Genomic DNA, 230,686 nt, shown 5'->3' with positions numbered 1-230,686 from the left:
CTGTTAAGCTATCTACACACCACAAATTAGTTAAGGTTAAATGAAAGCAAAACTGTCAAATTATTGGATCATCACTATCACTTTGTTCGCACTTGTCGGACAGGGGTTATTGACTAATGACAGTTTAATGGTACCGATGGCCAATGCCCAAATGACCCAACTAACAATGTCTACTCAAACAGATGACGCAACTGACACCACGGTATCAATGTCACACAAGGCGATGATAAATTGCCACGATAATGTCTCGAATATTGTTAATAATATTGATGAATCAGTGACCTCATCACTTCCCAAAGCCAGTTGTTGTAATGGTTCAGGCTTTTGCAGTATTGATTGTAATCACTGTTTGACCATTTCTCTGGTAGCTAACCTTATCGATATTCAATTGCCGATAACCAACATCCCGCTTTTTTCGGCCCCCATTACTATGGTTGTTAATCGAGTATCAATCGCCTTCCCACCAGCTTTTCGCCCTCCTATCGCTTAATTCAATTGATCATCCTTGTGCCTTGAGCACATTCAACATTATTGTTTTTAGCGTTTATCATCATGATTGTCATGATGAATATCGAGGTTATTATGAAAAAAATTACATTCTCTAGTGTAATCTTAGGCGCGTTTGTCGGCGTTTTTCTCCCATTGGTTCTATCATCACCAATCGCTTATGCCGTCGAGCACGACCATGCCCAACATCAGTCACAAGCCAGTAAAACCTACACTTGTCCAATGCATCCTGAAGTGATTAGTGATAAAGAGGGCCGTTGCCCCATCTGTAATATGTTTTTGGTTGTCAAAGATGAGCAACAAGAGTCCGCCACTAAAGACACTATGCATCCAATGGTTAACATGCAAAGTTATATTCCAGTAGAAAAAAACCTAGCAGATTAAGTTCAATTGATCGCTATTGCGTGTTGAACATATCCAATATTATTATTTTTTAGCGTTTATTCATCATGACGATCGTCAGTATTGTCATGATGAATATCGAGGGTTTTATGAAAAAATTTCCACTCTCTAGCATGCTACTGGGCGCATTTGTTGGGATAACCATCCCAGTTGCTCTGACATCACCTGCCGTTTATGCTGCTGAACACGACCATGCCCAGCATCTGTCACAAGCCAGTAAAACCTATACTTGCCCAATGCACCCTGAAGTTATCAGTGATAAAGAGGGAACCTGTCCCATCTGTAATATGTTTCTCGTCGTCAAAGAGGAGGAAGAAGAGTCCACCGTTGACGACACTCAACATCAAATGCCAAACATGCAAAATACGACCCCTGTAGAAAAAAGCCAAGCCGATAAGGTATTTAGTCAATCTAAACCGGCATTGCTGCCTACGGCAAATCAGGACGATAGCACCAATGTAAAATATGTCTGTCCAATGCATCCTCATGTGGTGTCCGATGTCCCTGGCACATGCCCAATCTGTGGCATGAACCTTGAGAAAGTCACCGTTGTTGATGCAAGCCAAGAAATTGTTGTTGGCGTTTCTGGCGGTATGCAACAAGCATTAGGCATGCGCAGTCATATTGTTGAAAAATCAAACTTATCCCGCCAAGTGAACACCATAGGCACAGTGCAATATAACGAAGATACTATTGGCCATGTGCATACCCGTGCAACCGGATGGATAGAAACGCTCATGGTGCATAATGTTGGTCAAAAGATAAAAAAGGGCCAATTGTTATATGAGCTTTACTCGCCTGAATTGGTCAATGCCCAAGACGATTACTCTCAAGCACAAGACTACCTTAAACAAGATAAAAAACGAGGCAGTAGTTTATTACTTAAAGCACGCAAGCGCTTAGCATTACTGGGTGTTGATAGTAAGGTGATTAACCGTTTAGAAAAAACCGGTGAAACCATTTTTAAAGTGCCTTTTTATGCTCCGCAAGATGGTTTTATCAGTAAGCTTACAATTCGTCCTGGTATGTATATTCAGCCAGGGGATACCCTATTTGAAATCGTTAATTTAGACAGCATTTGGGTTATTGCTGATGTATTTGAAAACGAGCAAAGTTGGCTGCAACAAGGTCGTAAAGTCACTGTGAGTGCGGCGGCTCAAGGGCTGTTTGATATTGATTCAACGATTGACTATATCTACCCCGAATTAGACCCCGTTACCCGAGCAATGCGAGTACGGATTAAGCTTAATAATCTTAATGACAAACTCAAACCGGGTAGCTTGGTTGATGTAACCTTATTTGGACTGCCTAAGAATAACGTGCTTACGGTACCGACCGAAGCGCTTATTCTCACCGGTCGCGAGAATCGTGTTGTAGTACAGCGTAGTGATACTAGCTTTGCTTCCGTACCAGTAAAAATTGGTATCATGTCGGGCGGTAAGGCTGAGATTTTAGAGGGGCTCAATGAACATGACAAAGTCGTCATATCTGGGCAGTTTTTACTGGACTCTGAAGCCAGCATTCAAGGTAGTTTACAAAGGTTAAGCAATAACACTTCGACCAGTGAAAATGCCACAACCGATGCTCACCAGCACTAAGGAGCACTGTCATGTTAGCAAAAATAATTAGTGCCTCGATAAAACAACGCGTGATGGTGTTAATATTCACCGTCGTTATAGCGTTAGTGGGTTATCAAGCCATGCGCACGACACCGCTCGATGCGCTGCCTGACTTATCAGATGTGCAAGTCATTGTTAAAACGTCATATCCAGGTCAAGCACCACAATTGGTTGAAGATCAAATTACCTATCCTTTGTCCTCTGCCATGCTTGCCGTGCCAGGTGCTAAAACGGTGCGTGGCTTTTCGATGTTTGGTGATTCGTTTGTGTACGTCATTTTTGAAGATGGCACCGATATTTATTGGGCTCGCTCACGGGTTTTAGAATATTTATCGCAAACCCAAGATCAACTACCAGCAGGTGTCACACCAAGCATTGGCCCTGATGCATCTGGTGTGGGTTGGATTTTTCAATACGCCTTAGTCGATCGCAATGGTCAATATGATTTAGCCCAATTACGTTCGTTACAAGATTGGTTTTTAAAGCTCGAATTACAAAGTGTTGCTGGTGTATCAGAAGTTGCCACTGTTGGCGGTATGGAACAAACATATCAAGTGGTTGTCGACCCGCATAAGTTGGCTCTGTACCAAATAGATTTAATGACCATTAAAAATGCTTTAGATAATTCCAATAGCTCGACTGGTGGTTCAGTCATTGAAATGGCCGAAGCTGAATATATGATCACCTCAAGTGGTTATCGTCAAACCATTGCCGATTTTGCTGAAATTCCATTGGGTATTTTATCTGAAACTGGCACCCCAGTATTAATGAAAGATGTAGCCCAACTAAGAACCGGACCAGCGGCCCGTCGTGGTATTGCCGAACTGAATGGTGAAGGTGAAGTCGTCGGCGGCATTGTAGTGATGCGTTATGGCGAGAATGCACTTGAAACCATTAATAATGTTAAGCAAAAACTCAAGCAAATTAGTAATGGACTGCCTGATGGAGTTGAATTAGTCACCACTTATGACCGTTCAGACTTAATCTTACGCTCAGTCGATAATCTTACCCATAAAGTGCTAGAGGAAATGCTGGTTGTCGGGCTCATTTGCTTATTATTTTTACTGCATGCTCGCTCAACATTAGTTGCTATTATCACTTTACCTATTTCGATTTTGATCAGTTTTATCGCCATGAATCTCATTGGTGTCAATGCCAATATTATGAGCCTAGGGGGCATTGCCATTGCCATTGGTGCAGTGGTTGATGCGTCGATTGTGATGGTTGAAAATACCCATAAGCATTTAGAACATTATCGCCACAAGCACGGTAAGGCTCCCGAGGGGGAAGACCATTGGCAACTTGTAAAAGAAGCCTCTATTGAAGTCGGCCCAGCATTATTCTTCAGTTTATTGATCATTACCTTGAGCTTTACGCCGGTATTTGCCCTTGAAGCACAAGAAGGGCGTTTGTTCCACCCGCTAGCCTTTACCAAAACCTTCACCATGGCGGCATCGGCAATCTTAGCGATTACCTTGATCCCGGTATTAATGGGTTATTTTGTCCGCGGGAAAATCCCTGATGAACGTAAAAACCCCATCAGCCGAGTACTAATAGCAATGTATCAGCCATCACTAAAGTGGGTACTTAATTTTCCTAAAATCACCATTGGATTAGCCATCATTGTGTTGTTCAGTGCTTACTATCCATTAAGCCAAATGGGATCGGAATTTATGCCCACCTTAGAAGAAGGTGATCTGCTTTATATGCCGACAACGTTACCTAGCGTCAGTGCTGGCAAAGCAGCGGAGATATTGCAACAAACAGACCGTTTGATAAAAACCGTTCCAGAAGTTAAGCGGGTATTTGGTAAGGTCGGTCGCGCAATTACCGCTACAGACCCTGCACCGCTAACGATGCTCGAAACTACCATTATGCTCAAACCGAATACTGAATGGCGTGAAGGCGTAACCTTAGAAAGCATTATTGCAGAACTGCAAAAAACCGTGCGTATTCCAGGAATGACCAATGCCTGGGTGCAACCGATTAAAACCCGCATCGATATGCTATCCACAGGTGTTAGAACGCCTGTTGGCATAAAGATATCGGGTTCAAATGTTGAGGAACTACAACGCATCGGTGCTGAAATAGAAGCGGTTGTGAGCCAATTACCCGGCACGGCCTCAGCGTTTTCACAGCGCAGTAGCGGCGGACGGTATATTGATATAACACCCGATCTTAAAAATGCCGCACGTTATGGCATGACCTTAAAAGACATCCAAGATGTAGTCAAAATGGCGATTGGCGGCATGACTATTGGTGAGTCGATTCAAGGTCAAGAACGCTATCCAATCAATATACGTTACCCGCGAGAGCTACGTGACAACATTGAGAAACTCAGAAATTTACCTGTGATGACCAAAACGGGCAAGTACTTACCCTTAAGTTATTTAGCAGACTTAAACATTAGTGATGGCGCCCCTATGCTGGCCAGTGAAAATGGTCGCCTTATCTCGTGGGTGTTTGTCGATCTGAAAGATATTTCAATTGGTGAATACATCGTCACAGCAGAAAAGGCTCTCAAGCAACAGATTTCCCTTCCGCCACGCTATAGCTATAGTTTTGCTGGACAGTATGAGTACATGCAACGAGTTGATGCAAAAATGGAAATGGTGATCCCATTAATGCTTGCAGTAATTTTTATGCTGCTGATGATGACATTTAGCTCAGTAACCCAAGCATCTGTGATCATGTTAAGTTTGCCCTTTTCATTGGTTGGTAGTGCGTGGTTGCTTTACGGGCTGGACTTTAATTTTTCAGTTGCGGTATCGGTCGGCATGATTGCATTAGCAGGGGTCGCGGCTGAGTTTGGCGTGGTGATGCAAGTGTACCTTAATAATAGTATTAAGGCCTATAAACAAGCCGATAACTACCACAGTAAAGCGGATTTAACAGCAGCATTAATTGAAGGAGCTGTAATGCGAATTCGCCCTAAAGCCATGACAGTCGCGACCATATTTTTTGGTTTACTGCCTATCATGTGGGGCAGTGGTACGGGTAATGAGGTGATGCAAAAAATTGCTGCACCTATGGTGGGCGGTATGGTGACTGCGCCACTATTATCGCTATTTGTAATTCCAGCGATATATTTACTGATATATGGTCGTAAACTGCCTAAAAATTAAGACATTACGAATGACAACATCCCTAAGCTATTTAATAGGTTAGGGATGTTTGTTGTCGGGGTGGACAGGATTACTTAATCTGAACTCGGGACAGGAAATTAATTATATTTAGTCTTGTTGCTAATTGACTCATTAAGTCGATCCACTTCATCTTGTTTCTTTTCACGACACGCCACAATATCGTCAGGATGCCCATATTTGCATGGATCGCTGGTTAAAATTGCTCGAGAGACATTATTACCCGTGATTATGTTGTCGGATCCAATAACGTAATAATTGAGAAAAAACCGCCTTGTGGATCATTAAGAACAGAGAAACGACCTACATCAGGAATATCGGTCGCAGGCACACAGACAGTAGCCCCTAGACTTTGGGCTTTTGCAACTGAAGCATCGCAATCGTCGACAGCAAAATAATTCATCCAATGCGCAGGAGCATCGCCCCATTCGTCGGTCATCTCTAACATGCCACCAATAGCTTGCTCGCCGACATACCATTGTGTGTATTCAAACTCAGCCATGTCAGCTAGCTTGGTTTGGTAGCCTAATACATGGCTATAAAACTGTTTCGCTGCAGCGGTATTTCGACATGCTAACTCAACCCAACATAATGTATTGGCCTCTTGTGCCCGCTTGATACCAATGTGATCTTGTCCTTGCCACAATGCAAAACGGCAGCCTTCTGGATCGCTGCACAATGCCATAAGACCCGCATCACCAACAGAATGAGGGCCAGCTAATACTTCACCGCCACCTTGCTTAACTAACTCAGCTGACACATTGACATCGTCGACAGCAAAATAGATTGTCCAGTGGGTCGGTAAATCCTGCATATTCTCTGGCATGGGGTACATTGCACCAATATCATCACCGTTAATTTGCAACATGGTGTAATGCCCTTCTGGCATAGGCGTATCATCGGCCCCCCAGCCAAATAATCCTTGGTAAAATGCTTTACCCGCTGCCCAATCGTGGGTTGCTAGTTCAAGCCAACATGGTTGTCCTTGTTGATATTGTTGTACTTTCATTGTGTTAATCCTTATAAAAATGACAACCTAAAATGCAGGCCAAAATAAAATGGAAAGTGAATAATGATTTGCGCTAAGTTAAGTCGATATTCACTAAAAAGCAAAAAGCCTTCATACGAAGGCTTTTTAATCATCTGTTAGTTTATTATCGTAATTAGCGACTACTTAAATACCGGTAAAATATCCGCCATAGCCAATAAGTGACAAGTTGCTGTAATAACACCAAATAATATCACAACAACAATAAGAGGTGTTCCACCTGGTACTTTAAAGCCTTTTGAATTTGGGTGTTGCTGCCGAATTTTGTAAGCTAATAATGCAGGCACAATCACCGCCCACACGGTTGCAGCTAATGCAGCAAAACCAATAGCAATAATAAAACCATTAGGAAATAATAATCCCAAAATAGTCGGTGGTATAAAAGTAACCGCTGCAGTTTTAAAACGCCCCTTACGTGAGTCATCAAAACCAAATAAATCAGCAAGGTAATCGAATAAACCCAATGTCACACCTAAAAATGATGATGCCACAGCAAGATTGGCAAATAGGGATAACATGTTATCAAGCCAGTGACTGGTAATCACTCCCGACAACGCAGCGACTAACACACCAATATTACCGCCTTGTTCAATGATATTAGTAAACTGGCTCCGAGGAATATTCCCCATTGTAGCCACTAACCAACACACATAAATAACCAATGCGATACTGGTGCCAACAATAATAGCCTTCACGATAGTTCGGGCATCTTTACCGTAATACTTTACTAGGCTAGGTACGTTACCGTGATAACCAAAACTCGCTAAGCCAAACGGAATTGCGGCAAGTAAATAAGGTAAATACCGCGACTCGCCATCGGGAGATGTTAGCTTTATCGGATCGATGTCGATTAATAAATTACCGATAGCCAAAAAGAAAGTAATGACCATACCACCGAGCATAATCGTGGTGATCCGATCGACCGCTTTGGTGCTGATAAACACCACAAGAGCCAAGACGACTGCAAATACCAAACCAGCCACACTCTGGGGTAAACTTACGCCAAGAGCAGATAAACTGTGATTAACAATCGACCCACCACCACTAATATATGCATAAGTTAAAATATACAACACAAAGGCAATTGATAAGCCGTTAACCACTCGCCAAAACTGCCCTAGAGTCACTCTAGTTAAGGTGTCAAAACTGTCGCCCGGTTCAAAATGCAGATTGGCTTCTAGTAACAGCAATCCCGACATCAACATGCAAAACCATACGCCTAGTAACATCGCTATTGAATAACCAAACCACATCCCGGCTCCAACTACGGGTAACGAAAACATTCCCGCACCAACCGTTGTTCCGGCAATAATCATCGCCCCGCCCAGTACAGATTTACCGCCGACACGATGCTTAGCTCCATTCATATGGTTAGCCATTATTATCCGTGCTCCGTTTGCACACTATCAACAATGGTTTGCCTTACTGAAGATCCTAGTAATTTATTAACATTATCTCTTATTCTGATTACTTCAGAACGATGTTCGTCACTGCTTAAATAACCCAATTCCTTCAGTTTCACACTCAAGGTGTTATACAGCTTTTTATCATAAAACTCTGGAGCAGTAATGCCATGTAATGCGCCTAATCTCTTGGCTAATAAATGACTATCGGTTTCAAGTTCTGAACGTTCCAGATCAGGCTTGATCGCCAGTAAATTGAAGATAATGGCATATCGCTGCAAGGTTTCATTTATGGTTTCAGCAAGAAGCAACACTTGCGTGATATGACGAGGTGTGATGACAAAATCATCTTCACCACTCAATAAACCTTGTTCAACCATAAATTCTAAAATGCTATCTATATGCGCAGGTACATCATCAATGCCCATAAAAAGCTCGGCTTTAAGTAACGGATATAAATCCATAACAACCGCATGGATGCGTTTACGATCGCATACATCATAGTGAGCCAAACAGCTGGCAATTAATGAAGGAAGCGCCATAAGGTGAATAATGTTATTACGGTAGTAACTCATAGTAATAGCAATTTTCTCATCGACCGAAATAATTTCGCCAATAGGATCTTTGCTACTAACAAACTTATCTAACGACAAGCAATGATCAACAATCGATTTACCATTACCTTCTGCTACAGATGTGAAATCGGTATATGGCACGGTGTTAAGTAAGGCTAAATACAAATCAAGCTGACGTTCTAACTGGCCTCTTTCCAACGCATTTTGCTCTGATGCCAATAACACCAAACTGGTCAATGCCACCGAACTGGCGGCGGCTGCACCATTAATATTAGTCATCACGCGGTTAGCTAATGAATTAACCGATGGCGTAAACCACGACGGTTTTTGATCGGGATCTTTTGCAAGCTCAGCACGCCATTCCGGTGCCTGCTGATTTAAGAAGTGCTGTAGATTAATGGGTTCACCAAAATTGACATAACCTCGGCCAAAATTACCTAATCGACTAATTGCCCCAAATACCTGCCACACAGATTCTTTTTTCTTTTTCTTACCACTTAATTCTTTATGATAAGTAGCCACTTCCATAACATGGTCATACCCTAAATACACAGGTACTAAAGTCACTGGACGCTCTATCCCACGTAACACACTGTTAATAGTCATGGCCAACATACCCGTTTTAGGCGCCAGCAAGCGTCCGGTACGCGAACGACCACCTTCAGTGAAATATTCGACGGAATAACCCTTAGCAAACAACTGATCTAAATATTCACGAAAGACTGCTGTATACAGTTTATTGCCATTAAAACTACGGCGGATAAAGAATGCCCCACCACGACGGAACATCGGTCCTGCAGGCCAGAAATTAAGGTTAATACCCGCGGCAATATGTGGAGGAACCATGCCCTGGTAATACAAAATATACGACAGTAATAAGTAATCCATATGACTGCGATGACAAGGCACATAAACAATCTCATGGCCATCATGATGTAACTGTCTTACCTGTTCGGCACCTTTAATATTAATGCCACTGTATAATTTATTCCATAACCAAGTCAGAAAGCGTTCAGCTATGCGCACTAAGCTATCGGAATAATGAGCAGCAATTTCGTCAAGATATTCAATAGCAGTTTCGCGAGCTTTCTCCACCGAGACTTTTTTGCTTGTCGATTCTTCTTCTATCGCCTTCTTGATAGACTCAGATTTTAGTAAAGAAGCAAACAATACGTTTCGATTAGGTAACTGTGGTCCTGTCATTACCTTGCGTTGACGGCGAAAATGCACTCGTGCAACACGGGTTAACTTGTGAGCAATTCTTTTATCTGTACCGTGTTCATCGGCCATATAACGAAGCGATAATGCATTAGAGAACTGGACAAAATTATGTCGTCCTAAAAATAAAATCATTAACCATTTACGTAGCCATGTTGGATTTTCTCTTTCAAATACAGCCGCTTTCATGCTGTCATCTTCTTTCCCTGGGGTACGTCCCCAATAAAGACAAACAGGAACCAACTGAATATCTAATTCAGAGTTCTCACGATGAAGAGATAATAGACTGGTAAAATAATTAATGAATTTTTCACCACTTTCGCGTTTACCAAATAATGGTTTGCGCCCCTCTAAACAAACAACACGAGGCACTTGCAAGCCATCAAGCTTTAATGGTTCATAAGGACTAGGCATACCAAAGCCCTCTGTGATTTCGCTCAAGGCGGCAATATCACTAATAGATTCCGTTTTCATCAAATAAACTAAAGGTTTAGTCGGATCTATATTGAGGTCATCAAAAGGATCATGTGGTACAACAATCGTTTGCACCATCCATTTTTGAATCCACTTTAATGTTCGTAAAAATATTGAATCAGGTTTTGACATGGTTATTTTCGCAACATAAGCCACTATAATATTGTTGCATAGGATACCAGAAACAACCCCGCTTACACTATCTGGCTTATTTATCTTTACATTTTGGATTTCTTTAGAAGTCACACCCCAAAGTTAAAATATAAAATAATGCTTTATAACAGTAAATTAAATCAATTTGTACAAACAAATAACAAAAAACAGTTGGTTAATACTTGCGCGAACAGAATCACTGTATATAATGACAGTCACTGTATAAAAAGACAGGAATTGTCATGAGACCGTTAACGCCGCGCCAAGCTGAAATATTAGACTTAATTAAAAACAATATCGCCGAAACAGGTATGCCACCCACTCGAGCTGAAATTGCGAATCGTCTTGGCTTTAAAAGTGCTAATGCCGCCGAAGAGCATTTAAAAGCATTAGCCAAAAAAGGCTTTATCGAGATCATTCCTGGTACCTCTAGAGGTATACGATTACCTCATGAAGAACAGATTGAAACCGGTCTACCACTCATTGGGCAAGTTGCTGCTGGAGAGCCTATCTTGGCCCAAGAACATGTGGAAAACTATTATCAAGTTGACCCCAATATGTTTAAACCTGCCGCGGATTTTTTATTGCGGGTTCGTGGTGACAGCATGAAAAATATCGGCATTTTAGAAGGCGACCTCCTCGCGGTACATAAAATGCAGCAAGCACGTAATGGCCAAGTTGTGGTGGCACGAATAGACGATGACGTCACCGTAAAACGATTTGAACAAAAAGGTAACGTCATTTATCTGCATGCAGAAAATGAAGATTACAACCCGATAAAAGTAGATTTAAGTTGCCAAAGCCTAACTATCGAAGGGCTTGCCGTTGGTGTTATCCGTAATGGAGATTGGTTATGAACAAACTAATGGGCATCGCCCCACGCCACCCTGGCTTATGGGTAGATTTATCAGACACAGAACTTCAGGGCAACCAAACCATTCAAACATTGCAAACGGTTACCCAAGGTGAAGCAGAGCTGAGTCAATTGTGTAGTCAATTAGCAACGTTAAGCCAACAAGGCCGCTGGATTGTACTCATTAGCCCACCTCACATTGGTTATAAACATATGCTGGCAAGTGCCGGAGTGAGAATGGATCGCATTTTACTAGTTCACACCAAAGATGAAGTCGAGACATTATGGGCCATGGAAAAAGCACTCACTAGTGGTACATCTAGTGCAGTAGTAACTTGGACAAGCTCACTTGATGCTCGCGATAGTCGCCGTTTGGAAATAGTAGCCAAAAGCGCACGTGCATTAGGGATCATAATTGAAGATGTGAATACTCACTTACCTCACAAACATCAACTTGTTAGCCCTACCTTAGCAAATGGAACAAGTAATTTTTGCTCGTTTCACTAAGCACAAACCCTTAATTACCAAGCCCTGTATTGAATTCAGGGCTTTTTTTTCACCTTTTTCAGGCGATTAAGAAAAAAAGTGATCTTGATCAATCCTTAATCTACAAGTAATGTAATTAACAAGGATGAAACAATTTTTTATCTTTAATTTGACGTAAATGGCAGATTTAATAGTCATCGATGGGAAAACGTCAACACAAATTGATAAGTTCAGTCGTAGGTACAAGCGTGGTGCACAGCTAACAATAAAACCGTAGACCGTCTGTTTACAACCACCAAGGTACTTTGAGGTCATCAAACTTTTTTCGGGAACCGAAGAGTTTGCATAGAGCAGAGAATTACTGTGTGACTTTTCTTTGTAATTGCAATTTGCAATTAACAGAGGAGCAGTCTTGTGAAGCAATGGTTGTATTGTTTACTGGTTGTGTGTGTAGCACTTCCGCTTGGGGCAACAGCAATGCCCCTCAACATGACTCAAGGCGTGACAGATATCAGTGGTCAGGTTTATCACCTCCACATGACGATTCTTTATATCTGTTGTGCCATTGGGTTAGTGGTGTTTGGGATCATGATCTATTCAATGATTTACCACCGCAAATCAAAAGGCGCAGTCGCGGCCAATTTTCATGAAAGTACCAAAGTGGAAATTGCTTGGACCGTCATTCCTTTTATCATCTTAATCGCCATGGCTATTCCAGCCACCAAAACCTTAATTGCTATGGAAGATCCCAGCGATGCTGATCTCACCATTAAAATTACCGGGTCGCAGTGGAAATGGCATTACAGCTATTTTGATAAAGACATCGAATTTTACAGCTCATTATCTACCCCCAGAGAACAAATTGACGGTAGTGAGGCTAAAGGAGAACATTACCTCCTTGAAGTTGATAAACCACTAGTACTCCCCATTAACCAAAAAGTACGTTTTTTGATGACTTCTGATGATGTTATCCACTCATGGTGGGTGCCCGCTTTTGCCGTTAAAAAAGATGCTAATCCAGGCTTTATTAATGAAACTTGGACTCGTATTGATAAGCCCGGTATTTATCGCGGCCAATGTGCCGAATTATGCGGTAAAGACCATGGCTTTATGCCGATTGTAGTGCAAGCATTGTCGGAGGACGATTTTGATAATTGGTTAGTTGAACAAAAACAACTAGCAAGCAATGCCGCTGCTGCGGCGGCGGCATCAATGACCCAAACCCTGTCACTCGGAGATCTAACCTCACAAGGTGAACAAATCTATATTGCTAGGTGTGCTGCTTGTCACCAACCTAATGGTGCGGGTCTTCCTGGTGTATTCCCATCATTAATTGGCAGCCCTATCATAAAAGGCCCTGTTGAAGGCCATCTAAATATCGTCATAAACGGTAAACCAGGTACCGCAATGCAGGCCTTTGCAAAACAACTTAGCGCCCAAGAAATTGCAGCAGTGATTACCTTTGAACGTAATGCTTGGGGCAATAATAGCGGAGATCTTGTACAAGCTGCTGATATAGGGAAATTTTTAGGCAGTAACGAGGCAAAAACAGAAGCAAACAAAGCAGTTGCTGATGTCACAAGCACTATTGCAGCCACGACAACTGACATTACCGATGCGGTTACCGAGAAAGCCACTCAAGCTGTCGAAACCGTAGCAAAAGTTGCTCCAGCAGAAGATCTGCCCACGTTAACCATGGAGCAATTAATGACCGAAGGTGAGCAGGTTTATGCCACGACTTGTGCTGCATGTCACCAAGCCACTGGCGCAGGTTTACCTGGCGCTTTCCCTTCACTTATTGGTAGCCCTGTTGTTAGCGGACCGGTTAGCGGACATATCGATATCGTTATGCACGGAAAACCAGGTACTGCAATGCAGGCATTTAGTAGTCAATTAAGCCCTCGAAAGATGGCGGCAGTGATTACATATGAGCGCAATGCGTGGGGCAATAATTCTGGCGAGGCGGTGCAACCTGCCGATGTCGCTAGCCATGGACAGTAAGGGAAAACAATGAGCACAACAACGCACGATACAATTGCAACCGCCCATGATGATCATCACGGCGCTCCAAAGGGGCTAATGCGCTGGCTACTCACCACTAACCATAAAGATATCGGATCTCTGTATTTATGGTTTAGTTTCATTATGTTTCTCACTGGCGGCGCAATGGCAATGGTCATTCGAGCTGAGTTATTTCAGCCTGGATTACAGCTAGTAGAACCTAACTTTTTTAATCAAATGACCACTGTTCATGGTCTCATTATGGTATTTGGTGCAGTAATGCCCGCTTTTACGGGCTTAGCTAACTGGCTAATACCTATGATGATTGGGGCACCAGACATGGCATTACCACGAATGAACAACTGGAGTTTTTGGATTTTACCTTTTGCCTTTGCCATGTTACTGGGTTCGTTATTTATGGAAGGCGGTGGACCTAACTTTGGTTGGACATTCTATGCCCCGCTCTCAACCACTTACAGCCCTGACAGTACCGCATTATTTGTATTTTCCATTCATATCATGGGCATAAGTTCAATAATGGGTGCAATTAATGTCATTGTCACCATTGTAAACTTACGTGCTCCAGGCATGACGTGGATGAAGTTACCCTTGTTTGTGTGGACTTGGTTAATTACCGCTTTCTTACTGATAGCAGTGATGCCGGTACTCGCGGGTGCGGTCACCATGGTATTAACCGATAAGTTTTTTGGTACCAGCTTTTTTGATGCTGCTGGAGGCGGTGATCCGGTAATGTTCCAGCATATCTTCTGGTTCTTCGGTCATCCTGAAGTTTACATTATGATTTTACCGTCATTTGGTATTATCTCCGCAATAGTGCCAACCTTTAGCCGTAAAAAGCTGTTTGGTTACTCTTCAATGGTTTACGCCACTGCCAGTATTGCCGTGTTGTCATTCTTAGTGTGGGCGCATCACATGTTCACGACTGGGATGCCGGTGTTCGCCGAACTATTCTTCATGTATTGCACCATGTTAATTGCCGTACCCACGGGGGTAAAAGTATTTAATTGGGTGGCAACCATGTGGCGCGGTTCAATGACATTTGAAACACCAATGCTGTTTGCTGTAGCGTTTATTATTCTGTTTACCATAGGTGGTTTTTCTGGCCTGATGCTGGCAATTACGCCTGCTGATTTCCAATACCACGACACCTATTTTGTAGTGGCTCATTTCCATTATGTGCTCGTCACTGGGGCAATATTTTCCATTATGGCAGCCGCTTATTATTGGTTGCCTAAATGGACTGGCCATATGTATGACGAAACGTTGGGGAAATGGCACTTTTGGTGCTCGGTAATATCCGTCAATGTATTGTTTTTCCCCATGCACTTTTTAGGTTTAGCGGGTATGCCACGTAGGATCCCTGACTACGCGGTACAGTTTGCCGATGTGAACCAAATAGTGTCTATTGGAGGTTTTGCATTTGGTTTGTCTCAGCTGATATTCCTCGCCGTTGTGCTCAAATGCATTAAAGGTGGAAAACCTGCTGGAGATAACCCCTGGGGAGCAGCCGAAGGCTTGGAATGGTCGATTGCCAGCCCTGCACCATATCACTCGTTTACCACTCCACCGGAGATTAAATGAGATGACACAGCCAACAAAATCAAATCGTAAGCTATTAATCATCCTGATTGCTGGGTCAATAGGTATGTTTGGATTTGGTTTTGCGCTTGTACCACTTTATGACGTGCTTTGCGATACATTGGGAATTAATGGCAAAACCCAAAATAGCGCCAGTAGTTATGAAGCGGTGGTGGTTGATAAAAACCGAACCGTAACCATTGAATTTGTCACTCAAGTTCAGTCTGGTATGCCATGGGAATTTAGCCCTAAAGTGAACAAAATAAGTGTGCATCCTGGTGAGCTAACTCATGCACAATTTTTGGTTAAAAATCTGTCGACACGTGACACCGTAGGCCAAGCAATCCCTTCGGTATCGCCAGGGCAAGGGGCGGCATACTTCAATAAAACGGAATGTTTTTGCTTTAATCAACAACCTTTGGCTGCAGCAGCAACAGCAGAACTACCATTGATTTTTTACGTGGATCCTGACTTACCAGCGTCCATTAACACATTGACTCTCTCTTATACCCTTTATGACATCACCGACAGACAGGCGACCGCCATAGAGCAAGGAGCAGCAAAATGACGACAAAGTATCAAACTTATTATGTGCCAGCCCAAAGTGCCTGGCCGATAATCGGTGCTATAGGTTTATTTTTAATTGCGTTCGGAGCAGGCAACTACGTACAACAATTAGCCACTGAAAAAACCTCTGGCGGCTATATTTTAATAACCGGCTTGGCCGTGATTATCTTTATGATTTTCGGCTGGTTTAAGACCGTTATTGATGAATCCATGTCTGGACTGTATTCACCGCAAATGGATCGTTCATTTAGACAGGGAATGAGCTGGTTTATTTTTTCAGAGATTATGTTTTTTGGAGCATTTTTCGGCGCTTTATTTTATGCCAGAATGATTTCAGTACCTTGGCTTGGTGGCGCATCTAACAATGCCATGACCCATGAAGTCTTGTGGCCTGCATTTGAGGCCATGTGGCCATTGGTGAAAACACCCGATGGTACCGCAACCGAAGCCATGCCATGGACGGGTTTGCCGTTAATTAACACTATTATCCTGCTAACCTCGTCGGTTACCTTGCACTTTGCTCATACCAACCTTGAAAAAGCCAATCGTAAACCTTTGATAATCTGGTTAGCGTTGACGGTCATCCTGGGTATTGCGTTTCTCAGTTTACAAGTTGAAGAATATAGCCATGCCTACCAAGAAATGGGGCTTACGCTCTCTTCTGGTGTCTACGGCAACACCTTCTTTTTGTTAACTGGTTTTCACGGCATGCACGTAACAATTGGTACCCTGTTCTTGATTATTTTATGGCTCAGAATTGTGAAGGGTCACTTTACGCCCGATAAGCATTTCGCTTTTCAGGCAGGGAGTTGGTATTGGCACTTCGTTGATGTGGTGTGGTTATGCTTATTCATCTTTGTGTATGTGTTGTAAATCAACACTAATAAGGTCTGGGATTTGGCTGAATGTAGCCAAGCCCCAAGGCCACCAGTAATACCATTATTACGACAACAGAAAACAACACGCGCCGGCCAAGAAAACGACTCATTGATTGTTGATGCTCGCCCTTAACCATAATAAATAAGGCCCTACCTAAGTTAAATAATATGAATACAAGCAACGAGACTAAAACTAACTTAACGATGAAAGGTGTTGTCACAGGCAATCCTTTTAAAAGTGTGGGTGTGTCTCGGGTGTTATTCGTAATCATTACTTTGGTCGTGTTTAGCTTGTTGGTCAAGTTAGGATTATGGCAGTTATCACGAGCGACCTTTAAACAAGAGTGGCAAAGCTCACTACTTCAGCGCCAACAGCAACAAGCGCTCACTTATGAAGAAATGTTGGCAAAAGTTGAATTGTCAGAAGCATCAGCAAGCTCTCAACCGGAGACGAAATTACTCACGGGTTACCGTCTATCTATTTCAGCCAAACCGGCAAATAACATGATGTTGTTATTAGACAATCAAGTGTATCAAGGTCAGGTGGGATATTTAGCGTATCAAATTTTTGAGATAACCCCTGAACAGCCTTGGATACTGGTTGAGCTAGGATTTGTGCCTGCAAACAAGGATCGCCGAATTTTACCTGAACTAACCCCTTTAAAAACAAATTACTACACAATGGTTGGCCGAGTTTATCAAAAACAACCTAACCCATTAAGTGACAGGCTAGATGCAGAGCAATTAGCCAATACTCATGCTCCAGTACGTTTTCAAAATATCAATATACCCGCACTCACTGACATGCTTGGCCATACACTGACGCCTGTGGTGCTGCAACCCGACAATGTTCCAAATTATCATCTGCCTCAACCTTGGATACCCATTCCATTGTCGGCACAAAAACATCAAGGGTATGCCTTGCAATGGTTCACCATGGCAACAGTATTTTTAGGACTAATGAGTTGGATAGCATTTCGACAATTTCGACGCTAAGCACCGTCGTTCATAATTAACTTAACAATAATATCAAAATGTTAAAGAGGAGATAGAATGAACTCCCTACCGAAAAAAAGTAATAAAGCACTAATGGTCTTACTGCTGGTATTTATTTTACCGGTTGCCTTAGCCAAATTAGTGTTAAGCCTAGAGCTGTATAACGGAGCGGCAACCAACAAAGGAGCGTTAATAGCTCCCGACATAAACTACGCAAACTTAGCCATGGAAAATCCAAAACCTCATGCATGGCAAGTACTGTTTTTTTTACCCGAAACCTGCAATGAGCAGTGCCAAGAAAGGCTGTATATTTTACACCAGAGCTATATTGCCCTCGGCAAAGATAGGGATCGTGTTACCCCAATCATTGTAGTAAATAGCCACAGTGACACCCAAATACTCAAGCAATTAAATATCTCCTTTGACCAAGCAAACGCCAATGACGCACTTGCTGCACTATTAACCAATCAACAACTTATCATTGTCGACCCTCTCGGAAGCTTAGTGATGCAATATGACAACGTGATAGGCCACGACGCTAATATTGCTCAGGGCAAAGCCATGATTGCTGACTTACGTAAAATGCTTAAGTTGTCAAGGGTGGGCTAATGGCAATACAGCGATTAATCAAATTCACCTTAGTGTTTACCTTGGCAGTTATTCTAATGGGTGCCTATACACGCCTGTCTGATGCTGGGTTAGGTTGTCCTGACTGGCCGGGCTGTTATGGCCATTTAGCGGTGCCGAGTGCAAGCCATGATTTAGCCAACATTGAAACTCGTTTCCCTGATGCTCAAATTGAGCCAGAAAAAGCGTGGCTGGAAATGATCCATCGTTATATCGCTGGTACTTTGGGTCTAATGGTTTTAGCGATTTTAATTTTATGCCTAAAACAGCCTCAAGCACCCAAAAAGCTGCCCGTATTTATTGCGGCACTGATTTTGTTTCAAGCTGCACTGGGTATGTGGACTGTTACCATGAAATTAATGCCTATAGTGGTGATGGCGCATCTTATTGGCGGTTTTAGTTTATTTGCCTTGTTACTGCTGTTATATCTACGACTTAAACCTTTAAGGATCCCCGGAGGGGATACCTATGCGCGTAAGCTCATTCCATTAGCATTAGCCAGTTTTGGCGTATTAGTCATTCAAATCATACTGGGTGGCTGGACATCATCTAATTACGCAGCATTGGCCTGTACCACCTTGCCAATTTGTGAAGGTAATTGGGTCGATAACTTACGCTTTGCCGATGCTTTTTCACCATTTCAAGGCGATCACCCCAGTTTTGAATTTGGTGTTTTGGACTATGCCACACGAATGACCATTCATGTCAGCCACCGAATTTGGGCGGTTGTAACAGCCATAACCTTAATTCTACTTGCACTAAAATTACGCTTCGCACAATCACATATTATGCGCAACAGTGGTTATTTATTACTGTTTCTCGTCATCGCTCAAGTCGGATTGGGGATTAGCAATGTAGTGATGAATTTACCTTTAGGCATAGCAGTATCACACAATGGAGGCGCAGCCTTGTTGCTGCTTACCTTAGTCTTTATTAATTACGCCCTATGGCGTAAAGCATGAGTGAGGATCGACCATGACAAAACCTCTAACAATGAGTCAGGTTCAACCTAAAATAACCCTGCAATGGCGTGCTTATTTTGAAATGACCAAACCTAAAGTTGTAGCACTTATGCTACTGACAGTATTGGTCGGTATGTGTTTAGCCGTCCCAGGTATAGTGCCACTCAAACCTCTAGTTGCAGGGATGGCAGGCATTGCAATGATGGCAGGCGCCGCGGCAGCGTTTAATCACTTAATTGATCGTAAAATCGATGGATTGATGGCTCGAACGTATAATCGTCCACTACCTAAAGGCAAAATATCAACCACCAAAGCGGCCACATTTGCGGTGTCACTCGGAACGCTCGGCTTTGTGGTGTTATATACCTTAGTTAATCCCCTTACGGCTTGGCTGACCTTTGCCAGTTTAATTGGTTATGCCTTGGTGTATACCGCCTACCTTAAACGAGCGACCTCACAAAACATTGTCATTGGTGGATTAGCCGGCGCTATGCCGCCATTATTAGGCTGGACAGCAATAACCAATGAACTGCATGGTTACGCCTTGTTACTGGTTATTATTATCTTCACTTGGACCCCACCACATTTTTGGGCATTAGCCATTCATCGCCGTAAAGAGTATGCCAAGGTCGATATTCCAATGTTACCGGTTACTCATGGAGTCGAGTTTACCAAAACCTGTATTTTGCTTTACACCATTTTATTAGCTATTGCCTGCCTGCTACCCGTTTTGGTCGGTATGTGTGGTCCAATATATTTGGTGGGTTCAACGTTACTGAGTTGTGGTTTTATCTATAAGGCGTGGCAGTTAAAGTTTCATGACTATCCAGAACTGTCCATGCAAGTTTTTAAATTCTCCATTTATCATTTAATGGTGTTGTTTATTGTCTTATTAGTAGATCATTACTTTTGGGTAAATGCTTAAATTAGAAAGGAAAAGATATTGAAAATAATAATAGCGGTGGGGCTAATATTATTAGCCTTGGCGGGGGGCGTTGTTTATCAACAGACGCAAACAGAACCTATGCCACTGGCAACCAGTTATGTATTTGAACAACAGCGCGCTTTAGCACCGTTTACATTAGCAGACCAATACGGCAATGCGTTTACTAACCAAACGTTGCAAGACAAATGGAGCTTATTTTTTATTGGTTATACTGCTTGCCCTGATGTATGCCCTACCACGTTGAATAAACTCGCAGCGGCTTATCCACAACTGCAAAAAATAGCCAGCAATGTACAAGTGGTGTTTGTGTCAGCTGACCCCAAACGTGACACTCAAGCTAAACGATTAGATTACATAAACTTTTTTAATAAAGACTTTAAAGCCGTCAGTGCAGAACACACCGACTTATTTCCGTTTAGTCGTGACTTAGGCTTTGTGTATGCCATGGTTGGAGACAACAACGATTACCAAGTAGACCATAGTGCATCGTATGTGTTGGTTTCACCTCGAGGAGAAAAAATAGCAGTATTTAAACCCAAACCACAGCCTGGTCAACTAGCACAAATTCTTAATGCTGAGCTGATCGCTGACTTTGGCCAAATCGTTCAATCTTGGCACTAGCCATCCATATTATGCCGTTACTCTTCAAGCCACTGACCATTATCTTGCGGGCGGATCCACGCTTGCGAGAACCAATAATAGCCTGATTTGGTTTTACTCGGTGCGGTGCAATTATAACGTGACCGTCCGGGAGCTAAGTCTGATGATGCCTGAATAGATAAGCGATTCTCACTCAACCAAGTAGGCTTTTTAGAACCTTGCCCTTGAATAAAGCACATTACTTGATGGGGATAAATATCCTGAATATCGAGGGTTAATATCAACTTAGGCCGCCATTTACCTGATACCAATAATGGATCGCTTATATTTTGCTTAATAACCGGCATCGGTAAGCTGGAAAACTTTACCATTAAACTCGCTAAATCAGCATAAGCATTAGCTACTGGGAAACGTGGCAACGCCGTTAATGATGAATATTCTCCCGCCGCACCAGATTGTTGACCAAAACCAACAAAACCATGTTTAGCCAAAATAGCTTCCAACTTATTAGTGTATTCACCATAAGGGTAGGCAAACATTTTTACGCTTTGGCCAGTATGCTTTAAGATCTCTGCCTCAGTCGATAGAATATTATCTTCAACTCGCGCCTGCCATTGGTCTTGGGATTCTTTGCCTTGACGACGAATTAAGTGTTCATGTCCCCAGCTATGGTTTGCAATCGTCACACCTTGCTCCGACAGAGTATTAATATCTTGCCAACTCATCATGCCTTTGTAACCCGCCTCAATGGGCGCTACAGAAATAAACACCGTATATGGAAATTGATGCGAAGCCAAAATAGGCGCTGCATTGTTAATAATGCTGTCATATCCGTCATCGAAGGTAATCACGATACGTTTATCTGCAATAGGCGTGTTATGCTTTATTGAATTAACAGCTTCAGTTAATGACATCACGGTAAAATCATTATCGGCCAAGTACTGCATCTGTTCGGTGAACTGACTAGGCGTGACACTAGTACTTTTAGGCGTGTTCTCAGATACGTGATGATATTGTAAAATAACCACCGCATTTGCATCATAATGCAATAGACTCAAACTGAACACTGCCAACAATAACGCTATTTTCTTAACCATGAATATTCATACCTATGTCTGTTAGCTCACTACTGTTAAACCGCCAAAAAAATCGTCAATTATTGGCATTAGCAACACCAATGATACTGTCTAATATCACCATCCCACTTTTAGGATTAGTTGATACAGCTGTAATTGGACATCTAGGGCAAGCTTACTACTTGGGTGGCGTGGCCTTAGGAAGTACCATCATTACATTGATAGTATGGCTACTCGGTTTCTTACGAATGTCTACTACAGGGTTAGTTGCTCAAGCCTATGGTGCTAATGATACCTCAACTCAACATCAATTACTGATACAAGGCTGTAGCCTAGCATTAATCTTAGGCTTAGCTTGCGTGATCCTACAATCTCCACTACTTAATTTTGCGCTCAGCTTGAGCGATGCCAGCGAACAAGTGATGTTCTATTGCCGCCAATATGTCAATATTCGAATTTGGTCACTACCGTTTGCTCTTGTCAATTTAGTATTGCTAGGTTGGCTGCTCGGACGCCAAGCACCAAAAGCAGCCATGTGGCAGCTGATTATCGCTAATAGCGCTAATATTATTCTCGATATTGTGTTTGTCATGGTATTTAAATGGAATGTGCAAGGGGCGGCATTAGCATCAGTTATTGCTGATATCAGTGCATTTTCAGTTGGATTAGTCATGGTAAAGCGCCAACTGAAACTCACAGGCGAGCTGAATCTAAGCCACATGATTTCTCAATTAACATGGCGTGGATATGCTCGTTTACTCACCTTAAACCGCGACATTTTTATCCGTAGTCTGTGTTTGCAAGCTGCCTTTAGCTTTATGACTTTTTATGGTGCAGGCTTAGGCGACAACATTATTGCCGCCAACGCGGTACTGCTTAATTTATTGATGTTGATATCGTATGCGCTCGATGGCATAGCCTATTATGCCGAAGCTGAAGTGGGACGGGCATTTGGTAAAAAAGACCCCAAATTGCTTCATGAAAGCGTAGTGTTAGCTTTTTGCTGGTCTGCAATGGTAGCTGTTTTATTTAGCCTGCTATTTTGGCTAACAGGGCCGTGGATTATTCAGTTATTAACCAATATAGAGGCGGTACAAGATGCCGCAAACAATGATTTAATATGGCTGATTTTTATGCCTATCTTGGCATTTGGTTGCTACTTGTTTGATGGCGTATATATTGGCGCTGCTCGCGGAAATATTATGCGTAATAGTATGATAATAGCTACATTTGGAATTTACTTTCCATGCTGGTACTTATTGCAAGGATGGGGTAACGATAGTCTTTGGGCGGCAATGTCGGTATTTATGTTATGCCGCAGCCTTACCCTTGGCTGGCATTATTACTATAGGCTCAGGTTTCAACTGTTGACCACGTAATAGTATTTGTGGATCACAATTGCTTCACTAAATGATCGCCCTTTTCGCTTTAAGGCTGATGAGAATTTCAATTATGTTTCATTGAAATTCAACCTTATAAGCAAACATACGTAGTTTCGAAAGACTCGGCACACCAGTAAACTGTAAAAAATTAAAATGGTAATATTGCATAACCCAACTAGTCCATATTATTACAAACGAGAGTACCATGACCCAAGAATTGATTATCACAGATATTGAAGTTGGCAGCGGGAAAGCGGCCGTTAAAGGCGCATTAATTACTACTCGTTATAGCGGCCGATTAGCCGACGGAAGCCAGTTTGATGCTTCAGATGCATTTCAGTGTGTCATCGGTACTGGCAGAGTCATTAAAGGCTGGGATCAAGGTATTATCGGTATGAATGTAGGTGGTAAGCGAAAGCTATCTGTTCCAGCTCATCTAGCCTATGGAGAGCGCCAGATTGGCGATCGTATCCCGGCAAACTCAGATTTGTTTTTTGATATTGAATTACTTGAAGTTCTGACACGGGACGACTAAATAACCTCAACTCGGTATAACAAACGCCGCTCAAACAGCACTCTACCTTGCTAGCGGTGTAAAATGAACTTGCAATAAGTTAGTCGGTTAATATCTAATCGATACCAACAAAAAAACGCGACCCCATAATAAGGTCGCGTTTTCGTTTATTAGCAGTAATTCATCACGCGATTAAGCGTAAGAATGTTCGCCATGCTGATGTTCTGTTACATCACGAACGCCAGTTAATTCCGTAGGGAACATATCTAATAGTTGTTTTTCGATACCATCTTTTAAGGTGATATCAACTTGAGAGCAACCGTTACAACCACCACCAAACTGCAATACCGCAACACCATCTTCGGTAATTTCTACCAACATAATATTACCGCCATGGCTGGCAAGTTGTGGATTAATTTCAGACTGAATAACATACTCAATGCGTTCAACTAATGGAGCATCAGCACCAACTTTACGCATTTTTGCATTTGGTGCTTTTAAGGTTAACTGCGAACCAAGCTGATCGGTAACAAAATCAATGCTGGCGTCATCTAAAAAAGGTGCGCTTTTTTCATCAACCATGGCACTGAAACCATTAAAAGGTAATTCAGTATCATCAGCTTCAACCGCATCAGGTGGACAATAAGACACACCGCATTCTGCTTGCGCTGTACCAGGGCTGATAACAAAAACACGAATGTGAGTGCCTTCAGGTTGGTCGGCCAATAATTTGACGAAATGGGCCTGAGCTGTATCGGTAATGGTGATCATAAAAACCTGCTCCGTCAGGGTATACCTGAGTAATTTAGTAAGAATTAGGCCTATGATACTCTGTGTTGCATTTGCTTTGTAGTCTAGGGAAGCCTAGATTTCGAAAAAATGATCTAGTTCAACTTTTTTTAACCATAAAGAAACCGCAATACGCCATATACCAAGAGTTACAAGACATATTAATTAATTGTTTTTATTTATAAAAAAACTTGTTATTACTCAAATTAAATTAATCTAACCGCAACCTAGGTCAATCTATACTCAAATTGCTTTAATCTAACAATCCCGGCGCCTCTGCACGAGCTAAGCACCAAGTTTGCACATGGACAAATTGTGGCTTAAATAATTGAGCAATTTCATTTACAGTCGTCCCAGTAGTAACGACATCATCAATCAGAGCAATACGCTGATATGCCGTTTTTTGTTGTAATTTGAATGCATCATGACAGTTTTTGCGTCTCCGTTTACCCGCTAATCCTGTTTGTGGTGCTGTATCAATCACTCGGATTAAACAAGTGTCGTCTACAGGAATATCCATTAATAAACTGAGTTCCTTTGCAATTAACCAAGCTTGGTTAAAACCTCGTTGCCGTAAACGGTTTGGATGCAAAGGTACTGGAATTAACACTTGTGGCCGTTTAATAATGCCATGTTTAACTAATAATGCTATTCGGCAAGCTAATTGTTGAGCTATTGCTTTGAGCGGTGCGCATTGTTGCTGGTATTTAATCGCGGCAATAAGAGGCCCTAATCCTTGGTGATAGCTACAAGGTGCAACCACCCAATTGGGCTCTTGTTTCAAACACTTTCCACAATAAGCCTGCAGCAGAGCTATTTCGCGACCACAACCTAAGCACACTTCGTGCTGATACAAACTCGTCGCTAAACACACTTGGCAAACACCTGTGAGCACTTGATTAGGAAACAATTGTTGATAACCCGTTTGATCTATCCTTTGCTGGCACAGCAGGCAACGGTTGGGTAAACTGCCTAGTAAAATTACCCTGACACGCTGAACGCGTTTAACGCATAACGCTAATATATGGGTAATGTCGATTGAAATATTGATTAACGGCATTGGCTATTCATTCCATTAAATAGACTCAAAAGAGGTGTTAACTGTGAGTTTTCCTGCATTGCATATTGATACCGTAGGCTCACAAGGCCAAGATATAGTGTTATTACACGGTTGGGGGGTGAATAACCAAGTATTCAGTCCATTACAAAACGCATTGCACCAGTATAGAGTGCATTATGTTGATTTGCCGGGTTTTGGTTTAAGTCCCAATATCGATGGTGATATTAAACAGTGGACACAGGCACTTGCTACACAACTTCCACAGCAGGCTATTTGGGTTGGTTGGTCGTTGGGAGGATTAATAGCGAGCCAAGTGGCCATCGATTACCCTGAGTCTGTGGCTGCATTAGTCACTATTGCCTCATCACCTTGTTTTATGGCCCGCGAAAGTGTTATGACTCACGAAAAAGACTACTCAACACCATCTTGGCCAGGTATCCAGCCTGAGGTGCTAGCACAATTTTCCAGCCAATTAAGTCGTGATTTATCTCGAACTGTTGAACGTTTTTTAGCCATTCAAGCTATGGGCAGTGATAATGCCAAATCTGATATTCAACACATAAAAAGCTTAGTGTTAAGCAAACCATTACCGACACAACAAGGGCTAGCCCAAGGGTTAGACATGTTAGCGCAGGTTGATTTACGCGCCTCGGTCACTCAAATACAGCAGCCATGGTTACGAATTTGGGGGAAATTAGATGGATTGGTTCCAAGAAAAATTATCACGTCATTACCTAGCCGCGACAACATTGAAGATATGGTGATAAATAAAGCATCACATGCACCGTTTATTTCGCATCCAGAGGAGTTTTTAGATCGTTTGTTACCTTGGATCATAAAATACTGCTAAAAATAACTGAATAAGACTTTAGACTTGGATAGATATTGACTATAATTTAGCCAAGGCTTGGAATTGGCAGAGTCCACATGATAATTACCACTCATTATCCGCAAATACCGCTAGCAACTTCAAATGTTGCGACGGATCTTGCTCGAGTGGACAACCAACAAAAACCACCGATTATTCCGCCACAAGAACCCGCAAAAGGTCATCAAGAACGTTCATTAAATCCACAAAATGAACGCGCTTCGACTTATATCGTTGCAGAAAAAAAGCAGCAGCAAGAACAAGCTAAACGACAACAGCAAAGTACCACTCAACAATCGTTAGAATCTAAAGTCATTGCCTCGCCTGCAATTCGGCCTCAAGTGATAAAAATCTTGGCCAGCCAGACACCCGCACTGCAACGTAAAGATATTCAACTAAAAACCCAAGTAGCCACCGCTAAAACGACACCAGAGCCTCGTCAACGCCAATCATTAGACGCAAGCGAACCAATTGCTATTTATCAACAATTTGGCCAACGAATTGGTCAATTTTATCAACAACAATCCGTTCCCGACAATCAATCGCAACTAAAAATACTAGCGTGATGTTTCGATTGCAGTAATATCAGCAATGGTCGGTTTAACCACTGTATTAGCCGAGCGATACAACATTTTATTGTAAGCTAAGCTACCCCACAACGCCCAACCTAAGGCCGTTTCCGCTTGTGTTTCATCCAATGTCGTCGGTGTTAATTTCTCGGTAGCAAAGTCATAATTGCAACTTTCGGCAGGTAATTCAGGCTGCAAAATAGTCATCTTATTTCCTTCTAGCAAACCAAAGTTTTTATCGTATTGCATCATCGCTCTACCAGGCCAAGAATCTGGCATTTTGGTTAAATCACGACCTAACATTGGATAGCTATCCGAAATACCCAATAACGAAATTAACGTCGGGGACATATCAATTTGGCTGACAACACGTGGGTCACGCTTCGCATCAATCCCATCACCTAAAATAAGCCCAGGGATACGGAAACGAGATACAGGAACTAGCGCAGCACCACCAACACGGCTGTCATGATCGGCAACAATCAAAAATAGAGTATCTTTCCAATAGTCTGATTTTTTGGCTTTCTTGAAAAACTCACCAACGGCATAGTCGGCATATTTTACTGCATTATGCATGGTATATTGTGGCTGCTCATACAGCTCAATACGGTCATCAGGAAACTCATATGGATCATGGTTACTTGAGCTAAACACTAAACTAAAGAATGGTTTACCTTCTTTGTGCATCCGCGAAAATTCTTCATCTGCTCTAAACAATAAATCCTCATCAGACACACCCCAAGACGCCACAAACGCGGGGTCTTTGTAGTCGCCTTGATCAACAATATCGGTAAATCCATTGCCTAAAAAGAAGCTGCGCATATTATCAAAATGACTTTCACCACCATAAATAAACTGCGTGGTATAACCATGTTGTTTTAATAAATCAGCAATGGTAAAGAAACCTGTTTGGCTCTTACCTAGTTTCACTACGGCACGTGCTGGCGTAGGCGTAAAACCCGTTGTCACCGCCTCAATACCTCTTACAGAACGCGTACCAGTAGCGTATAAATTTTCAAAAAACCATCCTTGTTTAGATAACTCATCAATATTGGGTGTTAATGGTAAACCACCTAAACTCCCGACAAAACGCGCACCTAAGCTTTCTTGTAAAATAATGACAAGGTTCTTTGGTTTACCAGTATAACTGGCTTGATTAAATGACAGTGTCGGTATGGTCGATGAGGTAAATGCACTCAGTGGCCGACCGCTTTCACGGCGAACAATATCAATAACATTATCATCGGCAAGCTTGCCATACACTTTCGATGCATCTTCTTCATTTCCCATCTGTTTAATCGCAAAAATCAATGAAAATGAGGAGTTAAGCACTAAAGAATTAATTAAAGGATCATCAGAAAATGCCACCAGTGAAGGGTTCAGTGGTCTATGTCCTAACGATGAACGTGCACCCAAAATGGTAATAGCAATGACGATAACACCCAGTACAGGACGCCAATACCATTTTGGATAACGAATATTCTGAGTAAGCTTACCGCTAAGCCACCAGCCACCCCATAAACTACCAATAGTGATAAACGCAGAAAGGATAAGCTCGGCTTTGCGCCCAGCCCATAGCATCGACAGTACTTCTTTGGGATAAACTAAATATTCAACATATAAACGGTTAGGCCTAAAACCATATTCGGCTATAAATGAGGGAGATGATGCCTCAAGGAAAATAATCACCCACAACCCCAGAGTTAACCATACTCGCAATATTATTAGCCAAGCACGGCCCACTAAATGCTCGCCCGAAAATACTACAGTACCTAACGCTGCAATGCCCCATAACCAACATACTGAAGCAAAATCAACGCGTAATCCTTGCAGGAATATATAACCCCAACCTTGAGCATCACTAACACGATCTGCCTGCCATAAGGACAAACCTAAACGGCTCACAGTCAATATAATCAATGATATAACACTGAATATAATGATGACTTGGAGTAAACTTCGTGAAGGGTGTGCTCTTGATGGCAACGAAGAACCTACGTTATGCCTAAAGGAATTTACAGCCATTTACTGCTCCAATATTATTATTATTTTTACTATGAACTAACATATATTCAACAAGTTATGCCAAACGTAATATTTTTATTATTTACAACAGATTAATGCTCATATCTTAAGGTCCAGTTACGTTAATAAATATTGTCTTTACTATTTGATCAAGCCAATCAAACTAAAATGTATATTCATATATTTATCAACAAATTAGATAGCACTCATAATAAGTAAGACCTTGTACACTAAATACTATCCGAGCATAAGACCCTGATTAATGATCAAAGTTCAGCAACAACAGACTTATATTAACGTTTTACTAACAATTTACGTCAATGGTTTATGACTCCTATGTGATCGGCATTCAAATAATTAAATCTAACTGTCTGCTACTGCAGGAATATGCAGACTAAACATTATTTTATCTGTAGGTACCAACTCAAAGCCAAATTCAAAACCATTTACTTTGGCAATATTTTCAACAATGGCTAATCCCAATCCATGGCGATCACTATTTGAGCGCGACTGTTCAGCTTGAAATAACGGTAACGTGAGTTTTTCTAGATCATTAACGTTTATGCTGGTCACTAATTGGTTTTCAACACTGATCTTTAACCCTTGATAATCTGTGGCTAATCGTATTTGAATCACAGATTGTGGTGGACTGTAATACAGTGCATTGTCGAATAAATTGCTTAAAATAAGGTGCAAAGAAAACTCATCAGCAATACAACTAAGATCCGATGCTTGGTTATTGATATTCAAACGAGAATGAATAGTCGAATACTTAAATGCTAACTCTTCAATAACTTGATTCACTAAGGTATTAATATTGATATGTTGACGATGCAGGCTAATATTTTCAGACGAGGCTTGCTGCAATAATAATAGATTATTGACAATGGTCTTCATCCGTAAACTAATACTCAATACATCTTGTTTATAACTTGCACCAATACGCTGATCATCCGGATATCGAATATAAATTTCACTCAAACTAATCAACTCACTGATAGGTGTTTTCAGCTCATGAGCAATATCGGCAGTAATACGTTTTTCTGTTTGTAAGTATTGCTGGCTAATTTTGACAAACTTATTGAGCTCATTACGAATAGGTTCTATTTCAAGGTAACGTTCTGAATCGGTAGACAAAGGGATGTGTTTTTGGGTGACATCGACATTTTTTAGCGACATATTAAGGTCGTTTAATGGCGTCAAACCACGATGAATAACCTTCACTACAGCCCAACGGATCAACACAATCACCAGCAGTAAACCAATGGCTAGACTAGAATCAATGATCACTAATATTTGCGACAAATCTTCAGTAGTAATGGCTATTGTTAACCACATGGGTTCAACTTTACCCATTATTGAACGATTAACTTTCGGTACTTGCGGCTCAAAATACGACACCATCGCCCGACCATCTCGCCCATCGGGTAACACCACATCGGCAAAAAAGGTACTATTAACTGGTATGTCTTTTTTAAGTAAATCTACCCCCGCAAAAGCACGTAACGATTCGGAGCGTTCAAACACGTTCGAGCCTTGCCATAACTGGAAAAAACTCGCTTTGGTTGAAATACCAAATTCAGGCATAAATTCGCCAGAAAAATCAAACTCGGTGCCTTGCGGTGTTACTTTAACCAATGTTTTAAGATAGTTAGACTTATCAGTTAATGCGCTATCAAATTCAGCATCAACCCAGTTATCAATGCTGATATCAATAGCAAGAAAAACTATAATTAAAATAGCTGATACCACATAGGTCATAGTATTGACTAAATTAGTTGTTAACGACCTCATTAATGTTCACCCACAAAATAGCCAAAACCACGTTTATTTTTAATCGGTAACGTCGCGCCAACCGCTTTGGCTTTTTTACGTACTGACGATAAATGAGCCTCGATGGTATTTTTCGATAAATGGTTAAATGACCCCACTACCGCTTCACTAATTTGCTCAGGGTTGAGTATTTGCTTAGGATTATTAAATAAATATTCGACGATTTTAAATTCGTTTTTAGTCAAATCGATATTATGGCCATTAGCATGAAGTGACTTATTACTGGTATCGAGGACAAAGTCAGCAATACAAATCGATTTAACGTGTTGATTCAAGCCGCCACGACGGCCAAGGGTAATTAACCTTGCTTGTAACTCATCAAATGAAAATGGTTTGCACAAATAATCATCAGCACCCGATAACAAGCCATTAACCCGATCTTCTGCTTGAGATTTAGCGGACAAAATAATGACTTTAGCTTGATTGCCTAGCTTACGAATACTCTTAAGCAAACTGATCCCATCAACATTAGGCAGCATTAAATCTAAAATAATAAAGTCATACTGATTAGTTAGCGCCATGCTTAACCCTTCAGAACCATCGCCAGTTTCATCAACGGTATAACCTAAATGATCTAACCCCACTCTAATGCCGCGACGCAGTGCTTCAGAGTCTTCAATTAACAACACTTTCATTGAGTGTCCTTTATCATAATGATGCCTATATCCATATCACAATTGCCGCCTAAATGGAGAGAACTTAATGTTATTCCCTATGATGTGAGCACATAGATTATGCCCACAAAATAACCCACCAAACAATCGCTGCCATCAACATACTGACAAACACAAACGCCGAAGCTATATCTTTGGCTAAACCAGACATGGTATGAAACTCAAGACCAATACGGTCAACTACCACCTCAATTGCAGTGTTAACCAGTTCGGCAAACAATACAAATAGTAATGCCAGTACTAACAGAGCCGATTGCGGCGCGCTAATATTTGCCATACAGGCAAATACCGTTAACGGTATAAACAACAATAACTCTTGTTGAAACGCTGCTTCATTACTGCACATCCACTTTAGCCCATTAAAGGAATGTTTACAGGTATACAATAACCGCATAACTCCATGGCGTTTAACCACAATCTTAGGCTGCTTTGTAGTGGCATTATGTGTTGCACTATTATCAGATGTTGATGATGATGAAAAAGATGGTGTCATGTGAATGTCCCTAGCTAATTTTACAATCGGTGGTGATATCTAACTTAGGGTCGCGCACCGAAGTGCTCACACCGTAAAGCCCTAGCAATGTATGGAACAAGTTGTCATGGGAATATTCACCATTCATTGCATGATCCACAATACATTTACGATCAACCGCTTTTGCTTCTGTAAAATCTTGCGGTAACCACATCAACCATGGCACATGAGTTTGTTGGCTCGGCGCAATGCTATAAGGGGTGCCGTGTAAATACATTCCACTTTCACCCAACGATTCACCATGGTCAGATAAATACACCAGCGCGACGTTATACTTGTCTTGATACTCCTTAAGCACATTGATGGTTTTGGCTAATACAAAGTCGGTATAGGCAATAGTATTGTCGTATACATTGACAATTTCTTGGTCGCTACAATTTTCAATGTCACTGCGACGACAAGCTGGGCCAAACAGCGCTTTATCTGCGGGATAACGTTGCCAATAAGTCGGTCCGTGGCTACCAATAGTATGTAAAGCGATAAATTCATTTTCTAAACTTTTTCCCGACAGTGCACTTGCTTCACTTACTTGTTGTAATTTTTGGCTGAGCTTTTCGACTAAAATCTCGTCGTAACAACTTAAGCCATCACACAATGGATTTGGCTCACTCGGCGAAATATCAATCTTATTAATGCGGGATCCAACGTCTTTATCACCACCATCATTTTCAAACCATGTCACATCTACACCAGCTGCTTTAATCACATCAAGTACGTTATTTTGTGCATCGGCAGCTTCACGATTGTAATTATCATGAGTTAAACTTGAGAACATACACGGTAACGAATGTGCTGTAGCGGTGCCACAAGACGACACATTTTGTAAGGCAATCATGCCTAGGTTTTCTGTATAGGGGTTGGTATTACGTTGATAACCGTTATAAGCCATATCTTGTGCTCGAGCCGTTTCGCCTACAACAACTACCATTAATGTTGGCTTGTCATTCATATTTACGGTCAACTGTGCATCTTGACCAATAGGATTAAAGGTTAATTTTTCAGTAAAGTAACGTCGATTTAAGTATTTAACCGTATTGTAAATGTGTGCAGGAATAATCATCTTATTTAGGTACTTATTGTTGCGACCCACTGATGCATAGTCCTTGTAAAAAAACAGCACCATTGCACCCACAATCGCTAAACCAACAAGCACAAAGCCAACACGACGAAACAGCGCTTTAGTGAACGAAGGAGAACTCGTTAATTTGGTGCGATACAACCATACAGAAGGCAATACGCCAAAAATGAAAATATAACCAATTGAAGACAAGCTTATGTATGAAATAGCTTCTCCAGAATTTGTCTCAAATATATTCTCAATCATGCCGTAATCGAACATGACATTATATTTCAACATGGCATACATTGCCGCTGACGATGTCAGTAGCAATAGAATCATCAATGGCTTAAATACGAAACGAAAAGCAAATAAACTGAATATCACCATAAAGCAACCACTCAGCAATAGGGCTGGTGACAAAGAAAATAACACATGACCGTCTGCTGATAATTGATAGATTTTACGGATTAACGGAAAATTTAATACCAAGCCAAAATAGACAGCGATAATGCAGGTCATTGCCTCGTAACTGATGCTTTTGGGGGTGAAACTGGATAATGTTTTCGGTAGTAATTTCAATTTTGCCACTCGCAATAAACTCGACTGGCGCTGATATTCAACCAAAACACTGAAGATTTACTGAATAAAAACTGAATTATTACTGTGAGGCTTTATTAAGTTTCAAAATATAAAAGTTAACTACAAAAAAGGCCCTCACATATTAGTGTAAGGGCCTTTTAATCAACAAATTAGAACATGTGTTTTACCACACTCTAATTTTTATTATTTTTTGAACTTAGCAAAAGCATCAGCAAACGCATTACCCATTGCGGCATTTTGTGGTGCTTTAACAGGCTTATTGGCTGGTTTATTATGAGCCACACTTTTGGTATTGGCTGAAGATTTACCTGCAGTAGGCTTTTTCTGGTAACTATTTTGTGGTTTACCTTGTGACTGTCTGGTCGCTTTTTCAGTATCTATTTTTTCATCAAGACGCATGCTTAATGCAATACGACGACGCTCAATATCCACTTCCATCACTTTCACTTTAACCACATCGCCCGCTTTTACCACTGTATGAGGGTCGCTGACAAATTTGTCGGTTAACGATGAAATATGCACTAAACCATCTTGATGCACACCCACATCAACAAAGGCTCCAAAATTAGTCACGTTGGTTACCACACCTTCCAAAATCATCTCGACTTTAAGGTGCTTCAACTCTTCTATACCGTCTTTAAAACTCGCCGTTTTAAACTCACCACGCGGATCGCGCCCAGGCTTATCTAACTCGGCCAAAATATCATTAATAGTCGGTACACCAAATGAGTCGGTAACAAAATCGGCAGCATTTATCTGTTTTAACAAATCACTATTACCAATCAGTTCAGTTAATGCTAATTGCTTAGCGCCAGCAATCGACTCAACTAAACTATATGCTTCAGGATGAACAGATGACGAATCTAAAGGATTATCACCATTGCGAATACGTAAGAAACCCGCCGCTTGTTCATAAGCTTTAGGCCCTAAACGTGCCACATTTAATAGTTGTTTGCGGTTAGTAAATTGACCATTGGTATCACGGAAATCAACTACATTTTTAGCTAAGGTTTTGGTTAACCCTGCCACTTGCGTTAATAACGGTGCCGATGCCATGTTTAAATCAACACCGACAGCATTAACACAATCTTCAACGACGGCATCGAGCGACTGTGATAACTGGCTTTGGCTTACATCATGCTGATATTGGCCTACGCCAATCGCTTTGGGTTCAATTTTTACCAGCTCTGCCAGCGGGTCTTGTAAACGACGCGCTATCGATACCGCACCACGAATTGACACATCAAGGTTAGGAAATTCATTAGCAGCAAACTCAGAGGCAGAATACACAGATGCACCCGCTTCACTCACAATCACTTTAGTCAATGTCGGGTTGGTTTCTTTTACTGCTGCAATTAATTCGCCAGTCAGTTTGTCGGTTTCACGAGAGCCTGTACCATTACCTATCGCAATAATTTCAACCTTGTGCATCGTCACTAAGTTACTCAAGGTGCGGATTGATTTATCCCACAAGTTTTGCGGTGCATGGGGGAAAATAGTGGTGTGTGCGACAAGTTTGCCAGTGTTATCTACAATCGCTACTTTCACACCAGTACGAATACCAGGATCAAGCCCCATAGTCGCTTTAGCACCAGCAGGAGCCGCCATTAATAAATCACCCAGATTACGGGCAAACACTCTAATGGCTTCTTCTTCCGCTCGTTCACGCATCTTAGCAATAAACTCGGTTTCCATTTGCAAAGCGACTTTAATCCGCCAAGTCGAGGTCACTACGGTTTTCAACCATTCATCAACGCTACTATTCGTTAATGCTAACGCAAAGTGATCGCTAATAATCACTTCACAATAACTGCCTTCTGTTGCTTGAGTATCGGGATCAGCGTTCATTGACAGGCTTAATACGCCTTCGTTACGACCGCGCAGCATGGCTAAAGCACGATGTGATGGGATTTTGCTCATCAGCTCATTGTGTTCAAAATAGTCGCGGAATTTAGCGCCTTCTTTCTCTTTACCTTTCACCATGCGGCTTTCAAGCACCGCTTGCTGTAATAAATGCTGGCGTACTTTACGTAGCAACTCTGCATCTTCGGCAAAGCGTTCCATTAAGATATAACGAGCTCCATCAAGTACCGCTTTAGCATCAGCAAATCCTGCTTGTGGATTAAGAAACTCAGCAGCCTTAGCATCTATATCGACTTGGCGATCGGCTAACACAGCATCGACTAGCGGCTCAATACCGGCTTCGATAGCTATTTGGCCTTTAGTACGACGCTTTGGTTTGTATGGCAGGTATAAATCTTCAAGGCGGGTCTTGCTGTCGGCATCATTAATCGCTTGGGATAACACAGGCGTTAACTTACCTTGCGCCTCAATACTCGACAAAATCACTTGGCGACGATCATGTAACTCTCGTAAATAGCCTAAGCGAGAAAACAAGTTACGTAATTGAGTATCATCTAAGCCACCAGTGGCTTCTTTACGGTAGCGCGCCACAAACGGTACTGTTGCACCATCATCTAAAAGCGCGATGGTCGCAGTGACCTGTTGTTCACGAACATTCAGTTCTTGAGCGATAATCTGGGCAATATTATGCATAATCAATCGAATTCGACATGGTTTAAAATAAAATTATGCCAAAGATACCATAAAGACCACCAGTTCGCTGCTAGTACGAAAGGCTTTATGATGTCTTTATAGATAATCGATAAAAAGAATGCATCATCGGGCATGAAGTGCTAAAACACAGATGTTAATATTACAGCTTAATATAAAACCTCACTGTTCTTTGACCACATTAAGAGTAAACCGCGTGAAAACTAAGTTAATCACTTTAGAAGGCTACAATAAGCTCAGAATTGAGCACGACTACTTGTGGAAAGAACAGCGTCCTGAAGTGACTAAAATTGTCACTTGGGCGGCAGGTTTAGGTGATCGTTCTGAAAATGCCGATTATCAGTTCAACAAGCGTTTATTAAGGCAAATTGATCGCCGTGTACGCTATCTACGCAAGCTGTTGCCCGAACTCAAGATAGTCTATTACGCTCCAGAACAAGAAGGCAAAGTGTTTTTTGGTGCCACGGTTGAAATCGAAAACGACGCCGGTGACATAAAAACCTTTAAAATTGTCGGCCCTGAAGAAATTTACGACGAACGTAAAGATTACATCTCAATTGACTCACCCATGGCTCGCGCTTTACTCAAAAAACAAGTCGATGACGAAGCCGTGGTCAGTACTCCACAAGGCGACAAAACTTGGTATATCAATAAAATTACTTATATAAAAAAATAGAAGTAATCAGATGGTTGAACGATAAAATCAGGTCTAAAATTCGTTTTATGCACTTTGTCGATTCAAGCATCACAACCGTTATATACAAGCCTTATCGGCCAAAAACAATCCATCCTATTATTGGAGTTATTTTGACAAATACCAAAGGAAGTCTTTATATGGTTGCTGCAATGGCAGCCTTTGCCATTGAAGATATGCTCATTAAATCAGCGGCAGAAACGACATCTTTGGGTCAAATTCTCGCGCTATTTGGCCTAGGTGGAATGCTTATTTTTATGCTCCTCACTTGGCGTAAAGGCGAAAAGATTTTCCATCCGGCAATTTTATCTACTCCTATATTAATTCGTGCAACTTGCGAAGTGGTGGGTCGATTTACCTTTGCGTTGGCGATTACTTTAACCCCATTATCAAGTGCATCAGCTATTTTGCAGGCAACACCATTAATTGCCATGATAGGCGCAGCATTATTGTTCGGTGAACAAGTAGGGGTGAAAAGATGGCTTGCTGTATTGGTTGGCTTTATCGGCGTACTGATGATCATTCGTCCCGGACTTGAAGGCTTTGAAGCCACTTCTTTATTAGCGGTTATCGCAACCCTAGGTTTTGCGGGTCGCGATTTAGCCACCCGAGCGGCACCACCTGTATTGTCTAACATGCAGCTTGGTGTGTATGGTTTTTTTGTCCTCATCCCTGCGGGTGTAGCAATACAAATCTATCAAAATGAACCAGCCCAACTTAATACAACCGCGTCAATACAAATCATCGGCGCTATCATTTTTGGCGTTGCAGCTTATAACGCACTCACTATTGCTATGCGCGCGGGCGATGTATCGGTAATCGCACCGTTTCGTTATACCCGCTTACTGTTTGCGTTAGCCTTGGGAATATTTATATTTGGAGAGTCGCCCGATTTAATGACCTTACTTGGTAGCCTACTAGTGGTATTAAGTGGTGGCTACACCCTCACCCAAACGCGTAAAATGTTAACGGTAACTACCATCAAAGATGGAACATAGTTTGGCTTGAGCTTGAGGTGAATCGCTTTCTGATTTGGACATCCCTTAACTAACTTGCTACTAGGATTATATTGATGCGTAAATATTGCGAGATTATCGCCTCAAATATGCAATAAGCCTCTGAATATTACTCCAATTATTTACCGTTAACATACAGCCGTTTGTGTAAGCATTTCACAATACACGATTAATTTCCTTAAAAATAATACCTTGTAAAAAGCTAGATTTTTTCAGCGATCCGGTTATATCTCTGCAAAAGTTATTAATGCTAAATCATGTTATTGAAATCAACATTTTAATACTCAGCGTAATGAGTAGAACAGCAAATATTTTCTTTAATATTGATACGGGTAATTTATGTGCCAACTGTGCGCCGTAAGGGGCGGTGATAAAACTGGTAATAGAAATTAATAATACTGCGGGTAAATACACATAACCAAAAATGTAATCATTAGGTGAAGAATAGTGCCAACCATTAATTAAATAACCAACCGTTCCAGCAACAGAGATAGGCAGCCCAATAGCGGCAGAAGTACCGATTGCTTTCTTAATTTCAATATTCTGCCATGTTAGGTAAGGAACCGTTAAAGAGCCACCGCCAATTGACACCAACGCAGATATTGATCCAATGCCAAAACCCGCTGCAAACAAGCCTGGGGTTCCTGATAGTTCTCTTGATGGCTTTGGTTTTTTATTTAAAAACATTTGGCTCGATACAAATGCCATAAACAGCGCAAAAAAGATCCCCAGAAATAATGAGCTTAAATATGAGGCTAAAAACGTTGCTGAAAATGTCCCTAAAATAATACCTAAAACCATCCCTTTAACAGCCAACCATACCACTGCACCTTTTGCATTGTGAGAACGGAAACTTGAAAAAGTAGTGATTACCATACAAGCCATTGATGTGCCTAAAGCTAAATGCACAACATGATCAATAGCAATGCCATTTAATAGAAATATCGATGTTAATATCGGCACCAAAATGCCACCACCACCGATACCCAATAGCCCCGCCATGAAACCGACAAAAGAGCCTAATAATAAAAACAGTACTATCCATTCCGGTTGTAACATTATTACCTCATTCTCATCATTTAGTTATGTCTAACGTTTTCGTTTTTGCACTTTGCACTTTGCACTTTGCACTGTTTGAAAGCTCACTTTACTGGGTGAACAGTCACAAGGTAAAAATATTATTCGTTTGATGTTAGCTTGTAAGCAGATAAATACATTAAGCTCGCCAATTGACTGGCAGGAGCTCATCAATACTAAGTTAATATTAAACCTTAACGAGACCGCCTTTTAAACGATAATAATGAGAGATATTCAGCATTAACCCTAATGATCCAAAGAATAGGCAGAAATACAAAGCCAGTAACGAACTTTTTCCCTGCCTAAATGTATGCGATTGTTAGGTAATGTTGTCAGTTATAGCCGGCGTGTTTATGCGGAATGTACCTCTAAGTCATGACCAATATTCTTTAGAATACTTTTTGCATTTGTTATTTCATCCATAGAACCATGAACGACAAGAAGAAATTTATCACTCTTTATCGCGGTTTCATATTTGATGATACTGTCCTTTGGTATGCCGATGCTATAAAGGGCTGCGCCCAATGCATCTAGCCCACCCACTATAACAGCACCTTCGAGACCGCCAATGATCGTTGAAACAAACGGACCAGCAATCATAATGGGACCAAGTCCGGGAATAAAGAAAAAGGCTGAACCAAAAAGCAAACCGAATAACCCTCCCCAAAAAGCCCCGAATTTACCCCATTTCATCACACGGTCACCAGTGTTGTAATAACCAACGACATCTTCTTCTGTGTGATAATCTTTACCAATAATAGATAGTTTTTTCATATCGAAACCTGATTTTTGCAACTCTTTTACTGCTTCTTCAGCTTCAGTATGTGTGTCAAAAGTGATGATTCCTGCATTTTTCATTTTAAATCTCCTGGTTTGATGATTCCAGTCAATGTGCTAATGAACTTGATGATATTGTTGGCAGCGGTAAAGCATTAAAATCGATAGTAATTAACACGCCATCCACTTGTCTAACCAATAACATAGCCTTTTCAGCATTCATTGCGATAACCTTTTATGGTTATTCAAGAACGGGGTTTATTTATAGATTGAGACCTATAATAAACATGCTACCCATCCCTCTATTTAATAACATAATCCTATTCAGTATTGAATGCGATAGCCTTGTGAGCGTTAACAAATTCAACCTAGATGGGGTTTATCAATAGATTGATTCTTATTAGCAATATGATAATTAATTCTTTTCAAATTCGGCAATAACCTGCTGATATAAAAATAAAAATCAACATAACACCTAAATACTCACCACTAATGTTGAAAGGTTATTCTTAGAGATTAAACATGTTTAATTTTTAATCATTATGCTGGTTAAAATTGATCTATATCTAATTTTATTGCTCTACGCCCTTGTAGACTGATCATTCAATCGTTATCTGGAAGGCTATGTAAAGGTCTTCCTTATCTCATTATCAAAAAGGAGTCAGATATGTCATTACAAGGAAAAGTCGCGCTCGTCACAGGCGCAGGTCAGGGTATTGGACGTGCCATTGCACTTCGTTTAGCAAAAGATGGAGCAGATATTGCCATCGTTGATTTAAACGTAGACAAAATGCTCGCAGTCTCTCTTGAAGTAGAAGCCTTGGGTCGAAAATCAACTACTTTCAAAGCAGATGTTAGCGACCGAAAACAGGTATATGCCGCTATAGACCATGCAGAAAAAACCTTAGGTGGATTTGATATTATGGTGAATAACGCAGGTATTGCGCAAGTTCAAGCCATAGCAGATATTACTCAAGAAGAAATGGATAAAATCCAAAAGATCAACGTAGACGGAACCCTTTGGGGCATTCAAGCCGCGGCAAAGAAATTTATCGAACGTAAACAAAAAGGCAAAATTATCAGTGCCTCTTCCATTGCCGGCCATAATGGATTTGCTTTGCTGGGCGCATATTCGGCAACTAAATTTGCCGTGCGCGCGTTAACCCAGGCAGCTGCACAGGAATATGCTAGCGCAGGTATTACTGTCAATGCTTATTGCCCTGGAGTGGTCGGAACCGATATGTGGGTCGAGATTGATAAACGTTTTTCTGAAATTACTGGCGCACCAATAGGTGAAACCTATAAGAAATACGTCAAAGGCATTGCACTTGGTCGTGCGCAAACACCTGTGGATGTCGCCAACTTTGTTTCATATTTAGCAGGTCCAGATTCTGATTACATGACGGGTCAAGCACCGCTGATTGATGGTGGTATGGTTTACTGTTAACAATAACCAAATGCCCTCGAAATGCAGGATTGTGTATTTTGCTGTGTATTGGGTATATATGAGCTAAAAATTGTGGGCTAACATTGCGAGTAACAACATAGCCTGCAGTTTTTAGCACAACGATTAAAGTAATGTGAAAAATAGGCCGGATGCTAATCAGCACTCATCTTTGCTGGTCATGTCTATTGTTAATCAAGTTCCAAACGAAGGCTTTCTCCCGCTTAATCCCTGTTATGTTTTACTGTTAAACTTAATCGCCATTGTTCTCGAAAGTCTTTTTGAATTCGAGAATGAATAACAAGTGTAATCACCATTGCTATAAAACCGCCAAGACTTGCCATTGCCATATCTTTATGTGCATCCCAAATATCTCCCTGTGTGCCTAAATATGCCATTCCTAACTCGCCACCAAATACCTCTGCAGCACCCCACTCAACCAGTTCATATAGCATGGATGTTGCCATAATAAGATTTAAAGGCGTTAAATAGCTCCAAAACCCTTTCACACCTGCAATCCGGCAATACAAATCTCTCACTGGGTATGCCAACAAAAAACCGTATGCAAAATGAATCAATCGATCAAAATTATTCCGGGTCCATCCCATATATTCATTAAGGCTAAAATTAAAATATGATGTTAAAAATGCATCATAGGGAACATTGGAGTAAGTATAATATGAACCAATTTCATGTAAGCTCATAAATACAAATATCAAACTATAAGAGAGTCGCGATAATGGACATTTCTTATACGTAAAAAAAATGAAGATGGCAGATAAGACAACTAATACATTCTCAAGCGCCCAATCGGCTCGATCATAAGGCGATATAGAAATGACTAAGCATTCAATACCAAAAATGATTGAAAGGATTAGAAAGTATCGTTTATGTACCATAGTATTTTTGGCCATTCTGAATTAACGCTATTTTTATAGGGACCCAAAAGTCAGCTGTAAATTTATTCTCATCCATAACATGTAGGGTTCAATCACGTCTAATCACACCACAAACGGGAGGACAACAGACGCCTACAACGACTTACAAATTCATTATTTTAGTCCGACTAAAATGCATTTATAGATTAATAATGAAGATAATACGCTTTATTTTTCTCCCATAACCCCATAAACAACATTCTCCCTATTTACTTCACAATCACGAAGTGAACTTACTTGCGCCCAAGTATTCTTAAAATACGAAGAAATAAGTTGATGATGTCCATGTACAACGCTGCCGCGCTATCAATAGCATTATCTATTGTTTTAGGTATTTGATTAGCCCGGCCCCAGTCATAGCCAATATATCCGCAGAAAATAAGCACCACTATCCAATCAATTATTCCATGGTGGATACCAAATACGTATATTTCAATAAGCTCCACCACAATGACAAGCAACAGAGCAATGGTGAGTGCACCAGCTATTTTTTTGAAAAAAGCGGGAAATAGAGACCCTAAGCACATCATACCAATAGTCACTAAACCTGTGATGCGTATAGCCTCAGATACAATGGAAGCATCGTAGCGACTTACTACCAAATTGATAATAAGACCAAACGGGATGACAACAAAGTTGTAACCTATAAAACTAACCAGTGGATTATTGGACTTATTAAAAAGATAAATACCAAAAAAGCATGAAGCGAAGTACCCAATAAAGAAAATCCACGGATTGATATCTGCAATTGATTGAGGATCAATGTTGGTCACCATTAACCAGTTTATTGCAAAGCCCCAGCAGAGGGTTAAACCGATAGCAAAATTATAGGCGGTAGCACTAATGATAGGGTCAGTGGTACTGCTTCGTTCAAATACACCTAATTCCATTTTTCTTCCTCGTTATTGTAGGTAAAGCACTTAATTTAAATAACCTCAAAGCATTACACTTTCCAACTAATTTACTTGTTTGGAACAATGCTCCACAAGGTTTCAAGCTCAACTATGCTGCTGGATATTGTTTCTACGTAATCAGACGGGCATGCTTGTGGTCTCAATGTTAAAGACATATCCCTCAAGTATTGCTCATGGGCATTCTTCGACTCCCAATGGGATACGACCATGTAGTTATCCTCAAGAGTAATATGACGCCAAATATGAGCGCTTAACATTCCAGATTGCTGTAACCGTGGGGAATTCCAAATAGCCTCTTGATCTCGAGTAAACTTATCAAGGTTGGTAACACCAGAGCAGTAGATAATGCTAAATAATCCACCATGAGAAAAGTTTACATTTGAGCCAGAAATGATTGAAATTAATTCGAAGTAATCAACAGAACAACTGTTGTAGGTACTTTCCTGGTTATTACGTTTAAAGATCTCATCATGGATGCTTTTCATGAATTCACCCACATGACGTTGAGACTCCCAGAATCCTAGAATCGTCGCAGTGCTTGATGAATCATCCCATCCGCCAGCTTGCCCACCAAATCCATCACAATTAGATAGTTGAGCCCACGAACATTGGCTTGTAGAGAAATCGCCTCTCTTGTCGCTATTTACATCACAAATAATCAATTTAGCAATAGTCAAATGTAACCCTTAATGTCTAATAACCATGCGAGCAACTCAATCAATAATTTAAGGCACGGTTGTTTTAGCAAAAAACAGACTAATACATTGTTAACTCAAATTGTATCGTTATAGGTTATATGTTCCCAAGGCATAGCACTATGCCACCACCCCAAATATACTTCCCACGCCAGCCGTTAAGGCCATTGCTAGCGCGCCCCAAAAAGTCACCCTGATAGCACCTACAGAAATGGGGGCACCACCTACCCATGCAGCTATGCCACCAAGGAAAGCGAGAAAAACCAACGAAGAAAATGCAACAGCAGGAATAAGTTGATCTCCCGGAATGACCCAAGCAAGTAATAATGGCAATGCGGCTCCTACGGTAAAAGTACTTGCAGACGAAAATGCCGCTTGAACGGGTTTAGCATTGCCAATAACGGTAATCCCTATTTCATCTCTAGCGTGTGCACCAAGCGCATCATGTGCCATTAATTGCACTGCAACTTGTTGGGCTAAAATAGGATCAACACCTCTAGTTTCGTATATTTTTGCAAGCTCATTTTTTTCAAATTCATAATTCTGCTCTAATGAATTTTTCTCAAGTACAAGATCTGCTTTCTCCGAGTCTGATTGCGAACTAACGGAAACATACTCACCAGCAGCCATCGACATAGCCCCAGCAACCAATCCGGCAATACCTGCGAGGATGACACCTTGGTGTGTTGTGCTAGCGGCTGCCACCCCAATAATAAGACTTGCGGTTGAAACAATACCATCGTTTGCGCCAAGCACTGCTGCGCGTAACCAACCTGCACGATGTGATTTATGTGGTTCATGATAAACCATAATATTCCTCGATAATTGATAGTTATTTTACAACTAACATTTTAGTCTTTATGCGTTGCGCTCTTTTCAAACTACAAATCACTTATTGAACTGGGTCGATGTCTTGTTCAGATTAATGGCTTTAACTTACGGATTATGCTTTTACTTTGGCGATTTTGTTGATGCTAGTTAAGAGTTTCAGAGCAAATGTCGATCAATTGATGATGGGGTATTGGTAAGTTTCTCATCGAAATCCCTTTGTCATCCAAGTGTTATATCATCCATTTTCGAGTCTAGCCCATTTAATAATTACACTCAATGAATGCCTAATTTAGCCCATCACAATGGCAAGAAAAAATTAAACTACATTCAAACTCATCGTTTATTAATACTTTTTAGAAACGAGCTAATTAAGGTTTCTCATATATAATGATTATCATAAACACATTCGAAATATTGTAATTGTGATTGGTTCGGTTATTTTCGACTTGGTTATTCACATCCAACCGAGATGACGATTAAGGCATTTTTAATGATGTAATTGCGAAAAGACCAGCCTATCCAGATTTAGGTAGAATGAAATCTCTGATTGTATAGTATTCTAGAGCAAACAGGTTGACGGGGTTCTCAAGCAAAAAAGCTTTTTGTTTGAGAACCCCGTCAACCTGATTAAACATAATTATTCAATTTACTGCGAGAGCGTTATGATCAATCAGCTACAGGAAAAATATCAACTGTCGTTATTGTTGCTACTCAGCGCTGTCGCTGTGCTAGGCATTTTTCCGTTTGTAGTTATACGTTATCTAGCGGGCAACATCGTCGCAGCCATCATTGATATGATGCTGATACTGGGCATCATATCGCTAGTTGCTTATGCGTATTACTCCAAAAAAATCCGAATTTTAAGCGCTGTAATAGCAGTATTTATTAATACCGGTGTAGTCATCATTGTTATTGCTAATGGAATAGATAGTTTTTTGTGGATTTATCCCGTCTTCGCAAGCACTTTTATTTTGGTAAAACCAGTTGAAGCCTTTTGCATTAATGTCGTTGCTGGCATTTCTATCGTAGAATTATCTGACGTTTTTAACACCATTTCAGAAGAATCTTTCATTGTAACAACCTCGATGTTGTCATTAAGTGCCTTCGTTTATGCCAGCCATGGTTTGAAGCAGTTTCACTTACTGGAAACACTCAATACTGTGGACGCATTAACCGGTGCATTTAATCGCCGAGCCATGAGATCAGATATGACAGCGGCAATATCCAACGCCGAGCGTAACGGTATTAAGCATTTGTTAGCCATTCTCGATTTAGATTACTTTAAGATGGTCAACGATAAATACGGTCATGCTGTTGGTGACAAAGTACTACAAGATTTTGTTACGATTGCCACTTCGCACATTCGTAAATACGATCGGCTTTATCGATTCGGTGGCGAAGAGTTTGTGCTATTAATCCCTGAGGTCAGTGATCAACCTGATGTGTTTATTAATAACCTTAGAACGACAATAAAAAAAGAGTTAACAACACCGGATGGCAAAGAAATAACGGTGTCATTTGGTGTTGCTTCCTGGGTTCCAGGTACAACAGCAGATACTTGGCTACAACGTGCAGATGAAGCGCTCTATCTCGCTAAGGCTAAAGGTCGTGACTGCGCTGTCTTTAGCAACTGATAGTAGTATTTATTTATCAAAATATGTAACACCTATAAAAGATACAATTAATTATATCGTCATGTATTAGACACATTTAATCCTGTCTGTAGTAAGCGTAAAGAACTTGTTCATAGGTAACGTTGACTAGTTTAAATATTCAGTCGAGGCACATGATTCTCACCTAGACTTTAATAATTTTTCAAATTCTATCGCTGGTAATGGTTTAGAAAATAGGTAGCCCTGCGCATAGTCACAGCCAGCAGCTATTAACAAGTCTCTTTGTTCTTCGTTCTCGACACCCTCAGCAACGACTTTCAAATCAAGTTTGTGTGCCATTACAATGATTGCTTCGCACAAAGCCAGATCATTAGAATGGGGCGCCAAATTATCCACAAAAGATTTATCAATTTTCAGATAATCAATATCGAGTTTTTTTAGTGAAGAAAGTGATGAATACCCAGTACCAAAATCATCTAGTGATACCTGAATATTTGCATCTCTGAAGTCAAATAATTTCTGGTCGATACTGCTTCCATATTCCATCAATGCTCCCTCAGTAATTTCAACCATAATGGCATCACCGGGTAATTTAAGAGCGTCTAAATAGTCAAGCCAATCTTTAGCGCTAAAAGCATCGTTCTTATATTGTACTGGCGAAGTATTGATACTAATTTGGAAACTTGGCTCGATGGCGGTGCGCCAGCGAGCCGACTGCTGAGCGGCCTCACGAAATACCCAATCACCGATATCAACGATTAATTGGGTCTCTTCTGCAATAGGAATAAATTCGATTGGTCCAACTAAACCCCTTACTGGATGTTGCCAACGAATGAGAGCTTCAGCTTTATAAATATCACCAGTGATTAAGTTTACGATTGGTTGGTAATGTAATTGGAATTGATTGGCTGCTATAGCTATACGTAAATCACTAATCAAAGACATGCGAGATACTGCGTTCTGCTGCATCGACGGGGTAAAATATTGGAAACTATTCCCCCCATTACTTTTGGCGGCATACATTGCCTGATCAGCATTTTTTAGCATTTCAACAGGATCAGAAGCATCTTGTGGATAAAATGTGATCCCAATACTAGTAGAAATATAAGCTTTATTTTGACCTAACGTAAAAGGCTCAGACATTTTTTTAAGTAAGTTACTCGCAATTCGATCTACACAACTTGGGCTATCAAGTCCGCCTATTATCAGAACGAATTCATCGCCTCCAAGTCGGGCAATGGTATCGACATCTCGAGTAAGATTGAGTAAACGTTTTGCCACTTCAACCAGAAGAATGTCACCAATATCGTGACCCATAGTGTCATTAATATCTTTAAAACCATCTAGATCAAAGAATAATAATGCGATACTTTTATTCGACCGTTTAGCTATTTTAATTTCTTTCTCGAGATCTAAACTCGCCATTTGGCGATTAGCTAATCCAGTAAGTGAATCGTAATGTGCCTGCTCCCAAATCAACTGCTCAGATTGTTTTCTGACAGTAATATCCTCACACAAAGAGGCTGCCCCAATCGCCTTGCCTGCGGTATCCAAGATTGGCGTATTATACCATTCACAAGCAATTTTTTTGCCGTCTTTAGTAATATTGTAATTACTTCTTCGCGTCCCTTCTTTATGTTCCAATAAGTCCTTATAAACCTGATCAATCTGTATTTTAGATGTATCGATTAGGATCAAATCTATGGGATGACGTCCCATCGCTTCATCGGCAGAGTATCCAAAAATCTTTTCGGCTGTTTTATTCCATTGGGTGACATTGAAGTTGATGTCCCATGCTATAGCCGCTAAAGGCGTATTCTGCAGATGATGTGATAGTCTTGATTCACTTTCTCTTAACGCAATTTCTGTGTTCTGGCGGTCATCCATATTTTTCAACAGTAAGCCTAGGAATGCCGTAGCCAGTGTAAAGATAACCAGTCGTGGGATGGCTATAGTTGATAGTATTTTCTCAAACGCGGTGGCAGGTAACTGGGTTGATATTATTAATACAATAACTTGTATTAATAAGCCAAAGAGTAAGAGTTGCACTAAGTTAATTTTTACCCAGTCTTTTTTAACACAATATCGATAAATTAATCCTAAGCTAGTTGATACTATGACAATACCTATGCCTACGTATAAACCGCCTCCACCTAGAAGTAATCGATAACCTGCTGTAATGGTGGCGGCAATAATTGCGACAACTGGACCACCGAAGAGACCTGCTATACCCAGAACCACGGACCGAGGATCGACAATAACCCCAGAGTCCATATAGATAGGATAAATCATACCAAAAATACAAATACCAGCAAATAATGCACCAGACAATATTTGCTTAGTCATTTTGTTCGCGTAAAAATAATTAACAATAAACCCATATAACAAACTCAGCGATAAGATAAGTGTTATGGAATAAATGAGGTTAACCGTCATTAAAGTCCCTCATTGTTATTGTTTAATCGCATTATTGAGTCGGGGTTTGGATTGTATGACCATCGATATTCTTCAAATAAGGATTCAATTGAAAACTGGATAGAAAAAACACTAACTAAAGAAGGGCAAATGAAGCTCAAGCCATAAAAGAATAAGAGCATAAAAAAGAATGAGTAAAAAATCACCAAAAAATAATACTCCCAACTCGGTTAGTTCAGCACCAACGTATACCGTGTCTGATACGATGAAAACGGCTGTACTTACTTTCTATATATGTCGTCCATGATGTAGCCTCATTTGCTATTTAAGATTTTCTCTGAGTATTTACAAGCATAAAAATCAGTCAATTCTTTTAAATATAAGGGCATTACTTTTCTCAGAATAAAACTAGTTCATGCTCTTTGATTAGCATTTCCAATTACCTAGCTTGCCTCTATCTGAATACACGCTTTAGGAATGCCACTACAAACCGTTTGATTTAAAATTCATAAATCCATATAGCGTTATTTAACCTAATCCATTTAATCCAAAAAAACTAGATTTAATAACAAGTGTGATATCAATATACTACGATTTAATCAGAAAAACCCCCTGGATAATCTAAAAAAATCTCCAAAACGCTATAGTTCTCTGATGGTTACCTCGGGTTCACAACTCGAACTGATCTACTATCACTAACTTAACTTAGTCGAAATATCACAAAAAGCGTAACCCCAAAACTAACCTCAAACACATTAACTACCCATTGGTTCACCTACATATCACATCAGACAAAATGGCAATATATTAATGGTTCATTCGCAATTTTAATGGTAAAAATCTATTCCCGTCGATTGAGCTAATGCGCGTGAGCCGCTTCGAATAATAACCCTCGTACATCTGGTTAGTATATAAAGTCACTATGTGACCTTATATACCGCTATACCGCACATATTGCTTTCATAGCATAAAAAAGGTCCAAATCGTTAAATTTGAACCTATTTACATGCTATCTAAAGTAGATAATAACCTTAGCGAGAACCCAAATGACTTAGCTAGACGACTTAGCTAGATTGCGCAATACATAATGCAAAATGCCACCATTTTGGTAGTAACTGAACTCATTAGGAGTATCAATGCGGATTTTAGCTTCAAACGAATGATGCTTACCCGCTTTGTTGGTCACGGTCACTTTAACGGTTTTCTGGCCGGCACTCACTGCAGGAATACTGAATTGCTCTTCACCAGTAAGCTTTAGTGACTCAGCACTGTCATCTGGCATGAACTGCAGAGGTAAAATCCCCATTCCAACAAGGTTCGAGCGATGAATACGTTCATAGCTTTGCGCTATAACCGCTTTAACACCCAACAGTGCAGGTCCTTTGGCGGCCCAATCTCGCGAGCTACCCGTGCCGTATTCTTTACCCGCTAATACAATACAAGGCGTACCTTGCTGTTGATATTGCATGGCGGCATCAAATACGGTCATAGACTCACCGTTAGGCATTAAGCGAGTCCAACAACCTTCAGTTCCAGGAGCCAGCAGATTTTTTAGCCTTACATTGGCAAAAGTGCCACGCATCATCACTTCATGGTTTCCACGGCGTGAACCGTAAGAGTTAAAGTCCTTAATGGCGACTCCAGCTTGCTGTAAATAGTCTCCAGCAGGGCTGTCTGGTGCAATAGATCCCGCTGGTGAAATATGGTCGGTAGTGACCGAATCACCTAACTTAAGTAAACAACGGGCATTGTCGATAGCTTTTATTGTTGGAACCTCGGCACTGATCCCATTAAAGAATGGTGGTTGTTTGACATAGGTAGAATCTGGCCAGTTATATTTCTGGCTCTGGACCACTTCTAATCCTTGCCAGTCAGCATCGCCACTGTAAACATCGGCATAACGCGACACAAACATTTCGCTTTGCACGGCGCTGGCCATAACCTGTTGGATTTCCTGATTGTCTGGCCAGATATCTTTTAAATGGACAGCTTTGCCATTGGCATCTTCACCCAGAGGCTCGGTGACCATATCGGCTTTCATATTACCGGCCAATGCATATGCCACCACCAGCGGCGGCGATGCTAAATAATTGGCTTGAACTTCTGGATGGATGCGGCCATCAAAGTTACGGTTGCCTGATAACACCGAACACACCTTCAACCTGCCCTGTTGTATCGCAGCGCTAACGGGTTGAGGTAAAGGGCCTGAATTACCAATACAGGTGGTACAACCGTAGCCAACCAACTGAAAACCTAAGGCATCTAAATCGACATTAAGACCCGATTTTATTAAATAATCTGTCACCACCTGTGAGCCCGGTGCAAAGCTGGTTTTTACCCAGGGTTTAACCTGCAAGCCTTTTTGGCGAGCATTTCTGGCTAATAGTCCGGCGGCGATTAACACTGATGGATTGGAGGTATTAGTACAACTGGTAATCGCGGCTATCACCACCGCGCCAGCTTCGAGGATAAAGTCTTTATCTCGATAACGACAAGCGACACCAGTGCTACCATCGGCAACTGGCACTTGTACAGAGGGACCACCCTCGCTTGCCAGCTCGTCTTTACCTTCGGCGTCGATTTGGCTAACAGGGATCTGACTATCCAACCAATGACGAAAACTGATTCCGGCTTGATCAAGTGCAATTCTGTCCTGCGGTCTTTTAGGGCCAGCGATAGAAGGCACAACACTACTCAAATCTAATTGCAAACGGGCGTGATAACAAGCTTTGTTATCCGATGCGCTAGCCCACATGCCCATCTCGTTAAGATAAGCTTTTATTAGCTCGATACGATCAGGATCACGACCCGTAAGTGCTAAATAATCCAAGCTTTGTTGATCAATCGGGAAAATGCCGCAAGTAGCACCGTATTCTGGCGCCATATTGGCTATGGTCGCCCTATCGGCTAGGGTCAATTGATCGACACCAGTACCAAAAAACTCAACAAACTTACCTACCACGCCAAATGCTCGTAATTGTTCGGTGACCGTCAAAACCAGATCGGTGGCGGTAACCCCAGCAGGTAATTTACCTATAAACTCAAATCCGACAATCTCGGGTAACAGCATGGTAACAGGTTGGCCTAACATTGCGGCCTCTGCTTCTATGCCGCCCACACCCCAGCCCAATACACCCAAACCATTGATCATAGTAGTATGAGAATCGGTCCCAACTAACGTATCGGGGTACAATAGATTATCTTCATCCTCTTTGACAAAAACCACTCTCGCCAGATATTCCAGATTGATTTGATGTACGATACCGCGCCCTGGCGGCACCACTTTAAAGTTATCAAAGGCTTGCTGACCCCAACGCAAAAACTGATATCGCTCGCGGTTTCGTTGGATTTCAATGGCGGTATTTTTTTGTAGTGCATCGGATTCAGCAAACACATCAACCATCACTGAATGGTCAATGACTAGCTCCACAGGATTGAGTGGGTTAATAGCGTCTGCATTACCACCTAATGTCTCAATCGCGTCACGCATTGCGGCCAGATCGACCACCGAAGGTACACCGGTAAAATCCTGTAAAATAACCCTAGAGGGCACAAAAGCAATTTCAGTTTCAGACCAGTTATCTAGATCCCAGCGGGCCAAGATATCAATATCCTCAGGCTGAACAAATTCAGAGTTCTCATAACGCAGTAGGTTTTCTAATAAGATTTTAGCGGCAAAAGGTAAGCGAGATAAATCGTAGTGTTCGGCTAGTCGATCAAAGCTGTAATACTTGAAAGTTTTTCCGTGACTCTCAAGTTGTTTCAATAATTGCATAGAATTTTTCATTACTGATCTCCCTATAAACGTTTATTGGCACTTCATGCTAAGGTTACCCTAACATATTCGAATCTAAAATCGACCCGGAAAAAAACTATGAGCAAAATGCGTATAGAACATGACAGTATGGGGAAAATTGAGGTACCAAATGATGTTTATTACCAAGCGCAAACCCAACGAGCACTGAATAACTTTCAGTTTTCAGATCGGCGCTTTCCGACGCCAGCTTTACTCGCCCTACTCGACATAAAATCAGCGGCAGCACAGGCTAATAGCCAGCTAGATTTGCTAGATAACGCCATGGCCACCGCGATTCAACAAGCAATTGTCGCCAGTAAGAAGCTTGATTTTTCAAAACACTTTCCGCTAGATTTGTTCCAAACAGGTTCTGGCACCAGTTCTAATATGAATATTAATGAAGTGATTGCCAGCCTTGCCAGCGTCATTTTGCAGGTAAAAGTTCACCCTAATGATCATGTCAATATGGGCCAAAGCAGTAACGATGTGGTGCCCGCCTGTATTCACATCAGCACAGTGCGGCATTTAAAGGCTCAACTGTACCCAGCCATTACAGATCTAAGCGACAGATTGGCGGATTTGGCTATACAACATTCAAATCTGGTCAAAACCGGACGTACTCATTTAATGGACGCAATGCCAATTACCTTGGGGCAAGAGTTGTTATGTTGGCAACAGCAACTCAATGCTGCTCAGGCTAAGATCCAACAGGCGGAACTCAGCTTACATAACCTACCTTTGGGCGGCACAGCGGTTGGCACTGGCGTTAATTGTGACCCGCGTTTTGCCAAGCTGGCTTGTGATGACTTACAACAGCAAGATCAGATCCCATGGCAAGCGGCGGTTATGCCTGCGTTATATATGAGTAGCCAAGATCACACCTTAGCGATGGCTTCAGCGCTCAAAGGAGTAGCTGTCACGTTATTGAAAATTGCCAATGATTTGCGCTGGATGAACTCAGGCCCGGTTGCAGGATTACAAGAAATTAGCTTAACGGCACTGCAACCCGGCTCATCGATAATGCCCGGCAAGGTTAATCCCGTGATCCCAGAAGCTGTAGCCATGATTGCCGCTGAAGTGATAGGTAATGAAGCCACCATAACTATCGCGGCTCAATCGGGTAATTTTCAATTAAATGTCATGTTGCCACTGATTGCCGACAAGCTACTGTCCAGCATTGATTTATTGACCCATGCTTGCCAAGCCATGACCGACAAAGTGTTTGCCGAGTTTACGCTCAATGCCGAGCATTTAACCCAAGCATTGGAGAAAAACCCCATTCTGGCTACCGCACTTAATTCAGTGGTGGGTTACGATATGGCCGCTAAAATAGCCAAACGAGCAGATAAAGAACATAAATCAGTATTAGCTATTGCACTTGAAGAAACTAAGCTTGGCGAAGATGAACTAAAAGCAATACTCGATCCATTACATCTTGCAAAGCCCCATAAGTAACAGGCCACAAACTAGAAAATAATGTGCAGTCTCTTATGACTAACAAGCATTAATAACGGGTTTATTGCACGTTAATGAAACACGGTTAGCAGGGCACAGAACGGTTTGATTACCATTTTATATTCCGAACTGAGGTTATTTAACCCCGTAAATCGACATATCACACTAACAAGACTCGTCGAGAGTATAAAAAAACGCTATGCAGAGTAATCACTGCATAGCGTTTATTTATGAATCTAACTAACAATTCGCAATTAACGATTAACGATTAACGATTAACGATTAACGCAACAATAGCAGTGGGATGCGGCTTTTGCTGATCATTTTGGTGGTATTGCTACCCACAAAAAACTCACGAATACGTGAGTGACCATAAGCGCCCATCACCATCAAATCTATTTGGTTAGCGACTTGATACGCTTCTAAAGCCGCTTGCACCTCGCCCTTACATACGGCGGTGATCACGCTAAAGTCTACGTTACTCAAAGAGTCTGCCGCTGCTGCCAGTTCAGTTGTCGCTTGGGATTCATTGTCAGACACCATCACCAAGTGGCATTCCAAGCCTTTTAGCATCGGACTCGTAGCCACTTGATTAAGGGCTTTTTTAGCTGTTGCACTGCCATCGTAAGCAAAAATAAATCGCTTTGGCGCGGTAAATTCAGCCATGACCACTAAAATAGGTTGCTTAAGAGTGCGAATAACACTTTCTAAATGGCTGCCAATAGCATGTTCTTGATGTTGTTCGCCTTGGCGGCCCAACACGACCAACCTTGCTTTAGGTTCTTGCTCTAACAAGGTTTCAACTAAGTCACCATGTCGCTGTAGCGTTTCTACCAATGCTGTAGGTTGTTGCCCAACGACACGCTTTTTAGCATCTTCGAGCATAAACTTACCTTGCTCAAGTGCCAGTTTACTTCGGCGGCCTTCAAGGATAACCATCTCATCAAGTAGATGCTCACGCGTACCTAAACCGATGTTTCCCGATAAATCCAACTGTGTTGGGTAAAGCGATTTATCTAATACATGTAGTAGGGTCACAGGGGCATTTAATTGCATCGCCGCCCATCCACTGGCATCACATACCGCTAAGGTTGCTTTTGAACCGTCGATACAGGCAATCACATATTTCATCATTATTTTCCTTATATTGTGTTGCTCAGGGCTTAGTGACCAGACATCATTTTTTCAACTTCTTCAGGCTTATCGTGCACCCCGAATTTATCGACAATAGTTGAACTGGCTTCGTTAAGGCCGATTAACTCAACCTCGGTTCCATCACGACGGAATTTAAGTACCACTTTATCGAGTGCCGATACTGCGGTAATATCCCAAAAATGTGCCAGTGATAAATCAATAGTCACCTTCTCAACCACTTCTTTAAAATCAAATGAGTTACTGAACTTATCGGCAGAAGCAAAAAAGACTTGGCCAATAATTTGATAATGACGGCCCGTTTCAGCTGTGGTTTCTGCACTTTTAACCACCATAAATCGACCGACTTTATTAGCAAAGAATAACGATGCCAGTAATACCCCTACAAATACCCCAATCGCGAGGTTATGGGTAGCAACAACCACCACAACCGTGGCCACCATCACAAGGTTAGTCGACATTGGGTGATGTTTAAGATTACGAATCGAATCCCAAGAGAAAGTACCTATAGATACCATGATCATTACCGCAACCAATGCCGCCATAGGAATAAGCTTTAACCAATCACCGAGAAATACGATCAAGATAAGCAAAAAGACACCCGCCGAGAATGTTGATAAACGTCCGCGACCGCCAGATTTAACATTGATAATAGATTGACCAATCATGGCACAACCAGCCATACCACCCATTAAACCTGCACCAATATTGGCAATACCTTGGCCTTTACACTCACGGTTCTTATCACTTGGAGTATCGGTTAAGTCATCAACAATTGTGGCTGTCATCATCGATTCCAACAAACCCACTACGGCAAGACCCGCTGAATAAGGAAAGATGATCATTAAGGTTTCAAGGGTTAATGGCACTTCAGGCCAAAGGAAAATAGGTAAGGTGTCAGGCAGCTGGCCCATATCACCTACGGTGCGGATATCGATACCCATAAACACCGCAACAATGGTCAGTCCGACAATACACACTAAAGGCGAAGGTAAGGATTTACCAATGACAGGAATTAACGGGAATAAGTAGATGATACCAAGCCCTGCTGCGGTCATGGCGTACACATGCCAAGTCACGTCAATTAACTCTGGCACTTGAGCCATAAAGATTAAAATAGCCCAGCGCATTGACAAAGCCTGTGACCACAGAGCGCGAAACAAAACGCATCAAATTACCTAGCTTTAAGTAACCAGCAACTATTTGCAGCACACCTGTTAATAGGGTTGCCGCGAGTAAGTATTCAAGCCCGTGCTCCCTAACCAAGGTCACCATTAATAGTGCCATAGCACCTGTTGCAGCAGAGATCATTCCAGGACGACCACCAGTAAAGGCAATCACAACCGCAATACAAAACGAAGCATATAGGCCGACTTTAGGGTCTACCCCTGCAATAATAGAAAAGGCTATTGCCTCTGGGATTAGCGCCAGTGCAACCACAATACCGGCTAACAGATCTCCGCGTATGTTGGAGAACCACTCTTTCTTCATGGTTTGTATCATGTTATTCACTCTGTTTAAAATTAGTCATTTACTCCAACAACACCCGTCAACGCTAGACATATACATCTGCGCACACCAACTAAGGTTTTAATTCGTCAAACGACGAGATGTTATTGGGATTATGGGGGTAAAGCAAAACAACCACCAAGCAGGTAGCCACTACAGATGGATCGTAGTGATCCAAGAAGGAAGGATTAACTAATGCGGCTTAATGTTCATTATAAAAAATAACCTCGTTAAACGCTATATGCGTAAGGTTTGATTTTAAATTATACAAGTACAACCTAAAACAGCGCAGAAGAATAGCGCTGAACGGGTTAAAAGTCAAAATGCATAAATAAATAACCACTACGCTGGCTATGGTCAGATTAGTCTTATTTATGACATAAAAGTCATTATATCCCTTGATTAATTGAGTTTTTTTTACGATAAACTGAGAGAAAACTTTATTTCGACTAAATAGGTAAAGGCAACGACTTTTTGGCAACCATAAATTTAACAACATGATTATTGGTAGTTTGTTATTTAATTTATCGTAAACACGCCAAATTATTATTTTTCGACCGCAATAGTATAAAAATGAAGAGTAACACTTTAATCAGATTAACTCAGCCTAACGTTGCTAACCTAGGGTACTGTTTAACTACATGGCTTACTAAGGCTATTACTCGTTAATATAAAGATCACTTTGCTTCAGCACATTCCGAATAAACTCTGGATCGGCTAAAACGGTTCGATAAATCCATTTATAGAAATACTTGGAGTTAGTCGATATCACCTCATTAGCTTTTTGTTTGCCTAGCAACTCTGTAAGTGCATCGTACTCCAGTAGACAAACCGCAAGATGTAAATAGGTTGAAAACACACCATCAGCACCTTCTGGTCCAGTAATTGGTGCATTGGGGTACTTTTGCTTCAATGTAGCAACCACCTTATTGACCTCTATTTGGCGAGAGTCTTCAAACTAATGAATTTGTTCATGCAAATATTGCGATAAAAATGAACCATCATCGCTTGGGCGGCTTACAGTGATCGTTAGTGTTGGGTGACTATATGGTCTTGTTGCCGACTCATCTATCAGTACCTTGTCTGTAAATGTCCATTTGGCTAAATCATATTGTTGAGTCACTCGTTCTAATTGTAACTGTTTCAATTTTTCTTTGTCTGTATGGCTAGTTAACTCAACATCTAATTGAGCGTTCGCCCCAAATGTCAGTAAAGATAAAAATAACAACAAATGATATTTCATGGGTTCTCCTTGATACCAAAATTTACCGCCCAAATTTAAAGACCATAAAGTGACTCTACATTAATCAATAAGCGCTGCGATAAATGCATAAGCTATGCAAGCTAAAATACATTATCACTAAAAAGCCCACATTAGCCGACAGAATTAAGTGCCACACATCACATTATTGTCGTTATTGGGATCTTTAATCGTAATAATGTGGTTAAACATGTAATATTTTAGTTAAAATACTGTTTCAATTAAGATTTATTTAATAATTTCATGGTTCCCCTAGCGTGATTCACTTCCAATTACTAGCCCCTTATTGTTATTCTCCTGCCAATGATAATTACTAGCTGGATCTGTTGATTCAACTGCCCACTCCTTTAAGCTCAGCCGGAAACGTTTGTTGAAATTAACCTGCTACCAATACCTTGCTAAGCCGCTTAATCGTGTCGCAAGGCTTTCCAAATTGAGTAAAGCACATTTAACCTTGTGTTTCGGGTTACTGTTGCTGCAGCCTTTAGCTGATTCATTATCTATGTCGATGGGACATGTTGTCGATATCAGTGAATTTATTGCCGTTATTGACACCTTATTAGCTGAAATTATGGGCGCTAGCTTACTGGGTCTGCTGATATTAAATCCGTTGGTTATCGACCAATTTTGGCGTTTATTCAACCTCAATTCTACATTTTGTAATCTCCTTGCACTTAGTTACGCGTTAAGTGCCTTATCTGTTGTTGTCCCTAAATCTCTTGAATACACGGCACACGGTTGCCGCGCCCCACCTCTACAAGCTTAAATTTTTTAATTTAACTACATCATTCTCAAAATCGATATTGCCTTAAGAGCTACGCCAAAATCACTGATAGTTGATTTGGGTTAGTCCTTGGGTGCGGTTATTTGCGTTCGATGATTATTCTGCAACTGCCGATTACCCCTATTGGCAGGGTAGTAAGCTTTTAAGGTGAGAGGAATCTTCCTTTGTTAATTCGAAATTTAAGTAAACTAGCGCTGGCTGCATTAGCATTTATGCTCGCGGGTTGTGAAGGCGGCGTGCTGGATCCCAAAGGCCAGATCGGCATAGATGAGAAGCATCTCATTATTGTGGCGACATTGCTGATGCTGATTGTGGTCATTCCAGTCATTTTCATGACTTTGTATTTTGCATGGAAATATCGTGATGGCCGCGATGAAGAAATTTATGCGCCTAAATGGGCACACTCAACCGCGATTGAAGTTGTCGTGTGGGTCATCCCGATTGTTATTGTGATCATTTTGGGTGTTATCACTTGGAATTCGACTCACGATTTAGATCCCTATAAACCGCTAGTGCATGACGCTAAACCCGTTACCGTAGAAGTGGTGTCACTGGATTGGAAGTGGTTATTTATCTATCCAGAATATGGCATTGCGTCGGTTAACGAATTGGCCTTCCCTGCCAATGTTCCAGTTAACTTCAAAATCACTTCAGACACGGCGATGAATTCATTTTTCATTCCGCAGTTAGGCAGCCAAATTTACTCAATGGCAGGCATGGCAACCAAGCTACACCTTATTGCTAATGAGCCTGGCACTTTTGAAGGTATTTCAGCTAACTACAGTGGTGCTGGTTTTACCGGAATGAAGTTTAATGCCATTGCAACTGCAACAGCAGGAGATTTTGATGCCTGGGTTGCTAAGGTAAAACAACAAGGTAACACCTTGGATGTTGAGCAATATAAGCAACTAGCCCAAAAAAGCGAAAACAACCCTGTTCAATATTATGGGTCAGTGCAACACGGCATGTTTAATTACATTGTTATGCAGTACATGCATCCAGACTCGAACATGAAATCAATGGGCAGTATGGAAGGCATGCACGACATGGGCAATATGGAATCAATGTCTGGTATGGATCATACCCAGCATATGCAAAACATGAAGCACATGACTGACACAGACGCTGAACCACATTCTGGACAATCCCCTACACACTCAACCACAGAGCATTCTTCGATTGCTTCTGGGGAGGCGGAGTAATCATGTCATTTCTTGGAAAATTAACACTCGAGTCTATTCCGTATCATGAACCGATTATCATGGTGACCCTCGCGGCTGTCGCTATTATTGGTGTCATTATTGCGGCCTTAATCACTAAACATCAAAAATGGGGTGTGCTTTGGCACGACTGGCTAACCTCAGTTGACCACAAAAAACTCGGTATTATGTATATCGTGCTAGCGATGGTAATGCTGGTTCGTGGGTTTTCTGACGCGATTATGATGCGAACCCAGCAAGCTCTTGCCACTAATGGCGCAGCGGGTTATTTACCACCAGAACATTACGACCAAATCTTCACCGCCCATGGTGTGATTATGATTATCTTTATGGCGATGCCATTTATGATTGGTTTAATGAACTTGGTCGTACCGCTGCAGATTGGTGCCCGCGATGTGGCATTCCCATTCTTAAACAACTTAAGTTTTTGGCTCACTACATCTGGGGCTGTGTTAATTAACATATCGCTTGGATTAGGTGAATTTGCCAAGACTGGTTGGGTCGCTTACCCGCCCTTGTCAGAGTTGGCGTACAGTCCGGGGGTGGGGGTTGATTATTATATCTGGGCCTTACAGATATCCGGTATCGGGACAACCTTAACCGGGGTGAATTTTATCGCCACTGTGTTAAAAATGCGTGCTCCGGGCATGAAGCTGATGCAAATGCCCATTTTCACCTGGGCTTGTACTTGGGCTAACGTGCTAATCGTTGCGTCATTCCCAATTTTAACCGCTGTTTTAGGTATGTTGACCTTAGACCGTTATTTAGATTTCCACTTCTTTACCAATGATGGTGGCGGTAACGCCATGATGTACATCAACCTATTTTGGGCTTGGGGTCATCCTGAAGTATACATTTTGGTATTACCGGCTTTCGGTATTTTCTCTGAAGTGTTTTCAACCTTTACTTCGAAGCGCTTATTTGGTTACACCTCTATGGTGTGGGCAACGGGTGCCATTTCAGTACTTGGCTTTATTGTGTGGTTACACCATTTCTTTACCATGGGGTCGAGCGCTAACGTTAACGCCTTCTTCGGGGTGATGACCATGGTGATTGCGGTGCCGACTGGGGTAAAACTGTTTAACTGGTTATTTACCATTTATCGCGGTCGTTTACGCTTTACCGTGCCAGTATTGTGGTCCTTAGGCTTTATGGTGACCTTCACCATCGGCGGCATGACCGGAGTATTGTTAGCATTACCGGGCGCTGATTATGTACTGCATAACAGCTTGTTTTTAATCGCCCATTTCCATAACACCATTATTGGCGGTGCGGTATTTGGCTACATGGCAGGGTTTGCCTACTGGTTCCCTAAAGCAATGGGCTTCAAACTCAATGAACGTTTAGGAAAAGCATCTTTTTGGTGCTGGCAAATTGGCTTCTATTTGGCCTTTATGCCGCTGTACGTGCTTGGCTTTATGGGTATGACACGTCGTCTTAATCATACCGATAACCCAGCGTGGAACTTCTGGATTTATTTTGCGGTTGTGGGTGCCTTTGTCATTCTAGTCGGTATCATTTTACAGTTTGTGCAACTGTATGTGAGCTTCCGAGACCGTGAACAAAACCTTGATACAACAGGCGACCCATGGAATGGCCATACGCTTGAGTGGTCAACCTCTTCACCACCACAGTTCTATAACTATGCCCAGTTAGATCCCGTAACAGACATTGATGCGTTCACCGACATGAAAGAAAAAGGCACAGCCTATCAACGTCGTGAAACATACCAGCCTATTCATATGCCTAAAAACACTGCTAGCGGAATATTAATGGCAGCGGCTATTACCGCGATGGGCTTTGCTGCTATTTGGCATATTTGGTGGTTAGCCATTGTCGGATTTGCGGGTGCGTTTGTGTTGTTCTTACTGCGTGCTTACGACAATGATGTTGACTACTACGTGCAGCCAGATGAAGTCGCGCGTATTGAAAATGCATACATAGATAACGTAGCAAGGGGTCGATAATGAGTATTGCTATTAAAGCAGATTTACACGTGGCTCACGCTGCAGATCACCATGATGAACATGACACTAGTGGTAGCACTTTATTCGGTTTTTGGATTTATCTAATGACCGACTGTATTTTATTCGCTTCTGTTTTTGCGACTTATGCAGTCCTGTATATGAACACCGATGGTGGTGTGTCGGGTAAAGATATTTTCGAATTAGATTTCGTGCTTATCGAAACCGCCGCCTTGTTGGTCAGTAGTATTACATATGGCTTTGCCATGATTTGCGCTAAACACCAAAAGAAGGCCGCCACATTAATGTGGTTGCTGGTCACCTTCGCATTAGGTTGTGCGTTTATTTCGATGGAAGTGTACGAGTTTAGTCACCTGATTGAACACGGCAATGGTCCAGATCGCAGTGCCTTTTTATCAGCATTTTTTGCCTTAGTCGGCATGCATGGTTTGCATGTTACCGCGGGCTTAATTTGGATGCTGGTTATGATGGTTGAAGTCATCAAGTGCGGTTTAAATAATCGCAGCATCACTCGCCTAAGTTGCTTAAGTTTGTTTTGGCATTTCTTAGACATCGTGTGGGTGTGTGTGTTTACTGTTGTTTATTTGTTAGGAGTCTTGTGATGAGCAATGCACATTCAAGTCACGGCGAAGGCGATTTTGCCGCTAGCGTTAAATCTTATTTCGTCGGCTTTGTATTATCGGTGGTCTTAACCGGTATTCCATTTTGGTCGGTAATGACTCACAGCTTTACTCATGACACCACCTTATGGATTGTAGTCGTAGCGGCAATAGTACAAATCGTGGTGCATTTAAAATACTTCCTTCATTTAGATTTTTCTAAAGAAGGCAGAATCAATACATTCTCGTTCTTATTCACGGCCTTGATTATTGTCATGGTTGTGGGTTTGTCTGTGTGGATTATCTACGCAGCCAATGAATTGATGATGTAACCGACAGCTATCATGAATAATCAAGGTCAATCTATGTCAGCACAATTAACCTCACGCTTACGAGGATATGTTCAGGTAACCAAACCAGGCATCATCATGGGCAATTTAATTTCTGTCGCGGGCGGCTTTTTACTCGCGGCTCAAGGCAATGTTGATATGACCTTGATGTTTGCCACCATGATAGGTCTGTCTTTGGTGGTAGCGTCGGGTTGCGCAATCAATAACTGCATTGATCGCGACATCGACGCCAAGATGAAGCGTACTCGAAACCGAGTTACCGTTACCGGTGAAATATCAGTACAAGCGGTATTGAGCTTTGGTATTGGGCTAGGGATTATTGGCTTTGCCATGCTGGCGATATTCACTAATAGCCTAGCGGTGTTATTTGCCGCCATTGGCTATGTAGTTTATGTCGGAGTATACAGCCTGTATATGAAACGCAACTCGGTTTACGGCACTTTAGTAGGCAGTTTTTCGGGTGCGGTTCCACCCGTTGTGGGTTATTGCGCTGTCACAGGGAAAATGGACATGGGCGCGGTTATTTTACTGTTGATGTTTAGTCTATGGCAAATGCCCCACTCTTATGCGATTGCGATTTTTCGCTTTGACGACTACGCCGCAGCCAACATTCCAGTATTACCTGTGGCTGAGGGCATGGCTAAAGCAAAATTGCATATAGTGCTCTATATTGCGGTGTTTGCATTAGTGAGTGCGCTATTACCGTTAGCGGGTTACACAGGTGTCGCCTTTATGGCCGTTACCTGTGCCACCAGCTTGTGGTGGTTAACCATGGCGTTAAAAGGTTATCGTCACGGCATAAACCTGCAGTCTTGGGCTAGGCAAGTGTTTGGATTTTCCATTATTACCATTACTGCATTAAGCGTGACCATGGCATTGGACTTTCAAGTCATTGCACAAACGCCGTTACTGACATGGGTGCAATAAATTAATACTAAAAAATTAAGCCCGCCACATTATGTTGCGGGCTTTTTTATTTGATTAATTGGCGATTTTGACTAGGATTAGCTCTTATTAGATTTAGTACTCACTTAATTTAGTACCTACCTAATACTGCCGCTCACGGTGATAAAAATCGGAATTTCTGCAGCAAACATAAAAGGATCTTATGTTTATGGTGCCACATAGCAATCAACTCACATCGCCTTTGCTTACCACCTTTAAAAGCATCACTCTACTGTTAGCGCTGGCTTCTGGTTTATTCACGATCAACCCACTGCATGCGAACCACGAATTACAGGTAACTGAATCTACCCAAGCTATCTTTGGCAATTGGATAATAGACACGTCAGAGAAAATAACACTGTTGCAGTTAAATCCTGACCACAGTTACTTACACATCGAATTTAACTTGCTTGAACCACAAAATAGCGTCGCCGAATGGGGCCGAATAGACATACACCCCTCAGGCGTACGCTTTATCCCAAGCTATAGTAATAATTCGCGACAAGGCCTTGTTGCATATCAAATGAACCGTCCAAAACTACAAATGGCACTAACCCTAGAATCCGCAAAGTTAGTATTTACTATCGACACTAATGCTGACAGCGTGATGGATGAACAACACGATTATCAAGCCTACCCCATTCAATCAATCTACGGTGTATGGCACCAACAAATGACCTCAGCATTAAGCAGCTTGTTGTTACTCGACAATGGTTATTACGCCGTAGTGAATATTAACGTACACCAAGACCCGCAAGCGCATCCACATTACACTCACTTACAATGGGGACACTTCGATATCCAACAACACCAACTTTTCATCAGTCCTATTTTTGATAACCATCCACAGCAAAGTGTTAGTCAACTCGGCATACTGCAAAGCATTTTTTATCATCAACGCAGCCAACAATTAGCACTATCCTTTGACAGCGATAAAGACAACTTAAGTGACCGTTTCCAGCTATTTACGCGATAAACTTTCATTTACAGCTATTTAGTTACAATTTCTGCCACAATCAGCTATTCAAATTCAAGCGATTACACTTCATACTGAGTCATTACTTGTATCAATTTAGTGTTAAAAGGATATTTCATGGGCCAAGAAACCTCTAAGATTCTCGTTGTCGATGACGACATGAGATTGCGTTCATTATTAGAACGTTACTTGATTGAGCAAGGCTTCCAAGTTCGTAGCGCAGCCAATGCAGAACAAATGGATAGATTACTTGAACGTGAAAACTTCCATTTATTAGTACTCGATCTGATGCTGCCTGGCGAAGATGGCTTATCCATTTGCCGCCGTTTACGCCAGCAAGAGAACCCAATCCCGATCGTGATGCTCACAGCTAAAGGCGATGAAGTAGATCGTATTATCGGTCTAGAGCTTGGTGCAGATGATTATTTACCTAAACCATTTAATCCTCGCGAATTACTAGCACGTATTAATGCGGTCATGCGTCGCCAAATTGCCGAAGTGCCTGGCGCACCAGCGCAGCAAGAAGAAATGATTGAGTTTGGTGAGTTTTCACTAAACTTAGCCACCCGAGAAATGTTTCATGGTGACGAAAGTATTGCACTTACCAGCGGTGAGTTTGCTGTACTTAAAGTATTGGTAAACCACCCTCGCGAACCTTTGTCGCGTGATAAATTAATGAACCTTGCTCGTGGTCGTGATTATTCAGCTCTTGAGCGTTCAATTGATGTCCAAGTTTCACGCTTACGTCGTTTAATTGAAAAAGATGCTACTAACCCGCGATATATCCAAACGGTTTGGGGCTTAGGTTATGTATTTGTCCCCGACGGCACCACACGAAAATAATCAATGAAACTTAAGTTAAAATGGTGGCAACGCTTCTTACCCAGAAGCGCCTTTAGCCAAACAGTATTACTTATTGGCAGCTTATTGCTGATTAACCAATTAGTATCATATTGGTCGGTCGCCGTTTACTTTATAAAACCCAGTTACGAACAGATAAACCAACTTATCGCTCGTCAGATTAATATTTTATTTGTTGATGGAGTTGATGTTGGCCGTGAACACCTCACCATGGTTGACGCCTTAAATGCCAAAGTTCGCGACGATGGCATGACAGTTTACAACTTAAAACAAGCTCAAGAAGCTGGGCTGAGTCGAGCCACTTATTACAGTTTTTTGTCTGAGCAAATGTCGGTATACCTCGGCGGAGAGGCCGAAGTACGTTTTTCACAGGGCGAAAATCTTGATGTATGGATTAAGCCACCGCAAGCACCATCGTTATGGATTAAAGTACCACTGACCGGCATTAATGAATCAGACCTGTCTCCGCTAACATTATATTTATTAGTCATTGGCGCGCTCAGTGTCGCTGGCGGTTGGTTATTTGCCCGTAGGCAAAACCGCCCGTTAAAAAGATTACAGAAAGCCGCGGTCGCGGTATCAAAAGGTGATTTCCCTCCACCGCTACCATTAAGCGGTTCTACCGAAATAGTTGAAGTAACTCATGCCTTTAACCAAATGGCCAATAGCATGAAACAACTAGAGCAAGACCGCGCTTTACTGATGGCGGGTATATCACATGACTTACGCACACCATTGACCCGCATTAGATTAGCATCTGAAATGATGGTGGAAGACGATCAATATTTAAAAGATGGTATCGTCACCGACATTGAAGATATGGATTCGATTATTAACCAATTTATTGCTTATATTCGTAACGACCAAGAAGGCATTCGCGAGCCGGATCAAATTAATCGCCTAATACAAGAAATCAGCCAACAAGAATCGCACCGCGAAGGCACTATAGAATTATCTCTAGCTGACTGTCCCGACATTGCCATTAATAGTGTGGCAATCAAACGGGTATTAAGTAACTTGGTCGAAAATGCCTTTCGCTATGGTAATGGTTGGGTAAAAATCAGCTCATATAACCAAGGTAATTACCTATGCTTTAGCGTAGAAGACAATGGTCCAGGCATTGATGAAGCCGAAGTTGAGCATCTATTCCATCCTTTTACTCAAGGAGATGCAGCTCGCGGTAGTGTTGGGTCCGGATTAGGGCTGGCGATTATTAAACGCATTGTCGACCGTCATCATGGCAAAGTTATGTTGTCTAACCGCCCTCAAGGTGGCTTAAAAGCACAAGTATGGTTGCCGTTAATCGATAAAGAACAATATAGCTAAGCTAGCTTAAAGAATACTTATAAAAATGGGCACCTAATTAGATGCCCATTTTTTACATTCGCAATCGATTACTCACCGGTTACTTACCGACGGATAACATAGATTACAGTGCAGCCATTACTACTTCCGCGGTACTCACGCCAAATGACTTACCTTGTTCAACATTCAATAATGTCACTACGCCATTGTCGATGACCATGGCATAACGTTGTGAACGAATGCCACCAAAACCGGCTGTGTCCATGTCTAAACCTAATGCTTTAGTAAAGCTAGCATCACCGTCGGCTAGCATCATTAATTCAGAAGCATTTTGTGCTTCGCCCCATGCCTTCATGACAAATGCATCGTTAACGGCAACACAAGCAATAAGATCAACACCTTTGGCTTTAAACTCGTCTGCAAGTACAACATAACCTGGTAAATGTGCTTCAGAGCACGTTGGCGTAAATGCACCTGGCACAGCAAATAACACTACTTTTTTACCCGCAAATAATTCAGTCACATCGTGGTTAACCATGCCGTCTTTTGTCAGTTGGCTTAAGGTAGCTTTTGGTAAAGATTGTCCTGTAGCGATCATAATATTTCCTTGATTAATAATAAAAAAATAGCTTATCGTGGAGTTAAAACTCTACGACAGCCCATATATAAAATAGACAGTATTAATTCACACAACATCGACACTATTAGCCCAAACAGTAACCCTATGGCAATGGCATGTGGTTTCAATAAAATGACATAACTGTATGCCTGCCAAGTCTCTAATTGAATGTCTTTTTGTGGAGCCAATATTATTTGTTGATAAGGACTATAGCTATGTTGATTAAAACGGCTCAACGCTTGGGTCAATGATGTATAGCGTTGATAGAGTGATTCAATGCTTTCACCACCAGCACTGAATACTGGGTCGTTATTTTGTTGGTAATGGCGGATGAGTTTACTTATATCACCGGCAAAAAATCGGTCGGCATCACGCTGAAACTCGGCCAAACTTAGCTTAGCTTCAAGCTGGTGTGCTTCGAGTCGTTGACCGTATTGATCGACAAAGCCGGGAACTTGAATACCAATTAATACGCCACTCACAAATAGTACCAAACGAATGTAGTCCATTAAACGTCGTATCATGATGTCATCGAAAAATCAGTTGTAAACGAATCGCCACAATATCACCAATTACGCAAGTAAGCATCTTGAATAAACAGATGTTAACTTGCGTAACGGGTATGCCTTTTTCAAAGCTTATGTGGCCCAGTAGTAAGCATCAAGATTTTATTGATGCCGACTTAGCTCAACCATTATCTAGGTTTACTCAACCAGTAATACTCCTTTATACATCTGCATTTGGCAATGAAACGGATATTCACCTTTGGCTAACGCTGGCAGCGAAATTACCACAGGTTTATCAAGTGGTAACTCTTCGCTAATGTCCAAGTCTGGAAATAACAAACTTGCAGAGCACCCTGCTTTGTCTTGGCGTAAAAAAGTTAATTGCGTTGCAGTATTAGCCGGCACGGTTATTCTTGCCGGAGAGTAAACGCCGTCTTTAACCACAATAGCGTTATTTGCTTGATGAGTAGCGGCTTTGGGTTTATACAACCAAAACCACCAAACGATAAGGGCAATCAATGCCACACAAAATAAGTTAATTAATAGCATCATTCACTCCTAGTGTTGTTGGGGGGTAAAAAAGCGTAAACGATTGGCGTTGCTCACCACAGTTAATGATGAAAATGCCATTGCAGCACCAGCCACCACAGGATTAAGTAATACGCCAAACACTGGAAATAACACCCCAGCAGCGAGCGGAATACCCGCCGCATTGTAAATAAACGCACCCACTAGATTTTGTCTAATGTTGCCTAAAGTCGCTTTACTCACTGCTATGGCATCTGCTAAACCGTGTAGCGATCCCCGCATTAGCGTTATGTCGGCACTTTCAATCGCCACGTCCGTTCCGGTCCCAATAGCAAAGCCGACATTGGCTAAAGCCAGCGCTGGGGCATCATTAATACCATCGCCAGTCATGCCAACCACTTCACCTAAAGCTTGTAATTCGGCCACTTTTTTGGCTTTATCTTGTGGTAATACGTCGGCAAAAAAGTCATCTACACCCACTTTGGCAGCCACTGCAGTAGCTGTCGCGTGGTTATCCCCGGTAAGCATAATCACCTTAATACCACTGCTTTTAAGCCTTGCTATGGCGGCAACAGAATCAGCTTTAATCGGGTCAGCCACAGCAATCACTGCCGCTAGTTCACCATCGATAGCAAAATACATTGGCGTTTTGGCGTCTGCCGCTAACGCCTGTGCTTGTTGCTGATAATCGCTTAAGGCAATACCTTTCTCACGCATTAATTTCTCATTACCAAATAATAACTGAGCCGATTGATACTGAGCTTGGACACCAAATCCTGCAATAGCAGTAAAATTTTCAACATTGAATAAGGTTAATCCCTTATCCGTTGCTGCTTGGACAACAGCTTGCGCAAGCGGATGTTCGGAATGTTGCTCAATACTCGCGGCCAATTGCAATACCTGTTGTTCTTCGCGTCCATTCACCACTAAGATATCGGTGATTTTTGGTGCGCCTTCGGTAATCGTGCCGGTTTTATCTAAAATCATGGTGGTAATAGTCGATGCCGTTTGCAGAGCTTCACCATTACGAATAAGCACGCCAGATTCAGCGGCTTTACCTACACCTACCATCACCGACATGGGTGTTGCTAACCCTAACGCACACGGACAAGCGATGATTAAAATTGTCATCGCCGACACTATGGCGTATCCCACTGAGGGTTCAGGCCCAAAATTAAGCCATACCATGGCGCTGATAATGGCAATAATCATCATTGCAGGAACAAAATAGCTCGAAATAACATCTGCCATTCGACCAATTGGCGGTTTGGAGTTCTGCGCCCGTTTAACCATAGTAATAATGTGCGCCAAAGCGGTATCTTTACCGACACGTGTGGCGGTAAAAGTAAGTGATCCCAGTTTGTTTAATGTACCTGCGACCACATCATCATTAACGCTTTTTTCAACCGGAATAGGTTCACCCGTCAACATTGATTCATCAATAAAACTACTCCCCTCAACGACCACACCATCTACGGGAATTTTTTCACCTGGTCGAACACTGACTTTATCGTTTAATTGCACCAAGGCAATATCGATATCGACCGCTTTACCATTGCGGATCACTCTAGCCGTTTTAGCTTGTAAACCAATTAAGCGCTTAATCGCTGCCGAGGTTTTACCGCGCGCCTTGACCTCTAACGCGAGTCCAAGATTGATTAAACCAATGATCATCGCGGTTGCTTCAAAATAGACATGGCGCGCCATTTCTGGCAATAAATCTGGTGCAAATACCACCACCATAGAGTAAACCCACGCAGTGCCTGTTCCGAGCGCAATTAAGGTGTCCATATTGGCACTATGATGAGTAAATGATTTCCATGCGCCAGTATAAAAATGCTTGCCGGAGAAGAACATTATCCCTAAGGTCAGTACACCAATTGCTCCCCAAACCAGCTGTTGTATTGGGTTAGTAACGGTCATGTCACCAATAAACAAACCATAAATCATCAGTGGGATACCCACTGCCAATGCGACAATAGTGTGTTTTATTAGGCTTTTATAATATATTGCATCTGCCTGTTCTTTCTCATCAATAGCATCTGCACCACCTTGATCGTTAATCAAAATAGCGTGATAACCGGCTTTTTCAACGGCCTCAAGCAAACTAGCGACTTCAACCTCTCCGGTGACCATCACACTGCGATCGGCAAAGTTCATTTCAGCCTGCTCTACTTGCGCGACTGTTTTAAGTGCTTTCTCAATTTTGCCAACACAGCTGGCACAACCTGCACCCTCTATCAATAATTGTGTTGTTTGGGTATTCATTACAAAGACTCCTTATCACTAGCTTGACAATAAGTTTCATGGTTTGGATCAAATCCTTCGATCAAGTGGCAAACCATGGCACCAGTAGGGGCCAACGCTGGCAGATTTTCCCACTCGTTTACGGCTTTAGTTAGCCTATTACGTAACGTTAATGTTTCATTGAACAGTTTTTCAGTTTCGGCCAATTTTTGACTAATAAGTTGCTTCACCATGATACAAGCGCTTTCACCATGATCCGTTTTAGAAAAAATCACTTTAATTTCATCTACCGAAAAACCTAAGTTTCTGGCACTTAGAATAAATCGCATTCGCGATACTTCTTTGTCACGATAAAATTTATAACCATTGCTCGGTGATTTTGTCGGGACGAGCAGGCCTATTCGGGTATAAAAACGAATTGTGTCTGTGGTAACGCCCAATAAGGCTGCGAGTTCACTCACTTTCATAAAGACTCCTTGGGGTAACGACTGTATTGAATAATAAGATCTAGATAAATAAATCTACTGAACATATGCAACGACTGTAAACCTATGTGTAACACCCATGTCAAGCTACCAACAACCCTGGAAATAAAAAACGCCAATATGATCACTCATTTTGGCGTGGATACTTGATATATAAATTATCTAATGGTGAGTGCAAACTCCGCGTGCTGCGCATTCGCTGATGGGTTATTGATCCCAATCAGGGCTAAAGTCTGGCGTAGCCACACGATGATTTCGATCTAACCTATCGATCGCCGCCATGTCTTCTGACGGTAGCGATAACGCTAATGAGGCAATATTCGCTTGAATATTTACCAACTTAGTTGACGATGGAATAGTGACATAACCTTTTTGGCGCATCCACACTAATACCGCTTGAGCGGGTGTCATTTGGTGCTTCTTCGCAATCGCGACAATAGTGTCGTCAGTTAATACCGCACCATAAGCAAATGGCATATAACCAGTCACCATAATATTGTGCTGCTGACAGAATTCGACCAGTCGGTTATTTTGCAAATATGGATGTACTTCAACCTGATTAGTGAATATTGCGTCGGTACCTAAAATTTCAATCGCTTGTGTAACCTGGGCCATAGTGAAATTAGACACGCCAATGTGTTTCGCTAAACCAGCATCTTGCACCTCTTTTAATGCCAGTAAATACTCTCGCATAGGTACTGAATCATCGCGTAACGGCCAATGTATCAGTAACAAATCCACATAATCGGTTTGCAATAAAGCCAAGCTGTCATGCACGCTTTGAATAAGTTTGTCGTGGGCAAAACGATCCGTCCACACCTTAGTGGTGAGAAAAATATCTGCTCTTGCGATACCCGATGCCTTAATTGCATCGCCAACTTGTTTTTCATTGGCGTAAATCTGAGCGGTATCGATGTGACGAGAGCCTTGCTGTAACGCCATTAACACTGAATCAAATGCCTGTTGATCTTTAAGTCTGAAGGTACCTGTACCCAACAACGGAATAGTGGTCATATTGTCTTCCTAAAAACGGTATCTGAACTAACACTGTGCGCCAACTAGAAACAGAAATAAACAGCCCACGAGACAAATCTGTTTTGTTCAAATTGCAAATGTCGGTCAAAAGATCAAATCGCTCCCTTAGTTACAAGGTTAATCTCGGTTGAATAAACTCAATAAATGCAGAAATACGTCGCGCAACGATAGACGATTTGTAAAACACCGCATTCACTTGTTCACGCTCTATGTGAGTAAATTTATCCGACTGCAGTATGGGTACTAATCGACCAGCCGCTAGATCATTATTAGACAAGAAAACTAACGCTAGCAAGAATGCTTAAATGAGTATTCAAGCGAGTAGTTAAGGGGATAGTTAAGCAACGACATAAACGTCGATACTCAATATCACGCTTATGTCGATTCAATAGATTAACGCCAATTTTAGGTCGTACCTGCGACCTCAAATTAGTAGTTAACATTATGCTCACAGCCAGATGTTACAAACCCCAGTCGGCTTTAGGTAAATGATCCACAAACCAGTCAAATGCACGGCCTTGATGGTCTTTATGCCAAGCAATGTACAAACTTTGATTCGGTCTTGGAATTGAACACATTTTTTCAATCAACTCACCACTATCAAAGTAGCATTGCACCATGTGTCTGGGTACAAAACCAATACCTAGTCCTTGTAACTGTGCTGCTATCTTGGTTTCCATGGTGTTAACTTTAATCACTTGTTTGCTTTTAAAAAGGCCACTACTGCGAGTAGGTAAAAGTTGTGATGTATCGGCGACCACCACCGAAGCATAGTCAGTTAGTTTTTCGGCTTCTAATACGCCATCAACAAACGCCAATGGATGATGTGGCGCTACCGCAAACACAAATTCAATTTCGCCTATTTTATGGGTTTGAAACACACCTCGTGGTAACTCTCCAGAGGCACCAATTACAATATCGGCACGTCGGCTATGCAATGCATCCCAACCACCGCCAACGGCTTCAACATCCACACTAATGTCGACCGAGTGTTCTAGCTGATTAAATTGTTCAATTAATTGAAACAACTGACACTGGGGGATAACCGTATCGCGTGATAGCCTAATTTCGCTTTCCCAACCGGACTCTAATTGCTGCACAGAATCAACCAACCGATTGGTTGCTAACAAAATCTGTCGCCCTTGCTCTAATACAATTTTGCCTGCTGGCGTCAGTTGTGCTTTTTGCTTTGTTCGGTCAAATAACGCCGCGCCCATATCATCTTCAAGTTTTTTGATGGTATAAGTCAGCGCTGACGGTACTCGATATAACGATGCCGCAGCTGCAGCAAAACTGCCCTTGCGATCAATCGCATCTAAGGCTCGTAATGCGTCGATAGTGATCGGATTTTGCATCACCCCTCCTTATTCAAATAATTTGAACTTTAATGTCAGTTTATTCCGATTTTTTATTCTATCAAATCCCAATATACTTCTTATCAACCAGTGAGAGAGGCTCACTAGAAACAAACAATGTTTAAATTTATTGAGGATATATACCATGAAAGCACTCGTGAAACGCATTACAAACTCTACTGCAGGTTTTAGCACATTGGCATTACGTTTACCTGTTGGGGTTATTTTTATGGCTCATGGTGGTCAAAAGTTATTCGGATGGTTTGGCGGTTATGGCCTAGAAGGTACAGGACAGTGGATGGCATCAATTGGCATTGAGCCAGGTATATTAATGGCTTTCTTAGCGGGTTCAGCAGAATTGATAGGTGGATTGTTCATTTTACTGGGTTTACTTACCCGTCCAGCAGCCGCTGTATTAGCGTTCACCATGGTCATTGCCATTGCTAGCGTGCATATTAACAACGGGTTATTTATGGCAAACAATGGTTATGAATTTGCGTTAGCACTATTGGCTGCCAGTGTGTCACTTGCGTTATCAGGTTCAGGCAAGGTCGCAATCGATAACGCCATTACCGATAAATTATCTTAAATAAACCAAACGTCTGCTTAGTTTTTTAATTGTGCCTTAGGAGATAGTTATGATTACATTACGTCTTGCAAGTGAACGCGGAAAGGCCAACTTTGGTTGGTTGGACAGCAAACACAGTTTTTCATTTGGTAGCTACTATGATCCAGAGCAAATGGGCTTTTCAGCACTGCGAGTGATCAATGACGACAGTGTCACTCCTGGTGCCGGATTTGCCACTCACGGCCACCGTGACATGGAAATTATCAGCTACGTACTTGAAGGCTCTATCGCCCATAAAGACAGTGAAGGCAATGTTGAAGTATTGCCTGCAGGTGAGTTCCAATTAATGTCTGCTGGCAGTGGTATTACTCACAGTGAGTACAACGCATCCGCCACAGAGCCACTGAAGTTTTTACAAATTTGGATCCAGCCAAATACCTTAGGTAACACACCTGGATACCAACAAAAAAACTTTGGTCAAGCAGCGGGGTTAACGACGATTGCAACGCCAACGGGTGAAAACGGTACCTTACAAATCAAGCAAAATGCGATTTTGTCGCAATTGATTTTGGCGCCGCATTCAGAGTTGATTTACACGGTAGCAGCAACGCGAAAAGTCTATGTACATCAAGTTGCTGGTGAGTTAGTCGTAGACACTGAAATACTCGCTGCAGGTGATGGTGTAAAGATAACTGATGCACAAACGATTACGTTGAAAAACAATCAAGACGACCAGTCTACTGCATTAATATTTGATTTACCGTAACCTAATAGCTATGTGAATACTGCTTTTGCCTGCGATAGATTATCGCAGGCAAAAGCAGTCACTGATAACACAAGCCAATTAGTTTACTGTGATTGCGTTTTCTAACCGAGCGGTTTGATTGGTAGTAGTCAGTTTTACGGCAGTAAAAATACACACGGCAACCATTAATCCCATGCCAATCTGTACCCCTATGACACCATGGTATCCATTTTGCCATAACGCTAATATTTGCTCAGGAAACAATAACCAATCAGCCACAATCGTGATGATCAATATGCTACTGGTGAGCAACAGTAACTTGCTAATATGACGCTTAATATCATTCACTTTTAAGCTGCATAACATGACAGCTAACAGTGACGCGACAAAACACCCCACTAGCCATTCGCTTCGTCCATATAAGGTTGCAGGCAATAGCCGTTCACACAAAAAACCAACTGCTGTCGCCACAATAATGCCACCACAACCGCCAATCGTCATTCCTGTCACGATAGCAATACTGCGCGGTGAAGACTGGCGCTGAACACGACGTTTATCGAGCCATAACATGTTGCCCGCAACAATCATGGCACTGATCGCCATCGCCAAGATAAAGTACAAAATACGAATATCTACACCAGCAAAGTTACTGAAATGCAACGACACAAGCACATCTCGACCTTGACGAAATACATTATAGTTATCGGCGTTAACTTTATTTATTACGCTGCCATCTTGCACTCGATAAGTCACTTCATCACGTTGAGCAAAACTCGCTGTATCGGTACCACGCACTTGTACTAAGGCATTTTCAGCACCGTAATGATGGAAAATAATATTACGTAATTCAAAGTTAGGTTTCTGTTGAGTTTGCTCAATTAAATTGAACGCATTATCCATATCCAGTGGCGTTTCACTTCGAAGCTCAGTGGTACGATTAAAACCTGCATCATTAAACAATGCTTGTCGATCGCCCTGATAAATAAACACCACAAAAGCCAATTGAAACACTATGGCCAAGTTAAGGATCAAGCCGCTTAGCGCATACATCAAGGTAAAGGGAATGGTCATCACTCCTACTACGGTATGGAGATCGAGTAATTTATCTCGGCGCTGTTTATCGACTCGATACAAAAAGAAATGTTTCAGTAATTTACGTGCATGGATAAAAATTCCTGACACCAGTGCAAATAAAAATATCAACGCCACCATACCAATCAGGTAACTACCACCGGGTAGATCTAAGTTGTAATGCAGGTGATAAATAAACTGTGATAGATAAAAATCATCTTTACCCGCCACTGTGTCACCACTTTTAGGATCGACCAATATCGCCATTGAGTGACTATCAGACGGCGATTGTGCGCCAATAACATCTAAATAAAAGATATAATAAGGCACCAGTTCGGTAGGCATGTTAATCCGAAAACGACCATTATAATCAACCGGATATTCAGCCAACTTTTGCTCAACGAGTGTTGCTAACGGAATATCTACTTGGGTGTTATCGACTGGATGATGTGGCGTGATGGCCCATTGTGCAACTTCATCGTGAAACAAGGTCACCGCGCCGGCCCAAAATACCAAAAACAATAAAGGTGAAATAATTAACCCAAGCCAACTGTGGGCTTCGATAAGATTTTTAATGACTTTATGCTGTACGGGAGGATTAGATTTCATTGAGGTATTCATAACTTAGGTTTGAGAAAAAAATAACAACGCATTGATAAAGCTACTGGCCACAAGCCATTTTACGCACACGACACTCGCCGCCTTTGCGCTATTGCGGCTGTAACAGAATGCCATCACCCCAACCCACACACAAAAACCCAGCATTAGCCCAACAAATAGTTTTACATCTACAGCTGCGGGTAATATTCGAAAAACGATGAGTATTAAACTGATTGCCAGTAGTAATCCCCATAAAAAAGCGGCGAACGACTTGGGCCACATAATTATTTAACCCCAACGAGCATAATGCTGACAAACAACGCAAAGCCGAACGAGCTCACCCAAATACTGCGACCTTTATAATGCGACGCCACCAGCACCAGTAATATCCACATTGTCATCATACAAATTAGCACCATTAAACTGGCAACTAATAGGCTGTAAGTATGGCTAAACCCCCACACTGCAAATAGCACTGCTACACCACATAAGCTCCAAGCTAATAATTTAGGGAAAGGCAAACTCAAAAGCTGCTGTTTATCGGATGCCAAATAAGCAAACAAACAGCCAAGCCATAAAGAAGAGACACTGATAAGTTCCATCTGATACATTCCCAACCCATTTAACGCAAATGATAATGATTTGCATTAATTATCCCGAATGTAGTTGTTTAATACAAGCTGATTATGAACCAAGCTTATAAATAATATCCAATATGTGATCTTTTAGCCTTATAGACACACCTTTTGCAGTAGTCATGACTATCAATATTGATATAAAAGTCATTTCACCACATGCATCGGTATGCCGATGAGGCAATCAAAAAATAGCAAACGGAATGGCCGTTAATACTAACCTTAGACAACTAGGTTTACGGCAACATAAAAGCAACCTTAAAAACCTTTACTTAACAGTAAGCTAACTAAAGGTTCTTTTTTTACAATCCTCGTGTTACTCGTCACATTGCTGATGTATTATGTGACACTAAGACATAAATAAATGAGTCAATATCATTTCTGGACAAAGGCCTTCCCCTTGCTTAGGATTAATATTTGACCAATCATAATAATAATACAAAGTCGAACAGGGAATGTTAGATGAGATATTCCCTTCTCTTTATCATTTTTTATTTAAAATAAGGCAATGTAATATGCTAAAACGCATCGTTTACGGCGTATGTGGTGCAGCTATTGTTGGGCTTGGTGTATTCAGTTTATACGCTTGGCACCCTGCAATTGATCCCGTCGTACCCACTCAAACAGATTATTCTCCACAAGTTATCGAACACGGAAAAATCCTTGCAGCAGCAGGTTATTGTAGTACCTGTCATACTCCGCCAGGCGGTTCGGCTTATGCTGGTAACTATGAAATGCACACCGACTTTGGCACCATTTATTCAAGTAATATCACCCCTGATGTTGAAACGGGTATTGGTAACTGGTCACAAGCCGCTTTCGCTCGCGCCATGCGCACAGGTGTGAGCCGCGATGGACACCATTTATTACCAGCGTTCCCTTTTGAACACTTTAATAAAATGACCGACGATGACATTAACGCTATTTACGCTTATATCATGACATCTGTTCCTGCGGTTAACCAAGTCAAAAAAGAAAACGGTATTCCATTTCCGCTTAACATTCGCTGGTTTCAAGCCGGCTGGAAACTGCTATTTGCTGACACCCTACCTTTTGAGATCAACAACAAGCAATCTGCTGAATGGAATAGAGGTGCTTACTTAGCTGAAGGTATTGCTCACTGTGGTGCCTGTCATACTCCACGTAATGCTTTAGGGGGTGAAAAGTACGCACAAATGTACCAAGGTGCTGCCATCGATGGATGGATTGCACCATCGTTAACCTCTACTAGCACTTCACCAATTCCTTGGCGTTCACAAGATTTTTATGAATACCTCACCACGGGTAATTCTCCATATCATGGTAGTGCAGCAGGTCCAATGGCGCCAGTTATGCACAAAGGCCTGTCAGCTCTACCAGACAGCGATCTACAAGCTATTAGTGGTTATTTTGCCAGCCTTGCCCGCACCAATAATACCGATGAGCCAGACTCGAGTAGCACTTTACAAGCTGCGATAACGGCACAACATCAACAGCCAGATCAACGGCTTGATGAAGGTGCACGTTTATATGCTACAGCTTGCCAAGCATGCCACTACAGCAGCGACAAATTAGTTAAAGGCCGACCATTAATTACTATCGGTTCAGCGACCCATCTTGATAAACCAACTAACTTGATTAACGTAATACTGGATGGTGTCCGGAGCGATCAAGGAATTAGCGGTGTGGTAATGCCAGGATTCCGTGATGCACTTAGCGATGAAGACATTACTGCTATAGCAGCTTATTTACGTCAAGCAGCTGGGGAAAACACCTGGCCGAAATTACAACAACAAGTGGGCGAGATCCGCAATCAACCCCGATTTGAGCACTAATTCACTGGAGAAGTGACAATGGCAAAATTTATTTTAAATGGCAAACCGATGACTGCCGATGTAGAGAGTGATACCCCTCTACTGTGGGTAATTCGTGACGAACTCAACATGACCGGCACCAAATTTGGTTGCGGTATTGGTACTTGTGGTGCTTGTACCGTTCATGTTGGCGGGCGTGCTACACGCTCATGTATTACGCCAGTATCGTCAGTTGAAGGAGCCGAAATAACTACGATTGAAGGGCTTTCTGAAACGGGCGATCATCCATTACAAGTTTCTTGGCAAAAGCTCCAGGTACCACAGTGTGGTTACTGCCAGTCAGGCCAAATTATGCAAGCTGCTGCACTACTAAAAGATATTCCTGAACCCTCGGACAAAGACATTGATGCAGTGATGGGCGGAAACTTATGTCGTTGTATGACCTACGTTCGTATTCGTGGTGCCATTCATGAAGCCGCAAACGCAATTAAGGAGAGCAACGATGAGCAGAATGCCTAAACGTGGATCGGCTGGTATAACCCGCCGTGGTTTTTTAATTGCTATGACAGCGGTAGGTGTCAGCTTTGGTTTCCCTCGCCACTTGATGGCAGCGATGGATCCTGCCAGCCCAGACGGTAAAGTACTCCCAAGCGAAGGCGACATTTACGAACCTTCTTTATGGTACTCAATCGATACTGCCGGCAAAATTAAAGTCAACATTATGCGCTCAGAAATGGGTCAACATGTTGGTACTGCTATTGCGCGTATTCTTGCTGATGAGCTCGAAGCCTCATGGGATGATGTCGAAATAATTCATGTTGACACAGATCCTCGCTGGGGTTACATGGTTACAGGTGGTAGTTGGTCTATTTCACAAAGCTGGCCAGTGTATCGTCAAGCAGGAGTCGCGGGCCGTACAGCCTTAATTGAAGCTGCCGCTAAAAAATGGGGTATTGCAGCAAAAGACTGTACAGCCAGTAACGGTAAAATTATTTCAAGTAAAGGCGAGCTGTCTTACGGTGAATTAGTCACCATGGGCTTAACACGTCAATTTACTGAAGAAGAACTTAAAACCCTGCCGTTGAAACCGAATGCCGATCTTAAACTGGTTGGCCAACAGGTGACGTCTCTTGATATCGCCAACAAGACCAACGGTAAAACCATATTTGGTATCGACGCTAAAGTTGATGGCATGGTGTACGCCAACCCTATTTTACCGCCGACACGTTATGGATCTAAAGTGGTTAAGTTTGATGACTCAGCAGCAAAAGCTGTAAAGGGTTATCAGCAAACTATCGTACTAGATGATGCCAGTGGCAGTGTGCCAGGTTGGTTAATGGTTATCGCCAGCAGCTTTAATGCGGCCCAAAAAGCCTCTAAGCTCGTTAAAGTGACATGGGATGCGGGTAAAACGGCCAACGTGTCTGAAGCAGACATTATTGCTCATGGTAAGCAATTACTTGGCGACCAAACCAAAGGCAGTATTTTAGACACTGGCAATACTGACACTGGTCCAGTATTTGCGAGTGCGAATAGTACCATTGCAGAAGAATATATCACCAGCACAGTACTCCATGCGCAAATGGAACCGCTTAATGCTTTGGTATTTAAAAACCAAGACGGCATTTGGGAAGTGCATTCAGGTTGCCAGTGGCAATCACTAACCCTCCCCGTATTAGCCGCGGCATTAGGTGAAGAAGAAGCGAACATTGTTATTCGTACCTACATGTTAGGTGGTGGTTTTGGCCGCAGACTTAACGGCGACTATACCATTCCTGCTGCGTTGACCTCTAAAGCCTTAGGTGGTAAACCGGTTAAAATGGTGATGATACGTCCACAAGACATGCTATTTGACAGTGCGCGTTCTGCATCTGTTCAACAGTTAAAAATGGCATTTGATGACAAAAAAGCAGTTACCGCAATGGAACATCACGCCACTGCAGGTTGGCCAACTCAAGTATTAGCGCCAGGGTTTATGCCTAAAGGCACCAATGGCGAACCGTATGATCCGTTTTCGATTGCCGGAGCAGACCATTGGTACACTGTTGGTGCTCAAAAAGTACGCGCGGTATCGAATGATCTGGCTATTGCGACCTTCAGACCAGGTTGGTTGCGTTCTGTTGGACCGGGTTGGACAAGTTGGGCAGTTGAAAGCTTTATGGATGAAGCTGCCCATCACGCGGGTAAAGATCCATTGCAGTTCCGCCTAGACATGCTTATTGCCGAAGGCCGAAATGCTGGTAGCACACCCGTTGCTGAAGGTGGCGCGGCTCGCCAAGCCGCAGTATTGAAAAAAGCTGCTGAGATGATTGGCTGGGGCACTCCGCAAGCCAAAGACACAGCGCTTGGCATTGCATCAACCTTTGGTCAAGAACGTGACATGCCAACATGGGTATCGTGTGCAGTACAAGTTCATGTCGACAAAAGCAACGGTATTGTCAATGTGCAAAAGCTTTATATTGCCATCGATGCCGGTATTATTGTTGATCCTAATGGAGCTGAAGCCCAATGTCAGGGTGCGGCATTGTGGGGATTATCGATGGCCTTGTATGAAGGTACTGAACTGCTTAATGGTCAGTATAAAGACTCAAACTTCGATACCTATACCCCACTGCGCTTAGGCCAAACTCCAGACGTTAAAATCGAGTTTATCCCAAGTAAAATGCCACCATCTGGCTTAGGTGAACCGGCAGTAACCCCTGTTGCTCCAGCTATTGCTAATGCAATCTACAATGCAGTCGGTGTACGTTTACGTAAAATTCCGATGAAGCCTAGCGACGTAAAAAGCGCGTTAACTAAAGCGTAATTTATCTGCTTTAACAGCTCAGTCTTAGTGATAATGACTGGGCTTTTTTATGTCTGCTACACTTGGTCGCTGTCATTCCTTAGACTGAGAAATAAATAATTTTATTTCTTCCTACTCGATTTTAAAAACGTCAATAAAAACAGTAGCCAAGCTTTATTCCTTCAGCAACAGAGCAATCGCACTGGTTAGTTTATTACCAAAAAGTAATGTTTTTCCCTTATAATTACGCCCAAGTATTGTCACATTGTTGAGTATCCTATGCCACACCGTCCACCTGTCAATTTAGAATCCATACTGCTAGAAGGTATAGAAGTCACTCCAAATTGTTTAGGTGTAATCAATAGTGATAAAGAAGTTATCTATTGTAATCAGCATTATGCTAGTATTTTTGGCGCCACTAAAGAACAAGCCATAGGTAAGAAGTCGAGCGACTTATTGCGTCACGCTTGGGAAGCCAAGCAAGGTGTAGTGATTAATACCAACGACTTTGAACAATGGCTTGATAATCTTCATAAACTGCATACAGAAAAAGCTCTCAACCAATATGAAACCGATTTATTAGACGGCCGCTGGTTTAAAATGACTCGGATTAATTTAGATAGCGGTAACATTATCATTATGGGTGTCGACATCACGCTATTAAAGCAAGCCCAAAAATCATTAGAAAATGCTCATCAGCATATTGAAAGTTTAGTTAATACGGACCAATTAACAGGCGTGCATAATCGTCGCTCATATAACCAGCTGGCAAAACAAGAATGTGCCAGAGCCATAAGGTTTGACCAGCCGTTATCATTATTGGTTATCGACATAGATTACTTTAAAGTGATTAATGACAATTTTGGTCATGATGGCGGAGATAGCATACTCAAACAATTTTCCCAAATATGCACTGATTTACTGCGACAATCGGATTCTTTATACAGAATAGGTGGTGAGGAGTTTACCATCATCTTACCGATGACCGACGATGAAGGTGCAATGATCATTGCTGAGCGTGTTCGAGATCATATTGCCAAATACTCATTTCATACCACTCAAACAAATAAAAACATTAACGTTACAGTGTCTATAGGCGTAAGTTCATTAAGTGCCGGAGACAACGTAATACAAGATCTTTTTAGCCGAGCAGACAAGGCCATGTATTGCGCCAAACGTGGCGGGCGTAACCAAGTACAACTAGCGCAAGGTGAATAACCCCACACTATGACTTAACTATGGCAATCCGCCACGCATGCCTCAGACACTAAGGTTAATGTCCTTCAGCAAACAAGTAATTTAACCAGCCCTGCATTCTTAATAATACCTTTCGCATTACTGCGACATGGCTAAAATGATCGGTATAAATTGCTACTTGTCCTGCAACACCAGCGGGTAACGATTGTCTGATTACATCATCTTCGAGCTCAATCAACACCAACACTCGACCGCGTTGAAACAACATATTTGATGACTGTAAATTACCACTAAACTGGATCTCACCTTCTGCCATTGCGGGTAGGACTTTGGCAACTTTACCTTTAAACACTTGCCCAGGCATGGCATCAACTATCACTTCAGCTTCATCACCTTCTTTAAGGCGTAACAATGAGTTTTGCCAAAAAGCGCCAGCAAAATATCTTGTCTCATCAGGAATAAACGTCAGCGCGGGGCGTAAAGGAAAAGGCACAGCCATAGCGCCTTTTCGTAGTGCTAACTGAGTCACTACACCATCGGCTGGGGCTCTGACAACGGTTTGCTGTAAGTCATACTCAGCCTTGGCGAGTTCAGCTTGTAGACCTGCCACTTTCGTATTAACACCGTCAATATTTGACTCATATGCCAAACGAGTCCGCAGTCCCTCTGCTAAAGCTGCATCAAGTTGCGCAGATGAAGCTATATATAACTGGCGACGATTGTCGAGTTCAAGCTCAGTAAACGGTGAATTACGCCCTGCTTTTTTGCGACCGTCTTCATAGCGACGATAGACTGATTCAGTACGATCTTTATCTGCTGTTGCTTGTTCAACTTTAGCAGCAGCTATTTGAAAAGCAGCTTCCAGTTGTGGTACTTGCAGCTCAGCTTCTTTTAGAGCCGCTTGTTTTTGCTTAACTATTGAAAGGTACGGTGTAGGGTCAATTTTAAATAACACCTCACCTTCTTTCACTGGTGTGTTCGGCTTAACATTGACTTCTATCACCAATCCTTTAACTGCGGGCACAATTGGAATGGTGACAAAATACTCGCGAGCAAATCTCGAATAGGGATGGTTATAATTCATTAAAATTAATAAAGTACCAATTAATACAATTCCGCCAAGAATGGCCGTAGGCACAGTCCATTTGGTTAACGGAATTTTAAATACTTTAAAAACTGCGATACAAAATGCGGTATAAGTCAGTATGAGTAGTAAGTCCATGTCTATACCTCTTGTGAGTGTTCATCTGAAACGGGAGGAGCTGTGACGGCAGAACCTTGCTCTAATAGCGATAAACGATCCGTTAACAATGCGACGTCATTCATTAGCTCTTTAACTTCACCTTCGAGTATTAATTCTCGCTTTCTCGAATCACTAAACCCCCAACCTCTATCTTCGCGGTATAACGTGGCCCAAATCCATAAAAATGGCCAAATAGCATGCAACGTAAACAAGCTTACCCAGCCAGCAATATGCAACGCATCTTGCTGTGGATGATTGCGTTTTTTAGCGATCTCGTAAGGGATATCATGAATCGCAATAATTCCGTAAAAAATAAATATCACTACAAAAAATATAATCCCTAACGCAAAATAATCTAAAAACATATCTCCTCCAAATTTCGAATTATCGTTATCAAAGTGCATTGTCTTAAATAAATAGTGAAACCAATTTCAGTATAGAACTGATTACAAAAAACACATTGAAACTGTTGAAACAATTAAGAAACCAAGCGGATTATCTATTTATAGTCATTACCTCTATTACTTATTTGCACGAATTAATGCTGTAAACATAGCTATTTTGAAGTTATTCACGCATAAAAAAGCCCTCGTTATTGGCTAACGCGGGCTTTAGATAATGTAAGCAACAATGGTTAAACCCTAGTCTCCTGCCATTTCTTGCAAAAACTCAAGTCGCTGCATTTCTTGTTCATCGGGTTGCCATGGCTCATCAGATAACGACTCAACAGCAAAGTCACCTAACTCGTAGGCAGGTTCCTCACTGTGGCCGTACTGAGTTAACTCACCGGGTACTGCTGGACGGCGCTCCAATACAAATGTACTCAGAACATAAGGACCTTTATATTGTGCTAACACCCCTTTATAGGCTTTAAGGTCCAGCTCTACAGAGCCTTCCGTCAACTTGTCTGAACCTGTTAGCAGTGCAATCGGCTGCTTATCTGCTGTATATAGATTGGCACGTAACCGATAATAACCGGCTTGCTCAACGTCCAATTTAACCGGGATTAACATATCACTGCCTGCTGCGCGTATATCCCCGACTCCGGTTATGATTGCCGTAGGGTGGCTATATTCTATGCCTGTTTTTAAGGTTTGTTTTTTACCCTTAGCACTAAAGGTAACACTGACCTCCATTGGACCATTCCAATCCTCTTCAGCATTGAGTTTTATAGTCCATTTGCCATTATTGCCTAGCATGGCTTCGCTAATTAATGCATCAGACCCACCAGCAAGTTCACTGTGTAGCGCAGCACTTGCCCCAGTAACAACTAAGCCATTAACCACAAGATTAATGACCACAGGTTCAGGGAAACTAAAACGATACTTGGGCAACACAATACTGGCATTGGCTCCATCTTGAAGCTGCACCGGTTGAGGAATATAAGCATTTGGGTTAAGTAAGTGCATATCATTAACCGATAATGGCATTGAGTAAGACGGCAACTCAAGTTCGCTAGCATAAGCCTCTGCCATGAACTGAAAACTGTCACTGATCGATTGTGGAAGCTTTTCAACCTCGGTCATCGTTTTAGCTTGCCTGTGTTTTACCACGTTAGGCTTGGTCGGCACAGTATCTTCCTGCTCGATAACAGCCGCACTCTGAGGCGGCTGAAGTGCCGACTCAGAAGTGTAAACCCAAAATCCTACAACCGTAGTAATTAGGGTTATCGTTATAATGGTTTTTTTATATTTCATATACGCTTAGTTAGCTGCCTGATACACAAGTGCTGACATACTGGTTTTATTTGAATTATTAACCACTCTATAACGTGAACTAAATATCCACCAGCCACGTTTTTCATCATAAGTAGTAAATTGTAAGTCATCGCCATTGAGATAACTGGCACTACTATTGGCAGATGTCACCTCATCTTTGGCGCTATTTAAAATGGTGTCGCCATGGCTATAGCCTTCACTCATCAACATTGGGTAGTGATAAGGCATAAATCCGCTCGGGCCATTAGTCGAGGTGAACTTGCCATCAAATTTAACACTGCGCGAACAACTGTTGTAACTGCCAACGGTCGCAGCACCACAACTAGAATGACTGGCAACAACGCCATCATCTTCGCCGGGTAAAAATGCCCCCGTCACACCGAGAAAGTCAGATCCGGCACCTGCAAAACGTAAACGCGGAACGCGGCTGTCGGGAAGTGCTGCCAATTGGCGTGCAGTATTCACTCGTAAGTCATTCAACACCCCAATATTGGATGACGACGGCAGTTCACCTAACCATAAAGATACTGCTAATTTTAATGTGCTATTAATTAAACCTGTACCACTGGCAACATTAACCGCTAAATCAGCCAATTCGACCCCTCCACCCGCGCCAGAAAAGTCGAATGTGGTCACAATATTAAGCGGTGTTAAACCGGCATTTTGTAACCATAATGCTTGATTATCGATAATATAACGCATCACTAAATCGCCGGTGGAATGGGTCACGAACACACAACCGCTGTCACATGTTCCTGCACGTGACAATTGCTGTAGCTTAGGCCACACATATTCGCTAGTAATATTGCTCGCAATCCGTTCTTGCGACGGCCAATCAATCCGCTCGTCTGCACGGTCAAGCCAATACTGTGCCCAATATTCAGCACCATTTTCGCTCACCATATCCCCAGTTGGTTTGCTTTGTAAATTATCAGGTTGAAAGCCGTGCACTAATACCACCGGATAGCCGCCAACGGCAGCCTGTGTTGCGCCACTAAATAGCCCTGTTAACAGTAATAACATTATTTTATTCATGGGTTGCCCTCATATTTATTTGCTATATCGGCTCGCGCCCGCGGTTGTGTTTTTTGTTTTTTGTTTCCGAATTGATCTATTTTGTTACAACTCCAGCTTCAAGATAGAGCAGAAAAAAAACAATGCAACCCTTAAAAACTCGGCTTTACAGGCCACAAATAGCCTTGGTGTTTGAATCAAGATGAGCGATCTGTGATAAGGAACATGGGATATGTTTACAGGCAGTCACTCATGCGGGTATAAGCCAAAAAGTAGGAATTAACACACATGTTTTAAGCTTTTACTCCAATATTGAATAAAAATTTATTTAAACAGCCTTTACACAACAATATATGGCGAAAGTATTTGAGATGACATTCAGAAAAATCATGCGGCAACCTTAGAGGTTATTAACACTAATAACATAAACGCTATGCATAATCGGTCTGAGTGGATTAAACACAAAAGCCCCATCGACTAATATCGACAGGGCTTTTATAGGCATTCATTCAACGCTTAATTATACAAATATGTACTTAACGTCAATTATTATCTCATTTCTTAACCCAAGCTAAGGTTAATTATGATTTTTTAGCCGCGATAACAGCTTGCACTTGATTGATGGCGGTACCACCTAATACATCACGTTTCTCTAAACAGGCTTTAATAGTTAAATTAGGATAAACATCATCACTAATCACTTTAGCAAACTGTTGTAACTCAGCTACGGTTAAGTCTTCAATTGGCTTTTGCTGGTCAATGGCAAATACCACCACTTCGCCCACCACATGATGCGCTTCACGGAACGGCATGCCTTTAGCGACAAGATAATCAGCTAATTCGGTTGCATTAGCATAACCTTGTTGAGCGGCTACCAAGGCTTGTGGACGATTTACTTTTAAGCCAGACAATACTAGTGCCGCCATATCTAAGCAAATAGCCCAGCTGTCGACCACGTCAAATAAGCCTTCTTTATCTTCTTGCATGTCTTTGTTGTAAGCCAATGGCAAGGCTTTCATTGTGGTTAAAATCCCCATTAAGCTGCCATAAACACGGCCGGTTTTACCACGAATAAGCTCTAACGCATCTGGGTTTTTCTTTTGTGGCATCAGTGATGAGCCAGAAGTGACTTCATCGGCTAGTGAGATAAAGTTAGCTTCACCAGAGTTGAAGAATATTAAATCTTCGGCCATACGGCTTAAATGCATCATGCTGATTGACGCAGCGCTGCATAATTCAACCACGTGGTCACGGTCCGACACACTGTCTAAACTGTTTAAGGTTGGTCGAGCAAAGTTTAACGCTGATGCTAACGCATGGCGATCAATCGGATATGCTGTGCCCGCCAATGCGCCTGAACCTAACGGACATGAATCGGCACGGCTTAATGCATCTTGCAGACGGCTAATGTCACGCTCATACATTTCCACATAAGCTAACGCCCAGTGACCAAAAGTAACCGGCTGTGCACGCTGTAAATGGGTGTAACCCGGCATAACTGCATCGACTTCACGCTCGGCTAATGCAACTAACTCAGTATGTAATGTGCCTAAACGAGCAAGTAATGCTGCACCTTCTTTTTTGCACCACAATTTTAAATCAGTCGCAACTTGGTCATTACGTGAACGGCCCGTGTGAAGTTTTTTACCTAAATCACCCACTTTGGCAATCAGCTTTTGTTCCACAAAGCTGTGAATATCTTCAGCGCCGTTGCTGATAATGGCTTGAGTATCATTCCCAACTTCGATGAGCAATTCATGTAAAGCGGCTTTTAAATCGGTACATTCTTTAGCAGTAATAATACCGACACTGGCAATGGCATCAGCCCATGCGATTGAACCGACAACGTCTTGTTCAAATAAGCGATAATCCACTGGCAATGAGTCATTAAATAACTTAAAAAGTGCACTGGTTTCGCCCTGAAATCTTCCGCCCCATAACGCCATGTCGGTATCCTCTGTGTTGAAATTATCGTTCAATAATGTAGATAACCTGAACTCGGGATAAGAGATGAGAAGATAATGTAAAGCTCAAAATCTTAATCATTGCTCTCTATCAAACTTGTCATTTGCTTTACTAACAAGACGAATTGACGCGTCAATAGCTAGCCTATTGCAAGTCGATTCAACGTAGTTAGCAGGGCAAAGGGCTGTTTGAGAGTCGTTTGTTATCCCGAGTTCAGGTTGTATAATATTCTCTTTCTTGTAATGACTCTCTGTTTGTCAAAAGTCATTATAAGAAAGGCGCTTTGCAGCGCCTTATATCGTTGGCGTAAAATCTATTTAGTGTTTAGCGCGCGTATACGGCTCGCTAAAGAATACAAACGGATAAAGCCTTCTGCATGTTTTTGATCGTATACGTCATCTTCACCAAACGTTGCGAAAGCTTCTGAATACAAACTGTTTGGCGAACGCTTTTTAACGGCTGTCGCTTGACCTTTGTAAAGCTTAATCACTACATCACCATTAACGGATTCAGCTAATGACTCTGACGCTGCGATAAGTGATTTACATAAAGGTGTAAACCAACGACCGTCGTATACTAGGTGCGACATTTGGCCAGCAATTTGCTCGCGCCAAGTGCGGCTGGTTTTATCTAGTACCAATTCTTCAATGGCACGCAGACCTGCAAACATTACTGTGCCGCCTGGTGTTTCATAACAACCACGAGACTTCATGCCCACTAAACGGTTTTCTGTAATGTCGATACGACCTACACCGTGCTTGCCTGCAATGTCGTTTAGCTTCATGAGTGCAGCATAGGGTGATAATGCTTCATCATTGACATGGGTCACACGACCATTTTTAATCGCTAACGAGACATATTCAGGCTCGTTTGGTGCATCTTCTGGTGCAACTGTTAGTGTCCACACGCCTTTTGATGGTTCATTCCATGGATCTTCTAACTCGCCACCTTCATGCGAAATGTGCCATGCATTGGCATCACGGCTATAAATTTTGGTCGCTGATGCGCTGGTTTTAATATTACGCTCAGCAAGGTAATCGAGTAAGTCTTCACGGCTACGCATTTCCCATTCACGCCAAGGCGCGATCACTTTTAGATCTGGTGCTAATGCGGCAAAACAACCTTCAAAACGAACTTGGTCGTTACCTTTACCGGTGCAACCATGACATACCGCATCGGCGCCAACTTTACGTGCGACTTCTACTTGCGCTTTGGCAATAATAGGACGCGCCATTGATGTACCTAACAAGTAAGTGCCTTCGTAAATGGCCCCCGTTGCGATTGTTGGGTAAATATAATCAGCAACAAACTCTTCTTTTAGGTCAACGATATGGCACTCAGAAGCGCCTGAAGCTAAGGCTTTTTCAGTTAAGCCAACTAACTCTTCTTCGCCTTGGCCTACATCGGCACAAAATGCGACGATTTCGCAGTTGTCATAGGTTTCTTTTAGCCACGGGATAATAGCTGAGGTGTCTAAACCACCCGAATATGCCAATACCACTTTTTTAACACCGGTTTTTTTCACTGCATTAGACATGTTTATTTCCTAGAATCAATTACGTATATGGTCAATTTCAATAACGCCATCGGCACTATTTTCTTAATCTTTTGAATAACTTAAATAAGATGACTAACTTAATAAGGTCACTAGTACTGCATTTTGCGCATGCATGCGATTTTCTGCTTGATGTAAAATCAATGAGCCTTCGCCATCCATCACTTCATCAGTCACTTCTACACCACGATGTGCTGGTAAACAATGCATAAAGAATTTGGCGCCAGCTTGAGCCATTAGCTCACTATTAACTTGGTACGGTGCAAAACGGGCTTTAATATCGGCAAGCGGTGTTTCATCACCCATGGAAATCCATGTGTCAGTGTAAATTGCATCATGACCCTCTATGGCATTAATGTCAGCACTTAGGGTTAATTTACCACCATTCTTTTGTGCTAATGCCTGAGCTTCAGTCACAATAAGAGCGTCAGGAAATGCGCCTTCTGGGCAAATCACTGTCATGGTCATGCCTAAAATCGCAGCGCCATAAATCAATGAATGCGTGACATTATTACCATCACCAACATAAGCTAATTTGGCTTGGCTGACATCATCAAACTGTTCTGATAGTGTTAAAAAGTCAGCTAACGCTTGGCATGGATGATACAAGTCAGATAAAGCATTAATGACCGGTACGCTGCCATGTTGAGCTAATTTTTCGATGGTTGTGTGTGAATATGTTCTGGCAACAATGGCATCGGCCCAACATGAAATGTTTGTCGCAAAATCAGCAACCGTTTCACGTTGTCCCAATGCACCATTTTGTTGGTCTAAGTATAAGCAGTGACCACCTAATTTATTAATGCCAATGTCAAAGCTGACTCGGGTGCGCAGTGATGGCTTTTCAAATAGCATCACAACGCTTTTTCCATCTAAGGCACGACGGTACTCAGCGGGGTTATTCTTAATTTTTTTAGCCAGATCAATAATGGCTAAAAGCTGAGATTGAGTTAACTCTTTTATCGACAATAGGTGCTGCATATTCTACTACTCCATTAAGGTTGTATTTGAGTCCCGACGGACCCACCTTTAACTAAGGTTTTTAACTGTTCGGCGTCGCGCCATGAAGCTACTTGCACAGGTTTTCCCATCCATTGAGCAACTTCCAAAGCGGCTTCCACTTTAACTTTCATGCCTTTCTCAATCACCCCTTGGGCGACTAAGTATTCAATTTCACTTTTGTTTAAGCTACTAATTAGCTGGCCTTTAGCATCTAGCACACCCGACACATCGGATAACAGCACTAGCATACCGTTAACTAATTTAGCTAAGGCTGTCGCGGCTTGATCTGCGTTAACATTTAACATTTCACCTTGACTGGAAATTGCAATCGAACTGCAAATTGGCATCCAACCTTGGCTTAATATAAAGTTTAAATAGGTGGCGTCTTTGGGTTCAACTTCGCCCACTAGCCCTAAACGCTCATCTTTAATTTTAGCCGTTACCGTGTTGCCATCGCCTAAACTCATGCCCACACTAATAATGCCAGCTTTGGCTGCCGCAGCTTGTAAAATTTTGTTCGAGGTACCCGCTAATGCACCCACAATAATAGGAATTTGATCTTCTGGCGTAACTCGTAAACCATCTAATTTAACCGTTTCTTTACCATTAGCCGTTAATTGTTCGTCGACCAAACAACCACCACCATGCACTAATATCACTTGTTGACCCGCAGCAAGCATTTCTGCTGCAGCGGTCATTAAACGCGCCATACCCATTTCACATTGAAGTAATGCGCCACCGACTTTTAACACTAATACTGATTTTGTAGCCATTATTGTTATTCCTTTGCTAATGCAACTCGATTACACACCGAAATGGATTTTCATGCACTGTAGCCCTTGGCTAGCAGCACCTTTCATTAAATTATCAATCGCACTGGCGACCACTAAATAACCACTATTAGCATCATACTTCCAACCTATATGACAATTAGGTGTGTGCACCACATCATCAACTTTAGGGAACATATTGTGTTTAACTGTCACTATTGGCTCGCTGTCATATACGCTATAGGCTTTTTCTACGTCAGCTTCGGTAGTACCCGGTTTTAGCTGCACGGTAATAGTCGCCAAAATACCACGCTTAAAGTTGCCTAGATGCGGCGTGAAAATCACTTCTTGACCCAAATGAGTCGCTATTTCAGGTTGATGTCTGTGACCTAATACACCGTATGGTGTTAGGCTGACTTCGCAGAAATTAGTGTGCAATTGTGCTTTACGTCCTGCACCAGTGACGCCACTAACGGCATTGATAACCGGATACATAGAAGTTAAAAACGGCTTGAGTGGTTTTAATGCCAATAAAGATGCCGTTGGGTAGCAACCTGCTACGGCAATCATTCTGGTTTGTTTAATTTTTTCGCGATTCCATTCTGCTAACCCATATACCGCTTCAGCTAATACTTCAGGATGAGTATGTTCAAAACCATACCATTTAGGGTACTGAGCAACATCGGCAAAACGATAAGCTCCGCTTAAATCAAATACCGCTAGCCCTTGTTGATAAAACCATGCCGCAAGCTCTAAGCTTACTGAATGCTCAGTCGCTAAAATCACTGCATCGGCTTCGGCAACAATCTGCTTTTTTGCTTCATCCGATAACGGCGATAGCGTATAAGCCATATGGCTATAAGTAGGATATAGATCTGCTAATTTACGGCCTTTATCTAAACTGTTTTCCGACACATACAACCCTTGTACACTGAAGTGACTGTCGGCATTAATCAACGAGGTAATTTGTGCGCCGGTATAACCACTAGCGCCAATAATTGCGATGCTTTTCATAAGTTTGGTTTCTTTTTGATAATGATTGAGAGAAAGTGTCAGCATAGCCTATTTAGACGGGAGCCGCCTAATATTTAACTATCGTCGCAGGAAGTTCGCGTTGATTATTGATATAGTGGTTTTAGCAGTGTGAAAGCACATATTTATTTTCATTTCTAACGTTCTATTTATGGTGTCGGTTAATGCTGTTTGCTAGACTACCACAAGATATTAATTATGCAATATATGTGAATAAGTATTTTACACATTATTTTTTAAGGTAACCCATGAGCACACTACCAGATCTAAAAAGTTGTTTTACACAGCTGATTGCAGCTCCATCAATCAGTGCACTCGAAGCTGAACATGATATGAGTAACCATGCAGTTATTAACTTGTTGCAAAATTGGTTCAGCGAACTTGGTTTTGAGTGTGAAACTCCCACGGTTGCCGATTCGCGTAATAAACAGAATCTCATTGCTAGAATTGGCTCAGGCAGCGGTGGATTATTGCTTGCGGGTCACACCGACACAGTGCCTTTTGATGAAGGACTATGGAGCCAAAGCCCATTTGAGATGGTAGAAAAAAACAATCGTTGGTATGGATTGGGTACGTGTGACATGAAAGGTTTTTTTGCTTTAGTACTTGAAGCATTAAAAGACATGCCGCTAGATCAATTTAAGCGTCCACTGACTATTTTTGCTAGTGCTGACGAAGAAACAACCATGAGTGGCGCCAAAGCATTTGCGGATTCAAAGGTTGTCGCCCCTGACTTTGCTGTTATAGGTGAACCCACCAGCTTAAAGCCGGTATATATGCATAAAGGGCAAATAGCTCAAGGGATCCATGTCATTGGTCGTAGCGGTCACTCATCAGATCCGGCCCGTGGCTTAAATGCCATTGAAGTTATGCATAAAGTGATTAGTCAATTAATGAAACTTAAGCAGCATTTAAGTGAAAACTACCGCGAAGATGCATTTACAGTGCCTTACCCTACCATGAACTTTGGTCATATTCATGGCGGTGATGCAGCTAACCGTATTTGTGGTTGTTGCGATTTGCACTTAGATATTCGCCCATTGCCCGGTATGGAGTTAGCTGAACTCGAATTAATGGTACTGCACTACTTATCAGATATCAGTAAGGAGTATCCTGGTAGCATTAGTGTCAGCACCTTGTATCCAGGGGCTGAATCATTTGCTGGAAAAGCAGATAATCCATGGACTAAATTAGTGGCAGAGCTGTCTGGTAACGAAGCCGAAGTGGTGAATTATTCGACTGAAGCACCTTATATAAACAAGCTAGGTTGCCAAACTCTGGTTCTCGGCCCAGGAAGCATTAATCAAGCCCACCAGCCAGACGAATTTATTGGCTTAGAGTACTTAACACCAACGGTCGATTTAATTAAGAAAATGATTTATCACGCTTGTATTAAGTGATTGTTGATTTAGGTTTTATGTCATTACATGAATGTAACATTTTTACGAAATAAAATTACCAAACAGTCAGTTCGTGTATTGACCAATATTAATACGCTGAGTATTGTTATAAGTAAGCTATAGGCAAAATCGTTCTTTTTTCGGGAGTAGGTATGACAGAGCAAACGGCAGATATGTATGCGTCACTTCGATCAAATGTGGGGCATTTAGGCCAGATATTAGGCGAGACAATGCAGAATCATTTAGGTGATGCATTTTTAGAAAAAGTAGAACAAATTCGTATTTTAGCGAAAAAATCTCGTCAAGGTGACGAAGCGTCTCGAGAGCAAATGTTAGCGTTATTAACTTCCTTACCCGATGAACAACTGGTTCCCTTCGCTAAAGCTTTCAACCAATTTTTGAATTTAGCTAACATTGCAGAACAATTTCACACCATTAGCCGCAATTGCGATGAATTAGTTTGTGTGCCCGACCCAGTAGAACAACTTCTTGGACGCATGCTTGATACCGATTTAGATAAAAAAGATGTTATTAAGAGCTTAAAGAACTTAGACATTGATTTGGTATTAACCGCGCATCCAACAGAAATTTCTCGTCGTACGTTAATTCAAAAATACGCTGCGGTAGTAGATTGCTTAACTGAGCAAGAAAATTCTCAACTGACTGATCGCGAGCGTAAACAAAGTACCCTGCGCCTTCGTCAGCTTATAGCGCAAATTTGGCATACCAACGAGATCCGCAGCGAACGCCCAACCCCTGTTGATGAAGCACGTTGGGGTTTAAGCACTATCGAAACATCATTATGGCAGGCTATTCCTGATTTTTTACGTCAACTCAATGATCAACTTGAGCAAAAGACTGGTCAACAATTGCCTATTGATGTCTCTCCAGTAAGATTTTCAAGCTGGATGGGCGGTGACCGCGACGGTAATCCTTTTGTGACGTCAACCGTCACCCAAGAAGTGTTAGACCGTAATCGTCATGCTGCAGCAAGATTGTACTTAAAAGATATTGTTACTTTGCTTGGCGAACTGTCGATGGATCAAGCTAATGCTGAATTATCAGCATTAACAGACAACAGCAAAGAACCGTACCGCGAAGTATTGCGTAAATTACGTTGCCAATTACGAAACACTATCGATTACCTTAATGCTCGTCTTGAAGGTAAAAAACCTGACGTTGATACCCGCGAATTAATTTGGCACAAAACAGATTTACTTGAGCCACTTGAACTACTTTATAAAAGCTTGTGCGATTGCGGTATGAAGTTGATCGCCAATGGGCTGTTACTCGACATCTTACGTCGTTTAGCTTGTTTTGGTATTCACATGCTACGTCTAGATATTCGCCAAGATGCAACTCGCCACAGCGACGTAATAGCCGAACTCACCCGTTATTTGGGGATGGGCGATTACAATCATTGGGACGAGAATGAAAAACAGGCGTTTTTACTACGAGAATTAACCAATAAGCGCCCATTGATCCCAACACATTGGCAACCAAGTGATGACGTAGCAGAAGTTGTGAGAACCTGTAATTTAGTCGCCCAACAACCCGCCAATGCTTTAGGGTCGTATGTTATCTCTATGGCGAGTAAACCATCAGATGTATTAACCGTATTATTACTATTAAAGGAAGCTGGCTGCACTAACCCAATGCGTGTAGTACCGTTATTTGAAACCCTAGCGGACTTAGAGGGTGCCGCCGATTGCATGACTTCACTACTGAATATTGATTGGTATCGAGGTTACACTAAAGGCATGCAAGAAGTGATGATTGGTTACTCTGACTCAGCTAAAGATGCTGGTGTAATGGCTGCAGCTTGGGCGCAATATCGTGCTCAGGAGCAGTTAGTTGCAGTGTGTAAAAAAGCCGACGTTAAATTGATGCTATTCCATGGCCGTGGTGGTTCAATCGGCCGTGGGGGCGGACCAGCTCATAAAGCCATTTTATCGCAACCACCAGGTTCGGTTGATGGTCGTATCCGCGTAACGGAACAAGGCGAAATGATCCGCTTTAAGTTTGGTTTGCCAAAATTAGCGGTACAGAGTTTAGCGCTATATACCTCAGCCGTATTAGAAGCAACTCTATTACCGCCACCAGAGCCCAAAAAATCATGGCGTGATTGTATGCAACGCATTGCTGAAGAGTCAGTAAAGTCTTATCGCAGTATTGTTCGTGAAGAGCCTGACTTTGTTGAGTACTTCAGAACAGCCACTCCCGAAGTAGAACTCGGGAAATTGCCTCTTGGCAGTCGCCCTGCAAAACGTAAGGTCGATGGCGGTATTGAAAGTTTACGTGCTATTCCGTGGATTTTTGCTTGGTCGCAAAACCGCTTAATGTTACCCGCTTGGCTTGGTGCTGGCGAAGCCTTGCAAGCCGCTGCAGATCGAGGTGAGCTTGAACTACTTCGTGAAATGGAACAGCAATGGCCATTTTTTGAAACCCGTATTTCAATGCTAGAAATGGTCTACACCAAAGCAGAGCCTCATCTAGCCGCGTATTACGAACTATGTTTAGTCAAACCAGAGCTACATCATTTAGGTGAAAAACTACGTCAGCGCCTGCAATTAGGAATTGATGCGGTATTATCATTAACTCAGGCTACAGAGTTAATGGCACACACTCCTTGGAGTCGTGAGTCTGTTAAATTACGTAACCCATACATCGACCCACTTAACTTCTTACAAACCGAGCTATTAGCCCGTACACGTAGAGAAGTTGAGCCATCTGCCGATGTTCAACTAGCACTTATGCTGACCATTGCCGGCGTAGCAGCAGGAATGAGAAACACTGGATGATAACCTTGGTTAAAACCCTTAGACTTGGTTTGTTATTATTACTGACTGGCTGTGCCAGTCAGTACAGCATCACCGAGTCAGAAATAGAGCAATATCTTAATAAAGATATGCATTTTGAGGTAAAACAAGGCAACAGGTTAATTGGAGTCTCGCTTAAACTAAATGATATGCAGGTAGTATTGGGCGCCAAGCCAAATACTATGGCGGTGACAGCAGCAACAGTCATCACGGTGAATAACCCATTACTCCCGATACACGCCAAACTAAAAACCACATTTGAAGCAGTGCCTTGGTATGACAGTAATACTAAAAGTGTTTATCTTCGTCAGCTAAACTTAGTCAAGGTTGAGTCCGAACCCGCTGATATTGAACGTTACATCAGCCAGGCAACGCCACAATTAATGGGATTCTTGCGTAATTATCTCGAAAACCAGCCAGTGTACACACTTGACACTCGAGACAGTAATCAAGCATTAATGGCTAAAATGACCAAAGAGATAGCAGTACAAAAAGGTAAACTAGTAGTGAAGTTTTAACGTTTATCGCAGCAATTAAAAAAAGCACCTTAAGGTGCTTTTTTTATTATTGCTCAGTAATGTCTAAAAATTCTGTACAGGTTCGATGACTAAAATGCTATTTTGCTGTGGACTTTCAGATTGCTCATATAAATCCCAAACCAGCTTATAGTCGAGCTCTAATTCGGTGACATAAAATCCATCCACAGGGTACGTTTTAACGACTCGGGCGCCTTTAATCAACCCAGAAACCAATATTTTTGTATCACTGCTTTTCATCGACCAATCTCGAACTGCTGTGCTGGAATTAAGCTGTAGGCCATATACTTGTTCAGCTAACTCTCGGTAAGCCAAAATCTTTGATGACTCCATTGCCATTAAAATTTGCTCAGAGCGAAGTTCTGCTGGTTGACGATCTATCGGTGCATAACCCACCGCAGTTAACACAGGGAAAACACTAGGACGATACTGACTAGACTCACCTTGAAGTAAGTTGCATCCCGAAATAAGCAAGCACAGTACGATTAGATATTTTATCATTGATAGCGATCGCTCATTTTAGTTTTATTAAAATATAACTCAGCACAAAATAGCAGATAATCTCAGCCCTCCATCTTATTCTAAGGCAGGTATTAATAGCTGCGGAGGCTAACTGTCGTCTTGCTCATCAGTTAATGATAAAAGTAGTCCAGTATCGGCAACGATGTCTTTGGTGTTATAGCCCGTTAAATAATTTAGCCCCATTTCAACCGCTGTAACACCCACTCCAATTGCGCCAGAATAGAGCATACTGCCCACTAGTTTCGATACCGGACTTATGTCGGTGTCTGTAGAAATTTGATAGATGTCAGACACTATAGGAATATGATTTAACACATTAATAGAATCAAAAAAATCATTTTGATCTAATCCATCCTCGCCAAATGTAAATGTGTAAATGTCATCTAAAACACTTGAATCACTAATCCCGTCTACCAATGGTGTTGTGGTAATGCCTTCGCTTGATTCTGCTGACTCAGTCGTTGAAGATGGTGACATTACAGCAGTATTTTTTATCATACTTGTCTGTAATGAAGATAATAACTCTTGTTGCATTTGAGAAATCATATCGTCAGATACATTTAATGACAAAAGATTTGCATCACTGAGCCCTGTTTCAAGTAATAGTTTACTCTGAAAACTGTCGATAGGAAGAATGTCAAAATTAGTGAGTGATGTTAACGATGTACTGATGGTATCTGCACCAGATGATAACGATTCAAGTATTGTCCCAAAACTGTTTTGTTCATTACTTGAATCAACAGCCGGCTGCGACTGACTTATAACATTATTGACATTACTTGTTGTCGTATCTAAATTATTAACTAAGCTCAATTTTATTATCTCAACTAATAGAAATCATAAATACAACACTGCAACAGCGTATATTTAATGCACTATAATATGTAAAAAGGCTAATATAAAAAATCGAGTATTAACCTTAAGCATTATAATAAAAAATAACTTATTAAAAACTGACTACTTAAGTTATTATTTTACTAATATAATTGTTAGATTTATGGTTCTAACTTAATATACAACCCACATCAAAATTAGGCGAACCGCATTTTACAAAACCATATAAATCAGTCAACGCCTGAGAGCAAAATAACGATTAAAAACTGATATTGAATTAAAATACACCAACCACTCTTATCAAATAAACGTATACCAAACCGAATAATACTGACTATTAATTATACTTACCGGCCCAATACAGCAATTACAAAATAGATTCTACAACCAAGATCACAATATACAAATTCATAAAATAAATTTTGTAAAACTATATAGAAAACATCTAATAATCAACTGATAATGTATGATAATCAAATAAAAGTAAATGTATGTAAATATGAGTAAACTCAGGTAAACCCAAGTAAAAATAAAGAAGAATTCGAATAATTCTTAGGAAATACGATAAAGTTAAATATAAAATGAAGCCACAATAATCTCACTTATAATAATAATGAAATTTAAAATAATTATATTGCCACTATTTCTAACTTGTATTTCCGCTTGTTCAACGACAGAAGTAGCTGAAATAAAAAGCCCCGTAAAAGAAAATACTACTATGAATGTAGTAGAAAATAGTGAGGAAGCGATTAAAGGAGATCCCCAATTCCGTCCTGTTCGAAATAATAATATTCAACAAGTCCCTCAAATAACAGGATCACTATTTAACCCAAATAATATATACAGTATCTATCAAAATAATAATCGCTATGAAATCGGCGACATGATCCTCATTAGATTAAATGAAGAAATGACATCGAAAAAATCTGTAAGTTATCAGAGAGATAACTCTAATGAGTTTGCTTTATCGCCTTCAATTACAGCGGGCAATATTAACATTAATACAGATAATCTAAGTGCTGATTATACGCAAGAAAAAAGCTTCGATAGCTCATCGGAGAGTAATCAAAATAACTCTTTATCTGGAACCATTACGGTTTCGGTTAGAGAAAAACTGCCTAATGGGAATTTAATTGTTGCTGGAGAAAAATGGCTCAAACTCAATAAAGGTGATGAGTACGTTAGGTTTTCAGGTGAAATCAGAATAACCGATATTGCACCAGACCACTCAATTAACTCAAATATGGTGGGCAATTCAATCATCGAAGTCAGCGCTAAAGGTGAACAACAAGACAATCAAGACCCGTCATTGATCAGCAAACTACTCAACATATTTGGGTAAAGACATGACAAAAATTCTATTACTCATAGTAATATGCCTCATGCCATCAACCTTGTATGCTCAATGGTACACAGGACAAGCATCATCACCTATTGATGGTAAAGATTACAATGACATACGAAAGAAAGTTATCCAACAAGCCATTGAGAATGCTTCATTACAAGCAAGCAGTTATATTAAAATTGAAACCACGGTTTCTGATGGGATCTTGAGTAAAAGCACCAGTAATATTCAATCAGAACACCAAATTAGTGAGATAAAAATTCTTAATGAATCTGTCGCCAATGACACATTAACGATTAATATTAAGGTAAATCTACAAACGAGTTTGAATTGCACTAAAGATCAATATCAGAAACAACTGGTTATTGCTCAATTTCCATTATTAACACCAGCACAAGCGGCTGCAGGTGATATTTATACACTCCCTTTTCATGTCGTATCACGTTTTAAAAATGAGCTCATCAATCAACCCAATGTGTTCGTCGAAGAACTCATACCTCAAATGGTGTTTAAACCAAATTCCAGCATGGATACAGTCAATTTACGGTCCGTTAATCGTATATCGCATGCACTAAGCAGCCAATATCAGAGTCAATATCTAGTGTTTGGTTATCTACGCGACATAGGATTATTTAATGAAACCAAATCAGGATTACTCAATAGCACGACATCACCTAAACGTAATTTTACGATGAAAGTCTTCATGTACGATAGGATCAGCGACAGTATTGTATTAGAGAATGAATATCACGGAGAAGGGGGTTGGAGTTTCAATTCATTTAACCAAGTCGATTTATCTAACAGTCTTTTTTGGCGAAGTGAATATGGACAAACCATTGTTGATACGCTCTTCAAGGCGGCCAAGGACATTAATGAGACGCTGAGTTGTGAGGCAACAAAAGCCAAGGTAATCGATAAAGATGATGAATTTATCACCATTAATATTGGTACATTGCATGGGGTAAAAACTGGCGATATGTTTAAGCACATTAAACTTAAAAATATCCCATTGAATCAAACCATTTTAACTACATTGATGCCACCAAATGAAGCAACATATTTAGAAGTTGTCCAGGTAAGTAAGAAAATAAGCCTATTAAGAGTACCACCTAAACAGGACCTAAATGGCATGAAGCAACATCAAATTGACCTTTATGATGTTGTCACTACAGCCCCGCAATAACATAGAAACGATGACCACTGGCACAATGAATGAAGCAAATATGTTTATCCAAGTGAACATGCTGCCAGTGGTTTTTACCTAAAAATATAAATACCCATGTGAGATCACTTATCTAAAGTATCAGCAAACCTCGTTATTAAATCTAACTTGCTTACTCTCAGGGCAAACAAGCTAGACAATATAGATTTACTTTGCGAACCGAGGAATTGACGGGTAATCAACAATAACGGCTTCTTCAAGCAATGCGCGGCGAAGCATATCGTAAGCGATTGCCGTACTCATGCTCCTCACAAGCTGACGTGACCGCTTTGGCAATTTCACCATTTGGCTGTATACCCCGTGTTTAGTTGCCAATGCTATTGCAACTGTCCCTACAGGTTTGTCATCGGTTCCTCCATCAGGGCCCGCAATACCGCTAGTGGCTAACGCAAAATCACTGTCTAAGATCCCTCTCACACCTTGTGCCATTGCTTCAACGGTAGGAATAGACACTGCACCATGATCATCTAAAATCTGTGGATTAACGCCTAATACTTTCACTTTAGACTCATTACTGTAAGTCACTAATCCATGATGCAAGTATGATGAACTTCCGGCAAAATCGATTAATTGACTGGTGATCATGCCACCAGTACAAGACTCTGCCACACTAAGACTTAAACCGGACTGGTATAAACGATGATGGATCTCTTCTGACAATGTTGCTCGATTCTCAGCAACAACCGCACAGCCCAATAAGGCTTTAACCTGCTTGGTTACATCTGGTAATTGACGTATAGCTTTATCACCACGTGCGAATATCTTAATTTCAATATGTGGCATTGAAGAGCGATAGCCTAACTCTATCCCTGCTGGTAAAGTGATCTCTGACAGTGTATCGGCTAATGATGACTCGCCATGGCCGATAGTCAGTAGTTTTTCTAAAGCAGACTTTTGTTGGATACCAAACTCTTCTGTAATAAATGGAATAAACTGCTCGGTAATCATGTGCTTTAATTCAAATGGCACACCAGGTGTAAAAAACAACCAAGCATTATTCAGCTTTACTCTAAAACCACATGCGGTACCGACAGGATTATCAACCATTACTGCAGAAGCGGGTAACCAAGCTTGTTTTAAATTACTTTTGGCCATAACGCGATTGTTGCGACTAAACCAATCTTCTAAATGTTCACGCCATTCAACATTCTCAACAAGGTCTTCCCCCTTAGCATTAGCCATGGCTAATGCGGACATATCATCGCTGGTTGGCCCCAAACCACCATTTACAATAATTACATCTGCGTGCTTACTGCGTTCTTGAAATACAGCAACCAGATCATCCATTCGATCACCAACCGTCACCCGGTATTGCATTTCTATACCCAATTCCATCAAGGTATTAGCAACCCAAGCTGCATTAGTATCGACTATCTGGCCAGACAAGACCTCTTCACCAGTACAAATCATTTCTAACTTCATGTGTGCCTCTCAACAATAATATATTAAGCAAATAAATAAAGAGTATCCTAAATATCATCAGCTTAATTCTTAAAGCATATTCAATAGCAGCTAACTTAAGTAACTTGTAAATCAATAGCAAGCATAAAGGTATTTTTCAACACTAAACCATCAACAACCTTGAGTTAACAAATAGTTGTTCTGTTTTTGTGCTGTAATAATTTTTTATGTCACTCAAACTGACATGATTTACCATAATCAATCACAAAAACAGTGTCGAACACTTTTTATCGGACAATGAATACCTTACAGTCTTATCTGTGTCTCGGCATATTCTGTCGTAAGCGAAATTTTTGGAGATTTTTTTGAGCAGTTTCTATCATTCTTGTCGTTACCTACTAATACCGCTGTTAATTACAGCAATCCTTCTTGGACTTATTGAGCACTTTCAAGAATTTTGGTTAAATTGGCAAAAAACTATCCAATATATGCCTTATTGGCTATTAGGTTGTGCCACAATTATCTCACTCCAATTTAATCGAAGCCGGTTAAGTTACATTGGTGTGCTATTACTGATCTTTTATGTATTCAGTCAAAACTCAACTTTTAATCCCAAACAAAATGAATTGATATTGATCGCCGGTGGATTAATTATTACGGTTTTCAGTTTTATAAAAGACCGTGGACTCATTAGTGTGCATAGCTTATTGAGAGTTGGAATCATCTTAACCTGCTTTTTAACTGCTTATTTATGGATACTGATGCTAAGCAGCTACTCACAACAAATGTTAACTCTGCATCAAACTTATCTGCCATTTCTATCAGCAAGTAACTTCTCTAGATTGCCGCTATATTTCATAGGTACAATTTTATTCATCAAATTATGCTGGAACAGTAATCTTCTACATACCAGTCTCGGAATAACCTTTTTGTTATGGCTAATTCATTTTAGCTTTCCCAATTGGCTACCGTTATCAGTGCTACTTAATATGATCGCCTTTTTCTTCTTGGCTACTGTTTTAATCGATTCATACTTTCTCGCTTACCGAGATGAACTGACAGGATTACCCTCTAGGCGAGCCTTATTCAATTTAAGCCTATCATTAGGGCGGAAATACTCTGTAGCTATGGTCGACATTGATCATTTTAAAAAATTCAACGATACCTATGGCCATGACGTTGGCGATCAAGTTCTTAAATTAGTCGCTGCTAAATTGGCTCAAGTCACTGGCGGTGGTAAAGCCTTTCGTTATGGCGGTGAAGAGTTCACCATTGTATTCCCTAGCAAAGAGATTCAACGAGTATTATCTGATTTAGACCAAGTTAGAGTTAACATAGAAAAGTACAACATAGTACTCAGAGAAGAAAAACGGAAAGGGAAGCAAGATAAAAACGCCACTAAGAAACGTAATAAAAAAATATCTGAGAAACAACCAACAGTTAACGTCACAGTCTCAATTGGTTGTGCTCAACATCAAGTAGACCAAAACTTTGAGCAATGTATGAAAGAAGCGGATAAAGCTCTTTACAAAGCAAAAGATAGTGGAAGAAATCAAGTATGCACATAAATATACCAATTCATACTTTATGAGAAGATCGCGTAGCACGGGTCATCTACCGCGCTACAAGAACAAGGCAATGATAATTTAGTCATAAATTTAAATCGCTATGATGGAAATAACTGACGTTCTATCCAACTGATTTGTTCCATGATGTGAAACAAATAATCTCGTCTAATGGCAAGGCTTCGATTTGACTGGTGGATGCTAACCTACATCTGTCCAACATACGAGATGGGCCACTTTGTGTACCATTTCGTTGTTGCATTGTGGAATAACCATTCTTTTAACAATGCACCTCAAACTGAAAACCTGAGTGATCCTGATTGATTGAGCACATAATGAATGGAACTTGTATAACGGAAAATTAATAAGCTAAGCTGTTATCTTGTTTATTGCAGATACAAAAAAGCCTCGTCTAATGACGAGGCTTCGATGTAATTGGCGGAGCGGACGGGACTCGAACCCGCGACCCCCGGCGTGACAGGCCGGTATTCTAACCAACTGAACTACCGCTCCTTTAACAAATTGCTTACGCACGATGCTAAATACTTTTTAAGTCGCTAACGTGTCATGGCTAGGAGACTCGCTTCATATTGAAGCTACTCTTTCGAGTTATTAGGCGCCTGGAAATGACCTACTCTCACATGGGGAGACCCCACACTACCATCGGCGATACTGTGTTTCACTTCTGAGTTCGGAATGGGATCAGGTGGTGCCACAGCTCTATGGTTTCCAGACAAATTTTGCTTATCTAACGCATTATTCTTGATGCATTAAATAATAATTCGGAAAGCTGATTGCTTTTACTCTTATTAAGAGTATTGAGTCTCTCACACTGTCTAAGCGCTCTATTCTAACACTAAGGTCAGTAAAACACATCTGGGTTGTATGGTTAAGCCTCACGGGTCATTAGTACAAGTTAGCTCAACGCCTCACAACGCTTACACACCTTGCCTATCAACGTAGTAGTCTCCTACGGCCCTTTAGAGAGCTTAAAGCTCTAGGGATGACTCATCTTAGGACTCGCTTCCCGCTTAGATGCTTTCAGCGGTTATCGATTCCGAACGTAGCTACCGGGCAATGCTATTGGCATAACAACCCGAACACCAGCGGTTCGTCCACTCCGGTCCTCTCGTACTAGGAGCAGCTTCCTTCAATCATCCAACGCCCACGGCAGATAGGGACCGAACTGTCTCACGACGTTCTGAACCCAGCTCGCGTACCACTTTAAATGGCGAACAGCCATACCCTTGGGACCGACTTCAGCCCCAGGATGTGATGAGCCGACATCGAGGTGCCAAACACCGCCGTCGATATGAACTCTTGGGCGGTATCAGCCTGTTATCCCCGGAGTACCTTTTATCCGTTGAGCGATGGCCCTTCCATTCAGAACCACCGGATCACTATGACCTACTTTCGTACCTGCTCGACGTGTATGTCTCGCAGTTAAGCTGGCTTATGCCATTGCACTAACCGTACGATGTCCGACCGTACTTAGCCAACCTTCGTGCTCCTCCGTTACTCTTTGGGAGGAGACCGCCCCAGTCAAACTACCCACCAGGCACTGTCCCGAACCCCGATAAGGGGCCGCGGTTAGAACATCAAAACTACAAGGGTGGTATTTCAAGATTGACTCCACTCAGACTAGCGTCCAAGCTTCAAAGTCTCCCACCTATCCTACACATGTAGGTTCAATGTTCAGTGCCAAGCTATAGTAAAGGTTCACGGGGTCTTTCCGTCTAGCCGCGGGTATACGGCATTTCACCGCAATTTCAACTTCACTGAGTCTCGGCTGGAGACAGCGTGGCCATCATTACGCCATTCGTGCAGGTCGGAACTTACCCGACAAGGAATTTCGCTACCTTAGGACCGTTATAGTTACGGCCGCCGTTTACCGGGGCTTCGATCATGAGCTTCTCCGAAGATAACCCAATCAATTAACCTTCCGGCACCGGGCAGGCGTCATACCGTATACGTCATCTTGCGATTTTGCACAGTACTGTGTTTTTGATAAACAGTTGCAGCCACCTGGTATCTGCGACTGCCGTCAGCTTAGGGAGCAAGTCCCATCACCGACAGCAGCGTACCTTCTCCCGAAGTTACGGTACCATTTTGCCTAGTTCCTTCAGCCGAGTTCTCTCAAGCGCCTTGGTATTCTCTACCCGACCACCTGTGTCGGTTTGGGGTACGATTTCTACTAACCTGAAGCTTAGAAGATTTTCCTGGAAGCATGGCATCAACTACTTCATCACCTTAGTGACTCGTCATCAGCTCTCAACCTGTACATTTAAGTACGTATTCCCGGATTTGCCTAAGAATACAGCCTACTACCTTAAACGCGGACTACCAACGCCGCGCTAGCCTAGCCTTCTCCGTCTCTCCATCGCAGTTAGCAAAAGTACAGAAATATTAATCTGTTTCCCATCGATTACGCCTTTCGGCCTCACCTTAGGGGTCGACTCACCCTGCCCCGATTAACGTTGGACAGGAACCCTTGGTCTTTCGGCGAGGGAGTTTTTCACTCCCTTTATCGTTACTCATGTCAGCATTCGCACTTCTGATACGTCCAGTGTGGGTTACCCCTTCACCTTCAACCGCTTACAGAACGCTCCTCTACCGCGCACACCTAATGGCATGCACCCGTAGCTTCGGTGGTATGTTTAGCCCCGTTAAATCTTCCGCGCAGGCCGACTCGACTAGTGAGCTATTACGCTTTCTTTAAATGATGGCTGCTTCTAAGCCAACATCCTAGCTGTCTAAGCCTTCCCACATCGTTTCCCACTTAACATACACTTTGGGACCTTAGCTGACGGTCTGGGTTGTTTCCCTTTTGACAACGGACGTTAGCACCCGCTGTCTGTCTCCCGAGTAGTACTCATTGGTATTCGGAGTTTGCAAAGGGTTGGTAAGTCGGGATGACCCCCTAGCCTTAACAGTGCTCTACCCCCAATGGTATTCGCTCGAGGCGCTACCTAAATAGCTTTCGAGGAGAACCAGATATCTCCGAGTTTGATTGGCCTTTCACCCCCAGCCACAAGTCATCCGCTCATTTTTCAACATAAGTCGGTTCGGTCCTCCAGTTGATGTTACTCAACCTTCAACCTGCCCATGGCTAGATCACTCGGTTTCGGGTCTACGCCTTGCAACTAAACGCGCAGTTAACACTCGGTTTCCCTACGGCTCCGCTATTCGCTTAACCTCGCTACAAAACGTAAGTCGCTGACCCATTATACAAAAGGTACGCAGTCACGGTCTCAAGAACCGCTCCCACTGCTTGTACGTACACGGTTTCAGGTTCTATTTCACTCCCCTCACAGGGGTTCTTTTCGCCTTTCCCTCACGGTACTGGTTCACTATCGGTCAGTCAGGAGTATTTAGCCTTGGAGGATGGTCCCCCCATATTCAAACAGGATGTCACGTGTCCCGCCTTACTCGTTTTCATCTATGGTTAGTTTTCATGTACGGGGCTATCACCCTGTGCCGCTGTGCTTTCCAACACATTCCACTAACACCCCATAGACTTAAGGGCTAATCCCCGTTCGCTCGCCGCTACTAGGGGAATCTCGGTGATTTCTTTTCCTCCGGGTACTTAGATGTTTCAGTTCCCCGGGTTTGCCTCACTACACTATGTATTCATGTAGTGATAACAGCTTATGCTGCTGGGTTTCCCCATTCGGATATCGTTAGCTCAAATGCTTATTACTAGCTCGCCAACGCTTTTCGCAAGTTATTACGTCCTTCATCGCCTCTGACTGCCAAGGCATCCACCGTATACGCTTAGTCACTTAACCATACAACCCAAATGAGTTTCACTTTCGTGAACCACCTGCGTTATATCGCAACTAGCTGGTTTTTACTTGTCTCACCTCCAGGGTAGGAAGTGGACTCGCCTTAGTTTTTAGAATATTCAAGACACTTAAACAGTGTTTTGAGAACTCAAGATACTGATACTTTCGTATCAGTATTATTTTTCGCACTAACGTAATCACACAAACGACAACGAATTATCATCTATGCGCCTTTAGTTAGTACTATCAGCTTTCCAAATTGTTAAAGAACAACACTTAACCGGCTCGCGGTGTGTTTTACTTACCTTCCGAAGAAGTTAACAAGTAATCTGTGTGAACACTCACATGCATTGCTGCACTTTAGGTATTGAGTTAGTCGTATAGGTAAGGAGGTGATCCAGCCCCAGGTTCCCCTAGGGCTACCTTGTTACGACTTCACCCCAGTCATGAACCACAAAGTGGTGAGCGTTCTCCCGAAGGTTAAACTACCCACTTCTTTTGCAGCCCACTCCCATGGTGTGACGGGCGGTGTGTACAAGGCCCGGGAACGTATTCACCGTAGCATTCTGATCTACGATTACTAGCGATTCCGACTTCATGGAGTCGAGTTGCAGACTCCAATCCGGACTACGACGTACTTTGTGAGATTAGCTCCACCTCGCGGCTTTGCAACCCTCTGTATACGCCATTGTAGCACGTGTGTAGCCCTACTCGTAAGGGCCATGATGACTTGACGTCGTCCCCACCTTCCTCCGGTTTATCACCGGCAGTCTCCCTAGAGTTCCCACCATTACGTGCTGGCAAATAAGGATAGGGGTTGCGCTCGTTGCGGGACTTAACCCAACATTTCACAACACGAGCTGACGACAGCCATGCAGCACCTGTCTCACAGTTCCCGAAGGCACACCAGAATCTCTTCCGGCTTCTGTGGATGTCAAGAGTAGGTAAGGTTCTTCGCGTTGCATCGAATTAAACCACATGCTCCACCGCTTGTGCGGGCCCCCGTCAATTCATTTGAGTTTTAACCTTGCGGCCGTACTCCCCAGGCGGTCTACTTAATGCGTTAGCTTGGGAGCCCAGTGACTAAGTCACCAAACTCCGAGTAGACATCGTTTACGGCGTGGACTACCAGGGTATCTAATCCTGTTTGCTCCCCACGCTTTCGTACATGAGCGTCAGTCTTTGTCCAGGGGGCCGCCTTCGCCACCGGTATTCCTTCAGATCTCTACGCATTTCACCGCTACACCTGAAATTCTACCCCCCTCTACAAGACTCTAGTTCACCAGTTCTAAATGCAATTCCCAGGTTGAGCCCGGGGATTTCACATCTAGCTTAATGAACCGCCTGCGTACGCTTTACGCCCAGTAATTCCGATTAACGCTCGGACCCCTCGTATTACCGCGGCTGCTGGCACGAAGTTAGCCGGTCCTTCTTCTGTAGGTAACGTCACAGCAGCGTGCTATTAACACGCTACCTTTCCTCCCTACTGAAAGTGCTTTACAACCCGAAGGCCTTCTTCACACACGCGGCATGGCTGCATCAGGGTTTCCCCCATTGTGCAATATTCCCCACTGCTGCCTCCCGTAGGAGTCTGGGCCGTGTCTCAGTCCCAGTGTGGCTGATCATCCTCTCAGAACAGCTAGGGATCGTCGCCTTGGTGAGCCATTACCTCACCAACTAGCTAATCCCACCTAGGTTCATCCAATCGCGAAAGGCCCGAAGGTCCCCTCCTTTCCCCCGTAGGGCGTATGCGGTATTAGCAGTCGTTTCCAACTGTTATCCCCCTCGACTGGGCAGATCCCTAGGCATTACTCACCCGTCCGCCGCTCGTCAGCAAAGTAGCAAGCTACTTTCTGTTACCGCTCGACTTGCATGTGTTAGGCCTGCCGCCAGCGTTCAATCTGAGCCATGATCAAACTCTTCAATTAAAGTTTTTTGAAATATTCGGTTAGGAATATTTCGGCTCAATGAATTCTGATTTACACCTTATAAACTCGGAAGAATCTATAAAATGCTTGTTACATATTGCTATGAACATTCATCGTTGCATTGAGTTGAAATTTTTTGATTGCCAACATTCCGAAGAACAGAAGACAATTTCGAATAACTCAATACCTGTGAATGTCCACACAGATTTCTTGTTTAAATTGTTAAAGAGCGATGATACCGATTTTTCAGGTATCGCCACAAGACGCTAGGTCGTTGGCTTGGGAGGCGTATTTTACGCGTTCCGATTGCTGCGTCAAGTGTTTTTTCAAACTTTCTTTTCGCTGTTGAACTCAGTGTTTTGAAGCACTTAATTCAACCTAACCCGGTGACTGCTTGCGCTATCTGCCGTGTCAGTGGATGCGCATTATAGGCAACACAAGATTTAGTGCAACCCCTTTTTTAATAAAAAAGGATCGCTTGGCGATCTTTTCACCAATAGCGATCCTTTTATTCTTTTTAATTGTATTTTTGCTTATTTATTGTGCTTTTTATGCTTTGTGCTGAATTGAGACAAAAACGTTATGGCATTTTCATCATCCCAATCAACGTATGAACGAACATAGGCCACCAGCTCACCTTGCTCATTTAAGATAAATGTTGCAGGTATTGTGTCGAGTGGAAATACATCACGTAGTTGTTGGTGTGGATCAAAGTAAGAATTAAAAGCCGATAAACCTAAGTCAGCTAAAAATGGCTGTACAATCTTTGCCGCTTCAGCATCAATTGAAATCGGCACTAATGCAAATTGTTCAGCATTGAGCGTTTGATTTAAGCGATGTAATGCTGGGAGCTCTCTAACACATGGAGGACACCAAGTAGCCCAAAGATTAACAACTACCACTTTTCCTTTATATTGCTCAAAATTGACAGACTCACCTACTAGGTCAGTAAAATCGACTAAAGCAACTGGAAATGGCTGTGGTAGTACATTAATCCGCTCAAGGGTTGATTCAGAGGTTTGCTCTGCGGCAGCCTGCATACCAGGGTATGCATTAGCCGCGCTTATAATACCAATAAGAAAGAAGCTACTGAAGATAATTGCAAACCACTGTTTCAAGGTTAATACTCCATTGTTTACTTAATTGTCTTATCATTATTTAAAAGTGCATCCAACTCAGCCTGCTGCTCTGTCGATAAGGTTGTTGATTCAGATTCTTGGATACGTTGTTTCCGTACAAAGATAAAACCAATAAAAAGACCCAAAATAAGTAAACCGAATGGACCAAGCCATAGAATATATGTTTCAGAATCTAACTTTGGTTTATACAAAACAAAATTACCATAGCGACTGGTCATAAAATTGATAATTTCATCATCAGATTTCCCGCCATCAACCATCTTGTATACTTCAAGACGTAAATCTTTCGCAACTGGAGAGTTTGAATCGACCAAGTTTTGATTCTGACATTGTGGACAACGTAATTGGTCCGAGAGTGCCAATGCTCTTTCCTGATTCTCTACAGATTTAAACTCGTAAGTATCTACTGGTGTAGCCATAACAGACCCAGCAAATAATAGACTCGCGCAACTGAGTAAAAAATGAGTGATAATTTTCATTACGATGCTCCATCTATTTTAGCTTCAGCCTGTAATTGCTGAATCATCGGATACAAAGTTTGTGTCCAAACCGTTTGATCTATTGGTCCTGCATAGCGATATCGAATAATACCGTTATGATCAACAATAAATGTTTCGGGAGCACCATAAACTCCAAGATCTAAACCCATTCGACCATTTACGTCAAAGAGGTTCATGGTATATGGGTCGCCTTGAGTCCTTAACTCTTTTACCGCTAATGCACGCTCGTCGCGGTAATTGATGCCGTAAATAGGCAATATGTTACGTTTAGATAACATCAGTAAATAAGGATGTTCATATTTACATGCTGGACACCAAGTCGCCCAAAAGTTCAGCATAGACACTTTTGCTGGAAGATCTTTCTCAGTGACAAGTTCACTAGGCACTTCTAAACGCTCAAGTTGGAAAGCCGGTAATGGCTTTCCTTCTAATGCAGAATCGAGCACCTTAGGATTAAGAAATAACCCCTGGTATAAAAATACACCCATAACCAAAAATATGACCAAAGGTATAAACAGAACTAACTTCTTCATAATGTCTCCGAGTTAATTAAGCTGTCGCTAGTTTTTCTTTTACTGCATTTACTGTAGCGACTTGCTTCACACGATAGCGCTTATCTGACGCTGCGAGGAAGCCCCCAATCATCATAAAGATTGAACCAAACCACAACCAACGAACAAAAGGTTTGTAGTTAAGGCGTACTGCAAACTCAGTTAAGCTAATCGGATCACCCATAGTGACATAGAGATCTCGGAATAATCCCCAATCAATGCCAGCTTCGGTCATATCCATAGTACGTACGTTATATTGACGACGGTCAGGCTTTAATAAAGTGAGTAATTCATCATCTTTATAAACCTCAATCTGACCTTGCTTCGCAGTATAGTTAGGACCGACAACATTTTTAGTTTCTAAATACTTAAATGTATAACCAGCCAGTTCCTGACTAATACCAGGTCCCATACGTACGCTTTTTTCGATTGAATAATTAGACACCATAGTGGCACCTAAAACAGAGACGGCAATACCAAAGTGAGCGAAGAGCATCCCTAATTGGCTGCGTCCCATTTTATTAAGACTGATGCTTCCGTCTTTATTACTCACCATATTATAAGCTGCACGTAGAGTAGCTAGCATTATCCACGTTGTCGCACCGACACCACACATTACCCAAGCGTTAAACTCGCCGCCTGCAACAAAAGGAGCAGCAACACCCACAACTAACGCTATGATAGCTGGGACAAGTAACTGTCTTTTGATTTCACCAGGTTTAGATTTCTTCCAACGTATAATTGGACCAATACCCATAAAGCCAAATAAGACTAATACAATAGGCACAAATACGGCATTAAAATATGGAGGGCCAACCGAAATCTTGCTCATACCCAATGCATCAATAAGTAGTGGGTAAAGTGTACCGAGTAATACGGTACCCGCTGCAACAGTCAGTAATACGTTACAAATCAGCAGCAAGGTTTCTTTCGATTTTAGTTCAAATCGTGCTGGACTACTCATTTCACTGGCACGGAATGCAAATAGTGTTAACGATCCACCAATAGCAATACCCAATAACAATAGGATGAATAAACCACGACTAGGGTCAGCAGCGAATGAATGCACTGACGTTAACACGCCCGAACGTACAATAAAGGTACCAAGTAAACTTAATGAGAATGCGAAAATAGATAGCAATACAGTCCAGTTACGGAATGCACCACGTTTTTCAGTCACAATTAACGAGTGCACGAGTGCAGTACCAACTAACCAAGGCATAAATGAAGCATTTTCAACTGGGTCCCAGAACCACCAACCGCCCCAACCTAATTCGTAATACGCCCACCAAGAACCTAATGAAATACCACCGGTTAAAAATATCCAAGCCGCTAATGTCCAAGGACGACTCCAACGGGCCCATGCAGAGTCAAGTCTGCCACTCATTAACGCTGCAATAGCGAAAGCGAAACAGACAGAAAAACCTACATATCCTAGATATAGCATCGGCGGATGGAAAATTAAGCCAACATCTTGCAACATTGGGTTTAAGTCTCGCCCTTCTAGAGGTATAGGGAATAGTCGTTCAAATGGGCTTGATGTAAGTATCATGAATAAACTAAAGCCGACGACAATCATTGCTAGTATTGATAATACCCTAGCAGTAAATACTTCTTCTAAACCTTTACTGAATAGTGCAACAGATGCTGTCCATACAGATAATGCGAAGACCCAGAATAACAATGACCCTTCATGACCACCCCACACAGCAGCAATTTTGAAGAATATAGGTAGTTCGGAGTTGGAATGATGTGCAACATAAGCCACAGAGAAATCATCAACAGCAAAGCTGTATCCGAGTGCGATAACCGATAGAGTGATGAAGAAAAACATTCCATATGTCAGTGGCCAAGCATAACGAACGAGATACTGGTCTTTACGAGCGGCACCATATAACGGTACGGTCGCTAACAGTAGGGCAAAAGCCAAACCGAGAATTAGCGAGAAATGTCCAAGTTCTGGGATCATGGGTATTCCTTAGTCTAAAAGATGAGCGGATTTGAAACAAACAAATCACGGCAGTACTAATTTATGCGATGAAACTAATATACGCACATTAGCTTAAACGAATTTTAACGCATTCTAAAACTTGCTATGGCTTCTGTCTGCCATTTTCGTACAAAATTGGGTCACTAGTCTCATTATGAACATCGATTTGATCAAAACAAAAACTTTTAACTACCTATCTGACAAATTTACCTCTGTAAAGTTTAACCATTAGTTAGACCAAGTATTCAATATGTGAACCAGTACGCAACTCTCAGGATTTGGATTCATATCTTTTCTTATATTACTGTTCAATGAATAATCTTTACGTATAATCAAGTTTCCAAGCACGGCGGTATATACCGTTTTCTCAGTTAACCTAAAAGTGAATATTGACACCATGACCACATTTTGGATTTTTATTGCGCTTGTCGTAGTTATCGGCCTAATCATGATTTGGGTTCCGCATTTTCGCCAGACAAAGCTGTTACAAGCTGAAGAGTCTGGCGTTCGTAGACAAACTAACCTTGAACTATATGCAGAACGTTTAGCTATACTTGAAAAAGAATTACACAACGAACATTTAGATCAAGTCGAATTTGATGCATTAAAAAAAGAGCTTGAAATAAATCTGCTTCAAGACATGCAACAGAAGGGGGATGACTCTCTTGATGTCGAAATGAAGCCTAAAAGTGCTTTGTGGCCTGTTTTTATGACCTTTTGCTTGCTAGCGATATCTGGTTATTTATATCAACAACTTGGTGCTTACGACGAATTAGCTAATCCACCACAGGCAAGTAACCCGCATCAAGGTATGGACGCGGGGCAAATTATGTCGCAACAAGTACAGATGATGGAAGCCAAAGTGCAAGCGCAGCCAGACGATAGCCAAGCTTGGTTTAGTCTTGGTCATGCTTATATTTCTGCTAACCAATATGATAAAGCGATTTCTGCATTTGATAAAGTCATGGAACTCGTGGGCACTCAGGCTGAACTTCTCGGGCCTAAAGCAACAGCTTTGTATTATAAAGCTAATCAACAGATGTCACCGGCGATTCAAGCTATAATTGATCAATCTTTAGCGTTAGACCCACAAGACCCTTCTACACTACTTCTCGTAGGTATGGATGCGTTCTTTACCGCAAACTACAAGAAAGCTATTGATGCTTGGCAAATGATCTTAGACAGTGACCGTGATGATGTTGATAGAACTGCATTAATGAACGCAATTCAGTCTGCTAATATGCGCCTTGGTGAAGATTCAAGTGCAATGCCTAATGATGCCAACCACAAATCTGTTATAGCTAACAATGAAAAAACTGTAGCCATTGAAATATCTATTTCACCGGATTTAGCTGATAAAGTAGCAGATACAGATACGGTCTTTATTTTCGCTCGTTCAACTCAAGGTCCGAAAGTACCATTAGCTGCAACTAAGATTAGTGCAAGTAGTTTACCGATGACGATTACTCTAGATGACAGTACCTCAATGGGTGGCGATGTAACACTAAGTTCAGCACAAGAAGTAGAAGTCATTGCTGTATTGTCTAAGAATGGCAGCGTTAAACCACAATCAGGCGATTTAAAAGGTATGGTTAAAGCTGTCAAAGTGGGTGGAAATGCTGCACTAATACTAGATACCTTAGTACAGTAACAACGATCAATATGAGTGATGTTATAGGTTAACATTACTCATATTTCCCCATAAAAAAACCGGCTATTAAGCCGGTTTTTTGATCTAATTGAAAATTACTTGGACATAAACTGAATTGCGTTTTTGTAATCTTCATCAGTACAGTCAGTACACATACCACCTGGTGGCATTGCATTTAAACCAGACTTAACTGAACCTACTAAGGTATCTAAACCTTTCGCTAGGCGTGGTTCCCATGCCGCAGCATCATGAGCTTTAGGCGCACCGGCCACACCCATTGTATGACATACTTGACACGCTTTATTAAATACAGCTTCACCTTCTTGAGCAAATACATTTGCAGACAAAGTTAGTGCAGCTACTGCAGTCATTGCTAACAATTTTTTCATGTTTAACGTTCCTAATTGCAAATATACAAAGCTTAACGCCGCCCTTTGATTTAGAAGGCAGACTCATTTTAGCAACACTAGGTTACTACAAATAGCAAAAAAACTCATCTTTTTGTGATAACAATCTCAGCTTAGTCCCTAAATTAAGACAATCTGTGTAGTTCAGGTAATATATTAGTAATTGTTAAAAAAGTTCAAACTAGATTCATTATTTTGGAACCATATCAAATTGCTAACACTTAATCAGTAGCAACACTAAACCGATAAAAGTGTTTGTGTTAATATCTTTTTGAATTCATCCTCACGCGTAAATTAAGAGGGATAAGTGACTATATCAAACCAATCACAAGTACTATTAAGTGCCAACGAATTAACCTGTATTCGGGAAGAACGCATTTTATTTGATGAACTTAGTTTTAATATCAATGCCGGTGATATTGTCCAAATTGAAGGTCCTAATGGTGCTGGAAAAACCAGTCTATTGCGTATTATTGCTGGTTTATCACGCCCATATGCAGGTGAAGTTGAATATAATGGCGAAAACATCAATCGATGTAGAGACGAATTTAATCTAGACCTTTTGTACCTTGGACATTTAGCTGGAGTAAAAAGTGAGCTTACAGCGGAAGAAAACCTTAATTTCAATTTAAGAATTAGTGGTTATGATGATTTTGATACCACAGAGATTTTAGAGAAAGTGAATTTAGCGGGTTTTGAAGAAGCTCTTGCGGGCCACTTATCTGCGGGGCAACATCGACGAACTGCATTAGCAAGGTTACAGCATAGTAACTGTAAGATATGGATCCTCGATGAACCATTTACCGCGATTGATAAAAAAGGTGTTGAAGAACTAGAACAACTTTTTATTCAACACGCCCAATCGGGAGGGTGTGTGGTGTTAACCACTCACCAAGATATGGGCATTATTAATGATGCCATATTACGTAAAATCACTCTCGACTATCGCTTTGTATAAGGTATTTGAATGAAACGAGGAATCAGTTACACCAACGCATTCATGACGCTTTTGCAACGTGACTTAAGAATTGCAATCCGACATCGTGGTGATATTTTTAACCCACTGTTATTTTTTATTCTGGTAGTCACTCTTTTTCCTTTAGGAATTGGACCAGAACCTCAAGTGTTAACTAGAGTAGCACCAGGGATAATTTGGGTAGCGGCGTTATTAGCTTCAATGTTGTCGTTAGAGCGATTATTCAAAGCGGATTACAATGATGGCAGCTTAGAGCAAATGCTTCTGAGCCCACAACCATTAGCATTAATGGTATTAGCAAAAGTACTTGCGCATTGGATACTCACAGGCGTTCCGTTGATTTTAGTTGCACCAATACTCGCAGTACTATTACATTTAGACGACAATAGTTACGGTGCATTAATGTCAACACTAGCATTAGGTACACCAATATTATCATTACTAGGTGCAATAGGTGTTGCACTAACCGTTGGACTCAGAAAAGGAGGAGTGTTACTAAGCTTACTCATTCTACCTTTATATATACCTGTACTGATTTTTGCCACAAGTGCAATTGATGCTGCGGGACTTAACATGGCTTATAATGGTCAGCTTGCGATACTTGCAGCGATGTTGATCGGTTCTTTAATCTTGGCACCTTTCGCAATTGGCGCCTCTTTACGTGTGAGTACAAACTAATGTGGAAATGGCTTCATACATATGCAGACCCAGAACGAGCATACAAATTATCTGGCACTCTATTGCCTTGGTTTGCCTGTCTAGCAATCGCGTTAATTGGTTTAGGGACAACATGGGGGTTATTGTTTGCTCCTATGGATTATCAACAAGGAGATAGCTTTCGCATAATCTATATCCATGTTCCAGCAGCATCTATGTCAATGGCAGCTTATATGGCGATGGCATCAGCTTCATTTGTTGGTTTGGTGTGGCAAATTAAATCTGCTGATTGGGCTGCTGCGGCAATTGCTCCTGTTGGTGCCATCATCACCTTTATCGCTTTACTCACGGGCTCTGCTTGGGGAAAACCGATGTGGGGTACTTGGTGGGTATGGGACGCACGTCTAACATCTGAGCTAGTATTGTTGTTTTTATATCTGGGTGTTATTTCACTCTATGCATCATTCGAAGATAAAGTTCTTGCCGCTAGAGCTTCTGGCATTCTTGCTATTGTAGGTGTAATTAATATCCCTATTATAAAATACTCTGTTGATTGGTGGAGTAGTTTACATCAACCATCTACTATTAAAATTACTGAAAAATCTACAATGTCGAGTGATATGTTGTACCCATTATTAATTAACATGGCTGGATTTGGCCTAATGATCGGGGCGATTACCCTCATTAGATATAGAACAGAGATTCTTGCTCGAAATGGAATGCGTCCATGGGTGAGAGACTTAGCAACCGTAGAGGAGGCAAAATAATGCAATTTGATTCATTCAAAGATTTTCTTGATATGGGCGGTTATGCATTCTATGTTTGGCTATCCTATGGTGTAACGTTTGGCTGTTTGGCTGTTTTAATCACTCTTAGCGTTAGACAAAAACGTAAGGTTCTGATTGAAATTGCTAAAAAGATAACCCGCGAACAACGCTTGAAAGAAACAAGAGGTAATAACCGTGAATCCAAGACGTAAAAAAAGATTAACGCTGGCAGTTGGATTAATTGGAGGCGTCGCAGCAGTTGCTTCATTATTGCTGTTCGCATTAAATTCAAATTTAAATTTGTTCTATACACCGTATGAAATTACTCACGGAAAAAATGATACAGGTGTAATGCCTGAGGTGGGTCAACGGCTTAGAGTTGGTGGCATGGTAACTATTGGTTCAATGAAACGAGATCCAGAAAGTTTGCATGTTGAATTTGCGGTACATGATTCAGCGGGCGGAACTGTGTTCGTAACATATGATGACTTATTGCCTGACTTATTTAGAGAAGGCCAAGGTATTGTTGCCCAAGGGGTACTTGTAGAGTCAGGTAAGTTAGAAGCAACAGAAGTACTTGCTAAGCATGATGAAAATTATATGCCACCCGAAGTTGCTGAAGCTATGGGACAAAAGCATGAAAAGCCGGAATATTCAGAAAAACAAGCTGAAGGTTACAAGTATCAATAGACAAATTTAGACAATCAAATATCTAAAATGACGAATGCCAATCTTATGATTGGCATTTTTATACCTATAAAACACTCTTAGCATCAAAAGAATGGAGCCATAGTTACATGTCAAAGAATGGATAAACGAATTTATTTGATTAACTATGTGGGTTGTATATTTATACCAATCCTATTAAATATGTGATCTTTCAGCGGGAGTTCAAAGTGCGTAGGCAAGGCAGATGATTGAAGCGAATAGTGATTCTATTTTGAAAGCATCTAACGAAGGATAAAGGACTTTGAAACCCGCCAGAATGGAGTCTCTCAGGTATTCCACTTCTGTATTACATCGATTTAAAAGGGAACAACCATTTCTACATCAATGCGCCTTGAATTGAAAAACCTGAGTGACTCTGAACTGACCAGATATTTAATGAGATTGGTATTACTTTGCTAAAGGCATATGCTTGAAAATAACCACCAACTCTGGCCGTATTTGACTCTCATTTCTTGACCCTGAAAATAGATCTCATTAAGTTACAGTTATTGTCGTCAGTTTATTTATAAAAAATAAAATCTAAGCACAGCATCACAACGATTTATAATTAACTAACCTTACCGTATAAACGCATGTCCCAATCTTCAATACTTTGCAGATCAATCCGTCTTTGTAATGAATTAACCCAACTTTGCGCTAACCCATCACAATCAAGTAAAATCTTATATTGCGCTATATCAAATTCCGCTGAAAAATATATCTGCATCGCTTTAGCCACACTGATATCAGTTTTTCTTTCGAGTAATAATATTTTATTATTTAAGAAGATATCTCCTTCTGATAAAACCCGATAAAACCAGCCACACATCCGACTTTCTTGCATAGCTAAAGCAAACTTAGGATGACCAAACTGTAAATTTAACTTAAAACAAGGTGACCGAGGTTGAGTGACTTGTAATGTAACATCTCCTATCTGTACCACATCACCGATATTCACTTGTGTCTCGTTAAGACCAACAGTGCTTATATTCTCACCCATTGACGGTGCATCACCAAATGTCGTTATTAAATCCCAACGTCGATATTGACCATAATGCTCCCTAGGGAAATGATGCAGTACTCTATCAAGGCCTCCATGATGTTTAGCGTCAGCCTCATCATTACCGAGGACACTGTCGAATTGGACCGTTAACTGACTAACGGCATGTTTATGATTGATAGAACTACTGACTCCATTATGCATTTGCACTTGGTCACCTAAATACAAACCAGAAATATTATTAACCAATTGCTTAATCATCTGACCGATCCTTGCCTAAATATTATTACATACCGTCAATATACCTAATTTGTGGGCAAAAAAAAGCCTTACGGAGTGAGAGTAAGGCTGTAAATAATATGGGAGATAACACAGTAAAAATAATGGTTAACAATAATATAAACCATTCCATGCTACATACTTGTTCAGACGCAGTTATAATAAAGGCTGATAATGACATTGGTGTGACAAAAATGCTGTTCTAGTTATGTGTTTATAAAGTTACGATAATCCAACATTATTAAGATCAATTAAAATTTTTAAGCCACAGAGGTTTATCATAAAACATCAAAGCGTTGTCATCCAAAAATTCTAGAAACTATTGTGCGCTATTTAATATTTTACATTGAGAGGCATCAAATTACAGACGTAAAAAAACCCGCTATACAATAGCGGGCTATTTCACGACTCTTTCAAGTCAATTAGGCGCCTGGAAATGACCTACTCTCACATGGGGAGACCCCACACTACCATCGGCGATACTGTGTTTCACTTCTGAGTTCGGAATGGGATCAGGTGGTGCCACAGCTCTATGGTTTCCAGACAAATTTTTCTAGGACATAACACTAGTTTATTCATGGTGCTGATACCCAGAATCGAACTGGGGACCTCATCCTTACCAAGGATGCGCTCTACCGACTGAGCCATATCAGCAAACTCGTATTGCTTTGAGCTTATTAGGCGCCTGGAAATGACCTACTCTCACATGGGGAGACCCCACACTACCATCGGCGATACTGTGTTTCACTTCTGAGTTCGGAATGGGATCAGGTGGTGCCACAGCTCTATGGTTTCCAGACAAATTTTGCTTATCTAACGCATTATTCTTGATGCATTAAATAATAATTCGAAAAGCTGATTATGCTTTATTAAAGCTTACTTGAGGTCTCGCACTGCTTAAGCGCTCTATTCTAACACTAAGGTTAGTAAAACCCATCTGGGTTGTATGGTTAAGCCTCACGGGTCATTAGTACAAGTTAGCTCAACGCCTCACAACGCTTACACACCTTGCCTATCAACGTAGTAGTCTCCTACGGCCCTTTAGAGAGCTTAAAGCTCTAGGGATGACTCATCTTAGGACTCGCTTCCCGCTTAGATGCTTTCAGCGGTTATCGATTCCGAACGTAGCTACCGGGCAATGCTATTGGCATAACAACCCGAACACCAGCGGTTCGTCCACTCCGGTCCTCTCGTACTAGGAGCAGCTTCCTTCAATCATCCAACGCCCACGGCAGATAGGGACCGAACTGTCTCACGACGTTCTGAACCCAGCTCGCGTACCACTTTAAATGGCGAACAGCCATACCCTTGGGACCGACTTCAGCCCCAGGATGTGATGAGCCGACATCGAGGTGCCAAACACCGCCGTCGATATGAACTCTTGGGCGGTATCAGCCTGTTATCCCCGGAGTACCTTTTATCCGTTGAGCGATGGCCCTTCCATTCAGAACCACCGGATCACTATGACCTACTTTCGTACCTGCTCGACGTGTATGTCTCGCAGTTAAGCTGGCTTATGCCATTGCACTAACCGTACGATGTCCGACCGTACTTAGCCAACCTTCGTGCTCCTCCGTTACTCTTTGGGAGGAGACCGCCCCAGTCAAACTACCCACCAGGCACTGTCCCGAACCCCGATAAGGGGCCGCGGTTAGAACATCAAAACTACAAGGGTGGTATTTCAAGATTGACTCCACTCTGACTAGCGTCAAAGTTTCAAAGTCTCCCACCTATCCTACACATGTAGGTTCAATGTTCAGTGCCAAGCTATAGTAAAGGTTCACGGGGTCTTTCCGTCTAGCCGCGGGTATACGGCATCTTCACCGCAATTTCAACTTCACTGAGTCTCGGCTGGAGACAGCGTGGCCATCATTACGCCATTCGTGCAGGTCGGAACTTACCCGACAAGGAATTTCGCTACCTTAGGACCGTTATAGTTACGGCCGCCGTTTACCGGGGCTTCGATCATGAGCTTCTCCGAAGATAACCCAATCAATTAACCTTCCGGCACCGGGCAGGCGTCATACCGTATACGTCATCTTGCGATTTTGCACAGTACTGTGTTTTTGATAAACAGTTGCAGCCACCTGGTATCTGCGACTGCCGTCAGCTTAGGGAGCAAGTCCCATCACCGACAGCAGCGTACCTTCTCCCGAAGTTACGGTACCATTTTGCCTAGTTCCTTCAGCCGAGTTCTCTCAAGCGCCTTGGTATTCTCTACCCGACCACCTGTGTCGGTTTGGGGTACGATTTCTACTAACCTGAAGCTTAGAAGATTTTCCTGGAAGCATGGCATCAACTACTTCATCACCTTAGTGACTCGTCATCAGCTCTCAACCTGTACATTTAAGTACGTATTCCCGGATTTGCCTAAGAATACAGCCTACTACCTTAAACGCGGACTACCAACGCCGCGCTAGCCTAGCCTTCTCCGTCTCTCCATCGCAGTTAGCAAAGTACAGAAATATTAATCTGTTTCCCATCGATTACGCCTTTCGGCCTCACCTTAGGGGTCGACTCACCCTGCCCCGATTAACGTTGGACAGGAACCCTTGGTCTTTCGGCGAGGGAGTTTTTCACTCCCTTTATCGTTACTCATGTCAGCATTCGCACTTCTGATACGTCCAGTGTGGGTTACCCCTTCACCTTCAACCGCTTACAGAACGCTCCTCTACCGCGCACACCTAATGGCATGCACCCGTAGCTTCGGTGGTATGTTTAGCCCCGTTAAATCTTCCGCGCAGGCCGACTCGACTAGTGAGCTATTACGCTTTCTTTAAATGATGGCTGCTTCTAAGCCAACATCCTAGCTGTCTAAGCCTTCCCACATCGTTTCCCACTTAACATACACTTTGGGACCTTAGCTGACGGTCTGGGTTGTTTCCCTTTTGACAACGGACGTTAGCACCCGCTGTCTGTCTCCCGAGTAGTACTCATTGGTATTCGGAGTTTGCAAAGGGTTGGTAAGTCGGGATGACCCCCTAGCCTTAACAGTGCTCTACCCCCAATGGTATTCGCTCGAGGCGCTACCTAAATAGCTTTCGAGGAGAACCAGATATCTCCGAGTTTGATTGGCCTTTCACCCCCAGCCACAAGTCATCCGCTCATTTTTCAACATAAGTCGGTTCGGTCCTCCAGTTGATGTTACTCAACCTTCAACCTGCCCATGGCTAGATCACTCGGTTTCGGGTCTACGCCTTGCAACTAAACGCGCAGTTAACACTCGGTTTCCCTACGGCTCCGCTATTCGCTTAACCTCGCTACAAAACGTAAGTCGCTGACCCATTATACAAAAGGTACGCAGTCACGGTCTCAAGAACCGCTCCCACTGCTTGTACGTACACGGTTTCAGGTTCTATTTCACTCCCCTCACAGGGGTTCTTTTCGCCTTTCCCTCACGGTACTGGTTCACTATCGGTCAGTCAGGAGTATTTAGCCTTGGAGGATGGTCCCCCCATATTCAAACAGGATGTCACGTGTCCCGCCTTACTCGTTTTCATCTATGGTTAGTTTTCATGTACGGGGCTATCACCCTGTGCCGCTGTGCTTTCCAACACATTCCACTAACACCCCATAGACTTAAGGGCTAATCCCCGTTCGCTCGCCGCTACTAGGGGAATCTCGGTTGATTTCTTTTCCTCCGGGTACTTAGATGTTTCAGTTCCCCGGGTTTGCCTCACTACACTATGTATTCATGTAGTGATAACAGCTTATGCTGCTGGGTTTCCCCATTCGGATATCGTTAGCTCAAATGCTTATTACTAGCTCGCCAACGCTTTTCGCAAGTTATTACGTCCTTCATCGCCTCTGACTGCCAAGGCATCCACCGTATACGCTTAGTCACTTAACCATACAACCCAAATGAGTTTCACTTGCGTGAACCTCCTGCGTTATATCGCAACTAGCTGGTTTTTACTTGTCTCACCTCCAGGGTAGGAAGTGGACTCGCCTTAGTTTTTAGAATATTCAAGACACTTAAACAGTGCTTTGAGAACTCAAGATACTGATACTTTCGCATCAGTATTATTTTTCGCACTAACGTAATCACACAAACGACAACGAATTATCATCTATGCGCCTTTAGTTAGTACTATCAGCTTTCCAAATTGTTAAAGAGCGGGCTTAAAAAAGCCAAAGATAAAATTTCATTTATCTTTGGCATCTCTAACCTATGCATATGCTTATCATCATGATAAGTGTAAATGGTGGAGCTATGCGGGATCGAACCGCAGACCTCCTGCGTGCAAGGCAGGCGCTCTCCCAGCTGAGCTATAGCCCCATTTACATGCAGTGAGATTAATATACGTAGTGTACCAAATCGAGTGAGGCAAGGCATGTAATGAGGACGTTTAGCTTGCTAAACGACGAATTACATAACACAGCAACACGAAGATTTTGGTGGGTCAGAGTGGACTTGAACCACCGACCTCACCCTTATCAGGGGTGCGCTCTAACCAGCTGAGCTACAGACCCATTTATACTTGTTTCTTCACTCAATCACTTCGTTGCTTTTCATCGTTCAGTCGTCGTGTAGTGTACTACACTTCCTTCCTCACGCTTCAAGCGCCTTGTGCTAGAGCAAATTAACGTCGTCTAAATAGAGACGTATATCTTTCTCTTTCTTTCTATCAAGTAATCTGTGTGAACACTCACATGCATCGCTGCACTTTTAGGTATTGAGTTAGTCGTATAGGTAAGGAGGTGATCCAGCCCCAGGTTCCCCTAGGGCTACCTTGTTACGACTTCACCCCAGTCATGAACCACAAAGTGGTGAGCGTTCTCCCGAAGGTTAAACTACCCACTTCTTTTGCAGCCCACTCCCATGGTGTGACGGGCGGTGTGTACAAGGCCCGGGAACGTATTCACCGTAGCATTCTGATCTACGATTACTAGCGATTCCGACTTCATGGAGTCGAGTTGCAGACTCCAATCCGGACTACGACGTACTTTGTGAGATTAGCTCCACCTCGCGGCTTTGCAACCCTCTGTATACGCCATTGTAGCACGTGTGTAGCCCTACTCGTAAGGGCCATGATGACTTGACGTCGTCCCCACCTTCCTCCGGTTTATCACCGGCAGTCTCCCTAGAGTTCCCACCATTACGTGCTGGCAAATAAGGATAGGGGTTGCGCTCGTTGCGGGACTTAACCCAACATTTCACAACACGAGCTGACGACAGCCATGCAGCACCTGTCTCACAGTTCCCGAAGGCACACCAGAATCTCTTCCGGCTTCTGTGGATGTCAAGAGTAGGTAAGGTTCTTCGCGTTGCATCGAATTAAACCACATGCTCCACCGCTTGTGCGGGCCCCCGTCAATTCATTTGAGTTTTAACCTTGCGGCCGTACTCCCCAGGCGGTCTACTTAATGCGTTAGCTTGGGAGCCCAGTGACTAAGTCACCAAACTCCGAGTAGACATCGTTTACGGCGTGGACTACCAGGGTATCTAATCCTGTTTGCTCCCCACGCTTTCGTACATGAGCGTCAGTCTTTGTCCAGGGGGCCGCCTTCGCCACCGGTATTCCTTCAGATCTCTACGCATTTCACCGCTACACCTGAAATTCTACCCCCCTCTACAAGACTCTAGTTCACCAGTTCTAAATGCAATTCCCAGGTTGAGCCCGGGGATTTCACATCTAGCTTAATGAACCGCCTGCGTACGCTTTACGCCCAGTAATTCCGATTAACGCTCGGACCCCTCGTATTACCGCGGCTGCTGGCACGAAGTTAGCCGGTCCTTCTTCTGTAGGTAACGTCACAGCAGCGTGCTATTAACACGCTACCTTTCCTCCCTACTGAAAGTGCTTTACAACCCGAAGGCCTTCTTCACACACGCGGCATGGCTGCATCAGGGTTTCCCCCATTGTGCAATATTCCCCACTGCTGCCTCCCGTAGGAGTCTGGGCCGTGTCTCAGTCCCAGTGTGGCTGATCATCCTCTCAGAACAGCTAGGGATCGTCGCCTTGGTGAGCCATTACCTCACCAACTAGCTAATCCCACCTAGGTTCATCCAATCGCGAAAGGCCCGAAGGTCCCCTCCTTTCCCCCGTAGGGCGTATGCGGTATTAGCAGTCGTTTCCAACTGTTATCCCCCTCGACTGGGCAGATCCCTAGGCATTACTCACCCGTCCGCCGCTCGTCAGCAAAGAAAGCAAGCTTCCTCTCTGTTACCGCTCGACTTGCATGTGTTAGGCCTGCCGCCAGCGTTCAATCTGAGCCATGATCAAACTCTTCAATTAAAGTTTTTTGAAATACTCTGTTAGGAATATCTCGGCTCAATGAATTCTGATTTACACCCTATAAACTCGGAAGAATCTATAAAATGCTTGTTACATATTGCTATGAACATTCATCGTTGCATTGAGTTGAAATTTTTTGATTGCCAACATTCCGAAGAACAGAAGACAATTTCGAATAACTCAATACCTGTGAATGTCCACACAGATTACTTGATAAATTGTTAAAGAGCGTTGACCGTTTAAGTAGGTCAGGGGTGCGTATTTTACGCATTCCCTTTATGGCGTCAAGTGTTTTTTCAAACTTCTTTTTGCCTGTTATCAACACTACTAAGTAGTTGTTAATAACACTAACCGGTTTTGCTTTCGCTGTATGCCGTGTCAGTGGATGCGCATTATAGGCAGCTGAAGATTTAGTGCAAGTGATTTTGTTCAGAAAAATGATCTTTTTATGATCTTTTATGCTTTTCGCTAGTTAACAACAGAATACACACTATTTACCCCCCAAAGTTATCCACAATAGTAAATTTATCAGTCAGTTTTGAGTTATCAAAAATAAAAAAGGTAGCGATTAATCGCTACCTTTTTTACGTCATATCTATCGTTAACTAAACGTTATTTCAGTTTACCATGGCATTGCTTATATTTTTGACCAGAACCACAGGGACAAGGATCATTACGTCCTATCTTTTCCCCTTCGCGGATCACGGTCTGAGGAGCCTCAACTGACTGCTCATCATTATGACTTAATGCTTCTGATGATGCGTGTTGATAAGCAAGCTGGATCTTTGCTTCTTCTTCACGGCGACGTTGTTCCATTTCGTCTACATCTGACTGTGCTTGAACTTGTACTTTAGAGAGTACACTTATCACGTCATTTTTGAGTGTTTCAAGCAATTGTTGAAATAACTCAAACGATTCACGCTTGTACTCTTGCTTCGGATTTTTTTGTGCATAGCCCCGTAAATGAATACCTTGACGCAAATGATCCATAGCCGCTAAATGTTCTTTCCATAGTCCATCTAATGTTTGTAGCATTACCGCTTTTTCGAATTGGCGTAAAACTTGTTCACCGACCATTTCTTCTTTAGCTTTATATGCATCACTCCATGACGTAACAATACGTTCACGAAGTGTCTCTTCATGTAAGTCTTCTTCTTTATCTAACCATTCTTGAATCGTTAGCTTTAAATTAAACTCATTACCAAGACGTTGTTCAAGTCCAGGAATATCCCAGAGCTCTTCAATTGATTGCGGTGGAATATATTGGTCTACAATTCCGCTAATCACATCTTGTTCAATATTTTGGATAGTTTCTTTAATGCTTTCAGCATCCATTAACTCGTTACGCTGTGCATAGACAACCTGACGTTGGTCATTTGCAACATCATCGTATTCAAGTAATTGTTTACGAATATCAAAGTTTCGAGCTTCTACTTTACGTTGGGCATTTTCAATTGCACGAGAGACCCAAGGATGTTCGATAGCTTCACCATGCTCCATACCTAACTTTTTCATCATTCCTGATACACGGTCTGATGCGAAAATACGCATTAAGCTATCTTCCATAGACAGGTAAAAGCGCGAAGAACCGGCATCCCCTTGACGACCAGCACGACCGCGTAACTGATTATCGATACGACGAGATTCATGACGTTCAGTACCCAAGATATGTAAACCACCAGCCTCTAGCACTTTGTCATGCTGAATTTGCCAATCGGCGCGAATTTTGGCAATTTGTTCATCGGTTGGATTGACTAGCGCTTCAATGTCAACTTTCCAGTTACCACCTAGTACAATATCTGTACCACGCCCAGCCATGTTAGTTGCAATTGTTACTGCACCGACACGGCCTGCCTGTGCAATAATTTCCGCTTCTCTTTCGTGGAATTTGGCATTCAGTACATTGTGTGGAATTTTAGATTTTTTAAGTAATTCAGCTAAAATCTCAGATTGCTCAATTGATACGGTACCAACAAGTACAGGTTGACCTCGTTCGCGGCAACCTTCTATATCTTTAATAATGGCGGCGTATTTTTCTGGGGCAGTAAGATAGACTAAATCAGCCATATCATTACGCACCATTGGACGGTTTGTAGGAACAACAACGGTATCTAAACCATAGATATGTTGAAATTCAAATGCTTCCGTATCTGCAGTACCCGTCATGCCCGCAAGTTTTTGGTACTGACGGAAATAGTTTTGAAAAGTGATAGAAGCCAGAGTTTGATTTTCATTCTGGATTTTAACACCTTCTTTCGCTTCTACCGCTTGATGTAAACCTTCTGACCAACGACGACCAGGCATAGTACGACCTGTATGTTCATCGACGATAATAACTTCATCATCTTGAACAATATAATCGATATCTTTTTCAAACAAGGTATGGGCACGAAGTGCGGCATGAACATGGTGCAATAATGAAATATTCGTAGCTGAATAAAGCGAGTCACCTTCGTCTAACATGCCTTTTTCTATTAAAAGCACTTCAACCTTCTCTTGACCACGTTCAGTTAAATTAACTTGTTTACCCTTTTCATCAATACTGTAATCACCTTCGCCAATATAGTCTTCTGTGTCTTCTTTATCTTGGCGGATTAGACTTGGGATTAATAAATTAATTTTAGCGTACAACTCGGAGCTGTCTTCAGCCGCACCCGAGATAATCAACGGTGTTCGGGCTTCATCAATTAAAATTGAATCGACTTCATCAATAAGTGCGTAGTGTAATGGTCTCTGAACACGTTCTTGTGGAGAAAATGCCATATTGTCGCGAAGGTAGTCGAAACCAAATTCATTATTGGTACCGTAAGTAATATCAGCCTCATAGGCTGCTTTCTTTTCGATTTGACCAATACCAGCGATATTAATACCGACACTTAAGCCTAAAAATTCAAACAATGGACGGTTATTTTCAGCATCACGCGTTGCTAAGTAATCGTTCACAGTAATGACGTGAACACCTTTACCTGTTATCCCGTTAAGATATGCTGGTAACGTTGCAGTAAGCGTTTTACCTTCACCGGTTCGCATTTCCGCAATACGATTACTGTCTAATACCATGCCACCAAGAAGTTGAACATCAAAGGGACGCATATCGAACACGCGCTTTGAAGCTTCACGAACCACGGCAAATGCCTCAGCCATGATGCTATCTAACGTTTCACCATTTTCTAAACGGTTATGGAACTCTGCGGTTTTCGCTTTAAGTTCTTCATCAGAAAGTTTTTCGTAATCAGCTTCTAATGCATTAATTTGAGTAACAATTTTTCCAAGACTTTTCAGGGTGCGGTCGTTGCGACTTCCGAATACTTTTGTCAGTAGTTTGCCTAACATCTTAATCACTTATCTGTTGTAGGTTTGGCTCAATTGAGCGCATTAACCGTTAATATTATTAACTTGCTTTGCGGTAAACGTATTTCTGTGGATCTATTTGTTGTTTACCGCGCAACACTTCGTAATGCACATGGGGGCCGGTTGAGCGGCCTGTGCTTCCCATACTGGCAATTTTATCGCCTTTGGCAACGACGTCACCTACGTTTACTGACAGAGATTTATTATGGCCATAGCGAGTGCGAAGACCATTACCATGGTCTATTTCGACTAACTCACCATATCCAACCATGCTTCCTGACCATGTTACTACACCTGCTGCAGTCGTAGTAACATCTGCCCCTTCTTTACCCGCAAAATCAATACCTTTATGCATTGTTCGCCGGCCGCTAAAAGGGTCATTTCGTAAACCATAGGGCGAAGATAACCAACCTTTATCGATTGGTCGCCCTGATATATAACGCTCTTCATCTATATGGAGATTAGATGCTACTGTTTCAAGTAGTGATAGCTGAACATTATTATTATCAATTCTAGATGCTAGCTTATTCATGTCATCAATAAGCTGACTTAATTCGACACCACTGCCTATTTCGCTTAAACCACCGATCCCAACTTCTGTAGAGAAATCAAATTGATCATCAAGGAGGTTATTTTGCGCTACTTGCTGCCCAAGGGCTTCAAGTCGGGTGATTTTGGCTTGCATCTTGGCCACATGTGCAACCAAGGTAGATAACTGGATTTCAGTTGCCGTTTTGAGTTCGAGCACTTGTTGTTTTTGCTGTTGGCGCAGTTGTTTATTTTGATCAACTTTCGCTTGTTGGTTAGCAAAACGCTCAGTGCTGTATTGATATATTCCTGTGCCAGTAGCCATTAGAATAATAGGTAGGAGTAACCAACGCTTACTAGGTTGCCAGCGCGTTACACCATTTCGACCTTGGATAAAAACTGTTACACTCATAGCCTAATTCAGCCATCTTATTATCATATGAAAAAGCCCCCTCAAGATCTCAGCAATTTAGTCCATGTGTCTGGGAGACTACCTGAACTGGCCGAGAAAGCAGAACTACTCAATAACCTGAATCGTTATGTAAAACAGACATTAAATGGTCCTGTGGCAGAGCAGCTAAAAGTCGCTAATCTCCGCCAGGGTGTTCTTGTTATTGAAACAACCTCTGCAGCATGGGCTGCGAGAATAAACTTTCAAAAGCAGAAGTTATTAAAACAACTTCAAACTGATACACTTCCGATGCTTACCGCTATTGAGGTGAAAGTCAATCCTGGACTTGCTTTAATGAAACCACAATCTCAACTTAACCAAAATGTGATCAGCACTACTGCAGCTCAACATATTGAAGCATTAGCAGAACATGTCGATGGTTCTTTAGGTGAAAAACTAAAACGGCTGGCTGCATTAGCCAGCCGTAATAGGCAATCTTAACCGGTTACGCGTGCGCTAACGCACCCGGAACCATGAAGCTGACAGGTGCATCAGCCTCTTTGTCAAAACTCACTAGCTCCCATGCATCTTGTTGCGCAAGCAATGCGCGTACAAGTTGATTATTTAATGCATGACCAGTTTTGTAAGCTGAAAACTCACCGACTATCGCATGACCAGCAACATATAAGTCACCAAATGCATCGAGAATTTTATGCTTTACGAATTCGTCTTCATAACGCAGACCATCAGGGTTTAATACACGATATTCGTCAAGCACAACGGCATTTTCCATGCTGCCACCTAGTGCGAGATTATTAGCACGTAGGTATTCAATATCACGCATAAAACCAAATGTTCTGGCACGACTAATGTCTTTTACAAACGCTAAGGTCGAAAAGTCCATCACCATGTGTTGTTGACTACGAGCTATTTCTGGGTGATCAAAGTCAATTCTAAAATCAACTCTAAAACCTTTAAACGGTTTTAACTCTGCCCATTTATCGCCATCTTCAACACGCACAGATTTGGTAATTTTCAGGTATTTTTTCGCTGCAGCTTGTTCTTTAATTCCTGCACTTTGCAGTAAGAACACAAATGGACTTGCACTACCATCCATAATCGGGATTTCTGGTGCATCAACTTCGATAATAGCATTATCGATGCCTAAGCCGGCAAGAGCTGCAAACAAATGCTCAATCGTTGAAATTCTAATACCAGCATCATTTACTAGGGCGGTACACATTGTGGTTTCACGAACCATATCAGCCTTTGCTGGAATAGACACAGCGGGGCTAAGATCGGTACGCTTAAGTACAATCCCTGTATTTACTGGTGCGGGCTTAATGCACAGAGTCACCTTGTTGCCAGAATGCAATCCGACCCCAGTGCTCTTCACCATTTTTTGAACAGTTCTTTGAAAAATCATTCAGTAGCCCATAAATATCAATATTAAACAAATAGTTACTTTGACAGCCTTAGGCTATCATGCATAACTGGTTTAGCATTCTACCATAAGTTTGACTTTTGACAAAAATATTGCCCAACACATAGTAACCTGCAAACCTAATTTACAAAATAACCCTTCAGCACATCACACTCATTAGTCACGCAAAAACATATGTTTTATTTATGAATTAATCAGCTTGTTTACGCAAAAATGCTGGTATATCAAGATAATCAGCATCGGTACGCTGTACAGGTTGAGACTGTGGAACAGCATTACCTTTTGGCACGGCATAACTTTGTTGTGGAATAGCTTCATCTACAGGTTCTGGACGAGGTTCTATTACCGCGGGTTCAGGACGAGCAACAGGCTTAGACACTAATTGGATGTCTGGCTTTTTCTCGGCACCAATACCTGTAGCAACAACAGTTACACGTAATTCATCACTCATTTCTGGATCAATAACTGCACCCACTACAACGGTTGCGTTATCTGATGCATAAGCTTTAACGTGGTTACCCACTGTTTCAAGCTCTTCAATAGTGATATCCATACCTGCAGTAATGTTCACTAACACACCACGAGCACCCGCTAAATCGATATCTTCAAGTAATGGGCTGGCAACAGCAGCTTCTGCCGCTTCTTCAGCGCGATCATCACCACGAGCGACTCCGGTACCCATCATGGCATTACCCATTTCAGACATAACGGTTTTCACGTCGGCGAAATCGACGTTGATAAGACCTGGGCGAGTAATTAGCTCAGCAATACCTTGCACAGCACCTAGTAATACATTGTTGGCTGCTGCAAAGGCATCAAGCAATGATGTTCCGCGGCCAAGTACTTTCAATAATTTTTCGTTGGGAATAGTAATTAACGAATCCACATGCTTTGCTAGCTCAGCGATACCAATCTCTGCGTATGCCATGCGTTTTTTGCCTTCAAATGGAAACGGCTTAGTTACAACAGCAACGGTAAGAATACCTTCTTCACGAGCTATTTCTGCCACGACAGGAGCTGCACCTGTACCGGTACCACCACCCATACCGGCAGCGATAAAGATCATGTCAGATCCCTTTATTGCTGCACGAATATTCTCACGGTCTTCTTCTGCTGCTTGACGGCCCACATCTGGGTTTGCGCCAGCACCAAGACCTTTGGTCACATCACGGCCAAGCTGGATAGTTGAACCTGCGCTTGATTTACGTAATGCTTGTGCATCTGTATTTGTGACGATAAATTCAACACCTTCGATGCTGTGTTTTACCATATGTTCGACAGCATTTCCGCCGCCGCCACCGACGCCGATGACTTTAATCACCGCTTCGTCTGAATGAGTGTCCATGATCTCAAACATTGTCTGATCTCCATTTGTCTGCGTTATTAAAATTCACCTTTAAACCAACTTTTAACCCGATTTAAAAAGCTGGTAACCCCTTGACGCTCAGGTCGCTCGAACTGACGTTCGATAACTCGCCTCGCACCATAATGAAGCAATCCTATTCCGGTTGAGTAAATAGGTTGATCCACATATTCGTATAACCCTTTTACTGGCAATGGTGACGCCACTCTAACTGGCATACCAAACGTTGCCTCAGCAATCTCAACTGCACCCGATATTGAGGACGTGCCTCCAGTGAGTACTATACCTGCTGCAATTTGATCTTCTAGACCACTATCTTGTAACTGCTTGAGAATAAGCTCAAACAATTCTTGGTATCTTGGCTCTACAACTTCGGCCAGTGTATGACGAGACATACTGCGTGATGGACGCCCGCCCACTGACGGTACTTCAATACTGTCTTCACGGCTTACTGTTGAACTCCTTGCACTGGCAAACTGCACTTTAATTTGCTCGGCATGTGTTAATGGTGTTCTGAAAATTTTAGCAATATCACTAGTGACTTGATTACCCGCAACAGGGATCACTGCACAATGACGTAATGCGCCGTTGGTATATACAGCAATATCGGTTGTTCCACCACCAATATCAACAATACAGACACCTAAATCTTTCTCATCATTTGTGAGCACAGAATCTGCTGATGCAATACCGGCAAAAACTAAATCATCAACTTTTAAGCCACAACGCTCGACACTTTTAGTAATATTTTTTGCCATATCATTAGCACACGTCACAATGTGCGCTTTGGCTTCCATACGCATTCCCGACATGCCAATTGGGCTCTTAATCCCATCTTGAACATCGATAGAATATTCTTGTGGCAACACGTGTAAAATACGTCGTTCTGTCGGGATCTTGACTGAGCGAGCCGTGTGGATCACATTATCGACGTCTTCTTGGGTGACTTCTTCGTCATTAATGGACACCATGCCATTCTCATTTTGGCAAGCTATGTGCTTGCCTGAAATGCTTAAATAAACCGATGAAACCTGACAATCAGCCATTAACTCAGCTTGATCCAAAGCGCGTTGTACACTGCGCACAATAGAGTCGAGATCATTCACGCCGCCTTTATCCATGCCACGAGAAGGATGATTACCTAAACCAATCACACTAATTTCACCATCAGGTAATACTTCACCAATGATCACTGCGACCTTGGATGTCCCTATATCTAACCCCACGATGAGGTTTCTTTCCTGATTTTTGGTCATTTATTGTCGACTCTCTGTGTTGAATCACCCCAGCCTACTGCAAATCCGGTATCGTAACGTAAATCAACGGTTGCAACTGGTTTATTACTTTGTTTCAAAGTTGGATACACATTAATAAAGCGTTGTATCCGTGAAATTTTATCTTCTCGTCCAAGCTCAATTTCAATCCCATTGGCCAGTACGGCGTGCCAAGCATGGCGTGGACTTAACCGTAAACTTACCAACTTAAATTCGTTTATTGTCAATAACTCATCTAACTGCTGATAGCTGGTTAATACTTCTATTTCGGTCCCTTCTGGACCAGATAACATCGGTAATGCATCATGTTCAGAATGCGCTAATGCCTCAAAAACCTCACCGTTAATATTGAGCCAAGATACTTGATTCCAATGTGCTACAGCTTGTTGCTCTTGCAAGGTTATCTTGAACTTTGCCGGCCATTCTCGCCTAACTGATGCATGGTAAACCCACGGTAAAGCTTCTAATGCTTTTTGTACGTCCACCACGTCGGCGCTAAAAAAACTACTTAACATTAATGACTGTAATGCATTTTTAATCTCATCATCAGTGGTATAGGTTCGCTCACCTTTAATGGCAACAGCTTCAATTGGTAGTGCATCAGCATCATTTAGCAGAACATGCAGCTGCACGCCAGCCCAGACGACAGTACCAATCACGCTGCATAAAAACACTACACCAGTACAAAAATACCAGTTTACTCGAGCCAGTTTATTTTTTAGTTGCCGCCCTTTATTGCTCCACGACACCTTAAATCCGCCTCTGACGTTGTTTCGGTCTTAGCTCCAAAAGATCGGTCATTATATAGACCAACTCTGCAGGATTAAAGCTCGATTTTCAAACACAACAATTGATTTAAAAATCAATTGTTTCCTTGTGGTTTTTCCCAGTTTTTAAATCCTAATTCGCTCTGGGCCAATTGTTTCGATAATGCCCCAATATTACCTGCACCTTGAGTCATAAATAAATCCCCATCCTGCAATACATCCGGTAATACCGTTGCAAGTTGATCTGGACTCGCAATAAAAATGGGGTCTATTTGACCTCGAAGCCGAATTGAACGGCACAAAGCTCGTCCATCAGCACCAGGAATTGGCGCTTCACCTGCAGCATAAACATCTAACAACAACAGGCAGTCAACTTGCGACAATACATCAACAAAGTCTTCATATAAGTCACGAGTACGGCTATATCGGTGTGGTTGATATGCCATCACTAATCGTTTATCAGGCCAACCTGCTCGCGCCGCTTTGATCGTTGCTAACACTTCACTTGGATGATGACCATAATCGTCTACTAACATCACACTGCCATTAGGTGTATCAAATTCACCTAAGTGCTGAAAACGACGGCCGATACCTTCAAATTCTGCTAATGCTTGCACAATCGCATCGTCATTGATGTCATCTTCAGTCGCTACAGCAATCGCAGCTAATGCATTTAGAACGTTATGTCGTCCAGGCAAATTCAATACGAAATCTAAATCATCTTTACCATGACGCTTCACAGTAAAACTTGATTGATAGCCATTTTGGACAAAATTAATTGCCTGTACGTCGACATCATCACTAAAGCCGTAGGTCACTACATGACGACCAATACGCGGCATAATTTCACGGATGACATCGTCATCAAGACACATTACTGCTACGCCATAAAATGGCAAATTATGTAAGAAGTCGACAAAAGTAGTTTTCAATTTTTCAAAATCGCCACCATACGTGTCCATATGGTCGGCTTCAATATTGGTGATCACACTGACCATCGGTTGCAAATGTAAAAAGCTTGCATCACTTTCATCGGCTTCGGCAATAAGATAACGACTAGTACCTAAACGTGCGTTAGTGCCAGCACTATTTAGCAGCCCACCAATAACAAATGTTGGGTCGCGGTCGGCTTGACCATACACGCTTGCTATCAAACTTGTAGTCGTAGTTTTTCCATGAGTACCCGCTATGGCAACCCCATGACGATAACGCATCAGCTCTGCGAGCATCTCTGCACGACGAACGATTGGAATACGCAGTTCTTTCGCGGCAAGAATCTCAGGGTTTTGCGGGTTAATGGCTGTAGACACGACAACCACATCAACCTGTGCAACACTTTGGGCCTGATGACCAATAATGATTTTTGCGCCTAAACTCGCTAAGTGTTCTGTAACACTATTGATAGCGATATCTGAACCACTTATTTGATAACCTTCGTTCACCAGCACTTCTGCAATACCACCCATGCCAGCACCACCAATGCCAACAAAATGAATGCGCTTGATCCGTCTCATTTCAGGGATCATGCTACGAAGGTGTGCGTATCTTTCTGTTTTTGTCATTTCAACCCTTTGTGGCAAATGAGGCGCAAATATCTGCTACTCTTTGTGTTGCATCTAATACCGCAACGCTTCTTGCTTTATGACCCATTTGGGTTAGTTGTTGTCTATTTTCAGCAAATAACTGCAATTTTTCTGCAAGATTATCAGCATTTAAAATCGTTTGCGGCAATAAGAAGCTTGCCCCTGCATCGACTAATACCGATGCATTTATTGTTTGATGATCGTCAACAGCGTGAGGATACGGTACTAAAATACTCGGTAATCCTACCGCTGCAAGTTCTGATACAGTTAATGCACCAGAACGACAGACCACTACATCAGCCCAACGGTAAGCCGCTTCCATATCGTCAATAAACTCAGCAACGTTGACCGTGTCTAGCTGGCCTAATTGCTGATAACTGGCTTTCACCGCAGTCTGGTTGTTTTTACCCACTTGGTGCCAAACCGTCAGTGAATGATGCTTACTTAAATGGGCAACCACGGCAGGCATTACATCATTCAGAACCTTTGCACCTAAACTGCCACCCACCACTAGCACTCTTAATGCATCTGCTTGAGGTGTTTTAATTTGTTCGCCTAACTCTATCAATTCTTGACGAATGGGGTTGCCCACAATCTCAACATTGGCCACGTTACTGGCAAAGGTATTGGGAAACGCACACAACACCTTTTTCGCAATCTTAGATAACAATTTATTGGTCAAACCTGGAATCGCATTTTGTTCATGCAACACCACTGGAATACCAGATAATTTTCCTGCCACGCCACCAGGGCCGCTGGCAAAACCACCCATTCCTAAAATGACATCAGGCTTGAAATCATCAATCACAGCTTTAGCTTGAATGATTGAACGGATAATCTTAAACGGAGCCGCTAACTTACGAATAAGTCCATTACCGCGAACACCTTTAATGTCAATAAATTCAATATCAAATCCATGCTGAGGAACAAGACGAGCTTCCATACGATCAGCAGTACCTAGCCAACGGACCTGCCAGCCATTTTTGGCTAAATATTTTGCCACCGCCAGAGCAGGAAAAACATGTCCACCCGTACCACCAGCCATAATTAATATTTTAGGAGAGTGACTCATATTACTGTTCATTAACTGGTTCTCCCTTTCACGGCTTGTACCAAACTAACTCGCCGTTCATGATCTATTCTAACGAGCAGCATCACCGCCGCAGTCATAATCCATAAACTACTGCCACCGTAACTAATAAACGGTAGAGTCAGCCCTTTGGTTGGTAACATACCAATACTGGCGCCTACGTTAACAACGGTCTGAAAACACACCCAAATACCCACACCATAAGCAACATAGCTTTCAAATGGACGCTGCATTTTCAAACATAAATTGCCTAATCTAATCGCACGAATTGCAATGAAAAATAGTGTTAATAACACCACAATGATACCGATAAAACCAAGTTCTTCACCAATGACCGCAAAAATGAAATCTGTGTGAGCTTCGGGTAAATAAGCTAACTTCTGAATACTGTTACCTAATCCCTGACCAAGCCAATCACCCCGTCCATAAGCCATTAAAGATTGCGTCAACTGATAGCCGCTACCAAAGGGATCTTCCCATGGGTCCATAAACGAAGTAACTCGTCGCATACGGTAAGGCTCAAACAATACCAGTAATACGAATGTAGCTACGCCAAGTAACACCAATACCATAAAGTCAGTAATGCGTGCGCCAGCTAAAAACAATAAACTTACCGTACACACAAACAGTACTACCACCGTACCAAGGTCAGGCTGCAATAAAATCAATACAGCAAACAAACCGTAAACCCCAATCGGTTTGTAAAAACCTTTACGGTTTTCGCGCAATTCACCATGACGACGAACTAAGTACCCCGCCATATAAACAATAAATATAAACTTGGCCATTTCGGCAACTTGAATCCGAATAGGGCCGACAGACAACCAACGACGGGCACCATTAACCGAGGTACCAATAAACAACACGGCTATCAATAAAACCAGCACAGCTAACATCAACATGCCGCTATTTTTTTCCCAATAGCTGACTTCAAATTTAAGTACCACATATGAAATTATCACGCAGCCCACAAGGTAAAGCACATGACGATACATAAAATAAAATGGATCACCCGTCAGTTTGGTCGCTTCGGGCATCGAAGCTGACATCACCATGATAAAACCAAAACACATCAAGCCAACAATCGCGACTAAAAAACTACGGTCGTATAACGGCATGCCAGGAGCATGACCGTCCGATAGCAACGAGGGTAAAGACCAATTAAGTCCCCGTTTAAACAAGCTCAGTTGCTGCTCGTTATTCGCCATCGTCTAACGACTCCACACAATGCTTAAAATCATCACCACGCGCCATAAAGCTTTTATACATATCTAAACTGGCACAAGCTGGAGACAACAATACAATGTCTCCAGAGGTTGCCAATTCAGCCGCTTTAGCCACGGCTTCAGCCATGCTAGTGACTTGCAATGAACCCGCTTTTAATTTGGCTATTTTAGGCCCGTCTCTGCCTAGCGTAATCAATTGAGTTATGTTCGCCAATGGTTCAGCAAGCGGGCTAAAATCACCGCCTTTACCATCACCACCAGCAATCAAATATATATCGCCTAAATGTGAACTAAGCCCTTCAAGTGCTGCTACTGTTGCACCAACGTTGGTTGCTTTAGAGTCATTGATATAAGACACACCTTGTTTAACCGCAATCAACTCACAACGGTGACTTAAACCAACAAAGCTTTTGGCTACTTCAATCATGGCTTCTTTAGCTACACCACAAGCATCTGCTAATGCCATTGCAGCTAATAAGTTTGCATGGTTATGACTACCAATTAATTTCACTTCACTTAAATTAATGATCTCACTGTCACCATGAAAAATTTTGCCATCACTTAATCCCCACTCATCGCCTTCTGGTACACCCAAACCGAAATTATTTTGATTCATTGGCTCTAATGGGTAAGTCAGTTGATCGTCACGGTTATACATCACAAAACGACTTTGAGGATATAAACGTAACTTGGCTTCGCGATAGGTATTCAAGTCACTATAACGATCCATATGGTCTTCACTAATATTAAGACACGTTGCCGCAATACAATTTAGTGAATGGGTGGTTTCAAGTTGAAAGCTTGATAACTCAAGTACAAAAATATCTGCACCTTGAGGCAATAAATCCAGTGCTGGCGTGCCAATATTGCCGCCAATCGCTACCGACTTATCGGCGGCAAGCAACATTTCGTAAACCAGTGTCGTCACGGTAGACTTACCGTTTGAGCCAGTAATTCCCACAACACAAGGTTTACGGTCGGCAATTTCGCGAGCAAACAGCTCAATATCGCCAATTACCTCAATGCCCATATCAATTGCCGCGCGTACTTCAGGAGTATCAATGGGCACACCCGGGCTAATAATAATCTGACTTGCTTGGACTAAATAACGGCAATCAAACCCACCCGCTAATAACTCAATATCGGCAAACTCTTTTGCTAACGCCTCTGCACCTGGCGGTTGACGTCGACTGTCCATCACTAAAGGTTTAATCCCTTTAGTTGCTAAAAAACGCACGATCGAGAGCCCTGTGGCCCCTAAACCTAAAACAATGTGCGTATATTGAGAATGCATAATACTGACCTTTCTTAATTGTTTAGCGTAATTTCAATGTCGCGAGACCCAATAACACTAAAAACAACGAGATAATCCAAAAGCGCACAATGACACGCGGCTCTGGCCACCCTTTTAACTCATAATGATGATGGATAGGTGCCATCCGAAAAATACGTTGGCCTCGTAATTTGTACGAACCCACTTGTAAAATGACAGACACTGTTTCCATTACAAAAACGCCACCCATAATCACCAGTAAAATCTCTTGGCGAACTAAAATAGCAATCACACCTAATGCAGCGCCCAATGCTAGTGACCCCACATCACCCATAAAGACTTGTGCTGGATAAGTGTTAAACCATAAAAAGCCTAAACCCGCCCCAACGATAGCAGTACAAACAATCACTAACTCACCCGCTAATGGCAGATGTGGAATATGCAAATAACTGGCAAACTGCGCATGACCAGACAAATATGCAATTAATGCGAATGCCGCTGCCACCATTACGGTAGGCATAATAGCTAAGCCATCTAAACCATCGGTTAAGTTCACCGCATTACTGGCACCCACAATGGTGAAGTAAGCTAAAACGATAAACATCATGCCAAGTTGAGGCATGATATCTTTAAAAAATGGCACCACTAATTGAGTTTCTCCGGGCAAGCTTGCTGTACTATACAAAAACACAGCTACAACTAATGCCGCTATAGACTGAAATGCATATTTCCAACGCGCAATCAAACCCTTAGTATCTTTTTTCACGACTTTACGATAATCATCGATAAAGCCAATAGCACCAAAACTACCCAATACAAATAAGGTGACCAACACATAACGGTTGGATAGATCACCCCATAACAGTACGCTGATAAAAATACCGGCGAGGATCAGTAGTCCACCCATTGTTGGTGTACCACGTTTGCTAAAATGAGATTCTGGACCGTCATCTCGTACCACTTGACCAATTTGCAACATTTGCAAACGCTTGATCAAAATAGGTCCCCACCACAAACTACACACCAGAGCAGTTAACAAGCCTAAAATAGCCCGAAACGTTACGTATGAAAAAACGTTAAACCCTGAATAAAACTGGGTCAAATACTCGGCTAGATAAACCAGCATCTACACTAACTCCCCACGCCCATAGGCATCTAATAAACTGTCCACAACTCGCTCCATAGCAGCGCTGCGGGAACCTTTAACTAAAACGGTGATATAACCTGTGGTACTTGCTAACTGTTTTTGCAGTGCTACGATTAATTGCTCTTGAGCACAAAAGTGTTCACTGCCAAATGCTTCACTGGTATTTGCCGACAACGGGCCGCAACAAAATAGCGACTCTATGTTTGCATTCTTAACCTGCAACCCAACACTCGCGTGCAAAGGGGCAGCATTGTCGCCTAATTCACCCAAATCTCCCAGCACTAAACAGCGATATCCATCACGTTGTTGCAACCAATTAATCGCTGCACTTACTGATGTTGGATTTGCGTTATAACTATCATCAATTAATAACACCCGACCAAGAACATGTGGTTGCATTCGTCCCTTCACAGGTTTTAGCAATGCAAAGCCTTGCGCAATTTCAACTAGCGACAACCCTAAAGCTATACACATCGAAGCCGCCGCAAGCGCATTACTCACTTGATGCAGACCAGCCAAAGGCAACTGCACCGCTTCTTGCTGAGTTTTAAAACCTAAAGTAAAACGGTAACAACCATGAATATCGACTTCGATATCAGTGGCTTTTACTTCGGCATCTACAGCTGTTTGACAAGAGAAACACAGTTGCTTGTGCCCTTGAGAACGCTGCAACATAAAACCGGCAAACTTGTCGTCTGCATTAATAATCGCAGTGCCATCTGGTGCGAGATGATTAAAAATTTCAGACTTAGCCTGAGCAACACCTTCCAGCGAACCAAAACCTTCAAGATGAGCATTGCCGACATTGTTAACCAGTGCGACACGGGGCTGAACTAATGATGAGGTGTAATCAATCTCACCTCGATGATTTGCCCCTAGTTCAAACACCCCATACTCATCACCTTCACTTAAACGCAGTAAAGTTAATGGCACACCAATTTCATTATTAAAATTACCGGCAGTAAACAACACCTGATGATGCTGCGATAAAATAGTAGCCAGCATTTCTTTAACGCTGGTTTTGCCATTAGAGCCAGTAAGGGCAACACAAATAGGGTCAACTTGTTGACGTACAAGTGCGCCAATGTTACCCATGGATTTTTGTGTGTCGGTTACAATAATTTGTGCCACATCAAAAGGCAGTAGATGATCAACTAAGAGGGCTTGTGCGCCATTTTTTATTGCGGTTTCAGCAAAGTCATGACCATCAAAACGCTCGCCTTTTAAGGCGATGAATAAACATTGAGATTCAATTTTTCGACTATCAGTGCTAACAGCACTAATTACCTGATCATCACCTGTTAATGTGCCATTAAGATGTAGCGCTAAAGCAGATAAAGATAAACGGATCATAACGCCTCCTTAGACAGTCTAAGGGCTAGAGCTCGTTCATCATAATCAATACGTCGACCGGCTATTTCTTGATAGGTTTCATGGCCTTTACCTGCAAGTAATACAATGTCATCCACCTTTGCTAATGCTGCGACTTGGGTAATAGCTTGAATACGATCGACCTGGGTTAGCACACTTTGAGATTGGCTAATACCCTCTAAAATATCGTTAATAATGGCTTGTGGATCTTCACTGCGAGCATTATCGCTAGTGATCATCACTTTGTCTGCATATTGTTCAGCTGCTTGTGCCATTAATGGTCGCTTACCTTTATCACGGTCACCACCACAACCAAATACACACCAAAGAGTGCCATTACAATGTACTCGCAATGCTTTTAAGGCTTGTTCAATGGCATCCGGAGTATGAGCATAATCGACGACTAAAGTGGCTTTATTAAGTGATGAGAATCGTTCCATACGACCCGCTACAGGTATTAATTTACACACAACCGTTAATATTGAAGCCATTGCAGTACCTTGTAAATACAAGGCTGCAATAGCCGCAACAAGATTGGACAAGTTAAATGCACCTAATAATGGTGACTGAATTTGTGCTGATAATTGTCCATTTAATGCTGGATAGTGTAATTGAGCGGTCACACCTGCATCATGATATTCAATAGCATCACAATAAAAATCGGCTGAAGTATCACCTTCAATGCTGAAGGATTTGTTTTTCCCATCTGCCAATTCGGTCAGCCATTTGGCTCCGACAGCATCATCAATATTAATAACACCATGTTTTAGGCTAGGAAATTTAAATAAACGTTTTTTGGCAGCAGCGTAAGAATCCATATCGCCATGATAATCAAGATGATCACGGCTTAAATTGGTAAAGACTGCAATCTCAAATGGGGCCGCCTCAACACGCCCTTGCACTAAGCCATGGCTTGATACTTCCATGGCACACAACTCTGCGCCTTGGGCAGAAAACTCGCTAAGTTGACGCATTACAGTCACAGCATCAGCCGTGGTGTTACCACTATCAACAAGTTGTCCCCATAAACCATTGCCTAACGTTCCCATCACAGCGGCTTTATGCCCGAGTAAATGTACAATTTGAGCAATAATTTGGCTTACTGAGGTTTTGCCGTTGGTACCGGTTATCCCAATCAAAGATAAGGATTGGTTGTTTGATAAATAAAACTGCGCCGCAACGGCCGATAATTGACGGCCTAATTGGAAAAAATAGACTAATGGAACGGCATATTGAATACGATCGACTATACCGTGCTCATCAGGATTATCGGTATGCACCAGTATTGCCGTCGCACCCGCATCAATAGCTTGGGAAATGAATGCTCGGCCATCAACGTTATAACCTGGCAAGGCTACAAATAAACCACCCACTTTAACTTCACGGCTATCTAGCGTTAATCCATTAATAGATTCGCGACCAGAGTAATGGAACCATGGCGCTAATAGGTCATTTAATAACATTATTCAGCGCCCCCTGCGCAGCGGCCAAATGAACAGCCTCCCGCTCTGAAATTGGTTCAACATTAAGCATTTGCAAGGCGCCGGACATTATTTTCGCAAACGCTGGACCAGCGACATCACCACCGTAATATTTGTCACCTTTAGGTTCATTAATCACAACCGAAATAGCTAACCGCGGGTTGTGAACAGGGGCAACGCCTGCAAATAAGGCAACATAGTCATCTCCATAACCACCTGCAACGGCTTTGCGACTAGTACCGGTTTTACCTGCAACAGGATAACCATCAATATGTGCTTTGGTTGCTGTTCCTCCTGTTTCAGTCACGCCAACTAGCATTTCCATCACGTCATGGGCCACTTGAGATGAAATAACTTGTTCACCTTTAGGTGCTTGTCTCAATTTTAAAATCGACACAGGATAAAGAATACCGCCACTGCCTAACGTCGCGTACATACGTGCAATTTGTAATGGTGTTGCGGTAAAGCCATAACCGAAAGATAAAGTCGCACGCTCAAAATCGGACCAGCGATGACGATTATGAATTAATCCCGCGCTTTCACCGGTTAAATTAATACCCGAATAATTACCTAAACCCATTGATTGGTAAGTGCCTAACAACTGTTCTACCGGTATCGATAAGGCAAGCTTACTAATACCCACGTTACTAGACTTAACCAAAATTTTAGCTAATGAGATTTCACCATAATTATGAGAATCACGTACTTGGCGACCACCGATGCGCATCCAACCAGGTGATGTCGAAATCAATTCATTTGCTTTCACTTTACCAGCTTCAAGTGCAGCCGCTACAACGAAAGGTTTAATGGTTGAGCCCGGTTCAAATGTGTCAGTTAATGCACGATTACGCATCCGATGCGGCTGTAAGTTATCGCGAGAATTGGGGTTGTAAGAAGGAGTGTTCGCCATCGCGAGTACTTCACCAGTATGAACATCAATGACCACGACAGACCCAGAGGTCGCTTGGTATATTTCGGTAGCACGCTTTAGTTCGCGATATGCTAATTGTTGAATACGCTGATCAATGCTCAGCACTAAATCATTTGAGCTTTCGCCTTGTTGCACAATATCTAAGCGTTCGACCACACTGCCATCACGCGATTTACGTACCTTTTGTTTCGAAGGCGTTCCCGTAAGCCAAGTATTATAAGTATTTTCAATCCCCTCAATCCCCACATCATCAATATTGGTAATACCGATTAATTGTGCGGTTATTTCACTTGCGGGGTAATAACGCCTAGATTCAGATTTAAGGTAAATACCACCAATTTTAAGCTGTTCAATGTAATCAGCAACAGCAGACGGCACTTGACGTTTAAGGTATACAAAACGTTTTTTAGGATTATTTTTGACTTTATTAACTAATTCTTCGACGGGTTCTTGCAGTACGTCAGCAAGCGCTTGCCAACGGCGCATATCTTTAAATGCATCTTGATCATGAGCATGTTTCGGATCAGCCCACACGGCTTGTACAGGAACACTGACTGCAAGCATATCGCCATTGCGATCGGTTATTAAGCCTCGTTGAACTTGGTTACTGGTTGTGCGCAATGTCCGCATATCACTTTCGTGACGCAGTTTATCTGGCTCAATTATTTGAATATAAGCAGCACGTGCAATTAGACAGCAAAATAACAGCAATACGAATCCCACCACAACGTATAAACGCCATGGAATCAGTTCGTGACCTAATTTTTTCTTTGCTTGTCTAGCCATATTCCCTATGCTCACTGGACTCGAATGATAACTTCCTCCTTAGGAAGCGGCCGAGACATATTTAATTCTTTGGTTGCCATCCGAGTCACGCGACTGTGTTCAGATTGCGATTGCTCTTCTAATAATAAATTTCGCCATTCAATATCTAAGCGATCTTGCTCTTGCAGAAGTTGATCCCATTGAGTAATCAACTTACGTGTTACATGGCTGGTATAAACTACGGCTACACCATTCAAAACAACCAGTACACTCAACAGCAATACCCACTTATGGTGCCAAATGTCATGTAACACAATCCGAGGTAAATTTAATGATGATTGGCTCACATTAGCCTCAGTAGTTAGTAATCCAGACGCTCAGCAACTCGTAATACCGAGCTACGTGAACGTGGATTTTGCTCTATTTCCGCATCAGAAGGCTTCATCGCCTTACTAACCGCTTTTAATTTACGGGATTTATTAATCTCAGCTTCGGTAATCGGCAAGCCATGTGGCACACTTTCACCTTGACTATTGCGACGAATAAAACGCTTCACCATACGATCTTCAAGCGAATGGAAACTGATCACCGATAATCGCCCTTGAGGTGCTAATACCGCTAACGCGCCTTCGAGTGCTTGGTCTATTTGTTCTAACTCACTGTTGATATAAATACGAATAGCCTGGAATACACGCGTCGCCGGATGTTTATTACGTTCTTTGTTTTTGGTAATACGCGCAATTAAATCGGCTAAGTCTTTGGTTCGTAAAAATGGTGTTTTCTCGCGATCGGCAACAATACAACGGGCGATATGACGCGAATTTTTTTCTTCACCATAGGTTTTAAATACCCATGCCATGTCTTCAATTTCAGCACGCGCTATCCACTGAGCTGCAGTTTGCCCCTGGCTATTGTCCATACGCATATCAAGTGGGCCATCACGTAAAAAACTAAAGCCACGCTCTGCATCGTCTAGCTGTGGTGACGACACGCCAAGATCAAGTAATACGCCATTGATTTTGCCAGTTAATCCAAGTTCCTCGACATACTCAGCTAATTGACCAAAGCCACCGTGTACGATTTGAAAACGTGGATCATCTGCAAACTGTTTCGCCGCTTCAATAGCTTGTGGATCACGATCAATTGCAATTAAACGACCCTTTTCACCCAAGTGGCTTAATACATGACGCGAATGCCCACCACGGCCAAAGGTGCCATCAATATAGATACCATCACGTTGAATATTGAGTCCTTCAACGGTCTCATTCAGTAATACAGATAAATGGGCAAACTCTTGGCTCATTGGGTTCTTCTAACCTTTTTGGTCACTACAGTGAAAAGTGTGCCAGACGTTCATTGCTGGCTAAATCTTGGCTTTGAATGAGCGTATTGCCATCATCCATTTGTTGCTGCCAAGCACTCTCTTCCCATAGTTCAAATTTATTCAGTAAGCCCACCAGCATAGTTTTCTTTTCTAAACTGGCGAAACTTCGCAATGCCGGCGGAATAACAATACGTCCGTGGCTGTCTAGTTCGCAATCTTGTGCGTGGCCTAGTAATTTTCGTTTAAAGGAACGTTCAAGAGGATCGGTATCTGAAAGCAATCTTAGCTTTGCTTCAATTTGCTCCCATTCATGTAATGGATAAATCAACAAACAAGCAGCTTCAATGTCAACGGTCATAATCACAGTTCCAGCATGCTCCACACGTAACGCATCACGGTATCTCGCTGGAATAGCGATCCGCCCTTTAGCATCCATGTTGATTGCACTGGCACCACGAAACACGTTATTTAGCCTCTTTTATTAACATTCGATCCACAATGATCCACTTTATCCCACAAATGCTAAGTTTAGGGACTCTATGCAAGTGTTGTCAAGGGATGGACTGATATATTAAATCCAGACCCCAAGCGGGTTAGCAGCAAATTAATATCAAGCAGGATGAATGACTGAGCTATCTGTAGAAAACAGCTAAAAATCAGGGTAAATGAGTTAAACCAGAGACATAACGGTCACTTTATCGACTAAAATAGTCTCGCAATCTTTTTAATTAATTATCTTTTATCGTTCGAATACACCATATTCAGGGGCAATACAGCCAAAAAACTCAACATTAATTGTATTAAAAATCAATAAATAATCGACTGAGTCAACTTTTAGCCATTTAAATACCGCTTTATATTATATTTTTGCATGCCCTTATGGCCCATCACAGCATTCCAAAAAGGCTTAAACGGTGTTTTTCAAGATAGTTAGCACCTTAATACACATCATCGTGCCTATTAATATCCAGTCCACCACACTATCTAAGTCATTACCCGCTAAATATGAGCGAGAACGCGTCGCTAAACAACAGAGTGCTAGATATGATATTAATCATGTTAAGGGCAAGCATTTTATCAACTCAACTCTCAATCACAGTTAATTATTCTTAATGCCTCAAAAGGAAAAAAGTGGCGATCACACAATTTAAATACTTAAAAGCAATATGATAACAAAAGAGAAAAAGAACAAATTGATAGGGAGTGACTAACCTTAGATCAGAATAATAGCCGGATAGTGACCAGAATTTTAATCCAGCTACAAGTAGCATAGTCTAAGTAAATTGCGTATAAAGCGCCGTGATATTGATATAGTTCAGTTAGCTTGGGCTAACAGATTTAAAATAACTATTCATAATCAAAAAATAAGCATCATTACTGATGACCACTTTCAGCGAGAAACGGATGTGAGGCCATTAACCGCCAACGGAAATATCAACCAGACGACTCGCAACCTAAAAAAGATTAAATTTTAATCAAAAAGGGTCGATAAACAGTTATGATGATAACAATCACAGTTTTTCACAGCCAAAGGAGCACAACATGAGTATTGACAGCATTTATGCCATGTTAGCTCGGCCTGTACAGGCCGTGAGTGAACATAAACGTATTGTTAAACAGGTCAGCAATGTGAGTCCAATTAGTGCGGACAGTCACGAAGCGCCTCAATCACAATTGCCACCGAGCGTTAGCCATAAAATAGCCATTCAACGTCAAGACGCACCACGCCAAGAAAGACGAGCCAAACCGCGAACCGTCAATGATAAAAAAAACATCGGTAGCCGCATTAGACGAATGAAATCTGATGATCGATTCTCTACTCGCGGAGAAAGCTCGAGTCAACATATTGATATTGAAGTCTAATTAATCTTAATACTCATTAAGTTATGCATTAGGGCTTACTTGCGCTACCGCTTTTTTCCAACCAAGATATAACTTTTCGCGGGTTTCTATATCCATTGTGGAAGTAAACTCACGCTCAGTAGACAGCATAATTTGTAATTCATCGGTCGACTCCCACACGCCAACTGCCAAGCCAGCGAGAAATGCCGCACCCATCGCGGTGGTTTCAATCACTCGCGGACGAATAACAGTTACCCCTGTAATATCAGCTTGAAATTGCATTAAAAAGTCATTAGAAACTGCACCACCATCGACCCTAATTTGTGTCAGTGGCACGTTAGAATCTTTACTCATGGCATCAAGTACATCACGAGATTGATAAGCAATCGCTTCTAATGCTGCACGGATAATATGGTTGCGATTAGCACCACGGGTGAGCCCAACAATCGCTCCTCGAGCATCTGCATCCCAATAAGGCGCACCAAGTCCCACAAATGCTGGAACCAAATAAACACCGTTGGTATCTTCTACTTTATCAGCAAAATATTGGGTATCACACGCATCGTCAATTAACCCTAACTCATCGCGCAGCCATTGAATAACCGCGCCACCCATAAATACCGAACCTTCTAAAGCATAATTTACCTTAGCGTCTGCACCAATGGCAATGGTTGTTAATAACCCATGAGTGGACTCTACGGCTTTGTCGCCAGTATTCATCAATAAGAAACATCCTGTTCCATAAGTATTTTTTGCCATCCCAGGTTCAATGCACAATTGGCCAAATAATGCCGATTGTTGATCCCCAGCCATCCCAGCGACAGGAGTGTGATTACCTGCAAGTTCGGTATAACCGTATATTGCACAAGAAGGTTTCACTTCAGGTAGCATTGCCCTAGGTATATTAAACAGATCGAGGAGCTCTTGATCCCATTGTTGATCATGAATATTAAATAACATTGTCCTTGAAGCATTGGTCGGTTCGGTCACATGGACTTCACCTTGCGTGAGTTTCCACACTAACCAAGTATCGACAGTGCCAAACAATAAATCCCCAGCTTCGGCTTGTTCACGCGCGCCTTCAATGTTATTTAAAATCCACTCAATTTTGGACGCTGAAAAGTAAGGGTCTAGTACCAGCCCAGTTTTCTGACGAACCATCTCTTCAGCACCCTGCGCTTTATGATGTTGGCATATAGTTTGGCTACGACGACACTGCCATACGATCGCATTACATACTGGCTTACCTGTGTGTTTGTTCCAGACTATTGTCGTCTCACGCTGATTGGTAATGCCAATCGCAGCAACCTCACGATGACTGATCCCCGCACGAGTCAGAACCTCAATGAGAACTGAACTTTGTGAAGACCATATCTCCATCGGATCATGTTCTACCCAACCCGCTTGCGGATAATGTTGCGTAAACTCACGATGAGCAACCGCTACAATATTTACTTGATGATCGAACACAATAGCACGAGAACTTGTAGTTCCCTGATCTAACGCAACAATGTATTTTTTAGCCACCATCTGATGCCCTATATCATTTTTATATGATTATTTTATTTAATCATAATAGTATCATTTCCTACATAGACATCTAAAATTACTGTAAACAATGTTCCTCTTTGAGCATCAATTTCATATTAAAAGGCCCCGCAATTGCGAGGCCTAGTTATCAATAATATTGAACTACATTTTATAGCTTAACTGTACACCAGCGAGCCAAACATCACCCGTCGCTTCACCAGTAAACCCAACTGATGCGATACCCAATAGATCTTGTGTCTCGTTAATCGGGGCATCACCATGAGTGCGAATATAAGTAACACCTACATCAACATTCAAATTTTGGGATACTTGGTAACCAGTACCCACACTAAACCATAAACGGTCAGTGTCGGGGATAGTCGTGGTGCGATCTTGATCGTCAACAGCCGTTTTATCAAGCGCCATGCCAGCACGAATTGTCCATTGGTTATTTACCAAGTACGTTGTACCAATTGCATAACGCCAGTTATCTTTAAAGTTTTCTTCTTTTACTACATCAGACTCTAAGTCACCAACAGGCTTTACGTCACCAGTGAAATGCGCCTCTAGTTTGTCAAAAACGCTCCATTCTGTCCAATTGATACTGGCATGCATAGCCCAATTTTCAGTTAACTGATGATAAGAAGCAAGCTCAGCAAATGCTGGTAACTCAATAGGCAAGTATGCATCAATCTCGCTATCTTGATCACCAGTATAAAGTAGCCCTGAAACATGACCGTCTAATTTAAGGTCGACACCACTATGGTAAGCCAAACCAATACGGTTCGCCGAATTAACCTGCCAACTGGCACCCGCTTTCCAGCCATAGCCAATATCATTACCTTCCATTGACTTCAAACTCGTACCACCATCGGGTAAAAGTTCACTGATGCTTTCAGGTACATTAGCATTAGATTTAATTGAATCCATCCAACTCGGCGTAGTCGCATCCAGTTCACCTTCACCATATACAATACGTAAACCAGCACCTACGGTAAATGTCTCATCAATACGGTAAGCAACACTAGGATTGAACTCTACAGTGGTAACCGACGTCTTGCTGCCAAAAATAGCGGCTGCATCCGATACTGGAACATCGGTCGCTAAACCATAATTAGAATTCACCGCTAGACCCCAAGTCCATTGGTCATTCAATTGATTAGAATAGTAAAAATTAGGCACAAGTGCATTGTCTGCTACATCATAGGCATCAGCATTTATAACTAATGGCTCTGAACCTAACAAGGATGAAGAAAGGGCAACATCACCAACAACATCGACATTTGGCATCACATAGATACCACCACCAGACAATTGGCGGCCTTCTAAATATGACAACATGGCTGGGTTTCGAGCCTGAGCAGAAGCATTGTCAGCCATCGCGGCTTCACCAGCAAATGCACGACCTAGGCCTGTGGCTGAATATTCTGAAAGCTGAAAGCCAGCTGCGTTCACTTGAGTTGTTGCCCCAAAAACAATGGCGCTAATCGCCAACGTTAACACTGTTTTTTTCATTATGATTCTCTGTGTTTTAGTTTCAAACTGCATAAATCGACCTGCATAGAGTAAAAGCTCGATTTAAATGAAGCTGTCAGTTTACCGATCAAAAGATGCTTTGCAATACCGTGGGAGGGCTGAATAACCTGTGAGTCATTCAATTTTAAATTGTGATCGCGATCAAATTTTTAACTTTCATTAAGTAAACTGACAGTAAAAACAGATATGAGTGTAAACTTAATCAACTAAATTTTTAGGCAATATTACAATTTTTAATTTAATTACAATGAATTAAAAAAATAAATTCCAATACAAAGGTGTGCTTATTGGATTAAGTGCAATCGTTTGGCATTTGACTGATGGCTATTCATACACAAATTGGTCACATAAAAATAATTACAATTAAAAAACGAAAAAAACCTCTTTATGACAACATAAAGAGGTTTCAAACAAAGAAATAACAGTGTGTTTACAATGCGATATCACATCAAATTATGCATACCAAGCTGGTATATCCGTTTCATAATCACTGATCTGTTGTCCAAATGACAAAGTCAATCCGATAGCATCAAGACCATTCAATAACTTGTGCCTTGCTGACTCCACAATGGTGAAATCGAACACGCTTCCAGAAGGTGATGTAACAGTTAACGCTTGTAAATCTACCGTAATCTGCGCCCCTTCTTTAGCGGTGACTTCATCGATTAATTGCTGTACTTGAACTGAAGTTAGCTTAACGGGTAACAAGCCATTATTAATCGAGTTACCGTAAAAAATATCGGCAAACGTCGGCGCAATAACCACTCGAAAGCCAAAATCAGCCAATGCCCATGGCGCATGTTCACGCGACGACCCACAGCCAAAATTTTCTTGTGCCAATAAAATAGAAGCGCCTTTATAACGAGGCTGATTTAAGCTGAAATCAAGATTAGGCTTATCGCCTGCATCATCTAAATATCGCCAATCATGGAACAAATGCACCCCAAAACCATCACGGGTCACTTTAGACAAAAACTGTTTTGGAATAATCTGATCAGTGTCGACATTGGCACTATCAATGGCTACCGCTAAACCGGTATGTGCTGTAAAAGCTTGCATAAAATATCCTTGTTTAGCTAATTAGTAAGGTTGACGAATATCAACGAAATGACCCGCAACAGCAGCTGCCGCAGCCATAGCAGGGCTGACCAAATGGGTACGACTGCCACGACCTTGACGACCTTCAAAATTACGGTTACTGGTTGAAGCACAGCGATCGCCTGCTTCTAAACGATCATCATTCATGGCTAAACACATGGAGCATCCTGGTAAACGCCATTCAAAGCCAGCTTCAATAAAAATTTTGTCTAAACCTTCAGCTTCTGCTTGTAACTTCACTTGGCCAGAACCCGGCACCACAATAGCGACAACACCATTGGCTACTTTACGGTTTTTAGCGTGCGCAGCAGCTGAACGTAAATCTTCAATACGTGAGTTAGTACAAGAACCAATAAACACTTTATTGATGCTAATGTCTGTCATCTTAGTGCCCGGTGTAAGGCCGATATACTCTAATGCTTTAATCATGCTGGTGCGGTTAGTGCTGTTAGTTTCAACATCAGGGTTCGGCACCACGCCATCAATAGCAACCACTTGACCAGGGTTAGTTCCCCAGGTTAACTGCGGTGCGATATCGTTAGCATCTAATACCACTTCGGCATCAAAAACAGCATCCGCGTCAGTGTTAAGCTCAGACCATGCTGCAACAGCTTGCTCCCACACATCATCTTTGGGTGCAAACTCACGACCTTTTAAATAATTAAATGTGGTTTGGTCAGGCGCAATCATGCCAGCTTTAGCGCCCATTTCGATGGCCATGTTACATAAGGTCATCCGACCTTCCATGGTTAATGCTTCAATGGCTTCACCACAAAACTCAACCACGAAACCTGTACCACCATCCATGCCGAGCTTGCCAATAATCGCTAATACGATATCTTTAGCCGTAACGCCATCGGTTACTTTGCCACGCACTTCAACTTTCATATTCTTGGCTTTTAACTGGCGTAAGGTTTGTGTAGCCAACACGTGTTCAACTTCGGATGTACCAATACCAAATGCTAACGCACCAAATGCACCATGAGTTGCGGTATGAGAGTCTCCACACACAATAACAGTGCCCGGTAAGGTAATGCCTAATTCAGGTCCCATTACATGGACAATACCTTGATTAGGGTGGTGAATATCGTACAAACGCACCCCAAACTCTTTACAATTTTGCGCTAAAGTTTCAACTTGAGTACGCGCCATAGGGCTTAACGCATCTAAACTGGCACTGCGAGTAGAGGTATTATGATCCATAGTAGCAAAGGTTTTTTGTGGTGCACGTAGTTTGCGGCCTGCCACCTTTAACCCGCTAAATGCCTGCGGCGAAGTCACTTCGTGAACTAAATGGCGATCCACATAAACTACTGGCGCTTCTCCCTCCGGAGAGGCGACAATATGGGCATCCCACACTTTTTCATATAAAGTTTTACCTGTCACTTGGACCATTACACACCTTCCTTTACTGCTTGAGCGATAAAATCACCCATTTGTGCTGTCGATTTAGCCTCACTGCGTTTATCTGCAGCAAGTAACTCACCCGTTAAATAACCACTGGATAGGGCTTTAGTCACCGCACGTTCAATGGCATTGGCAGCATCTTCTTGCTGTAAACTATGACGTAGCATTAATGCTGCTGATAAAATCTGCGCTACCGGGTTAGCAATACCTTGGCCGGCGATATCAGGCGCGCTGCCACCAGCGGGTTCAAATAAGCCAAAGCCTGTACTGTTCATGCTTGCCGAAGACAATAACCCCATAGAGCCCGTTAACATGGCAATTTCGTCTGATAAAATATCGCCAAACAAGTTAGAACATAACATCACGTCAAATTCATCAGGACGACGCAATAACTGCATAGTCGCGTTATCAATATAGATGTGCTCTAAAGTGACATCAGGAAAGTCTTTAGCAACTTCTTCAACCACTTGGCGCCATAATACAGAACACGCTAATACGTTTGCCTTGTCTACCGAAGTCACCTTATTTTTACGTCCACGCGCGGCTTCAAAAGCAATACGGGCAATACGGCTAATTTCGCGACGGCTATAACGCATGGTATCGAAGGCTTCTTCATCATCACCTTCACCTTGGCGTCCTTTAGGCTTACCAAAGTAAATACCGCCTGTTAATTCACGAACACACAACACATCAAAACCACGAGCGGAAATATCACTGCGAAGTGGTGACATATGCTCTAAGCCGTCATGTAATTTGGCTGGGCGTAAATTACAAAATAACTCAAAATGGCCGCGTAATGGCAATAATGCACCACGTTCAGGTTGATCATTAGGGGGTAAATGCTCCCACTTAGGGCCACCCACACTACCGAATAAAATGGCATCTGCCGCTTCACAACCTTTTAAGGTAGCGTCAGGTAAAGGACAACCATGGTTATCAATGGCAATGCCGCCAACATCGTATTCGGTATAGTTAATATCTAATCCAAAACGAGATTCAATCGCACACAGCACTTTACGTGCTTCTGCCATCACTTCAGGACCGATACCATCACCCGACAAAACTGCTATTTGATAACTCATACTCCACCTAACTCCCTATTCTTATGGATCTGTTGTTTAAAATCAGCGACCTTATCTGCGCGGTACACTAAGTTCATCACATTCACGAGTGCTTGGGCTGACGCCTCAACCACATCAGTGGCTAAGCCGACACCGTGGAATCTTTGCTCATGATATTTAGCTGTTATATCAACTTGCCCTAAGGCATTTTGACCTTCACCTTTGGCACCTAATTTATAATTAGTAATATTGATTTGACGACCAGTCGCTCGCGCAATGGCATTATAAGCAGCATCAACAGGTCCATTACCTGTTGCGGCTTCTGTAATATCTTGGCCATCAACCGCAATACGCACCGTCGCAGTTGCCACACCTTCAGTGGAATCAGAATGTACCATCATGTGTTTAAGTTGATATTTATCATCATCTTGTGTTTTAGACTCCATAAACACTAAGGCTTCTAAATCGTAATCGAATACTTGGCCTTTCTTATCTGCCAAGGTTAAAAACTGCTCGTATAGGCTATCCATATCATAATCGCTTGGCTGGTAACCCATTTCTTCCATGCGATGTTTAATCACATGACGTCCCGAACGCGAGGTCATATTCAAGTTATTACGATTTAAGCCAATACTTTCAGGCGTCATGATCTCATAAGTATTTTTGGCTTTTAGCATGCCATCTTGGTGAATGCCCGACGAATGAGAGAATGCATTTGCGCCAACTATTGCCTTGTTAGCTTGAATAGGCATATTACATAATTGGCTTACCAATGATGACGTACGGTGAATTTCTCTAGCGTTAATGCCACAATCTATATCAAGTAAATCTTTGCGGGTTGCCAAAATCATGGCAATTTCTTCTAATGAACAGTTACCAGCACGTTCGCCAATACCGTTAATGGTACATTCCACTTGACGTGCGCCCATCTCGACCGCTGCAATAGAATTAGCTACTGACAAGCCCAAATCATCATGACAATGAACCGAGATTACGGCTTGGTCGATATTCGGAACCCGATTAAATAGTGTTTGAATAATGCCACCAAACTCACTTGGTACTGTATAACCGACGGTATCTGGAATATTAATGGTTCGAGCACCTGCTTTAATGGCTTCCTCAACCATACGGCACAAATTATCAATTGGCGTGCGGCCCGCATCTTCGCATGAAAACTCTACATCATCAGTAAATCGTCTAGCATACTTAACCGCATTAACGGCCATCTCTAATACATCATCAAAAGAGCGTTTTAATTTACTTTCAACATGAATAGTCGAGGTTGATATAAATGTATGAATACGAAATTGATCGGCTACCGATAATGCTTGAGCTGCGGCATCAATGTCTTTTTCAAGTGCTCGAGATAACGCACACACTCGGCTATTTTTAATCGTTTTTGCAATGGTTTGCACCGATTGAAAATCACCAGGAGAAGACACCGGAAACCCGACTTCCATGACATCAACACCTAAACGTTCTAGAGCCAAGGCAATTTGCAGCTTTTCTTTAACCGTTAAACTTGCGGCTAGTGCTTGCTCGCCATCACGTAGGGTAGTATCAAAAATTATCACTCTGTCGGACATCGAATTTCTCCATCGACCATCATGTATCTATTTACCTAACTGCAAATATCACAACTGGTACATTTCAAAAGGGCTAGAAACAAAAAACCCCGCGGCTATCAGCGCGGGGTTTGTGTATGCTTAATGAATTATTTTGCATGTGACACAAAGGACTCCGCGCAGGTTATGCGTGAGAGGAGAAGGAGTCCGAGTAGAATCAATTTTGTGTTCATAACGTTAATATTCACTTTAAATAACTAAATATGCGATGCATAAAATATGTCTGTGCTTAATAAATAACGCGAGCAGCCTTCTGTGTCAACCCTAATTTGGTCAAGATGAAAAAGATGATGATGTACTAGTGCTTCATTACAGTGATAATAACATTTAACAGACTAAATTTAATGACTGCCAGCTAACACAACGTCATTTCGATATGTACAAATAAACTCAGACCTAAGTCACTGCATCAATTATATTATTATGTCTCACGACAGAAATAACCGTATACTGACATTCCCCATATTGAGTAGACAAATGACGATGACGTTAGCGAAAAAGAACATTAATTATAACTTTAGTCTCATTGTCGCTTTGCTCATGGGGCTAACGCTATATTTTGTGACCTCTTCTGTTTTTGCTCAAGCATCTCAACGTTTATTACTCTCAGACAATATTATTGTCCAAACTCAACTGCTCAGCACTCGCGAACAACTCGATGTGATCAACAATATCAATTCTCAACGATCTGCAGAAGCCAAAGTACTTATTGATTCACTTGTTCAACAACATACTCAGCAACCATTAACCAATATTGATGCACTACGATTAAGCCTATTACATTGTTTTAATTTATTGGAATTTGGTGAATTTAATCAAGCTATTATTTTGGCAAAACAAGGTGAGATTAATGCTCGACAATATAAGTATGACACCGCTCGTCCTTACTTTATTCAATGCCAAGCAGAAGCACAACAAAACTTGGGCAATGTGCTTCAAGAACAAATTCTTACAGAGGAATCATTGAGATTGGCAAATCTTTATTCAGAGAAGCAGGCAATCGTGAATAATCTTTATAACCGAAGTAGACAAAATACCAGTTTAGAAAACTATAATGCTGCAATTGAGGATTTACGTTTAGCATTAGCTAGTTACGAAGAAGCCCAAAACCAACCTCAACATTGGTACTTACTTCCAATCTCATTTATCCAATCGGAAATTTCAAATGTATTTCTATCCCAAGGGGATTATCAAGAGGCTCTAAACTTTTCTGAAGAAGCCTATAAAGACATGTCTTCATTTGGGAAAATAAAATCTACAGTGATAATCAACTTAGCACTGATCAATATTACGCTTAAAGACAAACCCAAGGTGCTATATTATTTAGATAAAATAAAAAACTTCAACACAGAAATAGATTCTGAGCGAGATCTTGCCTATCAGTATGGGCTACTCGCAATGATTAATTTATACGTCGGAAATTACGATATTGCCGAGCAGAAAGCGCTTTCAAGCATCAACATATTCACTAAATACCAAGAACCTATCTACGTCATGCGCATCAAGCGTACATTAGCTAAAGTATATTTTGCACAACATAAAGACAATCAAGCATTATCGTTACTGAATGATATTATTGAACAAGCCACAGAGCTTAAACAGTTTTCGGATTTAGAAGAATTTAACCAGATAATCAGCCAATACTATGCCGAAAAAAATCAATTTGAATCCGCTTATCAATTTCAAGTGCAGCGTTTTGATGCTGCAAAACAAGCGGCTGAAAAATTAAACAATGCTCATTTTATGCAATACAAAGCTAAAATAACGGCACAAAGTGAGCCTATCGATCCGCCTCAAAAGTCTAGTAACATTAACCAAAGCTTGATATTAACGGCACTCATCATCCTAATAATGTCAATTGGATTAGTGATATTTATAACCAGAAACCCTCGCAACACCAACAACGTTAAGAATAATATTGAAAATCAACAATTAAATATCAATAACATGTTAGATAATGCTAAGCATGGACATTATCAACTAAGCATGTTGCTTATCGATATGAGCCATATTCTTACTACGGATATGCCGTTTATTACTCCTAGGCTAAAAAATACCCTTAGAGAACAAGACCAGTTATTCCACCACAGTCCAAATGAACTGATTATCCTGTTACCACATACATCGCCAATTGGAGCCGCAAGAGTGGTAAGCCAAATAGAGCATGTGCTCGAAGAATGGCAAACTGAAGGTAAAGTAAATATTGGTGTAGCCAGTTTGCACCAACTTGATAGTTTTGATGCGTTATTGAAAAAAGCGGTATTAAATCAATTAAACAAAATAAAGTCCCAAGAACATAATCAGAAATTATAATAAATGTTGATGGTTAGCCTTGTGTTAGATAATCAGATATTTCATCTAAAAACTCGCCGCCAAATCGGTCCAGTTTAATCTGTCCGACCCCATTGACCGCAAGCATCTCACCCGGACTAGTGGGTAGCATAGCCGACATTTCTGCTAAGGTTGCATCGTTAAACACTAAGTAAGGTGGAATGTCGTTTTTCTCAGCAAGTTCACGACGCAATAATTTTAAACGCGCAAAGAGTTTACGATCGTATTGCTGCGGCGCACGGGAATTTGGTTTACGTTTAACATCAAGCAGTTGAATCCGCGGTACGGCTAACATAAGCGATAACTCAGCTTTCAATATCGGCCTTGCGGCAGGATTAAGCTTAATCGCAGATCCCCGAGTGATGTCCTGACTCATTAAACCTAAATGAATTAATTGGCGGATCACACTGAGCCAAAACTCGGTGGACTTATCTTTACCAATGCCCCATGTCGATAATTTATCATGACCTCTATCGACCACATTAGCCGCTTTAGACCCGCGCAAGACTTCAATAACATGATGGATACCAAAACGTTGCTGCAAACGATAAATACAAGACAGCACTTTTTGTGCGTCTTCAGTTCCATCATATCGCTTAGGTGGGTCAAGACAGATATCACAGTTACCACAAGGCTTTGATGCCACTTCATCAAAATAATTTAGCAACACTTGGCGGCGACAAGTTTGCGCTTCTGCAAATGCTGCCATGGTATTCAATTTATGAAATTCGACTTGCTGTTGGGGCCCTGGTTCAGATTGTTCAATCAAATGTCTAACGCGACCAATATCGGCAGGGTCAAACAACAAATACGCCTCAGCATCCAATCCATCACGACCAGCACGGCCTGTTTCTTGGTAATAAGCTTCAATACTTTTAGGAATATCGTAATGTACGACAAAGCGCACGTTAGATTTATTAATTCCCATGCCGAATGCCACAGTTGCCACCACAATATCAACTTGGTCTTTTAAAAACTTATCTTGAACATTGCCACGTTCTTCCTGGCTTAAACCGGCATGATAAGCTTGGGCATTAAATCCCTGTAAGCGTAAACGCTCAGCAACCTCATCCACTCGACGTCGGCTACTGCAATACACAATTCCACTGGTGCCATTTTGGATAGTTAAAAACTGACGTAATTGATTAGCCGCATTAAGCTTTTCAGCCACGGTATAACGAATATTAGGGCGATCGAAACTTGATAACAAAGTATAAGGCGTCACACCTAAACGTTCACAAATACTTAAACGCGTCGCGTGATCGGCTGTCGCAGTCAATGCCATTAAAGGTAAATAGGGGAAATACTGTTTTAACTGCCCTAATGCCGCATATTCAGGTCTAAAATCATGACCCCATTGACTAATGCAATGCGCTTCATCAACGGCAAACATAGAAACATCAACTGATTGAAGGCGTTCAATAAAGTCAGGGCGCAACAAACGCTCCGGTGACACATATAACAACTTAATCTCACCAGCGTGAAGCTTACGAAGTACCTCCGCACTTTGCTCGCGCGGTAAAGATGAATTGAGATAAGCCGCCGATACCCCACTTTGTATCAAACTGTCGACTTGGTCCTTCATCAACGAAATTAATGGCGACACCACCACTGCCACACCAGGCAACACAATAGCAGGCAATTGATAACATATACTTTTGCCGCCACCCGTAGGCATAATAACTAAGGTGTCTTGGCCTTGTAAACTTTGCTCTATAACTTCTCGCTGCCCTTCACGAAAGGCACGATAACCAAAAACTTGCTGCAAGCTAGTGGCAAGCACATCTTGCTCTGTCGTCAACTCATCTGAGGTCGCAATATTGGCCGAAATCGGAGTATCCATTCACACTACATTATCATTCAAGGGGCACTCATTTTAAAGCACTCAGTCACAGAAGTCTTGAACCAAAACACTTTTGCGATGTTTTCATTCAAGATAGAAGTTTGAGTTGAGGTCACTTTAGGGTTAGATTAAATACTCTATGGCAGCAAGCTGCCTTAGAATTAATAAAATAATAATAATAATGACCGACAAGGATTGCTCATGACCACCACCATTAAAACTCAGATTTTACAGCAAGTTGCAGATATTTTTGACCAACATGTTCCATTCCATAATCTGCTTGGTTTAGATATAAAACATTACGACATCAATGGGGTTGAAGTCGTGATAAAAATGAAGCCAGAACTCATCGGTAATATCCATCAAAATATTCTTCATGGCGGTGTCACCGCAACAATACTTGATGTTGTTGGTGGACTTACGGTTTTTGCAGGGCTAGTTGCCAGTAAAGAAGATTGGACCATAGAAGAGTTACAACAGCGTCTTACAACCTTGGGCACGATCGATATGCGGGTAGACTTTTTACGCCCAGGTCGTGGCGAGATTTTTACTGGCACAGGTAGTGTTATCCGTTCTGGTAACCGGGTATCAGTGTGCCGAATGGAATTACATAATGAACAAGGTGTCCATATTGCATTTGGCACAGGAACTTATATGGTGGGTTGACAATAAAGATCTGTCTTGCAAAGCTAAAAGCCATACAATAAAAGAATTCGCTTAATCACTTGTGTCATCCAAAATGGCGACCTACAATCGCCATCTTCTTCTCGTTACGCCCATTATTGATTGACTATGCCTGATTTAGAATACCGTAAAGGAGTTTTACTGGCAGTTTGTGCTTATACCATTTGGGGTATCGCACCACTGTATTTTAAACTTTTGCATCATGTCCCCGCGACAGAAATATTAATGCATCGTGTCATATGGTCATTTTTATTTATGATCATTCTGATGCAATTTATAGGTGGATTTGGTCGTCTGCGCCTTGTTCTCAAACACCCAAAACAACTCGCGGTACTCTTTGTTACATCAGTTCTTATTGCAGCAAATTGGCTCATTTTTATTTGGGCAGTCAACAACGACCATATGCTTGATGCTAGCTTGGGTTACTTTATCAACCCACTGTTTAACGTTTTACTTGGAATGCTGTTTTTAGGCGAACGTTTGCGTAAATTACAATGGGTAGCGGTAGGTTTAGCCAGTGCCGGCGTATTGGTTCAGTTAATCTCTTTTGGCTCCATTCCGCTATTGTCATTAGCCTTGGCCGCCAGTTTTGGCTTTTATGGTTTATTACGTAAAAAAGTTAATATTGATGCTAAAACAGGGTTATTAGTCGAAACAGCGATCTTATTACCGATAGCCTTAGGATACTTGCTCGTCACCTTAGAGACATCCTCAGTAAGCATGCTAACCAATAGCTTGAATCTAAACTTACTACTGATTGCAGCAGGTATTGTCACTACCATCCCATTATTATGCTTTGCAGGATCCGCAGTAAGAATTCCATTCTCTATCCTAGGGTTTTTCCAATATATTGGCCCTAGTATCATGTTTATCTTGGCGGTTCAATTATTTAACGAGCCGTTTGATATTGAAAAAGGCATTACCTTTGGCTTTATTTGGGGGGCACTGGTTATTTTTATTAGCGACATGCTAGTGCAACGCCAAAAACGCAATACATTAGCAAAAGCCCAAGTATGATTAAGCTGACTTTTTATTAATCAGATTGAAGAATGATATTAGTATATTTATTCATACATAAAAAATGCCGGATTAATCCGGCATTTTTTATGTTGACCCTATCATTACGGTTATAAATCTAACGCAAGGATCTTCGAGCGACGATGATAGTTATAAAGCTGCTTTTTCTTATTAGGTAACTCATCGACATCCACAATGCTAAAACCATGCTCTAAAAACCAATGAATACTGCGCGTAGTGAGTGCAAATAAACGCGAATAACCACGTGTACGTGCTTGGCCAATAATATTATTTAACAACACACTACCACGGTCAGCATCACGATAATCTGGATGCACAACCAAACAAGCAAACTCACCAGCGTTATCTTCTTCAAACGGATACAAGGCCGCGCAGCCAATAACAAGGTTATCGCGCTCAACCAGCATAAATTGCTCAATTTCCATTTCAAGCTGCTCGCGAGAACGACGCACTAAAATCCCCTGCTCTTCTAATGGGCGAATGAGGTTTAGGATCCCGCCAATATCGCCAATAGTAGCCCGACGCAAACGTTCTGCGCTTTGCGTGACAATTTGGGTACCAATTCCTTCTCGTGAAAATAGCTCTTGTAACAGAGCTCCGTCTTCTAAATAACTCACCAAATGACAACGAGGTACACCTCGGCGACAAGCTTCGACGCTTGCTTTTAAAAAAGCCATTGTTGACACTGAAGTATGATCATCGTCAGCCATACTTTGAAGCATTTCTTCAACTTCATCTGGCATTAACTCAGCAATCACCTCGCCTTTTTTGCCAATAATTCCGTTAGTATCACTAAAACCAATAATTTTATCGGCCTTTAACTTAATCGCGACTTGGGTTGCCACTTCTTCAGCGGTGAGATTAAAGCTTTCGCCCGTAACAGAAGCGGCAATAGGTCCCATTAACACAATACCGTTATTGTCTAACTGACGACGTAATCCTAGCGCATCAATACGACGAACTTTACCACTTAAACAAAAATCGACACCGTCATCGACCCCCAACGGTTGGGCAATTACAAAATTACCACTCACTAAATTGATTTGGGCATTTTGCATCGGCGTATTACCTAAGCTCATTGACATCCTTGCGGTAATATCAAATTGAGTGGCTCCTGCAACCTGTTTAATAATCTTTAAGGTTTCTTCATCGGTAATACGAATACCATTGTGATAAGCCGGTTCAATTCCAGCAATCTTTAACCCTGCATCTATTTGCGGTCGTGCACCATAAACCAATACCACCTCTATCCCAAGTGAATGCAACATCGCCACATCATTTAAAATGCCGCGAAATTGTGGATGTGCTAATGCCTCGCCACCTAACATGACGACAAAAGTTTTACCTCTATGAGCATTAACATAAGGAGCAGAATGACGAAATCCATCAACCAATTCAGTGGTTCTCACAGGCAACGTTACCTCGGTATTAAATTTGATGTTCAATAATGGCTATGACAAAACATGTCACATAACCGGTTGTTTTATTCATTTGGTGTACCCAAAGATATTATTGCATTTTAATTCACTTTTAAAGCATTTTATTTCACTTGTGAAGAAATAAATTATCTCATTTTTATATTAAAAAATCATTACAGCCAAAAAGTTAGCTCGCTTTAGCACTTAATCATATTTTACGCATTAATTTATAATATTTGCATTACACAAAAATCACACATACTCAGCAATATGTAAACATTATTACACGTTAACAATGCGAAAATAATGTCTATTAAAATACCATCAGATTAATGCGGTACTGCATGAGTAAACTAACTGAACATATTTATGATTCAATTAGTTAGAATACAACTTCACAAACATATTAATCATTCTATTCAGTATAGACTACTTTTAAACAGGCATAAAAAAAGCCCCAATTAAGGGGCTTTTTTAAGAGTCAAAAATCAATTACTTGATTTTAGCTTCTTTATAGATAACGTGCTGACGAATAACTGGATCAAATTTCTTGATTTCCATTTTCTCAGGCATGTTACGCTTGTTCTTTTCAGTAGTGTAGAAGTGACCAGTTTTAGCACTAGATACTAATTTGATCTTCTCACGATTACCTTTAGATTTAGCCATTTTCTATTATACCTTCTCGCCACGGGCACGAAGTTCAGCAACAACAACTTCAATACCTTTCTTATCGATAATACGTATACCTTTAGTAGATACGCGTAGTTGTACGAAGCGTTTTTCTTCTTCTAACCAAAAACGGTGGTTTTGTAGGTTAGGTAAAAAACGACGACGAGTCGAATTTTTAGCGTGCGAACGGTTGTTACCAACCATTGGCTTCTTGCCAGTTACTTGGCATACTCTTGACATGTCAATCTTCTCCAAAAACAAATTTTTAACGCTCGAGCATTAATGTGCCTCGTATGGCCGTCGCCCGAGGCACAAAGAGGGCGCATTTTATACACGATTGACCATAGAAGATCAAGCAGTGTTTATACAATCCATCCTCGCTCGGCAAAGGAGACTATCTCCTGATCACCTACAACCATATGATCTAACAAAGAAACATCTATGGTTGCCAATGCATTTTTTATTCGCTCAGTTATTCGCCGATCAGCCTGACTTGGCTCTGCAATGCCAGACGGATGATTGTGACACACTATCACCGCAGCGGCTTTTTTCTCCAAAACAAGGCTAACTACCTCGCGAGGATAAACAGAAGCGGAATCGATGGTGCCACGAAATAATTCTACAAATTGAATGACTCTATGTTGGGTATCCAACAATAGTAAGGCGAACACTTCATAGGATCGGTCAGCTAATTGTCTCATTAAATAGTCCCGAGTTAAATCAGGATTTGTCAAAATTTGCCCTCTTTGTAGATTTTCATGAGCTATTCGCTTAGAAATTTCGGCTGCGGCTTGTAATTGAGCATATTTTACCGGTCCAACACCGGCTAATTTGCATACTTGTGTTTTCGATGCGGTAAGTAAACTACGCAAACCGCCAAACTGATTTATCATCTCTCGAGCCAAATCCACCGCATTTTGCCCTGCTAAACCATTGCGAAGTAACACAGCGAGTAATTCAGCATCGGAAAGATGCCCAGCACCTTTAAGCAATAACTTTTCTCGCGGCCCTTCTCCTTGTGGCCAATCTTTAATCCCCATGAATGTCCCTTATATTCAATGTGAAACGAAAATACACGCATTAAATCGGCTCTATTAACAAATACAACACCGGATGAGCTACCACTTCACCATTAACGGGTTGTTGCCTTTTTCAAAAACAGAGTTCGAATTGATTACACAGTATGGTCGATATTTTTGAGATTGGATCGACGCAACTTGTCACAAGTTTGTGATATTGTTAGCCGCAATTATATTTGAGTCGGATAATGTGCATCATGCTGACAAATAAAAAAGTATTACTTGGAATTGCAGGCGGCATTGCCGCATACAAAAGTGCGGACCTAATCCGCCGTTTAAAAGAGCGCGGTGCTGATGTGCGCGTCATTATGACTCAAAGCGCCATGGAGTTTATTACTCCACTCACCATACAAGCGCTCTCAGGCCATCCTGTAGCCTCTGATTTGCTCGATCCAGCTGCAGAAGCTGCTATGGGTCATATTGAGCTAGCACGCTGGGCTGACGTTGTTCTACTCGCACCTGCTACGGCTAACTTAATGGCGCGTATCAATGCAGGTATGGCAGATGACTTATTAACAACAACGTGTTTAGCAACCAGCGCTCCCGTCATTGTCTGTCCTGCAATGAATCAACAAATGTACCAAAACATCGCCACCCAAGAAAACATGGCTAATTTAGCTCGCAAAGGTCTCACTATTTGGCAGCCAGCCTCAGGTAGCCAAGCCTGTGGCGAAGTTGGTCCTGGGCGTATGCAAGAACCTGTCGCCATTGCCGAGCAACTAGTACAATTTTTTGGTCCTAAAACCTTGCAAGGTCATCAAGTCCTGATTACAGCAGGCCCAACGCGCGAAGCCATAGATCCTGTGCGTTATATTTCTAATCACAGTTCGGGGAAAATGGGCTTTTCTTTAGCCCAAGCAGCGGCAGAAATGGGTGCCAAGGTAACATTAGTGTCTGGCCCAGTTAATTTAGTCACACCGGCTGGCGTCACCCGTATTGATGTTGATTCAGCACAACAAATGCTCGACGCAGTGATGGGACAGGTTGAACAACATGATATTTTTATTGGTTGCGCCGCAGTCGCAGATTATCGAATTGCCGATGTTGCCCAGCAAAAAATCAAAAAGTCAGCGGAACAAATGCAGCTTGCACTAGTGCGTAATCCTGATATCTTAGCCGCGGTAGCCCAGCACACTATCCGACCTTTCACTGTCGGTTTTGCTGCTGAAACTAACGATGTAGAGCAATACGCTCGCGGTAAACTGCAACGTAAAAAGCTTGATATGATCGCCGCGAACGATGTCTCTATTCAAGGCTTAGGCTTTAATGCCGATAGCAATGCATTACAGGTTTTTTGGCAAGATGGCAGCCAACAACTGCCCGCAACAGATAAACTGACTCTGGCGCGCCAATTACTCACATTGATAGAACAACAACTAAAAAAATCATGAAAACACCCATTGAACTAAAAATTCTCGACTCGCGTATTGGCAGTGAATTTCCATTGCCAGCTTATGCTACCCCAGGTAGTGCAGGCATGGACTTACGTGCTATGACCGACACCACCATGGTCATTGAACCAGGCCAAACCGTATTAATTCCAACAGGCATAGCTGTTCATGTAGCCGACCCAAGCCTTGCAGCGGTGATTTTACCGCGCTCAGGTATGGGTCATAAGCATGGCATCGTACTGGGTAACTTAGTGGGTTTAATTGACTCCGATTACCAAGGACCGTTAATGGTGTCATGTTGGAACCGAAGTGATAAGCCATTCACACTCGAAATAGGCGATCGTTTAGCCCAATTGATGTTTGTACCCGTTGTACAGGCAACATTTACCCTAGTGGATGAGTTTAAAAGCTCAGATCGTGGAGAAGGCGGATTTGGTCACTCAGGAACCAAATAACCTTTTCAAGTAGTCACTGAGCCAAGGAACACATAATGGCTGAAAGCCCTAAAATAAATCGCCGCGAGCATATTTTACAATGCTTGGCACAAATGCTTGAAACCAGTCCTGGTCAACGCATTACCACCGCAAAGCTTGCCGCTGAAGTTGGTGTATCAGAAGCCGCGCTATACCGTCATTTCCCAAGTAAAGCGCGGATGTTCGAAGGCTTAATCGAATTTATTGAAGATGCGATATTATCGCGCTTAAACCTCATCATGGATGAAGAAAAAGACACCATGGCCCGCTGTCAGTTAGTGCTGCAGTTATTACTGGTATTTTCTGAACGTAATCCAGGTATTTCCAGAGTATTAAATGGCGATGCATTACTGGGTGAAAATGAACGTTTACGTAGTCGTATTGACGCATTATTTGCCAAAATTGAAACTCAAATAAAACAAATTCTACGTGAAAAGACATTACGTGAAGGTGTAGGCTTTAACATCGATGAAGCCATACTAGCCAACCTATTGTTGGCCTTTGTCGAAGGGCGTATTTCACAATTTGTTCGTAGCGAATTCAAGCAAAAGCCAACACTACACTTTGATGAGCAATGGACATTTATTCAGCAACAATTGCTAAGAAGCTAAACTATTTAGGGCTGTATGACAATTGCCATATGGCCCTACATCTTACATCATCTAAAGACCATATCTGCTTAATTCAACTGAATAATTAAGCTGCAACTGTTGTCCATAAACCCCAGATAAATACACCCATTCCAAAAACAGATTTGGATAAAAGAAGGCCATGGTTTCTTTAACGCAGAAAATCGGGCTAAGTATTACGATATCATGCTCACATTTATCAAAGAGAACTTAAACGTAAAGTAGTTATCACTTAAACGTTTACACACAAAAAGCCGATACCCGACTAACGGGGTCGGCTTTTTTGTTACCTGCAGTATTAATTTACAGCAAATCGCGCTATTCTCCTCGTCCCTTAGCGGTCGCCAAAGTGGGTTTTAACGTACGCTAACACAAACAGTAATGTCGAGTAGTTGGAGGATTTATGGCACTCAGTGAAGCCGCAATAAAAGTACAAGCCGCACTAAAAGATCTCGGTCTTGAAACCCCAATGCTGCCGAAAACGTTCACGCCTGAAGAACGTAAAGTCAAAATTGAACATCACATGCGTGAAATTTTGACCCTTATGTCACTCGATCTAAGCGACGACAGCTTGGCTGATACTCCACGCCGCATTGCAAAAATGTATGTTGATGAGATTTTCTCGGGGCTTGATTACGAAAACTTCCCTAAAATCACTGTTATCGAAAATAAAATGGGCGTTGATGAAATGGTGCGTGTACAAGACATCAGTCTTACCAGCACCTGCGAACATCACTTAGTAACCATTGATGGATTCGCGACTGTCGCTTATTTACCCCGCACAAAAATTATCGGTCTATCGAAAATAAACCGAATCGTGCGATTTTTTGCCCAACGTCCACAAGTACAAGAGCGCCTAACCCAACAAGTGTTAGTGGCACTGCAAACCTTATTAGAAACCAAAGACGTAGCGGTAAAAATGGATGCGGTGCATTACTGCGTTAAATCCCGCGGCGTGATGGACTCAACCAGCTCGACTACCACCACTGCATTGGGCGGTATTTTTAAATCAAACCCTGCAACCCGCGCTGAGTTTTTACATCTTGTAAAATAGGTTTGAATCATCGCGCAAGCCAATAAAAAAAGCAGCCATCTAATTTAATAATCTAGAGGCTGCTTTTTTGTTGATAATGATTAATAAGAAAAATAATATAAAATATTAAATCCCGTATTGCTCACGATAAGCACTAACGGATGCTAACTCTGCTTCCATACCCGGCTTTTCAGACAGATAATTAATTAAATCGGCCAACTTAATAATCGACACAATCTGACAACCAAAATCACGTTCAACTTCTTGAATCGCCGACAACTCACCCTTGCCTTTTTCTTGGCGATCTAATGCAATCAACACGCCTGCAAGCTGTGCATTGTGAGCATTAATGATTTCCATTGATTCACGAATCGCCGTACCGGCGGTGATCACATCGTCCACCAGCATAACTTTGCCTTTTAGCTCGCTGCCCACCAAACTGCCACCTTCACCGTGAGTTTTGGCTTCTTTGCGATTAAAACAGTATGGAATGTCTACATCGTGATGATCGCACAAAGCAACGGCTGTGGTTGTCGCAATCGGAATGCCTTTATACGCCGGACCAAACAATAAATCGAACTCAATACCCGAATCCATTAACGCCGCAGCGTAAAAGCGACCTAAGCGTGCTAAGTCTTTACCGGTATTAAACAATCCAGCATTAAAAAAGTACGGACTCGTACGGCCAGATTTAAGGGTAAACTCACCAAAACGTAATACTTGGCGGGCTAAGGCAAACTCGATAAATTCGCGTTGATAGGCTTTCACGGTTATTCCTCTATAATCAAAATTTAGCTTAAAAAAAAGGACCGTAATCGGTCCTAATTTTTCAACAGCATATTAACTTAATGCGGCTTTCTGTACATCGACAATTTCGCGAATACTGTTTTTAGCTAACACTAACAACTCAAGTAACTCTTCATGGCTAAAGGGTTCGCCTTCTGCAGTACCTTGAATTTCAATAATTTTACCGGTTTCAGTCATCACTACGTTCATGTCTGTTTCTGCAGCACTGTCTTCAATGTATTCTAAATCACTGATCGCTTCGCCATCAAAAATACCAACGCTTACTGCGGCAATTAAAAACTTAAGTGGGTTAGCTTTAATAATGCCTTTACCACGAGCCCAATTAAGTGCGTCAACCAATGCTACACAAGCACCAGTAATAGCAGCAGTACGTGTACCGCCATCAGCTTGAATCACATCACAATCGATAACGATGGTGTTTTCACCTAACAATTTCATGTCTACAGCGGCACGTAATGCACGGCCAATTAAACGTTGAATTTCTTGGGTACGGCCAGACTGCTTACCACGAGCCGCTTCACGGTCCATACGGCTATGGGTTGAACGCGGTAACATACCATATTCAGCAGTGACCCAACCTTGGCCCTGACCTTTAAGAAAACGCGGTACGCCTTCGGTGAAACTGGCAGTACATAATACTTTTGTGTCGCCAAACTCAACTAAAACAGAGCCTTCAGCATGTGCAGTAAAAGAACGCGTAATAGTGATAGGGCGAGTTTGAGCTGGTGTACGGTTACTTGGGCGCATGAAAAGTCCTGTAGTCGATTTTAGATCATATTTGAGCGCATATTATAGAGCTTCATGCCGTGAGATGCCACGACAAACCCACGCTATTCTCTATCTGTTGCTTAAACAGTTGTGCTTCAACACTCGATGTAATTGATATAGGCCAAGATAAGCAATAATTCTATCGACAAATCCTTTAATCTGACCACCTAAAACAGCTATAATCAACCCACATTCGCGAAATAATATAATAGGACACTTCATGATCCAAAGCATGACAGCCTACGCTCGTATCGAGCACAAAGCACAATGGGGCACCGCCTCATGGGAAATCCGTTCAGTTAACCAGCGCTACCTAGAAACCTACCTGCGCCTACCTGAGCAGTTCCGCAGCTTTGAACCTGTCTTACGCGATCGTCTACGTAAACGCCTTAACCGTGGAAAAGTAGAAGTGAACTTGCGTTATGAACTCGCCGATAACAGCAGCAACGAATTACAACTAAACCAAGACCTAGCCAAACAATTGCTTAATGCGGCCAACTGGTTAAAGCAAGAAGCAGGTCAAGGCGAACTCAGCCTAACAGACGTATTACGCTGGCCTGGCGTGCTAGCCTCAGCCGAACAAGACATGGACAGCATTGGCGCAGAGCTAATGACAGCGTTCGACAGTGCTATCGATCAATTTATCGAAGCCCGTGGACGTGAAGGTGAGGCCATTAAAGACATGCTACTGACTCGCTTAGACGGCGTAATGGAACAAGTGAACATTGTTCGTGAGCACATGCCAACCGTAATGAAGTACCAACGTGAAAAACTCACTAACCGCTTAGCAGACATTGCTGGCGAATTAGATCCTGCTCGTATTGAACAAGAAATGGTATTACTGGCGCAAAAACAAGATGTCGCCGAAGAAATGGATCGCCTCGAAGCCCACGTAGTAGAAGCTCGTCGCATTCTTAAAAAAGGTGGCAGCGAAGGCCGCCGCTTAGACTTTATGATGCAAGAGTTTAACCGCGAATCAAATACTTTAGCCTCAAAATCAATCAGTGCAGAAATCACTTCAGCAGCGGTAGAATTAAAAGTATTAATTGAGCAAATGCGCGAGCAGATCCAAAACGTCGAGTAAGCTTTAAGTTTGGACCTAGTAATATTAAGCCCAGCATTGCTGGGCTTAATTGTTTGTCTGAGCGAGTGGATTACATCTTAGTTTGTATCACGCTTTCTGGGGTAATCAGCTTAGCGCTTTCAGTCAATCCATCTAATATTGAATCCCGTATATAAATAGGAAAATCATGCGGTATTTGTGCTATTACTGTCTTTATCACCGCGTCAATCTGATTAACTGTTTCAAGCAAAATAGTATTCATAGTATCGGCATCAAAACCCACCGCCTTGGCGGTTTGAATAAAGTGTCTAGGGAAGATTTGTGCAACGTCCCCTTACACGCTATAGCCGTTAAAATAAAACTTACACGCTTTAGCGTGTAAAACACTCACATAACAACTTCCTCTTGCTGTTAATTATAGAGACCTATCATAACCAGCGAGATGTACTCTAATATAAAATTCGACCTACAATGGCGAGTTATCTGACTTATCAAATGTAACAGCCCTCCACTAATATTTAGCTGATTTAACACAACGACTGCATACACTGTTTTATTTAATCAACACTATCTTATTGCGGTTAGTTTCTACTAACTCGAATAACATGAAACCTTTAAGTACGTAATTCAATAACCTAGTGAACACGTGAACACGAGAAAACGTGATGGTTTGTCATATTGTTCACATTTTTAACATTAAAAGAATATGTCACTCAATAGCTTGAATTGAGTCACTAACCAAAAATACATTGTGATATATCTTTCAATGGCTAAGTCCTGAAAATAATACCTAAATCCATTGGGAGAAATACTATGTTTTATGTACACATGCTGCTGTTATTAGCGGTGATATTTGTAGGTATACGCCATGGCGGTGTCGCCTTTGGTTTACTCGGTGGGTTAGGAGTTTCGGTACTCGCTTTCGTATTTGGCATCGCGCCAGGTACACCACCTGTCAGTGTAATGTTAATTATTCTAGCGGTTGTAGCTGCCTCTGCGACATTAGAAGCCACTGGTGGTTTAACGCTGTTAGTAAAGTTTGCCGAAAAACTGTTACGCAAACATCCTGAACATATTGTCTTTTTAGGCCCTCTTTGTACTTATACGTTAACGGTATTAGTTGGTACAGGACATTCTGTTTATCCACTACTTCCTGTTATTTACGATGTATCGTACAAAAAAGGTATCCGTCCTGAGCGTCCATTGGCAATGGCAACTGTTGCTTCACAAATGGGGATTACAGCCAGCCCAATTGCTGCTGCAGCCGCAGTAGTACTAGCAACAGCTGTAGATAACAATCTTGATATTAACTTGCTTGATGTACTAATGGTAACCATCCCTGCAACCTTAACAGGTTTGCTAGTGGCGTGTACTTGGAGCTTAAAGCGCGGTAAAGATTTAGATAAAGATGAAGATTTTCAGGCGCGCCTTATTGATACAGAGTTCCGCGAAGCATTAACAGACCCAGCAGCTGACAAGGTTCAAACACCAGAAGCGAAGTCTACGGCGAAGAAAGGCTTAATCATATTCTTACTCGGTATTTTTGCCGTTATCATGGTAGCGATGTTTAGTAAGCAAGTTCTGCCTGCTGGCGTAAAAATGTCGGTCGCGATTCAGTTTATGATGCTGACCGTCGGTGGTTTGATATTGTTGGCCACTAACGTGTCACCGAAAAAAATTGTCACCAGTAATGTGTTTACAGCCGGTATGACCGCGGTCATTATTATTTTCGGTATTGCGTGGATGAGTGACACGATTATTACTCACCATAAAAGCTTTTTGATTGCTGCCGTAAGTGACCTTGTGAGTGTTTATCCATGGACATTCGCTATCGCGATGTTTGTGTCTTCAATATTCTTAAAAAGTCAGGCTGCAGTATTAACCATTATGTTGCCATTAGGGTATTCATTAGGGATCCCAGCACCAGTATTAATCGGTGTACTACCAGCGTGTTATGCCTACTTCTTCTTCCCATTCTACCCAAGCGATTTAGCGGCGATTAGTTTTGATAGAACTGGCACAACTCATATTGGAAAATATGTACTTAACCACAGCTTTATTATTCCTGGATTTATCGGTGTAGGTACTGCAACTGTTGTTGGTTACTTCATATCAATGGCAATTAACTAATCTCAACTTATGTTTTGATTTGAGCTTTGAATAAAGCGATAAACCGCTAGTGACTCACTAGCAACCATAAAAATGGCAGCCACTGTGGCTGCCATTTTTGTTTATATTGCTAGGTGATAACTTGAATGCAAGGCAACTCCCACAACTAGTAGATAGTAACAAAGTATGAAATTAAGATGTTGATAATCAATATAAAATATAGATTTAAAAATCTTGTATAGCGAACTCTATTTTTACTAAAAAAGTAACTCGTAAACCTATAAAAATAATGATTTAAACTATAATAAATGTATCTTAAAAAATATAAGAAATATGATTATGCAGCCATATTTACAAGCTTTTGGAACTCAGTTTAATTTGGGATTTAACCCTAATGATTATCCATTTTTAATCGATAACAGTTACGGTAACGATACTTGTGTAAGCTTCTATTTTAAACAGAATAACCAATACAATATATTATGGGTAGAGCATGAACTGGCTAGCAACCGTGAAATAGAAGGTGCTCGTTACACTATCGAATCTGCCATCAATGAAGGTAATGATGAGTTCCCTGAAATATATGCTGGTGCTGAAGCTGTTAATATCTTTGAGTGCGAAACAAGTTAAGATCTCATCACTCACCTTAATCTAATAACTCTTTAGCTATTCCGCCCACCACATCGTCCTATGCAACACGCCGTAAACCCATCCATGGGGGCTTGACGAAAACATCCTGTTTTCAACAGTTGCAGATGCCAATATGGCAGGCTTTGGCAAGTTCATATGAATTAATTCCTTCAATAAATCATCACTTCAGGTGCTTAAAAGAGGCCAATGTGACTCATAGTCCGTGGACTCCTTATTTAAGAATGCTGACAATATCGCATGTAATTCATTGGAGATAACACCATGTGTGATAATTCATATACCGAAATAATTGAAGAAACTATTGATGGTTTTGATATTTATATAGAGCCTAATCCCGACCAATACTGTGGCGGCTATATTTGGTCGGTTTCGAAAAATAATGAAGAGTTAGATACTGGGTTGGTTTTCTCTATAGATAATGCTTTCGAAGATATATTTGACAACATTAATTCAAATCAAAACAGTTCACTCTAACATCGGTCATAAATTCAATAAGCGATAATATATCACCCCTAATTTGTTCCGGATAACAGCGGTGCAAAGATTTCGGCACAACTAGTTTAACTCCAGCTAATTTCATCTCAGCATATTGATTAATTGAAACCCCTTCTTGTAGGGTAAATAAATGCTTTATTTTGATATCATCAGCCTCATTAATAATCTGTCGCCATCTATCTTTACATGTAGTTTTTACTGCCAACATTCGCAAATTTTGTCTAGGAAATAGTTTGTTATGATATGAGTCACAAGAAGGGAAAATGAAATCAGGTTTTTTGTTGGCTTCAGTTACACATTGTGAAGTAAAGTTTGTAATACCATTCTCTTGAAATATATGTTCTAAATGTAATTCCAGTGACTTTCCAGATCTAGATTTACGTCGGTTGCTTACTGAATTTGCAAGATTAACAAAGTCATCAACGGTATCAAAACCATCCCTGATTTTATCAAGCACATGAAACTCTTCAATTTTCTTAAATGCAGTATACTCAACATCCCTGCGTTCAATAAGTAAGTCATCTGGTTCTGCGGCTTTAAATGTATAAACTTCAGCCAAATGCTTAATCAATTCTTCACCAGAAGGAAATTTAAGTCTCCAAGCATCTGGTATTTTGTACAGGTTCGACTCTTTTGGGTTTGTGCGCTTAAAACCACTTAACAGATTGCTTGATGGACCAAATAAGCATTCACCGGGTAAAACTTCACCTATCGATTGCTCAAGGAAATCTTCATCTTCAATAGTACTACATACCCATACCTGAACAGTTACACAATCAGATTTATTACCCCGAACAAATGCAAATAAAGCTAAGGCACCTGTATTATCGGGATTTTGTAATGGTGATTTCCTTCCTCCCCAACCAGTGATACGTTTTTCATTTCTGGTTTTACCGAAAAATCGATTATTGTAATAAATAGCTCTTACTTGTTTATCATCAAAATCATGTGACAAAGTTACGGCTTTAAAATACAGGTCAGGGTTTAACCTATCTATGACATTCAATGAAGGAAAAAGATTATCCATCACATTTTTCGGAACATAAACTCCGACTTGATGACCGCCACTAGCGCCAGTATCATTAGCAGATAATCTTTTTATGTAAAGAGAATAACCAGTAGAAGAAATGCTTGATAACCAATCAGAAAATACCACTTTATACCTCGTAGTTATAAAAAATTTAAAACCTAAATCAATGTACCTCATAACATCTCGTTAGTCAGCTGATTCAACCAAAGATTATAGATATCAAAAGCCTCAACAATCTGGGATTTTTGTGTGATAGAATCTCACACAAATCCCCCTTAAAACTAAAGTCATGGTTAAAGATATTATAACTCTTGGAGATGAACTCAATGAGCTCCTCCATAAAGATGACGAAATTGCCACACACTCATTATTCAAGTTACTAATTGAAATATATGATCAAAAAAATCTAGCTATAAAATTAAGTGAGATTGGTATTGGCGTAAGCCGTGAAAACCTAAACAAATGGTCTAAAAACTCTAATTCTGCATGTATAAACTTAGACAAAAAAACTAGGCTATTTATCGAAAGTCATTTGTTGCCCAAGAAACCAGAACATTGGGATAATCCAACATTCACATTCATAGATCTTTTTGCCGGAATCGGTGGTATTAGGAAAGGATTTGAAGATTTAGGTGGTAAATGTGTATTTACAAATGAATTAGATCAAAAAGCTAGAAAAACATATCTTGCTAACTACTATGTCGATAAAGATGAGTTACCGTACTTCCTTGACAAAGAAGAAGATAATTCCAGGGCAAATACTTCTTTTATGGATATAACAAAGGTCACATGCAGCAATTGCCAAATTATGTCCGAATCAGAAAAGGCGTTACATATACTTCAACATGTTCCACAACATGATGTACTTTTAGCAGGTTTTCCTTGCCAACCTTTTTCTATTGCTGGTGTTTCAAAGAAAATATCCCTTGGCAGAGCACACGGCTTTGAGTGCGACACTCAAGGTACTTTATTCTTTGACGTAGAAAAAATAATTGAAGCAAGAAAACCAAAATTTTTTGTACTTGAGAATGTCAAAAATCTCAAAAGCCACGACAAAGGTAATACATTCGCAACAATTATCAGAACGTTAGACAAATTAGGATACTGGCTGCTTGATATCACTAATGCTGGTAAAGATATTGAAGATGCAATAATAAATGTTAGAAAAAGAAAAATAGAACCAACCATTATTGATGGTATTCATTTCACACCCCAGCATCGAGAACGAGTGGTTCTGGTAGGAATCAGAAATGATCTTATACAGAAATTTCCTGATTTAAAAAATCTATCTTTGTCTCAAATAGAAAAACCTGAAAGTCGTTATACTCTTGATGAAATCTTATCAGATTTAACAGAGGCTGAAGTTAAAAGGTATACGTTAACCCCAAACCTTTGGAATTATCTTTATCATTATGCTTTAAAACATAAAACCAAAGGTAACGGCTTTGGTTTTGGTCTTGTTAATCCTAGAGATCAACATGTTACAACTCGTACCCTTTCTGCTCGCTATTACAAAGATGGCTCAGAAATTCTTGTAAATCATCAAGGGCTTGAAAATGAATACCTAGAAGCAAAAAAGAAATATGGTATTTTCAAGAACCAAGAAAGAGAAGAGTTTGCAACTTCCCATGCATTAAAATCTCTAGGTGACATAGAACAATCAGAGCAATCTAAGGAACTGATAAAGGATGGAGAAAAAATTTACGATGAAAAGTTTGGTCGCTACGCTGAAGAATTTAATCCTTTATATAAAACACCAAGAAGCCTCACACCAAACGAATGTGCAAGACTGATGGGATTTGAAAAGCCTGAATTTGATCGAACAAGATATGATCATGATTTTAAAATAGTTTGTGCTAATGCTAGTGCGTATAAACAATTTGGTAATTCAGTGGTTGTGCCTGTATTTAGAGCTGTGGCAAAACTCCTGAGACCCGCCATTGAACTGACAAAGGAATTTGATTAATTAAGCAACACATACCTTGTGCTCCTTCCGCCCGCACCGGTTTTGACCAAACATTGTTGTTCAACTAGTTGAGCTAAATGGCGAGTTGCGGTTGCGCGGCTGACTTTAGCCACTTTTTGATATTGGCTGCTGCTGATCCCATCACTAAAATCACCATCAAGCAGCCGGTTAAGTACCTTAACTTGTTCTGTTGTTAATGTTGGAGTGAGTAAGCGCCGATCGACACGAAGCCAGAATTGGGTTTTCGCGATGGTTTGTTCAATGTTATTGAGAGTGTGTTGAACAGCATCATTTAAGGTGTCTAAAAACCATAGTAGCCAAGGTGTAATATCGAGATGACCCTGTTGGGTAGACTCTAATATCGAGTAATAAGCTTTACGTCGCTCAAGTATGCTAACTGACATAGCGTAAAAATGAATCGAACGATGTTCAGCTTGCGCTAATGCTAAATCGGTCAGCAAACGGGTAATACGTCCATTACCATCATCAAGCGGATGCAAGGTAACAAACCACAAATGAGTGATGGCTGCTCGTACTAGCGGATCAAGGTCAGCCTGTTTTAGTGATTGATTAAACCACTCAATAAACTGCGTTAAACTTTGGTCTAGCGTATCTCGAGGAGGCGCTTCAAAATGGACTGTCGGTTTGTCTAAACGCCCCGATACCACCTGCATAGGCTCATCGCCGCGTAGCTTACCGCCAATAACAGGATTAAACACGGCTTGGTTACTCGGAAACAACAGAGCATGCCAATCTAAAATACGCATTAGGCTAAGTGGCTGTTGCCAGTTTTGTAGCGCATCTAAGGTGATAACGGCTAAACCATCGGTTTGTGCAGTTGTGGGATAAGGATTTTCTTCGCTCACCCCAAGTTTATTGGCCAAAGATGAACGTACAGACAATGCGTTGAGTGTTTCGCCTTCTATCGCACTTGAATATACGATGTTGGCGATCATAGTATCGAGTGTCCATTGACTAACAGATTCAGTGCCTATCTTACCCAGTAGCAAACCTTGGTTAAATTGAATTTGACGCAATAAAGGATTAATACGGATATGGTCCCATACAAAATCAGGCCATTCTTGTTGTTGCCAAATCCACATATTAACCTCTGTTTAGCTGACTTAAATACTGCTTTGATGCAAACACTAACCTATTCTACTCACCATATGAGGCAAATAGCAATTTATTCGCCTCACCATATGAGGCGAATAGGATAGTTAATTGCCTCATGACTCCTACTAGCAAGCTCGATAACACCTTGGCTGGCATTTCGGTATAATCATTTACTGATTCAATAACCTTCAAATAACCCAATGCGACTGTAAATAATGACACCCAAGCCGACTGAACTATCAACAACGCCACAAGCCGATATGCCTAAACCCACTTTGACGAACAAGTTGGCTAATAAAGTATTTATTATCGGTTTGCCGCGTACCGGCACTACCAGTGTAAGTGTGGCCTTGCTTGAGCAAGGGTTAACGGTTGCCCATCAGGCCTTTACTAAACAGGCATTTATGTTGGCCGATGCGGTATCTGATGCGCCCTGCTTTAGTGATTACCAACAATTAGATACGCTATTCCCCAACGCTAAATTTGTCTATTTAGATAGGCCGCTAGATAAGTGGTTACCGTCGATGCAAATGCTATTGAGCAGAATGTTAGTACATTTAGATAAGGACAATGGTCGCTTTCATCCAATAATGAAACGCAGCTTTAATCATTGTTTTGATATATGGCAGGTTGAAGATGTGTTTGATGACGACCATTTAACGGCCTGTTATCAACGCCACCAGCAGCAAGTGTTGAGCTATTTTGCAGGGCGAGATGACTTTATAACCATTGATATCAGCGTTGCTGGTAGCTTTGCTACCTTGCTGCAGTTTATTGATTTAGTTGAGCCTGATACGGCCGAACTCCCACAACCAAACTTTCCACAGTTAAACATGGGCCGCAATGTGGCCAGCTGGGATGAATATAAACACCCAAATAAAATTAGCGCTAATGCAGCAGGGCCTGATAAACGTAAGTTTTTTGATTACCGACTTTAACGATTTAAATTTAGAATGAGCCAGTTAATACAGCACTACTCGCGCGGCAGCAGCTTTTAACCGTTTATATATCTCGCAGCGGTTATTTATCTTTATTGCGCTTTTTCTTAGCGACGGTTAGCCAATCTAAGCTAACGCCTGAAATGGCGTTAAAGCCACGGATACGGAAAATAAGTGTCAGCAATTGAGGCCTTGGGCGAGTTTTGGGCTCGACCGAGCGCGGAATAAACCACAATGCCATTAACGACCGCATACAGGTTGATACAATAAACACCACAAATATTGGACTGCTTAACCAAGCGTCCAACCCTGACCAGATTAGAAATGCTTCAGAATATGAGGCTATTACGCCACCGACCATAGCACCAATAAATACAAAACCGGCACTTAAGCCTGCTTGTAAGGCGGCATAGATGGCAAAGTCACTGCGAAAGGGGCGAATATCGTAAAGATAATTAGCAGTGCTTAAGGTAAAGCCGCTCCAACCAAAACCGGCAAATGCTTGAATGGCAAGAATGTATAAATAATTATCAGAGAATAACCATAGTAATGGCAAACTCGGAATTAAACAGCTGGTGATAATCATCACTAACCGATTGCCATATAAATCGCTAAAGCGGCCCCAAAATCTTAACGTGATGAACTGAGTAAAAATAGACGCTACGCTCGAAAGGACGAATTCAAAATAGCTAAATTGCAGATCGTCCAACATATACACAGCAAAAAACGGTGCCGAAATTGCCACCATGCACTGCATACCCGCCACAAATAAACTGTAATGGCGGAAGGTTTTATCTTTCCATGCTTGGCGAAAGTTATATAGGGTTTGAGTAAACACCCCTGATGCTTTTGCCACTCTCGGTTCTGGGTCGTGCATTTGCAATAGCAACCAAGCTGATGCAAAACGCCCCATAGCAGCAATCGAAAACAGTAAGCTAAACCCTAACCATGCCATCTGTACCGAGTCAGTTAGCGTTAATATGCCACCGCCGACAAAGAACACACTCAGCGATGCCATCATGGTTAAGCGGGTGCGAGAAGCAAAAAAGGCTCCACGACGACGCTGCGGCACTATCATGCCCATCCATGCACGCCAGTGCGGTTGAATGAGATTGATAAATCCTTGATATAGCACCGCCAAGCCAATAAATATCCACACTGCATTATCTGGTCTAAACGCCGCAAGTGCGCCCATGGCCAATACCACAACTGCTTGCAAAACCGCACATGCGACAATAAACTGCCGACGGCTAAAATGACTCGCCAACCAAACAGACAACAGCTGTGTCATAGCACCAAACAGCTGCGGTAAGCCCGTCACCCAACCCATTTGGCCTAGGCTTGCCCCTAAGAATATGGCATAAGCATTAAAAAAGTTATCACTGGTGGCAGTCATGGTAGACGACGCCACCGCTTCTTGCTGGCTACGTCGTAAGGTACACCTCAGCCACGACAATCTATCGCGACTGCGTGAACAAGCATTAGCGGAACTAGATGAATAATCTAAAGCCATAAGAGGTATGAATACACGCCATTGATAAGTGAGTGACTAAGGATACTGGTTAACGTAACGGATTAACGTCACGAGTTAAAATTATGGCCGATAAGTGACCAGCTCACAATCTATAGCGATCACATAATCCGCTATTGTCATTGTAAGTTTAAGTGCGTACTGAAAGCACCATAAACACAAAAGCCCTGTCGATATTCATCGGCAGGGCTTTTTGCACATCAATACTAAAGTAAACACTCACCTAACAAAAAGACACGATGCCTTCGGTGACATATTGCTCAGGCAGCTTTTGTAACTGTTTTAGCAATAAAGGATTACCCAGTAAATACGCTAACTCTTGGCGCGTAAATAGGTCGGTAATACTATATTGGCATTGTGCTTCTTGTACTTTTACCCGAGTAATGGCTTCGAGTGACTCAACCGCAGAACCGGGTAAACGGTGTGGTCTTTTATCAATAATGTCTAAATGAAGCGCCATTAACTCTGGGTCTTGCAACAACCTTGATAAGGTCCACGGTTGAGCAATGGCATTACTATATTCTTCACGACGTGATAGCGACTCAAGGCTAAGCTTTGGCGGGCATATCTCTTCAGGAGTGGCCAAAATGTGCATACGCTTGACCCACAACCCCAAACGTTCCGAACCTGTCATGGCAGAAAGCGGCACAGCTAGCCATAAACCGATTAGCGCTGGGCTCATCCAAGCGAGTAAAGTAAGCGAATCCAATACAGCCGCGTAACCTAATAGCACTCCAATTAACATATGCCAACGATGGCGATAAGTCAGTGTTAACCAAGGTAAGCTGCCATCGTCACGCCTCTGTGGCGCCCAGCCACTATCGCGTCCGGCTAAAATCGATATTACAGCGCCACAATGAATAAGCATCATAATCGGTGCGATAAGTGCCGATAAAATAACTTCCACCACAATGCTAATTATCACTTTATCCCGACCGCCCAATTGCCGGCTCATCTTGCTATTTTTCAGTAATAACAACACGCCAAATATTTTGGGGCCAAACAATATTCCCATGGTGATGTAAAACAAGCGTAATGCACGGTCTGAGTCCATTACTGGCCAAGTGGGAAATAGCGAAAACTGATCAGTAAAATATTCTGGGCGAATAAAATGTGCCTGCAATGCCAGCATTAACCCAGATAGAATGAGCAATAACCAAAAAGAAGATGACAAGTAGGCCATAATCCCAGAGAGCAAATGTAAACGGCTCACCCAATGCAATCCTTTGGCAAACAATACTCGCGAGTGTTGTAAATTTCCTTGGCACCAACGACGATCGCGCACCGCTAAATCGATAATAGACGGAGGGCATTCTTCGTAAGATCCAGGAAGATCAGCTGCAATCACTACGCTCCAACCAGCACGTCGAATCAACGCAGCCTCAACAAAGTCGTGGCTCATGATATGACCGCCAAAAGGCGGCTTTCCTGCAAGATTGGGTAACCCCGCAGCGCTCATAAAAGCCTGTGTACGGATGATGGCATTATGGCCCCAAAAGTTACCTTCTTTATCCGCCCACCAAGACAAACCAGTACCAATAACCGGACCATAAATACGCGCAGCAAATTGCTGTAGCCGCGCCATTAAAGTGTTGCCATTGATTAAATACGGAATGGTTTGGATTAGCCCAGCATCAGGATCAGCCTGCATACGCTGAGCTAAACTAACAATAGTGTGGGTTTCCATTAAACTGTCGGCGTCTAGCACTAACAAATGGTCGTATCGGGCGCCCCAGCGTTTACAAAAGTCACCCACATTACCGGCTTTACGGGCATCATTTTTACGACGGCGACGATAATAGACCCGCGCATCTTTGCTCACTTGATGACGCAATATTAAAAATGCCTGCTCTTCCGCTAACGCAATATCGGGGTCGGTAGTATCGCTTAATATAAACCAATCAAAAGCATGTGCTTCGCCCGACTCAACCAATGCCATTGCCATTACTTCGACCGCAGCAAAAACGCGATCTGGCGATTCATTATAAGTTGGCATTAATATCGCGGTGCGGGTATGTAGCTTTATGCTTTCGGCAGTTTTTGTAGAAGGCTTTTTGAGTAACATAATAAAGCCGGCTATGCCGCCACTAAATGCCAATGCAATCCAACAAAAGTTAACCGCAAACAAGACTAAAACAATGTATTCCAGCGGAGTTACACCGCCGACATTAAATACCGACACCATTTCATAAATAGCCATTACCGACATAATAGCAGCGCTACCAACCACTAAAAGGCGACGTAATCCGTCTGACTTTACACCATTGGCGATAATACTTTTACGTGGCATGCCTTCTGACAACGCACGTAAACTTTGCGGCTCCATTGGGCTTGGTCGTTCTAACGGCATAGCCGTACCGCCAACCAGTGTGGTTTCAATGTCGCTAATAGTAGATTCAGTCTGCATCATGTTTGCTACTATTTAGTCCAACGATAAAGCCAGGTTTCTACATCGCGTGGGCCAGTAAACTTAAGCTCAGCACGTAGTTCAATCAATTCAGCATCTTGTGGATCCATTTCAAATGCCAAACGATAGCCATTAGTTTTAGGCTGACGAGATACCACCACATTGGTCACTTCACCGGCTGAACTCTGCACTTTGGCCACCGGAATTTCATCGTTATTGCCTTCTTTAACTTGATAGTCGATAACAAATAAACGTCTCGGTGTCGCTTTAGCGAGATCTGCTCGACCACTGGCAGTTCGGGCAACAATTACGGTGCCGTCGTCAACTTCGGGCTCGTTGCCCCAAATTAATCGATAAGTAAAATGAAACTCGCTACCCGCTGCAATAGGTTGTTTAGGTTTCCAGTAACTGACGATGTTGTCATGTATTTCAGAGTCGGTTGGTATTTCGGTTAACACCACTTCACCCGCGCCCCAATTTCCGACCGGTTCAACCCATAAACTTGGGCGACGCTCGTAGTGGGCTTCGAGATCTTGATACGCATCAAAACTGCGTTCCCGCTGAATTAAGCCAAAACCTTGAGGAGAGTTGTCCATAAAGGCACTCACTTGCAATTGCTTTGGATTAGCTAATGGACGCCATAAACGCTCGCCGCGACCATTTAAGATCAATAGCGCATCAGAATCATGTACTTCTGGTCTAAAGTCATCGGTGTTTTGACGACCATTCATTGAATGTAAAAACATACTTGTGCTTGGTGCTAAACCGACTTTAACTAACTCTTTGCGCGGAAATAAGGTCGCTTCCACATCAATATGAGTGTTTTCGCCAGGTCTAACTGAAAATCGATATGCCCCAGCAACACTAGGGCTGTCTAACAATGCATGCACCACAATTAAGTTACTGTCGGTGTTTGGGCGTTCAACCCAAAAAGCACGAAATATAGGAAATTCTTCGCCTTCAGGTTCAGCGGTATTTAACGCTAAGCCCCTTGAAGACAAGCCGTAATCGTTGCCTTTACCCAATGCACGAAAATAACTCGCCCCTTGAAATACCATAAGCTCATCAAAATATGCTGGGGTATTTAACGGATAATGGATACGTAAACCAGAATAGCCAATATCTTGGGTCGGCAAACGCTGACTCAACACATCACCTGCAGTAAAAAACTCTGAGTTATAGGCTAAGTGGGTGGCTTGCTTACCTTCAACTAGGGCAATTTCAATCAAGTCTTGGAAATAAAAACCCCGATGGAACAATTGCATTTGATATGGCAAACCTTCGGCTTTCCAAATAGAAGCTTCTGGCTTAAAGCGAATGTCGCGATATTCATCGTAAGATATTTTAGCCAACCCAGGCGGTAAAGGGTCCTTAAGATCCACATAGGGGTTTTGCGCTAATTTGCGCGCAATCTTAACCACCGAATCAGAGTCAAAGTTAGCCGTTTTAGCAAAACGAACTTTGGTTTCTGTGTTCAAATTATTAGGTGATTTCACAATCGCTTGTTCATCTACATAAGTTCGCTGCGGTATGATCACGCTAGGCGATGTTGGTGCAATGATCGGCGGAGTGGGTTCTTGTGCAGCAAGATTAAAACAAAACCCTGCAGCTATAGCTAACGACAAACACGTTAGTGATTTTTTGATAGTTTGAGATGAGGCCGAAGTACGACTACTCAGTAAGCTAACCATAATAGGCTACCTAAAAAATACAGCGTTAATATGCGAGTTCCAGAGCGGTTATTGCGGCAAAATGTCTTGGTACACAACCCTATGCTCTATTTCGCGAACGATATCAGAACGTCAAAATTTTGCACAACTATTCATCAATAAATACCATTAGTACCTATAACATTTTAATCTATTGATATATCGAAATAGCACAAAAGGGGAAGGAAAAACTACCACATTGTTATTTATCAGATTTATAGGCTATTCATTTCAATCGTAATGAATATATTAACTGTGCTATTAATTATTAATCCTCTTTAAATGCAATAAGTTACTCTAAGACCAAACCAATAGAAGCACTCTCTATTTAAGATAAAACGAGTTTGGGTGAATTGTTCAGTTATCAATTTCATTTCTGTATACAAGTTCATTCACATTGACAATTTACTGAAAGTTTACATCTACAAAAACAAGGTATCTAAAATAGCTCATGCTAATGATTTTATTGAATAAATAAAGATTGAATAACTTATTAAAATAGGGGTTTTGTAGTAACTACACCATAAGTACAAGTACGAGTCTTGACTGCTACGCCATAAATGAGAATAATTATCAAAATCAATACCGACATATACTTTGATCATTATGTTTACCTCCAGCTTTATCGCCACCAGCCCATTGAAATTAGCTCCCAATAACCAACAAGCTATTTTGGGAATCGAAAACTTAACAATTCCTTTCTCATCAGAAAACACTCCTTTTTACGTCATCGATAACACGCCTAAACAACAAGCTTATTTACACCGAAACATTTTTGATTGCTGAAGATAGAGGCATGAACTTTAAAAGCCAACTTATCACTTTAAAACAGACCAAACAAACATAGGAAATATGCATGTTACCTGAAAAATCCAGATTCACTTTGACCACCATTGCGGTGGCCATTGCAGCCAGCCTTGCTAGTTCAGCGGCATTTGCTGACGACAAAAGTCAGACAGAAGTCAAACCCGAAGTCATTGTGGTGACGGGGAGCTTATTGGGCAATTCTGAAGTTGCTGATTTAAAAACCTATACCGGTAACCGCTCAATTATTACCTCTGATCAAATAGAGCGCACTGCAGCCAGATCAATTGACACTGCATTACAACAAGTCCCTGGGATTAAAATTAAAGATGAAACTGGAACAGGGGTTTTACCTAACATATCAGTACGAGGTTTAGACAGCAGCCGCAGTGGCTACGCCCAAGTCTTACTCGATGGGATCCCAATGACACTTGCGCCATATGGGCACACTGGCCAGTCATTATTCCCTGCCACCTTATTCATGATAGATAGAATTGATGTAGCACGCGGTGGAGCATCGATTCAATATGGCCCTAACAACGTTGGCGGCGTAATAAACCTTATTTCAAAGCCAATCCCAACAGACTGGGAAACCAGCCTTAATGAACGCATGACCTTCTTTGGTGACAGTAATATCTTATTTGATACTAACGTCAGCACTGGCGGCGCGGTTAATGAAGATTTTTCGATGCGTTTCGATGGCAACATCACCAAAGGGGAATCGTTTCGTGAACACTCCGAAACCGACATTAAAAACCTAATGTTAAAGACCCTATGGAATATCGATGGGCAAAACAGCTTAGACGCCACGCTTCAATATTACGATGCTTTTTCTGAGCTACCGGGTGCCTTAAATACCGCCGCATATGAAGCTGATCGAGAACAATCTCTACGTCCTAATGATGAATTTAATGCCAATACTAAACGAGTGTCATTGAAATATAGCCATGTTCTCGATGATTCGAAAATTATCGATTATGGTGAGATTGATCTCAGAGTATTTGGTAATAAGAGTTCACGTAATTTTCAGTGGGATTTTTATGACTCAAGCAAAGACACCGACGGTAATTTAGGTACTAGCTGGAGTGATACTACGCAAGAAGCCACTCATCTGCGTAACTCTCCACGCGACTTTACCGTGTTTGGCATTGAGCCAACTGCAAGTCTGCTTATTGATGGTGATATTAGTCAGCACATTATCGCTGGTGCTCGTTATATTAATGAAGACATTAGCTACCAACTAAACCACATAGAAAAATCGACTCAAACTGCAACTCGTCCGCGCGACTGGCAAATGGATACTAATGCCATGGCCTATTATGTGAGTAATAAAGTGGGATTCTTTGATGACACATTTTCGATTACCCCTGGCATAAGATATGAAGATGTCCGCATGACCTTTACCAATGTTGGACAAGGTTATAGCCAAGATAATCACGTGACCGAGTGGCTTCCGGGCATCACTTTAGGTTACGAATTCAGTTCAAATTGGTTTGCGTATACCAATGCTCAACGCTCATTGAGAACGCCGCAAATTTCACAATTATGGCCTAAAGATCAAACTCTAGAATCAGAGCTATCGTGGAACTATGAAGCAGGCGTACGCTTTACCCCAACAGAACGCAGTAACTTAAGTATTGCGGCTTACCGTATCGATTTTGAAAATAAAATAGAGTACGACGGTGACGTTAGTCTGTTCGTCAATATTGGCCAAACCCGTAACCAAGGTATTGAGCTAGAAGGCACTTACTCACCTATGTCGCTACCAGATCTGGTTCTAACGGGTGCCTACAACTATTTAGATACTGAACAACTTGATGGAGAATTTGCCGGTAACGAATTGGCTTATGTGTCTAAACATCAACTTTCTGCCAGTGCTTTATACAGTATTAAGGATGTTGATTTAGGATTAATGGCCTTTTATTACAGCAAATCATTTTCCGACCTGGCTAACACAGTTGAAGAGAATGTATCTGGTACATCGGGAGAAGTGCCTGCGTATACCGTGGTTAACTTCAATATTGGTACTGAGTTTTTCAAACAAGATAGTCACGGCCTAAAAGTGGGATTATCCGTCAATAATCTATTTGATAACGAATACTACTTTAGAGGCTTAGATGTATCGCCAGCGGGACGAGTGCCAGCATCGGGTCGTTCACTGAGCTTAGATGTCGGTTACACCTTCTAACTGACATCCGTTTCTAAGAGCGTATTGTTAGCTCAAATTGAAATGTATACATGCCCTAAAAAAACAAAGCCTCAACAAATATGTTGAGGCTTCTTCATTATATAAATACAGACTGACCTAATACTTCACGGATAAATTAACGCCGTTTTAGCCTTGGTCAAAAAGAAGATTATGGTTGACCGTGGTCATCATAAAACCATGATGCTAGGGTGATGCTAATAACAATCCCCAATTAATATTAAACAATCAGATCTTTCATCAATTCTTCCAACACATCAGCCTGACGACTCAAACTCTCAATTTCTGTTGCTGTGGCATTAACTAAATCCATCACTTGAATAGAACTGCTTCTGACAGAATCAACATCATTAGCAATATTATCAGCGACGGCACCTTGCTCTTCTGCCGCGGCGGCAATTTCCAAACTTCTGTCAGAGATATGCTGATTTTGCTCAGCAATTTCACTCATATTTTGGCTTGCATCTGTCATAAACTGTTCGCTGGTCTGAGCTTCTGTTACTGTTTTCGCCATCACGCTCATCACGCCTTTACTATTGGTTTGCAGCGTTTCGATGATCTTTTGAATCTCGACGGTAGCTGCTTGAGTTCTACCCGCTAAGGTTCTTACCTCATCTGCAACAACTGAGAATCCACGACCCTGTTCGCCTGCTCTTGCTGCTTCAATAGCAGCATTAAGGGCGAGTAAGTTGGTTTGCTCCGATATGGCATTAATTGTTGATATTACATCACCAATTTTAGTGGTACTGGTATCGAGTTCGGCAACGGCAACAGAGGCACCACGAACGTCCCCCGCTAATTGATTAATCTCAACCAAGGTTTTTTGGATTTGAGCTTGTCCTTGAGTTGTTTTTTCTGTTGCTCGCGATATTTGTGTAGACGATTCTTGAGCGTGACTAGCAACCTCTCGAATCGACACAGCCATTTCTTCAGTGGCACTCGCTAGCGAATCAATACGATCTTGCTGCACACTGGCCAACTGGGTATTATCATCGCTACGAACACGCAATTGAGCACTAATCTGTTGGATAAGAGCAATGGTTTCTTGGGTGGCTTTCACCAACTTATGTTCACGTTCTGAAACCCTATCCACCGTTCTTGCGATCAAATTAAATTCATTTCGTGACGGTGCATAGCCGATACGAGAAGCAAGGTCGCCTTCGGCTAACTTTCTCAATGCATGATAAATATGGAATAAACCACCACCAATGAACGTCTTAATATAGTGAGAGCAGACAATCATCAGCAACAAACTCAAACTAATGGCAATGATGTGCCATAAACCAAATCCTGTCACAAAACTAGTGTCATCTACATAACTCAATGAATAGTTCTGCCCTGACACCTGTGCTGAAATATCAGTATTATTACCAATGTTAATCGGGGTGTTTTGCAACAGTGGTGCTAATTCAGATGAAGATAATTGTGTGGAGGAGGCTAATTGAGCAATCAAGTCCACTTGTTGCTGCGCCTCTACGGTGCGTTGTGAAGATGCCGCATCGATGAAACAAATGCCAATAACCACAATGGCAAGCACGGCAGTAAAGAAAAGAACAAGAAAATTCTCTTGCAGTTTTACGTTGATTAAGTACTTGTCTATCCAACGAAATGCAACTTCTTTCACGATGATATCTCCAAAAATGAGCAATGATTATTGAGGTCAATAAACACTCATTTAACCGATTATACTAATATAACAACACACACATATAACAACACACACAATTAGGTGAATAATATATGACTATTTGTTTAAAGAGTCTTTAAATTACAAAGTTGACGTTTAGATCACGTAAAAATACCATAAAAGACCGTTATTGCTACTGCTTAAACACAAATGGATAACGTTAACTAAAAGGCCTTTGTGGTATCAAGAAACACCGAATGCTGAAAACACTGCACTTGAAGCGATAGCTGACAAAAACGCATTAAACTAACAAGACAGCTTAATTAATCTTGTCGTTGCGTGATTAAATATACTTTAGCTAAAATTGAGGTTATTGATTGATCTTCTGATAGTTGGGGGCCAGCAAAAAAGCCCTCATTAATGTGTATCCGGGTAACACGGCCAATAAATACAAGGCTTCTTTTAACGAAGTATGATGCGCTAGCACACCAATAATAACGGGGCCACACAACAAACCTCCATAGGTAAATGTCGCGACAAATGCAATCGCAACGCCCGACTTGTGCTCATTAACAGAAGCAGCTTTTGAAAACACTAGCGGCACAATAATAGAGTAACCTACCCCCATAAATGCGAAGCCAAGCAGAGCAATATAAGGTGATTGCACCAATATAATCATCATCACCCCCAAAAGACTGAATAATGCACATCCTCTAACGACTAAAGTGACACCATATTTATCAATAACGGTATGACCGAATAACCTTGCAAGTACCATAAAGATTGAAAATATTGCGTATGCCCAACCGGCAAAGCTCATATCGGTAGCAAACTCTTGGCGCATAATAACCGCACTCCAGTCGGCTACAGCCCCCTCGCCCAAAGCACAAAACATAGCAATCAGCCCTATTGAAACCAAAAATAGCTTAGGTAACTTAGTGTTGTCATCAACAACACCTGTAGCACTCTGCACGGTTGTTGCGGTAATAAGTTTAGGTTGACGAAGTAACATGTAAAATGGCGCGAAAAAGCCACAGATAATAATAAAATGAACTAAGGTACCGATATCAGCCCACATCAATAACACCGAACTGGCCGCTCCAACCCCTGCACCTAAACTGAACATGGCATGAAAGAAAGGCATCAGTTTTTTATTCGTCAATCCTTCTGTTTTTGCCGCCCAGCTATTCATCACCACATCCATTCCGCCGTGTAAAAATCCGAAACAAAACAATGCGACCGCGAGAAAAATAGTATTATTACTTAAGGCTAACCCAATAAAAGGAATGGGATACAACACATAAGCCAGTTTTGACATAACTTGTACGCCCAGCTTATCGCTTAACCTTCCCGCCAACGGAAATGACACCACCGCACCGAATGCAAGCAATAGCAGAAACAACGATAATGTTTGTTCATCTAAGGCAAATTTCTGTTTGAAAAATGGCACTTTTGCCGCCCACGAGCCAAACAAACAGCCATTAAAGATAAATAACAATGACACTGCATAGATATTATTTTTGAGAGAATGCATAACAGCTCTAACTCCCAGTCTATTGGTGTGATAGGCCTTCAGTGGATATTAATTAAAAGCTTAGCCAAGGGTAAAACAAGCTACACATAGCAACTACCGGCGGCATTTGAGCAGAGCAATAGCGGCTAACCATTGATACAGTTTGAGTCATAGTCCCATAATGAAAAAAGTGACGATTACAACGTGACAATTACAAAAAAGACCATGACACACTATTAAATGACTAATTGTCTGAGTTAACTTGAACAATTATGCTAAATACCGTTTTAATGCATTTCCGGGGATCGAACTTTGTGTCGCCACAGCAAAAGAGGCCCACAACGCGCCTTCATGCATCGCATCGGTAATCGACATATGTTGGCATATACCATGGATGACCCCAGCGGCATAAGCATCACCCGCCCCAGTCGTATCAACTACATCAGCAATAATGGCCGGCACATGCTGTTCATCAGCCTCACTATAAACCGTGGCACCTTTTTCACCATCTGTGACAATAAAATAGGCCAATGCCTCACCCGCAATAGCTTGAGCAAACGCCCATGGGTCTTGGTTACAGCGGCCTTGCATATCGGTAATTGAAGCTATCAACACATGGCAAGGTCGGTTGCGTTCATCTTTCGCCAATTGTGATATCACTTTGCAATTAGGATTAGACGCTATAGCATTCGCTGCCCAAGCGCCCGCACCTTTTGCTGAAGAGTTAATATAAAAAACATCCCAATGTCGCCAATCAGGTGGTGCAGGCAGTTCAAAAATAGGCCGTTGTGGGCGAATAATAGTGCGCTCACCATCAGGTGTCATGACTAATAACATCTCGCAAGTATTGCCATTAAAACGATGCACTAAGCGACAATCGAGCCCTAAAGTACTCGCTTTAGCTAAAATCCAGTCACCTATGTCATCACTACCGACCTCGCTCACCAATGACACATTGTGTTTAGCCCACACTAACCCCAACCCAGTATTCGCCCCACCGCCGCCTAAACGCAGCCCACCGTCTTGATAATGAAATCGACCACCGGTTTGCAGTGGTTTATCGAGACGTAAAATTCGGTCGCAATTGATATTGGCAAGCAAAAGAATATTGGCCATGCAACTCACCCCAAAAAAAATATACCTAAAAAGAACCTTGAGTATAATACCAATCAGGTTAATTATCTGTACCGTTCAGGTAGATTCAGGCTTTTCGATGCATGAGAGTATAAATATAAGAAGAAGATGAACACTTGAATAAAAGATAATGACTACCATTGACGCAACAAAAAGGCCGTGATAATCACGGCCTTAAATTGCTCATCACAAGACAAGGTTACATATCTGCTTCGGCAAGTGGTTGACGTAATTGGGCGCGCACATTGTCCATGCCAGAGTAAAACTCTTTCATCATCAATAACCCAATCATTTTGCCGTTATCGGTCACAATCAATTCGTCAGGATTAACAGGGTCATTTTTAAGTGCCCCCATAGCTTTCATTGAAGACATTTCCTTGAATAAGGCGGTGTCTAAATTAACGTTAAACGTATCGCGGAAATATTTACGCGATAAGCGTCCAGAAAACATCCCTAGTAAAAAGCGATATTGCATCACTTCTTTTAGCTGATATTTTTTCTGTTGCTCAACAGCCATGCGGCCTTCAGCAATGCGTTGTTGGTATTTTTTCAGTGAAAATGTATTCACATACAAGGTGTCATTTAAAAAACTAAACGAACCAGAACCTATACCTAAATACTCATCATAATCAATAACGTACTCATCAAAACCTTCGTCATTGGTTTTACCAAATGCCCACGCTGACAGTTGTGTATATTGTCCTGTTAAGTGGTTTAAAATCTGGCGATATTGATTAACCATTTCACCTTGGGGTGCTGCTAAGCTGCCTTTAACACTTTTACGGGTTTGGTGGGTAATCATTAACGGATAGGTGGTAATTTGGCGAGGATCAAGTTTAGATGCCATTTCGAGATCGGATTGGATAATCTCATCAGTTTGACCACGAAAACCAAAAATCATATCAACGTTAATAATCGGAAACAGTTCTTTAGCCGCCATAATACGGTCAAAAGTTTGTTGTCCTGAACCAAACTTGTCTAAGCGATCGGTCATTTTTAAAATGCCATCATCAAAGCTTTGTACCCCAATCGACATTCTGTCAACTAAGCCTTTTAATTGCTTAAACTCAGGGTTAGCTAAATGCTGTGGATCTGACTCACAAGACACTTCTTTAATCGTTGGAAATAACGTTTTTGCCAGTTCGATTGTGCGGGCTAATTCATCTTCAAGCACGGTTGTGGTACCGCCGCCAATGTACATAGATTGGAACTCATATCCCAAATCTTTAGCCATTTGCATTTCTTTACGCAGCGCAACAAAGTATTCGCGCGCTTTGTCTTCGCGGAATAAAAATCGGTGAAAGGTGCAAAAAGAACACAAGGTATGGCAAAACGGAATATGTGCATACAACATGTATCTTTTGCCTTCGACAGGCTTTGGCATACGGTCAGTAGAGATGGTGTCGAGACGCAAATTTTTATCAACATAAAATTGCATCACCTTCTCCATAGAGCTGATCATCCAATTGGGTACCGTAATATTAGACTGATAAGGTTTAATCAACTCTTGACTGGCTGATTGAATAATTGGAGACATAAAAAATCCTAATTGAATTAAGCCCTGAGAGCAAAACCATTGATAAAAAGCGCACAATAAAAGACGCGTACCATAAGCAGAAAAACAAAATATCACTTTAGAGATAGCTAAAATGTGAACTAGCCAATAAATATACAAACTAACATGCTTATCTCTACCTATTTGTTAAGCAGATCATGTTTTAGACACGGCTGTTTTATCTTAAAAAATTTAATGACTCATCAATAACACAAAGCAAGCGGCACGGGCTGCCAACGTTGGACGCGTATGGGAATAAAGTGAGGGAGATTAATTATTAAGCTATTGATAAAAATTATTAAACATCAACCAATTTAAATGAAATCATGAATAAGGTTTGCTGATTAGGATACACTGTTTGGATTAACTGCTTTAACTCAGCTAATGGTAAGCTTTCTTGAGTAGCATGAAACTCATTAATGCCATCAAACCTTAATGGTTCCACCGCCAAAATGATAATGTCGCACACCTTTGTATGTCTTTCGAGGGTGAACACTTCAACTTGGCTACCTGGTAAATAATGATTCTCGCTGGCATCGCGGATAGTAATCGTTTTTTGCCCTGATGCAACGAAGGGCGTTAAAAACTCAAAAAAGGTTATTTCTGTGGGTGCAGTAATCATTAGCAACCTTAATTAATGATTTAAATTAACAATATAAATTAACGACATAAAGCGCCGCGTCAGCGCTAATGACTCAAGCTAAAATCAGATTTATAACCTCGCGTACTCGCCCGGGCTTTGATTAAAGTAACGTTTAAACTCGCGACTAAATTGGGCGGTACTTTCATAGCCCACCTGAGTTGATACCTCTTTTACCTTTAAATGTTGCAGTTGTAACAACGCCTTAGCTTTGTTCAGGCGAATTTTCTTTAAATATTGTATAGGTGATGAAGCGGTAACTTCTTTAAAACTACGATGGAATGCCGACGGACTCATATTAACCAAGCCAGCTAATGTGTCTACTTCAACCGACTCACCATAATGTTTATGGATGTAGTTAAGGGCTTTTTCTACCCTAGATAAACGAGTATGACTTAACGATAACGCAAAAAGCGGTGCCGCATTGGGCGAATCTAACAAGCGATATAACAACTCAAGCACGAGCGCTTCGCCCATTACTTTAGCCTCTAATGGCGACTGCAATGCTTGTAATAGTCGAATAACACTGCAATCCATGTCTTCAGTGTTATCGGCAACAAAAAAACCACTCTGGCGTGACCCGTTTAAATCTTTGGGGATTTGATGATGTTCGTCCATCAGCCGAATAATGTAATTAAGTTGCACTAAATCGATATCCACCATCAATACCAATACTGGCTCTTCAATGCTGGCAAAGGTTTCACATTCTACCGGCAATGGGACTGTCATCACTAATGAGCGCTGGCGGTCATAGTCGAAAGTTTGATTGTCTACATAAACCCGCTTTTTACCTTGGCCAACAATAAGCACTCCCTGTGAATAGCACAATGGCCCGCGTGCGCCATATTGTGAACTGCGAAACACATGCACGCCAGATAAATGAGTATCATTGACCCCTTCTTTTGGGGCTAGCTGTGCCATTAATGTTGCTATCTCACTCATATCCTTCGCCTCAGAAAAAATCATGAAACCGATACTAGCAAAAAAGCAGTAAAAGGTATTAAATTTATCAAAAAACCATCATATTTATACAATAAAGAGAGGAATAGGCATGAACGCGATAGTTCTGTGTATGTTTATTTTGACTCAAAGGGCTATCATAGCCACATGATTTATCCTTGCTGTTATGTATAAGAAATCCATACATCAACAAGTTGTACATGTACTCTTTATATACAAACATCAGCCAATTATTTGTTTCACCGCTAAACCAAAAGGCACCAATTATGCTTAATTTTGATTATCGTAACCCTACTCATGTTGTTTTCGGTAAAGACCGTATTGCAGAGTTAGACCAACTTGTTCCAGCCAATGCGCGAGTATTAATCACTTACGGTGGCGGTAGCGTGAAACGTTTCGGTACACTCGATAAAGTGAAAGCCGCATTAGGTAATCGTACAGTATTTGAATTTGGTGGCATTGAAGCCAACCCTAAATACGAAACACTGTTGCAAGCTGTAGACGTTGCCCGTAAAGAAAAAATCGACTTCTTACTGGCTGTTGGTGGTGGTTCGGTTATGGACGGCACTAAGTTTATCGCACTGGCGACTCAGTTTGATGGCGACACAGCAAGTCTATTACATCACGGCTTTACACCGGTTCCAGTGGCTAATGACAAGGTTATTCCACTTGGCGTTATTGCTACCCTACCGGCTACGGGTTCAGAAATGAACGCCTTTGCAGTCGTCAGTTATCAAGGCGGTAAGTATCCAGTAAACCACCCATGTGTGTACCCAACATTTGCCATGCTTGATCCTGAATTAACCTTCAGCTTGCCAAAAATTCAAGTCGCCAACGGTGTTGTCGATGCGTTTGTGCATGTGCTTGAGCAATATGCAACGTATCCTGTTGATGCCCGCGTACAAGATCGCATGGCAGAAGGCATTATGCGCACCTTAATCGAAATTGGCCCTATCACTGTTGAAGAGCCAACTAACTACGATGCCCGCGCTAACTTAATGTGGAGCGCTACATCTGCCCTAAACGGCATGATAGGTACAGGTGTGCCATTAGATTGGTCAACTCACATGATTGGACATGAGCTAACCGCACTATTCCATATCGACCACGCACAAACCTTAGCCGTAGTATTACCATCGCTATGGCGTGTGTTGAAAGAGCAAAAACACGCTAAATTAGTACAATACGCAGCACGTGTTTGGGATATCACAGAAGGTGACGAAGACAGTCGTGTAGATCAAGCCATTGACAAAACTGAAGCTTTCTTCAAGCAAGTAGGCTTACCTGTACGTTTACGCGATCACGGTGTAACGCAAGATCAACTAGGTCTAGTAGTCGATGCTTTAGAAGCACATGGTATGACCGCATTATCTGAAAGTGGCAAAGTAGACTTGGCCACCAGCCGCAAGATTTTAGACATGGCGTGGTAATAGTGCTTATAACCCAAACAATGAACTCATTATTTGTTTGGGATTAAGTTGCTATATTTCAAACTAAAAAGGGCTTAACAATGACTATCATTGTTAAGCCCTTTTTGTTGCCCTAAACGGGTGGCGCATTAGCATCCTATATGAAGAATGAATGCCATATAAAGATAAAGAAACTAAACAAAGGAGCGATAATAAGGAGTCTAGTTAATGATTACCGATTAATGCGGAGTAACGCTTGAGAATAGGTTCATTACCACTACACCAGCGAGAATTAACGTCATCCCCACCAGTGCACCTACATCTAATTTTTGTCCATACATCACCCAAGCGATAACTGTGATTAATACAATTCCAAGCCCAGCCCAAGTGGCATAAGCGATACCAACAGGAATACTTTTTAACGCTAACGATAGAAAGTAAAAAGATAATACATAGCCAACCACCACCACAATTGAAGGTGCTAATTTTGAAAATCCATCGCTTGCTTTAAGCGCTGAAGTGGCCAAAACTTCAGTTAAGATAGCCACACTTAAAAATATCCAACTTTTCATTTTTACTTTCTACGCAGACAAAACAGTCGCGCAGTATAAAGACTAAATAGTGATAAGCAAAAGTAAAAAATGAAAGTGTGATCTATTGATTAGAAACTAAAGATAGACAAGAAATTAATCGCTAATATTACACGCTCATCTCAATGGCTTTTTTAGGGGTAAAGCTGCTGCCTATAGATGCGATAATAACCAACCCGATGGCAGACCACTGCAATAAAGTCAGTTGTTCACTCAATATAATAAAGCCAGCTAATGCGGCTATCGCGGGCTCTAAACTCATTAGCACACTAAAAGCCTGTGTTGGCATATTTCTTAGGGCCACCATTTCCAAAGAATAAGGTAAGGCACTGGATAACACACCAACCAATAATCCAAGAGGTAATACTTCCCAGCTAATTAACGCTAATCCCTGGCTCATAGCACCTACAGGTACCAGCACTATGGCGGCCACAGTCATGCCTAAAGCAACGGTAATACCACCCGATCCTTGCTTGCCAGTACGGGTACCAAACAAAATATAGCCAGCCCAACACCCCCCAGCGCCTAACGCCATTAACGCACCACTAAGGTCAAGACCTTGCGCACTAGATAAGTTAGGCAGTAAAAGTAAAATTCCAGCGATGGCGCATGCCACCCAAAACAAATCGCTTTTGCGCTTTGAGCTAAATAAGGCTACCGCCAGAGGGCCGGTAAACTCAAGCGCGACAGCAATGCCTAACGGAATACGCTCAATCGCAAGATAAAATAAGATATTCATTCCACCAAGGCACAAACCATAAATAATAATGCTTTGCCAATCTCGGCCCTGAGGTAGTGCACGCCAAGGACGGAACACTAACCACAAAACAGCTGCAGCAAAACCTAAACGCAAAGCTGTTGTGCCTTCAGGCCCAACGATAGGGAAAAGTTGCTTAGCTAAAGATGCACCAGACTGTATGGTGATCATAGCCAATAAAACACAACCTACAGCCGTTAGCAGTCCGCGATTGATTTGCATTAAAATATATCCAAAAATGAAAATACAAGAGGAGGCATTCTACCTGAGACAAGTGAATCCCTGCAGTAATTATTATCATCCACAATCTCGATAGCAGTTAAGCAATAAAGACATTCAAACGACAATATATTTTACTCTGGTTGTTGTGATGATAAGCATTTTATAAATTCAATTTTACTACTCGTAATCGAGCCATTATTTTCATATCCACAAATTTGATAACCACTCGCAATAAGCATTTGCAGCATAGCCGGAAACTGATTCATAGATTTAACCCTAATAGTGTTAAAACCATTTTCAATTGCCCATGATTCCTGAAGTAAACGCAGTTGAGAAGCCACTTTCATTTTTCGATGTTCAGGTGCAACACCGCCTAACCAACTGTAAAACAGACCATCAGTTAACTCGTAACCCAATTTAAAACCAACAGGAACGTTATGGTACCGAGCAATTAAAATGAGATGTTTTTTCTCTGCCAGTCTCTTTTCAATGATGTCTGCAGAGATTTCAGGACCAAATTCAGGTACTTGCGCCAATACAGATACAATGTCTGATATCGTTCCAAGATCGCATTTATATTTCATAAAACCACCCATTACACGTTTTAATTACTTTGCATTATTTTCAATAAAAAAAACACCTTGTTAGTGACCTAACAAGGTGTTTTATTTATGCAGTTAACAAGTGTGTTTACACTCGTTTTACCCGTTTATTCTTTGTATTTTAACGTACCATTAGCTTTGATTTCGTCGTACCACAAGTTGTGATGCTGTGAAGCCCAGTTTTCGTCGCAATAACCTGAAACCATACATTCCATACCGCCTTCGCTGAGTACAGTTGCCATCCAAATATGCACTATGGTAAACGCGACAATAACCACTGCGCTAACACCATGTATAAGCAGAGCGAGCATTGACCAAATGCGAGGTAAATCAAGCATAGGGAAAACTAACATAACCCCAGTGACACTGATGCAAAAACCAAAAATAGTTAAACTCCAGAACCACATTTTTTCACCCGCATTGGCAAAACCACTGTCTGGGTGTTTGCCTTTAAACGGACCAAAGTTAATGTAACCACCAACCACTAAAAACCATTTTAAATCATACAGTTTAATAGTTTGTAACGGCATCCACTTAATAACACACACTAACCAAGACACCATAAATATAGGGCCTGACCAATCATGGCTAAACTTGCTGAATGCAATTGTTGCCGCCCAAATACCGTCTCCGACATAAGGGGCGATAAAATGCCGTCCAAGCATAATGACTAAACCGGTTAACATCAAAACTAAGCACGATATGGCCAGAATCCAATGTATCCACAGATCAGCTTTGCTCCAACGAAATACCAATTTACCCGAAAAGCCTTTACTCAGCGTAGCTGGGCCATTCACAAAGTAAAACACGAGAAAAGCGGCAAAAACGCCGACAAAAGCGAAAGCGAATACAGGCTTAAGGTAAGTATTTCGTAATTCTTTACCTTCGTTACCTGCAACGTTTACCAACACACCTGCGTCTACGCCTTTATATGTACTATAGCCAGCTTTACCCGCTTTTATGTCACGCCAGAGATCTGCATCTCCAGTCATCGACCTTGCTTGTTCTTGACTTGATTTTTCATCGGCGGCATACACCGACGATGTAGCAAATCCCAATCCCATACACAGAACTAATAGAGCAAATATTCTGCGCAATGATTTGTTTAACGTTAAAGTTAACATTGTCACTCCTTTATATGGCTGCGAACAAAGTCGCAGCCCATGCTCTAATTAGACTGATTCACCCGTTTTAGGATCATAACCCCAAATGGCATTTGGATTACCACGTGTAGCCATGCGCTGACGATAAATGTCAGACACGATATTGGCGTCGCCCGCAAGCAATGCTTTAGTCGCACACAACTCGGCACACATTGGTAATTTACCTTCCGCAATACGGTTAGAACCGTATTTTTGGCGCTCAGCTTCAGAATGATCTTCTTCTGGGCCACCAGCACAGAAAGTACATTTATCCATTTTTCCGCGACTACCAAATGCAGTCTTTTTAGGGAACTGTGGTGCACCAAATGGACAAGCATAAAAACAGTAGCCACAACCAATACAGGTATCTTTGTTGTGTAGCACTATGCCGTCTTCGGTACGGTAGAAACAATCGGCCGGACATACAGCCATACATGGAGCATCAGAACAATGCATACATGCGACTGAAATTGACGCTTCACCAGGAACACCATCGTTTAATGTCACCACGCGGCGACGTTGAATACCCCACTCTAAAGCAGAGTCGTTTTCGTTTTTACATGCGGTGACACAGCCATTACATTCGATGCAGCGCTTGGTATCACATAGAAATTTCATTGTAGCCATTTTGGCAATTCTCCTCGCTTAACTGCAATTACGCTTTTTCAATCTGACAAAGCGACGCCTTGGTTTCCTGCATTTGAGTCACAGGGTCATAACCATAAGTCATTGCAGTGTTCGCTGATTCACCGATAACGAAAGGCACTGTGCCTTCAGGGTAATTAGCCGCTAAACTTTCGCCGTGCATTACGCCAGCAAAGTGATATGGCATCCAAGTCACACCAGGCTTAACGCGTGGAGTTACCATCGCCTTAATCTTAATGCGTCCGCCTTCAGCACCTTCTAACCATATTGAGTCACCATCACGCAAACCGCGATCAGCAGCATCTGCAGGGTTCATTTCAACAAACATTTCTTGCTGTAGTTCTGCAAGCCAAGGGTTAGAACGCGACTCTTCACCACCACCTTCATATTCAACCAAACGACCAGATGTCAGTATTAATGGATATTTAACTGAACTATCATGCTGTTGAATTGTTTTATATAAAGTTGGTAAACGATAAACTCGCATATCATCGTAAGTTGGATATTTACTCACTAAGTCACGACGTGGTGTATACAGTGGTTCGCGGTGAATAGGCACCTGATCAGGGAAATTCCACACGATACAACGTGCTTTAGCATTACCGTAAGGAGTACAACCATGTTTAACAGCGACACGCTGTATACCGCCAGAAATATCGGTTTTCCAGTTATTACCTTCAGCGTGTTGTTTCTCTTCGGCCGTTAAATCATCCCACCAGCCAAGCTGCTTAAGCATGTCTGCAGTGAACTCTGGATAACCATCTTCAATTTCAGCACCTTTAGAAAAGCTGCCGTCTGCTAACAGATTCTCGCCTTGGTATTCAACGCCGAAACGGGCACGGAAGTTACCACCACCCTTTGACACATGTTTACTTGTGTCATACAGAATTTGTGTACCTGGGTGTTTCTGTTCTGGCGTACCCCAACATGGCCAAGGCAAACCATAAGTTTCACCTTTAACTTCGCCACCAGGAGCTTCCAACGTTTTATTGCTGAATAATCCCCAGTTTTGGGTGTGCAGTTTAATACGCTCAGGGCTTTGGCCTGTCATACCAATAGTCCACATACCGCGGTTAATTTCGCGAGTCACGTCTTCTATCACTAGCATGTCATTGGCATCTTTAGCGATACGCTTGGTGTACTCTTTATCAAAGCCAAGCTTTTGCGATAAGCGGTACATAATTTCAAGGTCAGTTTTCGATTCAAATAATGGCTCGATCACTTTTTCACGCCATTGTTGGCTACGACCAGAGTTAGAGACTGAACCCTCTGTTTCGTATTGAGTCGTTGCAGGTAACAAGTACACGCCATCTGTACGACGGTGCATAACGGCTGCCATGGTTGGGAATGGATCAACTACAACCACAGTGTCCATCTTGTCTAGTGCATCACGAACATCATTCTGGCGGGTTTCGGTGTTAACTGACTGTCCCCAGAAGAAACCCATACGAATATTGTCTTTTTGAGTTAAATTCTCAGCGCTTTCTAACACACCATCATGCCAGCGAGAACATGGAATACCCGGAGTGTTGATTGGCAAACTGCCTAAATATTCGTTTTGATCAAAGCGTGATTTAACCCAATCTAAATCTAGGCTCCAAACATTGGTCCAATGTGCCCATGCTCCAGAAGTTAACCCGTAATAACCTGGTAAATTATCGAATAATAAACCTAAGTCAGTCGCACCCTGCACATTATCGTGACCACGGAAAATGTTAGTACCACCACCTGATACACCCATGTTGCCAAGTGCAAGTTGTAAAATACAATAAGCGCGAGTGTTAGCATTACCGACGTGATGCTGAGTACCACCCATACACCAAATAACAGTACCTGGACGGTTATCGGCCATCAGTTTCGCAGCTTGGTAAACCTCTTCTTCGCTACAACCTGTGATACTGGCTACTTCTTTTGGTGGGAACTTCTTGGCTTCTGCACGAATAGATTCCATTTCGAAAACACGTTCTTGGATAAAGGTTTTATCTTCCCAACCGTTTTCAAAGATGTGCCATAACATACCGTAAATAAACGGGATGTCAGTACCAGGACGTAGGCCACAATGTAAGTCTGCATGTGCAGCAGTACGAGTAAAGCGTGGATCTACAACAATTATTTTAGCGTTGTTTTTCTCTTTCGCGATCAAGATATGTTGCATTGCAACTGGATGCGCCTCGGCAGGATTAGAACCGATAAAAAAGATTGCATTGGCGTTTTGAATATCATTGAAAGAGTTGGTTTGCGCACCGTAGCCCCAAGTGTTAGCAACACCGGCTACCGTGGTAGAGTGACAAATACGCGCACAGTGGTCGATATTGTTCGTACCCCACATTGCTGCAAATTTGCGATACATATAGCAGCCTTCGTTCGAAAACTTAGCACTACCCATAAAGTAAATTGAATCAGGACCAGACTCTTTACGAATATCCAACATCTTGTCACCCACTTCGTTAAAAGCTTGCTCCCAAGATATTTTTTTCCACTTGCCGCCAACCAATTTCATTGGGTATTTAACGCGTTTTTCGCCATGGCCATGTTCGCGTAATGCAGCACCTTTGGCACAATGTCCGCCAGCATTGAATGGATGGTCGAATGCAGGTTCTTGGCCTGTCCACACGCCATTTTGTACTTCAGCGTATAAACCACACCCTACCGCACAAGCACTACATATAGTGCGCTTGATTTCTGTTGGTGCATCGTAGGGTACATCTTTCGCTTCAGCACGACGGATCATGCCTGTGCCCATCATTGATGCAGCCGCAATACCACCGGTAGCAATACCCATTTGTTTTATAAATTGACGACGATTAATACCAAGCTTACTTGAAGCTTCATTGGTAGGAGCCGTGATTGACTTGCGAGTTAATTTCATCGCTTAAATTCTCCTAAACTAGCCGCGTAAGCTATCGTAATAACTGTTGATGTGGGCCGTTTCTTGATAGCCATTAGTGTGCGAAGTGCTAGCACTTTTTTCAGTTGCTTGGGCAACCTTAATGCCTGTCACGGCAATCGCGACACTTGCTGTACCACCAAGAGTGATAGCTTTCAGCAAAGATCTACGATTTAAATCAGGTTGTTGCTTACTCATTTAATCTCCCATCGAAAACGATTGTCTTCTGCCGCACCTCATAGAGGTTGCATTCTTGTTGTATAATATTGAATAAATACTACTTCATAGTAGGTAGTGATTATTTTCGGAGCCATAGTAGAAACAATGGAGATTTGTTTATTTGATCTACATTAGAAACTCAGTAGTTAATTAATAAAAAATCTAGAAATGTCAGTTAGATCACACTGGGGATGGTTTGAAACCAACCAAGATCACCAATCCAGCTAACGAATTTCTTCATCAAACAGCGGGAAATCAAATAGGGTTAATCAAAGGCAAGCTTTTAAGACAACGTTTTGTTCAGTAATGACACTTAAGTTGGTTTATATTTGGTGTATAGACTTACCCTAAGTCGATAGCTTTAGCGCTAAATAACTTGATTTTGGCACGTGCAACAGAATCGATTTATGCATTCCACTGCAGCATTGAATTCATTAAGATGGCAACCACCATTTCGATATTAATTCACCTTAAGCAACATGCGTAATGTGCTCTTACTGAACAAATAATGAATGTAATGGGTATTGGTTAATTTAAGATGTAGAGAGGCCGTTGAATCTGACTTATCGATTTTATTAATGTTGTGTTTATTTTATACCTGACATAAAAAACACCCCGAGGAATAACCTTGGAGTGCAGTTCTAACGTTAAAGGCGTCGGTAAGTATTTATATTTCTCGCTGTCATCTGGTTAAGAGGCAATGAATAAAATAAAACACTCACTGGCCAACAAGCTACAGATAATCTGTTTGGGTATTTATTATTTATCAAGCGCCTGATGGAATGCTTTTATAAAAGCATCATAGTCTTCAAATTGCGGCATGTGACCTAATCCTGGCAACTCAATAAGCACTGAGCCTTTAATCAAATTATGAGCATTAACGCCGAGTTTTTGATATTCGCCTAATTGTCTGGTTACACCTTCTTTTAACCATCCTCTACCTGGGCCGGTTTTATCTCTGGTGCCTATAATCAGCACAGTTTCATTGTTAATTTGTGAAAACCTATCGACAATGTTTTCTGAGAAAATCGGACCATAAGTTAATGCATTATTCCAAGCTACGATCTTCCAATCATCACCAGCAAGCATGCCTTTCAAAGGCACTAAAAGTTTCTCGTATTCGCTTGACCACTTGCCATCATAATAATTTTTCTTCTGATAGTTTCTCGCTTTGTCGAGTGTTTTAGCGAGCTCATTTTTATAAAAAAAGTTAACATCTTTAAACTGCACATATTTGCCGTAATCTTCTAAACCAATAGGGTTAATCAGAATCAATTTATTCACGGCATTAGTATAGTTAGCCGTAAATGTAGTCGCTAACATGCCACCCATTGAGTGACCAACAAGATCAAATTTTTTGATATCTAAACTGTCCAATAATAACTTGGTATTTAAGGCTAATTGGCCGAAACTATACTGATAAGCCTCAGGTTTTGAAGATTTACCAAAGCCGATTTGATCTGGAATAATGACTCGGTAGTTTCTTTTTAGCAGGTCGTTTGCCACGCGGTCCCAATAGTAGCCTGAAAAATTTTTGCCATGTAATAACACGATGACTTTTTCTGCGCGTTTATCGCCCACATCCATGTAGCGCATTTTTAAATCTTTATCTTGAGAATTAAAATTAAATGTCTTAACATCAAATGGATAATCAAACCCATCCAACTCTTTATTATACTTAACAGAATTTGCCGCATATGCCTGTGTTACCACAGCAAATAGGGCAAATAATACAACACAAAATTTCTTCATATTAATCTCTCTTAAATCAATCGAAAAACAGCCACAAATGAACCATGATAGCCAATTTGATATTAAATCTACATTTCTTGCTTAATTTGACCGTAGGCTAACATCGCAAACAATCCTGTGCCGCCAATAATATTCCCTATTAACATTGGTCCAATATGGTGTGACAGCGCAGTGATAAAATTCATTTCCCCATTGAGCACAAGGCTAAATATCTCATTGGAGCCAGCAATAACATGGGTAAACTCTCCCGCTGCGATTAGCCATGTAAACATAATGATAACGAGTACCTCAGAGCCTTTTGCCGAGGGCAACATCCACACCAAAGAAGCAATAAAAAATCCGGCTGGTATGCCACGCATTAATGTCTCTGAAGGCGTTAACTCTGCAACATGCCGTGATATCTGCAAAATAGCGCTCAGGATCTCTTCTGTCAGTATGCCACCGTGAACGAAAATAGCCGCCGTGAGAAATGTACCAACAAAATTAGCACCTAGCACTATGGCCCACAGGCGGGCGGTACAAACAAGACGACGTTGGGTGGTATTAGCTAACAGTGGCAGCACGACGGTTATGGTATTTTCAGTAAAAAGTTGCAGTCTTGCTAGAATGACCAGCACGAAACCGAAAGTGTAACCAAGGCTTTCAATAATCGACAAATACGGGTGTTCGGAGCCTATATTGCTGCGAATGATACCTTCAGCCAAAACCGACGATGAAATACCGATACCAGCAGCAATCCCAGACCACCACAAAGACATCAGCGGTCGTTCCAATTCTTCCAGGCCTTCACGCAGAATAATTGAATAAACAGTAAGTGATGACAGACTACCGTGCTCGATTACCGCATCACGTTCCGAACCTGTCAGCGCTATCTCTGTTGGCGTTGGCTCATTCTCCCGCGCCTCACGCATTTCAACCTTATTGCTAGACTGTTCATTACCATTGTTGGACGGCTTGGTTTTGTCGGCCTGGTCAGGTCCATTTTGTGTCATATTATTATCCTTTTCGGTCTTTAACCTGACTTAAACAATAGACGGCTTATATCATCAATTCAACAGGATCGGTAAGCCACTATGATGCTTGAAAATACTATATTAATAGTCGGTAATATACTATGGCAGCATGGTTATTTAACATTAACCTAGGTGTCATAGATGGGATAAGCAAATCAAAATCCAAATCAGAATCTTTAAGCTAATTCATATCAAGCTTGTCATTGGATTTGCTAAATGGCACATTGACGGGCTATTGCGAGTTTAGAGTAAATCAGTGCGACACCATTAACGGAGCAAAGAACTTTATATCCCATTCCTAGGTTATTTATTACCTTTTTTAGGTAACGAATTGTAAGCGTCCCTTACGGTATCATATCCATAAATACGCTCTAATTTTCGTACCATAAAATGCCCTCTCGCCATGTCTTGGAAGTGATCAATAAATAAAGTATTAATGATTGCACCACCCGCGGCACCGACAGCCGGTACGGCTTGTGCAGCGGCTTTTTGGGTCACTTGAATACCAAATTTTTCTGCAATTTTAGTAATTAACTTAACTAAAATAGGTGCGGCTTCATCTGTCATACCTTTTTTTACCATAAATTCAGTCGCTTCTGAGACTGATTTTGCCAATGCTGCTCTTACTGCAAAATATCCAGATTCACTACCATCATCTAAATCACTTTCGCCTCCTAAAGCAAACACCTCTAAACAAGCCATTTTGGTTTCCAGTGTGGTAATCAATTCGCCTTCACTACGAGCAATATCAGCGATCGAGCGCAGCATAATTGATGTTGAAATAGGAAGTTCAACCGCTATTGCAGCCAAGCCAAAGAAACCACCGACACCACCACTCACCGCGACGCCTAATTTGTGCCAAAGATTAGACGACTCTTCTCCTGGAATATCTTTCATAGTAAATATCGCCGCTTCTGACGCTTTAATTAGCGATTTCTCGGTCACTTTCGCGATATTTTTATTCCAGTTATCAGGTAGTAACGCTAAGCCTTTTTCAATAGGAGTCCCTATAAGATTAGTCATTTTTACCGCGAGTCCAGGGTTTTCTAATAGTGATTTGGCAACTAAAAGCTCTTTTTTATGTGATTCTGAAATATTCAACTAAACCCCTTAGTGGTGAAGCAACGCACCTGAGTTATTTTACATCTAGCAGACAAAACTAAAATCAATTTTAAACAAAATGCCACGTGTGGCAAATAAACTGGAAGCGTTTACTCGAGTATATTCCTACTAAGCTGTCCAATGTCCTAATGAAATAACATCGTTTGTTTCAACATTTATCACAATGCCTTTTAATGATAATTTATATGCAAAAAGTGAAGGTTTTTTTATCTATAAATAGACTTTCGATCTCGAAATATTAGGTGTGTGGTTGATGTAAAACGGCTGAGGAAACTGACTATTAAACAAGAAATGATTTCAAGTAACGAAATGATAGATAAAAAATAGCTTGGTATTATTTATCGATAGGAGGTAAATACCCACGACCATTTTTAGTTAAATCACTCACACCTTCTGTTGCGTCATTTAGCGCGCGGCCATAATTATCACGACAGTGAATACAAGGGCTCATCTTATTCACAAAGCGACCTTTTTTTGTATACTTCCTCAAATAGGCATGTGAAATCACAACATTACCTTGATGTAATTCAATAACATCGGCTAATTTATTCCTTAAATCAGTTACTGCTGCATCTTCAGCACACATATTGTCATTTGCACGGCCCCAGCCTATGACTTGTTTACTGGGATCGGAATGTACATATTTGGCCGCCACCCAAGGTCCACTATGGTAACCCGTTGATTTTCCATCAGGAAACTTAGAGGGCCTATTTGCCAATTCATACGCTATGAGTTCAAGCTGATCTGTTGGGGCTCTGTCACACAGGATGTCATGAAATGTAGGACGGCTAGTGGTGACAAAATAATTATGATTGTGGCTTATTTTTAAATCGTGATTATGGCGTGAATGATCAACTTTGTTTATGTTTTCTATTTTAGCGATAGCATCACTACAGGCCAGTATTTTGTCACCAATCTTCAGATCGACAGCCTTTATCCATTCTTGAGCAATGAGATAAAATTGATGTTCTTCCACCACAAGCATCAAGGTTGTTAATTCACCAATGGAATATTTAATCTCTAGCATAACGTCAGCAACACTTCCAAGTAGTTGTTAAATTGGTGGTCGTTAAGCACCTTAGACAGTGAGAAATCTAACAAATAACATCAATAACTTACTAGAACAACATATCAATAGAGACAGTGAAACCACAGACTAAACCTAAGAAACCAATTCTAATCATCATTACCGACAATAAAGCTTAGACTAATGTTCATTGTTTAGTGACGCCTCAATACTTTTTAGTCAAAGTATAAAATGAGTTACCGTTCCTTATTCTTCGACTTCAGCTTTGTTCTTTTTCGCATTGCATTCCATAACTTGCATTTCTTTCTCGGCTTTTAGGCGACAAACAGCCAATTGCTCTAAACGCATAGTTTTAACTGTCGCGAGTGGATCATCAACTTGATTGCCTCGCTGTGACATATCGTACTCAATGATATCATCATCGGGTATATCATCATTATTTTTAGCTGTCATTATTACCTACCTTTTGTGCCACTTTAACGCCATCTTAAAGCCATTTTACTCATTAAAAGCCCATTCTAAAACGATAGTCGCAAGTAACATATCCACCTATTTTTATCATCAGCAACATATCGCCTTTTAAAGGTTATAGCGATAGACTTATACCAATCCTTATTAGAATATGATCTATTTTAGGCTGCGTCACTAGGCCCAATACAATGAAAATGACTGTAGGTGTAGTCTTCTACATCAAAGTCATTTGAAGCAGTAATGGGGGTTGTGACACAGCCCCGAAGGGCGAATTTATCAGAGTGGTCTTCTTTGTTAGCCTTTCTTAACGTACGACTGCATGGATGCAGGAGGTAGAGCAACGCAGGAGCAGTTGCCGAGAACGACTATGTCTTCAAAAGGCTGCCTCGAATACCTCACTGATAATTTTCGTTAAAAGAGCAAATTCTAATGCGGATTGGTATTAATTATCCCTGCACATACATTTATCAGCGATATTGAATTATAGGTATATTAAAAACCAATAAAAAAACACCTTGTCAGTGACCTAACAAGGTGTTTTATTTCTGCCATAACGAGTGTGTTCACACCCGCGTTACAGGTTTACTCTTTGTATTTTAATGTGCCATTGGCCTTGATTTCGTCGTACCACAAGTTGTGGTGCTGCGAAGCCCAGTTTTCGTCACAATAGCCAGAAACCATACACTCCATACCACCTTCACTGAGTACTGTCGCCATCCATATATGCACTATGGTAAACGCGACGATAATCACTGCGCTTACACCATGCACAAGAAGTGCGATCATTGACAGCTCACGTGTTAAATCGAGCATTGGGAAGACTAACATTATCCCAGATACACTGATGCAAAGACCGAAAATGGCCAAGCTCCAGAACCACATTTTTTCACCCGCATTAGCAAAACCACTGTCTGGGTGTTTGCCTTTAAACGGACCAAAGTTAATGTAGCCACCGACCACTAAAAACCATTTTAAATCGTACAACTTAACGGTTTGTAATGGCATCCACTTGATTATACAGACTAGCCAAGACACCATAAAAATGGGACTAGACCAGTCATGTACAAACTTGCAGAACGCGATTGTTCCCGCCCAAATACCGTCACCGACATAGGGAGCTAAGAAATGGCGCCCGAGCATAATGACCAAACCGGTTAGCATCATGATTAGGCACGATACGGCCATAATCCAATGTATCCAAAGATCAACTTTGCTCCAACGAAATACCAATTTACCCGAAAAGCCTTTACTTAATGTAGCTGGACCATTCACAAAGTAAAACACTAAAAAGGCGGCAAAAACACCGACAAAAGCTAAGCCAAGTGCGGGTTTTAGATAAGTATTTCGCAATATTTTGCCTTCATTACCCGCTACATTAATCAGCACATCAGCATCAAGGCCTTTGTCTGTACTGTAACCAGGTTCGCCAGCTTTTACTGCGCGCCAGAGATCTGCATCACTGGTTTTTGACGTTGCTTGTTGCTGGCTTGATTGTTCATCAGCGGCATACACCGGCGATGTAACCAACCCCAATCCCATACACAGAACCAACAGAGCAAATATCCTGCGCAGTGATTTGTTTAACGTTAAAGTTAACATTGTCACTCCTTAATACGGCTGCGAACACGTCGCAGCCTATGCTCTGATTAGATCAACTCGCCTGTTTTAGGATTGTAGCCCCAAATAGTATTTGGATTACCACGTGCTGCCATACGCTGACGATAAATGTCAGACACTATGCCTGCATCACCAGCCAACAATGCTTTAGTTGAACAAAGTTCAGCACACATTGGTAACTTGCCTTCTGCAATACGGTTTGAACCATATTTTAGACGCTCAGCTTCAGAATGATCTTCTTCTGGGCCACCAGCACAGAACGTACATTTATCCATTTTGCCACGGCTACCAAATGCAGTCTTTTTAGGGAACTGCGGTGCACCAAATGGGCAAGCATAGAAACAGTAACCACAACCGATACACGTATCTTTGTTGTGGAGTACGATGCCGTCTTCTGTACGGTAGAAACAATCGGCCGGGCATACAGCCATACATGGTGCATCGGTACAATGCATACATGCGACTGAGATTGACGCTTCTCCAGGAACGCCGTCGTTAAGTGTCACCACGCGGCGACGTTGAATTCCCCACTCTAAAGCAGAGTCGTTTTCGTTTTTACAAGCTGTGACGCAACCGTTACACTCGATGCAGCGTTTGGTGTCACACAGAAATTTCATGACTGCCATGATGGCTTATCTCCTCATCAAGTGTTATTAGGCTTTGCTTATCTGACATAAGCTGGCTTTGGTTTCTTGCATTTGCGTTACGACGTCATAACCATAAGTCATGACAGTATTGGCAGCTTCGCCAATCACGTAAGGCACTGTACCTTCGGGGTAGTTTTTGGCTAAACTCTCGCCTTCAAATACACCAGCAAAGTGGTATGGCATAAAACATTCACCCGCAATAACACGCGGTGTTACCATCGCCTTAACAGTAATTTTGGCACCTTCTGGACTGTGAACAAACACGTCATCACCATCACGTAAACCGCGATCTGCAGCATCTGCTGGGTTGATCTCGATAAACATTTCTTGCTGTAATTCAGCAAGCCATGGGTTACAACGGCTTTCTTCACCACCACCTTCGTATTCAACCAAACGTCCGGTTGTTACCGCTAATGGGTAGTCGGTAGCAAAGTCCTTGTCTTGAATAGTCTTATAAAGTGTTGGTAGACGAGCCACCATACGGTCTTCATAAGTTGGGTATTTAGCCACTAAGTCACGACGAGGGGTATATAACGGTTCGCGGTGTAATGGAATATCATCAGGGAAGTTCCAAACAACACAACGCGCTTTAGCGTTACCGTAAGGAATACAACCATGCTTGATAGCCACACGTTGAATACCGCCAGAAATATCTGTTTTCCAGTTTTTGCCTTCAGCTTTAACTTTCTCTTCTGCTGTTAGGTCGTCCCACCAGCCAAGCTGTTTAAGCATGTCAGCGGTAAACTCTGGGTAACCATCTTGAATTTCAGACCCTTTTGAGAAAGAACCTTCAGCAAGAATGTTAGTACCATTATGTTCAACACCATAGCGTGCACGGAAGTTACCACCACCATCTTTAACTTCACGTCCAGTACGATACAAAATTTGCGTACCTGGATGTTTCATTTCTGGGGTGCCCCAACATGGCCAAGGTAAACCATAGGTTTCGCCTTTAGCTGGGCCGCCGGGTGCTTCAAGTGAGTTAACGTCGAATGTGCCCCAGTTTTCTTGGTGCATTTTCAAACGCTCTGGGCTTTGACCTGTGTAACCAATAGTCCACATACCTGAGTTAAACTCGCGAGTGATATCTTCAATCAATGGCTCTTCACCATTAACTTTAATATGCTTACAGAATTGGTCAGCTACGCCCCATTTTTTGGCCAGTTTATACATGATGATGTGATCAGGTAATGACTCAAATAATGGTTCGATAACTTGTGTACGCCACTGTAACGAACGGTTAGAAGCTGAAACTGAACCATAAGTTTCGAACTGAGTTGCCGCAGGTAATAGATACACACCATCTTGGCGTTGATGCATTACACCAGCCATAGTAGGGAATGGATCAACAACAACCACTGTGTCCATCTTGTTTAGTGCTTCACGCACTTCACGACCACGAGTTTCGGTGTTAACAGACTGACCCCAGAAGAATCCTAGACGAATATTGTCTTTTTGGGCAATTTTGGTTTTGTCTTCTAACACACCATCGTGCCAGCGTGAACAAGGAATACCCGCTGATGTTTGTGGTGATTGACCTAAGTATTCACCTTGGTCAAAACGCTCGGAAACCCACTTTGGTTCAAGATCCCATACATTAGCCCAATGGTCCCATGCGCCAGAGGTTAAACCGTAGTAACCCGGTAAGTTATCAAATAACAAACCAAAGTCAGTAGCACCCTGTACGTTATCGTGACCACGGAAAATGTTTGTTCCGCCACCTTCGACACCCATGTTGCCAAGAGCAAGCTGCAAAATACAGTAAGCACGTGTGTTGGCATTACCAATATGATGCTGAGTACCACCCATACACCACACAACAGTGCCAGGCTTAGTTTCGGCCATCATTTTAGCCACACGGTACATTTGCTCTTTTTTAACACCAACAATGTGTTCGACTTCTTCTGGAGGATATTTTTTCACTTCTTCTTGGATACGTTCCATGCCGTATACACGTTGGTCGATGAAAGTTTGATCTTCCCAGCCGTTTTCGAAAATGTGCCATAACAAGCCATAAATATATGGGATGTCAGTACCTGGACGAATATGGACATATTCATCTGACTTAGCTGCTGTACGAGTAAAGCGTGGATCGACTACGATGATTTTGGCACCGCGTTCTTTCGCCGTCAGAATGTGCTGCATCGCTACTGGATGAGCTTCACTTGGGTTAGAACCAATAAATAATATACATTTTGTTTTACGAAGATCGTTAAACGAGTTCGTTTGCGCACCGTAGCCCCAAGTGTTAGCAACACCGGCTACCGTGGTAGAGTGACAAATACGAGCAGAGTGGTCGACGTTGTTCGTGCCCCACATTGCCGCTAATTTGCGATACATATAAGCTTGTTCGTTTGAAAACTTAGCACTACCCATAAAGTAAACAGAATCTGGACCTGATTCTTGACGAATCGACTCCATTTTGTCGCCCACTTCATTAATAGCTTGTTCCCAAGATAGACGTTTCCACTTACCGCCTTCTAGTTTCATTGGGTACTTTAAGCGTTTTTCACCGTGACCATGTTCACGTAGTGCAGCACCTTTAGCACAATGTCCACCTTGGTTAAACGGATGATCGAACGCAGGCTCTTGCCCTGTCCATACTCCATTTTGAACTTCGGCATATACACCACAACCCACTGAACAATGTGAACAAATAGTTCGTTTAATTTCAGTTGGCGCATCGTATGGTACATCTTTGGCTTCAGCACGACGCATCATTCCAGCACCAAGCATTGAAGCCGCGGCAATACCACCAGCTGCCAAACTGGCAGACTTTAGGAATTGACGTCGGTTAAGGCCTAGGCTCGACTTTTCAGCTTTGACGGCTGTGTCTGTTTTGCGGGTTAATCGCATCACACACTCTCCTCTGTTATTTGGTTAACGAAGCATAGTAGTTACGAATATGCTCTGTTTCGCGATAATTACTGCCCGTAGGCTCTTCTGTAGACGGTTTAGTGACTTGGGCAAGTGCGGGTGCACTGACACTAGCCACAGCACCTGCCGCACTGCCGAGCGCTAATGCTTTTAGCATTTGGCGACGACCCATGTCGGAAGCTTGCTTCTTCATATTGTCTCCTTGTTGATAAAAAGATGAGGCTGGTAAGCCATCATCCGATTTAGTTAATTTGTACAATCTCGTCTTCAACCGGATCTAAGTCAGCACTGCCTGGACAATTCACCGGAATATCTAAACTCAGCTGTTCAAATTCATCTGCTTCAGCAATAAAAAATGCTTTAGCTAGTTGCGCGACACTTAGGTAAAAACGGGCACTTGGCGTTTTAGCTAAATTGTCACAAAAACGTATAATCCAACTTGCCATATGGCGTTGATAAAATGCCAATTGACGATAACCTGGCGCCTCTAAAATCAAGCAACCCATTACTTCGCATAAGGCAGCGACATGATCCTCTGGTTCTTTAACGTTATCTTCACGTTCAAAACCCAGTTGCATTAGGTCACTACGCAAGGCAGCTAAAGGCTTATCCATTAAAGAACCGGTCATAAACCAACTGCCATAAGGCATAATTTGACCACTGCCAACACCTAAAAATATATCAAAATATTCATCTTCTAAAGTATCAGTATCACTGTTTGCGGCGGTCTCTTTTAACGCAATCCATGCATGGCTCATGGTATTGCCATCCTGGGCTTCTACCTCTAAATTAGCTAAAAAAGCTAATAATTCAGTACTAGGTTGACGGCGGAGTAATGCAGCTAATAATTGATAGATATCGGCTCTTAACTGATCATTCTCACTTATTTGTCTTACTGTTTCTGTCATAGCAGATCTCTTATTGCAATTGCTTTTCTGGATCGTCAAGGATGTCTTCAAACATGTCTTTTACACGGCAATCGCCACACATTTGTAAACGCTCAATATTGGCGCTAAACGCGCTATGTGTTCCCACCATCTCAATTATTTTATGTATCATTGATTGGGTCGCAAACTCACTACCACATCGAATACATTCAAATGGAGGCTCTTCCTTTAACATTTGGACTTGTTGTCTTGCTGATTGATTAAAGTTGATTTGTGGTACTAAACTAATCACTTTTTCAGGACAGGCAGATTCACATAAGCCACATTGAACACAATCTTGCTCAACAAACTTAAGTGCCGGAGTATCACCGCCATCCATTAACGCTTGGGTTGGACAAGTGGCAACACATGACATACATAATGTGCACTTGTCGCTGTTTATGCTTACCATACCGTATGGAATATTAGCCATTGTTAACACATCATCGACTGCTGCAGCCTGGCTATTAAGATGATCGATAGCTTGGAATACAATACTGCGTTTTACATTGGTATTAGGTTCGATAGCATTTAAGGTCATTGGCATTATTACTGGCCAAGCTATGCTAACGGCTAAATTATTATCTAATTGGTTTAGCTCTGACGGGGTAATAAGACGTATCCGTTGTGGTTGGCCCATTTGGTCAAGAATACGATTCGCCAATGTTGACTCACCTTTTAGCATTTGCAGCAATGTAGGTGCAGTTTGAGGCGTTTGTAAGATTAAAATTTCACGCGCACCATAAGCCAGTGCAGCCAACCAATGATCAATACTTGCTACGGTGATTTCTTCCATTGCAACAGGTAACACGTCACCGCTTAACTGCTCAGTAACCAATTCGGCACCCGCTTCGTTATCATGAAATAAAATAACTGGAGCGGTTTGCGCTTCTTGGCGATAACGACTGACTAACTTTTCGAGATAGGTATGCAGTGATGCTGGGGTAGGTAAATCGTAGCTTAGCGCCCCTGTTGGGCACGCATTTGTACAACTACCTGCACCATGGCAAAGATAAGGATCGATTTCAATTTTATACGCTACGCTGCTAATGGCATCCGCAGGGCAAAAATTTAAACAACGGTTACAACCGCTTAGACCATGTTTGTCATGGGCACAAATATCACTGTTCACCCTTACATAGCGCGGCTTATCAAACTCACCAATTAAATCAGGAATATTGGCAATGGCGTCAGCGAGTAACGCTGTGTCTTGGCCAACATAAAAATATCCTGGAGGCAGCATTTCGAGGTTGATACATGGGCTATGGCTTAAATCGAGCACAATATCAAAATGCGCTTGACGAATGGCAACAACACTTAAGTCTGCTATGCCATTTTCACCTTCAATTTTGACTTGAAATTGTCCTAGAAACCCTTTTACGCTAGCCAACTTGTTGTAGTAACTTTCAACATCAGTGGCCGCATTCATCACAGCTTCAAGGTGGGCTTCATCTTGGCTAGTGATCGCTTCATTAGCTAAAATGACTCGGCTTGCCATAGTGGACAATTTGTCTGCCGCTAATCGCGCAAGATCTTCAGGCCCAATAATGAGCACATGTCCCTTGGTCGTATAGCTGACAGTGGGTGGTATTAAATTTTGCAAAATCTGCGTACTTGCCATCACCTGTTGTCGTGCTTGTTTCAGCTGTGGCTGGTTTTTTCTGATACTCATTGCGTTCCCAATTCTCGGTTTTTATACCTCATTAACAGTGATAGCTCAGTTCACTGTTCACGCTTATTGCTCGTCATTAATTGACAATAACTCTTTCTATAATCTTTAAATAACGATTTTATCTAGGTCACATCATGAGTGACTGTCGTTATTACGCTTTCGCCTCATCACTGACGGCAGCTTGCTTTATCAGGTCATCATTCTGACTAAGCGGTTGTTCTTCAGGCGATATCGCCACAATCTGTTGTTCATTTTCATCAGCTAACACGTTTAGCTCTTCATCTACTTCTAAATCGGTTTGCTCATCGATCTCAGCTTGTGCTAACTCCGTTGAACTTAAATCTGTTGGCGCTAAGTCAGCTTCTAATTCTGGCTCAGGCAGTTCTTTTTCAACAACATAGCGAAATACTTTACTGGCTAGTTCGGCTGAAACATCCGCTGATAATAACGGCTGATTGGTATAATCCAGCGCATATTCGATTAGCCCATCAATGTGACCATATTGCGGCTGCTTCCATAACGCTCTTAGTGCAGCAGCTTTAGTCGTTGGATCAACACTTTTAGCCATAAAACGAGCAAAGCTGCCGCCGACTTCTATGGTACTTGGATCGGGTAATGGTTCAGACTCTAAAGCTTCATCAGACTTTAAGTCTATTGTACTAACGTCTTGAGTCGACTCTGTTGTGGGAGTGCTAATTTCATCAGCGTGTGCTTGTGCTTGCTGTAGCAATGCTTCTTGCTCAGCCTCTTCAGCAACCCGTTGACGCCTAAGTTCCCAACGATTAAGAAGGCCCTCAGATTTATCATTCATTGTATTTTCCCTGTGCGGTTTGCGCTCGGGCCTTCATTTTTACGACGGTTAACATGTTTACGTCGATGGGCGCTAATCTCAACCTCGCCATGGCGGGTGATGAAGGCTTCGATCCAACAAGCTATAGCGCTAGGCATTGGAATATTGAGTACTGGAGTATCTGACTCAAGACAACCCGCGCTAACGTGTTGGTCGGCAGAAACCATTGCCGGAACCCATGTTCCATCAATCAGTTCGTCACACACGATAAAAAGCGTTGAATTATCCATATCCAGGTTAATACGATAGCTACCACGTTGATCTTTGTATAATTCCAATGGAACTAAAACCGAATTTTCTGGCTGCTCTTGTGTTGCTGGAATCATTTGGTCAAGCTCCCAACGGACTGAAGTCCAGCGTCCTACTTGGGTTTGCACTTTTTTTAGTGAAACATACATTGGCCAAAGTGTGTCGGTATGTTGCATGGTGATGCTTACCTCTGACATGAATATGTGTATTGGAATACACTCTAATGGTTAATAGCAGCAAAATTGATGCCAACTAAAAAGTAAAACTAACTTTGAACTAGATCCCGAAACACCTATTAAGAATAGGACAATATGTCCATAGTGCAATACTAGGTGGGACATATATACACGTCAAAAACGCTGAGTTTAACAAGACTTGCGTCAGATCACGCTTAGGTAAGTAGTTTACAATTTTGGGAATAATAATTGCTATGCTATTTAAGTGATCAAGTAACTCAACACACCTATTATTACCATCAATAAATACCTATTAGAGGCTAAGCTGTTTATGACTCAATCTGTTTCTGCAACCGCCAAGCAGCACAACGCGATAAAGTTTGTTAAAACCAATACTCAGGTACCACTTACCATTCCTGTCAAAGCCATAAACGAGCAAGGTCAGGTAGTTGATAAATTCGTTGCTTGTGAACGTCCCTTAACCTTGTATTTAAATTGGCGCCCTATCGTGACGTTAATGACATTAGGTGCAAAACCAGAGTCTCTGACTCTTGGTTATTTAAAAAACCAAGGGTTTATTAGTGATTTAAGCCTATTAGAGTCCGTTATTGTAGATTGGGATGTCAGCTCCGCTGCGGTAATTACCAAAGAGGTATCAGAGGATATTGAACAACAACTATCTGAAAAAACTGTCACATCCGGTTGTGGTCAGGGTACGGTTTACGGAGGTTTTTTACTTGGGTTAGATGATATTGATTTACCAACACCATCACTTAAGCAATCAACCATCTATGCCTTGCTCAGTAACATAAGCGATTACAACGAAACCTACAAAAATGCAGGAGCTGTCCATGGTTGCGGCATATGCCAAGACGAAAACATCTTAGCTTTTGTTGAAGATGTAGGCCGTCACAATGCAGTAGATACCTTAGCAGGTGATATGTGGTTAGATCAACAATCGGGACATGATAAGATTTTCTACACCACGGGTAGACTTACATCAGAAATGGTCATTAAAGTCGCCAAGATGGGAATACCCGTACTACTGTCGCGCAGTGGTGTAACCCAAATGGGTTTGGACTTAGCTCAGAAAATGGGAATAACGATAATCGCTCGTGCTAAAGGTCGACATTTTTTGATATACCACGGTAGTGAAACCGTCACTTTTGATGTAAAAAAAGATTAACTCCGCAATGTGGCCCATTTTTGACGCAATGTTGGGGTTAAAAAACTCCAAGCTAAAATGCGGGTCACTTTATTTCCTTGAGTCATCTCAATGGTTTTCACCTCAACTGCGTTCACCTGTTTAAGTAATTGATAACAAGGTTTGAGGTTTTCTGACTTTGATATTAATGAGGTGAACCATAACACTTGGTTTGCATACTCATGGCTTTGCGTGATCATGTTAGCCAAAAATTGTTGCTCGCCACCTTCACACCATAACTCCGCTTTTTGACCACCAAAATTAAGTGTCGGTTGAGTTTTACCCGCTATCAACTTTTTCGATTGCTGACCATGTTTTTGTTGCTGACTTTTAGCTAAGTTATTGGTTTTTCGCAATGAGCCCATAGATGCTTCAGCGAGTGAGCGATGAAATGGTGGATTACACAAAGTGACATCAAATCGTTCATCTGGCGCAATGATTCCCTTAAAAATATGTTCTGGTTGATGCTGTAGTCTTAGCTGCAATTTAGTCGCAATATTAGGATTGTTCTGCGCAATTTTGGCTACATTATCTATCGATATAGGGTCAATATCTGACGCAACAAACTGCCAACCGTAGGTTTGGATACCCAACAACGGATAAATACCATTGGCACCGGTACCAATATCTAATCCACGAATACTTGCCCCTTTAATCACTTTACCTTTTACAGCCAACAAATCAGCAATGTAATGTATATAGTCTACTCGCCCTGGCACTGGTGGGCATAGATACCCTTCAGGAATATCCCAATCACGAATATGATACTCACTCAACAATAATGCCGCATTGAGGCTTTTTACTGCTTTAGGATCAGCAAAATCAATCGATGGATTACCATAAGGGTTTGGCCGTACAAAAGTCGCGAGTACAGGCATTGTGCTGATGAGGGCAGCAAAGTCATAACCTTGTTGATGAGCATTACGTGGATGTAATGCTTTTGATAGTACAGGTTTTACGGCTGCCGATTTATTTGGCAAGCGCTTAGTGACGTTATGCTTTGCTCGCCTAGGCTTGGTGGTTGAACGGGTCATTAATCGTATAAATACTTAGTAAATAATAAGTTAACCACAACCGAACGCCCTACTTCTTTTTCCATAAGAAGATTGAGCGTTTTATAACATTCACGGCGAATTTCTTCTCGCCCAGATAACGATTTCACTTTATCTTCAGATTGATTGCCTAATATTTCAACTATCGCCGAACGTAATAAAGGATCATGGTGTTCTAAGATAACCAAATCATCGGGATTTTTTACCATCAATTCAATACTGATCTTAACAAAACCTAACTTTTTGCGGTTTGAAATATAATTAGTGACAATGTCTGGCTCAAACCCATAGTATGCGTAATCCTCGGTCACTTGTTTTTCTGCAACTTTTTCATCTGCAACTTGCTTCTCTTCAACTTTCTCATCTGCTGCATAAACACTAAATGCGAAACAGCACAACATAACTAACGTTGAAACCAATTTTTTCATAGTGAGATAAACTCCGTTAATGTGGAACGTTAATTAAATAAGCCATGTAGTTCACCCCCTTAGGAGTGTTTGATCATCTTTGCCATGATAGACTATTGCCGTTGAGATATATTGTAACGAGTTTTAGATGAACGTGACCAGTATTAGCTTTCCTTATGGTGAATCAATTCATTGGTTTTCGCCACAAAAAATCGATTCTTTGCCCCATAGTCCGCTAAAAGAATGGTTATTAGCCACAGGAAGTTTAACCCAGCGCCTCAAGACACACTGTAAACACTTTGAAGTAAAAGTGTTAGGTGAGCATTTACTTGCGCCTCTAGCTGATGAATTTCCTACCCAGACTGATCCTGTTTGGATCCGCGAAGTATTATTGTGCCTTGACGGTATTCCGTGGGTATTTGCCCGTACACTCATCCCACAAACAATTTTAGGCGTTCAATCCCAGCATAACGATTTTACCGGCCTTGGCACTCGACCTTTGGGTGAATTGTTATTTAGCAGCCCAGATATAACTCCTGGTAACATTGAAGTAGCCCAATTTGAAACCTGTGGCCGTTTGGCGGCATTAGCCAACAGCTTAAATCAGCAAGTGAATCATAGCTTATGGGGCCGGAGACGCTACTTCAATGTATACAACTCACAGCTTATTGTTAGTGAAATATTTCTACCTGCAGCTGTCGAGTATATTAATAAAAGTGCCTAATCTAATGTATTAAGTTAATCCAATCTCGTTAATAAAATCTTGTTTACCTAAAACAAAAAAAACGCCCTTTAATGGGCGTTTTGTTATTACATCCGTGGTATTAAATCCGTTTGCGGTAATAGCCGAGTAAACCAAGCATCAGCACACTTAACCAGCCTATACTTCCTCCGCTACTATCGTCATTAGTTTCAGTAGAGGTTTCAGTAGACGTTGGTGTTGTCGCAATAACTACACTTACGCTTTCTGTCGCTGTCACCGTATTACCCGCACCATCGGTGACTAATACACTGACGTTATAGTCACCTGATGCGGAATATGTATAGCTTGGTGCAGCATCTGTACTGATTGCATTAGCTTCCCCAAACGACCATGCATAAGTGTAATTACTGCCGCCACTGACAACCACACTAAAGTTCACATCAGCACCAGTAACTTGAGCCGTAATGTCAGCATCAAGAGTCACGGTTGGTAATATGCTACTGTCAGCCAAGGCAAATTCAACCGTCGCGGTACTACTGTTGCTGGCTTGCTCCGTCACCTGCATGGTAAAACCTAGTTCAGGCAATATCATACCTGCCTGTGGTTTTAATGGCGCACTGTAGTCAGTACTATCATCAAATAGAGACTCCGCCCCCAAATAACTGTCACCGTAATAAGCACTTTGAGGGTATAAACTAAATGCAGCATCGCGAATTTGAATATCGGTTGACTGAGTACCAATCAAATTTTGGTCAGCATCAATTACACCAATCAAACCTTCACCTTCATGTTCTGACACATTGTTATCGGTATAATTAAGGTTTTCTAACCACAGTAATACTCCAGGTTCGTAATTATCAGAAACCAGCCCCGCATCTACACCTTGATGACTGCGTAATTGCACAATATAGCGTCTTGCTTTACCAGGAAAGCTATCTTGAATGCGGCTAAAACCAGCCAAGGTAGCCATTCCGTCAGTTTCGGCTCCATCGCTATAAAATGCAGTGTCTTGGTTGGTTAATTGAATATTATCGATCGCCATGCCGTAATCACCAACGGCTTCATCAGTTTTGTATACCACACTGATCTGCACATCACGTCCCGCATAACTACTCAAATCGAAGCTCATCCCAACCCAATCATCATCACCATATGAGGTACGAATATCACTCGACTTACCGCTAATAAAGTTTTTAACGGTTGGATAAATAGAGTTGGTTGTAATGGTGTGATCGCCAGGTATCGCCACACTGTCCACCATGACTTGGATATAGTCATAATCGTCTTCAATATCCCAGTGAGCTTGGAAAGATAATGCTAACGGCGTATCTAATGGCAATGTCACATCAAATGACATGGCATTATTGATCAAATCGCCTTGACCTGAGTAATACTGATATTGACCCGTTAATGGTGCTGTAAATGTAATATCCGCGGCGGGAAGCGCTATTGATAACTGATTAACGGCATTAGCGTTAATGGCATGATTAAGCGCTACAGCCGTACCGTTACTGGTTAAATCAGCCAATGAAACATTTTGCTCATTGACCCACTTACCTTTGTACTTTTGTTGTAAAAAAGATTTTGCATAAGGGCTAAAGCCACTTGGCTGGGAGCCTGCCGGACTGCCACTCCAGCTACCGCCTGACATCAAAGACCAAGAGCCTACAGGTGAACCATCACCACTGTAAGTGGTGTCATATTCATCTGGTAGACCCAAATCATGACCGAACTCGTGAGTACATACGCCAACCGCAGAATCGATAGGTTGAACGGTATAACCAAATATTTTAATACCGCGGCCAGGAATTTCATAGCCATTGGTAGTTGAATCTACATAGTAACGATGCGACCAAATGGCGTCCGTACCTAATACTCCGCCACCAACTTCTTCCCCTATACTAGAATGAAACAACATAACATGGTCAATAATGCCGTCTGCCTCATCGTAATTACCATCATTGTCTAAATCGTACGGGTCTTCAACATCAAAGCTTTCTAGCTCAGCGTCTGTCATACTTGCAACCGCTTTGGTAACCGCTTCTTTAACTAGTTCAGGTACTGCTTGGTCATTGTCGTCAGCATCATTAGCACCATAATAATCTGCATTTTTGTCTGCAGTAACCCAATCTTGTACATCACCAGTGAAAAAGAAACTACTACCCGATACAGCTTGGTAATATTGATAAGCTGATTGTAAGGTTTGATTGCTTGGGCCTGTATACCCAGTTTCTGAAAATAGCATCTGCTGATAATGCGACGCTGGATAGCTGCTGTAATACATTTCAGTATCACGCACCTCTAGCTGGTTGGCATCATGAGGTAAATCAGGAAAGTCCACTAGTACAGCCAAAACCTTGACCGTTTTAGTGATATCTTGATCGGCTAGAACGTTATTATTTGCAGAAACATATTGAGCACTTGCAGTGCTTTTTTGCTCAACTTGTTTAATGCGCATTTGTTCCGCTTTGACTTCGATCGTTGCGGGTTTATAGCTTGCATGATTACCTCGATGGATAAAGGCATCTACAGCGGCTTGTTTAACCACATCTGTGGCGTCTGCAGCAACTTCACCACGTTTGATCAACCAATATAGCACTTGTTCTTGATTGATCAGCGCGCCATCAGCAGGAGTGCCCGTTTGCGGAGCTGCAAATGCAGCCATACTACAAGAGGTAAGCAACAAAGCTGATGCGGCAAAACCTTGAAATTTAGTCGATTTACTCATTACTACTTACCTATATTGGGTGTTGGCTTATGGCATTTTTCAAATGCTTTTTGGCGTTTAGCGATGTAATCAGCAACAATTTTATCAATTTGTGCTTGATCCATATCCGCGGTGATTAGCCCTTGCGCCCGCAAATTTTCAGTTAATTTAGTCCGATCTCGTAAAGGCGGCATCCCACTAGGACCACAATCTTTAAGTAACGGCTTTGTTACCACTTCGGTGTCTGTTTGCTCGTCGACCTTCGATGCCGCGGACTGATTTTGGCAACCTTGTAAGCTCATAAAAGCAAGTCCCAACATGACGATAAGATTTTTCATAATTCATCCCAATAAATAACTACACAACATTAACAGCTGTAACCACTAGGCTACAATTAAATTAGACATTATTTAATGTAAATAAATCTGCTCAATTAACATTTAATTAAACGTTTCCTTAGCTAGCTTGAAAAACCGACTCTGCTGAACCGGTTTTTAACCTACATTAGGACAAATCACATGTTCAATCAGTTAATATTCAAGGTTGAAGTCACTTCGTATAATCCTTGTCTAATAGAATTGGTTTAGATCGCAGCAGCTGTTTTAAGATAATTTGAAATGCCATCAAGTAACATTTGCACCGCTATCATCACCAATACCATGCCCATTAACCGCTCTACCGCTATTAAGCCTTTTTCACCGAGTATCCGAGTAAACAACTTATAGAACATTAAAATAACAGCACTCATAGCCCAAGCAGAGACTAATGCGATAGTCCAATCCCCCATACGATCACTATCGGTATGCGCCAATAATATCAACGCAGCTAAAATAGACGGACCCGCCATCAATGGGATTGCCATTGGGACAATAAAAGGCTCTTCACCCGCAGCTAATCCCGCGACACCACCTGGTGAAGGAAAAATCATCTTAATCGCAATTAAGAACAGAATAATGCCACCCGCAATACTGACCGACTCAGAGCGTAAGTTTAGGAAATTAAGAATTGCTTCGCCGGCAAATAAGAAGGACAACATAATAACCAATGCAAATAGGAGTTCACGGATTAATACTTGGCGACGCTTTTTGGGATCGATATGGCGTAAAATGGAAGCAAATATAGGGAGATTACCCAATGGGTCCATAATCAAGAACAACATGACGGCTACAGAAAAAATATCCATGAACAACAATCTTTTAATTAACAAAATATGAGTTACATTGTATACCAAAGGTAACAAAATAAGCGATATGAAGGCTAACTTATTCATAGCTATAGAAGCACAATACTAAATAATTATGAACAAGTTCGCTTCATTAAGGATCGATAAAACAATTGCCTCGTCGATAATCTCAAAAATCTGAACCCCGTTTCAATGTCTACGTTATATTTACCACCTAATGCTAAGTAAATTATGTAGCTTGATATGTTCTCACGCTACAATGTTGAATAAAAATTGTTATACTACGTTGTTTTTTCCGATTTATTTTCTGGATAATATGCTCTATCTAATCTCTAGCTGTATTGCATTACTGTTTGGGCCAATTTTTTACCGCTTCTTTTCATCAGGTAGCGGGTTGCAAAAAGGCTTGGATGGATTTATTTTCGTCTCTCTTGGCGGATTGGTGCTCATTCATATTTTGCCAGAACTACTGGAACATGGCGGATTTATAACGCTATTGTTTGTCATGCTTGGCGTTTGGGGTCCAACAGCCAGCGAAAAGCTATTTCATCAATATTCAGATATCACCCACAACATTACGCTCATATTAGGCACTGGCGGTCTGTTACTGCACACTATTACAGATGGTGGAGCAATGGTATTGGCTCAACAAGATGGTAATTCTACACTCCTTGCCTTAGGTGTGATTATGCATCGTTTACCAGTTGGTGTTGCTATTTGGTGGTTACTCAAACCTCAAATTGGTACCCGATGGACCAGTGCTGTACTCGCTGCAATGATGATATTAACGAGCATAGGTTACTTTGCTGGCGAACATTTACTGGCTCAGTTAAGCCTTGAAAACACCGTTTATTTACAAGCCTTCGTAACGGGTTCTATTTTGCATGTAGTACTACATCAGCCTCATGTTCATCCCCAAGAAGATAAGCAAGGTAAATATCAATACCAAGCAGGGATTGGCAGCCTATTAGGCTTAGGATTATTGGCACTGCTATTATTAATGGAAACTGGCGGTCACGAACATGCTCATCCAGAACATGGTTCTGAACAATTCGTCAGCTGGTTATTAACCATTTCCCCCATCTTATTAGGTAGCTATTTTATTGCTACCGCTAGGTTTGCATTCGGGCTTAGACCTGCTAATGCTTCCTTGGGACTGCGTTGGCTACAACGTTTAGCGGGTCCAGAAGCATTGTTAATCACCTTATTACTGCTAGGGCCTTGGTTTGCGCTTTATCAAATAATCGGCTTATTAGCCATAGGGTTATTAATGACATTGACTCAAGTCAATCTGACTGATCCGCAACCAACGGTATCTGAATCACCATGGCGTTTTGGCTTTAACCAATTAATCGACCGTAGTGCGCCGTGGATTATTCTTAGCTTAGTATTAGCAAACCTTATAGGTCATCCATCCGTTCCATTAGAAAATCCGGCATTACAGGTATTTATCTTATTATTAGTATTTTTGCCAATGCGTTTTTGTAATCTAGGCACTGTAATTTTAGCCCTTGCTTTGGCTTATAGTGGTTGGAGTCAGATAGCTGTGGCCTTTACCTTACTAGCCGCTCCAGTACTTAATATTGGCCAATTGAAATTAATGAATTGGAAACAAGGGC

General features: G+C 41.8%; 189 protein-coding genes, 4 tRNA genes, 7 rRNA genes and 2 pseudogenes (1 of these 202 running past the window's edge). 71 read left to right on the top strand and 131 right to left on the bottom strand.

Annotated features, from left to right (window positions below):
• The first annotated feature begins 40 nt into the window (after positions 1-40).
• The 4 genes and pseudogenes from FH971_RS01245 to FH971_RS01230 all read left to right on the top strand — a co-directional run bounded on the left by FH971_RS01245 (position 41) and on the right by FH971_RS01230 (position 5,653).
• On the top strand, positions 41-490 hold the full coding sequence (locus FH971_RS01245) for a hypothetical protein (RefSeq protein WP_137223703.1): 450 nt from the start codon (positions 41-43) through the stop codon (positions 488-490).
• A gap of 92 nt (positions 491-582) precedes the next feature.
• Positions 583-801 (top strand): annotated as a pseudogene (locus FH971_RS01240) (heavy metal-binding domain-containing protein); the annotation flags it as partial.
• Between the two features lie 197 nt (positions 802-998).
• Complete coding sequence (locus tag FH971_RS01235) at positions 999-2,507, top strand: efflux RND transporter periplasmic adaptor subunit (RefSeq protein ID WP_140233058.1); 1,509 nt, start codon at positions 999-1,001, stop codon at positions 2,505-2,507.
• 11 nt (positions 2,508-2,518) lie between these two features.
• Positions 2,519-5,653: an efflux RND transporter permease subunit gene (locus FH971_RS01230; RefSeq protein ID WP_140233057.1), complete on the top strand. Its 3,135-nt coding sequence runs from the start codon at positions 2,519-2,521 to the stop codon at positions 5,651-5,653.
• Between the two features lie 247 nt (positions 5,654-5,900).
• Here the strand turns inward: FH971_RS01230 and FH971_RS01225 are convergent, their stop codons facing one another.
• From FH971_RS01225 to plsB, 3 genes are all read right to left on the bottom strand, one after another.
• Positions 5,901-6,680 (bottom strand): VOC family protein, encoded by a 780-nt coding sequence (locus FH971_RS01225; protein WP_140233056.1) that lies wholly within the window; start codon positions 6,678-6,680, stop codon positions 5,901-5,903.
• A 161-nt stretch (positions 6,681-6,841) separates the two neighbouring features.
• Complete coding sequence (gene mtr / locus FH971_RS01220) at positions 6,842-8,098, bottom strand: tryptophan permease (RefSeq protein WP_137223713.1); 1,257 nt, start codon at positions 8,096-8,098, stop codon at positions 6,842-6,844.
• Positions 8,099-8,100: 2 nt separating this feature from the next.
• Positions 8,101-10,521 (bottom strand): glycerol-3-phosphate 1-O-acyltransferase PlsB, encoded by a 2,421-nt coding sequence (gene plsB, locus FH971_RS01215; RefSeq protein ID WP_137223716.1) that lies wholly within the window; start codon positions 10,519-10,521, stop codon positions 8,101-8,103.
• Between the two features lie 263 nt (positions 10,522-10,784).
• On the opposite strand from plsB, the gene lexA reads away from it, so the two are divergent.
• The 6 genes from lexA (at position 10,785) to FH971_RS01185 (ending at position 16,921) form a co-directional block, all read left to right on the top strand.
• Complete coding sequence (gene lexA, locus FH971_RS01210) at positions 10,785-11,399, top strand: transcriptional repressor LexA (RefSeq protein WP_137223718.1); 615 nt, start codon at positions 10,785-10,787, stop codon at positions 11,397-11,399.
• On the top strand, positions 11,396-11,902 hold the full coding sequence (locus FH971_RS01205; RefSeq protein WP_140233055.1) for a cell division inhibitor SulA: 507 nt from the start codon (positions 11,396-11,398) through the stop codon (positions 11,900-11,902). The genes lexA and FH971_RS01205 overlap by 4 nt, the downstream gene beginning before the upstream one ends.
• A gap of 393 nt (positions 11,903-12,295) precedes the next feature.
• A complete protein-coding gene (coxB, locus tag FH971_RS01200; RefSeq protein WP_140233054.1) occupies positions 12,296-13,882 on the top strand; it encodes a cytochrome c oxidase subunit II in 1,587 nt (528 codons plus the stop codon).
• Positions 13,883-13,891: 9 nt separating this feature from the next.
• The gene (gene ctaD, locus FH971_RS01195) at positions 13,892-15,484 is read left to right on the top strand and encodes a cytochrome c oxidase subunit I (RefSeq protein WP_137223724.1); all 1,593 of its coding nucleotides are present in this window, start codon (positions 13,892-13,894) and stop codon (positions 15,482-15,484) included.
• A 1-nt stretch (position 15,485) separates the two neighbouring features.
• On the top strand, positions 15,486-16,049 hold the full coding sequence (locus FH971_RS01190; protein WP_140233053.1) for a cytochrome c oxidase assembly protein: 564 nt from the start codon (positions 15,486-15,488) through the stop codon (positions 16,047-16,049).
• On the top strand, positions 16,046-16,921 hold the full coding sequence (locus FH971_RS01185) for a cytochrome c oxidase subunit 3 (RefSeq protein WP_140233052.1): 876 nt from the start codon (positions 16,046-16,048) through the stop codon (positions 16,919-16,921). The genes FH971_RS01190 and FH971_RS01185 overlap by 4 nt, the downstream gene beginning before the upstream one ends.
• A 7-nt stretch (positions 16,922-16,928) precedes the next feature.
• Here the strand turns inward: FH971_RS01185 and FH971_RS01180 are convergent, their stop codons facing one another.
• Positions 16,929-17,147, bottom strand: a complete 219-nt coding sequence (locus FH971_RS01180) for a DUF2909 domain-containing protein (RefSeq protein WP_041412724.1) — start codon at positions 17,145-17,147, stop codon at positions 16,929-16,931.
• On the opposite strand from FH971_RS01180, the gene FH971_RS01175 reads away from it, so the two are divergent.
• From FH971_RS01175 to FH971_RS01155, 5 genes are read left to right on the top strand one after another with little or no spacing between them, the layout of a single operon-like run.
• Entirely contained in the window at positions 17,095-17,922 is an 828-nt protein-coding gene (locus tag FH971_RS01175; RefSeq protein WP_140233051.1) for an SURF1 family protein, read from the top strand. The two genes, FH971_RS01180 and FH971_RS01175, sit on opposite strands and share 53 nt — an antisense overlap.
• Positions 17,923-17,979: 57 nt before the next feature.
• On the top strand, positions 17,980-18,531 hold the full coding sequence (locus FH971_RS01170; protein WP_140233050.1) for a hypothetical protein: 552 nt from the start codon (positions 17,980-17,982) through the stop codon (positions 18,529-18,531).
• Positions 18,531-19,511: a COX15/CtaA family protein gene (locus tag FH971_RS01165; RefSeq protein ID WP_140233049.1), complete on the top strand. Its 981-nt coding sequence runs from the start codon at positions 18,531-18,533 to the stop codon at positions 19,509-19,511. The genes FH971_RS01170 and FH971_RS01165 overlap by 1 nt, the downstream gene beginning before the upstream one ends.
• Positions 19,512-19,524: 13 nt before the next feature.
• Positions 19,525-20,436 (top strand): heme o synthase, encoded by a 912-nt coding sequence (gene cyoE / locus FH971_RS01160; protein WP_140233048.1) that lies wholly within the window; start codon positions 19,525-19,527, stop codon positions 20,434-20,436.
• Positions 20,437-20,451: 15 nt separating this feature from the next.
• Positions 20,452-21,078: an SCO family protein gene (locus FH971_RS01155; RefSeq protein ID WP_420853474.1), complete on the top strand. Its 627-nt coding sequence runs from the start codon at positions 20,452-20,454 to the stop codon at positions 21,076-21,078.
• A 17-nt stretch (positions 21,079-21,095) separates the two neighbouring features.
• Here FH971_RS01155 and FH971_RS01150 read toward each other — a convergent pair whose 3' ends face one another.
• A complete protein-coding gene (locus FH971_RS01150; RefSeq protein ID WP_140233047.1) occupies positions 21,096-22,154 on the bottom strand; it encodes a polysaccharide deacetylase family protein in 1,059 nt (352 codons plus the stop codon).
• 14 nt (positions 22,155-22,168) lie between these two features.
• Here FH971_RS01150 and dinF point away from each other — a divergent pair, with 14 nt between their 5' ends.
• Both dinF and FH971_RS01140 read left to right on the top strand, forming a co-directional pair.
• Positions 22,169-23,512, top strand: coding sequence for an MATE family efflux transporter DinF (gene dinF / locus FH971_RS01145; RefSeq protein WP_140233046.1), 1,344 nt, complete (start codon positions 22,169-22,171; stop codon positions 23,510-23,512).
• A 208-nt stretch (positions 23,513-23,720) separates the two neighbouring features.
• Complete coding sequence (locus tag FH971_RS01140) at positions 23,721-24,050, top strand: FKBP-type peptidyl-prolyl cis-trans isomerase (protein WP_140233045.1); 330 nt, start codon at positions 23,721-23,723, stop codon at positions 24,048-24,050.
• A gap of 171 nt (positions 24,051-24,221) precedes the next feature.
• Here FH971_RS01140 and nfuA read toward each other — a convergent pair whose 3' ends face one another.
• On the bottom strand, positions 24,222-24,800 hold the full coding sequence (gene nfuA, locus FH971_RS01135; protein ID WP_137223746.1) for a Fe-S biogenesis protein NfuA: 579 nt from the start codon (positions 24,798-24,800) through the stop codon (positions 24,222-24,224).
• A 271-nt stretch (positions 24,801-25,071) separates the two neighbouring features.
• Positions 25,072-25,878 carry a ComF family protein gene (locus FH971_RS01130; protein WP_140233044.1) on the bottom strand — a complete coding sequence of 269 codons (807 nt, stop codon included), beginning with the start codon at positions 25,876-25,878 and terminating at the stop codon, positions 25,072-25,074.
• A gap of 43 nt (positions 25,879-25,921) precedes the next feature.
• Between FH971_RS01130 and bioH the strand changes: the two genes are divergently transcribed.
• Together bioH and FH971_RS01120 are read left to right on the top strand one after the other, a co-directional pair.
• Positions 25,922-26,728, top strand: coding sequence for a pimeloyl-ACP methyl ester esterase BioH (gene bioH / locus FH971_RS01125; RefSeq protein WP_140233043.1), 807 nt, complete (start codon positions 25,922-25,924; stop codon positions 26,726-26,728).
• Positions 26,729-26,805: 77 nt separating this feature from the next.
• The gene (locus FH971_RS01120; RefSeq protein ID WP_140233042.1) at positions 26,806-27,312 is read left to right on the top strand and encodes a hypothetical protein; all 507 of its coding nucleotides are present in this window, start codon (positions 26,806-26,808) and stop codon (positions 27,310-27,312) included.
• Here FH971_RS01120 and FH971_RS01115 read toward each other — a convergent pair.
• The 6 genes from FH971_RS01115 to FH971_RS01090 form a co-directional block, all read right to left on the bottom strand.
• The gene (locus FH971_RS01115) at positions 27,304-29,340 is read right to left on the bottom strand and encodes an LTA synthase family protein (protein ID WP_240778422.1); all 2,037 of its coding nucleotides are present in this window, start codon (positions 29,338-29,340) and stop codon (positions 27,304-27,306) included. The two genes, FH971_RS01120 and FH971_RS01115, sit on opposite strands and share 9 nt — an antisense overlap.
• A gap of 363 nt (positions 29,341-29,703) precedes the next feature.
• Positions 29,704-31,134 carry a sensor histidine kinase gene (locus FH971_RS01110; RefSeq protein WP_140233041.1) on the bottom strand — a complete coding sequence of 477 codons (1,431 nt, stop codon included), beginning with the start codon at positions 31,132-31,134 and terminating at the stop codon, positions 29,704-29,706.
• Positions 31,134-31,808, bottom strand: a complete 675-nt coding sequence (locus FH971_RS01105) for a response regulator transcription factor (protein WP_137223756.1) — start codon at positions 31,806-31,808, stop codon at positions 31,134-31,136. Before FH971_RS01105 ends, FH971_RS01110 begins: the two co-directional genes overlap by 1 nt.
• Before the next feature lie 97 nt (positions 31,809-31,905).
• On the bottom strand, positions 31,906-32,340 hold the full coding sequence (locus tag FH971_RS01100) for a diacylglycerol kinase (RefSeq protein WP_140233040.1): 435 nt from the start codon (positions 32,338-32,340) through the stop codon (positions 31,906-31,908).
• A 10-nt stretch (positions 32,341-32,350) separates the two neighbouring features.
• Complete coding sequence (locus FH971_RS01095; RefSeq protein ID WP_276611786.1) at positions 32,351-34,027, bottom strand: phosphoethanolamine transferase; 1,677 nt, start codon at positions 34,025-34,027, stop codon at positions 32,351-32,353.
• Positions 34,028-34,222: 195 nt separating this feature from the next.
• Positions 34,223-36,595 (bottom strand): Tex family protein, encoded by a 2,373-nt coding sequence (locus FH971_RS01090; RefSeq protein ID WP_137223758.1) that lies wholly within the window; start codon positions 36,593-36,595, stop codon positions 34,223-34,225.
• Between the two features lie 214 nt (positions 36,596-36,809).
• On the opposite strand from FH971_RS01090, the gene greB reads away from it, so the two are divergent.
• A complete protein-coding gene (greB, locus tag FH971_RS01085) occupies positions 36,810-37,289 on the top strand; it encodes a transcription elongation factor GreB (RefSeq protein ID WP_140233039.1) in 480 nt (159 codons plus the stop codon).
• 47 nt (positions 37,290-37,336) lie between these two features.
• Positions 37,337-38,305, top strand: coding sequence for a DMT family transporter (locus FH971_RS01080; protein WP_420853473.1), 969 nt, complete (start codon positions 37,337-37,339; stop codon positions 38,303-38,305).
• Positions 38,306-38,578: 273 nt separating this feature from the next.
• Here the strand turns inward: FH971_RS01080 and FH971_RS01075 are convergent, their stop codons facing one another.
• Together FH971_RS01075 and FH971_RS01070 are read right to left on the bottom strand one after the other, a co-directional pair.
• Complete coding sequence (locus tag FH971_RS01075) at positions 38,579-39,382, bottom strand: sulfite exporter TauE/SafE family protein (protein ID WP_140233038.1); 804 nt, start codon at positions 39,380-39,382, stop codon at positions 38,579-38,581.
• 369 nt (positions 39,383-39,751) lie between these two features.
• Positions 39,752-40,258, bottom strand: a complete 507-nt coding sequence (locus FH971_RS01070) for a general stress protein (protein ID WP_137223764.1) — start codon at positions 40,256-40,258, stop codon at positions 39,752-39,754.
• Positions 40,259-40,844: 586 nt separating this feature from the next.
• Here FH971_RS01070 and FH971_RS01065 point away from each other — a divergent pair.
• Positions 40,845-41,624: an acetoin reductase gene (locus FH971_RS01065; protein WP_140233037.1), complete on the top strand. Its 780-nt coding sequence runs from the start codon at positions 40,845-40,847 to the stop codon at positions 41,622-41,624.
• Between the two features lie 221 nt (positions 41,625-41,845).
• Here the strand turns inward: FH971_RS01065 and FH971_RS01060 are convergent, their stop codons facing one another.
• The 4 genes from FH971_RS01060 to FH971_RS01045 all read right to left on the bottom strand — a co-directional run bounded on the left by FH971_RS01060 (position 41,846) and on the right by FH971_RS01045 (position 44,978).
• Positions 41,846-42,535, bottom strand: a complete 690-nt coding sequence (locus tag FH971_RS01060; RefSeq protein WP_137223766.1) for a DUF2238 domain-containing protein — start codon at positions 42,533-42,535, stop codon at positions 41,846-41,848.
• A 257-nt stretch (positions 42,536-42,792) separates the two neighbouring features.
• Positions 42,793-43,449 (bottom strand): Bax inhibitor-1 family protein, encoded by a 657-nt coding sequence (locus FH971_RS01055; protein WP_137223767.1) that lies wholly within the window; start codon positions 43,447-43,449, stop codon positions 42,793-42,795.
• 71 nt (positions 43,450-43,520) lie between these two features.
• Complete coding sequence (locus FH971_RS01050) at positions 43,521-44,135, bottom strand: DUF4937 domain-containing protein (protein ID WP_240778475.1); 615 nt, start codon at positions 44,133-44,135, stop codon at positions 43,521-43,523.
• Between the two features lie 153 nt (positions 44,136-44,288).
• Positions 44,289-44,978, bottom strand: coding sequence for a VIT1/CCC1 transporter family protein (locus tag FH971_RS01045; RefSeq protein ID WP_140233035.1), 690 nt, complete (start codon positions 44,976-44,978; stop codon positions 44,289-44,291).
• A 683-nt stretch (positions 44,979-45,661) separates the two neighbouring features.
• Here FH971_RS01045 and FH971_RS01040 point away from each other — a divergent pair.
• Positions 45,662-46,633, top strand: coding sequence for a GGDEF domain-containing protein (locus FH971_RS01040; RefSeq protein WP_140233034.1), 972 nt, complete (start codon positions 45,662-45,664; stop codon positions 46,631-46,633).
• A 159-nt stretch (positions 46,634-46,792) separates the two neighbouring features.
• Here FH971_RS01040 and FH971_RS01035 read toward each other — a convergent pair whose 3' ends face one another.
• Together FH971_RS01035 and acnA are read right to left on the bottom strand one after the other, a co-directional pair.
• Complete coding sequence (locus FH971_RS01035) at positions 46,793-48,958, bottom strand: EAL domain-containing protein (protein ID WP_167495968.1); 2,166 nt, start codon at positions 48,956-48,958, stop codon at positions 46,793-46,795.
• A 1,120-nt stretch (positions 48,959-50,078) separates the two neighbouring features.
• Positions 50,079-52,814, bottom strand: a complete 2,736-nt coding sequence (gene acnA / locus FH971_RS01030) for an aconitate hydratase AcnA (RefSeq protein ID WP_140233032.1) — start codon at positions 52,812-52,814, stop codon at positions 50,079-50,081.
• Positions 52,815-52,901: 87 nt separating this feature from the next.
• Between acnA and FH971_RS01025 the strand changes: the two genes are divergently transcribed.
• On the top strand, positions 52,902-54,278 hold the full coding sequence (locus FH971_RS01025; protein ID WP_140233031.1) for a lyase family protein: 1,377 nt from the start codon (positions 52,902-52,904) through the stop codon (positions 54,276-54,278).
• Positions 54,279-54,560: 282 nt separating this feature from the next.
• On the opposite strand, the gene FH971_RS01020 is transcribed toward FH971_RS01025, so the two are convergent.
• The 4 genes and pseudogenes from FH971_RS01020 to FH971_RS01005 form a co-directional block, all read right to left on the bottom strand.
• Positions 54,561-55,412 carry a universal stress protein gene (locus tag FH971_RS01020; RefSeq protein WP_240778420.1) on the bottom strand — a complete coding sequence of 284 codons (852 nt, stop codon included), beginning with the start codon at positions 55,410-55,412 and terminating at the stop codon, positions 54,561-54,563.
• Between the two features lie 29 nt (positions 55,413-55,441).
• Positions 55,442-56,933: pseudogene (locus FH971_RS01015) on the bottom strand (SulP family inorganic anion transporter).
• A gap of 664 nt (positions 56,934-57,597) precedes the next feature.
• Positions 57,598-57,852 carry a hypothetical protein gene (locus FH971_RS01010; RefSeq protein WP_140233030.1) on the bottom strand — a complete coding sequence of 85 codons (255 nt, stop codon included), beginning with the start codon at positions 57,850-57,852 and terminating at the stop codon, positions 57,598-57,600.
• 45 nt (positions 57,853-57,897) lie between these two features.
• On the bottom strand, positions 57,898-58,182 hold the full coding sequence (locus FH971_RS01005; protein WP_140233029.1) for a hypothetical protein: 285 nt from the start codon (positions 58,180-58,182) through the stop codon (positions 57,898-57,900).
• A 451-nt stretch (positions 58,183-58,633) separates the two neighbouring features.
• Between FH971_RS01005 and FH971_RS01000 the strand changes: the two genes are divergently transcribed.
• From FH971_RS01000 to envZ, 9 genes are all read left to right on the top strand, one after another.
• A complete protein-coding gene (locus FH971_RS01000) occupies positions 58,634-58,966 on the top strand; it encodes a hypothetical protein (protein ID WP_240778419.1) in 333 nt (110 codons plus the stop codon).
• A gap of 182 nt (positions 58,967-59,148) precedes the next feature.
• Positions 59,149-60,186: a ubiquinol oxidase subunit II gene (gene cyoA / locus FH971_RS00995; RefSeq protein WP_140233027.1), complete on the top strand. Its 1,038-nt coding sequence runs from the start codon at positions 59,149-59,151 to the stop codon at positions 60,184-60,186.
• 2 nt (positions 60,187-60,188) lie between these two features.
• Complete coding sequence (gene cyoB, locus FH971_RS00990; RefSeq protein ID WP_140233026.1) at positions 60,189-62,171, top strand: cytochrome o ubiquinol oxidase subunit I; 1,983 nt, start codon at positions 60,189-60,191, stop codon at positions 62,169-62,171.
• On the top strand, positions 62,171-62,791 hold the full coding sequence (cyoC, locus tag FH971_RS00985; protein ID WP_137223782.1) for a cytochrome o ubiquinol oxidase subunit III: 621 nt from the start codon (positions 62,171-62,173) through the stop codon (positions 62,789-62,791). Before cyoB ends, cyoC begins: the two co-directional genes overlap by 1 nt.
• Entirely contained in the window at positions 62,791-63,120 is a 330-nt protein-coding gene (cyoD, locus tag FH971_RS00980; RefSeq protein WP_137223784.1) for a cytochrome o ubiquinol oxidase subunit IV, read from the top strand. Before cyoC ends, cyoD begins: the two co-directional genes overlap by 1 nt.
• A 12-nt stretch (positions 63,121-63,132) precedes the next feature.
• Positions 63,133-64,065, top strand: a complete 933-nt coding sequence (cyoE, locus tag FH971_RS00975; protein WP_140233024.1) for a heme o synthase — start codon at positions 63,133-63,135, stop codon at positions 64,063-64,065.
• A gap of 187 nt (positions 64,066-64,252) precedes the next feature.
• A complete protein-coding gene (locus tag FH971_RS00970; RefSeq protein ID WP_167495967.1) occupies positions 64,253-65,059 on the top strand; it encodes a hypothetical protein in 807 nt (268 codons plus the stop codon).
• Positions 65,060-65,176: 117 nt separating this feature from the next.
• On the top strand, positions 65,177-65,902 hold the full coding sequence (gene ompR, locus FH971_RS00965) for an osmolarity response regulator transcription factor OmpR (protein ID WP_140233020.1): 726 nt from the start codon (positions 65,177-65,179) through the stop codon (positions 65,900-65,902).
• Between the two features lie 3 nt (positions 65,903-65,905).
• Entirely contained in the window at positions 65,906-67,246 is a 1,341-nt protein-coding gene (gene envZ / locus FH971_RS00960) for a two-component system sensor histidine kinase EnvZ (protein WP_137223792.1), read from the top strand.
• A gap of 103 nt (positions 67,247-67,349) precedes the next feature.
• Here the strand turns inward: envZ and FH971_RS00955 are convergent, their stop codons facing one another.
• The 8 genes from FH971_RS00955 to FH971_RS00920 form a co-directional block, all read right to left on the bottom strand.
• Positions 67,350-67,823, bottom strand: coding sequence for a peroxiredoxin (locus FH971_RS00955; RefSeq protein ID WP_140233018.1), 474 nt, complete (start codon positions 67,821-67,823; stop codon positions 67,350-67,352).
• A 32-nt stretch (positions 67,824-67,855) separates the two neighbouring features.
• Positions 67,856-68,368, bottom strand: a complete 513-nt coding sequence (locus FH971_RS00950; protein WP_140233017.1) for a DUF2937 family protein — start codon at positions 68,366-68,368, stop codon at positions 67,856-67,858.
• 180 nt (positions 68,369-68,548) lie between these two features.
• Positions 68,549-68,899: a cupredoxin domain-containing protein gene (locus FH971_RS00945; protein WP_137227368.1), complete on the bottom strand. Its 351-nt coding sequence runs from the start codon at positions 68,897-68,899 to the stop codon at positions 68,549-68,551.
• A 9-nt stretch (positions 68,900-68,908) separates the two neighbouring features.
• Complete coding sequence (locus FH971_RS00940) at positions 68,909-71,146, bottom strand: heavy metal translocating P-type ATPase (RefSeq protein ID WP_140233015.1); 2,238 nt, start codon at positions 71,144-71,146, stop codon at positions 68,909-68,911.
• The gene (locus tag FH971_RS00935) at positions 71,146-71,592 is read right to left on the bottom strand and encodes a MerR family transcriptional regulator (RefSeq protein WP_140233013.1); all 447 of its coding nucleotides are present in this window, start codon (positions 71,590-71,592) and stop codon (positions 71,146-71,148) included. The genes FH971_RS00940 and FH971_RS00935 overlap by 1 nt, the downstream gene beginning before the upstream one ends.
• Before the next feature lie 225 nt (positions 71,593-71,817).
• Positions 71,818-72,624, bottom strand: a complete 807-nt coding sequence (gene dkgB, locus FH971_RS00930) for a 2,5-didehydrogluconate reductase DkgB (protein WP_140233011.1) — start codon at positions 72,622-72,624, stop codon at positions 71,818-71,820.
• Between the two features lie 130 nt (positions 72,625-72,754).
• Entirely contained in the window at positions 72,755-72,922 is a 168-nt protein-coding gene (locus FH971_RS00925; protein WP_206194439.1) for a type 2 periplasmic-binding domain-containing protein, read from the bottom strand.
• 184 nt (positions 72,923-73,106) lie between these two features.
• A complete protein-coding gene (locus FH971_RS00920; protein ID WP_140233009.1) occupies positions 73,107-74,000 on the bottom strand; it encodes a LysR family transcriptional regulator in 894 nt (297 codons plus the stop codon).
• A 145-nt stretch (positions 74,001-74,145) separates the two neighbouring features.
• Between FH971_RS00920 and FH971_RS00915 the strand changes: the two genes are divergently transcribed.
• Together FH971_RS00915 and FH971_RS00910 are read left to right on the top strand one after the other, a co-directional pair.
• Positions 74,146-74,589 carry a DoxX family protein gene (locus FH971_RS00915; protein ID WP_140233008.1) on the top strand — a complete coding sequence of 148 codons (444 nt, stop codon included), beginning with the start codon at positions 74,146-74,148 and terminating at the stop codon, positions 74,587-74,589.
• Positions 74,590-74,638: 49 nt separating this feature from the next.
• Positions 74,639-75,334, top strand: a complete 696-nt coding sequence (locus tag FH971_RS00910) for a pirin family protein (protein ID WP_140233006.1) — start codon at positions 74,639-74,641, stop codon at positions 75,332-75,334.
• 78 nt (positions 75,335-75,412) lie between these two features.
• On the opposite strand, the gene FH971_RS00905 is transcribed toward FH971_RS00910, so the two are convergent.
• From FH971_RS00905 to FH971_RS00895, 3 genes are read right to left on the bottom strand one after another with little or no spacing between them, the layout of a single operon-like run.
• Positions 75,413-76,993: a PepSY-associated TM helix domain-containing protein gene (locus tag FH971_RS00905; protein ID WP_167495966.1), complete on the bottom strand. Its 1,581-nt coding sequence runs from the start codon at positions 76,991-76,993 to the stop codon at positions 75,413-75,415.
• 15 nt (positions 76,994-77,008) lie between these two features.
• Positions 77,009-77,266 (bottom strand): hypothetical protein, encoded by a 258-nt coding sequence (locus FH971_RS00900; protein ID WP_137223808.1) that lies wholly within the window; start codon positions 77,264-77,266, stop codon positions 77,009-77,011.
• Positions 77,267-77,268: 2 nt separating this feature from the next.
• The gene (locus tag FH971_RS00895; protein ID WP_137223810.1) at positions 77,269-77,586 is read right to left on the bottom strand and encodes a hypothetical protein; all 318 of its coding nucleotides are present in this window, start codon (positions 77,584-77,586) and stop codon (positions 77,269-77,271) included.
• Positions 77,587-78,134: 548 nt separating this feature from the next.
• Between FH971_RS00895 and FH971_RS00890 the strand changes: the two genes are divergently transcribed.
• From FH971_RS00890 to FH971_RS00875, 4 genes are all read left to right on the top strand, one after another.
• Positions 78,135-79,433 (top strand): cytochrome c, encoded by a 1,299-nt coding sequence (locus FH971_RS00890; protein WP_140233002.1) that lies wholly within the window; start codon positions 78,135-78,137, stop codon positions 79,431-79,433.
• Between the two features lie 18 nt (positions 79,434-79,451).
• Positions 79,452-79,931 carry a (2Fe-2S)-binding protein gene (locus FH971_RS00885; RefSeq protein ID WP_137223814.1) on the top strand — a complete coding sequence of 160 codons (480 nt, stop codon included), beginning with the start codon at positions 79,452-79,454 and terminating at the stop codon, positions 79,929-79,931.
• Positions 79,915-82,218, top strand: a complete 2,304-nt coding sequence (locus tag FH971_RS00880) for a xanthine dehydrogenase family protein molybdopterin-binding subunit (protein WP_140233001.1) — start codon at positions 79,915-79,917, stop codon at positions 82,216-82,218. Before FH971_RS00885 ends, FH971_RS00880 begins: the two co-directional genes overlap by 17 nt.
• Positions 82,219-82,476: 258 nt before the next feature.
• Positions 82,477-83,415, top strand: a complete 939-nt coding sequence (locus FH971_RS00875; protein ID WP_140232998.1) for a sensor domain-containing diguanylate cyclase — start codon at positions 82,477-82,479, stop codon at positions 83,413-83,415.
• Between the two features lie 55 nt (positions 83,416-83,470).
• Here the strand turns inward: FH971_RS00875 and FH971_RS00870 are convergent, their stop codons facing one another.
• From FH971_RS00870 to argC, 9 genes are all read right to left on the bottom strand, one after another.
• Complete coding sequence (locus FH971_RS00870; RefSeq protein WP_137223820.1) at positions 83,471-84,616, bottom strand: HlyD family secretion protein; 1,146 nt, start codon at positions 84,614-84,616, stop codon at positions 83,471-83,473.
• Between the two features lie 2 nt (positions 84,617-84,618).
• Positions 84,619-85,002, bottom strand: coding sequence for a DUF3302 domain-containing protein (locus FH971_RS00865; RefSeq protein WP_137223822.1), 384 nt, complete (start codon positions 85,000-85,002; stop codon positions 84,619-84,621).
• Between the two features lie 276 nt (positions 85,003-85,278).
• Positions 85,279-86,334, bottom strand: coding sequence for a hypothetical protein (locus FH971_RS00860; protein ID WP_137223824.1), 1,056 nt, complete (start codon positions 86,332-86,334; stop codon positions 85,279-85,281).
• Positions 86,335-86,340: 6 nt separating this feature from the next.
• Positions 86,341-87,390: a hypothetical protein gene (locus FH971_RS00855; RefSeq protein WP_140232996.1), complete on the bottom strand. Its 1,050-nt coding sequence runs from the start codon at positions 87,388-87,390 to the stop codon at positions 86,341-86,343.
• Positions 87,391-87,950: 560 nt separating this feature from the next.
• The gene (argH, locus tag FH971_RS00850) at positions 87,951-89,315 is read right to left on the bottom strand and encodes an argininosuccinate lyase (protein WP_140235483.1); all 1,365 of its coding nucleotides are present in this window, start codon (positions 89,313-89,315) and stop codon (positions 87,951-87,953) included.
• A gap of 332 nt (positions 89,316-89,647) precedes the next feature.
• The gene (locus FH971_RS00845; RefSeq protein ID WP_137223830.1) at positions 89,648-90,871 is read right to left on the bottom strand and encodes an argininosuccinate synthase; all 1,224 of its coding nucleotides are present in this window, start codon (positions 90,869-90,871) and stop codon (positions 89,648-89,650) included.
• A 93-nt stretch (positions 90,872-90,964) separates the two neighbouring features.
• A complete protein-coding gene (locus FH971_RS00840; RefSeq protein WP_137223832.1) occupies positions 90,965-91,870 on the bottom strand; it encodes an ornithine carbamoyltransferase in 906 nt (301 codons plus the stop codon).
• 14 nt (positions 91,871-91,884) lie between these two features.
• Positions 91,885-92,664: an acetylglutamate kinase gene (gene argB / locus FH971_RS00835; RefSeq protein WP_140232994.1), complete on the bottom strand. Its 780-nt coding sequence runs from the start codon at positions 92,662-92,664 to the stop codon at positions 91,885-91,887.
• A 30-nt stretch (positions 92,665-92,694) separates the two neighbouring features.
• On the bottom strand, positions 92,695-93,675 hold the full coding sequence (gene argC, locus FH971_RS00830) for an N-acetyl-gamma-glutamyl-phosphate reductase (RefSeq protein WP_140232992.1): 981 nt from the start codon (positions 93,673-93,675) through the stop codon (positions 92,695-92,697).
• Between the two features lie 266 nt (positions 93,676-93,941).
• On the opposite strand from argC, the gene argE reads away from it, so the two are divergent.
• The 3 genes from argE to FH971_RS00815 all read left to right on the top strand — a co-directional run bounded on the left by argE (position 93,942) and on the right by FH971_RS00815 (position 98,430).
• A complete protein-coding gene (argE, locus tag FH971_RS00825; RefSeq protein WP_137223838.1) occupies positions 93,942-95,093 on the top strand; it encodes an acetylornithine deacetylase in 1,152 nt (383 codons plus the stop codon).
• 152 nt (positions 95,094-95,245) lie between these two features.
• Complete coding sequence (gene ppc, locus FH971_RS00820) at positions 95,246-97,894, top strand: phosphoenolpyruvate carboxylase (protein WP_137223840.1); 2,649 nt, start codon at positions 95,246-95,248, stop codon at positions 97,892-97,894.
• Positions 97,891-98,430 carry a YceB family lipoprotein gene (locus FH971_RS00815; protein ID WP_137223841.1) on the top strand — a complete coding sequence of 180 codons (540 nt, stop codon included), beginning with the start codon at positions 97,891-97,893 and terminating at the stop codon, positions 98,428-98,430. The genes ppc and FH971_RS00815 overlap by 4 nt, the downstream gene beginning before the upstream one ends.
• 63 nt (positions 98,431-98,493) lie before the next feature.
• Here FH971_RS00815 and FH971_RS00810 read toward each other — a convergent pair whose 3' ends face one another.
• Together FH971_RS00810 and FH971_RS00805 are read right to left on the bottom strand one after the other, a co-directional pair.
• A complete protein-coding gene (locus FH971_RS00810; protein ID WP_140232990.1) occupies positions 98,494-98,949 on the bottom strand; it encodes an LPP20 family lipoprotein in 456 nt (151 codons plus the stop codon).
• 108 nt (positions 98,950-99,057) lie between these two features.
• Positions 99,058-99,783, bottom strand: a complete 726-nt coding sequence (locus FH971_RS00805; protein WP_140232988.1) for a hypothetical protein — start codon at positions 99,781-99,783, stop codon at positions 99,058-99,060.
• Positions 99,784-100,417: 634 nt separating this feature from the next.
• Between FH971_RS00805 and FH971_RS00800 the strand changes: the two genes are divergently transcribed.
• The gene (locus FH971_RS00800) at positions 100,418-101,146 is read left to right on the top strand and encodes a flagellar basal body L-ring protein FlgH (protein WP_140232986.1); all 729 of its coding nucleotides are present in this window, start codon (positions 100,418-100,420) and stop codon (positions 101,144-101,146) included.
• A gap of 4 nt (positions 101,147-101,150) precedes the next feature.
• Positions 101,151-102,332 (top strand): flagellar assembly protein T N-terminal domain-containing protein, encoded by a 1,182-nt coding sequence (locus FH971_RS00795; RefSeq protein ID WP_140232984.1) that lies wholly within the window; start codon positions 101,151-101,153, stop codon positions 102,330-102,332.
• Positions 102,333-102,518: 186 nt separating this feature from the next.
• On the opposite strand, the gene FH971_RS00790 is transcribed toward FH971_RS00795, so the two are convergent.
• Positions 102,519-103,793, bottom strand: coding sequence for a CinA family nicotinamide mononucleotide deamidase-related protein (locus FH971_RS00790; protein ID WP_140232982.1), 1,275 nt, complete (start codon positions 103,791-103,793; stop codon positions 102,519-102,521).
• Positions 103,794-104,701: 908 nt separating this feature from the next.
• Between FH971_RS00790 and FH971_RS20485 the strand changes: the two genes are divergently transcribed.
• Complete coding sequence (locus FH971_RS20485) at positions 104,702-105,340, top strand: GGDEF domain-containing protein (protein WP_240778418.1); 639 nt, start codon at positions 104,702-104,704, stop codon at positions 105,338-105,340.
• A 433-nt stretch (positions 105,341-105,773) separates the two neighbouring features.
• Here the strand turns inward: FH971_RS20485 and FH971_RS00780 are convergent.
• The 8 genes from FH971_RS00780 to FH971_RS00745 form a co-directional block, all read right to left on the bottom strand.
• Positions 105,774-105,850 (bottom strand) — tRNA-Asp (locus FH971_RS00780).
• A gap of 105 nt (positions 105,851-105,955) precedes the next feature.
• A 5S ribosomal RNA gene (gene rrf / locus FH971_RS00775) occupies positions 105,956-106,071 on the bottom strand.
• 151 nt (positions 106,072-106,222) lie between these two features.
• Positions 106,223-109,125 (bottom strand): 23S ribosomal RNA (locus tag FH971_RS00770).
• Between the two features lie 382 nt (positions 109,126-109,507).
• Positions 109,508-111,050, bottom strand: a 16S ribosomal RNA gene (locus tag FH971_RS00765).
• The 16S, 23S and 5S rRNA genes sit together here with 1 tRNA gene alongside, the layout of an rRNA operon.
• 533 nt (positions 111,051-111,583) lie before the next feature.
• The gene (locus FH971_RS00760; RefSeq protein ID WP_167496064.1) at positions 111,584-112,090 is read right to left on the bottom strand and encodes a TlpA family protein disulfide reductase; all 507 of its coding nucleotides are present in this window, start codon (positions 112,088-112,090) and stop codon (positions 111,584-111,586) included.
• A 95-nt stretch (positions 112,091-112,185) separates the two neighbouring features.
• Positions 112,186-112,668 (bottom strand): heme lyase NrfEFG subunit NrfF, encoded by a 483-nt coding sequence (nrfF, locus tag FH971_RS00755; protein ID WP_140232978.1) that lies wholly within the window; start codon positions 112,666-112,668, stop codon positions 112,186-112,188.
• Positions 112,668-113,222 carry a DsbE family thiol:disulfide interchange protein gene (locus tag FH971_RS00750; protein WP_137223855.1) on the bottom strand — a complete coding sequence of 185 codons (555 nt, stop codon included), beginning with the start codon at positions 113,220-113,222 and terminating at the stop codon, positions 112,668-112,670. The genes nrfF and FH971_RS00750 overlap by 1 nt, the downstream gene beginning before the upstream one ends.
• Before the next feature lie 16 nt (positions 113,223-113,238).
• On the bottom strand, positions 113,239-115,209 hold the full coding sequence (locus tag FH971_RS00745; protein WP_137223857.1) for a heme lyase CcmF/NrfE family subunit: 1,971 nt from the start codon (positions 115,207-115,209) through the stop codon (positions 113,239-113,241).
• 418 nt (positions 115,210-115,627) lie between these two features.
• Between FH971_RS00745 and ccmI the strand changes: the two genes are divergently transcribed.
• Positions 115,628-116,881: a c-type cytochrome biogenesis protein CcmI gene (gene ccmI, locus FH971_RS00740; protein ID WP_140232976.1), complete on the top strand. Its 1,254-nt coding sequence runs from the start codon at positions 115,628-115,630 to the stop codon at positions 116,879-116,881.
• A 95-nt stretch (positions 116,882-116,976) separates the two neighbouring features.
• Here the strand turns inward: ccmI and FH971_RS00735 are convergent, their stop codons facing one another.
• Positions 116,977-117,270 (bottom strand): c-type cytochrome, encoded by a 294-nt coding sequence (locus FH971_RS00735; RefSeq protein WP_137223861.1) that lies wholly within the window; start codon positions 117,268-117,270, stop codon positions 116,977-116,979.
• A gap of 325 nt (positions 117,271-117,595) precedes the next feature.
• Between FH971_RS00735 and ccmA the strand changes: the two genes are divergently transcribed.
• Genes ccmA through ccmE form a run of 5 tightly spaced genes read left to right on the top strand, consistent with a single transcriptional unit; the run spans position 117,596 to position 120,378 of the window.
• Positions 117,596-118,246 carry a cytochrome c biogenesis heme-transporting ATPase CcmA gene (gene ccmA, locus FH971_RS00730; RefSeq protein WP_137223863.1) on the top strand — a complete coding sequence of 217 codons (651 nt, stop codon included), beginning with the start codon at positions 117,596-117,598 and terminating at the stop codon, positions 118,244-118,246.
• 9 nt (positions 118,247-118,255) lie between these two features.
• Positions 118,256-118,942: a heme exporter protein CcmB gene (ccmB, locus tag FH971_RS00725; protein ID WP_140232974.1), complete on the top strand. Its 687-nt coding sequence runs from the start codon at positions 118,256-118,258 to the stop codon at positions 118,940-118,942.
• A complete protein-coding gene (gene ccmC, locus FH971_RS00720) occupies positions 118,942-119,688 on the top strand; it encodes a heme ABC transporter permease CcmC (RefSeq protein ID WP_137223867.1) in 747 nt (248 codons plus the stop codon). The genes ccmB and ccmC overlap by 1 nt, the downstream gene beginning before the upstream one ends.
• Positions 119,688-119,900, top strand: a complete 213-nt coding sequence (gene ccmD, locus FH971_RS00715; protein ID WP_137223869.1) for a heme exporter protein CcmD — start codon at positions 119,688-119,690, stop codon at positions 119,898-119,900. The genes ccmC and ccmD overlap by 1 nt, the downstream gene beginning before the upstream one ends.
• A complete protein-coding gene (ccmE, locus tag FH971_RS00710) occupies positions 119,884-120,378 on the top strand; it encodes a cytochrome c maturation protein CcmE (protein ID WP_137223871.1) in 495 nt (164 codons plus the stop codon). The genes ccmD and ccmE overlap by 17 nt, the downstream gene beginning before the upstream one ends.
• A gap of 586 nt (positions 120,379-120,964) precedes the next feature.
• On the opposite strand, the gene FH971_RS00705 is transcribed toward ccmE, so the two are convergent.
• The 10 genes from FH971_RS00705 to FH971_RS00660 all read right to left on the bottom strand — a co-directional run bounded on the left by FH971_RS00705 (position 120,965) and on the right by FH971_RS00660 (position 132,205).
• Complete coding sequence (locus tag FH971_RS00705; RefSeq protein WP_137223873.1) at positions 120,965-121,657, bottom strand: MOSC domain-containing protein; 693 nt, start codon at positions 121,655-121,657, stop codon at positions 120,965-120,967.
• 446 nt (positions 121,658-122,103) lie between these two features.
• Positions 122,104-122,219: ribosomal RNA gene (gene rrf, locus FH971_RS00700) — 5S ribosomal RNA — on the bottom strand.
• Positions 122,220-122,253: 34 nt separating this feature from the next.
• Positions 122,254-122,329, bottom strand: a tRNA-Thr gene (locus FH971_RS00695).
• A gap of 29 nt (positions 122,330-122,358) precedes the next feature.
• Positions 122,359-122,474 (bottom strand): 5S ribosomal RNA (gene rrf / locus FH971_RS00690).
• A gap of 147 nt (positions 122,475-122,621) precedes the next feature.
• Positions 122,622-125,525 (bottom strand): 23S ribosomal RNA (locus FH971_RS00685).
• Between the two features lie 353 nt (positions 125,526-125,878).
• A tRNA-Ala gene (locus FH971_RS00680) sits at positions 125,879-125,954 on the bottom strand.
• A gap of 117 nt (positions 125,955-126,071) precedes the next feature.
• Positions 126,072-126,148: transfer RNA gene (locus FH971_RS00675), tRNA-Ile, on the bottom strand.
• A gap of 221 nt (positions 126,149-126,369) precedes the next feature.
• Positions 126,370-127,914: ribosomal RNA gene (locus FH971_RS00670) — 16S ribosomal RNA — on the bottom strand.
• 612 nt (positions 127,915-128,526) lie between these two features.
• Entirely contained in the window at positions 128,527-131,247 is a 2,721-nt protein-coding gene (gene secA / locus FH971_RS00665; RefSeq protein ID WP_140232972.1) for a preprotein translocase subunit SecA, read from the bottom strand.
• Positions 131,248-131,305: 58 nt separating this feature from the next.
• A complete protein-coding gene (locus tag FH971_RS00660) occupies positions 131,306-132,205 on the bottom strand; it encodes a M23 family metallopeptidase (RefSeq protein ID WP_140232970.1) in 900 nt (299 codons plus the stop codon).
• Positions 132,206-132,232: 27 nt separating this feature from the next.
• Between FH971_RS00660 and FH971_RS00655 the strand changes: the two genes are divergently transcribed.
• Positions 132,233-132,685 (top strand): DUF721 domain-containing protein, encoded by a 453-nt coding sequence (locus FH971_RS00655; RefSeq protein ID WP_137223879.1) that lies wholly within the window; start codon positions 132,233-132,235, stop codon positions 132,683-132,685.
• Between the two features lie 4 nt (positions 132,686-132,689).
• Here FH971_RS00655 and lpxC read toward each other — a convergent pair whose 3' ends face one another.
• The 15 genes from lpxC to mraZ all read right to left on the bottom strand — a co-directional run bounded on the left by lpxC (position 132,690) and on the right by mraZ (position 149,686).
• The gene (gene lpxC / locus FH971_RS00650; RefSeq protein ID WP_140232968.1) at positions 132,690-133,610 is read right to left on the bottom strand and encodes a UDP-3-O-acyl-N-acetylglucosamine deacetylase; all 921 of its coding nucleotides are present in this window, start codon (positions 133,608-133,610) and stop codon (positions 132,690-132,692) included.
• Positions 133,611-133,818: 208 nt separating this feature from the next.
• A complete protein-coding gene (gene ftsZ, locus FH971_RS00645) occupies positions 133,819-134,985 on the bottom strand; it encodes a cell division protein FtsZ (protein ID WP_137223883.1) in 1,167 nt (388 codons plus the stop codon).
• 26 nt (positions 134,986-135,011) lie between these two features.
• Positions 135,012-136,247, bottom strand: a complete 1,236-nt coding sequence (gene ftsA / locus FH971_RS00640; RefSeq protein ID WP_137223885.1) for a cell division protein FtsA — start codon at positions 136,245-136,247, stop codon at positions 135,012-135,014.
• Positions 136,244-137,014 (bottom strand): cell division protein FtsQ/DivIB, encoded by a 771-nt coding sequence (locus FH971_RS00635; protein WP_140232966.1) that lies wholly within the window; start codon positions 137,012-137,014, stop codon positions 136,244-136,246. The genes ftsA and FH971_RS00635 overlap by 4 nt, the downstream gene beginning before the upstream one ends.
• A gap of 113 nt (positions 137,015-137,127) precedes the next feature.
• Positions 137,128-138,594 (bottom strand): UDP-N-acetylmuramate--L-alanine ligase, encoded by a 1,467-nt coding sequence (murC, locus tag FH971_RS00630; protein ID WP_140232965.1) that lies wholly within the window; start codon positions 138,592-138,594, stop codon positions 137,128-137,130.
• Position 138,595: 1 nt separating this feature from the next.
• Complete coding sequence (gene murG, locus FH971_RS00625; RefSeq protein ID WP_420853452.1) at positions 138,596-139,699, bottom strand: undecaprenyldiphospho-muramoylpentapeptide beta-N-acetylglucosaminyltransferase; 1,104 nt, start codon at positions 139,697-139,699, stop codon at positions 138,596-138,598.
• A complete protein-coding gene (ftsW, locus tag FH971_RS00620) occupies positions 139,699-140,913 on the bottom strand; it encodes a cell division protein FtsW (RefSeq protein WP_137223891.1) in 1,215 nt (404 codons plus the stop codon). The genes murG and ftsW overlap by 1 nt, the downstream gene beginning before the upstream one ends.
• The gene (gene murD, locus FH971_RS00615; RefSeq protein ID WP_137223893.1) at positions 140,903-142,225 is read right to left on the bottom strand and encodes a UDP-N-acetylmuramoyl-L-alanine--D-glutamate ligase; all 1,323 of its coding nucleotides are present in this window, start codon (positions 142,223-142,225) and stop codon (positions 140,903-140,905) included. The genes ftsW and murD overlap by 11 nt, the downstream gene beginning before the upstream one ends.
• A gap of 22 nt (positions 142,226-142,247) precedes the next feature.
• Positions 142,248-143,330 carry a phospho-N-acetylmuramoyl-pentapeptide-transferase gene (gene mraY, locus FH971_RS00610; RefSeq protein WP_137223895.1) on the bottom strand — a complete coding sequence of 361 codons (1,083 nt, stop codon included), beginning with the start codon at positions 143,328-143,330 and terminating at the stop codon, positions 142,248-142,250.
• Complete coding sequence (locus tag FH971_RS00605) at positions 143,331-144,704, bottom strand: UDP-N-acetylmuramoyl-tripeptide--D-alanyl-D-alanine ligase (RefSeq protein WP_140232963.1); 1,374 nt, start codon at positions 144,702-144,704, stop codon at positions 143,331-143,333.
• The gene (gene murE / locus FH971_RS00600; protein ID WP_167496062.1) at positions 144,701-146,188 is read right to left on the bottom strand and encodes a UDP-N-acetylmuramoyl-L-alanyl-D-glutamate--2,6-diaminopimelate ligase; all 1,488 of its coding nucleotides are present in this window, start codon (positions 146,186-146,188) and stop codon (positions 144,701-144,703) included. Before murE ends, FH971_RS00605 begins: the two co-directional genes overlap by 4 nt.
• Positions 146,172-147,920: a penicillin-binding transpeptidase domain-containing protein gene (locus FH971_RS00595; RefSeq protein ID WP_140232960.1), complete on the bottom strand. Its 1,749-nt coding sequence runs from the start codon at positions 147,918-147,920 to the stop codon at positions 146,172-146,174. Before FH971_RS00595 ends, murE begins: the two co-directional genes overlap by 17 nt.
• An 11-nt stretch (positions 147,921-147,931) precedes the next feature.
• The gene (ftsL, locus tag FH971_RS00590; protein WP_137223903.1) at positions 147,932-148,246 is read right to left on the bottom strand and encodes a cell division protein FtsL; all 315 of its coding nucleotides are present in this window, start codon (positions 148,244-148,246) and stop codon (positions 147,932-147,934) included.
• 14 nt (positions 148,247-148,260) lie between these two features.
• Positions 148,261-149,202 (bottom strand): 16S rRNA (cytosine(1402)-N(4))-methyltransferase RsmH, encoded by a 942-nt coding sequence (rsmH, locus tag FH971_RS00585; protein WP_140232958.1) that lies wholly within the window; start codon positions 149,200-149,202, stop codon positions 148,261-148,263.
• A 25-nt stretch (positions 149,203-149,227) separates the two neighbouring features.
• A complete protein-coding gene (mraZ, locus tag FH971_RS00580) occupies positions 149,228-149,686 on the bottom strand; it encodes a division/cell wall cluster transcriptional repressor MraZ (protein ID WP_137223907.1) in 459 nt (152 codons plus the stop codon).
• A gap of 1,079 nt (positions 149,687-150,765) precedes the next feature.
• Here mraZ and FH971_RS00575 point away from each other — a divergent pair.
• Entirely contained in the window at positions 150,766-151,086 is a 321-nt protein-coding gene (locus FH971_RS00575) for a hypothetical protein (protein ID WP_137223909.1), read from the top strand.
• Positions 151,087-151,107: 21 nt separating this feature from the next.
• On the opposite strand, the gene glpK is transcribed toward FH971_RS00575, so the two are convergent.
• The 6 genes from glpK to leuA form a co-directional block, all read right to left on the bottom strand.
• On the bottom strand, positions 151,108-152,592 hold the full coding sequence (glpK, locus tag FH971_RS00570; protein WP_137227372.1) for a glycerol kinase GlpK: 1,485 nt from the start codon (positions 152,590-152,592) through the stop codon (positions 151,108-151,110).
• Between the two features lie 165 nt (positions 152,593-152,757).
• Positions 152,758-154,110, bottom strand: coding sequence for an outer membrane protein transport protein (locus FH971_RS00565; RefSeq protein WP_137223911.1), 1,353 nt, complete (start codon positions 154,108-154,110; stop codon positions 152,758-152,760).
• A gap of 474 nt (positions 154,111-154,584) precedes the next feature.
• On the bottom strand, positions 154,585-155,190 hold the full coding sequence (gene leuD, locus FH971_RS00560; RefSeq protein WP_140232956.1) for a 3-isopropylmalate dehydratase small subunit: 606 nt from the start codon (positions 155,188-155,190) through the stop codon (positions 154,585-154,587).
• A 21-nt stretch (positions 155,191-155,211) separates the two neighbouring features.
• A complete protein-coding gene (leuC, locus tag FH971_RS00555) occupies positions 155,212-156,624 on the bottom strand; it encodes a 3-isopropylmalate dehydratase large subunit (RefSeq protein ID WP_140232955.1) in 1,413 nt (470 codons plus the stop codon).
• Positions 156,624-157,718, bottom strand: a complete 1,095-nt coding sequence (gene leuB, locus FH971_RS00550; protein WP_140232953.1) for a 3-isopropylmalate dehydrogenase — start codon at positions 157,716-157,718, stop codon at positions 156,624-156,626. The genes leuC and leuB overlap by 1 nt, the downstream gene beginning before the upstream one ends.
• Positions 157,715-159,283 (bottom strand): 2-isopropylmalate synthase, encoded by a 1,569-nt coding sequence (leuA, locus tag FH971_RS00545; RefSeq protein ID WP_137223919.1) that lies wholly within the window; start codon positions 159,281-159,283, stop codon positions 157,715-157,717. Before leuA ends, leuB begins: the two co-directional genes overlap by 4 nt.
• A gap of 516 nt (positions 159,284-159,799) precedes the next feature.
• Here leuA and FH971_RS00540 point away from each other — a divergent pair.
• Positions 159,800-161,635, top strand: a complete 1,836-nt coding sequence (locus FH971_RS00540; protein WP_140232951.1) for a hypothetical protein — start codon at positions 159,800-159,802, stop codon at positions 161,633-161,635.
• Between the two features lie 13 nt (positions 161,636-161,648).
• Here the strand turns inward: FH971_RS00540 and recQ are convergent, their stop codons facing one another.
• On the bottom strand, positions 161,649-163,496 hold the full coding sequence (gene recQ / locus FH971_RS00535) for a DNA helicase RecQ (protein WP_140232949.1): 1,848 nt from the start codon (positions 163,494-163,496) through the stop codon (positions 161,649-161,651).
• A gap of 201 nt (positions 163,497-163,697) precedes the next feature.
• Between recQ and FH971_RS00530 the strand changes: the two genes are divergently transcribed.
• Positions 163,698-164,162 (top strand): thioesterase family protein, encoded by a 465-nt coding sequence (locus FH971_RS00530; protein ID WP_137223925.1) that lies wholly within the window; start codon positions 163,698-163,700, stop codon positions 164,160-164,162.
• Positions 164,163-164,288: 126 nt separating this feature from the next.
• Positions 164,289-165,197: an EamA family transporter RarD gene (rarD, locus tag FH971_RS00525; RefSeq protein WP_140232947.1), complete on the top strand. Its 909-nt coding sequence runs from the start codon at positions 164,289-164,291 to the stop codon at positions 165,195-165,197.
• Between the two features lie 110 nt (positions 165,198-165,307).
• Here rarD and argA read toward each other — a convergent pair whose 3' ends face one another.
• The 4 genes from argA to radC all read right to left on the bottom strand — a co-directional run bounded on the left by argA (position 165,308) and on the right by radC (position 168,345).
• Entirely contained in the window at positions 165,308-166,627 is a 1,320-nt protein-coding gene (argA, locus tag FH971_RS00520) for an amino-acid N-acetyltransferase (protein WP_140232945.1), read from the bottom strand.
• A 501-nt stretch (positions 166,628-167,128) separates the two neighbouring features.
• A complete protein-coding gene (gene rpmG, locus FH971_RS00515; protein ID WP_055025224.1) occupies positions 167,129-167,302 on the bottom strand; it encodes a 50S ribosomal protein L33 in 174 nt (57 codons plus the stop codon).
• Between the two features lie 6 nt (positions 167,303-167,308).
• The gene (gene rpmB / locus FH971_RS00510; RefSeq protein ID WP_137223931.1) at positions 167,309-167,545 is read right to left on the bottom strand and encodes a 50S ribosomal protein L28; all 237 of its coding nucleotides are present in this window, start codon (positions 167,543-167,545) and stop codon (positions 167,309-167,311) included.
• A 122-nt stretch (positions 167,546-167,667) separates the two neighbouring features.
• Positions 167,668-168,345, bottom strand: a complete 678-nt coding sequence (radC, locus tag FH971_RS00505; RefSeq protein WP_137223933.1) for a RadC family protein — start codon at positions 168,343-168,345, stop codon at positions 167,668-167,670.
• Between the two features lie 233 nt (positions 168,346-168,578).
• Between radC and coaBC the strand changes: the two genes are divergently transcribed.
• The 4 genes from coaBC (at position 168,579) to folE (ending at position 171,931) form a co-directional block, all read left to right on the top strand.
• Positions 168,579-169,775 (top strand): bifunctional phosphopantothenoylcysteine decarboxylase/phosphopantothenate--cysteine ligase CoaBC, encoded by a 1,197-nt coding sequence (gene coaBC, locus FH971_RS00500; protein ID WP_140235480.1) that lies wholly within the window; start codon positions 168,579-168,581, stop codon positions 169,773-169,775.
• On the top strand, positions 169,772-170,230 hold the full coding sequence (dut, locus tag FH971_RS00495) for a dUTP diphosphatase (protein WP_137223935.1): 459 nt from the start codon (positions 169,772-169,774) through the stop codon (positions 170,228-170,230). Before coaBC ends, dut begins: the two co-directional genes overlap by 4 nt.
• Before the next feature lie 35 nt (positions 170,231-170,265).
• Positions 170,266-170,859, top strand: coding sequence for a nucleoid occlusion factor SlmA (gene slmA / locus FH971_RS00490; RefSeq protein WP_137223937.1), 594 nt, complete (start codon positions 170,266-170,268; stop codon positions 170,857-170,859).
• 421 nt (positions 170,860-171,280) lie between these two features.
• A complete protein-coding gene (folE, locus tag FH971_RS00485) occupies positions 171,281-171,931 on the top strand; it encodes a GTP cyclohydrolase I FolE (RefSeq protein ID WP_137223941.1) in 651 nt (216 codons plus the stop codon).
• Positions 171,932-172,036: 105 nt separating this feature from the next.
• Here folE and pyrE read toward each other — a convergent pair whose 3' ends face one another.
• Positions 172,037-172,678, bottom strand: coding sequence for an orotate phosphoribosyltransferase (pyrE, locus tag FH971_RS00480; protein WP_137223942.1), 642 nt, complete (start codon positions 172,676-172,678; stop codon positions 172,037-172,039).
• Between the two features lie 72 nt (positions 172,679-172,750).
• The gene (rph, locus tag FH971_RS00475; protein ID WP_137223944.1) at positions 172,751-173,464 is read right to left on the bottom strand and encodes a ribonuclease PH; all 714 of its coding nucleotides are present in this window, start codon (positions 173,462-173,464) and stop codon (positions 172,751-172,753) included.
• Positions 173,465-173,705: 241 nt separating this feature from the next.
• Between rph and FH971_RS00470 the strand changes: the two genes are divergently transcribed.
• The 4 genes from FH971_RS00470 (at position 173,706) to FH971_RS00455 (ending at position 177,782) form a co-directional block, all read left to right on the top strand.
• Entirely contained in the window at positions 173,706-174,569 is an 864-nt protein-coding gene (locus FH971_RS00470) for a YicC/YloC family endoribonuclease (protein ID WP_137223946.1), read from the top strand.
• 792 nt (positions 174,570-175,361) lie between these two features.
• The gene (locus FH971_RS00465) at positions 175,362-176,678 is read left to right on the top strand and encodes an anaerobic C4-dicarboxylate transporter (RefSeq protein WP_137223948.1); all 1,317 of its coding nucleotides are present in this window, start codon (positions 175,362-175,364) and stop codon (positions 176,676-176,678) included.
• Between the two features lie 318 nt (positions 176,679-176,996).
• The gene (locus FH971_RS00460; protein WP_140232943.1) at positions 176,997-177,287 is read left to right on the top strand and encodes a hypothetical protein; all 291 of its coding nucleotides are present in this window, start codon (positions 176,997-176,999) and stop codon (positions 177,285-177,287) included.
• A 282-nt stretch (positions 177,288-177,569) separates the two neighbouring features.
• Positions 177,570-177,782 carry a hypothetical protein gene (locus FH971_RS00455; RefSeq protein WP_140232941.1) on the top strand — a complete coding sequence of 71 codons (213 nt, stop codon included), beginning with the start codon at positions 177,570-177,572 and terminating at the stop codon, positions 177,780-177,782.
• On the opposite strand, the gene FH971_RS00450 is transcribed toward FH971_RS00455, so the two are convergent.
• Positions 177,754-179,010, bottom strand: a complete 1,257-nt coding sequence (locus tag FH971_RS00450; protein WP_140232939.1) for a type II restriction endonuclease — start codon at positions 179,008-179,010, stop codon at positions 177,754-177,756. The genes FH971_RS00455 and FH971_RS00450 overlap by 29 nt on opposite strands.
• A gap of 112 nt (positions 179,011-179,122) precedes the next feature.
• On the opposite strand from FH971_RS00450, the gene dcm reads away from it, so the two are divergent.
• Positions 179,123-180,799 carry a DNA (cytosine-5-)-methyltransferase gene (gene dcm, locus FH971_RS00445; protein ID WP_059746849.1) on the top strand — a complete coding sequence of 559 codons (1,677 nt, stop codon included), beginning with the start codon at positions 179,123-179,125 and terminating at the stop codon, positions 180,797-180,799.
• Here dcm and FH971_RS00440 read toward each other — a convergent pair.
• Positions 180,796-181,902, bottom strand: a complete 1,107-nt coding sequence (locus FH971_RS00440; RefSeq protein WP_140232937.1) for a Fic family protein — start codon at positions 181,900-181,902, stop codon at positions 180,796-180,798. The genes dcm and FH971_RS00440 overlap by 4 nt on opposite strands.
• 228 nt (positions 181,903-182,130) lie before the next feature.
• On the opposite strand from FH971_RS00440, the gene FH971_RS00435 reads away from it, so the two are divergent.
• On the top strand, positions 182,131-182,853 hold the full coding sequence (locus FH971_RS00435) for a sulfotransferase family protein (RefSeq protein ID WP_140232935.1): 723 nt from the start codon (positions 182,131-182,133) through the stop codon (positions 182,851-182,853).
• A gap of 82 nt (positions 182,854-182,935) precedes the next feature.
• Here FH971_RS00435 and FH971_RS00430 read toward each other — a convergent pair whose 3' ends face one another.
• The 3 genes from FH971_RS00430 to FH971_RS00420 all read right to left on the bottom strand — a co-directional run bounded on the left by FH971_RS00430 (position 182,936) and on the right by FH971_RS00420 (position 188,482).
• The gene (locus tag FH971_RS00430; RefSeq protein ID WP_240778417.1) at positions 182,936-184,249 is read right to left on the bottom strand and encodes an MFS transporter; all 1,314 of its coding nucleotides are present in this window, start codon (positions 184,247-184,249) and stop codon (positions 182,936-182,938) included.
• Positions 184,250-184,607: 358 nt separating this feature from the next.
• Entirely contained in the window at positions 184,608-186,794 is a 2,187-nt protein-coding gene (mdoH, locus tag FH971_RS00425; protein ID WP_140232931.1) for a glucans biosynthesis glucosyltransferase MdoH, read from the bottom strand.
• Positions 186,795-186,802: 8 nt separating this feature from the next.
• A complete protein-coding gene (locus FH971_RS00420) occupies positions 186,803-188,482 on the bottom strand; it encodes a glucan biosynthesis protein G (protein WP_140232929.1) in 1,680 nt (559 codons plus the stop codon).
• A gap of 874 nt (positions 188,483-189,356) precedes the next feature.
• Here FH971_RS00420 and FH971_RS00415 point away from each other — a divergent pair.
• On the top strand, positions 189,357-191,492 hold the full coding sequence (locus tag FH971_RS00415) for a TonB-dependent receptor family protein (protein WP_140232927.1): 2,136 nt from the start codon (positions 189,357-189,359) through the stop codon (positions 191,490-191,492).
• A 238-nt stretch (positions 191,493-191,730) separates the two neighbouring features.
• Here FH971_RS00415 and FH971_RS00410 read toward each other — a convergent pair whose 3' ends face one another.
• From FH971_RS00410 to FH971_RS00385, 6 genes are all read right to left on the bottom strand, one after another.
• Complete coding sequence (locus FH971_RS00410) at positions 191,731-193,134, bottom strand: methyl-accepting chemotaxis protein (RefSeq protein ID WP_140232925.1); 1,404 nt, start codon at positions 193,132-193,134, stop codon at positions 191,731-191,733.
• A gap of 373 nt (positions 193,135-193,507) precedes the next feature.
• Positions 193,508-194,671: an MFS transporter gene (locus tag FH971_RS00405; RefSeq protein ID WP_140232923.1), complete on the bottom strand. Its 1,164-nt coding sequence runs from the start codon at positions 194,669-194,671 to the stop codon at positions 193,508-193,510.
• A gap of 249 nt (positions 194,672-194,920) precedes the next feature.
• Positions 194,921-195,766: a PfkB family carbohydrate kinase gene (locus tag FH971_RS00400; RefSeq protein ID WP_140232922.1), complete on the bottom strand. Its 846-nt coding sequence runs from the start codon at positions 195,764-195,766 to the stop codon at positions 194,921-194,923.
• A 217-nt stretch (positions 195,767-195,983) separates the two neighbouring features.
• Positions 195,984-197,321 carry a coproporphyrinogen III oxidase family protein gene (locus FH971_RS00395; RefSeq protein WP_137223962.1) on the bottom strand — a complete coding sequence of 446 codons (1,338 nt, stop codon included), beginning with the start codon at positions 197,319-197,321 and terminating at the stop codon, positions 195,984-195,986.
• 316 nt (positions 197,322-197,637) lie between these two features.
• Entirely contained in the window at positions 197,638-197,961 is a 324-nt protein-coding gene (gene yqfB, locus FH971_RS00390; protein WP_137223964.1) for a N(4)-acetylcytidine aminohydrolase, read from the bottom strand.
• 90 nt (positions 197,962-198,051) lie between these two features.
• Positions 198,052-198,921 (bottom strand): AraC family transcriptional regulator, encoded by an 870-nt coding sequence (locus FH971_RS00385; protein ID WP_140232920.1) that lies wholly within the window; start codon positions 198,919-198,921, stop codon positions 198,052-198,054.
• Between the two features lie 284 nt (positions 198,922-199,205).
• Between FH971_RS00385 and FH971_RS00380 the strand changes: the two genes are divergently transcribed.
• Positions 199,206-200,369 (top strand): iron-containing alcohol dehydrogenase, encoded by a 1,164-nt coding sequence (locus FH971_RS00380; protein ID WP_137223968.1) that lies wholly within the window; start codon positions 199,206-199,208, stop codon positions 200,367-200,369.
• Between the two features lie 218 nt (positions 200,370-200,587).
• On the opposite strand, the gene FH971_RS00375 is transcribed toward FH971_RS00380, so the two are convergent.
• From FH971_RS00375 to FH971_RS00280, 20 genes are all read right to left on the bottom strand, one after another.
• Positions 200,588-200,920 carry a DMT family transporter gene (locus tag FH971_RS00375; RefSeq protein WP_140232918.1) on the bottom strand — a complete coding sequence of 111 codons (333 nt, stop codon included), beginning with the start codon at positions 200,918-200,920 and terminating at the stop codon, positions 200,588-200,590.
• 127 nt (positions 200,921-201,047) lie between these two features.
• Positions 201,048-201,917 carry an EamA family transporter gene (locus FH971_RS00370; protein WP_140232916.1) on the bottom strand — a complete coding sequence of 290 codons (870 nt, stop codon included), beginning with the start codon at positions 201,915-201,917 and terminating at the stop codon, positions 201,048-201,050.
• Positions 201,918-202,048: 131 nt separating this feature from the next.
• Positions 202,049-202,501: a GNAT family N-acetyltransferase gene (locus FH971_RS00365; RefSeq protein WP_140232914.1), complete on the bottom strand. Its 453-nt coding sequence runs from the start codon at positions 202,499-202,501 to the stop codon at positions 202,049-202,051.
• Between the two features lie 125 nt (positions 202,502-202,626).
• A complete protein-coding gene (locus FH971_RS00360; RefSeq protein ID WP_137223982.1) occupies positions 202,627-203,643 on the bottom strand; it encodes a formate dehydrogenase subunit gamma in 1,017 nt (338 codons plus the stop codon).
• Positions 203,644-203,691: 48 nt separating this feature from the next.
• Positions 203,692-204,288, bottom strand: a complete 597-nt coding sequence (fdh3B, locus tag FH971_RS00355; RefSeq protein WP_137223984.1) for a formate dehydrogenase FDH3 subunit beta — start codon at positions 204,286-204,288, stop codon at positions 203,692-203,694.
• Between the two features lie 28 nt (positions 204,289-204,316).
• Entirely contained in the window at positions 204,317-207,175 is a 2,859-nt protein-coding gene (locus tag FH971_RS00350; RefSeq protein ID WP_140232912.1) for a formate dehydrogenase subunit alpha, read from the bottom strand.
• 18 nt (positions 207,176-207,193) lie between these two features.
• Positions 207,194-207,391: a formate dehydrogenase gene (locus tag FH971_RS00345; RefSeq protein WP_137223988.1), complete on the bottom strand. Its 198-nt coding sequence runs from the start codon at positions 207,389-207,391 to the stop codon at positions 207,194-207,196.
• Positions 207,392-208,171: 780 nt separating this feature from the next.
• Positions 208,172-209,125 carry an alpha/beta fold hydrolase gene (locus tag FH971_RS00340; RefSeq protein WP_240778416.1) on the bottom strand — a complete coding sequence of 318 codons (954 nt, stop codon included), beginning with the start codon at positions 209,123-209,125 and terminating at the stop codon, positions 208,172-208,174.
• 107 nt (positions 209,126-209,232) lie between these two features.
• Complete coding sequence (locus FH971_RS00335) at positions 209,233-210,156, bottom strand: formate/nitrite transporter family protein (RefSeq protein WP_140232909.1); 924 nt, start codon at positions 210,154-210,156, stop codon at positions 209,233-209,235.
• A 324-nt stretch (positions 210,157-210,480) separates the two neighbouring features.
• The gene (locus FH971_RS00330) at positions 210,481-211,278 is read right to left on the bottom strand and encodes an EcsC family protein (RefSeq protein ID WP_140232907.1); all 798 of its coding nucleotides are present in this window, start codon (positions 211,276-211,278) and stop codon (positions 210,481-210,483) included.
• Between the two features lie 355 nt (positions 211,279-211,633).
• Complete coding sequence (locus tag FH971_RS00325; protein ID WP_140232905.1) at positions 211,634-212,326, bottom strand: polymorphic toxin-type HINT domain-containing protein; 693 nt, start codon at positions 212,324-212,326, stop codon at positions 211,634-211,636.
• Positions 212,327-212,572: 246 nt separating this feature from the next.
• Positions 212,573-212,779, bottom strand: coding sequence for a hypothetical protein (locus tag FH971_RS00320; protein ID WP_137223998.1), 207 nt, complete (start codon positions 212,777-212,779; stop codon positions 212,573-212,575).
• Between the two features lie 600 nt (positions 212,780-213,379).
• On the bottom strand, positions 213,380-214,396 hold the full coding sequence (locus tag FH971_RS00315; RefSeq protein ID WP_137224000.1) for a formate dehydrogenase subunit gamma: 1,017 nt from the start codon (positions 214,394-214,396) through the stop codon (positions 213,380-213,382).
• A 47-nt stretch (positions 214,397-214,443) separates the two neighbouring features.
• Positions 214,444-215,040 carry a formate dehydrogenase FDH3 subunit beta gene (fdh3B, locus tag FH971_RS00310; RefSeq protein ID WP_137224002.1) on the bottom strand — a complete coding sequence of 199 codons (597 nt, stop codon included), beginning with the start codon at positions 215,038-215,040 and terminating at the stop codon, positions 214,444-214,446.
• Between the two features lie 27 nt (positions 215,041-215,067).
• Positions 215,068-217,917 (bottom strand): formate dehydrogenase subunit alpha, encoded by a 2,850-nt coding sequence (locus FH971_RS00305; RefSeq protein WP_137227375.1) that lies wholly within the window; start codon positions 217,915-217,917, stop codon positions 215,068-215,070.
• Between the two features lie 16 nt (positions 217,918-217,933).
• Positions 217,934-218,131: a formate dehydrogenase gene (locus FH971_RS00300; RefSeq protein ID WP_137224004.1), complete on the bottom strand. Its 198-nt coding sequence runs from the start codon at positions 218,129-218,131 to the stop codon at positions 217,934-217,936.
• A gap of 49 nt (positions 218,132-218,180) precedes the next feature.
• Positions 218,181-218,846, bottom strand: a complete 666-nt coding sequence (locus FH971_RS00295) for a TorD/DmsD family molecular chaperone (RefSeq protein ID WP_137224006.1) — start codon at positions 218,844-218,846, stop codon at positions 218,181-218,183.
• 10 nt (positions 218,847-218,856) lie between these two features.
• Positions 218,857-220,536, bottom strand: coding sequence for a 4Fe-4S binding protein (locus FH971_RS00290; protein WP_140232903.1), 1,680 nt, complete (start codon positions 220,534-220,536; stop codon positions 218,857-218,859).
• Positions 220,537-220,687: 151 nt separating this feature from the next.
• Positions 220,688-221,347: a DUF3306 domain-containing protein gene (locus tag FH971_RS00285; RefSeq protein WP_140232902.1), complete on the bottom strand. Its 660-nt coding sequence runs from the start codon at positions 221,345-221,347 to the stop codon at positions 220,688-220,690.
• Positions 221,344-221,811: a DUF3305 domain-containing protein gene (locus tag FH971_RS00280; protein WP_137224012.1), complete on the bottom strand. Its 468-nt coding sequence runs from the start codon at positions 221,809-221,811 to the stop codon at positions 221,344-221,346. Before FH971_RS00280 ends, FH971_RS00285 begins: the two co-directional genes overlap by 4 nt.
• A 331-nt stretch (positions 221,812-222,142) precedes the next feature.
• On the opposite strand from FH971_RS00280, the gene FH971_RS00275 reads away from it, so the two are divergent.
• Positions 222,143-222,997, top strand: a complete 855-nt coding sequence (locus FH971_RS00275) for a formate dehydrogenase accessory sulfurtransferase FdhD (protein ID WP_137224014.1) — start codon at positions 222,143-222,145, stop codon at positions 222,995-222,997.
• On the opposite strand, the gene rlmF is transcribed toward FH971_RS00275, so the two are convergent.
• Positions 222,994-224,049, bottom strand: coding sequence for a 23S rRNA (adenine(1618)-N(6))-methyltransferase RlmF (gene rlmF, locus FH971_RS00270; RefSeq protein ID WP_140232900.1), 1,056 nt, complete (start codon positions 224,047-224,049; stop codon positions 222,994-222,996). The genes FH971_RS00275 and rlmF overlap by 4 nt on opposite strands.
• Complete coding sequence (locus tag FH971_RS00265; protein WP_140232898.1) at positions 224,049-224,495, bottom strand: flagellar basal body-associated protein FliL; 447 nt, start codon at positions 224,493-224,495, stop codon at positions 224,049-224,051. The genes rlmF and FH971_RS00265 overlap by 1 nt, the downstream gene beginning before the upstream one ends.
• Positions 224,496-224,622: 127 nt before the next feature.
• On the opposite strand from FH971_RS00265, the gene FH971_RS00260 reads away from it, so the two are divergent.
• The gene (locus FH971_RS00260) at positions 224,623-225,198 is read left to right on the top strand and encodes a chorismate--pyruvate lyase family protein (RefSeq protein ID WP_137224020.1); all 576 of its coding nucleotides are present in this window, start codon (positions 224,623-224,625) and stop codon (positions 225,196-225,198) included.
• A gap of 100 nt (positions 225,199-225,298) precedes the next feature.
• Here FH971_RS00260 and FH971_RS00255 read toward each other — a convergent pair whose 3' ends face one another.
• The 3 genes from FH971_RS00255 to FH971_RS00245 form a co-directional block, all read right to left on the bottom strand.
• The gene (locus tag FH971_RS00255; RefSeq protein WP_140232896.1) at positions 225,299-227,905 is read right to left on the bottom strand and encodes an immune inhibitor A domain-containing protein; all 2,607 of its coding nucleotides are present in this window, start codon (positions 227,903-227,905) and stop codon (positions 225,299-225,301) included.
• 2 nt (positions 227,906-227,907) lie between these two features.
• On the bottom strand, positions 227,908-228,222 hold the full coding sequence (locus tag FH971_RS00250; protein ID WP_137224024.1) for a hypothetical protein: 315 nt from the start codon (positions 228,220-228,222) through the stop codon (positions 227,908-227,910).
• Between the two features lie 245 nt (positions 228,223-228,467).
• Positions 228,468-229,067, bottom strand: a complete 600-nt coding sequence (locus FH971_RS00245; protein WP_137224026.1) for a YhgN family NAAT transporter — start codon at positions 229,065-229,067, stop codon at positions 228,468-228,470.
• 316 nt (positions 229,068-229,383) lie between these two features.
• Here FH971_RS00245 and FH971_RS00240 point away from each other — a divergent pair, with 316 nt between their 5' ends.
• On the top strand, positions 229,384-230,686 hold the 5' portion of the coding sequence (locus FH971_RS00240) for a metal transporter (RefSeq protein WP_140232894.1). The gene runs 278 nt beyond the window's last position; 1,303 of the gene's 1,581 nt are visible here — the first part of the coding sequence; the start codon lies at positions 229,384-229,386; the stop codon falls past the right edge of the window.

The organism is Shewanella polaris, assembly GCF_006385555.1.
Classification (GTDB): Bacteria; Pseudomonadota; Gammaproteobacteria; order Enterobacterales; family Shewanellaceae; genus Shewanella; species Shewanella polaris.
The sequence above is the reverse complement of the archived record's forward strand: the minus strand, read 5'-3'. Positions and strand labels throughout refer to the sequence as shown.

Coding starts and splice junctions, on each gene's coding strand:
- FH971_RS00970 (WP_167495967.1), top strand. CDS start 64,253: ATGGTGCCACATAGCAATCAACTCACATCGCCTTTGCTTACCACCTTT.
- FH971_RS00450 (WP_140232939.1), bottom strand. CDS start 179,010: ATGAGGTACATTGATTTAGGTTTTAAATTTTTTATAACTACGAGGTAT.
- argE (WP_137223838.1), top strand. CDS start 93,942: ATGAGCACACTACCAGATCTAAAAAGTTGTTTTACACAGCTGATTGCA.
- FH971_RS00420 (WP_140232929.1), bottom strand. CDS start 188,482: ATGGTTAGCTTACTGAGTAGTCGTACTTCGGCCTCATCTCAAACTATC.
- FH971_RS01105 (WP_137223756.1), bottom strand. CDS start 31,808: ATGAAAGTGTTGTTAATTGAAGACTCTGAAGCACTGCGTCGCGGCATT.
- FH971_RS00845 (WP_137223830.1), bottom strand. CDS start 90,871: ATGTCTAATGCAGTGAAAAAAACCGGTGTTAAAAAAGTGGTATTGGCA.
- FH971_RS00290 (WP_140232903.1), bottom strand. CDS start 220,536: ATGAGTATCAGAAAAAACCAGCCACAGCTGAAACAAGCACGACAACAG.
- FH971_RS00260 (WP_137224020.1), top strand. CDS start 224,623: ATGAACGTGACCAGTATTAGCTTTCCTTATGGTGAATCAATTCATTGG.
- ompR (WP_140233020.1), top strand. CDS start 65,177: ATGGGCCAAGAAACCTCTAAGATTCTCGTTGTCGATGACGACATGAGA.
- murG (WP_420853452.1), bottom strand. CDS start 139,699: ATGAACAGTAATATGAGTCACTCTCCTAAAATATTAATTATGGCTGGT.
- lexA (WP_137223718.1), top strand. CDS start 10,785: ATGAGACCGTTAACGCCGCGCCAAGCTGAAATATTAGACTTAATTAAA.
- FH971_RS00955 (WP_140233018.1), bottom strand. CDS start 67,823: ATGATCGCTACAGGACAATCTTTACCAAAAGCTACCTTAAGCCAACTG.
- cyoE (WP_140233048.1), top strand. CDS start 19,525: ATGACAAAACCTCTAACAATGAGTCAGGTTCAACCTAAAATAACCCTG.
- cyoE (WP_140233024.1), top strand. CDS start 63,133: ATGAATAATCAAGGTCAATCTATGTCAGCACAATTAACCTCACGCTTA.
- FH971_RS00350 (WP_140232912.1), bottom strand. CDS start 207,175: ATGAAATTAACTCGCAAGTCAATCACGGCTCCTACCAATGAAGCTTCA.
- FH971_RS01080 (WP_420853473.1), top strand. CDS start 37,337: ATGCACTTTGTCGATTCAAGCATCACAACCGTTATATACAAGCCTTAT.
- FH971_RS00605 (WP_140232963.1), bottom strand. CDS start 144,704: ATGATCCGTTTATCTTTATCTGCTTTAGCGCTACATCTTAATGGCACA.
- slmA (WP_137223937.1), top strand. CDS start 170,266: ATGGCTGAAAGCCCTAAAATAAATCGCCGCGAGCATATTTTACAATGC.
- FH971_RS00255 (WP_140232896.1), bottom strand. CDS start 227,905: ATGAGTAAATCGACTAAATTTCAAGGTTTTGCCGCATCAGCTTTGTTG.
- FH971_RS01140 (WP_140233045.1), top strand. CDS start 23,721: ATGACCCAAGAATTGATTATCACAGATATTGAAGTTGGCAGCGGGAAA.
- FH971_RS00885 (WP_137223814.1), top strand. CDS start 79,452: ATGGCAAAATTTATTTTAAATGGCAAACCGATGACTGCCGATGTAGAG.
- argB (WP_140232994.1), bottom strand. CDS start 92,664: ATGGCTACAAAATCAGTATTAGTGTTAAAAGTCGGTGGCGCATTACTT.
- rph (WP_137223944.1), bottom strand. CDS start 173,464: ATGCGCCCAAGTAACCGTACACCAGCTCAAACTCGCCCTATCACTATT.
- mdoH (WP_140232931.1), bottom strand. CDS start 186,794: ATGATGCAGACTGAATCTACTATTAGCGACATTGAAACCACACTGGTT.
- FH971_RS01065 (WP_140233037.1), top strand. CDS start 40,845: ATGTCATTACAAGGAAAAGTCGCGCTCGTCACAGGCGCAGGTCAGGGT.
- FH971_RS00415 (WP_140232927.1), top strand. CDS start 189,357: ATGTTACCTGAAAAATCCAGATTCACTTTGACCACCATTGCGGTGGCC.
- radC (WP_137223933.1), bottom strand. CDS start 168,345: ATGGGGATTAAAGATTGGCCACAAGGAGAAGGGCCGCGAGAAAAGTTA.
- FH971_RS00320 (WP_137223998.1), bottom strand. CDS start 212,779: ATGACAGCTAAAAATAATGATGATATACCCGATGATGATATCATTGAG.
- ftsZ (WP_137223883.1), bottom strand. CDS start 134,985: ATGTTTGAGATCATGGACACTCATTCAGACGAAGCGGTGATTAAAGTC.
- FH971_RS01175 (WP_140233051.1), top strand. CDS start 17,095: ATGAATACAAGCAACGAGACTAAAACTAACTTAACGATGAAAGGTGTT.
- FH971_RS00305 (WP_137227375.1), bottom strand. CDS start 217,917: ATGCGATTAACCCGCAAAACAGACACAGCCGTCAAAGCTGAAAAGTCG.
- FH971_RS00335 (WP_140232909.1), bottom strand. CDS start 210,156: ATGACACAAAATGGACCTGACCAGGCCGACAAAACCAAGCCGTCCAAC.
- FH971_RS01205 (WP_140233055.1), top strand. CDS start 11,396: ATGAACAAACTAATGGGCATCGCCCCACGCCACCCTGGCTTATGGGTA.
- FH971_RS00890 (WP_140233002.1), top strand. CDS start 78,135: ATGCTAAAACGCATCGTTTACGGCGTATGTGGTGCAGCTATTGTTGGG.
- FH971_RS00870 (WP_137223820.1), bottom strand. CDS start 84,616: ATGGACTTACTACTCATACTGACTTATACCGCATTTTGTATCGCAGTT.
- FH971_RS00815 (WP_137223841.1), top strand. CDS start 97,891: ATGATAACCTTGGTTAAAACCCTTAGACTTGGTTTGTTATTATTACTG.
- FH971_RS00360 (WP_137223982.1), bottom strand. CDS start 203,643: ATGTTAACTTTAACGTTAAACAAATCATTGCGCAGAATATTTGCTCTA.
- FH971_RS01115 (WP_240778422.1), bottom strand. CDS start 29,340: ATGGCTGTAAATTCCTTTAGGCATAACGTAGGTTCTTCGTTGCCATCA.
- FH971_RS01150 (WP_140233047.1), bottom strand. CDS start 22,154: ATGGTTAAGAAAATAGCGTTATTGTTGGCAGTGTTCAGTTTGAGTCTA.
- FH971_RS00470 (WP_137223946.1), top strand. CDS start 173,706: ATGATCCAAAGCATGACAGCCTACGCTCGTATCGAGCACAAAGCACAA.
- cyoC (WP_137223782.1), top strand. CDS start 62,171: ATGAGTATTGCTATTAAAGCAGATTTACACGTGGCTCACGCTGCAGAT.
- FH971_RS00855 (WP_140232996.1), bottom strand. CDS start 87,390: ATGAATAAAATAATGTTATTACTGTTAACAGGGCTATTTAGTGGCGCA.
- ccmB (WP_140232974.1), top strand. CDS start 118,256: ATGAAACGAGGAATCAGTTACACCAACGCATTCATGACGCTTTTGCAA.
- FH971_RS01020 (WP_240778420.1), bottom strand. CDS start 55,412: ATGATGAAATATGTGATTGCCTGTATCGACGGTTCAAAAGCAACCTTA.
- FH971_RS00795 (WP_140232984.1), top strand. CDS start 101,151: ATGACAAAAATTCTATTACTCATAGTAATATGCCTCATGCCATCAACC.
- FH971_RS00435 (WP_140232935.1), top strand. CDS start 182,131: ATGACACCCAAGCCGACTGAACTATCAACAACGCCACAAGCCGATATG.
- secA (WP_140232972.1), bottom strand. CDS start 131,247: ATGTTAGGCAAACTACTGACAAAAGTATTCGGAAGTCGCAACGACCGC.
- FH971_RS00745 (WP_137223857.1), bottom strand. CDS start 115,209: ATGATCCCAGAACTTGGACATTTCTCGCTAATTCTCGGTTTGGCTTTT.
- FH971_RS00575 (WP_137223909.1), top strand. CDS start 150,766: ATGAGTATTGACAGCATTTATGCCATGTTAGCTCGGCCTGTACAGGCC.
- argH (WP_140235483.1), bottom strand. CDS start 89,315: ATGGCGTTATGGGGCGGAAGATTTCAGGGCGAAACCAGTGCACTTTTT.
- leuD (WP_140232956.1), bottom strand. CDS start 155,190: ATGCAAGCTTTTACAGCACATACCGGTTTAGCGGTAGCCATTGATAGT.
- ftsW (WP_137223891.1), bottom strand. CDS start 140,913: ATGGCGAATAACGAGCAGCAACTGAGCTTGTTTAAACGGGGACTTAAT.
- FH971_RS00365 (WP_140232914.1), bottom strand. CDS start 202,501: ATGAAATATAAATGCGATCTTGGAACGATATCAGACATTGTATCTGTA.
- leuA (WP_137223919.1), bottom strand. CDS start 159,283: ATGTCCGACAGAGTGATAATTTTTGATACTACCCTACGTGATGGCGAG.
- plsB (WP_137223716.1), bottom strand. CDS start 10,521: ATGTCAAAACCTGATTCAATATTTTTACGAACATTAAAGTGGATTCAA.
- FH971_RS01045 (WP_140233035.1), bottom strand. CDS start 44,978: ATGGTTTATCATGAACCACATAAATCACATCGTGCAGGTTGGTTACGC.
- FH971_RS00295 (WP_137224006.1), bottom strand. CDS start 218,846: ATGACAGAAACAGTAAGACAAATAAGTGAGAATGATCAGTTAAGAGCC.
- acnA (WP_140233032.1), bottom strand. CDS start 52,814: ATGAAAAATTCTATGCAATTATTGAAACAACTTGAGAGTCACGGAAAA.
- FH971_RS01090 (WP_137223758.1), bottom strand. CDS start 36,595: ATGCATAATATTGCCCAGATTATCGCTCAAGAACTGAATGTTCGTGAA.
- FH971_RS00920 (WP_140233009.1), bottom strand. CDS start 74,000: ATGCAAAATCCGATCACTATCGACGCATTACGAGCCTTAGATGCGATT.
- rpmG (WP_055025224.1), bottom strand. CDS start 167,302: ATGGCTAAATCTAAAGGTAATCGTGAGAAGATCAAATTAGTATCTAGT.
- FH971_RS01190 (WP_140233053.1), top strand. CDS start 15,486: ATGACACAGCCAACAAAATCAAATCGTAAGCTATTAATCATCCTGATT.
- cyoD (WP_137223784.1), top strand. CDS start 62,791: ATGAGCAATGCACATTCAAGTCACGGCGAAGGCGATTTTGCCGCTAGC.
- FH971_RS01185 (WP_140233052.1), top strand. CDS start 16,046: ATGACGACAAAGTATCAAACTTATTATGTGCCAGCCCAAAGTGCCTGG.
- FH971_RS00540 (WP_140232951.1), top strand. CDS start 159,800: ATGACGATGACGTTAGCGAAAAAGAACATTAATTATAACTTTAGTCTC.
- FH971_RS00315 (WP_137224000.1), bottom strand. CDS start 214,396: ATGTTAACTTTAACGTTAAACAAATCACTGCGCAGGATATTTGCTCTG.
- rpmB (WP_137223931.1), bottom strand. CDS start 167,545: ATGTCAAGAGTATGCCAAGTAACTGGCAAGAAGCCAATGGTTGGTAAC.
- FH971_RS00915 (WP_140233008.1), top strand. CDS start 74,146: ATGAAAGCACTCGTGAAACGCATTACAAACTCTACTGCAGGTTTTAGC.
- FH971_RS01235 (WP_140233058.1), top strand. CDS start 999: ATGAAAAAATTTCCACTCTCTAGCATGCTACTGGGCGCATTTGTTGGG.
- FH971_RS01025 (WP_140233031.1), top strand. CDS start 52,902: ATGAGCAAAATGCGTATAGAACATGACAGTATGGGGAAAATTGAGGTA.
- cyoB (WP_140233026.1), top strand. CDS start 60,189: ATGTCATTTCTTGGAAAATTAACACTCGAGTCTATTCCGTATCATGAA.
- FH971_RS01165 (WP_140233049.1), top strand. CDS start 18,531: ATGGCAATACAGCGATTAATCAAATTCACCTTAGTGTTTACCTTGGCA.
- FH971_RS00530 (WP_137223925.1), top strand. CDS start 163,698: ATGACCACCACCATTAAAACTCAGATTTTACAGCAAGTTGCAGATATT.
- FH971_RS01245 (WP_137223703.1), top strand. CDS start 41: ATGAAAGCAAAACTGTCAAATTATTGGATCATCACTATCACTTTGTTC.
- rsmH (WP_140232958.1), bottom strand. CDS start 149,202: ATGAGCCAAGAGTTTGCCCATTTATCTGTATTACTGAATGAGACCGTT.
- FH971_RS00565 (WP_137223911.1), bottom strand. CDS start 154,110: ATGAAAAAAACAGTGTTAACGTTGGCGATTAGCGCCATTGTTTTTGGG.
- folE (WP_137223941.1), top strand. CDS start 171,281: ATGGCACTCAGTGAAGCCGCAATAAAAGTACAAGCCGCACTAAAAGAT.
- mtr (WP_137223713.1), bottom strand. CDS start 8,098: ATGGCTAACCATATGAATGGAGCTAAGCATCGTGTCGGCGGTAAATCT.
- FH971_RS01170 (WP_140233050.1), top strand. CDS start 17,980: ATGAACTCCCTACCGAAAAAAAGTAATAAAGCACTAATGGTCTTACTG.
- FH971_RS01225 (WP_140233056.1), bottom strand. CDS start 6,680: ATGAAAGTACAACAATATCAACAAGGACAACCATGTTGGCTTGAACTA.
- FH971_RS01230 (WP_140233057.1), top strand. CDS start 2,519: ATGTTAGCAAAAATAATTAGTGCCTCGATAAAACAACGCGTGATGGTG.
- FH971_RS00400 (WP_140232922.1), bottom strand. CDS start 195,766: ATGGCCAATATTCTTTTGCTTGCCAATATCAATTGCGACCGAATTTTA.
- nfuA (WP_137223746.1), bottom strand. CDS start 24,800: ATGATCACCATTACCGATACAGCTCAGGCCCATTTCGTCAAATTATTG.
- leuC (WP_140232955.1), bottom strand. CDS start 156,624: ATGGTCCAAGTGACAGGTAAAACTTTATATGAAAAAGTGTGGGATGCC.
- dkgB (WP_140233011.1), bottom strand. CDS start 72,624: ATGACCACTATTCCGTTGTTGGGTACAGGTACCTTCAGACTTAAAGAT.
- FH971_RS00375 (WP_140232918.1), bottom strand. CDS start 200,920: ATGAAAAGTTGGATATTTTTAAGTGTGGCTATCTTAACTGAAGTTTTG.
- FH971_RS00385 (WP_140232920.1), bottom strand. CDS start 198,921: ATGAGTGAGATAGCAACATTAATGGCACAGCTAGCCCCAAAAGAAGGG.
- FH971_RS00440 (WP_140232937.1), bottom strand. CDS start 181,902: ATGTGGATTTGGCAACAACAAGAATGGCCTGATTTTGTATGGGACCAT.
- rarD (WP_140232947.1), top strand. CDS start 164,289: ATGCCTGATTTAGAATACCGTAAAGGAGTTTTACTGGCAGTTTGTGCT.
- FH971_RS00595 (WP_140232960.1), bottom strand. CDS start 147,920: ATGGCTAGACAAGCAAAGAAAAAATTAGGTCACGAACTGATTCCATGG.
- FH971_RS00950 (WP_140233017.1), bottom strand. CDS start 68,368: ATGATACGACGTTTAATGGACTACATTCGTTTGGTACTATTTGTGAGT.
- FH971_RS00245 (WP_137224026.1), bottom strand. CDS start 229,067: ATGGATATTTTTTCTGTAGCCGTCATGTTGTTCTTGATTATGGACCCA.
- FH971_RS01100 (WP_140233040.1), bottom strand. CDS start 32,340: ATGACACCATCTTTTTCATCATCATCAACATCTGATAATAGTGCAACA.
- FH971_RS00865 (WP_137223822.1), bottom strand. CDS start 85,002: ATGTTTTTAGATTATTTTGCGTTAGGGATTATATTTTTTGTAGTGATA.
- FH971_RS00895 (WP_137223810.1), bottom strand. CDS start 77,586: ATGGAACTTATCAGTGTCTCTTCTTTATGGCTTGGCTGTTTGTTTGCT.
- nrfF (WP_140232978.1), bottom strand. CDS start 112,668: ATGAAAATTATCACTCATTTTTTACTCAGTTGCGCGAGTCTATTATTT.
- envZ (WP_137223792.1), top strand. CDS start 65,906: ATGAAACTTAAGTTAAAATGGTGGCAACGCTTCTTACCCAGAAGCGCC.
- FH971_RS00735 (WP_137223861.1), bottom strand. CDS start 117,270: ATGAAAAAATTGTTAGCAATGACTGCAGTAGCTGCACTAACTTTGTCT.
- FH971_RS00840 (WP_137223832.1), bottom strand. CDS start 91,870: ATGCAGCACCTATTGTCGATAAAAGAGTTAACTCAATCTCAGCTTTTA.
- murD (WP_137223893.1), bottom strand. CDS start 142,225: ATGCATTCTCAATATACGCACATTGTTTTAGGTTTAGGGGCCACAGGG.
- FH971_RS00430 (WP_240778417.1), bottom strand. CDS start 184,249: ATGACTGCCACCAGTGATAACTTTTTTAATGCTTATGCCATATTCTTA.
- ftsA (WP_137223885.1), bottom strand. CDS start 136,247: ATGACCAAAAATCAGGAAAGAAACCTCATCGTGGGGTTAGATATAGGG.
- dcm (WP_059746849.1), top strand. CDS start 179,123: ATGGTTAAAGATATTATAACTCTTGGAGATGAACTCAATGAGCTCCTC.
- FH971_RS00325 (WP_140232905.1), bottom strand. CDS start 212,326: ATGCTAGAGATTAAATATTCCATTGGTGAATTAACAACCTTGATGCTT.
- FH971_RS00370 (WP_140232916.1), bottom strand. CDS start 201,917: ATGCAAATCAATCGCGGACTGCTAACGGCTGTAGGTTGTGTTTTATTG.
- FH971_RS01070 (WP_137223764.1), bottom strand. CDS start 40,258: ATGAAAAATGCAGGAATCATCACTTTTGACACACATACTGAAGCTGAA.
- FH971_RS00905 (WP_167495966.1), bottom strand. CDS start 76,993: ATGAAATCTAATCCTCCCGTACAGCATAAAGTCATTAAAAATCTTATC.
- ccmD (WP_137223869.1), top strand. CDS start 119,688: ATGCAATTTGATTCATTCAAAGATTTTCTTGATATGGGCGGTTATGCA.
- FH971_RS00460 (WP_140232943.1), top strand. CDS start 176,997: ATGCAGCCATATTTACAAGCTTTTGGAACTCAGTTTAATTTGGGATTT.
- FH971_RS00405 (WP_140232923.1), bottom strand. CDS start 194,671: ATGCATTCTCTCAAAAATAATATCTATGCAGTGTCATTGTTATTTATC.
- FH971_RS01040 (WP_140233034.1), top strand. CDS start 45,662: ATGATCAATCAGCTACAGGAAAAATATCAACTGTCGTTATTGTTGCTA.
- FH971_RS00395 (WP_137223962.1), bottom strand. CDS start 197,321: ATGTCTCCAATTATTCAATCAGCCAGTCAAGAGTTGATTAAACCTTAT.
- murC (WP_140232965.1), bottom strand. CDS start 138,594: ATGACAAAAACAGAAAGATACGCACACCTTCGTAGCATGATCCCTGAA.
- FH971_RS00300 (WP_137224004.1), bottom strand. CDS start 218,131: ATGAAGAAGCAAGCTTCCGACATGGGTCGTCGCCAAATGCTAAAAGCA.
- FH971_RS00655 (WP_137223879.1), top strand. CDS start 132,233: ATGAAAAAGCCCCCTCAAGATCTCAGCAATTTAGTCCATGTGTCTGGG.
- FH971_RS01130 (WP_140233044.1), bottom strand. CDS start 25,878: ATGCCGTTAATCAATATTTCAATCGACATTACCCATATATTAGCGTTA.
- recQ (WP_140232949.1), bottom strand. CDS start 163,496: ATGGATACTCCGATTTCGGCCAATATTGCGACCTCAGATGAGTTGACG.
- FH971_RS00465 (WP_137223948.1), top strand. CDS start 175,362: ATGTTTTATGTACACATGCTGCTGTTATTAGCGGTGATATTTGTAGGT.
- lpxC (WP_140232968.1), bottom strand. CDS start 133,610: ATGATTTTTCAAAGAACTGTTCAAAAAATGGTGAAGAGCACTGGGGTC.
- FH971_RS00790 (WP_140232982.1), bottom strand. CDS start 103,793: ATGAAGTTAGAAATGATTTGTACTGGTGAAGAGGTCTTGTCTGGCCAG.
- leuB (WP_140232953.1), bottom strand. CDS start 157,718: ATGAGTTATCAAATAGCAGTTTTGTCGGGTGATGGTATCGGTCCTGAA.
- FH971_RS00455 (WP_140232941.1), top strand. CDS start 177,570: ATGTGTGATAATTCATATACCGAAATAATTGAAGAAACTATTGATGGT.
- FH971_RS00280 (WP_137224012.1), bottom strand. CDS start 221,811: ATGCAACATACCGACACACTTTGGCCAATGTATGTTTCACTAAAAAAA.
- FH971_RS00660 (WP_140232970.1), bottom strand. CDS start 132,205: ATGAGTGTAACAGTTTTTATCCAAGGTCGAAATGGTGTAACGCGCTGG.
- FH971_RS01060 (WP_137223766.1), bottom strand. CDS start 42,535: ATGGCCAAAAATACTATGGTACATAAACGATACTTTCTAATCCTTTCA.
- FH971_RS00265 (WP_140232898.1), bottom strand. CDS start 224,495: ATGAAAAAATTGGTTTCAACGTTAGTTATGTTGTGCTGTTTCGCATTT.
- FH971_RS00760 (WP_167496064.1), bottom strand. CDS start 112,090: ATGCAGGCTGCCGCAGAGCAAACCTCTGAATCAACCCTTGAGCGGATT.
- FH971_RS01120 (WP_140233042.1), top strand. CDS start 26,806: ATGATAATTACCACTCATTATCCGCAAATACCGCTAGCAACTTCAAAT.
- dinF (WP_140233046.1), top strand. CDS start 22,169: ATGTCTGTTAGCTCACTACTGTTAAACCGCCAAAAAAATCGTCAATTA.
- FH971_RS00910 (WP_140233006.1), top strand. CDS start 74,639: ATGATTACATTACGTCTTGCAAGTGAACGCGGAAAGGCCAACTTTGGT.
- rlmF (WP_140232900.1), bottom strand. CDS start 224,049: ATGACCCGTTCAACCACCAAGCCTAGGCGAGCAAAGCATAACGTCACT.
- mraY (WP_137223895.1), bottom strand. CDS start 143,330: ATGCTGGTTTATCTAGCCGAGTATTTGACCCAGTTTTATTCAGGGTTT.
- FH971_RS01075 (WP_140233038.1), bottom strand. CDS start 39,382: ATGTTACAACCGGAATGGATAGTACTGTTTTTATTATTAGGCTCTTTT.
- FH971_RS00860 (WP_137223824.1), bottom strand. CDS start 86,334: ATGAAATATAAAAAAACCATTATAACGATAACCCTAATTACTACGGTT.
- FH971_RS01055 (WP_137223767.1), bottom strand. CDS start 43,449: ATGGAATTAGGTGTATTTGAACGAAGCAGTACCACTGACCCTATCATT.
- fdh3B (WP_137223984.1), bottom strand. CDS start 204,288: ATGGCTACAATGAAATTTCTATGTGATACCAAGCGCTGCATCGAATGT.
- argC (WP_140232992.1), bottom strand. CDS start 93,675: ATGAAAAGCATCGCAATTATTGGCGCTAGTGGTTATACCGGCGCACAA.
- FH971_RS00810 (WP_140232990.1), bottom strand. CDS start 98,949: ATGATAAAATATCTAATCGTACTGTGCTTGCTTATTTCGGGATGCAAC.
- FH971_RS01110 (WP_140233041.1), bottom strand. CDS start 31,134: ATGAGGTCGTTAACAACTAATTTAGTCAATACTATGACCTATGTGGTA.
- ppc (WP_137223840.1), top strand. CDS start 95,246: ATGACAGAGCAAACGGCAGATATGTATGCGTCACTTCGATCAAATGTG.
- FH971_RS00345 (WP_137223988.1), bottom strand. CDS start 207,391: ATGAGTAAGCAACAACCTGATTTAAATCGTAGATCTTTGCTGAAAGCT.
- FH971_RS01005 (WP_140233029.1), bottom strand. CDS start 58,182: ATGAAATATCATTTGTTGTTATTTTTATCTTTACTGACATTTGGGGCG.
- FH971_RS00940 (WP_140233015.1), bottom strand. CDS start 71,146: ATGAATACCCAAACAACACAATTATTGATAGAGGGTGCAGGTTGTGCC.
- FH971_RS00880 (WP_140233001.1), top strand. CDS start 79,915: ATGAGCAGAATGCCTAAACGTGGATCGGCTGGTATAACCCGCCGTGGT.
- FH971_RS00900 (WP_137223808.1), bottom strand. CDS start 77,266: ATGTGGCCCAAGTCGTTCGCCGCTTTTTTATGGGGATTACTACTGGCA.
- yqfB (WP_137223964.1), bottom strand. CDS start 197,961: ATGATTACTGCACCCACAGAAATAACCTTTTTTGAGTTTTTAACGCCC.
- FH971_RS00800 (WP_140232986.1), top strand. CDS start 100,418: ATGAAATTTAAAATAATTATATTGCCACTATTTCTAACTTGTATTTCC.
- FH971_RS00750 (WP_137223855.1), bottom strand. CDS start 113,222: ATGAAGAAGTTAGTTCTGTTTATACCTTTGGTCATATTTTTGGTTATG.
- FH971_RS00875 (WP_140232998.1), top strand. CDS start 82,477: ATGCCACACCGTCCACCTGTCAATTTAGAATCCATACTGCTAGAAGGT.
- FH971_RS00380 (WP_137223968.1), top strand. CDS start 199,206: ATGCTTAATTTTGATTATCGTAACCCTACTCATGTTGTTTTCGGTAAA.
- FH971_RS00935 (WP_140233013.1), bottom strand. CDS start 71,592: ATGAAAGTGAGTGAACTCGCAGCCTTATTGGGCGTTACCACAGACACA.
- dut (WP_137223935.1), top strand. CDS start 169,772: ATGAAAACACCCATTGAACTAAAAATTCTCGACTCGCGTATTGGCAGT.
- FH971_RS00250 (WP_137224024.1), bottom strand. CDS start 228,222: ATGAAAAATCTTATCGTCATGTTGGGACTTGCTTTTATGAGCTTACAA.
- fdh3B (WP_137224002.1), bottom strand. CDS start 215,040: ATGGCAGTCATGAAATTTCTGTGTGACACCAAACGCTGCATCGAGTGT.
- FH971_RS00945 (WP_137227368.1), bottom strand. CDS start 68,899: ATGCTATTAATTAACTTATTTTGTGTGGCATTGATTGCCCTTATCGTT.
- FH971_RS01035 (WP_167495968.1), bottom strand. CDS start 48,958: ATGACTAAGCAAATATTGTCTGGTGCATTATTTGCTGGTATTTGTATT.
- ctaD (WP_137223724.1), top strand. CDS start 13,892: ATGAGCACAACAACGCACGATACAATTGCAACCGCCCATGATGATCAT.
- ccmC (WP_137223867.1), top strand. CDS start 118,942: ATGTGGAAATGGCTTCATACATATGCAGACCCAGAACGAGCATACAAA.
- FH971_RS00275 (WP_137224014.1), top strand. CDS start 222,143: ATGACTCAATCTGTTTCTGCAACCGCCAAGCAGCACAACGCGATAAAG.
- FH971_RS00705 (WP_137223873.1), bottom strand. CDS start 121,657: ATGATTAAGCAATTGGTTAATAATATTTCTGGTTTGTATTTAGGTGAC.
- ccmI (WP_140232976.1), top strand. CDS start 115,628: ATGACCACATTTTGGATTTTTATTGCGCTTGTCGTAGTTATCGGCCTA.
- FH971_RS00285 (WP_140232902.1), bottom strand. CDS start 221,347: ATGAATGATAAATCTGAGGGCCTTCTTAATCGTTGGGAACTTAGGCGT.